The organism is Paenibacillus sp. TAB_01, assembly GCF_043945595.1.
In the GTDB taxonomy this organism is placed as follows: domain Bacteria; phylum Bacillota; class Bacilli; order Paenibacillales; family NBRC-103111; genus Paenibacillus_S.
Genome location: NZ_JBIFNP010000001.1, coordinates 3,723,073 through 3,953,758 on the forward strand (window position 1 = coordinate 3,723,073; position 230,686 = coordinate 3,953,758).

Sequence of the window (230,686 nt, forward strand, 5' to 3'; positions counted from 1 at the left end):
CGTAAGAGCTTGGCAGCGTGGCGCTCTCTTGCTCCGTGTAGAAAGCGAAAACCTCTTCGATGGGCTGCTCTCCGCTGTGGGGACCAGCCGTCCGTTCGTCCGGTGCGTCCAGGCCGTACGCCCGTCATATAACCTGACTTTTATCCAATTCCCCATAATCCCTGTCACAGGCAGTCTCGCGCCGCGGTCGATTTTGCCCGCAATGGGTGCCTGCGTGCTTGCATAGCCGCGAAGGTTGGCTGTATTCACTTGAATAATGAATTCCGTATAGACGGGAATAATCAGCTTTTGTCCAATCGACAAATCGGGCGACTTCAAATCATTCAGCAGCATGATAGCTTCTATCGTCGTATCGTATCTGTTGGCGATATGATAGAGCGTGTCCCCCGATTTTACGGTATATTCCACAGGCGCCGAAACCGGAATAAACAGGCGCTGCCCTATAGCCAGCTTGTTGGAAATCAGCCGGTTCGCCTTGATCAGGGCTTGCACGGTGACCCCGTATCTTTGGGCAATCAAAAACAATGAATCTCCAGGGTGAACCACATAAATGATCACTTTTATTCCGCTCCTCTGTACAGCATCGTATTACCATCGTATGCACGACGCCCAGAAGAAGGGACAGCGGAAAAGATTTTTTCTGTAGGCAGACTGCCTCAGCCTGCCGGTTTTTTGCTCGGTCTCTTGCATAAGGTCGCTGCCGCGATGACCAATAGAGGGATATTAAAAGCAATATTGTTTAAGAGAGGCCAAGTCACGTTCACTCCGGCCACGAATTCCGATTCATTGCTGTACATCGTAACCGAAAGCAGGAAACAGATAAAAGCAAGCGGGCCGACAGCTAACCGGGGATCGTCCAGCGAAAACAGCTTCGCCCATACCTGCGCCATGACGAACAGAACAATAGAAGCTTTCATGTACGATCCGGCGATTAGTGAAAATCCGATCACCGATTCCACCCGTTCGAAAATTTCCTGAACGTAAATCAAGCGTGCCAGCTGGTACAAGGAATACTTGAGCTGGCCTGCAATAGGCCCTTCGGCCATGATGGTGCAGAAGACGGAAAAGGAAAGAATAAGGCCGACCGCAGCATAGGAGATCAACAGCTGCTTCCTCCCTTTCCCCTGCTCGTCCTTGCGGACAAACGGAAGCAGCATCGTAAACAGGCCGCATTCCGAGAAGGGAAAACCGTAGGCCATATACATGCCGTGCAGCATCGGCTTGATTCCGTCCGGCATGATGGGCAGCAGCAGCTCGGGATGATAATTCGGCGCCGTCATCAGGAGGACGACGAAAATAAATACGAGCATGGAGGTGGTCAGCACGAGGAACATACGGGCCATCACCTCCAAGCCCGCTCTTACGGTAAGCACGGCCATGAAGAAAAAGAGGCCTTGAATGACGGAAGAAGGCGTATTTTTGAGCATGGTGCTTTTAAAAAAAGCGCCGATCCCCATCACAATCGCAGGCAGCATCCAGCAGAGTCCGAAAAGCAGCAGCACGCTGAAAGCTTTCGTAAGCCAAACGCCCAGCACCTCCCTGCTCCACGTCAGCAGATCCAGGTCCGGTGAGCGCTTTGAGATGTACAGGAGACAGCCGAGCGGCAGCATGCCCGCCATACAGCCGAAAATCACGGAAAGCCAGGCGCTGTTCCCGGCGGCTTCCGCAATAGGAGCCGGAATATTGACGATCGCCGAACCTGTCCCATATGCCAAATACAGCATGGACAGCTGAAAAGCGCTAACGGGTTGATTCGTTCTCATCCAATCACTCCTTTATCCGGCATGGCTTCATCAGGAAGGAAGCTTAATCGCATTAACAATGCTTTTAGCTGCGCGTCCTACCCCAAGCTCGGCAAAATCGTCCAGATTCGGCCAATCTACGCCTGTTACGTAAATAATCGCCAAATAAACGGCCGGAATCGTCAGTAAAGCGTAGACGATCCGATCCTTGCGCTTGCCTGACTTCCATAACCGGTAATCATAAGCAAATAAAACACCCGTCAATATAATAATAAGCAAAGCTCTTACTACCACAGACGCATCACTCCATTAGGGTAAACCGCTCTTTTTATTTCGAGAAAGGCGTTCCCGCCTCCATCCCGGTATTCAAGATGTCCAGCTTGATCTGAATGTCGAATTGGCTTTGGGCAAACCGGTTGTCCCAATCGGGCTTAAGCTGCTTCCATACAGACGGGGACGAACCGGTACAGCTTATTGCCGATGCCGAGCGCATCCAGCTGTTTCTTTTGCAGCGATGCGATGAATTTCTGTAAATCCGCATGCAGCGTCCGAAGAATCGATTGCTCGAACGCCTGCTGATCCTCCCTCGTCTGGAGCGAGCTGCAGCGCAGTTCGCCTACCGCCGCCCTCATTTCTATATGGACGGCAACCTTTACCGAATCCTGCGTGACCGAAGGGATCGCTTTCGATTTAACAAGCATCACTTCCAGCGATTCTTTGCTGATCGGGTGCTCCTCGTCGGCGGCCGTACCCGTACAAGGGAACTCGTAAATCCCCCGGTCGTATTTATTAATCAGCATCAAAAGGCTTTGGGTATCTGTCGGCGACACAACGGTCACCAGCTTACCTTCTTTAAGAATCGCGGTTCCCGCAATAGATAATTCATTATTCTTATCATTATGGTAGGCATAAGGAAGCAGAGCGATTTTGGTTTCGTTCTTCAGTTGGATGGCGAGATCCAAAAGCGGCGTACTGGTCGTTTTGGCCGTGTACCGGATGACGAATTCTTCGATCCGCTTGAGCTGCTGACCGATCGTGTACTCGATAAACGGCTGAATGCTCAAGTAATCCTTGGCCTTTCCTTTGCAAATAAGCACATGAACGGTAGCTCTGGGCTCGTGGTCGCGCGAGAAAAAATCGAGCATTTCGCTGACCTTCCGGCTTTTGGCCAGCTCCTCGCTGATCAGGATGATGCGCATATGATCCCACTTCGCCTTCCGCCCGAAATGAATCGGAATGTCCCGGATCGCCTCGAATACGGTATCGTCCTCCGTCGTAATATTAAGTCCCTTGGAGGACGGTTTATTCGGCACGCTGGGATCACCCCCGCTGCTGGACGGATTGTAAAAATGCGTCGTCAGCCTTACCCCGCCGTCCGGCGCTTGATCCAGCGCCACAGCCTGTACAAATCCGTATTCCGTGAGCTCGGCTTTATCTCCGCATCCCGTCAAAAGCGGCAGGCAAGCGATGCCCGTAAGGATCGACAACCGGATTTTCATCAATCTCACTCTCTTTCCTCAGAATCGGCGGCTCCCCCTTTCTCCACGGACCGGGCCAGCCGATACCTCGGCGGCAAAATAAATACCTCTCTGAATTTCTTGAAATCGAGCGGCGCCATCGGAGCCAGGTACGGATCGCCAAGCGACCTCATGCAGGTTAAATGGAGCAGTGTCAGCAAAAATCCGATCATGATCCCCAGACCGCCCAGCGTTGCAGCCAACACCATCAGCGGAAATCTCAGGATGCGGATCGCCGTCGACAAATTGTACTGGGGCAGAGCAAAGGACGCGATCCCCGTTAACGCGACGACTATCACCATCACAGGAGAAGCTATCTTCGCCTGGATGGCCGCTTGGCCAATGACGAGCGCGCCCACAATGCTTACAGCGGAGCCGATGGGCCGCGGCATGCGAATGCCGGCCTCCCGCAGCACCTCGAAGAAAAACTCCATCAGCAGCGCCTCCAGAAAAGCCGGAAACGGAATCCCCTCCCTCGTATCCAGAATCGTAAGCAGCAGTACCGTCGGCAGCAGCTCGGAATGGAAGGTCGAGAGGGCAATATAAGTGCTGGGCAGCATAAAAGCCATACTAAACGCGATCATGCGAAGGATGCGGATGACGGAAGAGTAAATCGTACGATGATAAAAATCTTCGCTTGAGGAGAAAAATTCAAAAAAATTGCAGGGACAAATTAACGTAGTTGGCGTACCGCTCATCAACACGACGATTTTGCCGGCCAATAAGCTGGATACCACCGAATCCGGCCTTTCGGTATACCGGACCTGAGGAAACGGCGTATACATGGATTCTCCGATCCAATCCTCCAGAAAGGAGGTTTCCGTAATTTCCTCCGGACCGATGCCGGCGATGCGACTCTTGAACTCCGCCAGTACGGAAGGCCGGACAATGCCTTCCAGATAGCCGAAGGCGACGTCCCGCTGCGCTACTTTGCCGACGGTAAACATCTCCATCTTTAACCTGGGGGTTTTCAGCAGTCCCCGGAGGAGGCCGATGTTTTTGACCAGATCCTCGACAAAGCTCATATGAGGCCCCTGGACAACGGGCTCCGTAATCGGCTCCGTAATCTGTCTGCCCATTGTATCGTTGGCGTAATAAGCTAGCGCCTTGTCCCACCCGTCAAAGAAAATGACGATATTGCCGTTCATCACTTTACTGACGGCAGTTTGAAAATGGTCCACGAGGTGAGCCGATTGGGACGAAACTCCTTGGTGCTCAAAGAAAGAGATAAGCTCCTCCGGCGTTACCGTCGTTCCCGGACCAACCTCATGAGTGACAAGATCCTGCAGCGAAGCTTTCATATAATTCAGCTCTTTGGTTTGGACCAAGGTATGAAAATAGACCGAAAAAGCTTTATTTGCAAGTCCGGGACCGTACCTCCACTCTAATAAAACGACATCCTCGCAATCGCTGAACACAGCCTCAACCTGCCTGCGGGCCGTTTGCAAATCGGCCGGGATCGGCGAAAGCGCCTCAGGATCCGAAGCTGCTTCATATGCAGACATCCCTTGATCCGCCGGACTGCGGAGCGATCTTTTATGGTGAAGCCACCATTTCCACATGCATTCGTCTCCTTCCCGTTAATGGAAACCGCATATGTTACTATTCCCTTTTTCTATCTTCCAATTCATGCTATGGAAGTCAGGCATTGGCTTACAGTAAATCGCGCAGCCCATATATAAACAAAAAAAGACAGCCCGATCGGGCTGCCTGCTCCTGCTCCAACTATATAATTTAACGGACCGATTCCCGTTCCTTCTGCTCGCGTTTGGCTAAGCATTCCTGCTCCTGACAATCCGAGTAGTAGGTCATGACCTTTTCCGAATCGAAGGTACCGATCTCCGTCTCGCAGTGCTTGCAGATAATGACACCTAAATCCAAGCTAACCGGGGAGTTTTCCATACTAGATCCACCCTTTCCGTTAATCAGATGTATCAGTTCAGCTACTCGGCTTATGTAAGCCTACTGCTTATTGCATCATGCTAATACTTTCATCAGCTCCTGCATAACCATGTTAATGGGAACGCCTATCACGGACGATGGAAGCAGCACTGCTATCCCTTTGGGTGAAGCGCTCTCAAACTAACCGGACTCGTCGTGCAGGATACCGGGCAAAAGCAGACGGTTGTTCTCGGGTCATCCAATGAACCGACCCTCATCTTCAACATCAGATCCCTGTTCGTCCTCTAGCGCGGCCATGAGCCCTTCCGAAGCCCCGATGGCAGTATGCTTCATCGCTCCTTTCATGCCTGAAATGGAACTTTTCAAGAGCATCCCGTGATATATTATGTATTATTTATTTATATTGTATATCATATATGTGATTTTGTATATATAAAAATGAATTTTTTACTAATTTTTTTTCATTCTGCAAATTTAGTGCACACTATATAAAAAGACGCTCCCTATGCTAAGCATAAAAAGCGTCTTATTTGCATTTGCTTCAAGGAAGCCTAAGCTTCCGCCTTGACGGCGGCCGGAAACCTGTAAACAATCGCCAGAACGACCGCAAGTAAAAGAACCGGCAGCCAAAGCAGCGCAACCGGGAAAAATGGCTCCGCCGCGGCTGCAGCCACCGCTCCGAGGCAGTAAATGAGGATCGCCAGCAGACGCAGCAAGGACTCCTGGTTGAACGTAAATTGACGCTCCTTCTTGCGCAGGGCGCGAAGCTGGTGCATGGCATCCTCGATGACGTTGGCCAGGTTATTCGTCAGCACGGTCGTCGAAATGCCAGCGATGCCCAGCCTCCGCGCAGCGGTAGTCTGCATCCCCATAGCCGTGCTCAGAACAATGATGAGAAAATAGACGCTGTAGTTTGCAGGGTGCAGCATCGACCCGATAGCGAATAACAGAAGAAAAAAGGCCTCCGCACTTAAGGCGGCAGTGACGGGTTTAGGCCAGAACAGCTTCTCTTTCCCCGCGCCGATCATGACGGCCGCGATCGCCGTCCCCGCGATAAAGCCGGCCAAGGCCACTAGGGTACGCAGCACGGCAAGCCCTTCAGCCTGTCCGATCGCCATCCCCATGAGCACAATATTTCCCGTCATATTGGCCGTAAACACATGTCCCAATCCCTGGTAACCAATGACGTCCACAATGCCGGAGACAAAGCAGAGCAGCAGCAAAATGGCATTCCGAGACGTTTGCATATACATCCTACACACTCCCTTCAACAAATACAATCCAGCATTTAGCATACCACAGATAGTCCGCGATCGGCATAGATGCCGCACAGAATCAGCCGAAAGAACAAAAAAAGCTCAGTCTCTCGGCTTTCCGCCTGAGACTAAGCTTTCAATTCCTGCCTTGATTAGGCTTCCATTGCGGTTTCTTCCGTCCGCTCTTCCTTCCATGGCTGCCGGCTTCTGCCGGTCAGAACGCCAAGCATTTGCCCGGTTCCGAGCGCGGTACACTCCAGCGGCTGCTCCGCAATCTGAACCGTCACCCCGGTCTCCCGGCTGATCCGTTCGTCAATCCCCTCCAGCAAAGCGCCGCCGCCGCACAGCAGAATCCCCTGCTCGATCACATCCCCGGCGAGCTCCGGCGGACAGCGTTCAAGCGTGGCACGAATGGCCTCGATCAACGATTTGAGAAAATCGTCCACTACCGCATAAATCTCAACAGAGCTTAAGCGGATCGTTCTTGGCAGCCCGGTGATGCCGTCACGCCCGCGAATATCCAAATGACGCTCCGCCGCGGCCGGGGAGGCCGTGCCGATCTGTTTCTTGATCATCTCCGCCGTCGGTTCGCCGATTTCCAGATTGTACTGCTTCTTGACATAATCCATAATATCCCGATCGACCGACATACCGGCGCGATGGATCGTATGGCTCGCTACAATGCCTCCCAGAGACAGCACGGCTACCTGACAGGTGCCGCCGCCGATATTGAGCACCAGATGGCCTATCGGCTCATCGATTCTCAGGTTGGCTCCAAGCGCCGCCGCCAACGGCTCCTCTACCGCAATCGCCTTCTTGGCCCCTTTGTGAACAATGGTTTCCTCAATCGCTCTTTTTTGAACGTTGGTGATGCCGCATGGCACCGATATGTAGATTTGCGAGCTTCTCAGCAACCGCGAGCGCCCTTGAATTTTTTTTATAAAATGCTGCAGCATGCTGCTCGTTTTGTCGAAATTGGCAATGACGCCGTTTTTCAGCGGGTAGCTGATGTCTACGTGCTCAGGGGCTCGTCCGATCATGGCCTGCGCTTCGGCGCCGACGGCCAAGAGCTCTCCGGTATTTTGATTGGTGGCTACGACCGAAGGCTCGTTTAAGACAATCCCTCTTCCTTTCTCATAAATGACCGTATTGGAAGTCCCCAAATCAATTCCGTATAATTTATCAAATCTTTTTAACATGAAGAAATTCCTCCTTTATTGTTAATCCATGTCAAAGCTTGGAGGGAGATGACTTTGTATAGTATTCTTCATGGCTTTCCGTTTTGTGGGGGGCGCCGCTTATTCAGGTGCATGGAAAAATCTCACAACCTTGCCCGGAACCGAAAAAAAACCATCCAAGCGGTTGAAACGCTTCGAATGGTTTAGTAAGTCCGGGACGCGGTGGGCTTAGCTGCGCGTCGTTTGAAACAGCTCAATGCGTTCGCCGTCCGGTCACTTCGATGAAGAAATAACGGGAGCCGTTCGGAAGGGTAGTAATGGCATCATCTACAAACTTCACGTTAAGCCCTTGAATCCGTGTCCATTCCTCCTCGATATCATCGACCGTAAAGGCGAGATGATGTACTTTGCCTTCTGCCGGCAGGCTGTCGTTGTAGCCTTCAACCAGCTCCAGCTCCGTCTCATCCTCATTCCGGAACCCGAGAAAAGCAAGCCGGATGACTCCGTTCGTATGCGGTAAAATCTCCTTCAGCTCAAGCCCCAGCACCCGCTCGTAAAATGCGGCGGAAGGCTCTATCTGCCTTACCATAACGCCGACATGCTCCATTTTTTTGACAGCCATGCTCATCCCTGCCTTCTTGTAAACTTGATTCAGAGGATAAGGATTCGCTGTTTTCCTGCGAAATCCTGCTAAGCGGGCCGGCCGGTCTTACCTTGTCATTGCCGTGTTGGCAGACGCCCGCTCCTTCTTTAGAAGCGGAAGCAGCAGCAGAGCTCCGATCAGGAACAGAACAGAGCTGCCGGCAAATAGGAAGAACAGCGAAGTCATTTCCTTCAATCCCCCGGACAAGGACATTCCGACGACCATCATCCCCATAAATATAGGGGTCAAAGCTCCGCCGACACGGCCGATAAAAGCCGCTTCGGTGTTTTTTATAATCATCGTTTGAATCCCGATGTGAATGCTGGGATAGCTCAAACCGCAGACGATTTGCAGAAGGATCGTAAGCGCCGTGTTATGCGACCACCCGACTCCAATCGTGCCGAGGGCGCTGACCAGCAGTCCGCACGCCAGCAGCGCCTGCGGTCTGATTTTTTTGGCGGCAGTCATAATCAAGCCTCCGCTGACAAGCATCGCGAACCCGTTGGCCATCATAAGCCACTGCAGAAAAGACTTGTCCTGACCCAGATTCTCGATAGGGATAAAGACAGTCAGCGGCTGGATGCAGCCGGCAGCCAAGCCCGAAACCGCGAAGCTGAATCCCAACGAGCGAAGCACACGGTTCTTCCCTATATAGCGAATGCCGGCCACAAGCTCCTCACGAAAGCTGCCGTTCTTTTGGCTCTGCGGCCCCTTGGCATCCCGCGGCAGTGTCGATAAAACCAGGGCCGAGCCCATAAACATGACGGCCATTATCAGCAAAGAGGCCTCCAGGCCAAACCGCTCATAAACCATCGTTCCAAGCACGGGACCAATCACCATAAATATGGCCATCAACGATTGAAACATGGCCATGACGCCTTGGAGCCGCTCCTCCTCGACGTGCTGCTTGAACAGCTTCATGGCCGACGGCTGGGAAAATTGCGACAGAACGCTGGATACGAAAGCAGCAATAAATAATGCATGCCAAGCGCCGGAGGAGATCACAAGCCCGACCGCTAAGCCGGACAAAGCCGACAGCAGATCGCACCATACCATAGTTCGTTTGGGCAGCCACCGGTCTGCAAACGTCCCTCCGATGAAAGCGAAAATAAAAATGGGCGCATACTCTGCAATGGAAATCAGGGATACGAAGAAAGGATCGTTCCCGGTCACATCTGTGACATACAGAAGAATGGCAAAATTTCTGACCCAAATTCCAAGCTGAAGCAGAATTCGGGAGCAGACGATTGTACGGACATACCGATTTTTCAACAATGCTATAACTCCCTCTCGAAAATTTTTAAACAAACATTTTTAGTTAAAGTTTGTTTATAGTTAGATATTATATTATTTTGTTTGTTATTTTTCAAACATAATTTTATTTTGTCTAATAAAAAAAGCCATCCCCTCAAAAAAAGGAGCTGACTTCTTCCATCGACTTATAACGAATGCAATTGGCGCAAATGCCAGGAGGACACATTCTTATTGATTATGTAAAATAGCTCCATGTGAAATGGATGCCCCAATAGTCTTCCTCCCTCTACATAGAATTGACAAATTGGATGGGCCAATTGAACCAGGATTGGCTGGTTACGGCTCAACCGATTCTTGTTATAGTCAGGATGCAACAACAACTTTCATCTTGACGAGGTGCATTCAGATGCCGTTATATGGATATTACATTTTATTCGCAACCATCATGCTGCTTGCCTTGATCGGGACCATTCTCGTAGGCGTCTCCCAGAAAAACAAAGAGGGCAATCCGAACTATGACATGAAAACCAAGGGAAATTGGTCAAGACTTTCCTGGATTTATATCGCAGCCATTATTCTCGGCTATCTCGCCCTTGTAGTTTATATCGTCCGATCCAATACGTGAAAGCTCAAAGAACTTAGCCGGAATCCATATCCGCTAAGCTCTTTAAGCTTGATTTTGCCATTCTCATTAGCTTGGCTCCTCCTCCGCCGCCGGATTCCGGCCGGCAGCCCGCTTCCGGATTTTAAAGATCAGGTACACGATTACCGGAATGACGGGAAAATAAGTGAAATCCCAGGTGGCCCAGTAAGGATTCATCGAATTGAAATAGACGATATTCGGCGACATGATTAAAGCGTATCCGAAGATAAGCGTGCCCAGCGGCACCGTCAGTCTCCGGTAATCTTGAATTTGAACCAGCTCGGCCAAGCCTTTGATAAACGCGTAACCGTAAATGACCATACGAAAATAGGTACTCAACAGCCAGCTGATGGCAAGGATCGCTTCCACTCGCTCCAGAAAGTGGCCGATGCCGATTTTTTTGGCTAACGTATAGGTTGAATACATTTGATGCTCCGTGAGGTAAGCTCCTAATACAAGAAGCGACATCAAAACAATAGCAAAAATGGCAGCTCCCCCGATGAGAGAAGCTATGACAAAATCTTTGCGCAGATGTTTATTCACCGCTACATTCGGGATGATCATCCACATGACGAACAGCTCGGTAAAGGGGAATGCGATGAAAAATAAAGAGCCATGAACCAGCGTAGGCAGATCACTCTCCAGGACGGGCGCCAATTGATCCAGCTTCACTTCCGGCATGAGAAGCAAAATAATGGCAATAAACATAACCGCAAAAATGAAGAGCAGCGCCTCAGCTGTTCGTGCAATCGACTCCAGTCCGCTGCGGATGGCGACGACAAACAAAATGACCATCAATAGACAAATGACTCTCATCGGTGTTTCCGTCATCATCTGCGTTGTAACAAAGTCGCCGATTTCCCTGACTTGCGTCGCCGCATCATGGAACATCACGATCAGATAAAAGAAGGATACCGCGGCGCCCGCCCATGTTCCCAGCACTTGCTTGTGAATCTGCACGAGATTCAGCCCGACGAAGCGCTGGCTGTACTCAAAAATAAGCCAAGCGGTCAGAGTACCGAGCACAAGGCCGATCAAAGCGGCAATCCAGGCATCCTGATGGGCAATTGCTGCCATGTTAGACGGAAGGAAAAGCAGCATATCGCCGATGACGAAAAAAATAATAAGGACCGACATCTGCTTGGTGCTGATCCTCTCTATCTTCAAATCTCCTCAACCTCCTTCCGAAAACATCGCGGCAATCCAATCATTGACAGGCTTATATACCCATACGAGAAGCCGAAACGGGCTCGGTAAATTATTATCGTTCCCTGTAATGATACAGAGAGCCGTTCCCATAACGAACATCAGCCCGTAAACCACCGCTTCTTTTACCTTCCGCCGTTTGATGAGCTTGGGAAGCTCCAAGACTGCAGCCCCTACGGCTGCAGTGAGCACAATCCCTGTAATCACCCCGAACATAGGCCCCTACTCCTTGATGTTGTTCTCGAATGAATTGTTGGTTGTTCCGGTTCTTCGAATCGTGACGTCGATATCATAGTTGACTTGTAACCGGGGAAACCGTTCTTTCCATTCCTCTTCCAGCTTTCTCCAAGCCTTGGGATCCTTTCTATACACGGCTTGCCCAAACCCGAAAATATCCACGTTGAATTTGGATTTCACCTTTTGAATCGTTTGCTGGAGCTGTTGTTTAAGCTTGGTTTCGATCTCCCGCTCAATCCATACGATCGTTTCAGGCTTCTTAATGTCGATTTTACATTCGACTTCACCTATGTTGGATTCGTTAATTATTCTAAGAAGTATAACCGGCTCCCCCTGCTCAAAGCTTACTTTGATATCGGTGTCCGTCCGAAGCGTTTCGAGCGCAAGCAGCCCCCCATCGGGACACTTCAAATGTCCAACGGTGCTCTTGACATTGTTCCTTATGTAATTGTAGCCTTTGCTTTCTTCCTCATTCAGCCAGCCGACCAGCTTGTCCTTGTCGAAGACCGCGAGTCCTGCCGCTTGCATCCAAGCGCCATTCTCGATCTTATCCACATTGGATTTGCTGTCGCCCACCGCCTGGTTGCCGAACACCTTCACGCCGGGCAGAACCGCATTCAAGCCGCTGGTTACCAACTGAAGAATCACTTCATCCATTGTAACGGTTGTGGTGGGAGCCCATGTCCTGGAGGCTGTGTCCAGGGAGTAGAACAAGTTATGGGCAGGTATTTTCTCCAGCGAGGTCATGACCTTCAACACTTCCTCCGCTGCCATGCCTCTGGACACCATAATATAATAATCCGTTCTCGCTTCAGGATTGCGCGACAGCAAATCCAGGGTTGTACCGATCCCTTCTTTGGCCAGCGACTCCCCAATGATCAGGACACGGATATGCGCAGAATAGATTTTTCTCGGACTGGTTTCCGTTAGCTTACGGAATGCTTCGAAAATCGTCGGCGCACTTGCCTTGTATAAGGTCACCGGTGACCTGCCGCTGTTGAGTCTCGTTGAAACCTCGCCGGGGACAACCACCTGCACAGCTACCTGATATTGATCACCAATTTTATCAATGGCCGTTCCCATCTGAATGCCGAGTTCATTTAACTCTCTGCGGTTCCAGCAGGCGGTCAGCAGAGTCAACAGCAGCACCCAAACACACAGCCGGGCCCCCTTTCTCAATACCGATACACCTCTTCTTTATCAAGTCTTGGTCTTGGGACTGGAAGTCTTCGGCTGCCGCCATAAGTTCTCCTTGACTGTGGACATAGGCCTCGTCGTCATTCTAGGCCACGGCAGCCGGAATAAAGTGTCCTTTTGATCCTTTCCATGAAAAGGGGATAGCGAGCTTAAGTACGGAACCCCGAACGAACGCAGACACGATAAATGGATAACGAGCAGCAGAAGCCCCACCATAATGCCGATTAATCCGAAGGAAGCCGCCAGCCCCATCAGGATGAATCGGATCATCCGAACCGAGATGGACATGCCTGCAGCGGGGATAACAAAGCTGGAAATAGCGGTAATGGCTACGATAATAACCATAACTGCCGATACGATGCCGGCTTCCACCGCCGACTGCCCGATGACCAGCGTGCCTACTATCGAAACGGCTTGACCTACGGTCTTAGGCATGCGCACGCCGGCCTCCCGAAGAATTTCGAACGTCACTTCCATCAGAAGCGCCTCGACAAAAGCGGGAAAAGGAACGCCCTCACGCTGCGCCGCCAAATTGATCAGCAGATTGGTCGGCAGCATTTCCTGGTGAAAGGTCGTGACGGCTATATACAGAGACGGTGACAGCATTGTAATAAAAAAGGCCATAAAGCGCATCATCCGCAGAAGCGTGCTCACATCAGCCCGTTGATAATAATCTTCCGCGGATTGAAAAAACTGGACGAACAGCGCTGGAACGAGCAGCACGAACGGAGTTCCGTCGATGACAATGGCCACCTTGCCCTCCAGCAAACCGGCCGCAATCGTATCCGGCCGCTCGGAATTGTACACGGTAGGGAAAGGCGTCAGCGTCTTATCCTGAATAAATTCTTCAATGTAACCGCTCTCCAGGATACTGTCGATACGGATTTGGTCCAATCGGCTGAAAACTTCCTGCACCAGGCTTTCCTGAGCGATCTGCTTCATATACATGACCGCGACATTCGTCTTCGTCACGGTGCCGATCTGCCTTCCTTCCAGCCAGAGCCGGGGATCTTTAATTTTCCGGCGAATGAGCGCCGTATTCGTGCGCAGATTTTCCGTGAATGCCTCCATCGGTCCCCGCACGACCGTTTGCGAGGTAGGTTCGCTGACATTGCGGTTCGTCCCAGCCGGCCGCTCCGATATGCAGGGCTTCGGTATAGCCGTCCGCCAGCAGCACCACATCCCCGGAAAGCACATTGTCAAAGAGGCTGTCCATCTCCTTCAGCAGACCGATATCTCCAACGGTCAGCACGTCCTCTTTCAGAAAGAACAGCAAATTCCCGGACGGAGCATCTGCGCTGCGCTTGTCGTCGCTTAACAAAGCGGCAATAATCGATTGGTTCAAGACATACGTATCGACCAAGCCTTCAATATACACCAACGCGATATCTATCGCGCCGAAGCTCATTTCCTTCACGACCAGATCCTGGCTGCAGCCGAATCTCGCTTGGATTTCTTCGATATTCAGGCCAATTCCGGCAGACAACGCATACTGCGGCTTTGAAGCTGCAGAAGTATCATTCACGAAGCAGCCCTCCCCCTGTTTACCCATCATGTTGTAATATTATCCAGAGTGAGGCGGATTATACGGAGCCAGCCTATTTCTCGTGTGCAAAATAACCGGTTTCATTTCCTGGGAGTTCCCGGATTTCATTTCCTTCGCTGAATATTTCCCCCAAAAAAATAAACCGCGATATCCGCGGTTTGAACTTGTTAAGGAACCCCTCACTTGGTGGGGGACACTCCGGTGGGGTATCCTCCTCCAGCCGCTGTTAAAATCCGTGAATTGGATTAGATTTGAAGGTATTTTCACGGATTTTAAAGGCGGACGTAAACTAAGCGTTTTTCGTAGAAAAAGGGGCTTCGTAAGCTTAGATACCCCACCTGCGTCTGTGTTCATTTTTCACTTAAAGCAGGTTTCTCGATAGCCTGACCGCGGTATCCGCGGTTTATTTGCGCAGCAGCTCCTGGATCTCTATATCCAGTTCCATGCCAAGCTCGTCCTTCCATTTTTCTTTCATTTGCAGATAGAGCAGCCGCATCCCGGTTATATTTCCCGAACTCTTCATTTCATGCAGCAGTGAAATATAGTACGATTCGGCATAGGGCTCCATCTCAATCAGCTTACGCCAAATGCACTCCCGAAGATGACCGCCGACCTGCTGCGTACAGTTCTCAAGCGCCTGCTGAAAAGCGGCCCGCTGTTCAAGACGTCTGGGCTGAGCCCAGCCATAATGCTCCGTCTCCAAGTAATCGCCGCGGTATAAACCGATCAGCTTCTCCACAACGGGCTCGGTCTGCACGTTCTGCATGGCGGCCTCAAGCTTCTGCAGATCGCTCTCAATCCATTCGCAGTGCAGCGTGTACCGCTCGTCCGCAAAATGAATCATCTCGGGATAGCCCAAGGACTTAAGCGTCTTGCGCAGCCGGTACATCGTTGTATGAAACAACGCCTGCGCCCGTTCCGCCGTCAGCTGAGGCCATAACGCTTCCAATATGTGGAGCCGGTACACCGGCGCGCCACCGTGGTGCCAGAGCAGCGCGAACAGCTCCTTCGTCTTCTTCGTTCGCCACGACACCAGCGTACCTGCCGCATCGTAGAGCTCCATACTGCCCAGCACATGAAGGCGAAGCTTCGCTGCCGGTGATGCGGCTTCTTCGATAGGAACGGAAGCGGCCGCAGCCGTTTGAGGCGCTTGGGGAGCGGGGCTGCGGTCTTTATTGAACCGCTCAAGACTCTTGATCAGCCGTTCCTTGGAAACGGGCTTCAGCAAATAATCTCTTGCATTCACTTCAAATGCGTCCAATGCGTACTGATGATACGCCGTAACGAAAACGATTTTCAACCGGGGCCTTATGGCAAGCAGCCGTTCGGCCGCAGCCAATCCGTTCATGCCCGGCATTTCGATATCGAGGAAGATGAGATCGGGCTCTGCCTGCTCGACTTCGGCCAATGCTTCCGCCGGATGCAGATATTTCCCGACGATGGTCACTCCTCCAATCTCGGCTAATAGAATCTCCATTAAATCAAGCGCAATTTCCTCGTCATCCACCAACATCGCTCTGATCATGAATGTCCTTCCTCCGGCAAACAAAATTGTACCTGCGTCCCCTCAAGCGGCGTGCTGTGGAATTGCAGCTTTTGACCGAAAAGCATCTGCAGCCGGCGGTTTACATTTCCGATGCCTACGCCTCTCCCTTTTTCGCCCACCAGCTTTCTTCGAGCCTCCTCGCTCAATCCGATACCGTCATCTTCGACAATTATTTCTACCTGCCGCTGCCCTTGCCGGGCAATAATCCTCACCGTGCCTCCGGACTGCTTAGGTCCGATCCCGTGACGTACCGCATTCTCAACCAAGGGCTGCAGCGTCAAGGGCGGCAGCATACAATGGACACGCGGGTCAATCTCATACTCGACCTTGAGCCGGCTGCCGAAGCGAATCTGCTCGATGGCCAAATAAGCTCTGACCAGCTCCAGCTCCCGCTCCAGCGGCACCAGCTGATCTTCAAAGACGAACGTAAACTTGGCGCGCAAATAGACTGTCAAATGCTGGATGGTATCCCTCAGCTTATCTATGTTCATGTAGCTGAGCCCCACCAGCGCATTCAGGCTGTTATACAAGAAGTGAGGCGTAATTTGCGCCTGTAAAAAATCCATTTCCCTCCGAATCGCCTGCTCGGATGAGTGCTTCATCGCCAGCAGCGATTGAACCCGTGCACGCAGCTCCGCCAGCTCGAACGGCTTTTGCAAAATATCGTTAGCTCCGGCGTTAAAGGATGCGGACATGTCGCTCCACTGACCCGATGCCGTCAGCATTAACACCGGCAGCTCCGACAAGCTGTGCAGGCTGCGGATGGAGCGGCATACCTCCAGTCCGGAAATGCCCGGCATCATCAGATCCAGCAGCACCAGGTCAGGCTTAGGCGACCGCTGCAGCCGCTCCAGTGCCTCGTGTCCGCTCTGAACCGCAATACAGCTCAGCTTCATGGCCGTAATGGTGTCGATCAAAATTTTCAAATTCGACCACTCGTCATCGACAAGAAGGATGGTAAATTCCGCATCGGGACTGACCGGCGCCGCCGCAAATTCCACAGGCGCCATGCGCTGCTCCGAATCATCCGAAAGCGAAGGCGCAGTCTCAACCGCAGCCTCGGCGATCGGGATCGTGAAGGTGAAGCGGTGCCCCTCGCCAAGCTTGGAGTCGACCGTAAGCCATCCACCTTGCAGCTCTACCAATTGCTTCGTGATGCTTAAGCCAAGCCCGATGCCGGACGAGGTGTGCTGAGCGGCGTTATCCCCCTGCTCGAAGGGTTCGAACAGCCGGGCCTGCACTTCCTCGGCAATCCCCGGCCCCGTATCGCTGACCGAGACGGCCAAATACCCGTCCGATCTGACGGCCGATACCGTAACGGTTCCCCGCTCGGTATACTTCATCCCGTTTTCCAGCAGGTTGTACAAAATTTGCCGCAGCCGGTTCTCATCCGCATAGACGAGCGGCGTATCCAAGCCAAGCTCGTCGACGATCAGCACATGATGATTTCGCAGCGTAATAGACAGCATTTCCAGCACGAACCGGAGCGACATCCGCAAATCTACGGCAGTCTGGCGAATTTTGAGCTTTCCCTGCTTGATTAAAGACATATCCAGAATATCGTCGATCAAGCCGGCCAAGCGGCGCCCGACCAGATTGAGCAGCCGAATATTGTCCCGGTGAGGCGGACTCAGCTGCGTTTCCTTATCCTCCAGCAGCGTCTGCGATAAATTAATAATGCCGTGCAGCGGCGTCCGCAGCTCATGGGACGTTTTGGCCAAAAATTCGTCCTTCTGCCGGTCATAAGCCAGTAATTGCAAAGAAAGCTGCTCGTTTCTATTGAAGGCCGTCTGCAGTCTGGAATACGACAGAAAGGCTTGAGAGAACACGAGCATCAGCGGAGAGAAGACAATGAAATAAGGCTGATCCAACGCAAGCTCATAGCGGTACTGGGCAACGATCCACGACAGAATCAAGAAGAAGACGCCGAGCACGATAAAGAACGGCCGGTGGGCTTCCTTGCTCCGGCTGCGGAATAAGGCATAGAAGATGCAGATAAAAATGCCGCTTTGCAGCAGAAGATTCACCGGGAGCAGATGTGACAGCCATGCGTTGCCGGTTACAAGCGTAAGAGCGCTGAGCAGGTAAATAATCCAGCGCAGCGAACGAAACAGCCAATTATCCGGCTGATCCAGAAACCGGTAAATATAAAGAGCATAAAAGATAAAGGAAAAATAAACCGTCCAGACGATCATTTTTTGCAGCCATACAAATGAAAAATCAGGGATCAGGCTGGCTGCGATGATCTCATTGTCAATCGAGAAAAACAACCCCGTCATGAGACAATGCAGGCTGAAATACATTAAATACCGCTGCTTGCGCCACAGCTTGTACATCCCTGCGAAATACAGCGCAAAGACGAACATCGTCGTAATCAGCGCCATATCGGTAAGCCGAGACCGGTCGCGCCGCTTCAGCAGCTCATCGTTAGGCCCGAATTCCGGCGCCTGCACGAGCCCCCCGGTCATGAAATCGTAGCTTGCGATCTGGATAATAATTTCCACATCTCCCGCTTCCGCTTTCTCCGTACCGAAAAAAGGAAGATTGCTCGAAGCGAAGCCCTGTTCCGTTAGACTCGGAGTGCCGTTGCCGCCCAGCTCCGAGCCGTTCAAATAAACTCTGCTGGACAGCCTTACCTTTTTCATTCTCAGGCTGTAAATATCGTTCCGGTTCACCTTAACGATCAATCTGTACGTTCCCGCCCCGTACCCCGGAGTCCCGTTCGTTTGCACTAGGGCGTTCCAATTACCCGGAACTTTAAGCAGCGCGCGCGGCGGCTTCACTTGACCCGAGCTGTCGCGAAAATCGCCCGGCGTCAGAAGCTGCCCGGGATAAAACTCCCAGTCGCCTTGAAGCGGCATATATTCGTGCTCCTCGAAATTCCAGCCCCTTGCATCCAGCACTCCCTCTTTCGCCTGCGGGAACACCTGCTTATGATGCAGCCATAAAATAGTGAAAAATATGGTTACCACCAAAAAAAGGCCCGTCAGGGCAAGAATACGCCAACGTTGTCCGTTCATGTCTTTTATTGTTTTCATGAAAATATCCTTTTCTTTAAGCTGCCATCTAACCATCATAACAGAAACAACAAAAACCCTCACTAGTCATTCGTGAGAGAAATGAAGAAAAGAGATGAAATACCGCTAGACTCTTGCTAACGCGCTCAGCACCCGTTCCTTTTGAAACGGCTTTACCAGGAAATCAATCGCCCCTGCTTTGATTGCAGCTATAACTGTAGGTTGATCCCCGATTGCGGAACAGATAATGACCTTCGCCATGCTGTCCTTCCGCTTGATCTCTCTCAAAGCGGCAATACCGTCCATGTCCGGCATCGTGATATCCATCGTCACCATATCGGGCTTGAGCTGTCTGTACATCATAATGGCCTCCGTACCGTTCGCCGCTTCCCCGATCACGACATGCCCCTCAGCCTCTAATATATCTCTAATAATATTTCTCATAAAAGCCGCATCGTCAACAATTAATATTTTCGACATGATCTACACACCCCGGTGAATTTTCGAATGAACTTATTTCCTGACTGCGAAAAAACGATGAACTCATCTTACCACACAGGGACTGAACAATTTCTAAACATTTCATCAAAAATTACCGTGGTCCGGAAGAAAAATTGGCCGCCGGCCAGATCATGCTTATTAAAATATTAGGAATTGGATAGTTTCCGTCGTACGGCGCCTCTGCCCGGCCTATTAAAAAGGACTCCTCATAAGAAGGAGCCCCCGCTTCCATACCGTTACATGTTTGCCGCCAGCTGATGTCCCGAGGACAGGTCCGGCACCAACGCTCCGGCGAGGAGCGAAGCATAGAACTCCGCTCCCTTCGGTTGAAGATGCACGCCGTCCGGCGCGAAAAAAGCGTCCTGGTTCGTGCTTGCCTGGAACCAGTCTACCAGCGTAATATTCGAGTGAGCCTCCGCCGTCTGGCTCAACTCTGTATTGACGACATCCTCCCAAGGCCGCGGCACCCTTGTGTTGACCAGTAAAATGCGGCGCTGATCGCCAATAAGATCGATTAACGAATCCAGCTGCTTCTTGGAAAAAGCGCCATTCGTTCCCAGCTCCACAATCACCGTATCGCCCAGCTTCCGTTCCGCAAGCAGCTGCTCCACAATGGCATAAGCCTCGGCCATCTGGCGTCCGACCTTCGCATGGACTTGAGCTTCGGGTAAGAGCTTGAGCAAGTACGGCTCCACATCGAGCAGGACCGAATCTCCGATGGCCGTGACGCCCGCCCCCTTGCGCGCTGCCTCGGATAACGCGGCACTCTCGTCTCCCCCTTGAAGGGCAGGAACATGCGGGGAAGATCCTGCCGCAGCGCCGGCTTGCTCACGGGCCGGATCCTGCATGCCGTTAGCGCTCTGCTGGCCGGACGGCCTTCCGTCCTGCCGTCCTCCTTGGGCCAGCGTCGGCTCCGCCGGAGGGCTCGCCATGGCGGAAAGGCTGCCGTCATGTACGGCGGAGGCAGCCAGCTGCCCCGGCGCCGCTTGGCTGTAGACCGCTCCCGTCACCGTCTCCGGGGGCATAACAGCCTCGGCCGTCATCTCGTTCGACGGCGGCGCGACCGCTGCGGTCACGGCCACCGCCCCCTGCTCATCGCGGGGAACGACGGTGACTGCGGCCGCACCGGTTACCGGCAGCAGCTTGCCTGCAACGCCGACACTTACTACGAGCAAAATGCATGCCGATACAACCCATCGGCTCAGCTGAGCTTCCCTGCCCTTCCTTCTCTGCTTCGCATCCGTCCGGGCGCTGCCCAGGCCCCGTACGCCCTTGCGGATCGGCTCCTCAATAAATTGATAGGACAACGCGGCCAATCCGATGGTCAAGGCCACCTGCAGAGTCACGCGCAGAGGATCGACGCCGTTCGTGTTGACAGCCGGATTGGTCAGAACAATCACCGGATAGTGCCATAAATAGATGCCGTAGGAGCGGACCCAAGCCACCGGAGCGGCTGCCACGCCAAAAGCCGGCCCAGCCGGCTGGCAGGGTGGACGACTGCCGCAATTACGGCCGCCGTCGCAGCGGAGAGCAGCACAAGCCCTCCCATGTAAAGAAAATCACCGTATTGATTGACAAGCCACATCATGACGCCGACTACAGCAAAACCGGCGATGCCCACTCCCTCAAGCGGCAGCCGTAAAGGACGTTCCGCCGACAGCCTCAGCTTCCCGCTCGGCCACAAAATCGCGAGCGCGGCTCCAAGCAGCAGCGCGAAGGCTCGTGTGTCCGTACCGTAATAGACTCTGCTGGGATCATAGCCCGGCGCATAAAGCCAGGCCATCAGGCATGCGGACAACGCGGCTCCCGCCAGCGTAAGCCCGAGCAGCAGGCCCCGGCGGGGCATCCATCGCAGGCCGGCGAATAGCAGCAGCGGCCACACGATATAGAATTGCTCTTCTACCGCAAGCGACCACAGATGGGTTAACGGGGACTGCGGGCCGAAGCTTTCGAAATAGGAGACCTGATGATAAATAAACCGCCAATTGTTCATATAAGTCACTGCCGCCAGCACATCACCCTGCAAGGATGTGAACTGGGCCGGACGGACGAGCGCCGTCCATACAGTAACGCATGCTAGCATGACGAACAGGGCTGGAAGCAGCCTGCGGAATCTGCGCAGCCAAAACTGCTTCAGATCCAGCGTTCCGCTTCGCTTCCATTCCGAGATGAGCAAATCGGTAATAAGGTAACCGGAGAGGACGAAGAATACGCCAACCCCCAAGAAGCCGCCCGGAATCCAGGCCGGATGCAGATGATAGGCAATGACGGCCAGCACAGCCAATGCTCTGATTCCATCCAGTCCGGGAATATAGCTTCTGGCATTTCGATCAGGCCCGCAACGGCCGGATCCCGCCCCGTCCTCTCCCGATCCGGAGGCGCTTTGATGACTTGCTTTCTGCTGCTTTGACATAAGACTCATGCTCGTTCTTCCCTTTCGTACACGTCCCCCATAAGCATTGCTGTTCGCTAGCTGCATTTCGTACGTCACATGTGTTTGATTGATAACAACAATTTAACATATCTTAAGCGCGAATTTGTTACAAAAAATGTAACCTTCTTCCCGTCATTTCGCCCTCCCGCACAGGGTGTGAAAGCATAGCGAAGCACACCGTTTTTCCCTTGGCCGATGCCGTGTCAACGGTGTGCTTCTTATGTGTTCAGCGCAGCCTTCGGCTGTCATTTTATGCTGTAAAACATTAGCCTTCTTAACATATGAGCGCTAGTTAATTCGCGCTTTCGAGCGGACTGCCCTCCAGCGGGCTCTTCTTCGTTTCCGAGAACACTTGAAATATCCGGCTCACGATATAGAAGCCGACCGTCGAGGCCAATCCGATGGCTGCCAGCAGCAGGAAAGCGCTGTGAAAGCCGAACCGGGCCACATACAAGCCGCCGAACATGCCGCCGATAATTTTGCCTACACTTAACTGGATCATGGAATTGAGCATCTGTCCCGTTGCACGCAGCTCCTTGACCACATGCTTGTTGACGTATTCCGCCAAGCACATATAGAACAAGATGTACGTCCCGCCGTGCAGCACCCAGCTCAGTATATACGTGAACGGTGTCAAGGCGAACGCGTACAGGCACCAGCGCAGCGTATGAATGATACCGGAGAATAATAAGATACGGCGGATGCCAAACCGGTTATAAAACTTTTGAAAAAAGATCATAAACGGAAACTGGCTGAACGACCCGACGGCGAGACCGATGCCGATCACTTCCATGCTGATGCCCTGCTCTTTGCTGTAGATGGCTTGGAACGCCCATAAGAAGCCCATCGTTGTCGACAAAACCAGCGTGTAGATATAGAGCACGACGAGCTGCTTGCTTTTGAATATTTCGGTCAGCCGCACCTTCTTGCTGCCTCCGCTCTGATGTCCCTCCACCGGAGGTATCCCCAGCGACAGAAAAAAACAGGCCATCATGATGACCGATGTGACCAAAAAGATCGTGTCGATATGCCTGGCAAAGAGCCAGCCGGCGGCAATCGAGATAAAAGCGTAGCCGACGGACCCGAAGGTCCGGATGGATGAAAAGCGCACCACGCCTCTGGTCGACAGCTCCAGCGTGATCGCATCGCTCAGAGGATTGATCGCAAGCTGAAACACGCTGAAGACGGCCATAGCCAACAGCCCTGGGATGAAAGCGGTTCCCGCCCAAGGCACCAGCCAAACCGTCAGTGCGGACAAAAGCGTACACAGCATCAATATCCGGTTTTTCGTTTTCGACCGGTCCCCGGCAAGCCCCCACATCGGCTGGGCGACAATCCCTAAGACGGCGCCGATAGAGGTTAAGATCCCGATCTCGGTGTTGCCGATTCCCGCCTCCGTAAAATAAACGCCGATGTAGGAGGAGAATGAACCCGTGCTCATAAAAATACATGCGTAAAATAATGCAAGAATCACGACATTCTTGTTTCGCATCCGTAGGTACCGCCTTTCTGCCACGGCATATGATAGAGCCTAGCGACGTTCGGCAATGCAGCTCATCTCCATTATTTCACTTGAAACGTTTTATGACAATCCCTTATTTTCTCAGCTACTTGACCGCAAGCCAAATACCGTAGACGAAAGCGACACGCCATCCCATAGATATCATTTGAATAATAAATGTGCCCGGTCCCAATTTCGCTGGAATCCTCTTTCTGCCTCCTATGCGAAGTAAGCTGATGCCGGAACAACCGCTTTCGGAGTCCGACTTTGTGATTGTGTGGCTGCGTGCGGGTCCATCGGCAGACGTTCCCGGGCTTGCTCTATCTATACAAGACTGACAGACGGCCGTTTGCCTAGGAAATAAATAAAGCCTATTTCCCGGGCAACCGCATAAAATGAACTTTTCTATGATTTATTGACACGGTTTTACAGCGAATGTAAAAGCATGTTGAAAGGTGGACTTTTGCAGGCTGCCGGGCTATGCTTATGTTTTCAGAACAAGAAAGGATGCGATGCGAATGAAGATCGGGGCCATTTCTCCGGAAGCCGCCTGGACTATCCGTCATCAGGTCATGTGGCCGGACAAACCGCCGGATTATGTAAAATTGAAGGATGACGATCGGGGAAGCCACTGGGGGCTGTTCATCGAAAATCGTTTAGTTTCTGTGGTGTCATTATTCATCGATGGCCGCAGGGCTCAGTTTCGCAAGTTCGCGACACTGCAGCAGGAACAGGGTAAAGGCTGCGGCAGCAAGCTGCTCCGCCATGTGTTTGAGGAAGCCCGGCTGCAAGGCGCCGACCAGATCTGGTGCAACGCCCGGGCCGAGAAAGCAGGCTTTTATAACAAATTCGGACTTGCTGCAAGCGGTGAAGCCTTTGAGAAAGACGGCGTTTCTTATGTCATTATGCAGGCATGCCTTACGGAATAGCCTCCCGCCGGGGCAAACATGTTTCCTGCCGCCGTTATTATTCGACGGTCCGGTGGGACGCGTTCTTCCGATGAAGGAACGGAAGCACAAGACCGTATTTCTTCGGATCCGGCTTCTTCTCCCTGCCTTCCTTGTCAAAAGCTAAGGTGGCGTTCATTTCTCCGCCCAGCAGGATCAGAATGGAGCTCATGTACATCCAGAGCAGCAGCACGATGATACCGCCCAGACTGCCGTAGGTTTTGGTATAGTTCGAAAAATGATTCACATAAAACGAGAACAGCAAGGACGCGATGATCCACCCGACCGTCGTAAACGCGGCGCCGGGAAATACCTCGCGGAAGGTGAGCTTCCGGTTCGGCGTCATCCGGTACAGCAGCATGAACACGGCCAGCAGCGCCAGGACAGGCACGATATATTTGACAATGCTCCAGATCAGGTTAAAGCCTGACGGAAAGCCCATCCATTCAAAGATGTACGTCCCCATCGCCTTCCCGAAGACAAGCATCAGCATCAGCAGGCCAATGACGGCGGCAAGCACTACGGTCGCCAGCAAGGAAAGGCCCCGCACCTTCCAAAACGGGCGATCCTCCTCCTCGTCGTACGCCTTATTCAGTCCTTTAATCACCGCATTGATGCCGTTGGAAGCGGCCCACAGGGTCGCGAGCATTCCGAATGACAGCAGCGCCTGGCTGCGGTCGCCGGAAACCTCGGACATGATTTTCGTTATGACGTCACTCGTATCCTGCGGGAGCACGCCAAGCCATTCGCGGATAAATTCATCCCCCGATAAAGAAATAAACCCTAGTATACTCACCAGAAAAATCAGAAACGGGAAAAAGGCCAGAATCAAATAGTACGTGAGCTGAGCCCCTAGTGCAGGAACCTCGTCATCCCGAAAACGATAAATCAAACATTGAACGAACCGGCCAAGCTTGAATTTTGGACTCATTCTCCTTCCTCCTCCGCGTACGAAATTAGTATTTATTACCCTCGGGAGGAAGGTTGAATCGGACGAAAGCGTCTTAGGTTCAAGCCGGAACGCCGAGTCGCGGCGTTATGTCAATGAGGATTTGACGTCGTCCCTATTGATTAATGGCATTAATAATTCGTTCAGCTGCCGGACTGCCTCGGCGATACCTGCTGGGGCTCGCCATGCGCCGTCAAGAATAGCATCCGGTCCGTCAGCACTACGCTGTCTCCGTTTGAAAGCTTCGTAATCCGATCGTTCTCCGAAGACAGCTGATAGATTTCTCCCGCAGCATCAGCATAAATCGGACCGCGGAGCGCGCTGAACAGCTTCTCGGCTTTGCCGTTCGGTTGTATCCGGTAAATATCCGCAGCGGTTTCAGCCCAGTCATTGTCCGAAGCAAGAACAAGCACGGAGCCATCCTGCAGGCCCGTCAGCACTCGAATCATCGGCACTCCGCCCAGCGTTCCGTTCATAGAACCTGCATTCCCCGTCTCATCCACAAGCCACAGATGCTGCTCATGGCGGGAATAGTAGGTATGGGTTTCACTCTGGGCATAAGCGCTGGATATCCAATACCGTCCAGCCCCCGCCGGAATCATCCGGTAAACCTGATGATTGCGGTCGAGCTCCTGTACCTTTCCTTCGTGCTCTAGCAAAAGTATGGAGCTCAGTCCCGGCAGCGAGGTCTCGACTTGGATCAGCCGGGAGTGTCCCAGCGGAATCACCGTATCCTCAAGCTGGACATCCTCAGCTGTATAAACTTTTCCGGATGGATTGCGGTTCGCCTCGTTCAGCAGCTCTTTGATGGACAGCAGCTGCGTCCCCTCCAACAGGACAGCATCCTCTTCGATTCGGGTTTGCCGGATCAGCGCCTCCGGATGCCCCTCCATGCTCCACAGCCCTTTGGCCGGGTCCGGCTTGACAAGTTCGCCGTTCGGCTCAGGGGGCACGCTCGATAGCGTCCCGGCCAGCGATTTATTCAACCGGACGGTTCCATACAGATGAGTGCTTACGTATAAACTCGACTTGTCGTCCGCCACGATCCCGCCGATATCATATGAGGCATGGTTTCCGGACACGACGCTGTATCCGTTCTCCGGGCTCCACGCCGTCGCCCACTGAAATTCTTCACGGGTGAAGCGCCAGGTTAACGGGAAGTAAGGAATATCCCTGAAAGAAAGAACGGGATATTCCTCCCGTGCGTTATCAATCGGCTTGCCGTTCACCGTAATCGGGTAATCCGCAATCCGGGCACGGTACGTTTGATTAAGGTCATTAACCTTCTCGCCGGATTCCGGTCCGACGAGCGGCGCCTGCGCATTCGGCTGCTGCCGGATCGATAAGCCCTCCCCTTCCTGCCAATTCAGCGCAAGCTGAAGTCTCTGGCAGTTGTCCCATGTCATAGGGATGTAGGTAATGCCCTTGTACACAATGGGCGGGTAGGGATTCGGCTCAATCAGCGGCGAATAATGGTTGAGATCCACTTGATACGCGGGTAAAGTTACTTCAACCTGATAAGCTCCGGCATGGCCCGTCACAGGAAACCCGAGACCGAGCACTCCTGCGGCAACAAGGGCCGACATGGCGATTTTTCTCAATAGCAGCGCCTCCTAGCTGTATTTCCTTTCCATACAGACGCTCTATGCAGAAAAAGGTTGCAGCCGTCGCTCGCTTTATTGGATCGGTCTGTTACTTGGACCTATTCTTCATAAATCATTTTACGGGTCATCCCGCCGTCGATCATCAGATTGGTGCCGGTTATAAAATCATTATCCGGATGGGTCAAATAGAGGCACGCCCTGGCTATATCGTCCGGCCGGCCTACCCTTCCGGCTGGATGCTGCGCATGATCGCTCGGCTTCAGCTTGGCGTAGTCTCCCGTCTCGATCCAGCCCGGGCTGACGGCATTTACCCGGATCCGGTCGGGACCGAAGGAAACCGCCAGCGCGTGCGTCAGCGCAATAACGCCTCCTTTGGAAGCGGCGTACGCTTCCGTATTCGGCTCGGACATAAACGCGCGGGTAGAAGCCAGGTTGACAATCGAGCCTCCCCCATGCGTCCGCATCAGCAGCGCAGCCTCCCTGGAGCATAGAAAGGTGCCCCGAAGATTCGTGCCGAGCACATCGTCCCATTCCTCCACGGTCAAATCATACGGAGATTTGCCGATCCCGAAGCCTGCGTTGTTAATCAAAATATCCAGACGGCCCCAGCTTTCCTTGATTTGCTGAAAGCAGGCTGCAATTTCCTCCGGCTTGCTTAAGTTGACTATGTAGTGGCTGACTTCAGCACCGGTCTGCCGCAGCTTCCCGGCGGATTGGGCGAGCGCCTCCCCGTCCTTGTCCAGCAAAAGCAGCTTCGCCCCTTCCTTGGCGTATGCCGCAGCTACAGCCTGCCCGATCCCTCTTGCCGCACCGGTCACCAAAACGACTTGATTTTCAAATCTCAATTCGGTCTCCTCCTTGCCGGTTCTGATGGTTACGCGCTGTGAAACAGCAGCTCCAGCCACTCTTCCATCGTGACCGGTCCGAAATAATAGGTCAAATCGATCCCCTCCAGAGCCTCGGCAACCGAAACGGCGTCAAAGCGGACGCCGGTCAGCTTGTCCGTCAGCTCCTTCACCTCGCCCAAGCCGAAGAAATCGCCGTAAATGCTCAGGCTTCGGATATAGCCCTCCTCCACAAACAGCTGCACATCGAACGTACCCGCGCCAAGACGCTTCATCTGACGCACATTAAAGGCCGGCGACCGGCCGAAATTCCAGTCCCAGTTCCGGTAACGCTCGTCCGCCAGCTGCTCAACCGCAGCCCAGTCTTCCTGTGTCAGCTCATACCTCTCGATACGCGATCCGCCATAGATCGATTCGAGCAGCTTGCTTCTGAACTGAACGATATCCATCGGCTCGCGGATAAACTCGGATATATTGGCTACGCGGCTGCGAATGGACGGGGTCGCTTTTGTTTTAAATTTCTCGGGATTCACCTTCAGCGCCGAGACGACATTATCGATTTCGGACGCAAACATCAGCGTGCCGTGGCTAAACATCCGGCCCTTCGTAGAAAACTGGGCGTTCCCTGAAATTTTGCGCTCGCCGACTTGAATATCGTTGCGGCCCGTCAGCTCCGCATCCACGCCGAGCTCCTTCAACGCGCGGACCACAGGCTCCGTAAATTTGCGGTAATTATGAAAGGATTTGCCGTCATCCCGGGTAATGAAGCTGAAATTCAGGTTGCCCAAATCATGGTACACCGCGCCCCCGCCCGATAGTCTTCTAACGACATGAAGCCCGTGCTGCTGCACGTATTCGGCATTGATTTCCTGAACGGTATTTTGATTCTTGCCGATAATAATCGACGGTTCATTAATGTAAAAAAGCAAATAATCGTTTTCAGCGGGCAGCTGCCTTAAGGCAAACTCCTCCAGCGCCAAATTAACCGCGGGATCGGTCATGCCCCCATTATCGATAAACAGCATAGGCTCTTCTCCTCCTGATCGTCTTCTTCTCTTCCTTTTCATACACTATCGCGAAGACGCAACAAGACAAGGGTACCATAAAATACCGCTTTAACAAAGCGGACAAAAACGCCGTTTCGGCTGGAAAAAGAAACAGCCCCGCGCCCTCCGATAACGAGAGGGGCGAGGCTGAGGCTCTGGCCGCCGCGCGGCAGCCGCCGGCTTACGACTTCGGCTGATCGAAGGTGTGGACCGCCGTCCAATTCTGCCCTCCGTCCGATGTCGTATACATCACGGAAGGCTTGGTCGCATCCTTGGTGATCAGCCATCCTTGCTTCGCGTCGCTCATGGCAAGCATGGCTCCGCTGGAGCCGGGCAGCTGCTGCTTCCCGTTCACCCACGTTTTGCCGCCGTCCGGCGTTGAACCGACGGTGTTCGGATTGTCGCATGCCGGGCAATATCCGCCCATAAATGCGACCTTCGGATCCACAACATACAAATCGCCCGGCTTGGATCCTTCATTCTTGTTTCCGGCATAATTGGCCGGGAAGCCCGGTGCGGGGCCTGCGCCAGCCGTTGAATTGGCTAGTACGGGCTGCCAGTTCTTGCCCCCGTCCGCCGTATGGAACAACGAATAGGAGGTTTGCGACATCCCCGAGTCGCCGATCAATTCCACCCAAGCGTCCTGCGCCCCCGCCGACCGGATGACCGTCCCGTTGAGGAACGCTTCCGTATCGCGGGTCAGAACCGTATTCCAGCTTTTACCTCCATCGGTGGTCCGTTTCACATAAATCTTTTTGTCCTCCGCCGTCACGATCCAGCCGTTGGACTTGTCATGGAAATACGCATCGCCTACCACATGCTCCGGCAAACCGAACGTAGTCCAGCTTTTACCGCCGTCCGTCGTATAGGCGTTTGCGGAGAAGCCCTCCTGCTTCGACATGAAATGAATGAAGCCGGCGTTAGGCAGCGGTCCGACGACCGACCAGTGCGCTCCGCCGTCCGACGTTTGGAGCAGCTCCCGTTTGGAGGCGTCGTCCGCCTTCACAGCGCTGGCCCAAGCATCTTGACCGTTTAGCGCAAAAATCTGCGCGATGCCGTCTTTTCCGCTGTACTGCATCTTCCATTGCTTGCCGCCATCGTCCGTACGGGCGATCCAGCCGTTTCCGCCAACCCAGCCTGCCGAAGGATCGATAAGCCGTACCGCCGTCAGGTTAGTCATGGCTCCGCTTTCCGACACCGGCTTATCCGGGGTCGAAGGCTTCGGATTAACCGAAGAAGCATCGGAGCCCGTCCCTTTCGAGCCGGTCTCACCGGGCTGCGTTGTGCCTGTATTACCGGAATTGCCTGTACCCTCTGTCCCCGATGCCGGGGGCTGAGCCGAATTGGCGCTGCTTGGTGCCGACGAGCTGCAGCCTGCAGCAATACTCAATATCATCACTAGAAATAACACAACCAGAGGTTGTTTCCCTAACCATTTCATTTTCATTCACTCCCAGCTGTTCTTTTTGAGTGTCTTCTAAAATAGACGACGCAGAAGACCTTAATGTTGCAAATAACTTGCGATCATAATAATTTGTGATAGAACCAATTGCCCAGAATCCCCACTATGCCTATGATTAAATTAAACCAGGCAAGCCATTTTGAAGCCTTGAACTCCCTATCCATCCCCCTCCTCTTATACCGCATCACATCAAACTGCAGAATAAACCAGCCCGAAAGCAGCAGCAGGAACAGGATGAAATTCATATAGCTGACAATAATCCCTGTATACAATGCCATCATCTCCTAACGGACTCTTCTGCAAAGAAATCATCAGGTTGCTTTCATCCCTACGCGGCGGATATGAACGTCGACTTTTACGTCGATTTTCAGCTCCTTGTAATGTTCTCTCCATTTTTCAGAGGTCTGTATGTTGGCGTTCCAATAGGACGGCTGCTTCGCCCGAATATACTCGCCGAAGCCGAAAATATCCGAATTCGCCGATTGCGTTTTGGCGATCAGATTGCGGTAGCCCTCGGCCGCCTGTTTTTCCAGCTGCACCTCCACCGCGCGAATCACATCGCTTTTCAGTGAAATGGATTCGCTGCTTTTGCTGAGCAGATTTCCTTCAATGATGGTAGTCACTTTGATGTATGGCTTGCCGTTTTGGAGACTGACCTTGAACATCGATTGGCGGGTCCGGCTTTGAAACATGAAGTATTCCTTCCTCCCCTCCAGCTTGGCATAAGCCTCGCCGCCGCCCTCACGCATTCCCATAATGCCCATATAGTGAATAATTTCCCGTGGGGTGGTCGTCATAACCATCCTGTCCCCCCGGAACATCGCCAGCCCGCTGATTTGCACATTGTCGTTTTCCATCATTTCCATATAGGGAAGATAGCCTTCCTTCCCTTTGGCTGAGCTGGCATTCCAGAATACCCCAAGGAAATCATTCGGGAATCTACCCATTTTTACAGCTTGATCCATCGTCGTCATTAAATACAAAGTAGGCACACGCTCCAGCTGCGGCGAAGCATGCATGATGGCCGTTGCCTCTCCCTTGCAGATCACCATCCAGTTCGTCCGCCGAACCTCAGGATTCCTGCGAAAATAATCGTTAAGGTTCTCGATCCCTTTCTTAGCTACCTTCTCCGATACGACAATAATGCGCAGATGACCGAAAAAAGAGGACGGGATACCCGCTGCTGGAGCACATTGAACGCATCCGCAACGGTATACCCGGTCGCTTCCACAACCCAGATTGTCTTTTGTCCGCCGCCGCCGCCCCCGCCTTCCCCGGGTCCGAGCGGAATGCGTCCCGGGACGGCAATCTGCGCCGATACTTTAATAAGACCGGCTTTCGTTATGTTCAATTTCTTGTCGGCAGGATGGGAGATCGCTTCGCTCGGCTTAGGCAATGCCTGTTCCGCCTTATCGATGCCGACACCCAACACGACGGCTCTCTCTTCGATCTCCAGCCGATCCCAGCAGCCTGTCAGCAGAGGCAGGACGAACGAAAACATCAGAAGGACGCTAATCTTCTTGCTCCGTAGCTTTGGAATCATCCAGTTCTCTCCTTTTCTTCCGAGCCACAGCAATCAGCAGAAGTATTAAAGGATAACCTATAGTTATGACCAATCCGGCACGGCTCACCCACTCGATAATTTGATACATGTGAATAATATTTTGCGGCAGCATCGCCAAAACGAACAGGTAAGGCAGGATGAACAAGGAAAGCATCTTATGGTCCCTTAACCGGAACAGCTTGCTGATCGCGCGAATCGTGAAATAGTAGCTTGAAAACAGAGTGGTAAACACCGCCGTCACCCATACGGCAAGAAAAGCCGCATCGAGCCGCTCCAGAATATTGCCGGGGAGCGTCGTCGTTTTGGCGAGCTCCAAGGTCGGCCACAGCAGCAGCTTCGTTTCCTCCGGGCCGAATACGCCCAAAGCCGCGACTACAATGGACAGGTAGAGGCCTCCTCCGATCAGCATTCCCCAGAAGCTGGCCATCATTGCCCGATCCGGACGCCGCATGGCCGGAATGACGATGGTGTACACGAAGGTACCCTGGAACAAACCGGCGATAGTCAGAATGCCGGGCAGCATCTGATGATGGTCGTTGCCCGTGACCGGCAGCAGGTTGATGACATCCGCATTTTTCAAAGATAGAGCCACGATCAGAATGGCCGGAAAGACAAGCAGCGGTAAATAGAAGTTATGAATGTAGGCAAACGTCGTCATATTGTTGCGTGATGAGAAGGTGGCCAGCAGCAGCATAACGATAACCGTAATTTCAAGCGGCGTCCGCTTCAGCACGGTCGTGATAACAACCTCCCCGAACTCCCGCGCGGCAAGCGAGGTCAGCAAAGAGAAGAAGATGATGATCATCACACAGCCGACCCAAGCAAGCCATTTGCCTATAATCTCTTCGCTGTATTGGATAATGGATTGATTCGGAAACCGCATGCCCAGCTTCGTAATCGTCCATAGCCCGACCGAGGCGATGAGAATGCCGAGAACCGTAACGAGAGGCGCTCCGGTACCCCCGGCACGAACGGCAAATAACGGCAGGGGCAGCACCCCTACGCCGATAATGGTACTAATCAGAACCGCCGTCGCTTGTATCATCGTTATCTGACGTGGATATTCCACCCGGCTTCCCCCATTTCTCATTTCCAACTTTTAACGGATCCAAAGTATTGTGCGTTGGATTTTGCATCTTCTGAGCGACCTTATCCCCTACACGCTGCGCATTCGGCGTATGCAGCATGGAGGGTCTTTTTTTCATTGATGACAGGGGCGCGCGCATGACCGTATCCTTCATCCCCTGGAAATTTCCAGGAACCACCGGACTTAAGTAAGGAACGCCGAAGGAACGCAGGGACAGCATATGGTTGGCGATCAGAATCAAGCCGGCCATCACCCCGTACAGCCCGAACATCCCCGCGGCAAAAACGAGCGGAAAGCGCAGCAGACGCAGAGCCAGCGCAGCGTTGTAGGCCGGCGTCGCAAACGAGCCGATCGTGGTCAAGGCGATCACGACAACGGTAATCGGGCTGACAAATCCCGCTGCCACCGCGGCGGTACCGATGACGAGCACACCTACAATGGAGAGCGCCCCGCCGATTTGTTGAGGCAGACGCAGAGTCGCTTCCCGCAGCACCTCCATCGAGGCTTCCATAATCAGCACTTCAACAACGGAAGGAAACGGAACACCGGCTCTCCCTCCAGCTACAGCAACGGCAAACTCCGTAGGAATCAGCTCGGGGTTGAATGAAATGATCGCTACGTACAGAGATGGCGTAATCAAGGAAAACGCCAGGGCGAGCAGCCGTGCCAGCCGAATGAAGCTAACCATGACAAATCTTTCGGAATAGTCTTCTGTCGTCTGATAAAATTGGCTGAATACGCTCGGAGCCACAAGCGCAAACGGCGAGCCGTCGACGAGAATAATGACCCTGCCTTCGAGCATGCTCGCCACTGCTTTGTCCGGCCGTTCCGTATTCTGAATCTGCGGAAAAGGAGTAAAATGATTATCCTCGATATACTGCTCCAAATAACCGACATCAAGAATACCGTCGATATCAATGCCGGACAGCCGGCTGATAACCTCTTCCACCAGCTCCTGGTTCGCAATCCCGTCCAAATAACATACCGCCACCTTGGAGCGGGTTATCCGGCCGAGCTTCATGCTTTTGATCCGGAAAGCAGGTGTCGGAAGACGGTAACGAATCAGGGCAATGTTCGTTTCCAGATTTTCGATAAACCCTTCCCGAGGACCTCGGATCACCTGCTCCGTCTCCGGTTGGGTAATGCTGCGCATAGCGATATTGCAGGCCGGGAAGACGAAGCCTTCTTCCATCCCTTCCATAAATACCAGCGTATAGCCTCTTAACAGAGACTCCAAAAGCTTGTCAAAATCGCTGTCAAGCTCGCCCTTACAGTGATACAGCACATCGTGGAGCAGTACGCTTTTGAGCTGTTCCGGAGACATAGCTGCTTCCTCAAAACGGGCGGGCGGATGCATCAGCGGCTTTAAAATATCGTTATTGACGATGTTCGGATCGATCATGCTCGATAAATAGACCATGATTGCTTTATATTTGCCGAGGGCGTCGAACCAACGAAGCTTGAAATCTTCATTGGAGCCCAGCGTATGTTCCAACAATTGCGCCATGTCCTGCAGATTGCCGGTGAAGCGTTGCTGATTATCTTCCGACAGATCTCCCGAGTGCCCGGAGTTCTTCGTCTGCTGCCCATTGACTCTCGAAGAGGAGAAGCTGTGCGATTTGCCGTACTTCATTTTCTGCCAGAAAAACAAAGCGTCCACCTCCAATTACATCGCATCATGCGGTCCAAATTTTTACTTAGTATAGCCTGAAGCCCGATTCCTTATGTAAAACATGGAATGGGGCAATAAATATGGAAGTCCCCATGCCAAGACACAGCAAAAAGAGAAGGGTGTCCCCTTCTCCTTCTCTTCGGCGCAATAGCTTATTTTTAATTGTCAGGCTGTTCCGGCAGCGTTTCAAATTCGGGAACATCAACCAGATAAAGATTGCCGTATCCGTTCAAATCGCTGGTAAACAAAACCTGTGTCCCGTCCGGACTGAAGCGCGGATGCACATGAATTTTCTGGGACTGAAAGCTGCCCCGGTGTCTGCACAAAATACGCGGCCCTGCCAGGCCATCGTCCGTCTGCTTCCATAAACAGATCGTATCCTGGTACTGATCCCCGTGATAAGCGCTGGTCTGCTGTCCGTCCCCCACAATCAGGCAGGTATCGTTGGAATGAATGTGCATGTTTTGAAACGGAAAGGCGTATTCCTGCTTATCGGAATTATCGTAACGGATGGAACCGATAAACTTGCCGTCTTTGTTTTCGAGAGAGCCGGTGTAACCATGATACCCGATCCGAATACCGTCGGCATGCCAATACTCATGGCCTACAAAAACATCGTCCTCGGAATCGCGGATTTTCCATACCTCTCCCGTATCGATATTCATGCACCAAATCCGATGGTCTACAAGATCCCACGGCCCTTCATGGCAAAAGGTCAGCAGGTGCCGCTGCGTCGGTGAAGTATTCACATGTCCGATCCATACCTTGTCCTCATGGAGAACCTTGACTTCTCCGCCGTCGGCTGCGATCTGCAGAATCCGGCAGTGCGGCTTGGCCCGGGCCGTTTCCTCGAAGCCTATGTATCCTGCGCCAAGCGACGTAGGGATCCGGTCGGACAAATCCTCCTTCAGGCAGGCGCAAATCCAGGCGTTGTCGGCCGTACAGCTTAAATTGCCCAGCACATAGCCTTGCGGAGCCCGGTAGATCGTCCGCTCCTCTAACGTCTGTAAATCGATCGCTATGATTTCATTATTAAATGTAATATAAGCTCGCTGCTCGTCAGGGCTAATATAAGCCTGCTGGATGACGGCTTTGCTGCCTGTATAGTCGGTTAATTGAGTGATTTCGCCGCTGCTCAAATCCAGGCTGTACAGGTTGGTGGCATTGCCACGATCTGAGCCGAAAAGCAGCTTGCTTCCCTGCCCATACCAGCCGTTATTCGTGAAATACAGATGAAAGCTATGCGCCAAATAATTCGTCAGCTGACGCATCGGCCGCCCCGTAATCAAATCCTTCGTGATCTGCCATTCGGCATGCCATACCTTTCCTTTGGCTGAAGCCATCCTCGTCCACCCCATTCTTCAAATGTAAACCCTTCCAACGTAGCGTAACGGATAGCCGCCTGTCAGGCAACGGGACTTTTTTGCAAAGCGGCGCGGCGCGTGTAGCACTTTTTTTCCTGTATTGCACTTTCTTGTCTATGATAGTGGCATGGAACGGCGTAAAGGTGTTTTTCCCGCTGACGTTTCAGTAAGCTTAAACACAGCTCACGGCTGCTCGGCAAAAAAACAGCTGCCTTCTATTCAAGAAGACAGCCGTACCTTGAAACTATTGCAAGCTAAGCCGCATGGGGCGCCGAAGCATCCGGCCGGCTCCGCTTCCGCTGCACATACAGAAGTCGGCTGAACAAGCCTGCAGCGCCGAACGCCAGCCCTGCAATCAAGCCGATCCAATAGCCGAATGCCCCCAAACCGGTTGTATGGGCAAGCACGTAACCCAAGGGCAGGCCGACGACCCAATAGGAGACCATCGCTACAATCAAGGTGACATTCACGTCCTTGTAGCCCCGCAGCGCTCCCTGGATCGGTGCCGCCAAAGCATCGGAAAGCTGGAAATATATCGCATAAACGAGAAACTGCTGCGCCAGCTCAAGCACTTGTACATCCGCCGTGTAAATCGCCGCCACTTGCTTGTTGAAGATGAGCAGAACTGCGGCGCACAAGCTCGCCATCGCCAGAGCGATACCTATCCCCAGGTAACTGTACTGGCGCGCATCCTTAAACCGCCTGCCGCCCACCTCGTAGCCGACCAGGATGGTCAGCGCCATAGAGATGCTGAGAGGCACCATATAGAGGAAGGAGGCAAAATTGAGCGCAGCCTGATGCGCCGCAATGGTGACGGTGTTGTATTCGCTCATCAAGAGCGTAACGGCGGCGAAAATGCTCGTTTCGAAGAAAATCGCGAATCCGATGGGCAGCCCGATCTTCAGCACTTCTTTCCACGCTTCCAGCGACAAGCGGTAAAGCTTGCGGAAAATACCGTATTCCGCAAAGGGCTGGACACGTGCGATAACAAGCATTGCAACGATACAAATGCACCAATACGTAATACCAGAGGCGACGCCGGCGCCGATGCCGCCCAGACGAGGAAAGCCCCATTTGCCAAAAATAAACACATAATTCAGCAGGCTGTTTACCGGCAGCGAGATGAGTGTGATGCGCATGGACATCCGCGTTTGACCGAGACCGTCCATAAAGCTGCGAAGGACAGAATAAACGAACATCGGTATAATGCCTGTGGAGATAGCGATAAGGAAACCCCTGGCAGTATAACGAACCGCCGTATCCAGATGCATGCGATCCAGGATAGGGTCCAAAGCAAAGCCGCCGGCCACGATGACCGCCAGCGCTACCGCTGCCGCCAAATAGACGCATTGCGACCACCTTGTAAGCAACGTGCTCCCTGCGGTTCCCTCCGACAAGCTGGGCGACAATCGGCGTGACTGCGAATAAAATACCGGTAAGTCCCGTCTGAACCGGGAGCCAAATGCTTGCGCCTATAGCCACACCGGCCAGATCCGTGGCGCTCGCATGTCCGGACATGAACGTATCGAAAAACGACATGGCAAACATCGTAACCTGCGTGACCAGGATAGGCAGCAAAATAACAAGCAGCTGCCTGCATTTTTGCGAATAAGAGTACGTTGGATTCATCTTCGTAGGATTCCTTTGAGTTTGATCTTTGTTCGAATCGTTCACTTGCGGGTAAACAAAACATTATCATACCAGATTTCAGGAAAAAAACAAATGAGCCCGGCTTCTCTCCGGCGGTTCAATCCGGCTCCATGATCTCCCGAAACACCCGTATATGAACTACTGTCCCGCTAATCCTGGAACCAAAAAAAGCCGGGCTGCGCTGCAGCCGGCTGTCGTTGCCTGTGTATTCCTGCCTTAAATTTCGATATCCACCACGATGCTGTCTTCTCTTCCGACTTCGCGGATATAGGCTGCAACGGCTTGATGGTGCGGATTCGGCACGTAGGCTTCCAGCGACGCCCGATCCTCGAAGCGAACGGACAGCAGCACGCGGTAGCCCTGGCTTTTTCCGGAGAAATCGATTCCGGCCTGAATGTCCACGACACCTGTCAAATGGCTTTTCAGCGCCTTGAACCGGTCTACAACCTCCTGAAGCTGCTCCTGAGTCGTGCTTTCGCCGAATTTTACCAATACAATATGATCGATCATTGCCTTATGTACCCCATTTCATGTTCTATGTTCAATCCTTGTCTACTATACCATGTTACGTACGCTTCTTCCACGATAAAGAAGGCACCGTCCGGCCTGCCGACGAATCTTCAATAAGCTGGGCCAGCCTTTTGTAGCGCGTCTCCTCTTTTTTGGCGCTCATCACCAAATGAATCGCCGCTTTACGGTACCAGGCCGCCTGCGCTTCGAAAAAGGCCCAGGCCGCTTCGTTCGCCCGAAACTCGCGCTCATAAGCCTCTGTCAGCACAGCGGGCTCCTTCTGCTCGAAGGAATAAACCGCAGATCTTTCCTCCGACCTCGCCTCGTAAGCGCGAAGTCCTTCGGGCTTCATCCTCCCCTCGCGCGTGAGCTCCTCCACCCGGTTCATATTGACAGCGCTCCAGATGCTGCGCGGCTTGCGGGGCGTAAAGCGGATCATGTACCTTTCGCCATCGATGCTTTTGCGGATCCCGTCGATCCAGCCGAAGCATAGCGCCTCATCAACCGACTCGGGCCAAGTCATGCTGGGGAGGCCTGTCCCCTTCTTATAATAACCGACCCACAGCTCCTTCTCGGCAGCATGGTGACGCTCCAGCCATGAGCGAAATTCGGCCGGGTTGCTGAAAAAATGCGGATTCGCTTCCAAGCACTTCCCTCCTCGGAAATCATTTTGGCTTATTTTACCACAACAAGGACCGCCAAAAAAGCTCCCTCCCGAAGCTAGAATGGAGCAGACGGGAGAGAGCTTCTTTTATCCATATGGCGTTTATTTTTGATTGCTGCTAAGCGAATTCAGATCAATAAACGGAGTCGCTCCGCCGGTTACCGTTGGCAAATGGCCGTCCCATTTCTCCAATGCTTTTTCCTGTACCTCAATCTGCTTGAGCTGCACCAGCTCCTGCGTCACTTCCTGCTTTTTCAGCTTAAGCGATTCCGCCTCCGCCTGGGCCTGAGCGACCTTTTGCTTGGCCTCAATCTCGACGCGCTTGAGATCGTTCTCCGCCTTCAATGCCTGCTGCTGGGCAACCTGCTTGGCTTCAATCGACTGGTTAAACGCATCGGAGAATTTGAAGTTCACGATATTAATGTCGTTCACGATTAAATCGTATTTTGCCAGCCGCTTGGTCAGCAGGTCGCTCACTTCCGTCGCCACGACGTCCCGCTTCGCGATCAAGTCCTCCGCAGGATATTTGGCGGTAACTTCCTTTACAATTTCCTGAATGGCAGGCCCAATAATAACGTTATCGTAGGAGCCGCCAATGTTATTCATCAGATGAAACGCTGCCGTCTTGTTAACGGAATAGTTCACGGCCACATGAGTGGACACCGGCTGCAAATCCTTGGAGGACGCCGAGGTATCGGTCTCCGCTTTCGTTACCTGTGTGTTCACCTGAATGACGCTTTGCATAAACGGGATTTTCAAATGAATCCCCGGATCCAGGATGTCGTCGTTCAGTTTGCCGAACGTTTTGTAAAGCCCTACGTGCCCGTACTGCACCGTGGCGAAGCTGTTCCAAGCGACAATAACAAGCAGCAGAATGATGATGCCCGCTTTTACAAAGTTTCCTACAGGTTTGATCATGCCGTTCCTGGTTGTTTCCGTCTTCATCGTATCGACCTCCCGGCTGTATTCACTACCTACCTTTACATACGTATGCCGGGCGCATTTGTTTCAAGAAGCAAAGGGAAACTGTATCCTGTTCATCGGTTCATAATATCATGAAACAGCCGGGTTCGTTCGTCCACATCCTCACCGTAAATGTTCAAATAATCCATCACGGCAAAAGAAAAATCAATGAATGCCCGGCCTTTGGCCGTAATGACGTGCGCGTCTGTGACCACCCGCTCCTCCTTGTAACGCCCGCGCGGGAACGGGTCCTCTACGCCCAACTCACGGATTCGCTCCACTCCGCAGGAGGTCGTGAACGAGTGCCGGGCCAGCACGCCTGCCCTTCCCAAATACTGCGGGCCGTTGCACACCGCGGCCAGCAGGATGCCTTCGCGGTCCAGCTGCACGATCAGCTCCGTCAGCTCTACCCGCTGGGAACGGATCGGGCCTCCGGGCAGAAGCAGCCCTTCGACTTCCGTCAGCTGCCGGGCCTCCTTGACAGTCAAATCCGGCTTGTAGGTCAAGCCGGATTCACTGACAACGGCCTCACGGTCATAGCCAGTCATCACTATCTCCTTGCCGCCTATATTTTTCAACTTGTGGCAGGCCAGCGTAATCTCAAAATCCGCAAACTGATCGGAGATGAAACAAATAATTTTTCCCATCCGCCTTTAAACCTCCTGTTACTTTATCCACCGGAACGTGGTAAAGAAAAATGTCGCATGTTAGGGTAAGGATTGATACAATAAAGAAAATTCGTTCATGTTGACTGGAAAGGGGTATAAAATGAGTAATACAAAAACGCTGATCTTGGTCACCGCAATTTTGGAAGCGATTCTGGGCATCCCGTTTGTGGGCGGACTCATTGTTATAAGCCTGTCGTATGTGCCGCTGATCGTTATGCTTATCGTCCATATTATTACTCTTTTCCTGGTGTCCAAGGAGAACAAGCCGAGGCACGGCAGTATCGCCGGAATCATTACGTCCTGCATCGGCTGGATTCCTTTCGTCGGCATGGTGCTGCATATTGTGACGGCCATTCTGCTGTTCCTAATCTACACCCGGCAGGAGCGCGGGTACATTTCTTTACGGTAACGATAGCAGGCGGGCATCCCGGGGGATGTCCGCTGCTTCGTTTAGGCAGCACGAGGCTGCGGCCCGCTGTAAGCTACCCTAGCTCAATTTAATGAGCAGTTCGCAGCCGGCTGAAGCGACAGCTCCACTATCTCATTACGCCTGCAAACCAAGCGGCCCTCGATTACCTCAAGCTTGGCCGCCTGAATCGAAGAGCGCCGTTCCGCGTAAGAGGCAGGAACCGCATGATGATCAGCCCGGTCCGGATGCGTAAAATAGAAAATAATGGCCTCCTCTCCCTGGACGACGACATCGGCATGAAGACCGATGGTGCCCATCGTCCCGCCGGGTTCCCGGCTCATTCAAGATCAGTCCGTTGCGTTCCCAACGTTCGCCATCCTCCGACCGGTAGACCCCCTGCCCTCTCCACTCATCGATGATCATCCAATAGCATCCCTTAAAATAAAAGACATTAGGCCCCTCATGCGCGCCATCGGTAATAATCGGCCCAACCACATGCCACTGGTACAAATCATGACTATCCGCAGCATACGTATGGGAATGATGCGTCTCGTCCTTGTACCACATCCGGAAGCGGCCGTCCGAAAGCCAGTGAATGCAGGCATCGATTACGCAATCAGAGCTCAATGGAATTTCATCCTGCAGCGTCCATTGCAGCAAATCTTCGCTTGTGTAGTGCAGCATTTTTCTTGCGTGACCGTCCCAATCGACGGGAACTCCGCGTATGTAGCTCACAAACATATGATACCGGCCGTCATGCCAAATGATTTCCGGCGCCCAGAAGGTATTGCGGCCCCACTCGAAATCCAGGCCCTGGATAATCCCACGGTAAACCCATGTATTCCCGCCGTCCGCCGAGGAGGCAACCCCAAGCGTCCGTTCCATGCACCCAGGCAAAACGTGGCCCTCCCGCTGTCGCCCTCCGGTTCGTATACACCATCCACCACTGCTTCTCTTGGCGGTTCCAGATCAACACCGGGTCCGCGGCCCCGTCATATATCGGATCCCGAAATAAAGGCGCTTCCATCTTCCGTATCCTCCTTATAAGCATCCATCGCTAAATGTATGTGCACTTCCTTATTATACCCGGGAATGAAAGCGTTTCAACAGCGATCCGGTTCATCAGCGGGACCGGTAAGCTTTCTTGTGAAAATCCGTAATATACCGGAACAGCACCTCTCCATCCTCAGGCAGTCTGTTTTCCTCTTGCAGATGAAACACCATAGCCTGATACGGCTCGGGAACCCATATGTATTGATGAACGCCTTCCGTCAAAATAAATCCGCACCGCTCCCAGAACCGGATTCTGCGAAGATTTTCCTCGGTCTCGTCCGCCTCGACTTCAATCACCATGCCCCGGCAGCCGTTGGCAATACCCCAAGACTTGAGGTAATCGATAAGACGGCGCCCCAGCCCCCTGCTCCGTTCTTCCTCCCGGACGGCCGCATAATCGATCAGCAGTGCAGAAGCCCGTCTGTCGATTCCCGTGAGCGCCATCGCTTTAGTCACTTGGCCGTCATCAGCGGTGTGCAGCTGACACAGCCCCCGGTCAAACATGTTTCGGATAATCGCGAAGCTTTTCCTTCCATGCTCGGGGAACGCCCCGGTATAGACAGGCTCCGCCGCTTTCCACAGCTGCTCGTTCCAAACGTCTGTCGTATGAAACTCCAATGAATCCATCCGCTGTCATCTTCCTGTCGCCCTGCTCCGAATTCGGATCCTATAGTGTCATTTTCTTACCAAAATGAAGAAAAACCTAGCCTGCGGCTAGGTAAGCATTGTTGAGAATCTATGGATTTGGGTGATACTCCGGTGGGGTATCTTCCTCCAGCCGCTGTTGAAACCCGTGAATTTGATTAGATTTGAAGGTATTTTCACGGATTTCAAAGGCGGACGTAAACTCTTCCGGAAGATACCCCACCTGCGTCGAGGCCACTGAAGCATTGTTGAGAAACTATGGATTTGGGTGATACTCCGTCCGGCAGGATCTTTTCCTTTAACCGCCGTTTAAACCCGGGAATCGGATGAAAATTAGCGTTTATTGAGAAAAAGCCCGTTCCGGACTCTTTAACCTTATAAGATCAGCGTGCTTTCAGTGCACTAGTCGTTTTCCTGCTTCGACGGCTCGTTGACCAGCGAATCGTACTTGGCATACCGGTCATCGACCTCCCGGGCCATTTGGCGAAATTTCCGGGTTTCATCAACCACCGGGTCGATCTGTGCCTGAATGCGAATTTCGGTCGGATACGGAAGCTTCTTAACGGCGGCCTCATCGGGCTCCTCGCTGTGCATCTCGCCTTCGGTCAGCTTTTGGATCAGCTCTTCTTCGATTTTTTTGGAATCCATGAGCAAGCACCTCCCTCTCCTATTATGCCTGTAGTTTCTATATTTTGTCCAATCAGGGGAGGGTGCCATGCAGCAGGATTCATGAACCCTGCAGACGATTCCGCATGGTTGAATATGAATATACACTGCTCTGAGCGATAAAAAGGCTTGGCGCACCTCAAGGAGTAAGCAGCGCCAAGCCGTATGAAGTTACATTACATCCTGAACGATGCTCTGCTGAAAACGATTCCCCATCAGCTCATAGCCGTTTGCATTCGGATGGAGTCCATCCGGCAGATGGGACGCATCGTCCGCACTGAACCAATCCAGCCCGTTGCGGTAATGCAGCTGGCAGTCACCTCTTCGCTGCAATAGCTCAACGGTTTCCCGGATTTCCTCGCGCATCGCGCTTACCGTGAAGCCGAGCTTGTTCTCGTTATGCTCGCGCTCCGCCGCATAAATCGGAGAAATTACAATCAGCGGCGTGACCGGATGCTTCTCACGGATCGTCTGCAGCATGCCGATGAGCTGCGGCTTGAACGTGCGCGGGCTCAAGCTGGACGCTCCATACACATTGATGCCGACACAGAGCGAAATCAGGTCTGCCGGCAGGTCGCGGATCAGCTTCGCCGTCATAGGCTCCAGATGCGCGTTGCCGGAGAAGCCGAGGCAGGTCAGATTCCAGCCGCAGTCCCTGGCGGCTATCGCCGGCCAAGTGCGGGAAGGGCTGTAAGCGTCGACGCATTGGGTGATCGAGCTGCCATACGTGACCCAGCGGGGCCGGTAATCCGGCAGCGGCTGCCATAAGGCACCGTCTTCAATACTGAGCCGGGTCACGGTCATTCCGGTATTTTGCGGCAGATACAGCTCCAGCTCCTTCATCCCTTGCGGCAATGCGGGAAAGTTCGCCTGCGTCTCGCCTACTTGAAGCTCTGCGGTCAAGTGAAGCTGTCCGTCTACGAGCAGGTCCATCCGTGCCGCTTCCTCCAGCGGCAGGAATGCGACCGCAACCTCGGTTGAGTTCGTAAGCAGCCGAAGCCGGACTCCGGCACAGATGGCCGCTTTACCGTCAATCCCGTTGGGCGGATACAGCTCCAAATCCGCATAAGGAATCCGCCATGGCTTGATTCCTTCTTCCTTCACTTCAAGCGAAACGGCGCCGTGGAAGAGCTCCGTCAGCTTATTCAATGGAAGCAGCCTCATACGGCGCTTCCATCCCGCTGCCCCGTACGGTCAGCCGGTTTGAACTCCTCGCCAAGCCAAGCCCCCTGCTCCAGCAGCAGCTCCTGAAGCTCCCGTACCGATATGTCCCGCGAGCCTGCCGAAGCCTTCAGCGCCAAGGCGGCGGCGGAACCGGAAGCCTGTCCCATCGCAAAGCAGTTCGGCATGACCCGAAGCGAGCCTTGTACGGCTCGGTCGGAGGAAGCCGCCCGCCCCGGCACCCACAAATTATCCAGGCCTGCCGGAAGCAGCACGCGGTAAGGGACCCGTGGGATTTCCCCGGCGGCAAATGATTAAACGTCATCTTTCCCTTCGCATCGGCTAAATGGATATCGATATAGTAGGCATTGCGGCCGATATCGTCAGGGAATGACCTGGCCTCGAGGAAATCCTCGGCGGTCAGCACATAGTCCCCTTGAATGCGCCGCGTCTCCCGAATGCCGACCTGCTCGCCGCTCGCGACCAGATGCGCATGCTCGAAGCCGGGCACGTAGTCGCGGAAAAACTGCACCTGCCGCTCGGCCAGCTTGCGGCCCTCAATGGCGCCGCGGGTTAAATCCTCGGCTTTCGTGCCGTCGATGCCGAACACATGGCCGAAGTTGACGCCGACCAAATAGTCGTTCACCCAGGCGAGCCCTGAAATCGATTTGCGTCCCTCCGGCAGCGCGCCTTCTTCTATGGCGCGCTCCACGGTCTTATGCAGCTGCCCCGTGTCGCCGGTTTCCTGGAGAAACCGGCTGAACCTTTTGCGGTTCACGTTCGTCAGCAAATAGCACATGCTGCCCGGCTGCAGCTCCCCCTGCTCGCCGCCCTTCTGGAACGGAGCGCCTGCCTTTGCGGCGATATCGCCGTCTCCGGTCGCATCGATTACATAACGGCAGCGGACGACGGATCGTCCGGATTTATTGACAATGACGATGCCTTCGATGTTCCGCTTGTCCTCGGAGAGCAGGACATCGTATACGAATGTATGGTAGAGCAGGGTAACTCCATGCTCCAGCGCCGCGTCATCATACACCCGCTTGAGCACCTCCGGATCAATCGGCACCCAGTCCAGCGTATGTTTGTATTCCTCTTGGTAATCCTTGTTGCACGCCAGCTTCATCCGTTCCATCAGTTCCATCCCGATGCCGCGGATGATCGGCTTTTCTTTATCCGTAAACGGGCAGAAAGCCGGGCCAGCGCCACGGTTCCCATGCCGCCCAGAAAACCTCTTTGTTCGATCAGCAGCGTTTTCGCTCCATTGGCAGCGGCGCTGAGCGCTGCTGCCATTCCAGCCGCTCCTCCGCCTACAACGACCACATCCGCTTCAAAAGATACGGAAACCTTTTCCGATGGAATCGTGACTTCACCCAAGCTCATATCGGTTCTCCTCCTGACTGAGGCTCGGGCCTGCGGATAGGCAGACCCGTCTTCAGCATCTTCTTATCTGCCTTCCAGGCATATACGTACCAAATCGTCCACGTGAGCGGTCGCCAGACATTCTACCGTGTCGGCGGCGCCGTAATAAATTTTGACTTCGCCGGAGGGCTCAAGAATCATGCCGCCGGGAAAGATAACATGATTGCGGAAGCCGCCGTCCGTCTCGTAAGAAGCTTCGGGCGCCAGCAGCGGCGACTTGGACATGCCGATGATCCGGCTCGGATTGTCAAGATCCAGCAGCATGATGCCGGCGGTGTAACGCTTCTTCCAAGCGTCCTCCCACCCATTTTTACCGCGGCTGCGGTCGAGATCAACGGCATGGAACGTCGTGAGCCAGCCTTTGTCCGTCTTCACCGGCGGAGCGCCCGGACCGACCTTGTCATTAGCGAACGGCACATGCTCCACACCCAGCACCAGACAGGAATTGCCCCAATACAGCAGATCGGGAGAATCGCTCATCCACATATCAAACCGATCGATGCCGCCGCGGCTGTACACGGGGAACGGCCGCTCGAGCCGAACGTATTTGCCTCCGATTTTTTCCGGGAACAGCACCATATTGCGGTTGTCCGGCAGGGAAAGGCTAAGCACCTCGAAATGCTCGAAATCTTCGGTTACGGCAATCCCGCCGCGCAGCCCATGCTTCGTATCGACGGCAAAACACATATAGCACCGCCCGTCGATGACAGTCAGCCTAGGATCATAAACCCGAATGACTTCTTCATCGTTCCATGTCCAGCATGGCGCAGGCTGCACCTTCCATGAAATCCCGTCATCGCTGTAGGCAAGCCCCAAGTTCGTCGTGCTGTGCGGCTCAATGGTTTCGTTCTCCGCATTACCGTAATCATTACGGAATACCATCACATATTTCCCTTGAAATTTCGTTACCCCCGCATTAAATACCATAGCAGGTCCGATAAGGAACATCCTTCGGTGTGAGCAGCGGGTTAGCCGTATGACGGTGAATCACGGGGCTCGAGACCAATCTGCCTATAGTTAGTTCGTTCATTAATAATGCCTCCTTAAGTATCAATAGGTTTCCGTACCACGGACACCGTGCGACTAGCCTTTAACCGAGCCCGCCGTCACCTGCATGAACGATTTGTTCGCCGCAATATACACGATGAGCATCGGAAGGATCGACAGGCAAGCTCCGGCCATCATCAGGTTCGTCTGCATCGCCGCAGAGGAGCCGTAGCGCAGATTGGCAAGTCCGACAGTCAGCGTCTGCAGCTTCGGATTCGTCATCGTGAACACGAGCGGCAAAATATATTCGTTCCAAGCATGGCGGAACGTGAACAGGCCGGATACGCCGAGCCCCGGTGCCAGCAGCGGCAGAATTATAGTATAGAAGTTGCGGATAAAGCTGGAGCCGTCCATCATGGCCGCTTCGTCGAGATCCTTGGGGATCGCCTTGAAAAAACCGAGCAGAATAAAGAAAGTGCTCGCATGCGCGCTGATCAGAATGAGAATGACGCCCCACAGTGTCGTATTCATATGGAGCTTGACCATCAGATCGAACTGCGGCCTGAGCACGACGGCTCCTACAGAAATAAACATCGTCGAAGCCTGCACCCCGACGTAGAGCGCTTTGCCGGGAAATTGCCTCCGGTCCACGACATAGGCAGCCATCGCGGCAACGAGCAGGTGCCCCGCCGTTACGGCAACGCTCAGAAACACGCTGTTCCATGTGTATTGGGCGAAATGCGTCTGCTTCCATGCTTCGGCGTAATTGTGAAACTGCCATACTTTCGGCAGCAGATCGCCGCCGCTCATCAGCTCGGCGTTGCTTTTCAAAGAACCGCTCACTGTCATAAGAACGGGGAATAACGTCAGGATCGCGGTGACGATCAAGAATATCCACATCACCGTGCGGCCGGCGATTCCGGCGAACTGCAGAGACGGCTTACGGTTCATCGGTCTGGCTTGTGTATTCATCTCCTGCCCGCCTCCTAAAATACCTTGTTCATTTTTTTGGATAAATAGTAATAGAGCGCTGTAATGATCCCTACAATGACTGCCGTTGCGAACCCGACGGCGCTGCCGTACCCAATCTGCTGATCGACCGCCGAGCCCGTAGATACCGGGAACAACAGCTTATACAGGTACAAATACATCACTTCCGTCCTGCCGATCGGCCCGCCTTCCGTCATGACCATTATGCTCTCGTAGCCTTTGAGCGAAGCGATAATGGCCAGCATAACGATCATCTGCATTACAGGGCCGAGCATAGGAATCGTAATGCTCCAAAATTTTTGCGTGGCGTTCGCCCCGTCAATCGAGGCACTTTCATATAAATCGTTCGGAATGCTCTGAAGCCCCGCCAGAAACAGCAGCATATAGTTGCCGACCGCTCCCCATACCGCCACGAGAATGACCGTCAGCATGGCGTGCTCCTGCCCCATCCAATCGATTGGCGCGTTGATCACGTGATATTTCAGAAGCAGCTGATTCACCATACCGTTATAGGAATTGAAAATGATATAAAACACAACGGAAATAACGGCTGTACTAATAACGGTCGGCATAAAATAAATAGCCCTCAGCCAGCCTCTGCCGCGCAGTCTGCCGTTCAGAATAACCGCCAGGATCAGCGACAGCGGAATCGTCAGCAGCAGCTTGCCGCCTGCGAACACGAAAGTATTCCCGACCGAATCCCAGAACTGGGTATCCTTCATCAGCCGTCTGAAATTGTCGAGCCCGATGAACAATTCGTTACCGTAGCCCGCGTAATCGTAGAACATATATCGGAGCACCCACAGCAGCGGGTAAATGCCAAGCGCCAAGGTGAGCACAACGCTGGGCAGAAGAAGCAGCGAATTTTCCTGCAGTCTTTTCCATTTAGACATTACTGGTATGCCTCCTTTCCCGAATACGGGCCTAAAAAAAGGGCCTCGTCAACCGCTCACGAAGGCCCTTGCCCCGCCTGCTTATTTGCCCTGCAGCTTGCCGGGATCAAACGATGGATCCGGAGTCACCTTCACATCGCCCTTCTCTGCAGCTTTAGCCAATGCGGCATTATAGCGCGTGTTCAAATCTTCCGTAACTTTATTCAGGTCGCCGCCGGTCAGCATGTATTTAAAGAAAGCGTCGCCGTAATTCGCCCCCTCCGGCGTTACGTTAGGAGAAACCGGCCACAAGGAGTCATACTTGCCGACAAGGAAGCCTTCCATGCCCGGAATGTCCGGCTTTTTCGCTTTCGCTGCAATGCTTGGCACGACAGCAATGCCGAAGCCTTTCTCATGATAGGTTGTTAGAATATCGTCGCCGTACATATACTGCATAAACTTCCACGCCGCGTCCTTATTAAGCGAAGTGTTGCTGATCCCAAGCCATGTGCCTGCCGATACAATCTCCGAGGTGCCTTTGCGCTGACCGTCCAAAGTCGGAGGAAGGGCGCCGCCCCATTTGATTGTTGTCGGGAATTGATCCTTGTAGACGCCGGGCTCCGTCGAGAACGATAAGTACATCCCGATCTTGCCGGCAGCGAATTGAGCGCGTAGCGGATCGATGTCCAGGCTTGTCGCTCCGGGCAGAATGCTTCCCTCGTCGTTCATTTGCTTGAAGTATTTCACAGCCTCCGCATAAGGCGCAAAGTCAAACTTGCCCGTCTTCGGATCAAAGCCAAGCCCCTGGTAACCGCTCAGCGACAATATTTCCCGAATGGAGCGGTCGAACGCGAGCTTCGGACTTTTAAAATTGAGCGCGAAGCCGTAAATCCCGTCTTTTTTGCCCATATCGGTAATTTTCTTCGCATCGGCTGCCATCTCCTGAAGTGAAACCGGCGGATTCTGGATGCCTGCCTTCTCAAACAGTTCCTGGTTATACACAAGCCGCAGCGTTAATCCCGTATTCGGAAGAGAATACAGTTTACCGTCAAACCGGTTCACCCCATCGATAATTACCGAAGAAAATTTCTTGTTCAGCTCGTCATTCATGTAGGAATCAATCGGAGCCACATATCCTTTTTTCACAAAGGTTTCCGTGTTCGCGCTCTTCAGCCTCAGCACATCCGGCGCCTGGTTGCTTGAAAACGCGATGTCAACGCTTTGGTTATAGTTTTCCGACATCACCGTCAGTTCCACTTCAATGTTGTCTTGGTTGGTGGAATTGAACTTCGCGATCATTTCCTTGATATACTCCTGGTCATGACGATCGTCCGTCCAGTACTTGATGACTTTCTTCTGCGCAGTGCCGCCCGCTTGGCCGTTCGTGCCTTTCGCCGGTTCGGATGAGCCGCAGCCTGCCAAACCTACGGAAAGCGTGACCCCTAAACCAACGGATACCATTTTTCTCCACATACCCGATACCTCTTTTTCTTATGTTTTGTCCTGCTTCCCCTTTAGTATAATGTGCAAAATAAAAGAAGAGAGTGGGGTAAGTCCACTCTCTAGGGTGACAAAAATATGATCTTGCAAATTTCGACATTTTTTTCAATCGTAGCTTGCCCGGAATTCGGAAGGCGTCATCCCGGTCACCTTCTTGAACATTTCGCTGAAATAGCGGCGCTCCTCGTACCCGACCGCAGAGGCGACCTCCTGCACTGGCATCCCGCCGATCAGCAGCGCTTTGGCCTTCTGAATCCGTTCGGTATTCACATACTGCGTCATCGTCAGCCCGGTCACTTTCTTGAACAAGCTGGAGAAATAGCTAACGCTTAAATGTACATGCGCAGCGCATTCGGTCACCGTTACTTCCCGCTCCAGCTGACTGAGCAAAAAGTCCTGCGCCTTATAAATAACCGCTTGTCCTTCCGACAGCGTATTTTTCTTCACCAGCTCCGCTCCCTCACGGCAGAGGAGCAGCAGCTGCTGCTCCAGTCCCGACAAGGTTCACCCCGCTTGAGCCTGGACTCCCTTAAACCTGTCGACCAACGGCTGAACGCTGCGGTAAGGGACGAGCTCATAGAACGTCCGGATGGCGGCGGAGGCCAGCTCCTCGTATAAACTCAGCAAATAATCCGGATTGGGCCTTGGCCGCAAGGACTGAAGCGCGTTCGAAATATCGGCCAAAATTTCGGCCGCCCGCTCGCTGTTGCCGGAACGCAGAACGAGCAGAAGCTCCTCCTTTTGCTCCAATGCGATGGGAGGCTGCCTGTCCGATTTCGGTATTTCCTCATAGGCGATGGCGCCGTTGCCTTCCGTAAACAGCTTGTAGGTCAGCGCGCGGCTCGCCTGCCTGTAGGTATCGGGCAGCTCGCTGATTTGCTCGACCCGCGTTCCCACGCCGACGGAAACGGTAAATTTCGTATACCGCTCGATATTGAGGCAGCAGCGTTCGGCAATAACGGTAGCGCCGGCCGCGGCGGAATCGTTGACCACGGCAACGAACCGGTTATGCGCCGCCCGGAATACAATGCATTTCGCATGCTCCCGGATCGTTTCCTCCATAATGTTCTGCATCGTGAACCGAATCAGCTCAATCTCATGGACAGGCAGTCCGGCAACCCGCTCCTGAAAACCGTCGATTTCGAGCAGCAGCACAACCAGTCCCCGGGGCTCCAGCTCCATGTTAAGAAACGCCCATCGTTTGGAAGCATGCTCCCAAGGCGTCCGATGGTTGAGTAGAAGCGCGAAATATTCCTGCCTGAGTACCGGCATGCTCTCCCTGAGCTTCATTTCCATCTCGCGAACGTTCAGGAGCTGCGACTTTTCTTCGACAATCTGCGCTTTGGCCCGGAGCACGGCATCAATAATCTCATCCTTCGTGAACGGCTTGACTACAAAGTCAAAAGCCCCGAGCTGCACGGCCTGCTTGGCGTAATCAAAATCCGTATAGCTGCTGATCAGGATAACCTTGCATAAATGATTCAGCTCCAGAATTGCCCGAAGCATCGTCAATCCGTCCATCTTGGGCATCCGGATATCTGTAATGATGATATCGGGCTTGACCCGTTTTATCAGCTCCAGCCCGTCCTCCCCGTTCGAAGAGGTGCCTCCGACCTGGATGCCGTGCTCCGGCCAGTCGATGGCGGTCAGTCCGTCGACCACAATTTTGATATCATCAATGACGCATAGGCGGATCCCTTCATGATTGTACATCGGAAAGCTCTCCTTTCAGCGGTATGGTAATAAGCACGGTCGTTCCTTCCCCTGGGATGCTGTCGATAGACAGGGACGCAAGATCGCCGTAATACAGCTGTAGTCTGCTGAGCAGATTGCCGACGGCATAGCCCTTTTCCTCACCGCTGTCCTGCAGCAGCGAGTGCAGCCGGGATTCGTCGATCCCTTTCCCGTTATCCCGGACCCGGATCGTCCACTGCCCCTTTTCTTCATTCGCCTCAATCCCAATATCGATCCGCCCTCCGCTTTCCATACTTTCAAAGCCGTGAAGAATGCTGTTTTCGACCAGCGGCTGCAGCATGATCCGGGGGATCGGAAGTTGAAGAAGCCACGGCCCATTCACCTGAATGTCATACTCAAACAAATGCTCGTAGCAGAACATCTGCAGCTTTAAATACTCGCGAACATGCTGTATTTCCTTGTCCAGCGTCGTAATCTCATTGCCTTTGTTCAAGCCGAGCTGAAATAAACGGGATAGCGAGACGATCATCTTCTGGGAGACCTCCACCTGCTTCAAATCAAGTCTCCAGTAAATCGTGTTCAAGGCGTTATACAAAAAATGCGGGTCCGATCTGAGCCGACAGCGACTTGATTTCGGCTGCCCGTTTATTCGTTTCAGCCTGTTTCACTTCGTCGATCAGCACGACGATCTGCTCCAGCATCCGGTTAAAACGGTAGCCGACCTGCGCCAGCTCGTCCTGGCTCGGGCTTTCGAACCTTGCCGACAAATCGTTTCCTTCCACCCGCTTCATGACCTGCTGAAGCCCTTGCAGCGGCTTCAGCAGATAACGGGTAAATTCGCCCGAAACGAGCGCCGTGATCAGAAAAGCAAGCAAAGTGATTAAAAAGATCATCCATTTGACATAGATCATATCGTGGAGCACGTGATCCTTGGATTGGATCGCCATAATCGTCCAGTCATTGATGCTCATGTGCGCATAGTTCAACAAATAGTCTTGGCGATCCATCTCATATGTCGTATAGCCGGAAGCCCCGCCATGAATAAATGGCTTCACAAAGCCGCTGCCTACCGCTTCATTCACAAGCGCGTTCGGCTCCCGCCATACGGGTGCGGCATCGGCATTCAGCAGCACGCGGGACGAACCGCTGTCCGATTCCGGCCCGACCAGCTTGCGGAGCCCCTCTTCCCGAATATTGACGACTACATAGACATCACTGACGGGAAAATCGGATATCGGCAGCAAAATAAGCGAGACCACCCGCTCTTTCCCTAAAAACAAGGTGTCTTCATGCCCTTCGATCCAGAGATTCTTCTTCGCCTGCTGCGTTCGCTGATATAAAGAAGTATCTGCGAAAGCGGTTTGCCGGTTCCGGTTCATCGACAGAGGATAGAACTCTCCCATCGGAGTCGACACATAAATCGAATGAATCAGCGGCTCGGCAATTCTCGCCTGGGAAAACACGTTGTCCATCTCCGCGAGGTGCGTATAATAGTTTCCTTTCTCCCCGGTGGATACGTCCTTCAGCATATTGCGAAACTGCGGGCTGATCATAAACGTCATCATAACGATCATCAGCTTATTCAGCTTTTCGTCTACGATCTGTGCGGATTTAACGACCGTATCCTGGGTCAGCTTCAGCGCGTTCTCTTCCATAATGTTGGTCGTAATATAATAGCTGAACCCGCCGGTGATCAGAATCGACAGCAGGGTCACCATAATAAAAGCCGATCTCAATTTGCTTCGGAACGACAGCTGTTTGTAATCAATCAATGCGTCTCACCCTAATCTGTGTGTTGAGTACATCGATTATGTCACAGTCCCGCCCGCTTTCACAAGACTCCCTTTAGGAGGAGGCTACTGAAAAAGTCATCGCTGCGAGTACAGATCGTTCTTCCGACCGAAACAAAATAGTGACATTTCAATATCAATTCGCGTAAATATAAATAACACATAAATTACATGAAAGTTTCATTTGTTCATATATTTTAATGACAGCGAAGAGTTGACGAGAGGGGAATACGCAATGGGAAGCTCATTACGCAAGGTTGCCATCGTCGGAGTCGGTTATGTCGGAGCCAGCTGTGCCTACGCCTTAATCAACCAGTCGATCTGCGACGAGATCATGCTGATCGACCGCACCCCGGACCGCGCTTATGCTCAAGCGCTGGACTTATCGCACTGCATGGACTTCACGCATTCACGCACCAAAGTGTATACAGGAACCTACGAGCAGTGCAAGGACATGGATATCGTCATCCTGTGCTCCGGGGCCACACCTCCGAACAGCAAGAACCGGCTTGATGCGCTGGAGCTGGCCCAGGACATTCACAAGCCGATGATCAAGCAAATTATGGCCAGCGGCTTTCAAGGCGTGTTCCTCGCGGCAGCCAATCCGGTCGATCTTGTCACTTACATGGTGTGGAAGCTATCGGAGCTTCCCCGCCATCAGGTTCTAGGCACCGGCACCTCGATCGACTCCTCCCGCCTAAAAACGCTGCTCTCCAACTATTTGCCGGTAGATCCGCGGAGCGTGCAGGGCTATGTGCTCGGCGAGCACGGTGAATCCCAATTTCCTTGCTGGTCGCATGTCACGATCGGCGGTAAGCCTATCCTCGATATTCTCGCACAGCATCCGAAGCGGTTCGGACATATGAACCTGGAGGAAATTGCGCTGCAAACCAAGGATGCAGGCTGGGAAATATACAGCCGCAAAGGCTCCACCCATTACGGCATCGGCAATGCGCTTGCTTATATTACCCGCTCGATCCTCAATGACGACCACAAAGTTATTGCCGTATCCGCCATTCTGGATCAGGAATACGGACAAACGGATTTATGCGCGGGCGTCCCGGCCATCATCAACCGGCAGGGCGTGAAAGAAATCGTCGAGCTGAATTTGTCGCCCAAGGAAAAGGATCAGTTCAACTACTCCTGCTCCGTCCTCCGGCAGGCGGTACAAAGGCTTTCTTTATAGTTCCGCAGGATGAACCCAAGAGCAGCCAAAATAACCCCACAAAGTGGGGCTTATGCTTCGAGGCGGACTCATGTACTTTGCGGGGACCCCGAAATTTTATAAATTCTATGATGTCAAAAAAAGCCCGGCGCCTCCGCGCGGCCGCTTCCGCTTAAAAGCAGAATCGGCCAGCCGCGGAGCGTCCGGGCATGTCTACGTTCCGGTTATTGTCCTTTGCTTACCCAAAACTTAATGTTATCCCCTGAATGAAGCTGCGTATTCGGCACGGGCTCCTGCTTGAATACCGTATTGTTCGCCTGATCGCTCGCCTCAATCACAAATTCATAGTGCAGGCCGTAAGCCAAAGCCTGCTTCTCCGCTTCCTCCCGGCTCAGTCCGATCAGGCTGGGCGCCTGGACAGGCTCTCCGGACGCGGGCGGCTTCTCCGGCGACGGTTCCGGCTTCGTTTCCTTAGGCGCAGTCTCCGCCGGCTGCTGCGTCTGCGGCGTGGCCGGCACCTGCTCGGCAAACGACGGATCTTCGCCGCGGTTCGGCTTGTGATTATCGATCAATTCGATCAGAATGAAGCCGGCCAAGGCTACAATGCACAGAAACGCGGTACCGAAAATGAGCACCCGCTTAGCCAGCCATCCGACCGACCGTTTTTCCTCCGCAGGCTCATCGAGCTCCATCGCCGCCGTTTTGTCTTCGGCCTCATCGCCCTCCGGCTCAGGTGCGGCTGTCCTACGCGCTGCCGGACGGGACGGACCCGCGACGAACTGCTTCAGCTCGCGGATGCGCTCCTGCTCCTCGTCCTTATACGGGTTAGGCCGTGCTGCAGACGCGGATGGAGCCTGCGCCGACGCCGTAGGCGCAGGCTTCACATCGTCCATTCCGCGTTCGCCGCGGAAGCTCAGCTGCTGCCGGAGCTGGGAAGTAAATTCCTTCAGCGACAGCTGTCCCGCCGATGCCTGGCGAATAATGCCAAGAACCTCCTCCCGCTGCTGAGACTGCAGGTCGCGCAGCGATTCGAGAAGCAGCAGCTCCAGACTTTCCCACGACAAGGGGATCGTTTGAGCGCCGGTCAGAAATTGATAGAGCAAACCGCACAGCCCGGTAACGCCCCGGTGGCGCGCAGGCCCCTGCTCCCAGTAATTCATGACCACAATCTGATTCTCTTCATTTAACCACAGGTTCTCGGCATGCACGGAGAATTGCGTAATCCCTTCCGCAAACGCTTTTTGCATCGTCACGCTCAAGCCGCAGATCAGAAGAATGCTTTCCTCGAAGCTCCAGGCCTGCCGGCCGATCTCCTGGGCAAGCGGCTTTCCGCTGCTCGGTTTAAGAATCGCTACGATCCGGCTCGACTCAGTGTCCATGCCGAGATCCAGGATATGCATAAAATTTTCGCCGGTAAACTGGGAGGCTTCCCGCAGCTGACGCAGATAACGCGCCGTGAACGCTTCATCCGGGCTGTCCACCCCATACAAAATCACATGGCGTTTCAATGAAAGATCCGTCCCCAGATAGATCATTCCGCCCGGCAGCGACATGATCGTTTTCTCTGGTACGTACCGGTTCCCAATGCTACCTTCCATTAGGCTGGCCCCCTTTATCTATCCTTTCGGGAAATGATCGGATGTAAATCCTTTCGCATCTCATTTATATCGTTCGTAACGCAGTCTTATTTTCCGCTGAATTAAATAAAAGATTTCAGGCAATACAGCGACTTACCCTAAAAGACGCAGACCGAAACAAAAAAGTTTCGGATTCCGCAGCTACAGCACCTGCTGCAGAACCGTGTCCACCTTTTGCAGATGAAGCAGCAGCCTTTTCTCAGCCATAGCCTCATCCTGATCGCGGATCGCTTCAAAAATAGCCGTATGCTCCTGCAAAAGCCTTTCCGCGGACGCCAGTTCTCCATAGAACCATAAGGCCCGCGACTTGCCCATGCTCTCCTGCAGCCGCTGCGTTAAAGACTCCATAATTTGCAGAAACAGCTTGTTATGGCTGGCCGCTGCAATCTGGAGGTGAAAATCGACGTCCGCCTGCTCTCCCAGCGTTTCGTCAGCCAGCACATCAAGCATCAGACCGATCGTCCGCTCCATAGCGGCAAGATCGCTATCCGTGCGGTTCCTTGCCGCCAGGACCACGCACCCTACCTCAATATATTTGCGGACCTCCAGCACTTCCTTCAAGGAATCCGTCCCTTCAAAAAGAGGCTGCGCACCTCCCGCCTGGTCCGCCTTCGGCAGCTCCTTGCTGACGAAGGCTCCTCCGCCATGGCGAATGTCGAGCCATCCCATAGCCTTCAAGGCGCTCAGCGCTTCACGGATCGTAGAACGTCCCAGCTGAAAGCTGTTCGCGAGCTCCACCACCGAGGGAAGACGGTCGCCCGGCTTCAAATCGTTCGACTCGATCCGCTGAAGGATAGCTTCCATGACCAGATCGGATCCTTTTTGCGGCTTTACATTCGTAAACTGCTTCATACAATCCCCCGAAAAAAAGAATATACACTTATTCAAGCATACGCTATAATGAAAGAAAAGTCATCAGATGACCTGATCTCAATTCTTGTTAGGTCTTGTTGGCTGCTGCTCTGCCAGTAAAATCCATTGATCCAGGGAGGCTGTCCTATTTATGCTGGATGATTCCGTCCGCCAACAGCTTCGCAGCATTGTCGGCGAAGCCCATTTTAAAGATGATCCCGAAGCGCTTATTTCTTACTCCTATGACGCCACGCCTATGCACCAGTCGCTGCCGGACGGGGTCATTTATCCCGCCGATACGGCGCAGGTCTCCGCCATCCTCCGGGTAGCGAACGAGCACTGCATCCCAGTCATCGGCCGTGGTGCCGGCACCAATCTCAGCGCAGGCACCGTCCCGGTAGCGGGCGGACTCGTGCTCGTGATGAACCGGATGAATCGGCTGCTCGAAATTGACCGGGACAATCTGACCGCGACGTTTCAGCCCGGGTTGAATACCAAGAAGTTCCATCAGGCCGTAGAGGAGCTGGGCTACTTCTATCCGCCCGATCCGAGCAGCATGGTCATCTCCACAATGGGCGGCAACATTATGGAATGTGCCGGAGGCCTGCGCGGGCTGAAATACGGCACGACCAAGGATTACGTGATCGGTCTTGAGGCCGTGCTGCCGAACGGGGACATTATCCGTACCGGCGGCAAGCTGTACAAGGATGTTGCCGGCTATGACCTGACGAAGCTGCTGGTCGGCTCCGAGGGAACGCTTGCGATCATTACCGAAGCAACCGTCAAGCTGCTGACGGCCCCTACCTACAAGAAAACAATGCTCGCCATGTACAAGGATATTTATGCTGCGGCCCGAACCGTATCTAGCATCATCGGGCAGCACCGGATTACGCCCTCTACGCTGGAGTTTATCGATAATCCGACCCTGCGCGTCGTCGAGGAATTCAACAAGATCGGCCTGCCGCTGGAGATGGAAGCAATTCTGCTGATTGAACAGGACGGCTTTAACGAGGACATCATCGACGCGGATATCGCGAAGATCAAGCAGATCTGCATGGAAGAAGGAGCCGCCGAGGTGCAGCTGGCCCGCAGCGCCGAAGAAGCGGAGAAGCTGATGAAAGCGCGCAGGAGCGCCCTGTCTACCTTGGCCCGGATCAGTCCGACCACCATTCTGGAGGATGCTACGGCTCCCGCTCCCATATCGCCGAGATGGTTATCGCGATCAATGAAATCGCCAGGAAATACGGCGTCAATATATGCACGTTCGGCCACGCCGGAGACGGCAATCTCCATCCTACCTGTACGACCGACGTCCGCAATCCCGAGGAAATTCATCGGGTGGAGCAGGCGTTTGAGGAGATTTTCGAGAAGGCGATCGCGCTCGGAGGCACGATTACCGGAGAACACGGCGTCGGCGTAGTTAAGGCTCCTTACTTGGAGTGGAAGGTCGGTGCGGCCGGCATTGAGCTGATGAAAAGCATCAAGCAGGCATTTGACCCGAACCACATCATGAATCCCGGCAAGATATTTGCCAAGCCTTCACGCAAAAGGGTGGTGATCCAGCATTGAGTACTTCCGTCCCAACCCAACCAAACGCAGCGCCGCCTGCCCTAAAGACCGGTGCGTCATCCGCCGCTCTTAGAGAACGGATGAAGATCAAGCTGAATTATGACGAGCTTACGAACTGCATGCGCTGCGGCTTCTGTCAGCCCGCCTGTCCTACGTTCCAGGAGACCGGCTATGAAGCGGCCTCTCCGCGCGGGCGTATCGCCTTAATGAAAGCCGTAACCGACGGCCTGATGGAGCCCGACGCTTCCTTCAGGCAGCAAATGGACTTATGCCTCGGCTGCCGCGCCTGTGAGCCCGTCTGCCCGGCCGACGTGAAATACGGCCAGCTGCTGGAGCAGACCAGGGCCGTGCTCGAAGAGCAGCCGGAGCACCGCTGGTGGGTGCGCATCGCCCGCCAAGCCGCTTTTAAGCATGTGTTCCCGAGTCCGAAGCGCATGCGGCTTGTAGGCGGCGCATTGAAGGTGTATCAGCGCTCCGGACTGCGCGCTTTGGCCCAGGCTTCGGTACTGAAGCTGTTTCCCGACTCGATGCGTCAGATGGAGGCCATTCTTCCTCCCGCCGCTTCGAAAGGCGTCGTCGAGCAGCTTGGCAGCTTTTACCCGGCCAAGGGCGAGGCGATTGCCACCGTCGGCATGTTCCGCGGCTGCGTTATGGATATTCTGTTTACGGAAACGAATATCAACACGGTCAAGCTGCTGTCGGAAGCCGGCTTTAACGTCGTTATACCCGAAGCGCAGCAGTGCTGCGGCGCGCTCCACGCCCACAGCGGGGAGCTTGAGCAGGCCAAGCAGCTGGCCAAGCAGAACATCGCCGCCTTTAAGCAGGCGCAGGTCGATTATATTGTATCGAACGCCGGCGGCTGCGGCGCCCTCCTGATTGAATACGATCATCTGCTGCATGAGGATGCAGAGTGGAGTCTCGACGCGCAGTGGTTTGCCGACCGCGTGAAAGATGTATCGCAAATCGTGATGGAAAAAGGCCGCTTAGCCGCCCTGTTCCCTCCATCCGGCCAAGCGTCTGCCAAGAACACGAATTCAGCCGGGACCAGTGTCGTCCTCCAAGCTGAAAGTCACGTACCAGGACTCCTGCCATCTCCGTAATGTCATGAGATCCGGGAACGCTCCGCGGGATTTAATCAGCCGGACGGCCGACATTACCTTCGTCGAGCTTCCGGAAGCGGACCGCTGCTGCGGCTCGGCGGGCATTTACAATCTGGTCCAGCCGGAAATGTCCATGCAGATCCTGGATCACAAGATGGAGCATGTCAAGCATACGGAGGCTCATGTGCTGCTCACAAGCAATCCCGGCTGCCTGCTGCAGATGAAGCTGGGTGCGGAACGCGAGAACCTGTCCGACCGGTTGAAGGTGATGCATGTCGTCGATTTCCTTCATGAACGGCTGCAGGCCTCTTCCATAAAGTAACATCCAGCTGTAGACCTCATCTGTCATGTAATGCGCAGCTCTCTGACCTCGTCCGTGAAGTAACGCACTAGCAGCCCGCCGGAAGAAATACAGGTAAAAAACAAAGGCACTCGCGACAACAAGTTGTCCGAGTGCCTTTGTTTTTGTATATAAATGGTAATTATTTACATTTACCTCAAGGGGCGTACCCTAGCCTTAGAATATCTTATCCGAAACAAAAAGTCTATTCTTTTTTCGAATTATCTTTTATAGTTTAATAGCTGCTTCCGCGGGGCGGCAATAGATCAAGGACCACACTCCCGGCTTCATACAACCGGGATTCGGTTTACAAAGGAGAATGGCAGATGAGGATCGGCAAACGGAGTTTGGGCGGCCTGGAAGTGTCCGCTATCGGACTTGGATGCATGGGTATGTCTGAATTTTATGGAGTAACGGATGAAGCCGAATCGATTGCCGCCCTGCATCAGGCGCTGGATTTGGGCATTACTTTGTTCGATACCGCGGATATGTACGGAATCGGCGGAGCGAATGAGACGCTGATAGGCAAAGCTTTAAAAAACCGGCGTTCGGAAGCGTTAATCGCCACCAAATTCGGAGTCGTCCGCGATGCGGAAGGAAACATATCGGGGTTCGACGGGACGCCTAAGTATGTTAAAAAAGCCGCGGAAGCCAGCTTGCGCCGGCTGGGCATGGACCATATCGACTTGTACTACCATCATATGCCCGATCCCGATGTCCCTGTCGAGGAAACCGTCGGAGCCATGGCCGAGCTGGTACAGGAAGGAAAAGTCCGCTTTCTCGGGCTTTCGAATGTAGACGCGAATGCTTTGATCCGCGCCGGCGCGGTCCACCCCATTGCAGCCTTGCAAGCGGAATATTCCTTGTGGAGCCGCGAAATCGAGGAAGCGTTTCAGACGGCGCGCAGGCTCGGCATTGGGATAGCAGCCTACAGCCCGCTGGGTAAAGGATTTTTGGCAGGCCGGTTTAAGCAGTCTGAAGACTTGCAGAAGACGGATATCCGGCGTCACTTTACGCGCTTTCAGGGTAAGAACCTGAAGCAAAATCTGGAGCTGCTTGCGGAGCTCGAAAGCATCGCGCAGGAGCATGAAGCCACGCCGGCTCAAATCGCGCTCGCTTGGGTGCTCAGCCAAGGAAACGATATCGTGCCGATTCCGGGCACCAAAAGAACCGCTTATTTATTGGAAAATAGCAAAGCGCTGGAAATAACTCTGAAGCCGGACGTATTGAAGCGAATCGACAGCCTAGCGCGCCGCGCCGCCGGCGATTTTGATGTGACACGCTCGACTTTAGACGAATTATAAACGCGCTTGGTTCGCGAGCCGCGGATGGCTGCGATCCACGCGAAGAGGCTGTGCCCCGGAACGGACGGGTACAGCCTTTTTTTCATAAACGATGACCCGCCGCCGTATTCATCAGTCAAATAAGCTTAGTAATAATAAGCCATCAGCAGCTCGTCGTAGCTGCGTCCATTGATTTGGAGCGCATGCTTCTCCGTGCCGTACACTTCAAACCCCGTCTTGGTGTACAGCCGAACCGCCGGCTCGTTTCCTTTGGTGACGGCCAGATGGATCTGCTCCAGGCCCTCCTGTTTCTCGCCGCGAGCAATCACCTCGTTCAGCAGCCGTCCGGCGATTCCCTGACCTTGAAAGGCCGGCGATACATATACGCCCCAAATCAAGCCTTTGTGCCTCAGCTTCCGCTTCCCCTCACGGACAAATCCGGTCATGCCGACCAGTTCCCCCTGGCTGTTGTATGCTCCCAGAATATAATTGTCTTCTCCTGAACCCATTCTTTGCTTCACAGCCTCCAGGGATAGATCGACGGATTCTTCGTAGGAGGAAGCGAAAGCCTCCGGATTCGTCCGCAGCCCTTCCAGCCTCAGCTTCCAATAAGCTTCGGCCTCGTCCTGCCGGATGGTGCGCAACGTTACGGACGGCGGCGCTTCCTCGTTCACTGATAGCTCATTTCTTCGATCCTCAGCCGCAAGCTCTTGCTCCAGCTCCGTCTCAATTTGCTCATCGGACAGATGGAAATCGTCCTGCTCCTCGATCCCCAGCTTTTCTTTTATTTTTTGCAGATCGCCGCGCATTCGCTGGTTTGCAAGTGACATACTCAACACCAGCCCGAACGTTCCCGCTATGATGAGCAGCGTACCGTAAGGGGCTGCCAATAGGCATACAAGGATTGCCGCTAACATGACGACAGCTATTCCCAGGATCGGCATACTATCCTCCTATTTCTTCTTAGGGATAGAAGCGGACTGGTACCGCTCCCCCAAGCACATTTTGGCAATATATAAAATTTGGCCTACATGCTCCGAGAAATGGGCAGCGCTTTGAAGCAAAATGTCCAGATTCGTCTTCTCCTGCTGACGGACACGCTGCGTCTGAAACCAAGCCGCCTCGGGCAAAGTCTCCGCCGTGCGGATGAGCTCGGCAAAGCGAGCCGTCAACAGCTCCTGCGCCTCCGCCCGGCTTATCCGCATGTCGGCGAACTCCCGGTCGCGGTCGCGTGTGTAATCCACCCCAAGAATCCCCTTGCCGATTCGTTCCCTGATGTTCTCGCCCATATGATAAATAAGGTTCGATATGCTGTTGCTCTCCCCCTCCGGACGCCAATTGACCTGTTCGTCGTTCAGCTGCTCCAGCACGAACTGCGTTCGATTCTTCAAGTCGGTAAATTTGAAAACAAGCCAATGGCGGATAAGCTTCAGTTCCATATGCTCACGCTCCTGATTTTACCGTTGGATAATAACCCGCAGCCTATAAAATATTTCCTCGCAATTGCCGGCATGGCAGAACAGGGCTCTCACGCTCCACATCTGCATCATATCGCTGACATGTACATTGTACGCTGTCACCTTCGTCCATACTGCTGGCGCCTGCATTCATTTTCCGCTGATACCTGATTCATACCGCCTGGCATCTGCATTCCATACCCTCTACAAACTTCTGCATTCATCCCATTGACATCTGTATTCATGCCAGCATCTGCACTCTTGCGCCGACACCAGCATTCATCCCCCGCTTCAGAGACGCTTCTCCATCGCAATATAAGCATGCTTTCTCATCGGATAGCTCACTTCGCCGACTCGCTCGTACCCGTATTTCTCATAGAGGGCGAGGGCTCCTGCATTCGCGCTGTAAACCTCAATTCTCACGCTTGTACAGCCTGCCGACTTCGCCTGCCCTTCCGCGTATAGCAGCAGCTTTTTACCCAAGCCGCGGCCCTGCTGCTCCGGATGCACGGCAAGCCTGTGAATACAGCTGACTTTCCCGCTGCTGTCTTTCCATGCTAAATTCGCATATTTCTCATGCTGCTTATCGTCCCAAGTAATGACGCCCGCGAAGCCGTTCCCTTCCTTGACGCCGTACATGGAGCCTTCGGCAATATCTTTCTTATGCGTGAACCTGTTGGGATAGATCCATTTCCATTGGTCGTTCCCCTGCTTCGCCAGCTCTTTTTTCACCGCTTTAAACAGCGAGAGGACGGCCGAATAATCACTCATGTCCACCTTGTGCACCAGCATGCTCTATGCTCCTTTACCGTCATGGATTACTCTATCCTTCGGGGTTCTATATGGAGTTCCCTTCCACCGACCGATACAAAGGCCAACGCTCACGCTTCTTCAGGACGTTTCCGCCACCTCCGCTAGTTTCTCAGCGGTTCCAGCCCAACTGCCTGTTCATCACCTCTCCCGGCCAGGAATCAATAGCCTTGCTGCAAATCGACCAGATGCTCCTTGGGCGGCATTCCCTTGTCGACACCGTCCAGCACTTTCAAAAAGTCAGCGGCCGCCTCCTCGGGTCCCGTCACTGCGGAAATATGAGGGGTAACGATAATGCCCGGATGATCCCACAGCGGCGAGCTCTCGGCAAGCGGCTCTTCGGCAAAAACATCCAGCACGGCCAGGCGCACCTGCCCCGCGTCGAGCGCCCGCAGCAGAGCCTCCGGCTTAACCGAAGCGCCTCGCCCCACATGAATAAATCCGCTTTGCTTCATGGCTCCGAACAGCCGCTCATCGAACAACTGATTCGTCTCCCGCGTGAGCGGCAGCGTGTTGATAACCCAGTCGGCGGACTCCAGCAGTCCGGTACAGGAGGCCAGCGTTACATTGCTTGCAAAATAAGGCTTGCGGCCGCCGCTTCGCGATACGCCCGACACCTGCATGCCGAAGAAGGAAAGCTGGCGGGCGACCTCCTGACCGATCGTCCCCGTTCCGAAAATAACGGCCGTTTGCCCGGCAAGCGGCCTGGGCGTATGCGGCACCCAGCTCCGCTCCCGCTGCTGCGCTCTGAAACGTCCGTGATGCTGCGCTTCAGCCAGCATATAGCTTAAGCAGTACTCGCTGATTTGGCGTCCGAATACGCCTATCGTTCTCGTCAGCAGCACGCCAGGCAGCCATTCGCGGCTGTGCACGAAAGCGTCCACGCCCGCCCCCAGCGCGTGAACCCACTGCAGCCCTTCCAGCCGGAACCCAGGCGGTGGACGAAACCCTACGAAAGCATCCGTCCAATCGTAATCCTCCGCGGTCAGGTCCGCTTCCGCCAGGAACCGAAAGCTCTTATCGCTGCGCTGCCGAAGCAGCGGCTCCAGCTCCCGGTACATCCGGCCGGTGACCACAATATTTTGTATCGTACTCAATAGATTCCGCCCCTTCATGCTGTCAAATATAAAAGACCCGAAACACCTATCGGTTTACGGGTCTTTCCATACTGAATTCGTTACCAAGGCAGCCTGAAGGCTAACCCTGCTGCAACTCGGCCATTTGTTTTCTTGCCGCTTCAATCAAATCATAATAATCCGGGCTGGCGCTCAGCAGCCAGTTGCGGTGAAGAACCGCCGTCTGATCCTGCTCCGGCTCGCCGTAAGGCCAAGTTCCCTGGAAGCCTTCGGCATAATCCTTCATCAGCATTAAGAGCGCCGCGGCCCATTGACGGGTACCGCTAATTTTCGGCACGAGCGGGTAATACTGATCGTAAGCGGCGCGGATCAGCATATGCGCCACTTCCTGCAGCACGCTCGGCACGTCCGCTTCATTCAGCTTCTCGACAATCGCTTCCGGCAGCTCCACCTCATCCGTAGAAGCAATCTCCTCATATTGCGCAGGCGTCACAAGACCCTGCTGCTTCGCGACCCACAGCTTCATCCGGTCAAGCACCGGCTTGTACACCGCAGGCACCGAAACGGTCAGCTCAGGCTCCGGATTGTCCAGGCTGATGATGAACGATTCCTCGAACTTATTCAGCGCGGCGTTGCCCCGCACGCCTAACCAGCGGAGAGCCAGCAGCGCATGCGTTCTGACCTTCGGATCGATCTTCTCGTTGCGGCATACGCGGCGCAGCAGCTTCTCGCTGCGGACATCGGGCAGCATGCACAGAAGACGCACGGCAGGCAGCACCATATTCGGGTCTTCCAGCCATTGCTTCACATGCTCCAGAATCGTGTCAAACGACTCCTCCATAAGCCAATCCAATTCAATCCGTCTTCCCGCATACTGCTCCAGGCTCAGCATGCCCTGGTTCTGAAGCACCTCTTCGCCGTATTGATCCACCAGCCCCTGATAAGCGGCTTCCAGCTCGTCTGCCATGGGAGCAAGAGCCTGCTTGTCCTGCTCGCTGACCCCGTTCATCTGCAGAACCTGACGAACCCATTGAGACAGGGCATGCGGATTCTGCTGCCAGAGCATCATGACGAACGTAACCATGTCCCGGTCAAACGTCAGTCCCGGCTGAAGCGCGAAACGCGCCAGCACCGTCTGCGAGTCGTCTTCCTTGCGCATCAGGCTCAAAGCAAGCACAAGTCCGTTCCATGCGTTGCCGTTACCCCGATCCTCCAGCAGCGCCCGGTAAAAGCAGAATGCCGCCGCTCCGTAAGAATCTGCCTGCAAATAATGGCGGCCAAGCCCGCCTAAGTCTTCATATGGATTCATTGTGCGTGGTCCCCCAACTCTAGTTATATTCGTACTTTCGTTTCCGAAAACGACTGTCCATCTTTGTTATCCGGCGTGCGCATTCAATCCGCGGCAGTAATCCACCACTTGACGGTACGGCAGATTGCCCCCGAATATATCCAGTGCGCTGCCGATGGTGATGTCCAGCTTCCCTCGGCTCAGCCGGTGGAACAGCTCAAGATCGTCCAGGGAACGCGCCCCTCCGGCATAGGTTGTAGGAATGGTTACGCAATCCGCCAAATGCCCGATCAGCTGCTCATGAATCCCGGTGCGTTTGCCTTCCACATCCACCGCATGCACGAGGAACTCGTCGCAGCAGCCCTCCAGCTCCTGCAGATGGCTGCGTTTGACTTCAAAGGAGCTGAAGGTTTTCCATTGGTTCGTCACGACGAACCATTTGCCGTCCTTCTCTTTGCAGCTGAGGTCGATCACCAGCCTGTCTTTGCCCACCTCGGCAACAATTTTATGTAAATGATCCTTGTTCAGCTCGCCGTTCTGAAAAATATACGAGGTGACCACCACATGCGACGCCCCTTGCTCCAAATAGCGGGCCGCATTGTCCGCGGTAATCCCTCCTCCGATTTGCAGTCCGCCGGGATAAGCCTGCAGCGCTTGTATCGCGGCCTCTTCGTTGCCGCCTCCAAGCATAATGACGTGCCCGCCGCGCAATCCATCCTGGCGAAACATGTCGGCGTAATGAGCGGAGGACAAGTCGGAGACGAAATTTTCTATTACGGGGCGCTGACCATTCAAGGTTTCGCCTACAATTTGCTTGACCTTCCCTTGATGCAGATCGATACAAGGCCGAAAATTCAATGCATGTCCCTACTTTCCTAGAAGTAATTACAAGTTCTAACCACTATACTACCATGAAAAGGATGATTTTAGGTAGTACTCCCTATACTCCTGATAAAAACGGCCTTCATTTATATAGGTTAAAAAAAGACAGCCTGCGACTTCCAGCTGTCTTCCGCCTGTTATTGGATTGATTTATTTTCCAGCAGAAGGCACATTTCCTCAATTGCCTCCTCCTCATCCATCCCTTTAGTTTGTACGGTAATGACCGTTCCCGGCCGGAAAGGTAAAATCATCATCCCGAGTATGCTCTTGGCATCCAGCAAAATGTTGTCCTTCTCAAAGCGGATTCGGATATCCGAACGGTACATGCTGGCCCGGTGTGCAATCCATTGCAAATACTGGGGCTGGAATTCATTTGTGATGATCATTTCATGCACTCTCATATGGCTCCTCCGATCGACAGTTGCTTAAATGTAAGTTTATTTTATGCATAAGAGTACAAGCTTGTGCTCCCTATTATACACAATTTACCTGCTCAGGGTAAGCGTTTGCAGTGCGATTTTACGAAAGAAATTGCGTGTTAATATTTTCCACAAAATAGTCGGATCTGTCAATGATTCCGCCGTCAAAAAAGACAGCCTCGGCATGAACGGATTCAGCCTGACTGTCTTTCCCACGGCTTGCATTGTACATCTCATGTACGAAAAGCGGCGATGCCGCCCGTTATCCCCAGAACGTTTGAAACAATAAATAAGCATTCAGCACGGCAATGATTCCCGCAACAACCCACGACAGTACCTTCAACCAGGATTTATTGGCGAACCGTCCCATCTTCTTCTTGTCATTGGTAAACATCACAAGCGGGATAACCGCAAAGGACAGCTGCAGGGAAAGGATAACCTGGCTTAGAATAAGCAGCTTCGCCGTGCCGCTCTCGCCCGCAATCGCCGTCACGATAACCGCGGGAATAATCGCGATCATCCGGGTAATCAGGCGGCGCAGCCAGCCCGGCAGACGGATATTAAGAAAGCCTTCCATAACAATCTGTCCCGCCAACGTGCCGGTCAAGGTCGAGTTCTGGCCGGAGGCGAGCAGCGCCACCCCGAACAAAACACTGCCTACTGCCGTTCCCAGAAGCGGTGTCAGCATATGGTAGGCGTCTTCGATCTCCGCAATATCGGTCATTCCCGCCCGGTGAAACGTTGCCGCGGACAGAATAAGAATGGCCGCGTTAATAAACAGAGCGAAAAATAAAGCGATAGACGAATCCCAGGTCGCAAAGCGGATCGCCTGTTTCTTCCCCTCGTAGGTGCGGTCGAACTGCCGCGTCTGCACGATGGAGGAATGCAAATACAAATTGTGCGGCATGACCGTCGCGCCCAGAATACCGATGGCAATGTACAGCATCATCGGGTTCGTAATGATCTCCGCGCTAGGAATGAAGCCGCGTGCGATGCCTCCGATTTCGGGCTTCGAAAGCACCATTTCGGTGACGAAGCATCCTCCTATGGTAATCATCAGCACGATGACCAGCGATTCGATAAAGCGAAAGCCCTTATTTTGCAGCAGCAGGACGACAAGCACATCCAGCGCGGTAATAATAACGCCGTACAGAAGCGGTATCCCGAACAGCAGGTTGAGCGCAATCGCCGACCCGATCACCTCCGCGAGGTCACAGGCCGCGATGGCCAGCTCGCACAATAACCAGAGCACCACGGACACCGGCTTGCTGTAATGGTCCCTGCAGGCCTGTGCCAGGTCTCTGCCGGTCACAATCCCCAGTTTGCCTGCCAAAGCCTGAAGCAGCATCGCCATCAGGTTGGACAGCAAGATGACGGAGAGCAGCGTGTAGCCGAACAAAGAGCCTCCCGCAATATCCGTCGCCCAGTTCCCTGGGTCCATATATCCTACAGCTACCAAATATCCCGGACCGACAAACGCCAAAAATTTGCGGAACCATGTTCCCTTTTTGGGCACTCGCATGGATCGGTAAACCTCGGGAAGCGACGGAAGCTGCGTCTCATTGCGCCAAGCCTCCGCCTCCACGGAATCGATCTCCATTTCTTTACGCATAAGAACACCTCTTTCTGTATGCAACGCCTCTTTGGTGCACCAAGCTAACTTTGTTGTCCTCATGCAACATTTTGACAAAAAAACGGGCCGCTCATGCTCAAGTATATGGCGGTCCCCGTCAAAAGTTGCTAGTTTTGCAAGCTATTTTTTGCAGCTTCGACAAGCTGGTCGAAATATTCGTCCTCTTCCTCCAGCAAATCCTCTACTGCCAGAATGTCCTCTTCGCTTCCCGACTGCTCAAGAAAATGCAGCCCATAGCTCCATTCCTTGCCTTTAGTGCTGTGTAACGTGATTTCGTAAGGATATTTATGCCCTTCGACTTGAAACTCGACCTGCCCCACATAGCCTTCTTCCTTGCTGTGGGTCATCGAGGCGGATTGGATACGGATCAATGGATTCACCCTTCTAAACAATTATCATATTTGTTGAAAATTATAATGAAAACGGAACGCTAATTCAAGAGGCGCCTTCCTTTTTATTCCTGACGTCTTGAGCGACGGGCCGCAGCTCTTCATCCGCAATGGTGCCGCCGCCGTAGCGCGCCTTATCATAGAGGTTAGCAAGCCGTTCGGCCGCTTCGGAGGGAAGTCCCGACGTTCCCCGCTCCTCAACTTCCAGCACTGTCTCCCGCGCCGTCAGTTCAGCCTTGGCGCTGTACCCCCCTGTTTCCGCCCTTTGCAGAAACAAGCGGTACAAATGCCTGGCACGTTCGCGATTATCGGTTAAGTCCTCCCATTTCGTTCCGCGTCCGGCGCGGGATTGCCTCCACCGCTTCCAGCGATCGGCCTGCGATTCCTTCCACAATTCCCAGGTCATCAGCCGTTCCACCTCGTCGTGATAGCCTGTGTCCTGAACGCGTTCGGCGCGGTTCAGCCAGCCGGTCAGCCACCGGAAGCAGCGTTTGATCAGCGCGGCCAGCCGTCCGCTCAGCCTGTAAATCAGGTAGATGGCGGCAGCGGCCAGCAGGATGCCCACAAGGACGTAAGCCAGCTTCTCGAGCCACACCAGCCATGCGGCAGGCTCTCCCCCCGGAGGCAGCTGGGGCGGCTGTGCAGGGGGCTGCGGGGCCGCCGGAGGCGCTTCCGGCTCAGCCGGCCGGTTCATCAGCCACTCGATGAATGCGACCAGCTGCCGCCTCAGCCAATCGGCAGCCTGCTGGAGCTTGCGGAACCAGACAACGGCCAGCGTTGCAGCAGCCAGCAGACCGATCAGCAGCCGGTTGTTGCGCAGCACGGCCGATGCCACGGCGGGCTCTCTGTCGCCCGATAGCGTCTCCTGCTGAACGTTGGCCTGATTGGCCATAACCAGCGTAACGAGAAGCGCTGCAAGCCCTGCGAAGTTCAAGAGAGGGATCGATGCCTGGAATGAAGGAATGGTGTGAAACGCGATGGAAGCTGCAAAATAAAGCAGCAGTCCGACGAGATACCATTTGATTTGAAAATAGATCCGCCATGGGATCGACGCCAGCTTGGCTCCCCGGTATACGAGCAGCCAGCTGACCGGCAGCAGCCAGCAGCTGCTCCAGGAAAGGCCGGATACGAGCAGCGTATATACGGCGCTAAGTACCAGTGCCGCCGCTAACAGCAAGTAGAAGCGCCGGATGGCAAACCTGCGGTTGACCGCATAACCGGCCGCATAGCATAAAGGCAGGGCGCCCGCCCAGCGCCACAGCGGCAGCTCGGGCGGAGCGGCCGCTGCTAGAAGCAGCAGCAGCGGGAAGAACAGCAGCAGCTCGACAGCTCCTTGAAGCAGTACGCGGACAATGCCCGCGCCGAATGTTTGCTTGTTCACGATGCGCTCTCCTCCTCCGCAGAAGCGGCATGGTTCGCCTTGCTATCGGTGGAGGAAGAAGCCGGACTAGCCGCGGAGTCCAGCGGCCATACCTCCACCGCATTGCCCAGATAACGAAGCCGCTGCATCGGCGGCTCCATTTTATCGCTGACATAGGCCGATAAAATAATGATATCGCAATTCGTTAAGCCGAGCTCAGCCTCTTCCTCCAGCAGCGTATCGAACGGAACTCTTCTCGCGACAACCGTCCGCGCCATCGTAGCGAGCAGCAGCTCCAGCTGCTCCGGCCCGTTCCTCGGCTCTACGCGCACCGCATCCTTCGGGCGGTCTATCGCATAAGCGTTCGTCGCAAAGCCCGTTTCGATCCCTTGGGCAATAGCATACTCGGCGATTCCCGCCGCATAGGACATGCCCTGCTCGAACATGGCTTCATCGTTGACCTCTCTCCACATCGTCGCATGGTCTTCCACGTTCAGGTAGATCATCAGCCGGTGATCTGCGGTGTAATCGCGCTGATGCACCTGCAGCCTCCCGCTCCGGGCGGTCGCCTTCCAATGGATGCCGTTCAGCGGATCGCCCGGCTGGTATTCGCGCGTTCCGCTTCTCATGAACGGATCGTCGACAATCCAGCGCCTTACGGAAATGTCTCCATGCCAGCTGTGGGAAGGAAGCTGCAGCTCCTGCAGATCGGCAGGCTTCGGGTACACCAGCAGCTCGGCATCCAGCGTCAGCCGAAGCGTCCGGCTGTACATACCGAGCAGATCCCCGCTGGTCAGCGATGCCGTATTCAGGCGGTAGCAGCCGCGCTTGGTGCACAGAATCCGGTGCCGCCGGGTAATCTGCGTGAAGGGCATCAGACTGAAAAAGCTTTTATGATTCTGAAACATCGCTCCCGCATCGATGTCCAGATTAGCCTGCTTCTGAAACCGGAGGCTCGCATGAAGCAGCGCTTCCAGCCGCAGCCAGGGAAGCGGACGCAGGCTCCGGTTCGCAATTCTCTCCACCAGCTCCACCTCCTGGCCCTCATAGCAGGCCGGAACGCTGAACCGCCGTTCGTAGGTCAAGCCCCTGCTTCCGAATAACCGGAACAAGAAGGCCTGCACGCCAAGCAGCAGCAGAGCCACGAGCAAAAACCAATGAATCCCCACAGCGCCCACTCCTAACGGGAACGAGCCATCGGCTCGGACGGAACGGGGACGTCCCTTATAATGGCGTCGATGATCGCCTCCGCCGTCTCGGAGCGGGTTCTTAGCGTCCCTTTCACCAAGATCCGGTGTGCCAGCACGGGCTTCGCCATCCGCTTCACGTCGTCCGGCGTGACGAAGTCTCTGCCCTGGAGCAGCGCGGCCACCTGGGCGGCCTTCAGCAGCGCCTGGCTGCCCCGGGGGCTGACGCCGATCGCCACTTCTCCGTGGGAGCGGGTCCGTTCCACAAGCTGCAGCAGGTAGGCGAGCACATCGTCATGGACGGCAACGGCGGAGTAATGCTCTTGAGCGGCGGCAATGTCCTCCGCGGTCGCGACGCCGTCGATCCGCTCGAGCGGATTGTCCTCCTTGAACCGCTTGAGTATGGCCAGCCCTTCTTCCGTGCTCGGATAGCCCATCTTCACCTTGAACAGGAACCGGTCCAGCTGCGCCTCGGGCAGCGGGAAGGCCCCTGCTGCTCCAGCGGGTTCTGCGTCGCGATGACAAGAAACGGCCGGGCAAGCCGGAACGTCTCGCCGTCGATACTGACCTGCCGCTCCTCCATGCATTCCAGAAGACTGGACTGGGTGCGCGGCGTCGCGCGGTTGATTTCATCGGCCAGCAGCAAATTGGTGAACAAAGGGCCGGGACGGAATTCGAATTCCGTGCTTTTTTGATTGAAGAAATGGATGCCGCTCAAATCCGTCGGAAGCAGGTCCGGCGTAAACTGAATCCGCTTGAAATCGCAGTTCAGCGATTTGGCCATGGCCTTGGCCAGCAGGGTTTTCCCGGTGCCGGGCACGTCCTCCAACAAAATATGTCCCGAGGCGATGAGGGCAATGAGCATTTTTTCCACTACCTCTTCCTTACCCACAACCACCTGACCGATATTCACCCGAATACGGTCCGCCAATGCTTGAATTTGCTCCAGCTGCATATACATATCCTCCCGGTTCGGCAAGCGCGTAAAGAAGGCGGATTTCCCTTTCCGTCAGGCTGGGAACCGCCCCGAATACGGCTGCTCATCAATTGAATGCATTATTAAATAAGCGCATATACGCCAAAAGGGCTTCGTTCCGAAGCTCTTCATCTAAGCGTTTTCATCCTTTCTCTACTATAACACTGAATGGAAAATTCGTACATTTCCGCCGCTTTTCATCCCGTTGGGTCTGTACTATACTTACAAATGAGGTGAGCTGCCATGAATTTACTGAAAGTCAAGGACCGCCATGAGCTGGATAAAAGGCTTCCTTCCATGCCGTGGTATGTGGAGAAATTCATCAATTACAAGCTCCCGGACCTGTCTCCTTCTTCCCTGCTCGAATATGTGCGGGACTATGATGCGTTCTTAACGTGGATGCTGGCCGAAGGACTGGCCGAGGCTCCCTCCATCCGGGACATCCCGATTGAAGCGCTGGAGACGCTGCACATGGAGAGCATTGATAACTTCCGCATGTTCTTATCCACCCGCAAGGAGAACGCGAATACGAAGACGACGATCTCCCGCAAGCTTTCCTCCCTTCGTTCCCTGTTTCATTATTTGAGCCAGATTGCCGAAGATGAGAACTTCTACCCGCTGCTCAAACGCAACGTGATGGCCAAGGTCGAGATCAAGCGGACGCATAAGCCGAAGGATACGGCTGCCAAGCTCGAAGGCAAGCTGCTGCAGGAATCGGAAATTATGGAGTTTCTCGACTATGTGCAGCGGGGCTATGAGCAGGATGTAGTCAATAACAAGCAGGCATTGTATTCCTATCAGCGCAATAAAGTCAGGGATACGTGCATCATCAGCCTGATTCTCAATTCCGGTCTGCGGGTATCCGAGGTATACAATTTGAACGTGGACGACATTGATCTCAAGAAGAAGCTCACCCACGTCTATCGCAAGGGTAAAAATGACGATACGTTCAAGACGCCGGTTTATTTCCGCCAGGAGGCCGTCGATGACCTGCTTCACTATTTGGAGCTTCGAACGTCGCAATATAAAGCCCCCAAGCGGGAGAAAGCACTGTTCCTGGCCGTCGCCAACGGAAAAAAGGAAGGCGAGCGGATGACCAAGCGCGCCATTCAGGAAATGGTGATCAAATACGCCAAACGGTTCGGCAAGCCTTATTTGTCCGTGCATAAGCTGAGACATTCTTTTGCAACGGATTATTATTTGCAGAACGATTTGTACAAAACGCAGGAGCAGCTTGGCCATGCTTCGCCGGAAACGACCCAAATTTATGCGCATTTGACCGATAAAACGATGGCTGAAGCCATCGATCTCCGCAAGGAATAGGCTTAATTTATCAAAAATTCCGCTGTCTACACTCTCCTGCCCCCACAAATTGTCGATTCCTTGCGAAAGGTGTAGGATGGCGGCATATTTCCAATAATTGGTATATTCTGCCTTCTATACTCAGGACGGAGGTGCAAGCCCATGGGACAAACCAAACGGCTGCTGCAGCGCCGGGTTGAACATTGGAGAACCGCAGCCGCTCAATGGATCGGCGGAGCGGATGAAACGGACGAAGCGGAACAGGAAGCCGAACAGCTTGTCGAGGCCGAAGAACAGCCCGGCCGGTGGATCGAGCTTAAGGAACAGACGTATGAGCGATGCTTGCAGCTGGCCGAATCGCAGCGAACCACGGTGGATGCCGTAGTCCACCAGATGATAGAACAATATTGGGCAAATCGAAACAGTGAGCTGGTTACCCCCTTCTCGCGGGAGCAGCTGGACCGCAATCCGCTGCTGCAGCTTGACGCATTAAGCAGACGAAATTTCCGCCCATTTGGAGAACCGGCCTATGAAGCTGAATGATTCGTCGCACGTACATACGATCTTTGTCGACCGAACCGCTTTCACCGCCTTTATGGATCCGGACGATCCTTACTATGTCAAGGCACGCACTTTGTTTCTCGACCTTGACGATCTGAACCGAAGCTTGATTACGACCAACTATGTCGTCTTTGACACGCACCAGTGGCTGAAATCCAATTTCAGCTTCCAGCAGGCGCAATTTTTTCTGGAAACGATTGAGCAGGCTGTCCGCAACGGCAACCTGACCGTCATCTCCGGCTCGCCGGAATTCGAAAACGAATCCAAACGGCTTATTATGGATTGCCCGGATTTGCAGCTGTCCTTGAGCGAAGCGCTCACGGCCGTGGTGATGATCACCTATCAAATCCGGCGCATTTTCACATTCAACCCAAGCTATGTGTTCCTGCCCAAAATCGAACCGGGGATCAAAGTAATCCCCAGCCTGTGGTAAAACGAACCAACCGCAAAAAGAACCGCCGTAGTCCCTTCCTGCATAAGCGCAAGGACTACGGCGGTTCTTCGTATATTCCATGTATTTAAATTACGACTTCAATACATCGTGATCGACATAACGTTCGCCGTTCAGCTCGCTGATGACGTTAACCGCCACTTTGGCTCCGTCGCCTGCCGTAATGATTGTGTGTACGCTGACACCGGCGGCCGTGCCTGCAGCCCAGATGCCTTCGATCGACGTTTTACCGTCCGCAGCGGCGTCGATAACCGTTTTGATCCTTGGCTCGGTTCCAGGTTTGGTCTGTACCCCGATATGCTGCGCCAGATCGGCGAGCAGGCCCGTTGCCAGAATGACATGCGTTCCTTGGTAGCGGGTTCCGCTTTCCGTCTCGATCGCAAATGCCTCGCCTTCCTTGGCAACGTTCGTTACTTTATCCGTTACCAGCTCCGCGCCGAACTTGGCCGCCTGCTTCTTGCCGATATCCACCAGATCCGGTCCGGTAATCTCCGCTACGCCGTAATGATTCTCCACCCATGCGCGCTTCGTGATGCTTTGATCGCTGTCGATCACCAGTGTCTTCTTCCCTGCCTTGGCCGTAAACAATGCCGCGCTCGCCCCGGCTGGGCCGGCTCCAATAATAACCACATCAAACATGAACCCATCGCTCCTTCCTGAAATCACCATTTAGTAAGTCCTTACGGAACTGCATGCCCAACATACTTTATGCTACACAACTTGGTACTTATTGTCAAAAGAAGCTGCTGCGGCAGCCCGTGTTCACATAGATGCTTTTTTTCAACTTCCATTTATGCTAAATTAAGGTTGTTTACGCTTGCAGCAGCGCTTCAACCGGCATACTTTCGATTCTATGGAGGTACACCCATGAATGATACGGCATGGCTTCAATTGACCCGCGCAACGACGGACGCAGAGCTTCAGACAGTGGCGGCCGTTGTTCAGGAAGGGGGCTATACCGCCTTCCATCACCTGCTTGAGAGCATCAAGCAGCAGATCAAAACCATGCAGGAGGATGAAGTGCCGCGGATGCTCTCCTGCCTGGACAAAGCCAGGCGCCTTTTTCCCGAGCCGGGCCGGTTCAGCCCGTCTTGGGAGCACATATGGCAAGAGCTTGATCGCATGACGGAGATTAAAGCGAAGCTGATGCAAACGGTTCCGGTACAAGAGCGGGACGGCGAATGGCAGGTTATTCTCGATAATCCGCATACGATCCAGGGAGTCGTCTGTCACACCGGGCTGACATTTCATGAAGCGGCCTATTTATACAGCTACTTTCGCCCGGGTCTTGAACGCAATGAATACTTGCGGCTGCAAAAAATCCAAACGGCCGTCACGGATGTGGGCATGTAAGCCTCGACGAGGTTCAGCCGGTTTACATCAAGCGGAAGCATACGGCCTATCATAAGGAAAATGCAGCCGCTTCCGGTCGGACGGGATACGCAAGAGGCATCCTGCCCGGGATATCGCTGAATCGCGAAAACGGAATCCTGTTCCCAATTACTGCGTATGGACATTCAAAGGGAGAGGATGGCATTGATGGAAACCAGGGAACAGCTGCACGAACAGCTTCAGGTCATTATCGATTGGGAAAACGACCAGAAAGACTTATGGTTCTGGGAAAAGCTGGGGAGACTCCCCTTTGCATTGCTGGACAAATTCACCCCCAGGCTGATTCAGGATAAATTGGGTGCCGCCCTGAACGAAATCGGCCGATTCGTGCAAACCGGAGGCGATTATCTGACCTCCCAGCAGGAGATTCTGCATAAGCTGCAGCAGCAGAGCCTGGCCCATGCATCGTTGCATGCTGCGCAGCCGGAATCGCAGGAGGAAGAGCGTCCCGCCGCAGCCGGGATGACCTTGAATCAGGCGGCCGAGCTTCCCCTTAAGGTGATGGATCAGGTTGCTGACGAGCTGGCGGCAAGCCACGTCAAGCTGGCAACAGTCCAGGGCGCGGCTACCGGATTCGGCGGCCTGTTCACCATCGCCATCGACATACCGGCCATGCTCGGCTTGTCGCTTAAGGTGCTGCAGGAGATAGCTCTCTGCTACGGCTACGATCCGCAGGAAGCCCGCGAACGGATCTTTATTGTCAAATGCCTCCAATTCTCCTCCTCCGACATCGTCGGCAAGAAAGCGGTGCTTGACGAGCTCGCCGAATACGAGAGCGGCGGCAAGCAGGTGCAGGTCATGAGCCAGCTGCAGGGCTGGCGGGAGGTTATCACCGTGTACCGCGACAATTTCGGCCTCAAGAAAATGTTCCAGCTCGTTCCGCTGGCCGGCTCCCTGTTCGGAGCCTATATGAATCGGGATGCGCTGCAGCAGGTCGCGGAAACCGGCAGTATGCTTTACCGCAAACGCCGGATTATGGAGCGTCTCCACAAGCTGGACGCTGCTCCATAATCCGCAAAAAAACGAAGGACAGCCGTTGAATTACGGCCTGCCTTCGTTTTTTTCGATTTTATTACAGGCTCATTTCCAAAATTTGCTGAACGTCCGCCTCGTTTAACTGCTTGAAAGAGCCGACAGGGCCGAAACGTACCGTTTCCTTGGCCATTCGCCCGATTTCCTTCCCGTCGATGCCGAGCTGGCTAAGCCGGCTTGGCGCGCCGATCCGCGTAAAATAATCTCTTGTCGCCTGAATACCGGCAAGAGCAACCTCTTCATCCGTCCGTCCGGCCGGATCTACATTCCATACCCGTACGGCGAATTGGACGAACCGTTCGATCCGCTCCTTGTAAACGTATTTCATCCAGTTCGGAAACAAAATCGACAGCCCCTCGGCATGAGCGATATCATAAATCGCGCTAACCTCATGCTCGATCATATGAGTGGCCCAGTCGTTCTGCATCCCTACGCTGATCATCCCGCCGTTTAACGCATACGTGCCGCACAGCATCAGATTGGCGCGTGCTTCGTAATGATCCGGCGTCTGCAGAGCCTTCTCCCCGTTCTCAATCACGGTCTGAAGGATCGATTCGCACAGCCTTTCCTGCAGCGGCGTATCGGCTGTCGGACTGAAATACTGCTCGAATACATGCGACATCATATCTACAATCCCATTGACGGTCTGGTTAGCCGGCACCGTATAAGTTAATGTCGGGTCTAAAATACTGAATTTCGGATAAGCATGAAGGCTGCCGAACGATTTCTTCAAATTTTCCTCCCAGTTCGTAATTACGCTGTTGCCGTTCATCTCCGAGCCGGTCGCCGACAAGGTCAGCACCGTTCCGAGCGGCAGCGCGGAATGAATCTCCGCTTTGCGCATCAGAAAATCCCACACGTCCCCGTTGTGCGGCACGCCGACGGCAATCGCCTTGGCCGCATCCAGCACGCTGCCGCCGCCAACGGCCAGAATGAAATCAACCCCCTGCTCGCGGCAGATCGCGATACCTTTGCGGACCGTGCTTACCCGCGGATTCGGCTCAACGCCCGGCAGCTCATGCACGACAGCTTGGATGTGACTCAGCTGCTGCTGAATCCGGTCATACAAGCCGGTTGCTTTCATGCTCCCGCCGCCGTAGACGAGCAGAACTTTTTTGCCGTAGGACGATACCTCCTGTCCCAGCTGGTTCAGCATGCCCGCCCCGAACAGCAGCTTGGTCGGATTTTGAAATTGAAATGAATTCATCGTAGCAGCTCCTCTCCGTTAACTCTGATAGTTCTCTTTAATGACTATGTAAGACGCAAGCCCAGGTATCATTATAGCTCCGCTGCTCCGCGTTGAAAATGACTGACCCCCGGTTCATCTACTCACCTTTTCGTAACTATGAGCGCGGGTTTTACAGCTGTGCGGGCAGAAAAAAACCGCCGAACCTTTGAAGTGCACCCCCAATGTTAGAGCGTGTCTAACATTGGAGGTCACTTCCTACCGGTTCAGCGGTTAATTACACGTACAGCATTCTGTTCAAACAGGGCCTTCCGACGATGGAGAACTCCCCTTTAAGAGCGGATCGAATAGATTCTCGCTTCATAAGGGCGCAGCACGGCTCCCTCCGCCGTCAGCGGCTCCGCGTCCCCGTCATAATTGCACAGCAGCAGCTCCGCCGCCGGAACCGCCAGGAGGTGTTCGGGCAGCTGTACCTTGCAGGGCTCCTGTGAAAAGCTGCACAGCACCAGCAGCACTTCCTCGGAGGAAGTCCGCGTATATGCATACACCCGCTCGTCTTCAGGCAGCAGCAAGTCATACGAGCCGTCGATACATACGGATCGGTCCTTGCGCAGCCGGATCAGCCGCTTATAGTAATTCAGAATCGAGCCCGGGTCTTCCAACTGCCCTGCCACATGAATGTGCGGGTAATTAGGATTGACCTGTATCCAGGGTTCATGCGAAGAAAAACCGGCGTACAGGCCGTCATTCCACTGCATCGGCGTACGCGCATTATCCCGGCCCTGACGATAAACCGCTTCCAGCGCCTTCTGCGGCTCCAATCCGTTTGCGCCGGCTTCGCCGAAGTAATTTTTGATTTCCACATCGCGGTATTGTTCTTCCGACTCGAACTTGACGTTGGTCATGCCGATTTCCTGGCCTTGATAAATATACGGCGTTCCCTGCATCAGCATGAACAGCGTCGCCAGCATTTTGGCGGATTCGATGCGGTAACGGCCGTCGTCGGCAAAGCGGGAAACGGAACGCGGCACGTCGTGATTTTCCAGGAACAGCGCATTCCAGCCGCGGCCTTCCAGCCCTTTTTGCCAGGCCGACAAGATGGCTTTGAGCTCGGACAGCTTCCAATCGGCGCGGTAGTCCCATTTGCCGCCGGGTCCGTGATCTATCGTCATATGCTCAAACTGAAAAATCATGTTGAATACGCCATGGCGCCCGACGTAATCCTCCGCCTGCGCTATGGACACCCCGTTCGCTTCTCCAACCGTCATAATATCGTACTTCGCAAACGTCTCCCGGTACAGCTCGCGCAGGTAGTCGAGGATGCCCTCCCGGTTGCGGTGGCCGTCCCACGATGCCACATAACGTTTCTTCTCCGGGTTCGGCAAATCCGGCAGCAGGGCGAGCTTTTTAATATGGGTAATCGCATCCACCCGGAAGCCGTCGATGCCCTTGTCCAGCCACCAGTTGATCATTTCGTATAACTTGGTGCGGACCTCCGGGTGATCCCAGTTCAAATCCGGCTGCTTCACGGAAAACAAATGCATATAATACTCGTCTGTCCGGTCGTCGTATTCCCAGGCGGAGCCTCCGAAGATGGACTCCCAGTTGTTCGGCTCCGCATCGCCGCGGCCCGTCCGCCAAATATAGTAATCGCGCTTCGGGCTCGTCTTCGACGAACGGGATTCGATAAACCACGGATGCTCATCCGACGTATGGTTGATAACCAGATCCATGATGATTCGGATTCCGCGCCGATGGGCCTCCTGCAGCAGCTCGTCGAACTGCTCCATCGTGCCGAACTCCTCCTGAATCGCGCAATAGTCGCTAATATCGTAGCCGTTGTCGTCGTTCGGCGACCGGTACACAGGACAAATCCAGATGACGTCGATCCCCAGATCCTTCAAATAATCCAGCTTGGACAGGATGCCGGGCAGGTCTCCTACTCCGTCGCCGTTCCCGTCCATAAAGCTTCTCGGGTAAATTTGGTAAACTACGCTTTCTTTCCACCACGGTCTCTCTTGCTTCATTTCGCTCATGCGCATTCAATCTCCTATCCCTGTCTCGGTCTGCTCTATGCGTTCCCATTGTAGCCGGACAATGCCGAGGGAACAACGCAGGATATTGAACAATAAGGTGTTCTTTGTTGCTCTGCAGATGGTTCAAGTATCGCCTTCGCGCGATGGCTTTAACCGTCAAGAGAGTCCGGCATGCCGCTGCACCGCGAAGCGCCGCAGCGTATGCTAGAGATCGCTCGGCGTTGGAGCGCAATGGCTAACGAGCTAGAGCACGACATTATTTTGAACTAGAGCATGATACAGTAAAAAACCTCCCTATACAGCGTTAAGCCGTATAAAGAGGTTTTTTGGAGCTTCAGAGAGGCTTTATGGCCTCCCAGGGCCGGTGCAGCGTCGTCGTTACCGGCTCGGTCTCGGCCAGTACTTCTCCGCGGTAAATCACATAGCGGCAGGGCGGCTGCAGCCGCAGCAGATCCGTCGGGCCGGACACGGGGTAGACGACCAGATTCGCAGGCTTCCCTTCCTCGATTCCGTATTCTTCCTCGATTCCCAAGGTTCGCGCAGCCCGTGTAGTCACCATGCGCACCGCTTCCGCCAGTTCTTCTCTCCCGGTCATATGGGCCAGATGGACAGCCATATGCGCCGCCTGGATCATATTCGCGCTTCCCAGCGGATAGAAGGGCGTCTGAATATCGTCATGAGCGATACTTACATTGACGCCGGCCTGCCAAAATTCCTTGATCCGGGCAACGCCCCTGCCCTTCGGATACGTATCGAACCGTCCCTGCATCGCGCTGTTGATCAGCGGGCAGGCGACAATATGGATGCCCGAGCGTGCTACCAGGCCCAGCAGCTTTTGGAAATAGGCTTCGTTATAATAAGCCGTCGCGCTGACATGGCTGGCGGTAACCCGCTCGCGGAGTCCCGATTCGATCGCGAGCTGGGCGACGACCTCGAGAAAACGGGACTGCTCGTCATCAAGCTCATCGCAGAATACGTGCACGAGCTTGTCATAGCGTTTGGCCAGCTCGAAGCAGATCTGCAGCGAGGCGACGCCCGCTTCCCGGGTCGGCTCGAAGTGGGGGATGGCGCCGATGCCGTCTGCGCCGAGACGGATGGCCTCCTCCAGCCGGGCCTGATTGTCCGTACAGGCAATCAGCCCGTCCTGTGGAAAGGCGATGATCTGGATCGTCATGTAAGGCGCCACGCGGTCCCGGACCTTCCAGCAGCGCACGGAGCGCCGTCAGCTCCGGATCGGAGATGTCCGCCTGCGTCCGCACGAACAGAATGCCCTGCTTCATCTGGCTCTCGATTACCGTCATGGCTCTGGCCATGACATCCTCCCGCGTCAGAGCCGCTTTGCGCTCCTGCCAGATGCCGATCCCTTCGAACAGCGTACCGCTCTCGTTCCATCTCGGGGTTCCTGCAGTCAGCACCGTATCCAGGTGGATGTGCGATTCCACCAGAGGCGGAAGGACCAAGTGTCCGTCCGCCTGAATACGTTTGAGCGCGACGGCGCGGCTCAGATCGCCGATGCAGGTGATTCTGCCTTTTTGAACGCCCAGGTCTACAGGAGCTTCCCGGGAGAGAAGCCTTGCCTGATGAATGACTAAATCGAACATGTATATTCTCCCCTCCCCCGATCGCGATCTCACGTATCAGGGCTTGCGATCGTTATTTTTTCGGGATAAATTCCGTCGTGAACACCTTCGTCACGTCAATCTCCGACTTCAGCAGGCCGATGTCCACCAGCTGCTTCATCAGCGATTCCCAGCGGTTCTGAGTCATGTAGCCTACGCCTTTGGTCGAAGCGTCGTCCCCGTAAACGAACGGGCTCATCGCTTTGGCGCTGAATTCCATTTTATCGAGCGGCGTATCCGGATTTTTCTCCTTGATGACTTGGTTAATCTCAGGGTAGTTATCCTTGTAGTACTCCCAGCCTTTAATGGAAGCTTCCACGTAAGCCTTCACCACATCCGGATGCTCTTTAATCATCTTCTCCGTCGTAAACAGCACGTTTCCGTAAGGCGAGTAGCCGGAATCGGCATTTAACAAATATTCAGTGTCAATCCCCTGCTGCTGCAGCGCAAACGGCTCGGAAGTCACATAGCTTTGCGTGACGGAGGTCGGATCGCTGATGAAATTCGTCAGCTGACCGGTATATTTCAGCTCCTCTACTTTATCGAGCTTATAAGCTTTCTTGATATATTCCCAATAGGCGACGCCGCTGCCGACATATACCTTCCGGCCATTCAAATCGGAGAAGTTTTTGATCGGCTGTCCTTTGTGGAACAGCAGCGCTTGCGGATTTTTCTGAAAAATCGCCATGACCGCGACCAGCGGAATGCCGTTCTGACGGGCAAACAAAATTTCATCGCCCTGACCCATCCCGAAGTCCGCCTTGCCTGACGCAACGATTTGCGTTGCCGAAATGCCGGGCCCCCCGGATTGAATCGTCATCTCCAGCCCCGCGTCCTTATAGTAGCCCTTCTGCAATGCGGCGTATTGGCCGCCGTGCTCTGGCTGCGCAAACCAGTTCGTCACCTGGGTGACGGGGACCATTTTTTTGTCGGCCGGCTTCTCTGCCGTTGAAGCTGCCGGGGCCGCACCGCCGGAAGCCGGTTTTTCGGACGCCGGGGCCGTTCCGCAGCCCGCCAGCATAAGCGAGCACGCCGCCGTTACCGCAATCATACGTTGGGCAGAACGCCTAAGTACGCTTTTGGAAATAAAGTTCATCATCTGTTATTCCTCCCAAGGGTATGAATTGATGTCATGCATTGGAGATTCAGCCCGGATACCGGCGGCAGACGAAGCTATACCGATGCGAAGCCGTCCAGCCGGACGACGCCTTCCCATAAATCGTCAAGCGCAGCGCTTCCCCACAGGCTGTTCTGTTGGGCGATATGCACCCAGCCGTCCTTTTTGTGTACCCAGCGGCCAACCGGCTGCTCGGTAAACAGCTGCTCCAACGTTAAGGCGTCTGCAATGACGAAGTCCATCGGACGGCCCGCTTCTACGCCGTAATCCGTTAGTCCCAGCACCGACGCCGGATGCTCGGTGATCATGCGCAGCAGCGTATGCTGATCCGCCGCACTGCCCAGATGCGCCGAGTAAGCGGTAATCAATGCGATTTGCAGCAGATCCCCGCGGCCGAACGGGTGGAACGGATCTTGAATGTTATCGGATGCGGTAGCCAAACGAATGCCGGCATCCAGCAGCTCACGGATTCGGGTGGCTCCCCGGCGCACAAGCCCGCGGGCCCCGCGTCCTTGCAAATATAAATTGACGGCGGGCAGGGTCACCGCCCCCAGGTTCGCTTCGGCCATGAGAGCTATCGCCCGGTCGGCCCTTTCCTGGGACAGCGCGGACAACGCGCACAGATGGTCGACGGTTACCCTTCCTTGGTATCCGTGGCGGATCGTCTGCTCGGCGATGTAGGAGACGGTATGCACCTCCGGATCGTCGCTTTCATCGGTATGCAGATCCACCGGCAGATCGTATTTAAGCGCCAGACGGAAAATCCCGTCAATATCTTCGCGCGGCGTTTCGGATAAATGCGGCGCTCCTCCGACACCGTCGACGCCAAGCCGGATCGCTTCCTCGGCGGCGTCCAGTTCCAGCTCCGTTATCCCTGTGAAGGGAATCATCGGAAACAGCTGGATATCGACCTTTCCCCGCAGCATTTCTCTCGCTTCGAGTGCGGCATAGATGGTGCGGAATGCAACCTCCTTGCCCGCTTTCAAGTTGAAATCCAGGTGCGTGCGTATCCGGGTCGTCCCGTAGGAAAGTGCGGACAAGGCCGATTTGATGATCCGCCGTTTGATTTCCTCCTGAGTAAATGAAGGAGACTTCGCTTTATAATTTTGTATCGCTTCAAGCAGCGTACCCGACACATTGCCCACCTGGGGCAGCGAGAACGCTTTGTCCAGATGCATATGGGCATCGACGAGTCCCGGCAGAAGCACTTTGCCCTCCAAATCCATCCGCTGCTCCCGGCCGCCGCTGCTGCGAAAGGTATCTTGACCGAGATTTTCCAGCTTCTGAAAGCCTTCCCCGCTCAAGCGGCCCTGCTGAGGCACAATGGAAGTCGCATTCCCCCATAGAGCCCTTCAGCTCGAAGAGGACGGACGTATCCTTCAGAGGCAGCGCCGCATTAATTAAATGAAGAACCGTATGCTGAGTCGTCAATAGCTCCACTCCCTTAACGCTTATTCACCGCTCTCGTTTGCGCCCATGTAGAAGGGCAGCTATGTGAAGAATGCTTTTTGTCAAAAGCTGAGCTTGTTGAGAACCCCCACTCATAGCGGGTACTTGGTTAGGATGTCCTCCTCAGGAAGATACCCTACCTGCGTCGGAGCCACTGAAAAAGTCATCGCTACAAGTACGGAACATTCTTCCGATCGCTGTTGTCCCTGTATTTCATTGATTATCTTCCGCTTTAAGCGGTTGAAATCCAGGGACAAAGGCGAACACTTTCGTTTCTACAGAACGTTTCCGTACTCTCCGCTAGTTTTTCAGCGGCCCGCCTGCGTCTGTGCTCATTTTTCACTTAAGGCGGGTTTCGGACAGCCTGGGTCAAACGCCGCTTCTGCCGTAAACCGCCTTCCCCATGGTCATCTCTGAAATGATCTTCTTTCCATCCCTATCCGAGGGAACATTCGATTAATTCTCTGTGCGCATTTCCGATTCGTGCCACGAGCTCAGCATCCATTTGGAGAATGCGTTGACCAGAAGAAAGAAAGCAATGCCGAGGATCGATGCGGAAAGGCCGCAGGCAAATAAGTAAGGGGTCTGCAGTCTGGAAGCCGCAACTGTAATGGCATAGCCCAATCCGCCTTTACCGCCGCCGATGCCCGCAATATATTCGCCGACGATGGCTCCAATGACAGCCAGCGTACAGGAAATTTTGAGCCCTGCTACGATATACGGGAGCGCCGCCGGAATTCTCAGCTTCCACATCGTTTGAAACCGGTTCGCATTATATAGGTAAAACAGGTTTTTCATATTGTGGTCGGTCGAATTCAAACCGATAAGCGTGTTGGACAGCATCGGGAAGAAACCGATCAGAAAGGCGATGATGACGATCGCATTCATTCCTGCTCCGAACCAGATGACAATAATCGGCGCGATGGCGACAATCGGAATGGTCTGCAAAATTACGGCGTAAGGGTACACGCTCTTCTCGATCACCTTGGAGCTCGCCAGCAGCACGGCGCCGAACACGCCCAGAATAATACTGAAGATGAAGCCCAGCACCGCTTCGGAGATCGTCGTAAAGACCGATACCATCAACCCGTGCCCGTTCTCGAAGCCGGCCTTTACTATATCCGACGGCTTCGGCAAAATATACGGAGGAATATCCATTCCTTTGACGATCAGCTCCCAGCTCCCGATAAAGACGAAAAACGCGACTACCGGAGGCAGAGCCTGAAAAATCCATTTTAACAGCGGGGACGGGCCTGACTTGATTTGCCCCGGTGAAGCTGCTGCCGCGCTCGGCCGTCCCGCTTGAGCTGCATACAACTCATCCTTGATCGATGCTGTCATTTGACTTTTGTCGATAGCCATACAATTCCTCTCCCTTCCCTTGATTACGGATTCATTTTACCTGGATTCAACAATCCGAGCGGATCATTCTCCCGTTTTCTTTTACTCATGCCGCCTACCTCGCCGCGTCCGCCGTCATTTAACACCCAAGTATGCGGATCGAATATTTTTACACCGTTGTCTTCGAAGAAGTTAATAATTTCATACAACCGTTCCTCTGTCGTAAACCGGACGATCGGCAGAGCGTTAGGCGTAACGACCCCGCCATTGCGCGCCCACTCAAAGTGAAGCAGCACTTCGTCGCCGAATTGATCCTTGATCAGCTTGATTTGATCCATGAACAGCACCGGCGAAAATCCGGCTTGCAGATAAGTAATGGTCGGGTCGGTCTTCAATCCCCACAGCGTGGTATGGTTCCAGGAGAAATCGGATAAGCCGATCGTTTTACGGTACTGCGCAGAGCTGATGATGTGCCCTACCCGGCCGTTATGCTTCTCCGCCCATGCCTGAAGCGGCTCCAGCGTCCCGTCAACCGTCTCGAGCAGCACCGCTGCCGCCCCGTCTTCCAAGTGCTTGAGTATGGGCAGAAAATAAGATGGAATCGGCCACTCCACCGGACAAACCAGACGCTTGCGGATCGCATCGTCCTTGGAGACGGATTCCGCGAAGAGCATCGCGTCTTCGAACCGGTCGAACTGAACGACCGACTGCATCCAGTCATGACGGACGGATACCGGAATTTTCAGCTCCGTCACAATACCGTTCGTGCCGTAATTATGAATATAGTTCAGCAAATCGGGACCGCTGATTACCATTCTTCGCGGCGTTTCCTCCATCGTCATGACGGCGATCTCCAGCACGTTTCCGTCCCACAGGTTGCCCCAGGTAATAGAGCCGATGCCGCCGGAGCCGCCGCATACGAATCCGCCCACAGTCGCCTTCATGAACGTGCTCGGATAAATGCGCAGCTCCTGTCCGAGCTCACGCAGATGCTTCTCCAGCGCTCCCAGACGCACGCCGCACTGCACGCGGACGTACTCGTCGCCGACTTCCACGATGCGGTCCAGCTTGCTGAGATCCAGCACGATGCCGCCGAACAGCGGGACGGCCTGGCCGTAATTGCCCGTTCCCGCACCGCGCACAGTGACCGGCAGCTTGTGCTTGTAAGCAAACGCGAGTGCCGTCGCCACTTCTTCTTCGCTTTGGGGAACGACGATCCCGTCGGCCACTTTTTCTTTTAACTGCCGGTCCAATACGGGAGAATACCAGAAGTAATCCTTGGACAGCTTATCGCGGGACTCACGGTCCAGCAGCACCTTATTTTCACCCAGCAGATCAAGCATTTCCTTTTCCCAGCCAATCGCCATATGAACACTTCCTTTAGCAAATTCTGATGCGTGTATGAATAGTTGCCGCGTCTATCGCAAATTAATGCTTTAAGGCACCGGATACATAACGAACAAGCTCGCTGAACCGGTTCGTCGTCCTGAAGGTTTCATCCCTTGGGAACGGCTCGGGAATTTCGATGGTCGCCGAAACCTTTCCCGGTCTCGGCGTCATGACGATGACGCGGGTCGACAGGAACACGGCTTCGAACACATTGTGGGTAACGAACAGCACTGTCATTTTCTGATCCTGCTGCCAGATGCTCAGCAGCTCATCCTGCAGCGTTTGACGCGTAATTTCGTCCAAAGCGCCGAAAGGTTCATCCATCAAAAGCAGCTTTGGCCGGGAAACGAGCGCCCGCGCAATGGATACGCGCATTTTCATCCCGCCGGACAGCTGTCTCGGAAGTGCCTTCATATAATCCTTCAAACCGACCAGCTCGAGCACCCGCGCGGCTTCCTCCCGCTGCGTCTTTTTCGGCACTCCGCGAAGCTCCAGCGGCAGCATGACATTGTCTTGAACCGAGCACCACGGCAGCAGCGTATGATCCTGAAAGACGAAGGCGATTTCGCTTTGTTTTCTCGCTTCCTTCGGCGTCATCCCCATAATGTCCAGCGTACCGCCGGTCGGGGCGCCGAGCCCTGCAATCATTTTAAAAATCGTAGACTTCCCGCAGCCCGACGGGCCGACAAAGCTGAGAAACTCGCCTTCGGAAATATGCAGGTTGACGTCCTGCAGAGCTATCGTCCCGTTGCCGTATACCTTGCCCAGATGATCCATACGGACTAGCAGCTTTCCTTGATCCGCCGTTTCGGCAGCAGCCGGTTCATTGCCGGCGGGCAGGTTAGCGTTGTCGATTTTAACTTGCATAAGCAATTCACCGCCTCTTCTGTTGTTGTCAGGATAATGCCGAACTCTTCTGTGCGCGCAGGCTCGTCATATCGAACGCCGCCATTTCCAGCATCGCTTCGGCCAGCAGCTTGCCGCCGAGCATCAGCATCGCATTCCCCTTATCCTGAGTAGCCTTGGTGGCATCTCCCGCAATACCCGATTCGGAGATATCGTCCGTGATCCAGGCAAATGCTTTGCTCTTCAGCTGCAGGAAGCTGGAGGTTGGGAAATTCGGCATTTCCTTCGGTGCGAGTTCATCGTGAACCCATGTACGCTTCAGCGCCATGACGACCGACGTTTCCGTATCCCCGGCATGAATGCCGACCCGCTTCTCTTCCTCGGTAATCATGCCTTCGCCCAGCTGCAGTGCCCCGGGTCCAGTCTAAATACATCCAAGCCCGTTGCGATGCGAATTTCTCTCGCCATCATATTCAGCAGATCGCTGTTGCCTCCGTGGGTGTTAAACAAGAGAAGCTTGCGGAAGCCGCTGCGCTTCAGGCTCGAGCCGATATCGAGCAAAACCGCCATCAGCGTGGTGGCCGATAAAGAAATCGTCCCCGCATGATTCAGATGCTCGTTGCTCTTGCCGTAAGGAAGTGCCGGAAGCAGCCATACCGGCGCGTCGTCCGGCAGTTGTTCAAAAGCATGAGTCAAAAAGCCTTCTCCGATCAGCGTATCCGTAAACACCGGCATATGCGGCCCATGCTGCTCGACTGCGCCCACCGGAAGAACGACCAGCGCATTCTCCTTCGGAATCGCTTTGGTTTCGAGCGTTGTGAGACGCGGAAGAAAATGCCGGTCCCATGCTTTGCCTATATATCTTGAATTCATTGAGGACACCTCCGTTTACTTGACCTTATTGTAAAAGGAATTGCCGTTCCATTTCAATTTATATGTAATGTAATTGTTATATATCATAACATGAATAAATGATTTTGTGCTTCGCGCACGTAATGCTCGCGGAATAAATGTAATATTAGTTCACATTTGAACCGAAAACTTCTAAATCATTCGCCACCGCTTCCACACATCCGCTTGGAGTTTTTTGTCCCATTTACCTCGAAGCGTCTGTTCGGCATTGTTACCTCCCCCGAAGCTGCCACTATTCAATGCTTGCGCTCCAATTTATCCCGAGTTGACCAAAAGAACTGCCTCGCTGCCAACAGCTGGCGACCGAGAAACAAAACGTTTGCGCAATCACCAAGGACAAGTTTCGCTCCCGAGTGCCGAAGCTTCAAGATTACCATTCATCCGTTTACGTTCGCCCGGCCGGCTGTCAATCCAGCTGTCAGTCCGTCAGTCCGTCATTCCATCCAGCCGGCCACCAATGTCAGATAACATTACAAGCACGACCATCAATCCGTGCCAAAGGTGACTCCCCATTCACGCAGCTTTTGGCGGTAAGCAATACTGATCCGGTCGCATTTCAAATGCAGCTCCGCCTGCAGATCCAGCGGCAGCAGCTCCGGCTTCTGATTCTCCAGCATGAGCCGATCCTGCTCAATCAGCAGGTCTTGGAAGCGGATGAACACCTCATCCGGCTCCTCCAGCGAATAATTGCGTTCCATGACCATAAAAGCCGTGCTTTGGTTGTCCGCCTCAGGCAGTACAGCGAGATAGAGCCTCATAAACTCCCCGGTGCCGCCGGTCCGTTTAGTAAAAGCTGCGCAGAAAGGATGATGGATCTCATACACATAGCGGCTGTACACGCCGCGTCCGGTTCCATCCGGATCCGGCTGATAGACTGCGATTTCGTCCGATCGGATCACCCCCTCCTCCTCCCGCACGCGATAATCTTCAATTTCCGTAAAGGCGCCATCCCCCAGCAGACCTTCATGCACAAACATAAAATGAGAAATGTCAAGGAAGTTCTCGATAACTCTCGGACCTGCCGCCCGAATCGCGTACGGCCCCATGCAAATTTGCTTGCAGCCCTCCTCCAGCGCGGCATCAACCAAGGGGTGCGCGCCTTCGGGCGAACCCGGACAGACCCAAATGATGCCTCTCGCTTCCCTGCACGCATAGGCAAAGGCTCTGGCCTTGGCCGGGATCGCCTGATCCGCGGACAGCGAAGGAATCCGGGTGCATTGTCCGCAGCCGTTATATCTCCACCCATGATAAGCGCAGACCAGCTCATCGCCGGCCACCTTGCCCAGCGAAAGCGGCACCCCGCGATGAATGCATAAATCCCGGAAAGCATGCACGCCCTGCTTCGTTCGAAACAGAACTATTTTCTCATCCAGCAAAGGTACCGAAATCGGCCCCTCCCCGAGCGCGTCGGAGCGCAAAACCGGGTACCATATCCGTTTTAATGCCAAATCCTGTCCCGTCATACAACCGCTCCTGTCTTTTTTCATTGATAGAACAACAAACGAAAAGAGCCCGCAGTTCAAAACTGCAGGCCCCCTTCCTTTTCCCTCCCAGTTGAAAGCTCATTTCAACGGCGAAGCCTTCAAGGCCGAAGCAACCTTCGCTACCCGTTCGCCAAGACGTGCCGCCATCCTCAGCTCACGCTCATCCGGCGTTTTGGAGCTGTCCGGACCCGCCAATGTCGAAGCGCCATAAGGAGAGCAGCCAATCGCATCCGCGGTCAAATATTCCGGATTCTCCGTATACGGAAGCCCTACATAAATCATGCCAAAATGCAGAAGAGGTACGATGGAGGTCAGCAGGGTCGCCTCATGCCCCGTATGTATGGAGCCTGTGCTGGTCATCACCCCGCACGGCTTCCCTTCCAAATCCCCCTGTGAGCACAGCTCGCCGGCAAATTCGAGGAACAGCTTGACCTGCGAAGGCATCATTCCATAGTAGGTCGGAAACCCCCAGACAATGCCGTCCGCCCATCTCAAATCATCATTCGTAGCTATTGGAATGCCGCCCTGCTTCTCCTGCGCATCCTCATACTTTCGGAAGCGATCCGCTACATTAAATTTCCCCGCAAGCTTGGGGGCAATGTCCGGCAGCTTGCGGTTGCAGCAGCGCGACCCGATTGGAGGGCGACTCCAGCTCCGGAATCCGAACAACCCGCACCTCGCTGCCCGCCAGCCTTTCCGCTCCGCCCGCCGCCGCCTGGGCCATACTGTACACATGCCCGAACGCGCTATAATAAACAATCAACACCTTGGTCACCGCAGCCAGCCTCCATCCGAATTTACGCAGGTATCATCTAATCGTACGACGGCGTTATTTTTTCGGCAAAAATTCCGTTGTGAACACCTTAGAGACATCCTCTTCGTTCTTTAACACGCCGATTTCCGTCAGCTGTTTAATCAGCGTGCTCCAGCGTTCTTTGGTCATGGTGCCTACACCGTTCGTCGCCGCATCGCCGCCATATACAAGCTCTTTTTGCTTCTCCGCACCGTACTTCATAGCATCCAGCGTCATGTCCGGGTTGCTTTCTTTAATTTTCGGATTAACCTCATCGGAGTGATCCTTATAGTAATCCCAGCCTTTAATCGAGGCTTCGACAAAAGCCTTCACTTGATCCGGGTGCTCCTTGATCATCTTCTCTGTCGTAAACATAACGTTAGCGTACGGGTTGTAACCGGAGTCCGCGTTCAACAGCATTTCCGTATCATACCCCTGCTGCTTCAACGCATAAGGCTCCGCCGTGATGTAGCCTTGCGTAACAGCCGTCGGATCACTGATAAAGTTAACCAGCTGGCCCGTATATTTCATATCTTGCACTGTGTCCAGCTTATATTTCTTCTTGATGAACTCCCAGTAGCCCGCCGCCGACGCGACATAAACCTTCCGGCCGTTCAAATCGGCGAAATCCTTGATCGGCTGGCCTTTGTGATAAATCAGGCCCTGCGGATTTTTTTGGAAGGCGGCGGCAATGGCTACAAGCGGAATCCCCTGCTGGCGGGCAATAATCAAATCATCGCCTTGAATCATGCCGAATTGCGCTTTGCCCGATGCCACTATTTGCGCTGCAGAAACCTGAGGCCCTCCAGGCATGATCGTCATATCGAAACCGGCGTCCTTGTAATAGCCTTTCATCAAAGCCGCATATTGCCCCCCATGCTCAGGCTCTGCAAACCAGTTCGTCACCTGGGTAACGGCAACCGTTTTTTTCTCTTCCGCAGGCTTAGACTGCGCAGTCCCCGTCGCTGCGGTCGTCGCTTGAGGCTGTGCGGAAGCATCCTTAGCCGGGTCCTTCGAGCCACAAGCCGAAAGAGCGGACGCCATCAAAACGGCACAAATGGATAATACAATCGGGCGGCTCACAAGAACATTTTTTAGTGACAAGCCTGGTTTCTTCATCATACAACGACCTCCATCGGTTTTATAATTGTTGTACTGCCTTCCACTCCATTCCGATCCGCATGCTTTTGTCTGATCTTGTACGCTTCAAGCTTCAAACTTCAAGCCTGCTTTTAAAACCGATATCCAGCCCAAACTTCCCCCAGTGTATCCTTCATAAGACTGACGATCCGATCACCAGACCCCTGCCACCCCCTTAGCTTAATTCAGCCGGATTCACAAACCCACAATCACACCCGTAATACTCGACTATATCAAGACCGGGATAATCGAATGAGATTTGACATCGACAAGCCCCTTATCGGTCATCCCCAGCTCAGGTACGGTCGGCAGCGAGATAAAGGATAAAGCCATAAACGGAGAGCGGAGTCTGCAGCCCATCATTTTCACCACTTCGTTCAGATGCTCCAGCTGCTCAATGACTTCCTCAGCCCCCAGATCGCTCATAAGCCCGCCGATCGGAAGTGCCAGCACGCCTTGAACGACTCCTCCGTCGACTGCCGCAAAACCTCCCTGGTGCCGCTCGATCGTCCTTACGGCAAGCTCCATATCCTCATCATTCGATCCCACGACGACGATGTTGTGATGATCGTGGGCAACGCTGCACGCCAGCGCCCCGCTCTTTAAGCCAAAGCCTTTGACAAAGCCGACTCCGACGTCCCCTGTCCGCCCGTACCGTTCAACCACGGCCAGCTTCAAAATATCGCGGTTCGCATCGGCCTTGATCTCCCCGTCGACAGCCTGTAAAGTTTCCACCGATCCGAAATTGACGATCTGGTTCGGATACAGATGAATAACCCGTACCTTGACCGAATCCGAAGCAGCCGCAGATGCCACTTTAAACTGTCCGCCGGAAAAATGGGTGCTGAGCCGAATCGTCCTGCGCAGCTCCTGGGGATAATCCGGCTGAGCTATAGAGGCCAGCATCCGGCCATTTTCCGCTACATGCCGTCCATGGAAGAATACATGAACCGGATCGATTCGCGCCAAATCCTCCGTTACAATCAAATCAGCCCAACGCCCCGGCGCTACCGAACCGATAAGGTGGTCCATCCGAAAATGCTTCGCCGTATTGAGCGTGGCCATCTTGATCGCTTTGATCGGAGGGACCCCCAGAGCTATCGCTTTGTTGACCATGTAGTTGATATGACCCTCGTGATAAATATCGTTGACATGCTTGTCATCGGTGCAAAACATCAGCTCATCCAAAGGCAAGCGGTCCTTCAGCACCCCGCCGAGCAATGCCTCCAAATTTCTCTCGGCACTACCCTCCCGGATCATAACCCGAAGGCCCAGCCGGAGCCGCTGAAGCAGCTCTTCATACTCCAAGCATTCATGATCGTCCTGCAGCCCGGCACAAGCATAGACGTTCAATTCATCCCACTTCAGCCCGGCGGCATGACCGTTTGAAATTTTGCCCATCCGCTGGGCCATCAGCACCTTCTCCAAATAATCCTTGCGTAGAGAAAGCACCTTGGATGGATCCAGTTCCCCCACGCTGACCGAATAAGCCTGCTCAAGGAGTCCTTTCACTTCATCCAACCCCAGCTCGCCTCCCGTCGTCTCCAGCCCCGGAGCCGAAGGTACCCTGGAGGGCACTTGAAGCCACAAATTATAATTCAATCCCTCACGCAAAGCATTCTGCATTAATGCCTCGACACCGGCCGTACCCGCAACATTCCCCATCTCCATTCCATCCACAAGCATGGTTGTCGTACCTAGAGGAACAATGACGGCAGCCAGCGCTTCCGGCGTCAGCAAGGTCGGTTCGATGTGCACATGGGCGTCGATCAGACCCGGCAGCACGTAACGGCCCTGACAGTCGAATTGCTCTGCAGCCGGTAAACAATGCCTTTCCTGGAGGGAAACAATCCGTCCGTTTTTAATGTAGAGGCAGCCCTCGATGATCTCTTCGGTGTGAAGCATAACGAGTTTTGCATGTAACAGCACCAGGTCGGCCGGCTCCAGCCCTTTTGCCGCCTTTAACTCCTCTATCATTTGCTCTACGCTTCTCATCAGATCACCTCGTCAGCTTCCATACGTAAGAACTTATTTACACTATATGTCTACGTTATGTTCGAGTCAATAAATATGACATGTTGTTTGTGCAAGACGATCAAAAGCCGCAGATCCCGTTGTGCAGAATGCACTTGGAAGCCTGCGGCCGCCATATATCTAACATCAACCTAACCATCTCTCTGCCTGCTGCAGAAGCTCCTGCCAGTCATCGGGCGTATCTACGTCAAAAAAACGAGCCGGATCCGCTTCCTCAACAATCCTCCCTTGATAGGCAGGGGACGCCAACAGCTGTCTGGCCCCCTGTTCTCCTTCCAGCTTTAACAAAGCGTCAAACATATCCCTTCCGAACAAAATAGGCGGCTTCGCTTTCCCACGGTCGCCCGAAGCTACAAAAGAGGGGCGCTCCGCTCCCTGACGATAAACGCCGGTCAGCCTTAAAATCATTTCGCTGCTGACCCATGGCTGGTCCGCCAACACAATAACTACGGCTTCCGGATGAAACCGCAATGCCTCCCTCATCCCGCAGCGGATCGAATAAGCCATCCCTCTCGGCGCATCTTCGCAAGGAACTCGTATGACACCGCCCGCCCTTTCTTCGCCTTCAAGATCCGGCCGACCGCTTCCGCCCGGCGGCCAATGAGCTTCATCCGCCAGCCATGCCGGCGGAGCTCCGGCCTGCGTTACCGCGATAATCGGACGATTCCCCGTCCTCATCAGCTGCTCCAGCGCCAGACTCCCGAGCCGCAGTCCGCCTGGTACCGTCGAAAACCGGTCCGGGAGCGTCAGCGAAAGCTTAGACGCCCCCATGCGGCAGCTCTTCCCTGCGCCCAAATAAATCGCTGCTATCACCCGTTGCATCGGCCTCCTTCCTCCAATCCGCTTCCACTCTCCGTCTCGTATAAATCAGCTCGGCGACAATGCTGACCGCAATCTCCTCCGCCCCCTCCGCCCCGATATCCAGCCCGATCGGCGCACGAAGCCATTCGAGCGGACAGCGGCCGTCAAGCAGCTGCCGCGTTCTGAAGCGGGAGCCCAGAATGCCCAAATAAGCCAACGGCTGCGGCCAGATCAAATCAAGAAATTGCTGATCCCTCTGCAGCTGATGGCTCATGATAATGACATAATCCCGCTTATTCAATCGCAGCTTCGGGACGAGCTCCGCCGGAAAGCCTACCATTCGCTCCACCGCCGGATCGAATGCCCCAGACGCGCACATTGCCTGCCGCCAATCGGCAGCCGTCACGCGAAAGCCGGCCTTCAGGGCGCCGTTGGCCACAGGAACCGCATCCGGGACCGGCTCCGAAAATAACAACGCGCCGCTTGGCCTTGTATACATAACTCAGCACCCGGCTCAAACGCCCGGCGTTCTGTTCCTCTTCACGCGGCCACGAAGCGGAGAGGTAAGCGGAGCCGGTCCCTGCAGCATCCACCGGCAGGAGCCGGTAGGCGGCTTCAAGGCCGCTTCCCTCTCCCCGCAGCAGTCTCTCGAACCGGACGTCTTCCCCGCCGTCGAGTCTGCGCTTCAGCTCTGCCAAGCACCGCTTCAATTCACCGGCAACCGGCTCCGCCAATATACGCAGCGTCCCTCCGCAGCCCGCCGCCTCTCCCCAGGCCAAGTCTTCGGCGGAACGCATATCGTAATCCATGATTCGCGGCCCCGTCCCGTCTTCCAACAAAGCTTGCGCATGCTCCATCAAATCCGTTTCCAGGCAGCCGGGGCTCAAATGACCGACGAACCGAGCCGTCCGCCCACAGCGCCATAACAGCCCCCCGCTTCCTGTAAGCATGCCCCTCCACATCGATAATGGTAGCCAGCACGGCTGACTGCGGGCCGGAATAAAGCGCCGAAACAATATCATGCATTTCCATCAGCCTCGCCCTCCCTTGAGGCTGCAATTCGTGCTATTTAGAAGGGTTCGTCTCCGAGCAGCCCATTTGGCGGAATAAAAATACAAGCTTCAACCGAAGCAGGTCATTGACCTTTTTAAAATCCACCTGCAGCATTTCGCTAATTTTCTCCAGACGGTAGGTAGCGGTATTGCGGTGAATAAAGAGCAGCTTTGCCGTTTCATTGACTTGACCGTCATTCTCAATAAAGGTTTCCAGCGTACGCAGCATTTCTTGCGCATATTCCGGATCCTTTTCCAGCAGCGGCCGCAGCACTTGATCACTATATGCTTTCATTCCCGTTTGAGGCACATGCTGAAACAAATAAGCGAATTCGATCGTTTCAAAATTCAGCACGAAAGCGTCCAGCTTGAGCCGGCCCGCCATCCGCTTGGTCTCCAGGCATTCCCGGTAAGCCTCCGCCAGCAGATTCGGCTTGGCTTTCTTCGTGCTGATGAAAAGCTGCGGCCCGGCCGCCGCGCCGCCGGCTGCGACGGACGATAAGCATTTGTTCAAGAAGGCCTCCAGCTTCTGTCCGGTTTGGAACGTATCCGCCGGAAACAAGGAGAAGATCCCTTCTTCGACATAAAAGTGGATGATCGGAAGCTCCTTCAGCACAGGATGGTACTGCAGCTCCTCGCGGATCTCCCTCAGCATCTTCTCCCTTCTCCCCGCATCCACCGATGGAGATACGGTAGACAGCACGCATTGATAAGATCCGTTGAACAGCTGGATACCGAGCCCCTCCGCGTAATCCGTCAACGTTTCGATCGGAATGCTGCTGCGCAAATAGCGGAGTAGCAGCGAGCCGAGATCATTTTGAAGCGAGTGCTCTAAATAATCTTTATAAATAAAACTCATATGATATGAAATAATTTCCGCCGCTTGATGAAATAAACCTTCCTCCACCTTCATAAGGGCCGCATCCGTAGGATAAAACAGCACGTACCCGATGCATTCTTCCTTCTGCATCAGCGGGATTCGGAAATAGCGGCCTTCCTCGGTATAAATCCATTGATAATGCTCTTTCCACGGCCAATTGCGCATCAATTGAACCTCCTCCAACGGCGTGGAGTTGAACACGATGTGCCCTCTGGAGCCGACAACCGCCATCGGGTAGCCTATAATGCCCGCGACCGTGTGGAAAAAGCTGCTGACCTGATCCGGCTTCAACGCAAACTGCATCAGCTTCTTCTGCTTATCCAGTACCGAGTGCAGCACCTTCGTGCTCCGCTGCAGCTCCGCTTGAAACAACCCGTTCATCTGATCGGAGAAAGTAAATTGATACGGCAGCTCAATCAGCGGAAACTGCAGCCGGTTCGCCTCTTCCACGATCGGCTCCGGAATGCGGGTGCTAAAAGCGGCCCAGCTTAATCCCGAGACCCGCGCTTCCCCGTTTATTCAAAGTCCGCAGCAGTTGAATCGCTTCTTCCGGATTGTCCTTCATCAGGTAGGCCGTAGTGAACAGCATCTCCCCGTCCTTGATCCAATCGGTAATGTCAGGGGCATCCATCACATTCACCGATTTTACAATTCGAGACGTGCCTTCCGTGCCTGCAATCAGCTTCCCCTCCGACAACGGATAAATGGACAAAGCTTGTTCAACGGTAATGTGCATGATTCTCATCCTCCCAGGTGAATACGGTCCGTTATATTTTATCTCATTATATGACTATATTCGGGATTTAGACAATACCTTATGTTATATTTATTAACATTAAAGAACTGGATAATGAATAAAATGTGGTTTTTTATAATTTTTCAACTGAAAACATGTACAAAAACTTAACATTAAAAACAGCCATCTCCCATATTATATGGAAAATGGCTGTTCACCGGGTGTCAGACTGCCTGCACTTCAAATCCCCAGAATGCTCGTCTTCAGTTCGCGTAAGATAACGAAAGCCGCCTCGCCCATCGGCTTGACGAAAGCATTCCATACTAAAACGAACGTTACCGTAATACAAAGACTTTCCACTAAAAACCCGCTGAACTTCCCCGTGCTCATCAGCGGCACCTTCCACTTCCAGCGAAACGGCGGCAGCGGCTGAATCCCCTGCTTCGTCAAGACGTCGCAGAGCAGATGCAGCGCATAGGATATGCCTCCGGCCAGCCACAGCGGCATGTCCAGGACGATGGAAACGAAATACAGCAGGCCGGCGTAAATGGCCACCCCGTAAACCGTATGCGTCAGCCCCCTGTGCGGGAGCAGGGCGCAAACCATCAGCAGAGCGCCGATAGCGGCCCACCAGGGCCCCGCCTCAAAAGCAACGGCCGCATAAAGCAGCAGCCCTCCCAGCAAAATCATCAGCAGCTGCCGAAACAGCCTGTGGTTCACAAGGCAAGAAGCTATCAGAAGCCCTCCGGCTCCATAGCTGTATGGCGTATAGAAAGCCGTAAGCTTGGCATAAAGGATAAGACCCAGCCCCCCAAGGGCCAATATAAACTTGACGATGTGAATCAGCCTCTTCGGAAGCGTCCGCTGTAGAAGCAGGCTGTTCGGTTCGTCGATATCCGGCAGCAGCGAGCCGATGACAGCCGCGGCTGCCGCGGGCAGCGTTACCTGCTGTCCCAGCATGTGAAGCAGAGATAACGCAACTCCGGTGCTGACGATTAAATGCGTTCTCCCAGTCATTAAGAACTCCGGTTCTTCCAATCCCGCGGCCCTGCACGACCCGCTTCCTGATCCCTATTGTTATATCATACCATAGGAAGGCTCAAGACGCGAATGTATGTTCTTGAACCGGGAGGCCTATACTTCGCTGGAGTTAACGGGCGCTTCTTAACGGGCGCTTGCCGACTTTTGCTCCCCCAGCATGCTCGCTTGACGCCAGTTGCCCCAAACGTAATAGCACAGCGACGCTGCGATGCCGATAATGAATCCGATCGGGAAGCTCCACCAGATCGCGTCCAAGCCATAATGCGCGCCCAAATAATAGGAGAGCGGAATCCGAATACACCAGAGCGCCAAAAACGTGGTCAGCAGCGGCACCATGACTGCGCCCGTAGCGCGAACGACTCCGGAGACGACGAAGGTGATGCCAAATAGAATAAATGCCCACAGCGTGATCAGATTGATCCGCATCCCGATCTCGATCGCCGCGGCATCCCGGAGGAACAGCCCGAGCGCCTGCCGGTTCCATATATAAATCAGTCCGACCAGCACGCCTGTCATCACGAAGTTGATGGCAATTCCCATCAGGGTCGTTTTATGCACGCGATCCCACTTGCCCGCTCCCACATTCTGCGCAGCCAGCGTGGATACCGCGCCCCCAATTGCCATGGCCGGCATCTGCACATAGCTGGACAGCTGCATAGCCGCCCCGAAAGCCGCTGTCGCCACCGAACCGAAGCTGTTGACCAGGTTAATGACCGCAATGGCGCTTGTCGATACGACGAGCATTTGAAGCCCCATCGGCAGCCCTTTCTTCACAAGCGAGCCGATAATTTGGCCGTCAAACCTTACATAAGGAAGATCGCTGCGCGTGATGCGCAGAAAATGCTTTTTGCGGTACAAAAAAGTGATCAGACAGGCCAGGCTCACAAACTGCGCAATGACCGTAGCGACAGCCGAACCGGCAATACCTAGAGCTGGCACCGGACCCCAGCCGAAAATAAACAGCGGATTCAGCACGATATCCAGCACCGTAGAAACCAGCAGAAAATAAAACGGCGTCCGGGCATCCCCCGCTCCGCGCATAATCATCATCAGAAAATTATACACGTACATAAACGGCAGACCGATAAAAATAATGCGTAAATAAGCGGTTGCAAAAGCCAGAGCGTCCGGCGGCGTATGCATCGCGTTCAAAATGACCGGCGAGAGGGCAAGGCCCGCCGCTGTAATAATAAGGGCCAGCGCCGTAAAAAACAGCGCGCTGGCTCCGACCACCCGTTTGGCCTGCAGCTCATCTTGAGCGCCTACGCTTTGTCCAATAAGGATCGTTGAGGCCATGCCGACCCCGAATACGAGGCTCAACAGAAAAAACATAATATTGTTGGCGTTCGACGTTGCAGCGAATGCGCTTTCACCCAAGTAATTGCCAACCCAGATTGCGTTGATCGTCCCGTTCAGCGACTGCAGGACATTCCCCATCAGCACCGGCAGCGCAAATAAAATAAGCTTTTTACCAATAGGCCCTTCCGTTAACGAGGCATTCATTTCGTAGGCCATGCCAACCCGCTCCTCCCTTGCAGACAGTGAGAAAAAGAAAACGTCTACCGGCGTCCTTTTATGGAAGCCAGACCGTATTTAACGGTCGTTTGGATCGCCGGTAGGACTTGTTCTTTACCCTGCTCTGATGCTTGAGTAAACTTCAGCCTTGCTATGCGGCGAAAAAGGCAGCCCGTAAGCTGCCCGTAAAACCGCCTGAATCCATATGTAAGCCTTTTCCTATTCATTATAAGCCTACCCGGGAGATCCGTAAACGAAACTTTTCCAGGTTTATCCTGCTAAACCTTTTTCTCGAGAATCGAGAACACAATGGTCTGCAAATCATTTTCCACATGAATTTCAACAGAATAGCCGCCGACTTGAACTGTCGTATCCTCTACCGGCCGGCCTAGCGTCACTTCGTTGTAAACCTTCATAAACAGCTCGTCGAATGCCATTGCATCGTATGCGAACAAATAGTTCGTAAACGTTTTGACCGCTTCCTGATTTCTCGCGAGCATCCCTTCCTGCGCTTTGACGGTCACCCCGTAGGTCCGGTATTGCGGCTCCAGCCACAGGGCGGCTTCTTCCCCGTGCGAATCCGCTGACGCTTTGCTTAAATCCTGGCTTTTCGCCTCCGCGTCCTTATACAGCCGCAGCGTCGTTTCTTCCAGGTCGTAATTCGTCCCTCTCCTTTTGGCCGCATCCTGCAGCACATCGTAAGCCAGAAGCATTTTCGTGTCGGGAAAAATAATCTTCTTATACCCGCCGTCCCGGGTTGGAACGATTTTCTCCAATGCAGGCTGGCCGCTCCCCGAAGTCTGAATCCGTTTCTCCTTATGCACGATTCTGTCCAGGATCGCGAGCGACTCGGCACGGGTTACATCCCGCCCTACACCGAAATAACCGTTCGGATACCCTTCCATAATTCCTTTCGTAAAGGCTTCCGCAATAAACTTCTGCTCCCTCGGATTCGCGCTCTGCAAATCACCGATGCCCGAGGCTGCCTTCCGGCTGTATTCCTCGTCTTCCAAATATTCCGTTTCCTTCGCCGTATAGTAAATAATTTCGGCCACCTGCTCCCGTTTCAGCTTCGCTTTGAAATCCGGGAACTGGCTTTTGCTAATAAACTGCAGGTCGCTTGCGATATCGATAAAAGGCTTGGCCCAATACCCGTTCGGATTCGGCTTGAAATTAAACGTGCGGTAATCCTGCGACAAAATACTCTGATTTAACGCGCTCAAAGACTGGACGAACTCGTTCGTCCACTTCCGCTCTCCGTTCGGATACTGCTGCGAGTAAGACGTCAGCAGCATTTTGATGAACTGATCCGCGGTCACTGACTCATCCGGCCGAAAGGTTCCGTCCGGAAATCCATCCAAAATCCCGTCATCGACCAGACGCGTGATCGTATTTTCGGCCCAATGCCCCGAAACGTCTTTAAAATGAGGCTGCTCCGCAGGAATAGCCGATGCGGTACCGGACAACCCTACCCATAGAACCAGGCTGACTGAAATCCATCGTTTGAATTGTTTGACTTGCATGCTTCTAACCCTCTCTTTTGTGAATGTCGATTTTTGTTTGATTTTGCACTACTATGTAGGAAGACTTTATTTAGAATAAGGGCAATCCGCACAAAATGGTATTCAACTGCAATCCTAAATCGAAAACAGGAAAAGAATGGAGTTGGCTGGTTCGAAAGTCATTCAGTCCGTGAAAAAAGTCACAAATTCTTGTGAGATTCGACTCATTTCCGTTCCAGGCGACGCCCATGTCGAACTTTTTCCCTAGAAATCTGATTCAATTTGCTTGTTTTTGGCTAATTCACAAAAGGTCCACATTCCCTTAACTTCTCTGTAACAAAGCTCCATTAATCTAAAAAGATTCCCTAAATACAGTTAACATCACACTCAGGAGGTACCTTCCTATGAATACCTGGAGCATTACCCTGGCACTTTTACTCAGCTTTCTTTCCAATACATCCGCACCTTCCGCAATGAACGAGCCGGCTCCAACGCCCGTATACGCGCAGCCCAAGGAGGAGCTTCGATTGTCCTTTCCCGTTGTCAGCGACATTCATGTCCAGTCCGATAACAAAGCTTCCCAAACCAAGCTGGCTGCCGCGCTGCAGGATCTTCACGAGATCAGCCCCGATGCGGGCGCCCTTATCATCAACGGCGATCTGACGAACGGCAGGAACGGGGATTATGCCCGGCTCAAAACCATTTTGAATACATATCCGCATCCGGCGAACGTCTGGTCCACGATCGGCAACCATGAATTTTATAAAGCCTGGTACGACGCCAGCGGGCGCTGGAATCCGGACGGCTTCCCGAACGGGGAAACCGAGGACGCCTCGATCTCGCGCTTTTTGCAATTCAACGGCGAATCCAGCATTTATTATGAGAAGACGCTCAGCGGCTATCATTTTATTTTTCTCGGCTCGGAGCAGTACAGGCAGTCCAATCCGGACAACAAAGAGGATGCCTATTTATCTGAAGCGCAGCTGGACTGGCTGAAGCAGACGCTCAACAAAGACGCGCAAGAAGGACAGCCTATCTTCATCTTCCTGCATCAGCCGCTGCCCGACACGGTCGCAGGGACCTCCAACTTTATTAATAACCGCGCCATCGTCCAGCATCAGGAGCTGCAGAGCATCCTGTCCGCTTATCCGCAGGTCATCCTGTTTACCGGGCATACCCATTGGGAGCTGAATTCCAAGAACACTTTAGCCAAGGGCGCCTTCACCATGATCAACACCTCCTCGGTAGAGCAGCCGTGGACAGCCGATGACACCGGTACGGGCAAAGAAGCGGACGCCAAGGCAAGCGAAGGTCTGCTTGTTGACGTATACAATGACAAGGTCGTTGTCCGCGGCAGAGATTTCGCCCAGAAGCGCTGGGTGCCCGAAGCGCAATTCACCATCCCGGCCGCTGCACCGGAGACCAAAAATAAATTAAAAACAATCTTGACTCTCCCCTTGCCGGAGGCATTAGGATAAAACCGTTCCCCCCAAGTCACATACGAAAGGAGCGCAGCCCATGTTCAAAATCGGCGACTTCGCCCGGCTGAATCATGTCTCGGTCAAGACGCTGAGATATTACGACGAGATCGGCCTGCTAAAGCCTATCCGGACGGATTCGTTAACGGGATACCGCTATTATTCGGCCAAGCAGCTGCCCCGTTTGCATCGGATTATGGCTTTAAAGGACATGGAGTTCCCGCTGTCGGACATTGCCGCGCTGGTGGACGGCCGGCTGTCCGCAGAGGAAGCGGAAGCTATGGTGAGGCGCAAAGCTGACGAAATCGCACGGGATTTGCGGACAAAACAAGCCGCGCTTGGACGGATCGAAGCCTGGCTTGCAGCATCGGAATCGAAGGAGAGGAGTATCAAGATGAACCATGCCCAAGACTCATTTAAACAAGTCGTATTAAAGGAAGTGAATGCCGTAGAGGTAGCGGGAATCCGAACGACGCTGCAGGACTATGCAGAGCAGCAGCCGTTGTGGGAAGAGCTGGTGAGTTATCTGAATGAACAGCACATTCACATCCAATCGCCGATAGCTATTTATTACGGCGCTGATGCGAATCAGGAGGATGGAGTTGAAATGGAGGTGGCGGTGCACCGTTAACGAGGGACTGGCCGAAGCCGGTCTTGTGCGCCGGCATCGCCTGGAGCCTGTCCGCGAGATGGCCTGCCTGATTCATGAGGGGAGCAGCGACCGCCTGACCGAAACGTATGCGGCGCTTCAGCAGTGGATGGAACTGAACGGCTACGGAATTGCAGGTCCGGTGCGCGAGGTGCATATCGAAGGGTATTTGACCAATTCCAATCCGGATACGCATATTACCGAAATTCAAATTCCTGTCACCAAGGAAGCCGTTTGCTCCTAGCTTCAGCTTGCAGCTTTAAGCTTCTATGAAATAAGGGTTCCAACATATAGAGGGTTGAGTGTCGTCAGATGACGGCACTCAACCCTCCGTATTTGGATATGGCCATCAGCAAGTCATGATGGATCGGGAGTATAAACTGAGCGGCTCCCATCGCAAAAATTCCGCTCCGGTTGTGCAAAGTGGCGCTTTGCACATGCACACGATAGTGGGCCATGCCTGAGGACATATTAATAATTTCATCGCCTGCGGCGCGTTTATTATGAAATGCAATGACTTTGCCGCCTGAGCTTTCATAGGGCATGATGCTGGTAATTTGATCGAGCGGAATATGATAGTTGACATGAGGCTTCTGGTATACCAATTCCTTCGTGGAAACGGTAATGCCGAAATCACTTTTTTTGTGCGAAATTTTGAGTTCCCCGTCCAGCGACTTGATTTTAATAAAATTATAATTCATCGATGGCCTCCTTCTGCTCTAGGGCTGCGGGATGGGAGTGTAACAAGCGTGTCCATCCAGCATAACACAAAATGAGCATGGAACAAACCTTTACTACTCTGGAAAGCGGCCCTATCCTTCAGCTGCACTTAGGAGCATACATAATAAATAGGAACCGCCCGGCTCCGCGCCAAACGATTCCCAAGTAGGTAATAGCCGAGCCCGCACAAATAGCTGGCCCTCGCTTTTGCTTAGAGCAGCGATTCCGCTCCATCGATAAACAGCTCTGTGCCTGAGATGTGGCTGGATGCATCGGATGCGAGGAATGCGATCAAGCTGCCCACCTGCTCCGGCTGGCCCGGACCATGCTCCAACGGCTGGCTCCCCTCCGGATATTTGACAGGGATTTCGATTTTCTTCAGCTCAGGCGTTTTATGCGTGCTTTCATTGATGTGCGTCTGGATCGAACCGGGGCAAATGACGTTCACACGTATTTTATACCGCGCGAGCTCCAGCGCCGCCATTTTGGCAAAAGCCACTTGTCCCGCCTTGGACGTGCTGTATGCGGACATGCCGAAGTTGGAGAAGACCCGGCTTCCGTTAATGGAGCTGGTTACGACAATGCTTCCGCCCTCCTGCTTCATATGCGGAATCGCATATTTAACGGTCAGGAAAGTTCCCTTCAGATTGGTTGACAGAGTATGATCCCATTCTTCGGGATTCATATCCTCGATCGGCGCCAGCACCCCGTTAATTCCCGCATTGGCGAATACGATATCTATCTTGCCCCAGCGCCCGGCTACTTCCTTCATCGCCTGCTCGACGCGCTGCGTGTCCGACACGTCGACATCGACAGTCATGACTTCGCTCTGCAGCGCTTCGATTTCTTTCTTGGCCTTCTCGGTACGCTCGTCCTGCAAATCGAGCAGTGCCACTTTGACCCCTTGCTCCGCCAAGGCAACCGCTGCCGCTTTACCGATACCGGAGCCCGCTCCCGTCACAACCGCTACCTTGTTCTTCAATTCCGGATACGCTGCTTTCGGTTTACTCATTACTTGTACGCTCATTGCCGCACCTCACTCTATTGACATTGGGTTACCTCTTTTAAGTCCAAGGTTATTGTGCCAATATGCCAAAGCAATTATGAGGTTCTCGTTTTCAGCGCCAGTTTGTGCTACAATACGGGAATTGAGTTCATAATCGATGCACTGTGCAGGGGGTTCCAGATTTATATGCTTATTATCGGTATTGCAGGAGGCACGGGCTCGGGCAAAACGACCGTAGCCCGATCCGTTATCGACCAGCTTGGCAGCAGCCAGGTCACTTTTATTTCCCAAGACAACTACTACCGCGATCACGCTCATTTGGATTTTAAGCAGCGGGAAGCGATCAACTATGACCATCCCTTGGCTTTTGACAACGAGCTGCTGCTGCAGCACCTGAAGCAGCTGAAAGAAACGGAGAGTACGGTGCAGTCTCCTACGTATGACTTTGCCAATCACTCCCGTGCCGATCGGACCATCGAGCTGCAGCCCAATCCGATTATTATTCTTGAAGGGCTGCATGTCTTATCCGATGAGTCGGTACGCGGCATTCTGGATATTAAAGTGTTCGTGGACACCGATCCTGACGTGCGTATCCTTCGGCGGGTGCTGAGAGATATTCAGGAACGGGGACGGTCGATCCAATCGGTGTACGACCAATATTTAACTACGGTAAAGCCGATGCATGAAGCCTTTATTGAGCCTTCCAAAAAATATGCCGACATCATCATCCCCGAGGGCGGACATAATGAAGTCGGCATCCAGCTGCTCACGATTCTGACGGAGAAATACCTGCTGCAATCTCAGCTAGTGCCGTCTGTTTCTCATCGTACCATCGGAGACTAAGCCTCGCATCGTTTTTCAGCTTGACGTTGCACAGCTTCAGCTGATTCTCGCTCAGCTCCATCAGGCTCCAGTCCTCCGGCGCCTCTTCATACTGCGCCGTCAGGAAGCTCTCGTACTGCTGCTCCGCCTCTTCCTGCGTCTCCCAGAACTTGGTGCCGTAGTAAGGAAGCTGATAAAGATTTACGAGCATACAGGTCCAAATCCGGCCGGTCGCTTTATGCTTCAATATAAAAGGCATAGGCTTCTCCTTTCGTTAAGAAAAAAAGGCACCGCTGTAAAGCGAGGCCGCTGAAAAATTCTTCGCTGCGAGTACGACCCATTCTTACGATTGCTGTTGTCCCTGGATTTCTTTGATTATCTTCCGCTTGCAGCGGTTGAAATCCAAGAACAAAGGCGAACGCTTTCGCTTCTACAGCATGGTTCCGTACTCTCCGCTAGTTTTTCAGCAGCCTCCTAAAAGCGGCTGCCTTTTTTTATAATTAGAGATAAGGGCTTTCGTGCTTCGCCTTCAGCATGTTCCAGCGGCGCTCGACCTCGCCCTCGAACATTTTGTACGATTCCTCGTACTCCGGACGGGTCAAGTGCTTCGTCTTGCCCATCGTTTTCAGCCAATCGGAGAGCGGCACCTTCTTGCTCTTGTCTTCCGGATTGTACGTAATGTTCGTGACGCCATGCTCCACTTCATACAGCGGGAAGAAGCAGGAATCGACCGCCGCGCCGACGATATTAGACCCTTCCGCGTCCTCCGACAGCCAGTTCAGCGGGCAGGCGATAAGAATCTTCCCGTAGACCAGACCCTCGTTCTGCGCATACCATTGGGCTTTGGCCGCCTTGCGAACCAAATCCTGCGGGAACGCTTCAGAGCCGGTAAATACATAAGGAATATGGGTTGCCGCCATAATTTGCGCGGTATCCTTATGATGGAACACTTTCCCTCCCTGCTTGGAGCCGACGTTGGACGTCGAAGTCCTGTGACCCATCGGGGTCGAATAGGACAACTGGGCGCCGGTATTCATGTAACCTTCATTATCATATTCGAGGATAATCATTTTATGGTTACGCAGCGCGGCTCCGATGGCAGGCCCCATGCCGATGTCCATTCCGCCGTCGCCGGTAATCATGACGAACGTGAAATCGTCCTTCAGGTTATACTCATCCAGCTCGCCTCTGCGCTTGCGCTCCCAGAACATCTCAACCACGCCCGACAGCGTCGCCGCGCCGTTCTGGAACAGGTTATGAATATACGTCGCTTTATGCGCCGAATAAGGATAACCCGTCGTGACCACCATCGCGCAGCCGGTATGGAACAAGGCGACGATATCGCCCTCGATGCCTTTGAAGAACAGCTCCAGCCCGGAGAAAATGCCGCAGCCCGGGCATGCGCCATGACCCGGCGCGATCCGCTTCGGCTTTTTCGTTAAGGACCGCAGGGGCGGGATACGAACGTTCAGCTTGCCGGACGCCTCGTCAGGCGTAACGGTGATCAGACCCGTTTTCAGATCCTCGTATTTCATCGGATTCAGCACGCGTTTAGGCGCCTTCGCCGGATCGCCCGGGGTGTGGCCGTAGTAATCGAACGGTACTTCGACCTTCCCTTTCTCCACTGCTTCAATGGCGAAGCGGAACAGGTTATGGCCGTCCTCGGCATAAAAGTCTTTGCCGCCCAAACCGTAAATCCGGCTGATGACCATGGTGCTGCTGTTGCCATGCGTAAAGAGCGCGGCCTTGATTTCATTGACCATGTTGCCTCCGTGTCCGCCGTACGAATCGGCGCGGTCGCCGACGGTAACGGCCTTCACGTTTTTCAACGCTTCCGCAATCGCCTTTTGCGGGAACGGACGGATCATATTCGGCGCGATCGAGCCCGCCTTGATGCCTTGGGCGCGAAGCTGATCGACCACGTCCTTGATGATCTCCGATGCGGAATTCATCAGGAATACCGCAACCTCCGCATCCTCCATCCGGTACAAGTCGAGAATCGGATAATCCCGTCCGGTCAAGACCGCATATTCCTGACGGATCCGGTCGTAAACCTCCTCGGAGTTATACATGGCCATAGACTGCTGATAGCAGTTGTTGATATAATCGGGCTCATTCATGTAAGGCCCTACCGTAATCGGACGATTCCGGTCAAGGGTATCGGCAAAGCCGGTCGGAGGCTTCTCGCCGACGAACGCATATACATCCTCACGATTGGCGAACGTTTGCACGCGGCGCTTCTGGTGAGAAGTAAAGTAGCCGTCGGAAGCCACCAGCACCGGCAGGCGGACCGCTGCATCCTCGGCCAGCTTCAATGCCATAATGTTCATATCGTAAACCGCCTGCGGATCGCGGCACATCAGGATCGGCCATCCGGTATTCAACGCATAGTACAGGTCGGAATGATCGCCGTGAATATCGAGCGGCCCGGAAACCGAACGGCAGACCAGATTCATGACCATAGGAAAACGGGTACCTGATTGTACGGGCATCTGCTCAAGCATATACAAATAACCGTTCGCGCTCGTCGCATTAAACACCCGTCCGCCCGCGGTCGATGCGCCGTAGCACACGCCTGCCGAGCCGTGCTCGCCGTCCGCCGGAATCAGCTTGATGTCATGCTGGCCGTTCGCTTTCATCAAGTCCAGAAATTGCGCAACCTCCGTCGAGGGGGAAATCGGGAAATAGCCCATGATATGATAATTGATCTGGTGCGCCGCATACGCAGCCATTTCGTTGCCCGATTCATATACGATACGCTGCTCCACCGTACCTTGGGATATCTCTTTGTTTATCTCAATCGCCAACTGAAATACCACCTTTCGGTTCACTTAAGTTTGATATTTAAGCGCGGGTTCAACAAGGATGATGTTTCTTAATAGTCAGCAACAAAACAGCGCCGGACGGCTGATTCGCAAACCGCCTGCCTGCTTTTTAGCGATTAATTGACAGCCAGGTCAAAGCGATGCGGCACCCGGTGCTCATCGGCATAGCCTTCGGCTTCCCTTGCGCTTGATAGCGCTTCCGTCGGGCAAGCCTGTACACACTTGAGACACCCTTTGCAATATTGATAATCAATCCCCTGCAGAAACATCTGCGGCCTGCCCCTCTTATCCGCCTGCTCATCCCAAACGAAGCAGAAATCCGGACAGACCGTATCACAGGCAGCACAGTGGATGCACTTGTCATCCTCAAAATGCGGCATCATGCCTGCGCGGGATATGCTGAGATCCTTCAATATGCTGTTCCCCGGGTTAACGACCAGCCCGCCGATCGGCTGCGTGGCAAAGCCGAGCACCGGCGTATCCTGACGGACGAAGGACGGCATTTCCTGCCCTTCCGGAAGCTCGAAGGATTGAAATTTAACCTCGTTGTAACCCCTTTCAAATGTGTTCAATGCCGGCTGCACGGCTTGCGGATATTTTTTCTCGAGCGACTTGCGGATGACATTCTTCATGGTGTCCGGATTCAAGAACGGGCAGAGCCGGAACAAGGCGCCCAGCATGGCCATGTTAACCCGGTTTTTCTCCTCCAGGGAAATACCGATAGCGTCGATGACGGCGATCGTGCCGCCCATCATTTTGAACTTTTCCTTCAATTCTTCAGGCGATTTGGTCGAGTTAACAAGCACCAGGCTGTCTTCGTAAATGCCGCTGACGACGTTTACCGTTTTGGACAACGCTTCATGGAAGATCCCGACGACATGCGGACGCTCCACCGGGGATGTATCCCTGATGTTGGTTTCCGTATCGCAGAACCGGATATGTGCTTTAACGGCGGAGCCTTTTTCTCCGAGCCGTAAGATGAGAAGCTGACCCCGTTCAGGCCTGCCCCTACAACCCCGGCTTCCGCCAACATCTTTCCCGCGAGGTTGGCGCCCAGACCGCCAATAGACTCCAGTCGAATCTCAAAAAAACCAAGCTCATTCGTTTTCGGCAGCGTAACCATTGCATGACTCCTTTCGAGAATAAACTGCAGCTAGGATGTTAGACTTATTCAAATACTATTTATATTCTGAATTGATCGACAAATTCCTTTATTTTGAAAATTTTTTTATGTAAGTGTTTACAATTATCTGCGGCACGGGTCAACCGTACCGAATGATGTCGACGCTGCACCTATACACGAAAGAATCCGTTGCCGTTAGAAGGCACAATCGGCTCGCGGTCTGCAGCTCCAGCCCTGCGCTTTTCCCGTGGAGCGCCACGTCGATCAGCCACTGCGTGAACGAAGCTACCTGCATCGACTTCATTTCTTCCAGCGAAAAAAAGCCTGCCTGGTTCACTTCGACCTCGTCCGGCTTCGGCTCCCCGTCCACATACTCCATCTCGAAAGCGATGTAGATGTTATGAATGTTCCGCGGCTGGTCGCGAAGCGCAACAATGCTCTTCACCCGCGTATGTACGCCCGTTTCCTCGAGTACCTCCCGGATGACGGTCTGCTCGATCGGCTCCATCTGCTCAATATAACCCCCAGGATTCGTCCAGTTGCCCTTACCCGGCTCCTGCGCGCGGCGGACGAGCAAAATTTTCTCATCCCGCATGACTAAAGCGCCTACACCGACACTATAGTTTCCCCAATGCACCGAGCTGCAGCTCGTACATGCCCGTCTCTCGACGCCGTCAATGGTCCGAGTCTCCATCGGATGACCGCATGATATACAAAAGTTCACTGACATAGAGATCAACCATCCTTTACTGTATATGGCCCTTCCAGGCTGTTTTACTGGCGGCTGCCGCTTGGCGTTTCCCCGTTGCCGCTGATCTTGTGAGGGCAGCTACCAGTAATGATAGCTCGTTTAAAATGATCCTGCCAGTCTTTTTTCGCAAAAAACTTGAAGAATGCAAAGAAAAACCCGGACCTCATCCTGTTTCAGACGAAAGTCCGGGCAAGCATTTAGTGCAAGGCACGCCAACGGTTGACCCAGTCCCGGATCTGTCCGGCCGTTTCCTCCACCGGTCGAGCCGTACTGTCGACAACAGGCATCGGCGGGTCAAAGTCGGTTGCGGCATGATCCAGCAGCCACCCTGCAAAGCTGCGGTGCTCCTCGATGAACGCCTCGCTCGTATTCCGCCAGGAGGGGCGGGAACGAAGACGTTCCGCTCGGGCGTCATCGCCGCAGTGCAGATTCAAGTAATACACGTGCCGGAAAAAGCGGTAATGGTCGCAAGCCTCCACGTCCCAAGGCATCATCGTTCCGCACAGCACCGTGCACCGGCCGCTCTGCGCAATTTGAAATGCGACCTTGAGCCAGTTGGACCTGGCCTGCTCCCAGCTCTCAGCTTTCATTTCGTCCGTATCGAAGACATCGCAGTTTTCGAGCAACGGACGCAGATGCTTCACCGTTGTGGTCTTCCCGACGCCGCTCGCGCCGGTGACGATGAATAACGGGAGCATCCGGATTGCCTCTTCATGATGACAAGTGGGACACTTGCGCAGGCTCTTCTCACGGTCAACCGCCGTTTCCACATATTCTCCGCAGCTTACACATACGGTAGCCATCCCTGTACAGCCTCCCCTGTCGTTACGCTCCCTCGCCCTGCCGCGGCGGCATCCTGCTTTCGCTTGCCGGCGGGATAGGGGAACCCGCGGCTGCGGCCGGCGCCCCGCCTGCGGGAGCTCCTTTGCCGGTCAGCCCTTTGACCAGCTGCCCCAGGTCGATGCCGCTCACGCTCTTGAGCATCTCCGGCGCCGTCGCCATCAGCGACGTCACGTAGTTGCTCACGCGGGCGGCTCCTTCGCCGTGGCCGGTGTCGACAACGGTCAGCTTGTCGATGCCTTTGATCGGCTCCGCCACCTTGCCTGCCAGCTCCGGCAGCATCTTCACGATGATGTCGAGCACCGCCGCCTCGCCGAACTTCTCGAACGCCTCGGCCAGCTTCTGCTTGGCTTCCGCTTCGGCCAAACCGCGCAGCCGGATCACCTCGGCTTCCGCGGTCCTTTGGCGCGCTCGGCATCCGCCACAGCCAGACCTTCGAGGCGCTTCTGCTCGGCCATCGCCTTCGCCTCCGCCTCGATGCGGTACTGCAGCGCGTCCGCTTCGCGCAGACGCTTGGCTTTATCCGCTTCGGCCGCCTGCTCGACGGCATAGCGGTCGGCGTCCGCCTTCTTCTTCACCTCGGCGTCGTACTGCTTCTCGCGGCGAAGAATCTCCTTCGCCTCCAGGTCGATCTCCCGCTCCTTACGGACGAGCTCGACCTTCATCTGCTCCTCGACCACCGTCTGCTTCGCCTTCGCTTCATGAATGTTGTAAGCCTGGTCCGCTTCCGCCTTCGCGGTATCCTGCTCCCGCTTAAAGGCTGCGGTCTTCAGCTCCTTCGCCTTATGCGCCTCGGCGATGTTCGTATCGCGGAGCAGCTCGGCCTTCTGGCCTTCCTCCTCCGCCTTCGCCTTCTGAATTCTCGCGTCCCGGACGGCTTCTGCCTCCGCGATTTCCGCGTCCCGCTTGACCGCGGCAATTCTCGGTTTACCGAGCGCATCGAGGTAACCGTGCTTGTCACGCAGATCCTTGATCGTGAACGATACGATCTGCAGTCCCATTTTCTTCAAATCCTTCGCCGCAACCCCCTGCACCTCTTGCGCGAATTTATCCCGGTTGCGGTATACTTCCTCCACGGTCATCGAGCCGAGGATCGCCCGCAGATGGCCTTCCAGCACTTCCTGCGCCTCGCCCTTTAACGCTTCCGTCGGCTTGCCCATGAATTGCTCGGCCGCGGTAGCGACATCCTCTACGGAGCCGCCGATTTTAATGATCGCCACGCCGTCGGCCATAACCGGAACGCCTTGCTCCGTATACACCTCCGGCGTCGAAACGTCCAGCTTATGGGACAGCAGCGACAAGAACTGCGACTGCTGAAAAATCGGCAGGATGAACGCGCCGCCGCCGCGGACGATCTTGATCTTCCTCCCCGAGTCGTCGGTCATGACGTTGCGGGTTCCAAGAAACGATCCCGTCACGATCATCGCCTCATCCGGGCTTACCGTTTTGTATCTGGCCCAGAAGGCCAAACCCAAAACGACAATCACCCCTAAAACAATAGCTGGAATAATGTACTGCTCAGGCATCAGGCATCTCTCCTTTAGTCTGTTATTCTTCCTGATCCAGGAGGGCTACGTATAAGGTTCCTTCCTTGACTTCAACCGTGACCACTCTGACCCCCGCCTGAATCGCCGAACCCTCAAAGCTTGCCGCGATTTGATTCGTATGGCCCGCCCCCATGCGGACTAACACCTCGCCGTAGCCTCCTGCCGGGATAGGCACGATGACTTCCGCTATGGTGCCGACCAAATCCTGCATGGAGAAGGCAACGGAATTCTCGCTTTGTTCCATCGGTTTGACATAAAGAAAGTAAACAAGCAGCGAGATCAGCACCGCACAAATGATCGAAGCTGCCGCAACCCAACGGACGTCCCATTCCGTATACCGGGACATAACGATTCCGGCTCCGCCCCATACGGTAATGCCGCTGAACAGCACCGTCGGCTGGAGCATATGCAGGTGCTCTCCTGACATAAAGTCGAACAAGCCGTCCAAAGCATTACTCAGCAGATCGCCGAAAATAACGGTTATCACGGCAAACAAAATCCCCGTAATAAGCAGTCCCCAGTATAAATCGAGCATACAGCATCCCTCCCCCATGCCTCAGGACCTCATAAAGTTATACGCTTAAAACCTTACATTAGTTGCAATTGTTTCCTTTTTTTTCGTTCTTGAGGATTTCCCTCACCCTGCCGGCATGCCAAAAAACCGAGCCCCTCCTGTTCAAAAGAGGAGCCCGGCTTATCATTGGGAAGCGCTTCTTACGCCAGAAAATAGCCTCGTGTTTACGGTTATTCCAGGAGGTGTTAGTCGATTGCATCAGAAGCCGGCTAGCAGCCGCTGCAGACGCCTGCCTTCATATCCTTAACCCTGTTGTCCACAAATCGCTAAAACCCTAGGCCGCCTGTTTCAAACCTGTCATAATGGGGTACTGTCTTTTAATAATGAAGAAAATCTCGTTTCGTTCCCGCCTTATTTGTTTTTCAAAGCAAGCATTTGATAGACTTCTCTGGAATCTCCGCGCAGCGCAACCTGTGAACATAGCATCTGGCTGGAGCCGTCCCCATCGAGAAAAATGCCATCTACAATACCTTTACGGCCGAAAACCTGCTTCACCGCGATCCGGAACTGCTCTGCCGTGGAAGGCTTGTCCGTTACGATAAGCCACAGCCGCTGTTTGTCGTCATAGACCACTCCTGAGCGAAGCCGGGCTTGATCGTAGAACGGAAGCTGCTCCTTCTCGGCCTGCTCCAGCCAGCGGGAATCGTCCGCAAGCGACATGCTGATGCCTCCCTGCGCCCAATAGTGCTTTCGGTCGGTGACTTGAAGCGCGCCGGCATCCAGCACCACCTGAACGGAAAAGGTTCTGGAAATTTCATCCCAAACCAGCGTTCCTTTCGGCACATCGATGTTGAACCATCCGGAGCCATAGTCGCCCGGCTGTCCTTTGATCGGCTGATCATTGACGACCGCAACGCTCAGCAGGTCTCCGTGCCAGAAAAAACCGCCGTTAATGCCGAAGGTGTCCGTACGCGTCACATTGCTTGCAATCGGTTTCAGCTCGATATTTTGCGGCAGCGTCAGCATGGAGTACAGCTTGACGCCATTGCCGGCCGCCGCTTCCTGATAGGCATAGTTATGGGGCTGGTGAAACAAAGACGCAGGCTGGGCCGCGGAAAACAAAACAGCGATCAGATTTCCCAACAAAAACGCAGCGGCCATCAGCGAAAGCGGAAGCGCCGCCGCCCATCCCTTAAACGTAAGAAATATGCGTCCGTACATACAGCGTGCATCCCCTTTTTCCAAACAGATTCATAGACGGCTTAAGCTGTCTATGAATCTACTCTATGAATGCGCTCGCCAAAACATGCTAGGACCCTGTGACAACACCTTTTTTAAGAATAAGATTGGCGTAAAGCGCTTTCTCTGACGTGCTCACGATAGCATAGGCTTTCTTAGCCCGTTCGTAAAAAGCAAACCGCTCCACCTGCTCGAACTTCTCGTTATGGGGCTCATGCTTGCGGACCAGCGCTTTGTATTCATCCCAAATGACCGGCACGACCGGATCTCCGGGAACGACCTGCATCACCGCCAGCGGAAATTGTGTGTACGTATCCAGCGGAAAAAAAGTTAGAATCGCATCCAGCAGCCCGGGGATCGGATGACCGTCGCAGCGGATCAGCCTCCCGGCATGACTCGCCGCAGGAAAATTGCCGTCCGCGAGCACCAGCTCGTCCCCATGTCCCATTTCCATCAGCACTTTCAACAGCTCCGGGGACAGCAGTGAAGGAATTCCTTTTAACATCAGCAACATCCTCTCAGGTTTCGTTCAAGGCTATCCTATATGCCTGCTTCTGTACTGTCAACCATTGATTTCCATACGGAATTGTATTGGAGGTATGACCTGTTCTCTGCAAATTCCTGAGTTTTGAAGAATAAAATGGGTATTTCGGATAGCATACTAGTCTGAGTAGTTTATTTATAATTAAAAAGTATAGAATGAAGGGTAAGTAAATAATTAACCGTCTAATTATTTAGGAGAGCAACTTTAAGAAATTCTTAAGGAAATTATCAGGTTGTCTACCGTATTTTCATGTATGATAGAACCAAGTTGAGTGAGGAGGAAACAAATTGAATTTACAGCCTTCGTCTGCTGCAATAGAGAAAGTGATGTTTCTATACAAATTCATTCGAACGCCAAAGACCATTGGCAGCGTTACTCCCAGCTCAAGATTTCTTACAGGTAAAATGATCGACTCCATTCCGTGGAATGAAGTCCAATCCGTCGCCGAGCTGGGCGCAGGTACAGGAGTCGTCACCCGGGCGATCGAACAAGCGGTGCAGCCGGGGACTCAGGTTCTGATCTTCGAACGCGACCCGCATCTGCGGCACCCTCTGAAGCAGCGCCACAAGGACTTTAGCGTCCACTCCGACGCATGCAGCTTATACTCGAAAATGCAGGAGCAGGGATTGGACGGGCTGGACTGTGTCATCAGCGGGCTGCCCTTTGCCAATTTTCCGCAAAAAATCCGCGACGACATTATGGAGCAAATCGTAAAGTCGCTCAAGCCGGGCGGCCTGTTCGTAGCCTTTCAATATTCGCTGCAGATGCGCAACCAGCTGAAGAGCTACTTCGATATCGAAACGATTCAATTTGTGCTGCTTAACGTTCCGCCTGCTTTCGTCTATGTGTGCCGGAAAAAGTAGCTCCGCTGGCATCCTCGCTTGCAATACGTTACTATGAAGGTATAGGGCCTATGGCTCAAACCGAAATGGACAAGCGAGGTGTCGAAATTTGGAGGATGTAATCATTATCGGGGCGGGTCACTTGCGGATTATCCGCAGCGCTGGAGCTGCAGAACCAGGGCCTGAATCCGTTGATCATCGAAAAGCATTGCGTTGCGCACTCCATTTATTTATATCCTACATACATGCAATTTTTCAGCACGCCCGAGCTGCTGGAAATCGGAGGCATCCCGTTCAATACGCCCAACGAGAAGCCCTACCGGATCGAGGCGCTGCATTACTACCGCAATGCAGCTTTGCGCAGAGAAGTCAGGGTACAGTCTTACCATACCGTAGACCGGATTAGCCAAACCGGCAAGGGGCATTTCGAGCTTGAAGTTACCGATCGTTTCGGTAAAAGCTCGCTGACCCGCGCGCGGTTTGTGGTCGTTGCTACCGGCTACTTCGATCATCCGAACCTGCTCGGCATTCCGGGCGAACAGCTCAGCAAGGTGACGCACTATTACCGGGAAGCGCATCCTTATACCGGCACCAAGGTGGTCATTATCGGCGGAAGCAACTCCGCCATCGATGCGGCCATGGATCTGTTAAGGGCAGGCGCGGAGGTAACTGTCGTCTACCGGGGGGAAAATTACTCCCCAAGCATCAAGCCTTGGGTGCGGCCGCTGTTCGAAAGTATGGTGAACAAGGGGCGGATTCAAATGCTGTTCCGTTCACAAGTGACCCGGATCGATGAAACAACCGTTACCGTTCTTGAGGAAGGCGTCGAGAAACAGCTGGACAATGACTTTGTGCTGGCGCTCACCGGCTTTCGCCCGGATCGGGGGCTGCTCACAGGCGCGGGTGCCGAGCTCGACGAAGAGCAGGCTCCAATCCATGACGAGCTGACGATGGAGACAACCGTTCAAGGGTTGTATATCGCCGGCGTAGCCGCCTCAGGGAGCAATGCGAACGAGGTGTTCATCGAAACCGGCCGGCTCCATGGAGGCCGCATCGCGGGACATATCGCTTCCCGGCTCAACCTTATCGGTAAGCAGGGCTGATGCTGGATCAGGAACGCAGACAGCTCCTCATGTGTTCGACAGAGAACGGCGAAGCTTCAGGTGAAAGCCAGTGAGGTGAACCGCCGCGCTACGCGTTCGCGGCTTGCCGGCTTTCCCCCACACAGAATTGCGGCCGACGGGCGAAGAATCTCCAAAGCCACATACATATGATTACGACTCAATGAGGTGCTTATCCCATTGAAAAAAGGCCGATGCAAACCTGCATCGGCCTTCGCTTTGTTCATTCATTAAAAAATTAAATCTTTCTCCCGCTGGGTCAGCCTGCGGCCGGCGATATCGACAACTAGCCTTCCGCCGGACAGTCCCCAAATCCGGGAACCGTATTTTTCGGCAAACTCCACTTGATGCAAGCTGCAGAAAACGATAACTTTGTCCTTGCGGCAAATATCCTTTAGATCGTCAAGCACTTTGCTTGCCGCTTCCGGGTCCAAACCCGACACCGGCTCATCCGCATAAATTACCTTGGCCCCGCGTATAAGCGCTTTCGCAATAGCCACCCGCTGCTTCTCCCCGCCGCTCAGCTTCTCCACCGGTTCATGGGCCTTGTCCAGCAAGCCGACCTTGTCCAAATAATCCATGGCGGTCATATGATCGTCGCTGGACGTCGTTCCGCTCAAGATCCGCCACCAGGCTTTATGCAGAAACAGTCCGCTCAACACATTCTTCAAAGCGGACTTGCGCGGATTCAGGTTCGGCTTCTCTTCCAAATAAGCCCAATCCTTGCGCAGCTTCAGCTTCTCCAGCCCGCGGGCTTCAGAGATATCCTTACCCTCATATATGTATTGACCTTCATCCCACTTTTCCTTTAATGATAAGCAGCGGAACAGCGTCGTCTTGCCGCTCCCGCTCGCGCCCACCAGCGCGATCAGCTCTCCTTCATCCGCTTGAAAGCTGACTTTGGACAAAATTTGATGATCCGGCGGAAATGACTTCGATAAATTGCGTACAATAATCATCCGTTCGTGCTCCTTTTCCCACCTTAATCCTTAGCTGCCTCTTATTATAACCTAAGTAAGCCGCTCCAAAAAGTTTAATCTTCCAGCAAACGGCATGTCAATACATAAAAATACCGGAACAACGCAAAGTAATTAAATAACACAATAGGAAAACGAAGAAAGGATGACCTCACCATGTTTCGTTTCAGAACCAGAGCATGGCTCTTCGCGATCATTGCGGCCTTACAAATCACCGGCACGGCCGCCTGCAGCGGCACCAAACCGAATCCGTCCCAGAGCCTGCAGCAACAATCCGCCGCACCGGGTACGGATACGCTTGAGAACGGTCCGCTCCAATCGCTGAATCACACTTCGACACCGGAGCTGCTCGCGGGCAAGGAAAGCCAGGTTCGCTCCAACAAGCCGCTCAGCCTGGCTGATTTGCATCACAAATATAAAAGCACCTTTTTATTTAATGCGCCCTCTACGAAGAGACAAGTTTCGCTTACCTTTGACGATGTCCCGGATTTGATCTTCACACCGCAAGTATTGGATATTCTGCATAATTATGGCGTTCGGGCCACCTTTTTCGTTGTCGGCAACCGCGCTGCGGCTCACCCGGAAATGATCCGCCGCATGATACGGGAAGGCCATGCCATAGGCAGCCATTCCTTCACGCATCCGAACGGCAACAAAATCGATGATGCAGCTTTCCAAAGCGAAATCCTCCGAACCGAGCAGGTGCTCGCCGGCATAACCGGTTACAAGCCCACCTTGTTCCGTCCGCCTTACGGCAACGTGACTGAACAGCAAATTTTATGGCTGGCCAGCCAAAATTATCACATTGTGAACTGGAACGTAGACTCCCTCGATTGGAAGGGTCTAAGCGGCGATCAAGTGAAGGAAAATGTTCTCGGCCACGTTGCGCCCGGTTCGGTTATTCTCCAGCACGCAGGCGGAGGCGAGGGCGAGAATTTATCCGGAACGGTTCAAGCGCTGCCCGGCATCATTGAAAGCCTGCACAGCCAAGGGATTGAGATGGTTACCGTTCCGGAGCTGTTCAACATCCCCAGCGGCAAATAAGTCGTGATCGTCCCAGTTCACTCGCGTCAACATGTTTAAGAAGAGGAACCCCGGTCACTTTAAGCGGCATGCGCCGCGGGACGGGGTTCTGCTTTTTTCCAAAGGTTCGGGTCAGCCCGTCTTACTTATCATCTATAGGATAAAAAATCACGTCGACCGGAAACGCCGAGCCTGCGGCCGGGGTAAATTCAATATCCATCGAAGGCTCGGTACCGTCCGTCCGCGCCAGAATCGTGTAGCCTTGATAGTCCATCATGACGCCGGACGGCGGTGCTTGGACGATTCGGCCATCCACCTCGAACGGTTCGCGGAACACGCCGCCGCGCGGCAGCAGAAAGGACCGCCATTTTGCGCGGATGATCCAGATGGATCTTGTACACAACACCATAGTTGCCTAAGTTAAGCGAGTCTTCCTTGGAGAAGAAATCGGTTCCCGTCACGAACTTGTCCGTTGTGCCGTCTCCGATCGTAATGCTCGTTGGCTTGCTGCAATCGTGCGCATCAATATTCCAGACCACATCCGAGCTGTCAAATGTCCCTCTCACGTTACCTTTGTACGGCAGACGATCATACATCCCTATTGTATCGAGTCCGGCTCCCGCATCCATCGCAACGAACGAGAAATACACTTCTCCGTCGGTCTCTACGTCATAAAGCACATTCATGCCCTGTCCCGGGAAGAAGTCCGGCATTTTCTTGTAATACAGCGTCTCGTAGGGCCCGACGGTCATCGTTTCCGGCTGCCGCTTCTCATCATCATCCTGCAAAAACTCCACCGAGGCCTCGTTGCCGATCAGATTGGCGTAAATGGAAGGATACACCTCGCCTTTACGCGTTGTTTTGATCGTGACCGTCCGGTTCCGGATTCGGGTTGCGCACCACAATGGCGAACTGCAGCTTCTCGTTCGTCCCATTGACATGGTCGGCGTACAAACGGGCCTTGCCGTTTACTTTTTCCTGATACAGGAAGCCCTTCTCGGTAAACGTCTCCGGACTGTCGCTGACAATCAAAGGTCTGTCGGACACCGTCTTCGCCTCGATAGGCAGCTGCGGGATCCCTCTTAAATATTGGCGGAGCGTCTGCTCCTCCTCTTTCACATACGTTCCCACCGGCTCGTGATACACCTTGTAATCGAACGGATCCAGGTGAGGCTCGTTGACAATTTCCACATTGCGCGAAAACTTGTCGCTGACCGTCCCTTGGCTGTCCGTTACCTGCAGCGATACTTTGAACAGGCCCGGCTGAAAAATCGCCTCCGCCTTCCCTGTCCACTCCGTATTGGCGATCGAATCGCCGTCGGGATCATAGCTTTCATCGCTGTAGCGGATCGGCTCTCCCAGACGGTACGTGTCTTTATCCGTTGAAAATTTCGCGATCGGCTTCGTATTCGGCATGGTATCGTTATGAAACGTCTTGCCCGCCTGGGGCATTTTCACATAAAGCAGCTCCAGCCGGTGGAGCTCCTCGTTGACGCTTGCCTTAAATTGAACATGACGGTTCAGCCAGTCCATGCGGATATAGAGCCGATCGTCCCATACAGCCGCGGCCTGCTCAAAGCTTTCGGTCTGCCCGTTCAAGCGAAGCTCGCCGGCCCCAAGCGCAAATGCCGCGTAAGCGTCCGGCAGCGTAACCTGCACGGTCGATGTGTCCGCGTTCCAATCGACAGGTACGCCTAAGATTGAAGGGAGAATGGCCGCAGGGATATAGGTCTGCCCGTCCTTTTGAAGCACGGGAGCGTCCAGCTGGGCCGGTCTGCCGTCAACAAAAGCCTGCTTGTCCCCGAAATAGAACAGCATGGAACTGCTCTGCGGCACGGCTTCGGCCGCTTGGACAGTAACCGGAGCCAGCAGCGCCGGAGCAGGAAGTGAAACGGCAAGGGATAACATAAATAAGGGCTTTAAAATGCGTTTGAAAGGTTGTGCCAAAAGCATGATGGATGTCAATCTCCTTTAACTCTATTAATTCGCAAATTCTCACAGGTTATTTAGCTTCTAATGGAATAGCAAGCAGCTCCACAGGAAGCTGTGTGCGGTCTGCAGCCATCAGCTCGATGACGACCGTGTCCGCTTGCTTGCTTTTCGTACGGTGGAGCAGCAGCGCTTCCTTGTCCGTCAAGCCCGCCTCAGGCAGCTCCACAGCTTGCCCGTTGACCTTCACCGCCCCTTGGAAAAATCCGCCGCGCGCATGAAGCGCCAGCGCAACGGAATCGGCGGAAGTGAGTTCAATCCGGTAATGTACGCCCGCGTAACCCGGATGCTGCGCTTCCTGGCGTGTTGCCGGATTCATGCCTTGCAGCACCGGCTCTACCTGATCATCGCCGATCGTCAGAGACATGCGGTTGCTTTAGCGGCCGCGCATCGATATTCCAGGAAACCTCGGATACCGGAAAGGTTCCCGACGCATCCGCCGCGCTGTTAAACCCGACCTGCTCGAGCCTCCCTATGTCATACGGTTTCAGTCCGGGAGGCGTTAAAAGATACGAGACGTCAAGCGGCCCGTCGGTCTGCAGGTCGTACAGATTTTGAAAGCCTTGTCCGGGGCTCAGCTCCGGGCTTGCCGCATAAATAACCTCTTCGCCCGGACCCACCGTCACTTCATCCTCCGAAGGCTGCGCCGTCATAAATTCCTCCAGCGTTTTATAGGCCCGAACCGGGTTGTACACCGATGGAGCAGCAAGCGATTTACGGGTCGTCGTCACCTTCACCGGCTTCTTATCATCCTTGTTGCGCAGCACAATGGACAGCTGGGCCTTGCCCGTCAAGCCGTTCACGTAGCTCGGGTACAATCTCGCCTGCCCGTTGATCTCATCCCTGAACAAAAATCCGGGCTTCGTAACGGGCTCCGTACTCATTCCTCTAAGCAGCGGCCGGTTCATCCGGCTGGCGAACAAGTACCGGAACGGCCGGTCCCGCCTTCTTTTCTTGATCTTGAGCGGAGAGGACCGGGATCACGGCAGAATCATATGCAAACACAGACCCTTCCGGCTTTGCATAATAAGGAAAGTCAGCCTTGCTGAGATAAGGCGCATCCGCGACTTGAACGGACTTCGTAAACGGCTCGCTCTCGTTCCCTTTCCCGTCCTTAACCTTGAGCGTTACAGTATAAGTTCCCGGCTCGAAATAAGCCTCCTCCTTGCCTGTCCATTCGTAATCGGGCAGCCCCTCGGCATCGGGATCATAGCTGAGATCTACAATCTTCACAGGCTCGCCGAGCCGGTACACCGGTTTATCAAAAGCGAATTTGGCAATCGGCCTGGAATTGACCTGCATATCTTCTGCTGTCAGATCCGATTCCTTGTAGGCAGTGGATACTTGCCCAACGAATTGAATCGCCACCCCGCGGGTGGATTCATCATATTTGTAAGCGATATCCAGCCAGGGCGCGATCCAGGATAATTTGACGAGAAGCCGGTCGTGGCGAATCGCCGCCGAACCTTCAAATGCGGTGCGATTCCCGTTCACCGAAACGGTATCCCCATCGGGGTTGAACTCGATATATCCTTTGGAGGTCAGCAGGCCGACCGTGCGGGATGTCTCGTTCCAATTCAACTGCAGCCCAAGCTGCTCAGCAAGCCAGCGCGCGGGCACATAGATCGAATCTTCGATCAATGCTGCCGGTTCCTCCAAAGATGAGGCTGCGCCGTTGACCGTGGCTTCCTCTTTGCCTGGGATAATGTGCAGTTGTGTCGTTGCAGCCGATACCGCTTCAACGGTAAGCGGCACTTGCAGTCCTGCAGTAAGCGCCGTACCGCACAAGGCGGCAGCGGTCATGGCTTTTATGAAATTACGATTGCGAAACATAAATCGAAAGCTCCTTTGCATAAATTAAGAGATTTTATAATAGCAGAATCATTCCACGCCCCAAAAAAAGACATTCCTATACTCATACGCAGTCGAAACCGGAGGGTTTCTGTAATTTTCGGACACATTCCGCAGCTTGGGCATCGCCGGCTTTACCGACTTTAATAGATTTAAACGCTAGTAAAATACTATCACGTTTGAAAACGACAAGTCTATATGAATACGAGATATGCCTCTCCGGCCTGTACGCACGCCAAAAAAACGCCATCCTTTCAATGGCGGAACATCATCATGCATTGTCATGTTTCGCAGTAAAAGCGCCCCAAACTGGCAAAGTATTCCATAAATTGAGTCAGTTATAGGAGATGTCCAAAAAAATTCATAGCGTCGACACCAATTTACATAATTTACAAAGCGCACGTATTATAATATTTCGAGGTCGGAGATATTATGCCTAGTGATTGGGGACGAAGGGTAATGAAACTATGGGAGCTTGAACAAAGTATGGGGCTCATGCAGGAGCGTCTGTACGCATTAGTGGAACAAACCGGCAGCTTAGTGGATCCTCGTGTCGTTAAATTAAGTCAGGAAATTGATGATGTGGTCGTCACCATGCAGCGTCTGCGGATGTGCCGGGAGCTGGACATGCCTCTAAAAAAATGAAGCCCTTTTCATTCGATTGCTCTTGAAATACTTTACATGATGTGTTATATTGAAATCAAGCAATATCAAGGGTTTAAGCACAATCAACAATCTACTCGTAGCTACAATCCCCCTATCTTGATGCAGATAACGATCATGTAAAAAGGAGCGATGTAAAATGACTTACGAGGCTCAAAATAATCAAGAGGTAAAAAAAATTTCAGTCGAATTAACTTTAAATGAAGCGCTTGCATTAACCGGTGTGCGTTTTCCGCAAAATCATCAGCTTGAAGTGGACGCCATGCATAAAATCAAACGTTCTCTCGAGGACCAAATCATTCGTGATGCCTCGCGCCGAACGGTCCAATAACCGAAATTTAAAACCGTGTCCGTATACAACAAGCCTTCGCATACCTCTGAACCCAGAGGCTGCGGAGGCTTTTTTCATGGCAATGTATTATAATCATTGTATGAACCGAACAGGAACGTTTATGACAAAGGAGCTGCCCGCATGAAATCAACGATCGAAAGCACCATAGAACAACATAAAGCCTCATTGATTGAGCTGGCCCGGTTTATCGGAGAACATCCTGAGCTTGGCCATGAGGAATTTCAGGCGTCCGAGAAGCTGATCGGCCTGCTGCAAGCTCACGGCTTTACCGTGCAAAACCCGGTTTTGAATTTGCCGACCGCCTTTATTGGAACATACACTGCCGACAAACCGGGCCCTGTCGTCGCCTTTCTCTGCGAATACGACGCGCTTCCCGAGCTGGGCCATGCCTGCGGCCATCATTTGATCTGCACTATGGGGGCAGCCGCCGCCATCGGATTAAAATCGGTAATCGACAAGCTTGGCGGAACGATCCGTGTCTATGGCACGCCCGCCGAGGAAACGAAGGGTGCCAAGGTTCCCATGTCCGCAGCCGGCCTCTTCGACGATGTCGACTTCGCGCTGATGGCCCATCCTTACCATACGTACGAGAAATCGGGGCAATCGCTTGCGATGGATGCCGTTCAATTCGAGTACTTCGGCAAAGCCGCTCATGCGGCGGCAAGCCCCTATGAAGGCGTCAACGCGCTGGACGCCGTGCTGCAGCTGTTCAATTCCGTTAATGCGCTGAGGCAGCAGCTTCAAAGCCATACCCGCATTCACGGGATTATCACCGAGGGCGGCAAGGCGGCCAATATTATTCCGGAATATGCAGCCGCCCAATTTTACATCCGTTCCGCCAACCGTCCCTACACCGACGAGACGGTGAGCAAGGTGCTCCGCTGCGCCGAAGGGGCGGCGCTGCAGACCGGCTGTACGCTCAAGGTGTCCAATTACGAATACTCTTACGACGAATTGATTACCAATGAGACGCTTTCCGATCTGTTCACCCGTAACCTGATCGATATGGGAGTGGATGAGACCTCTATCGAATACGGGAAGGATCACGGTTCCGTCGATTTGGGCAACGTCTCGCGTCATTGTCCCGCTATCCATCCATATATCAAAGTGATTGATGAGAAACACCTGCTGCACACGCCGGAATTCCGCGATTTGGCCATGCAGGAACGCGCCTTCGAGGGAATGCTGTTCGGCGCCCGGGCGCTTGCCTTTACCGCTTATGACGCTATCCGCAGCCCGCAGACGCTGGATGCGATCCGCAAGGAATTTCAGAACAGCGTGTCAGGCGCCGATTAATGCATAAGCCCAGCTTCTCCGATGGCCGGAAGAGGCTGGGCTTCTCTAATTATGCGGCTCCCTAACGCACGCCAAGCTCGCCGCCGAGCCATTTTCGGTCGGAGAAGGACATCTCTGATCCAGCTTGGGACTCAGCTCCGCTGCAAGTCCAGCGGAAGCTCCTCGGGCTTCTGAGCCTCCAGGATGAAGGCATCCTGCTCCATCACCTCATCGTTCACCCTTCTGTAAGTCTCGAGATCGCCTGGATTGAAGTGAATCGCGTGAGGCGTATAGTAATCGATACTTCCTCGTTGAGCGGGTTTGTGCCTCTCATGACGATTGTTTGAGAATCGGCCCTTTACTCTTCGCTTTTGCTTTTGTATGGCGTTGGAGATATGGTTTGAAGTACAACCAATGATGCTTCTTAGAGGCTTATGGTATACTAATTCTATCCGAGCCGTAAGGAGGGATCGATCATGAAATGGAACGAAATCACTATAATTTATCCGAATCGATTTGTGCTGGTTGAGGCTCTTAAAGCCACCTCCCAGAACCGGATTCGTACCATTGATGAAATGTCCGTGGTGAACGAGTATCAAGACTCTAAGGAAGCTTGGGAAGGGTACAAGCAGTATCATAAACAAGATCCAGGGCGGGAGCTTTATATTTTCCATACTAGCCGCGCGAACGTGGAAGTGGTTGAAGAGTTCTTTTCCGGGGTGAGACAGCACTAATGCGGATTCGGATGATTCATGGATTGCCAATTGTTTCTTTATCCATCGAGTAATAATCATACCATCGAGCTTACCGATGTGCTATTTGATACCGGCTGTGCCGCTACTGTTTTTGATACGGATATACTGGCAGCTATCGGTTTGTATCCCGACTTCATCAACGGAACAGTAAAGCGGATGTATGGAATAGGCGGAACTAGTGAGGCTTGTTACGAGCAGTTCGTTCACAATATCAGGATTGACTCTGTTAACCTGTCTTCGTTTCGTTTACAGCTCGGTTCAATTTATGAGCCGTATGGGTTTGAAGGCATTATTGGAATCGATTATATGCTGCTGACCGGACTGAAGGTGGATTTTGAAACAATGCAGGTAAGTTATATTAAACCATAAGATCTTTAGTTGCTTATCCACTAAAATTAAAATAAATCCATATGCAATAACTCTTTCAATACAATCCTCCTTCAGGGCTAATGATTAATGGTTATTTCTAAAACCAATTGTTATCTCCCCATTATGAAAAATCTCAATAACGTACCGCGTAGTAGAATGAAGTAACCATTGATCCGAGCCGATAGCCGTTAAATCATCAATCGCATTTATGGAGCATTCCACAGTAGTTTCAATCACAGGATAAAGACCGTAACCCCATAATACATATACGCGATCATTAATGGAGTGGCCATTTCTTAATAATAGCTTCGAGCTTTCAATAATTGACTTTGCGCAATAATGACTAGACATCTCAGAGCAATAACGATTGTTTCTCCAGAAGATTTTTTATTAGCGAATCCAATTATTATTAGTGAAAGCTATGAAGATGATGTTTCATCATATTGGCTCACTTTTGCTTAATCAGCTAATCTAAAACGGCGGGAAAAGTGGTATTGGTTAAATGATGCGCTTGAATCACTAGGTGACGCTTATGACGGAATAAATTTATAAAGCACGGTCATAAGCGTCAGCTGCATCTATGTTAATTTAAAGTACTCTGCTTACTCTCCCAACGAGCAAAGCCCCAATGCTTCCTCCAGCCCGCACAAGCGAACCTCGGCAGCATCGCGTTTCTTATATTCGACCTGGCCGTCCGCTGCCGCTTTGCCGACGACAATCCGGATCGGGCAGCCCAGCAGATCCGCCTCCTTCAGCTTAACTCCGGCCCGCTCGTCCCGGTCATCAAGGAGCGTCTCGATTCCACGGCGGAGCAGCTCGTCATAGAGCCGGTCCGCCAGATGAACCTGACGTTCATCCTGCGCAGAGACGAGAACGATATGCACTCGAAAAGGGGCTATAGCCTCCGGCCATAGAATCCCCTGCTCGTCATGGCGCTGCTCTATAATTGCGGACAGCAGCCGGGAGACGCCGATCCCGTAGCACCCCATGAGCATGGCTTGTTCCTTGCCGGCCTCTGAGGTGAAGACGGCCCCGAGCTTGGCGCTGTATTTGGTTCCAAGCTTAAATACATGTCCAATCTCGATCCCGCGGGTTAGCGTCAAGAGGCTTCCACACTTCGAGCAATGTTCTCCCTCCCGTACCTCGCGGAACTCCATGGCCGCTTCTGCTTGATCCGTACCTTGGGATTCCTGTGAAACAGCCAGCTCCAAATTCGCCGCATACCCGCAGCTTCCGCAGCTGACCAGAGTGTCTTCTCCGATATCCGCCAGCGCCATAAATTCGTGCGTTCCCCCTTCTCCGCCTATCGCTCCCGCGGCTCCCTCCACCGCGCGATAATTCAAGCCTGCCCGGGTGAAAATCCGCTCATAGGCCCGGTACATCTTCCAATAAGAACGATCCAGCCCTTCCAGGTCCGTATCAAAAGAATATGCGTCCTTCATCAGAAACTCCCGGCCGCGCAGCAGGCCGAAACGCGGCCGCCGCTCGTCGCGGAATTTGGTCTGAATCTGGTAGAGCGTGACCGGAAGCTTGCGGTAGCTTTGGATCTCGTCTCTTACCAGGCTTGTAATAACTTCCTCATGCGTCGGCCCGAGAGCGAACTCTCTTTGATGGCGGTCACGGAATTTAATCAGCTCAGGACCGTACACGTCATATCTCCCCGACTCCGTCCACAGCTCCGCAGGCTGCATCGCAGGCATCAGCAGCTCCTGCGCTCCCGCCGCGTCCAGCTCCTGGCGGATAATATGCTGCAGGTTTCGCAGCACCTTTAAGCCAAGCGGCAAGTAAGTATACACTCCTGCCGCCAATGGGCGGATCAGCCCCGCCCGCAGCATGAGCATATGGCTGGCTGTCTCCGCATCGCTAGGTTCCTCTCTTAGGGTCGGCATAAATAAATGCTGTTGTCTCATCGGACATCCCTCCGCTTCATCTCAATCTCAAGTGCTGAATAACGCAAAAAAGCACATTCGTCAGGGACGAATGTGCTCGTGGTACCACCCTAGTTTCACCGCCGCACCAAAGTAATGGCTTCCGCGCAGCGCTGTCTCATCCGGATAACGGGACGGTCCCGGCAACAGATACTAGCGGCTGTCCGGATCCGTTCCGGCATCAGGCATACGTTCTCCACTGCAGCTGCAAGGCGGGAAATTTCACGGGGATCGGGGAGTCTTTCAGCCGGTGAACTCCCTCTCTGCGGCGATTCCTGATGTGAAACTTATATCCTTGGTCCAAGCTTTTATGAAAAAGCAATGTACATGTTTACATTAATTTACATCAATTCCAGCCAACAATCAAGCCGGAAGTTACAATACTTTGCCCAAAAATTCCTTTGTCCGCGGATGCTGCGGATTGGCGAATACTTCGGCAGGCTTGCCCTGCTCGACGACTTTACCGCCGTCCATAAAGACAAGACGGCTTCCCACTTCACGGGCGAAGCCCATTTCATGGGTAACGACCACCATGGTCATGCCTTCGGCCGCCAGCTGCTTCATGACATCCAGCACCTCTCCGACCATTTCGGGATCGAGCGCCGAGGTCGGCTCGTCGAACAGCAGCATGGCCGGCGACATCGCCAAAGCGCGGGCAATCGCGATGCGCTGCTTCTGTCCGCCCGACAGCTGCCCAGGATAGCTGTTCGCTTTATCGAACAATCCGATGCGGCGCAGCAGATTGTGGGCGACATCGTTGGCCGCCTGCTCGCTCATGCCTTTCAGCTTTCGCGGAGCCAACGTGATATTGTCCAGCACCGTCATATGCGGGAACAGATTGAACTGCTGAAACACCATACCCATGCGCTCACGCAGCTTGTTGATATCCGGCTTTCCGTGAATGAGAGACGTCCCTTCAAAAGCGATATCCCCGCCCGTAGGCTGCTCCAGCAAATTCAAGCAGCGGAGAAAGGTGCTCTTACCGGAGCCGCTCGGACCGATGACGACGACCACTTCACCTTTTTCAATCTCGATATCGATCCCCTGCAGAACGTGGTGACGCCCGAACGATTTATGCAAATCCGTTACCTTAATCAGAGTTCCTCATCCTCCTCTCCGCTACACCCAGCAGCTTGGACAGCGTGAACGTCATGACGAAGTAAATCAGCGCGGCCACAATGAGCGGTTCGAATGGACGGAACGAGTTCCCGCGAACCGTATCCGCATTGTACATCAGCTCGCTGATCCCGATGACCGATACGATCGACGATTCTTTGATGATGACGATAAACTCGTTGCCCAGCGCCGGAAGCACATTGCGGATCGCCTGCGGCAAAATGATGTGCCGCATCGCCATACTGTGCGGCATCCCGAGGGAGCGCGCCGCTTCCATCTGTCCTTTGTCAATGCCTTGAATACCGGCACGAAACGTTTCGGCGACATAAGCCGCGCTGTTCACCGATAAGGCCACCACACCCGCCATAAATTCCGGGAACGCGGTGCCCAGCGCCGGAATGTCCGGAAATTCAATCCCCAGCTTCGGCAGGCCGTAGTAAAAGAGGAACAGCTGCACCAGCAGCGGCGTTCCCCGAATGAACTCAATGTAGGCCGTGGCGACCATGCGGAGCACGCCAAACCGGGATAAGCGCATCAAGGCCAAGACAATCCCGAGAATGACCCCTAACACCACTGTAAATATCGAGAGCAAAATCGTAATCTTCGCACCGTTAATAAAAAACATGTAATACTTAGGCAAAAATGAAAAATCCACCGGGTCACCTCCTTGCAGTTTAGGTTCTTAAAACCGACAAAAACCTGGCCGGTTTATTCCGCACAGGTTTCATGTCGACGTGCTTGTTTTATTATTCCACCATATCGTTTGCTTCAGTAACCATTTTATCAATTGCTTTATCGTTGATCAGCTTGTCCAAAGACTTGTTCATCGCTTCGACCAGCTCCGGAGCGCCTTTCTTCACAGCGATAGCAGAGCCGCTGTCTGGATTTTCCAGCTTGATATCCGTAATCGTCAAATCCGGATTTTTGGACAAGTATGCCGTAGCTACAGGCAATTCAACGACAAGAGCTTCGGACTTTTTGTTTTTCAGATCCAGCATCAGATCGGAAATTTTGGAGAGCGCCTTAACCTCGGAGTTCGGCATTTGCTCCCGAACGATGGTTTCCTGCGTCGCAGCCTTTTGAGCGCCTACCTTTTTACCTTTCAAGTCGTCAATGGACTTGTACTTATCTTTATCCTCGGTGCGTACGACAACCTTCTGCACAGCGGTGTAATAAATTTTCGTAAAGTCCACGCTTTGCTGGCGCTCAGGCGTCGGAGTCATACCGGAAATAACGAAATCCACGTTGCCCGCCTCCAAGGCAGCCAGTAAGCCGTCAAACTTCATATCCTTAATTTCCAGCGTTACGCCCAGGTCTTTAGCCAGCGCTTTGGCAATCTCGATATCGAAACCGACGATCTCATCCTTTTTGTTCACTTCTTTGTGAAACTCGTAAGGAGGATAATCTGCGCTGGTACCTACAACCAGCTTACCGGATTTTTTAATTTGATCGAGTTTCGTTTCTTTTGCAGCCGTCTCTTGGCCTGCACCGTTCTGAGGCGCAACCGCCGCAGGTTTTTGTCCGCAAGCTGCCATAAGCAGTACGACACTTAAAAGCATAAAAATGAATGCTTTGTTTTTGTTTTTTAACATTGGTCAATTCTCCTTTCTAAACAACTCTCACATTATATAATACCCTCTATCGTTTTGACAACTCATTTGATAGGGCTGCTCTATCTATTTTTTTCTAGCGGCCGGCAAGCTTCTCTAGTATAATAAACTGGTTTGAACCACCTGCTGGGAGGAATTTGAATGGAAACAACGAAAAAAAGCCCCATTCCCTTATGGCTCATCTTCTTGATCGGCATTATAGCCATCTCGTTCTCTTCTATTTTTATCAAGCTGTCGACAGCCCCGGTATCGATTTCCGGCATGTACCGTCTGCTGTTCACCAACGTGCTGATGCTTCCCTTCATCTGGAAACATATAGAAGAAATCAAACGGATAAAATCCATAAATTGGATATACTTAGTCGGGTCAGGAGTGGCGCTGGGGCTTCATTTTCTGCTCTGGATGGCTTCTCTGCGGTATACCAGTGTGGCAAGCTCCACGGTGCTGATGACGCTTGAGCCTATTCTGGTACTGGCGGGAGCCTACGTCGCTTACCGGGAAAAAACAACGGCTGCAGCTATGATCGGAATCGCCATCGCAGTCGGAGGAGCTATGATGGTAGGCTGGAAGGATATGTCTGTATCGATGTCCGGCAACGAATGGAAGGGCGACCTGCTTTCTTTGCTCGGAACCGCGGCCGTCGCCGTACATATGCTGCTCGGGCAAAAGCTCAGCCGCAGCGTAGCTGCAACGCCTTACAGCTTTATCGTATTTTTCGTCGCTGCGCTTTCGTTTGCCGTATTTAACCTGGCGCAAGGGTATTCATTTATACAATATGAAGGACGCGAGTGGGGCCTGTTCCTTCTGCTGGCGCTGGTACCCACCTTATTCGGTCACGTACTCTTCAACTGGTCGCTGCAATTCGTGAATGCCGCTTCCGTCTCCACCGCCGTACTGGGAGAACCCGTTGGAGCCGCGTTATTGGCCTGGATGCTGCTTGGAGAAGACATTACGTTCATTCAAGCTATTGCCTGCTGTCTGCTGCTGGCGGGGGTATGGATTTTTCTGAAAACCAACCGTGTAACGGCACGTCCGGCAAGCTCTTCAGCCAAATAAAGGCGAGTCCCAACTGCTGCATGAATTCCCCGTACTCGACGCATATTACTTGTTAGCCAAACCGTTGACCGGACTGCCGGAAACGCCCACGCTCGCTTTATAAAATTCAGGAAGTAAAGGGTGGTACCGAATTTTATGGAATCCGGCAAAACAGGAGCGCTGCTTTCCCTTTCCTCGGTTCCTTTTATTATGACGTTGGGGAATTCCATGCTCATTCCTACCCTCCCCACGCTAACCAAACAGCTGCACGTCACTTCATTTCAAGTCAGCCTGATCATCACAGTCTATTCCATGGTTGCCATCGTCTTGATCCCGGTAGCAGGCTACTTGTCCGATCGCTTCGGACGTAAGAAGGTCATGATTCCAAGTCTTATTATTGCCGCGGCAGGGGGCACTATCTCTGCGCTAGCCGCTTCTTTCACAGCTCACGCGTACCCGTATATTCTCGGCGGAAGGCTGCTCCAAGGAATCGGGGCGGCAGGCGCGGCGCCGATCGTGCTTCCGCTGGTCGGCGATCTGTTCAAGAAGGAGAGCGACGTAAGCGCAGGTCTTGGTGTGATTGAGACAGCCAATACGTTCGGTAAGGTGCTTAGCCCTATCCTTGGCTCCCTGCTGGCTGCTCTCGTCTGGTATGCTCCTTTCTATGCCATTCCGGCGCTCTGCCTTCTTTCCATCGCGCTTGTCGGATGGCTTGTCAAAATACCGAAGGAACGCAAAGAACAAGCCTCTTCTTCAAGCTTGTCGGTTTTTTGGCAGTCGATCGTGACGGTGTTCCGCGAAAAAGCCCGCTGGCTGCTCGCCGTATTTTTTGTGGGCGCCGTCTGCATGTATACCGTATTCGCTACATTGTTCTATCTCTCCAATTTGCTGGAGGATACGTATGGCATCGGAGGGGTGTCCAAGGGCTGGCTGCTCGCAATTCCGCTGGCTGCCTTATGCCTCGCTTCCTATGGGGCGGGAAAAGCTATCGGGGAAAACAAGCAGCGTATGAAGTGGGTGACGATTATCGGGCTTCTCTTGATGAGCGGCGCTTTATGGTACTGCGGGCAATTCAAAATCACTTCCCTCGGGAGCCTTCTGTGGCTGACCGGCCTGGCAGGTACCGGAATCGGCGCCGCTTTGCCGAGCCTGGATGCGATCATTACAGAGGGGATTGAAAAAGAGCAGCGCGGTACCGTCACATCGCTTTACAGCAGCATGCGGTTTATTGGCGTGGCCGTCGGGCCTCCGGTGGCTTCGCTGTTCATGGCTTCATCGGTCAGCTGGATTTTTTACAGCTCCGCTATTCTAGGTGTACTATCCGTGCTCTGGTCTTTGGCTGCTATCAGGCCTAGCAAGCAAAAAGCAGCGGCCCGCTAAAGGAGACGCTGCTTTTTTACTTTTTCAGATAGATTGGATCGGCTGCACATAATCGTAAAGCTGCTTGGTCAAGCCGCCTTTGCCGAACCTCAGGATAGAGCCGTTTCTTTCCAAACCGTGCTTGGTTTGCAAATCGCTCAAGAAAGTAACGATGATTTTGCGCCTCTGAACGATATCCGCAAAGCCGTGCTCAAACAGCCACTGGTCGATTGTGTTATAAATTCCCCGGTTCAGCCCGAAAATTTCAAAGCAGTAGGTAACGAATTGAATGTCCGGCAGATGCAGCACCTCCGCTTCAGCCAGCGTTCGTTCTTCGGTATAAGATTTCGCTATCATCAGGGCCTCCGCTCCTTCCAAGTTCAATAGCAAGCTTCCGAGCCGGTCTTCACCGCAGGTAGTTCTCAGGAAAGAACCGTGGATGCATCCGCCTGTTCCGTACGCCGGGCGGAATTCCGCAGGTGAATCTCCTGTACAAGCGCCTCAGCCGCTTGTGCCAGTCTGCCGGTAATTTCCTCACTCAAGGTGTAACCCCCATCCGCTTGACGCTCCACCTGCACATCCAGTACGAAAACGCCTTGCAGAACAGGAAAGGCGCTCAGCGCCGACAGGACAGGCTTAAATGCGTGATCGATGGCCAGCAGATGCGCGTTCGTACCGCCGATAGCAACTGGAAGAACGATTTTCCCTTCCAGCCCCTTTTGCGGAATCAAGTCCAGGAATGTTTTCAGCACCCCGGTATAGGAGGCTTTATAAATGGGGGAAGCTACAATGACCGCATCCGCTTCTGCCAGGAGGCGGTTCGCATCCACTACAGCAGGATGGTCGAACTGCGCATAAATCAAGGCCTCCGGAGGCAGATCGCGTACCTTGATCGTCTCGGTTTCAATATTGTCCCGGCGAAGCGAAGCTTCCAGCCATGCCAGCACTCCGTCCAAACGTGATTTTGCAGTAGCGCTGCCTGATAATATAACGACCTTTGCCATAAAGGTTCACTCCTTTGTCAAGTTAAAGACTATTCCATCCACAAAAAAAGACCTCTCCAAGCCGGCGCCATCCGCCGCTTTTCTTCGGAGAAGTCTCCGGTGTTCCGGTAGACAAAACATACATGACTAGCTTCGGTGATTGCGGTGCTGCGGTTTGCCGTCCGACGAATCTCTGTCGCGAAGCGCTGCCTCGGATTCGAACCGTTTGCGTTCCGTTCGCTCGATCTGCACGATCCTTCCATCATGAACGACAATTTGAACCGTACCATATTCCAAACCATTCACCGAATTCAAAATTCTTTGGCTCCAAATCGTATCTACTTCCAAAGGCTTCGCCATAGTTACCCCTCCCAAAATATACAATTCCTATATTCATACTCGGATTATAAGCCGAAATATTTCTTGATTAAATAGTCCAATCGAACCAATCGTTTTTCTTTTGCTCCAAAGATACCAGCCAATTTTTGGTTACCTGCATCAGCTCATTGTAAGAAGCTTGGGATGAATAAGTATGATCTGCCTGGAAAATAACTTCCTTCTCGCACTGCCCCTGGGAGCGAAGCCAGAAAAGCTTTTGATACAAAAAGCAGTAGTCGACAGGAATCACTTCATCACTGGTTCCATGCACGACCAATACGTCCCCGGAAAATTTGCGCGTCTGCTCGAAAGGCTGATGTCTCGCCAAAGAATCAAAAAATTCCGGTTTGAAGGAATAGCCCGAATAATCGGAGCTGCCGAATTGAACGGCGTCCTCATATACCTTTTTACCTGTAATCTTGACGATATCATTGAAAGGATGCGCTACGGCAGACCAAAGCACAAGCGATTTGACCCGCTTATCCCGTGCCGCCGTCAGAATGGATACCGCGCCTCCCAGACTGTGCCCGAGCAGAATGACCCGGTTAGGATCGACGCAATCGATCTCGAGCGCATAGTCAATGACGCGTCTTGTTTGATCGATCATCGCATCCAAGCCGCCGGAACCATACTCTCCCGTGCTTTCCCCGCAGCCGGCATAATCAAAGCGAAGCACCATATAACCCAGCTCGCTGAACTCCCTCGCCGCTTTAATAAACAACCGGTCTACGCCAACCCGGCTGCCAATAAAGCCGTGGGCAATGATGATGATCGGATTTCGCGAATCCGTGGATGCGGGATAGTGAAGAGTTGCCGTCAGCTCCTCTTGTCCGCTCTGAATTGTAATATGATGTTCCATGACAACTCTTCCTTTCCGGCTGCTTTCTGCAGGCAGTGCAATAGAATGTAATTATCTTATAATATGTTAGTATGAGTCCAAACTGGGAAAATTATAAATTAAATATGAACCGGCAGCGGATCGATTTTCAACCCGTTTTCAACGGTTTGATGCGCCGAGTCGTTGAACAAATAAACGCGGTGAATCAGCACATACACAGGATCCCCCGCTTCCAGCGCCTCCTGCTCCAAGGAACGGTAGGCAAACAAATGCTGTCCGTTGACTTCCACCTCTACCTGCCAATTCGTACCGCGGAAAAATACATTGCGCACGGTTCCGCTCTCGGCAGCCGACGGATAGGAAATTTCATTCGGGAATCCGATTTCGACAAATTCAGGACGGATGATCGCCCTCGCATCAGGCAGGTTCGCTCGCTCGAAGCCTTTGAACTGGCCGAGATGCTCCAGCGCGTTCGATTCACCGATAAAGCCGGCAACGAAGGGAGTCAAAGGATGCTGATAAATATCGATCGGCGCGCCCTGCTGCTCCAATACGCCCTGGTTAATGATCATGATCTGATCCGCAACCTCAACGGCTTCCTCCTGGTCGTGCGTGACGAAGATCGTCGTAATGCCGACACGGTTGATCATATCCTTCAGCCAGGTCCGAAGCTCCTTGCGCACCTTCGCGTCAATCGCCGCAAACGGTTCATCCAGAAGCAGCAGCTGAGGCTCGGGCGCAATCGCCCGGGCGAAAGCGACGCGCTGGCGCTGTCCGCCGGACAGCTGATTCGGAAGCCGCTTCTCCAGCCCCTTCAAGCCAGTCAGCTCGATCAGTTCGCTGACCCTTGCTTTAATGTCCTGCTTGCTTCGCTTCTGTACCGTCAGCCCGAACGCGATATTATCGAATACGGTCATGTGACGAAACAGCGCGTAGTTCTGAAAAACAAAGCCGATTCCCCGCGCCTGCGGAGGCAGATCGTTCACCTTTTGCCCGTGGAACAAAATTTCTCCGGAATCCGGTTCTTCAAGCCCTGCCAGCATGCGGAGAATCGTCGTTTTGCCGCCTCCGCTCGGCTCCGAGCAGACCGATCAGCTTTCCTTTCTCGATCTCGAAGCTGACATCCTTGGTCGCCTGAAAGGAACCAAAGCTTTTCATTAAATGTTTGGCTACAATATGCATCCTGCTTACTCCCCTTCCTGCTGCGTCCTGTGAAATCTCCACTCCACGATGCTTTTGACGACTAGCGTGACGACAGCCAGCAGTACCAGCAGCGAAGCCATAGCGAAGGAACCGGCGAAATTATATTCGTTGTACAGAATCTGAATATGAAGCGGCATCGTGTTCGTAGAGCCCCGGATATGGCCGGAAACGACGGATACCGCACCGAATTCGCCCATCGCTCTCGCGTTGCACAGGATAATGCCGTAGAGCAGACCCCACTTGATGTTCGGCAGCGTCACCTTCCAGAAGATACGCCAGCCCTTGGCCCCGAGCGTCACTGCGGCTTCCTCCTCCTGTACGCCCTGAGCCTGCATCAGCGGAATCAGCTCCCTGGCAACGAAAGGAAAGGTAACGAACACGGTCGCCAGAACAATGCCCGGCAGCGCGAAAATAATTTTGATGTCGTGCTCCGCAAGCCACGGTCCGAACCATCCTTTGGCGCCGAAGAGAAGCACATAGATCAGGCCCGAGATGACAGGCGAGACGGCAAAGGGAAGATCCACCAAGGTTATCAGAAGATTCTTGCCCTTAAAGTTGAATTTGGTAATGGCCCAGGCGGCCGCCAAACCAAACACCAGGTTCATCGGCACCGCGATCAACGCGGTTAGCAGCGTCAATCGGATGGCGGCCGCAGCATCGGGCTCAACCAATGCTTTCATATACACCTCGGCGCCTTTGCGGAAAGCTTCCACGAATACGGAAATCAGCGGAAGTACAAGCAGCAAGCCAAGAAACAGCAGCGAAATACTAATTAATATCCATTTTACGACCGTCGGTTCAGTGATGTGCTTCGGCCTCTCGACCGACACCGAACCTGCTTTCACGGTTGCCACATAACCGGCCATGGCAGTTCCTCCTATAGGCTTTTCCAGGGAAAAGCCGGCTTCTTAAACGATAAACCAGGTATTGCTGCGATTATTTCTATCCGCTCCGTTTTACTGCGTATTGAAGCGGTTCGCCCGCCACTGCAGGAAGTTGATAATCAACAGCATCACGAACGAGATGACCAGCATCACCAGCGCGATGGCCGTCGCCCCCGCATAATCGTACTGCTCCAGCTTCGTCATAATGAGCAGCGGAGCGATCTCGGTCTTCATCGGCATATTGCCGGAGATGAAAACGACCGATCCATACTCGCCGACGGCTCTGGCAAATGCCAGCGTAAATCCGGCCAGCAGGGCCGGAAACAGCTGCGGAAACAGCACTTTCGTGAAGGTAGTGAAGCGGTGCGCGCCCAGGCTGACCGCCGCTTCCTCGATCTCTTTCTCCAGCTCCTCGATCACCGGCTGAAGCGTGCGGACAACGAAGGGGATGCCGATAAAGGTCAGCGCCAGCATGATGCCGATTGGCGTAAAGGCTACCTTGATTCCTAACGGCTCCAGCAGCCGGCCTACCCAGCCGTTCTGCGAATAGATCGTCGTCAGCGCAATCCCGGCTACAGCGGTAGGCAGGGCGAAGGGCAGATCCACCAGCGCGTCGATAAACCGTTTGCCGGGGAAATGATACCGGACCAGCACCCAGGCGAGGATGAATCCGAACACAGCGTTGACAAGCGCTGCTCCGAACGCGGTGCCAAAGCTTATTTTATAGGAAGCGACGACCCGGGCATCCGTGACGATGTGCCAAAACTGCGCCCAGGTCAAGCCGGAGGTTTTGATAAAAATGGCGGAAAGCGGGAACAGCACGATCAAACTAAGATACACGACGGTAAATCCCATTGACAGCCCGAACCCGGGCAGTATACTACGTTGCTTCCAAGCCTTAGCCATGGATTCCTCTCCTCTGACAATTCAGCTCTCCGGTTGAACTGACCGAAGACCGCTCTGATTTCCTTACTAAGCTTACGGTTTGTAAATTTGATCGAAAACCCCGCCGTCGGCAAAATGTGTTTTTTGCGTCTTGGTTCAGCCTCCGAACGGCTCTTCGTCAATGGTGAACAGGTTGATTTTGGCGAATTGGTTTTCATATTTTTGGGCTACGGACTCGAGACGCGGACGATAATAGTTTTTCGCTGCGATCGTCTGACCTTCTTCCGTATACAAATATTCCAGGTACGCTTGCGCCACTTCGCGCGTTCCTTTTTTATCGACTACTTTATCGACAACCGCTACCGGCGGCTCTGCGAGCACACTGATCGAAGGCGTAATAATCTCGTATTTGTCTTTGCCGAACTCATTCAGAGACAAGTAAGCTTCGTTCTCCCACGCGATCAGGACATCGCCGATCCCGCGCTGAACGAACGTCGTCGTCGAGTCACGGGCTCCGGAATCCAGCACCGGCACGTTTTTGAACAATTTGGTCATGAAGTCCTTCACCTGCGCCTCGTCCTTGTTGAATTTCTTGTAAGCATAGCCCCATGCCGCAAGATAATTCCAGCGGGCGCCGCCGGACGTTTTCGGATTCGGAGTAATAACCTGAACTCCGGGCTTGATCAAATCGTCCCAGTCTTTAATTCCCTTCGGATTGCCTTTCTTCACCAGAAACACGATCGTCGACGTGTAAGGCGTGCTGTTATCCTTCAGCTTCGACTGCCAATCCTTCTGAATGAGTCCCGCTTCCTGGATGGCATCGATGTCGTAGGCCAGCGCTAGGGTGACAACGTCCGCTTCCAGACCGTCGATAACCGAACGGCCTTGTTTACCCGATCCGCCGTGCGACTGTTTGAAAGTAACATCCTGTCCGGTTTTATTCTTCCAATACGCCGTGAAAGCTTTATTGTATTCCTGATATAATTCGCGCGTAGGATCATAGGATACGTTAAGCAATTCGACCGGCTTAGCCGACGCTGCAGGCTTTCCGTCCGAGCCGGATGCGGCCGGAGCCGTAGAGGATCCTGCCGATCCGCCTCCGCATGCCGTTAAACCGAGTAAAGATAAACTGACCAAACTGATAACGGACCACTTTTTCCAATTAGCAACGATAGAATTTGACATTTGTTTATTCTCCCCTCAACTAGTGAATCCAAATGAATCTAGTAATCGGTATCTTGTGCAGGGCAAAGTCCGCTTCTTGTTGCAATCTCCGGTGGTCCGGTTGATTGATTAAATATTCCGATGAGATTACTATGATTTATAGACAGTATATTAACACCGCTGGTGAATTGTGTCAATCGGTTTTTGTGCGGGCTTGTGCCTGGAAAAACAAGAAAAACCCCGCGGGAACCGAATCCGGTTCTCACGAGGTTTTCGACGTTTATGGATGGGCTGCTTGCGATGCACATTCACTGCAATATCCGAAGATTTCGAACCGGTGATTCAAAATCTGAAAATCCGACGGTAAATTAGGTACTTGCTTCATCGGGCAAAATTCGAATGTGACCGTCTTCTCGCACTGAATACAAATCATATGATGATGATGATGCGATAGACAGCGCGCACGGAATTTCAAGCCGTCGCTCAAATGAAACTGCTCCAGAACACCCATTTCGCTTAACAGCCGCAAATTGCGGTAGACCGTATCGAAGCTAACGCCGGGATACCTCTGCCGCATGTGCTCATAGACATCCTTAGGCGACAGGTAGCCTTCGGCCTCCGCGAATAAGGTCGCGAGGCTCTTCCGCTGATCGGTAATCCGCCAGCCGTGGTTGGACATCGCCCGCAGCATTTCTTGTATGGTCTCCTGTGCGTTGTGGTCATGCTTGTGGTTAGCCATCATTCATCCCTCAATTTTGTAGCATACTTAGTTTAATAATGCCTTATCCTGCCATGAGAGTCAATGTTTTTGCGCCTCGGCGGCCTGCTCCAGCGCATTTAAATCCGCAGCCAGCTTCTCTTTGGAGAAATGCTCTCCAATAAATACGGCAACATGCGGAACCAGCTCCTTCGGCTTGATTTTGACAAAATCCATCTCCCGGTATGCATATTGGAATAAAAACAAGCTGTCGCTGCCCGTATCGGAAAACTGCAAAATGCCCTTGGCCCGGTAAATTTCCTCCGGCAGCCGCCCGACGAGCGCTTCGAACTGTTCGCTGTCGATAGGCCGCTGAAAATAATGCGTATACACCATCACGTGGTCGTGCGAATGATGCTTACCTGCCGGCTCATGGTGTTCATGGTGTTCATGGTGTTCATGGTGTTCATGATGTTCGTGCTCTGCGTGCGGCTCGTGATCATGGCTGTGGGACGGATGGCCGCAGTCGTGCCCATGCTCATGCTCGTGCGAGCAGGTATGGGCATCCGGCGCAGGCTCCGCCTGGACGTTAGAAACATTCCCCTGCGCGCGGTCAAACAAGGACAGATCCACCTGACACTTCACTGTAGCGGTTAAAGGAGCTACCGGATTCCACTCCCGGATCAGCTGCTCTACCGTTACCAGGTCGGAGGGTCCGATCAAATCCGTTTTATTCAGAATCAGGTGTGTCGCGCACCGGATCTGATCCTGCATAAGACGGTAGGTCTTCCCCGCCCCTTTCTGATGCCGTTCCAGCAACTGCGCCGCATCGATAACCGTCACGACGCTGCGAAGCTCCAGCTCCGTCAGCAGGGAGGCGTCGGTAACGCCGTCCAGAATCTCGATAGGATTGGCCGCCCCGGTGCACTCGACGAAAATAACGTCCGGATCATTGTCCCGGATCAGGTCGCGAAGCTCCAACCCCAGGTCCCCGCGGATCGTACAGCAAATGCAACCGCTCAGCATCTCGGTCATCGGCACATCATTCTCGACTAGCATGCCGTCCAGGTTCACATCGCCGAGCTCATTCATCAGAACAGCCGGCTTAAGACCGCTTTCTTTATAATAATCCAGCGCTTGCGTCAGCAGCGTCGTTTTGCCGCTGCCCAAAAAACCGGATAAAATATGTACAGGAACCGCTTGATTCATCGTTATTCTCTCCTCGCCCATGATGGCTTACTGCTTGATTACATATAAAAATTGTATCGCTCTCTGCCGTCAAAGTCAATTATATGTAATTATTACTATTAAAACAATACTAAAATACCGGTATGCCTTAAAACGCTGCTTCTAAAATAACCCCACAAAGCGGGGCTTATGCTTCGAAGCGACTCAGATACTTTGCGGGGCCCCGAAAACATATAAATTCTGGCGTGTAATATAATCAACACAAAAAGAGGAAATTCCCAGCGACTACCGAAGAAAGAAGCACCTGACAGGGAAACTTCAATCTATACCTATCCCACCACAGGAGGTTGGAGTCACATGGGGAAATCCTCACACATTCAGGGTACCAAGGGTGCTAAGTATAGTCAACAACTGCGTGGCGTAAATCTTGAACAGGTCCTCATCATCGCTATTGATGCAGCTAAACTTCATCAGAAAGCCCTCATTTGCAATTATTTTGGTGACGTGATTGAAAGACCCTTCTTCTTCTCAGTCTGTGAATCTGGCATGCAAGTCTTGCTTAAAAACATCGATCGTGCAGCTGCTGCAGTTCAGGCGCAGCGCATCTTTCTCGGCATTGAAGCTACTGGACATTACTATGAAGATGTAATTCGCGAAATGGCCAAGCATGGGTATCAAGTGCAAATCTTCAACCCCTACTCTACGTATGAAGAAAGAGCTAGCGCTCTTAACTGGTGTAAGACCGATGACCTTGATTTGGTGGCAATTGCTCATGCGATTAAAAGCAATAAAGCTACGGAGACTCGTTTGCTGGACGGTATTCAGCGTCATCTCCTAGTCCTTACCAGAGCCAGACGCTCAGAGATTCGTAAACGTTCTGTATTTCGCATGGAGATCCGTAATCTTATGGACATTATCTGGCGTGAATATCAAGGTTATGCTGACCACAGTCAAGGTAAAGCACGTAAGATTAAAGTGTTCAGTGACTTTTGGGGTAAGGCCTCTCTCTTCTTCATGGAGCACTATCCACATCCATCCATGGTTCTAAATTTAGGTGAGAGTGAGCTTCGTAAGCTATCCATACGTCATAATCTAAAGCTGCGTAAAACAGCCATACACAAGCTTTTGTATGTTGCCGAGCAATCCCTTTCTCGTAATCTGGAAGAACTGCGTCCCGAACTTATGCTACTTAAAATGAAGCTAAGCGACCTTGATGCTTTTGATGCCAAGATTGAGTTACTGGATCAGGAAATTGAAAAACTACTCCTTCAAACCGATGGCAGGCTGCTCCTGACCGCCCCTGGTCTAGGTGTGTCTACATCAGCCGAGCTCTACGCTGAAATGGGGGACGTATCCCACTTTACTCATGCTGGCCAATTAATAAAAAAAGCAGGCACCAATCCCATCATCAAGCAGACAGGCGGTGGCAAAGGTTCCTACCGGAATATTTCTAAGCAAGGAAACAGCCATCTTCGCTACGTAGTGTTTTTGGCTGGTCGCAACCTCTGTCTTCATAACAAGGATTTGAAGTCGTTCTATGATCGTCTGAAAACCCGAGGAAAGCATGAGCGTTCTATCTTCATTGCCATGGGGAATAAGATGCTTAAAATTGCCTTTGCCATGCTGCGAGATCGTGCTTACTTTGCATCGCAAATTTCGAGCTACCAGATCACTACGGAGATTAACAAGAAATTGAAGTACAACTGCTTTATTTCATCAGCTCTACAGGCTGCTGCCTAACTTTAAGTACAAACGACAGTGCCGGTCTTTCTGGGATTGAGGAGAGATCGAATAAATTCATGAGGCCATCGGACCTCGAAAATTAGCCTTATCCACCTCGTCCTGTTAATGCGTATTGTACGTTAGCGTAGATTCTGCACTCAGCCAGATTGCATCGCAGGATTGAAATAGGGGCTATTTTCTTCAAATCCGAGAAAGACCAGTTCTGTCTATCGTTTTCCTGTCAGTTGCTAACTTTTTTTGGAAATCCAAAGACATAGGTCTGTTTAGGTTGCTCAAAATATCTAAAAAACTATTTGACATAGTACGCTGATATGTTAAAAAAAGGCTCCGGCTTCATACTAGCTAAGGACCGGATTCTTCTATCAACAGGAGGAACGCCAATGAAACATATGCTGGGACCTTCCATTCAAATCGATCCGACCTTCCCTTATTATAAGAACCGCTCCGAGCAAAGCATAGCGGATGAGTTAGCGTTAGCCGGGTACAAGGTGGTTCATTATTTCGTTACCGTCGAAACGCAGGTGAACCGGAAGCTGGTTGAACGGCTGAAGGCGAACGGGTTCACCGTCTGGGCGATGGTGCTCGGCAACGGCACCTATACGACCGGTCATCTGCCCAAGGACTGGCCGGATTGGCAGATGACCCTGCTGAAGCCGGTCAACGACGGGTATACCCGCTTGTCACCGTTCAGCCACCGTTATGTCGCATGGAAAAAGCAGGCCCTCACCGAGCTGATCCGGGCTTACCCGTTTGACGGCATAGAAATAGCGGAGCCATATTTTCCCGAGTGGAACGGACTGTCGAGCGGCGTGTACGGCGACTTACGACCCTACGCCAGGGCAGCCTTCAAGCAGCGGTACGGGCTCGAGATGCCCGAATTCAAATACCGTTCCTCTCCCCTTTACTATAAGAACAACCCGGGGCTTTACCGGCATTGGATCGATTTCCGGATAGAGGCCGTCAATCGTTACTTGAACGAATGGATTAACGGCAAGCAGGGCATTCGGGCGGCGCGGCCCGATATAGCCGTCGCAACCTGGTCGCTTGCCGTTGACGCGGGCCCCGATTCCGTCGAGAAGCTTCAGGAGTTCCAGGGCAACGACGCTTTCTCGATGGTTTCCATCGTCCGGCCGGATGTGCATTTCATCCAGACCCATTGGCCGGATTGGATGCGCATGCGTCTCCAGCCCGATTATATCCGGCGCTACGAGCCGTTTACAGCCAAGCTGAAAGCCTTCCATCCCGGCCTTCCCCTCGGAATCCAGGCCGATATCGGATCCCTGCGCTCCATGCGGCGCGGCAGGCGATGGCTCGATGCGTTCGCCGATACGGCAGCCGGCCTGGGCTACTCTACCTGGACGGCTTATGAGTACCATCTCGGTCTTTATATGTACGATGAAGCCCCGGTTCCCCTGCGCGCCGTCCGCAAAGGCAGCGAGCTGCTGCAGCTTCAGTTCAGCAAAAGAGTGGATCCCGAATCGGCGCTGACGCAAGGAAAATTTCGAATTAACCAAGCGAATGACAGAACGGATGCCGAGTATCATGTCCGTGCTCTGGAAGCGGACGGAAGCAACCTGCTGCTGGTCTGCGACAGCCCCGGATTCCCGCGCGGAGCGTTCGAGCTGTCCGTATCGCAGGTCCAGGATACGCCTGAGCTGTATTTGTTCCCGTCCAAGCACGCCAATGTGCTTACCAAGCCGCAAATCGTCAAAGTCGAAGGATAGCCAAGGACAGCCCTCAGACTCGTTCTGCTCATTGCAGGACGGGTTTATTTTGATTCAACGGGTTCGGATGCTTATGAAATCAGGCGTAACTGGGAAAAGCTATCTTTATGCCTGCGCTTTGCAGACAAGGAGATAGCCGCAGGCTCTGTACAAAAGAACTAACGGCCAATACCCAAAGAGGTATGCCGTAAGCCAATCATATGAAATCAAAGGAGGAGCCCCGCCATGTCTTCAACGGCAGCCTACGAAAATGAAGAAACGGCGAACGCCGTCAGTCACGGAATCGGGGCGCTGCTCAGCCTTCCCGCGCTGTACCTGCTGGTAGTCCAAGCGCTTAAAAACGGGCACTGGACACCACGTGCTGGGAGGCACTGCCTTCGGAGCCAGCCTGTTCGTCCTGTATGCCTGCTCGACTGCGCTGCACTGCGCACGAAATCCCCGCGTCCTGGAGCGTCTGGAGATACTCGATCACGCCGCTATCTATTTGCTGATTGCCGGAACCTATACGCCCCTGCTGCTTATCGCCGTACGCGGTAAGCTCGGCTTCGTCCTGCTTGTCTTCATCTGGATTCTGGCATTGCTCGGCATCACGCTGAAGCTGAGATACCCCGGAAGATTTATGGCCTGGTCGATTGTTCAATATTTGGGGATGGGCTGGCTGCTTCTTCCCGTCATCCCCCCGCTTCGCCAAGCGCTGCCTCCGCAGGGAATTCATTGGCTGCTGCTCGGCTTATTGCTGTACAGTACCGGATCCGTATTTTATTTTTGGCGGGGCTTCCGGTATCATCATGCGGTCTGGCATACGTTCGTGTTAGCTGGAAGTCTATGCCATTTTATAGCAGTCTATGCTTATGTTATGTACGCATAACCAATTTCATAGAATAGCAAGGATTTAGGTGCACCGGAGACAAACCCCTTAATACAATAGCTAGTAAATGCACTGGAGGGGTTGCAGACATGATGAACAAAGGGAAACGCAAAAAAGTCATTGAACGGTTCTACGGGCGTAAAACCCTTGGAGCCAAAACGGTTTACCGTCTTGTCAGACGGTCCGTCAAGCAGAACAAACCGATCTCCGTCATCCGTCTCGGCGATGTCATGGCAAAGCTGCTGGCCCGGCATGACGTGGATTCCTTGAATAAGGTTGCCCCCTTTCTGGGCATCCGGCTTCCCCCTTCCCCCGAGCTTTTGGATCATTTGGATCGTGCCGTACACGCCTCGGATATCGTGGGGCTTTCCCACTATAGAGAAAGCCGGAAGCTCATTAAAATGTACATGGAGATGTCCGGATGGAAGCCGCGCAAAATCGCAGATTCCTTCATTAACGACCAATTGTACGAAAAGGGCTATCTGCACCGGCTGATTCATAAATGCCGCGTCGCACTGGTGGGCCGGGCGTCCGCCGACGCGGCCCGCCAACTAAAGCAAAGAGGCTTTAAAGTCGTCCTGACGGTCAATCTGGATCATGCCGACGGCTTGGGCGAAGCCATGCGCCGTCTCCGCGCCCACCGTCACAAGTACAATCTTGTTCTTGTCGGTGCCAGCGTCCCGGGGCGGATTCTATGCTCGCGGCTGAAAAGAGAGCTGCGGGTAAGCGCGGTGGAAATCGGGCATATGATGGATGCGTTCGCCAATCCGAAGGAATGGAAAAAGCCTAACAACCGGCAGCGGTTCAAGCATCGCTTTTTGCGTAAAAACCAAAAGCGAAGCGAAACGGCGTCGATCGTTAGGCTGGGAGGACATATTCGAATAAAAAAATTCGTATTTTCCCGTATTGCGAGTCGGCCCAGTCATCCTCTAAGTCAGACCCGGAATCAAAAGGGACGCGGACACGCCCCGCTCATTAGAAAGTCGTTGTCCGTCCCTGTCGTGCGGTAATCAGCGTCTTCGGAAGTTCTGCTTATATTGGAAATAAAGAAAGCAGCCCACGCAAAAGCCGCAGATCGCGATAAATGCGGCAAGAGCGACCATACCTGCAAAAATATAGCCTGCAATGGACGCAGGGCCGATCCAAAAGCACAGGACGGCAATCGTTAGCAATCCGACTGCAATACTGTTATTAAACCGCTGCAGCTCGACAGCCTCCCCGGCCGACTGCTTCGCCTTCCGGGCGAGCAGCGGTGCCGTGAGACGGATAAACAGATTCCCGCGCGCACCAAGCGACAGTCCGGCCACCTGAATCAACCAAAGAACAATAATCCATGCCGGCTGCTGTAAAATGATACCGAGCACAATAAATAGAACAATACCGGTCTGATTGGCCCGCACGTAAGGAATGGGAATTTCTTTGCTTGCCGTCATCCATCGACACCTTCTTTCCAAAGATATAGGATCGTTTCACAAGATTAATAGGATACCGGCTCCAGCCTCAGCTGGCCGGTATTTTTGTCTTGCAGCACAAGACGCCCTTCCACAGGATGGCCGTTGGCATCCTTCAGCATCATCCGCGCGGTGCTGCCCTTCTCGATCAAATAGCGGACTGCGGTTTCGGACAAGTCCGCTCCGAAGCTTTCCTTCCAGATGACAAAGCCGCAGCCTGCTTTGTATTCCGTGCAGCCGTAGCCGCGCTTGCCCATGATGATGCGCCCCGTGCAGCCGGGCCGAGGACACGCCGCTATGCCGGCGCGCACCGGCGCTGGCGGCCTTACGGCACCGGACGGCTCGGCCGCCCTGGCCGAGACCGGCGTGCCGGCCGCAACTGCAGCCGGGCCGCCCGGGCTTGCCACGGGCTCGCCGCCGCTGCGTGCGCGCGTGCGCTTCGCAGGCGCCGCGGCCGTGCCTTCGGCGGCTTCGCTGCCGCTGCGTGCGCGTGTGCGCTTCGCAGGCGCCGCGGCCGTGCCTTCGGCGGCTTCGCTGCCGCTGCGTGCGCGCGTGCGCTTCGCAGGCGCTGCGGCCGTGCCTTCGGCGGCCGTACCGCGCCTGCGCGTACGCTTGGCGGCGCCTGCCGGCTCCGCAGAGGCTCCCTCGAACGCCTGCTTCGCAGCACGGGACTGCACGCGAACCTTATCGACGATCAGGTTCGTGAATTTCTTCACGTTAGCCATGAACTGTTCGTCCGAGGCCAGGCCGCGGGCAATCTCGTTGAGCCTTCGCTCCCAGTGTCCGGTCATTTCGGGAGACGTCAGCAGATCGACGCCGGCGCCGCGAATCAGCTCTACCGCGGTTCTCCCCTTCTGCGTAATGACAATCCGCTTGCCCTGCATGACGATGTAGCCGACCTGCTTCAGCCGCTCGATCACGGACGCCCGCGTCGCCGGCGTTCCGAGCCCGGAGTCCTTCATCGCATCCCGAAGCTCCTCGTCCTCAATCTGCTTGCCGGCTCCTTCCATCGCCTTCAGCAGCGTGCCTTCGGTATAAGCCTTAGGCGGCTGCGTCTCCTTTTCCTTGGCGGCAATCTCGGCGCACTGCACGCCTTCGGCGGCGTTCAGCCTGAACGGCGTGCTGATTTCCTCCTCCGCAGCCTGCTCGTCGTCATCCGCTTTCTCTCCCGCCTTGCCCTTCTTGGGCTTCTCCTTCTTCTGATCGGCGTAAATGACCTTCCAGCCAAGCGAAAGCAGCTGCTTGATCGTGCTCTTGAACAGCTCCTTCTCCACCTCGGTCAGCACGGTGTGGACCTTGTATTCGGCGGCAGGGAAAAAATGCGATAAAAACCGCCGTACAACCAGATCGTATACCTGCTGCTCATCCTTGGACAAACCGCTTGCTTTCTTATGCGTCGGCAGAATAGCGTGGTGATCCTCGACCTTGGCGGGATTGCATACCGCTTTGTTATTTTTATGAACGAACCTTTTATCCGCTTGTTCTACCAGCTCGGAATATGCGGTACCGCGAAGCTGATCCAGCGACCGGTGCATCTCCGGAATGTTCTGTTCGGTCACATAGTTGGAATTGGTCCGCGGGTAGCTGATAACCTTATGCTTCTCGTACAAAGCCTGGGCGATATCGAGCGTCTTCTTGGCCGAAAACCCGTATTTGGCATTGGCCTCCCGCTGCAGCAGCGTCAAATCGTACAGCTTGAAAGGATACTCCTTCGTATCCTTCACTTCATAGCTTGCGATGCGTCCCGGCTTTCCCTTCAGCTTGGCGACCAGCGCCTCGGCTTTGGCGGGATCGGTGATCCGCTCGCCCTGCCACAAGCCTTTGTATTCGTTATCCGGCTGCCCCGCCCCGCCGGGCTGTGTAAAGAGGGCTTCGACATCGTAAAATTTGTTGGCGCTGAACGCCTCGATTTCTTTTTGCCGGTCATACAGGATCGCAAGCACAGGCGTCTGCACCCGCCCGACGGAAAGCAGCTCATTATGCTTGGTCGTAAACGCGCGGGACCCATTCATGCCGATCAGCCAATCCGCCTCGCTGCGGGCTTTGGCCGCTCGGGTCAGATTGTCGTAATCCGCTCCCTCCCTCAGCTCCGCGAAGCCTCTGCGGATCGTCTCCGGCGTCAAATCGGAAATCCACAGCCGTTTGACCGGATGGCTGAGCTTCAGGTGCCGCTGAATCAGCGAAAAAATATGCTGGCCTTCCCGCCCGGCATCACATGCGTTCACGAGCCGTTGGCTCCGCTTTGCCAGCTCTGCGATCACCTTAAGCTGATCCTTCGTGCGCGGGTTCGGCACCAGCTTGAACCGGTCCGGAATGATCGGCAGGTCGTTAAAGTTCCATTTTTTATACCGGTCGTCATAGGCGTCCGGCTCGGCTAATCCGATCAGATGCCCGATCGCCCATGTAATAATATATTGCTCTCCTTCAATGTAAGTACGGTGGTTCTTCGCCTTCGGATCGATCGCCGCGGCAATATTCCGCCCCATATCCGGTTTTTCCGCAATAACTAAAGTTTTCACGCCTTCAATTCGCTCCCTACTTGGGTAGTGCTCTCTGGTTCCCATTCTCCGCCCATCGTATCGAAAAATTCCGGTTTTGTAAACCGCCGGTGAAAGCCCGGCATCCAAATTTTTCCGATTCCGATAAGAAATCGCCCGGTTCGAAGACTCGCATGGATGCGGTTACACCACAGCTCGTCCAAGCATCAATCAGCGGAAGCCGGCATGAGCAGCCATACCTTCGTCCCCTCCTCCTCTTTGCTTTCGATACGCAGGCCGTACGCCTCGCCGAACACCATCTGAATGCGGCGGTGCACATTGACGACGCCTATGCCTCCCTTGAACCAGCCTGTGCTCCGTCATCCTCGGCCAGCCGGTTCGTTTCCAGCTTTTGCTGCAGCTTATGCAGTTGTTCCTGCGTCATTCCCGCCCCGTTATCCTCCACCGTCACCCAAAAAAGCCCGTCCCGCTCCCCAGCGTCGATACGGATGTAATGATAGTCCTCCATCCCGTCAGGGAACGCATGCTGAAACGCATTTTCTACGAGCGGCTGCAGCGTAAGCCGCACCATTTTTTTCAACAAATAGTCCGGCGGCACGGCGACATCGATTTCAAACTCCCTCTCAATCCGGTGCTTCAAAATGACCGTGTAGTTCAGAATATGCTTTAACTCATTAGCGACCGTAATTTCCTCCAGATTGGTCTGAACGGAGTACCGAAGCATATAAGCCATCGATTTGACGATCTCGGTAATTTCCGTTGAATCCTTCAGCGCCGCATAGCAGACGATCGTCTCCAGCGTGTTGTACAGAAAATGCGGATTAATCTGCATCTGCAGCGATTGAAACTCGGCCTTTTGCCGCTCCAGCTGGGTTTCCCGGTTGATCAGCTCCGCTTCGTATACCTGCTCGACCAGCTCCGACAGCCGGCTGACCATCCGGTTATAGCTGATCGTCAGCTGATCGATTTCGCCCTTCGGATCGGCGGATACCGGGATCGTCATCCAGTTTCCTTTCTCCGTCTGCCGCATGCCGTCCTTCAGCACCCGGATCGGCTTCGTGATCGAGCGCCCGAACCGGTGTGACAGCCATAGGGCTACAATCAGGGTGCACAGGCCGACAACAATGGTCGTCGTCCGGATATTGGCTACCGGCTTCTGAAGCTCGTCCAGTGGCATGGAGACGATCAGCGTCCAGCCCGAGTAGTCCGACTTGCGGGTAACGAACATCCGCTTCTCGCCCTCTTCCTCGCCCTCAAAGGTCTGCGAGTCCGCGCCTTGAAGCTGCGTCTCCATCCAATCCGGCCAGCGCGTGCCGATCTTCTGCTCAGCGGGGTGGTAGACGATTTCCCCCGTTTTATCGACGATATAGAAATAGCCGTTTTCGCCCAGGTCGATGCCTCCCCAGAGCGTGGATAAGTCCTTCGATTGGATTTCGATCGCCAGAATCCCGTTGAACTCCGTTGAACCGAGCCCCCTGATTTTGCGGGCCAGCGTGATGGTGGAGTTCGTTCGTTCAGGCAGAATCGTCCGGTTCATGACGGTAAGCGTCCCGTCGTTGTTCGTCTTATCCTTGAGCTGAGCCAGGTGCTTGTTGACCTCCTTCGGACTCATCGTTTGCTCGTAGCCGCTGTTCAAGCCCAGCACGGCATTGCCGTGATAGCTGAGAATATAAATGGCTATCACTTCGGGGTTGCGGATGAAGATGGGCTTCATTCCGATCTCTTTGATCAGTGACGAATAATTATAGTAATCGTAGCCTTCCACTACGGGCATGTCGATAAATTGCTTTACGTCTTTATTGGACAACAAGGAAATCATAGCACGCTCATAGGTTTGCAGGTATAAGTCCGTCTGGTACAAGGCATTGTTGGCGATTTGCGACAGCTGCCTGCCGCTCTGGTCGTTCAGCTCGTTCGAGGAACGCGTATAAGTAAACATGCCGACCGAGGTCAGCGAAAGGATAATGACCGCCAGAAAGTAAGTAAACAGCTTCTTCGACAGGTTCCCGTTCATCATTTAATCCCCAGCTGGCTGCGGTATTCGGACGGCGATAAGCCGGTCATTTTCTTGAACATCTTCGTAAAATGAGGGTAGTCCTCATAACCTACCTCGGAGGCCACATCGCTCATTTTGACATGCGGCAGGGCGAGCAGCGACTGCGCCTTCTCGATCCGCTTTTTAATCCGGTACTGTACGAACGTTTCGTTCGTCATCCTCTTGAACAGCGAGCTGAAATACGTCGGCGTCAGCCCGACCATTTCCGCCACCTCCTCCAGGGTCACCTCCCGGGACAAATGGCTGTCGATATAGGCCTTTGCCTCCGTCATCGGGTCCTTGTAGTTCCCGCTCCGGTTCAGCTCCAGCTCCTCCAGCATCCGCTTCAGCTCCGCTCCAAAAGAGTGCAGCGCTTCCGCCTTGCTGCCCGCCTGAAGCTCCGGGGCGGCTGGCCCGACGGCCGCCGATTTGCGCGCAAGCCGCTTCGAAAGCATTTTCAAGCAGTCCGCCAGCAGCTCCTTCGTCTGGGACAAATTCATGTCCGCTTGGAGGCAGTAGCCTTCCCATTCGCTCGTCAGCTGCTCCAGCTCCGCCGATTTCAGCATCCAGATCGCCTGCTCGGCACGGTCGATCCAATCCTCGTATTTTTGCAGCGAAATGTAGCCTTTGGCTCTCGTTTTGAACAGCTTATCCAGTATTTCATCCATATCCGGCTTGGTCACCGGCTTCAGCAGATAATGCTTGACGCCGTAGGACATGCTTTTTTGCGCATACGTGAAATCGTTATAGCCGGAAATGACCACTACCTGTATCCGTTCGTCCATTTCATAAATGTGCCGGCACAGCTCCAGTCCGTCCATTTTGGGCATGCGGATATCGGTGAACACCACATCCGGCGTCAGCTCGCGGATCAGCTCCAGCGCCCTTATGCCGTTATCCGCCGTTCGAATGCCCTGCAAGGGCACGAAATATTGCTCCGCCATCCGGGCCAGGCCCTTTCGTATAATCGGTTCATCATCAACGATGAGCAGCTGCATGTTCTTTCGGGCCTCCTTCGTTTCGTTGTGCTTCACAGATTTCATAAAACGGGAAAAGCACCTGCCCGAAGCGGTGCTTCCCGGGCAGATGCCTGATGATTTTATTGATTGTTGAAAATAGAAACGCCGTCCTTCTTGTTATAACGCTCCGTAGCTTCTTTAATAATCTCGTTTCCGCCTTTCGACTTGTACTCTTCGATGACTTTAGGCCAATCCGAAATCGATTCCTTGCCGTAAATCATTTTGACCATGTGATCGATGATCAGCTTCGGTCCGGTGTCTCCCAGCGGAGTCAGATCGGGATATTTCGCGAAAGCTTTCAAATCGGGATAGAAGCCGATACCCGGCAGCCCTTCCTTGGACAGAACCGTGTCAAACGCTTTCAAAATATCCTGTCCGTCCTGATTCAGACCTAATTGTATTTTATTATAGGTGGCATCCTGCGCCATCCACAAGGTGCCGTAACGGAAGCCCTCTTCCTGGGTCTCCTCTTTGTTCGCAGGAAACTTGTAGTTGATCTTCCCATTCTCGACGGTGTAGTTCTCGCCTTCCACCCCGAGACTGAAAAACTTGGCCGCTTCGTCGGTTGTCATCCACTCGAAAAATTTCATGATGCCCGCAGCTTTATCTTGACCTACATTCTTATTGATATAGAACGCACGCACCATCGGGGCGTACAGGAAGTATCCGCCTTTGCCCTCCGGCCCTTTCGGAGATGCGATGACATCGACCTTCGCCGAAGGGTCGACCGCTTTAATGCTGGTTCGGAAATCCTTCAGCCCGGTGCCGACATTGGCGGACGACATGCCCGCCTTGCCCGCGTTGATGTTCTTGCTGTAATCGGTGGAAGAGATCGTCGCGAAATCTTTCGGAATCAGCCCTTCATCGTACATCGTTTTCATCGTCTGCAGCGCTTTCTGCGTATTTTCCACATCGAAAAACTTCGGTACGATCTGGTCGCCCTGCTTCTCGAACTGATCCTTGTATGGCAATACGTCAAAAGCCCCCAGAATGACATCGGCATATTTGAAGTTTTCACGCATTTGATAAGGATTTTCTACGCCGAGCTTTTTAAACGCTCTCATGACATTCAGGAAATCGTCGACCGTCTTCGGTACCGGCAGCCCCGTCTTCTCCAGCAGATCCGTCCGAATGTACGTACCGCGCCGCGACGGGTTCGTCAAATAATCCGGTATGGCATAGATTTTACCTTGATAGGAAACGGAGTCCCAGGCCGCCTTCGGCACTTTTTGCAGCAGGTTCGGCGCGTACTGCTTCAAGAGATCGTCAAGCGGCATAAATACGCCTGCCTCGACGGAACCGGACATATCTTTGCCTGTCGGCATGTCCAGGCTGCCCAGCACATCGGGAATGTCGTTGCCGGCAAACAGGACGCTCATTTTTTCCCGTTGAATTAATCGAACGTCCAGCTCCGTGTTGGTCAGCTTATTCAAGCGTTGGACCCACTTGTCCTTGTTCAGGTCGGGAGAGCGCTGCGCGTAACCGTCCCCCGTCGTCGTCGGCAGCGAAATGGAAAATTTCAGCGGCCCCTTATCCGCCGTTGTTCCGTTTGTGCCGCTTGCCTGCTCCTTGCCTTGGCTGGAGCAGCCCGCCAGCGAACCTGCAGCCAGCACCGCAGCCATGACCAGACTTACCTTTTTTTTCATCGTACCCCTTCTCTCCTTCACATTGTACTAAAAGTGATATTCAAATCCAAGATGATTGAATACGCTTACAGGCATCATAACCCATTGCATCGAAGGAGCCCACGGACTAAATTACGGGCGGTTGTCTTTATTTACGATTTGACCGAGCCTACAAGCATCCCCTTGATAAAGTGCTTTTGCAGGAACGGATAAACCAGCATAATCGGGATCGTTGCGATGACTATGACCGCCATCTTCATCCCCTCCGGCGATAAATTCAGGGCGGATTCAAGCGCGGAATCGGAAGCGCCGAACTGGTCTGTAATGACCATTTCCCTCAGTCTTACCTGCAGCGGGATCAGCGAGCGGTTGTTGATGTAGTAAATGGCGGCGGAGTACGTATTCCAGTTGGCAACGGCATACATAATCCCCATCGTCGCCATAGCGGGCTTCGAGAGCGGCAGCACTACATTCCATACAATCCGCATCTCCCCGCAGCCGTCGATTCTTGCCGAATCGATCAGCTCGTTGGGCAGATTCATAAAGAAGGAGCGCATCACGAACAAGTTAAACGCGCTGATCGCAGTCGGAATCATAAGCACCCACAGCGTGTCCAGCAGCTTCAGCTGCTTCAGAAGCAAATAATTCGGAATGAGCGGCGCATGAAAAATCAAAGTAATCAAGACCAGAATCAAAATGATTTTGCGGCCGGCATATTCCTGCCTCGATAAGGGGTAGGCAAGAGAGGCTGTCGCCGTCAAATTGATCAACGTTCCGCATACCGTGATGATCACGCTGTTTCGGAATGCGATCCATATGGACGGGTCCTTGAGTATGGAAGCATAGTTCGCCCCGGTGAAATGGACAGGCCAGAAATAAACCTGACCCATATTAATCGCAGCGCTATTGCTGAAAGATTGGGCGATGACATGCAGCAAAGGCAGCACCATCGTTAATCCGAGCAAAGTTAATAAAGCGGTATTGAACCTGTTGAACCATCGTTGGCCCCGGCTGATAATCATAAATAAGTCGTACCTCCTGCTCGTAATAAAAATAAGATCTTAATACAGTCCTTCTCCGGTCGCTTTCTTGCTGAAGGTATTGCCGATAAAGATCAGCAGGAAGCCGACAACCGATTTGAACAGCCCGATAGCCGTCGTATAGCTGTACTGCCGGTCGACCAGTCCCGCGCGGTACACATAAGTGTCTATAATTTCCCCATTCTGGCTGTTCAGCGGGTTAAGCAAAATGTACACGCGCTCGAAGCCGAAATCGAGGAAGTTGCCGATGTGCAGCAGGAACAGGATGGTGATCGTCGGCAAAATCGCCGGAACGGTAATGGACAAGGTCTGACGAAGCCGGTTGGCGCCGTCGATCTCCGCAGCTTCATAAATGTCCGGATTAATGCCTGCAATGGCTGCCAAATAAATGATCGTTCCCCATCCGCTGTCCTTCCAGACGCCTGTGCCTATCAGTATCGAACGGATGTACGCGTTATCGCCGAGGAAATAAATCGGCTCGATGCCGAGCATGGACAGCACGTGATTCACGAAGCCGGTCGTCGGGGAGAGCAGTCCGACTACAATGCCGCCGACGATAACCCAGGACAAAAAGTGAGGCATGTAGATGACCGTTTGCACGAACCGCTTGTACATCGCCGACCGGAGCTCATTAAGCAGCAGCGCCAAAACAATCGGCACCGGAAATGCGAAGCACAGATCGTACAGCCCGATCAACAGCGTATTTTTCAAAATCATCAAAAATTCATCATACGCAAACATCCGTTGAAAATGGGACAGTCCTGCCCACGGGCTGCCTGTAATACCTTTAAAAATGTTGTAATCCTGAAAAGCGATGACCGATCCCATCAAAGGGATGTATTTGAACACAATAAAAAATAAAATACCGGGGATGGAAATCAGATATAACGGATAATATTTACGTGCGGACGTCCACCGTGCTTTTTTATTCGGAAAAGCAGCCTGAATCGTATCCGACGGTTGAATCTTGCCTGCCATTCGTACACCTCTCCTCTAGTCGTCAATAATGCCGGTCTATGCCTTTCATCTTACCCGCCGGGTTCTATTGTCAGCTAGGGACTCCTTTCCGCTGTCTTGTGTTTTTTTACGTTTTGTGCGGACCGGGCTCGGACTTCCCCCAGCAGTTCATGAAGACTATTGAACGGTTGCACATCCCAAATCATCTATGTTATATTTAATCTCCTGTGTCTCAAAATACGTACGGATATGAATGGAGGTTGTTTAGCTTGGAAGCCAGCGTGCAGAGCGCGTACGATGAAGAATTGAAGCGATTAGAGGAAACGTTTACAGAAATTGACCGGCAGCTTGCCGTCTTGAAGGATATCCCGCCTTACACGGGGCAGGATCATACGGAGCAGGTTCTTGAATCGATTCGTGATACCCGCCGGCGCAATCTGGCCGTCGCCCAGACGGAGCCGTATTTCGGCAGACTGGACTTTCAGGAAAACGGCCATCAAGCCCCTGCTCCTCTATATATCGGGAAGGTCGGCGTGGAAAAGTGACCCTACGCTGGAGCTGATGGTCGTCGACTGGCGCGCCCCGGTAGCCAGCTTGTTTTATTCCTTTACCGGAGGAACCGATGCCGTCTCGTATGATTCGCCGGACGGTCTCGTAGAAGGACTCGTCTATTTGAAGCGAAATCTGGTGATCCGCAAGCAAATATTGCAGCGGGTCGTCGATACCTTTGACCGCTCGGGTGATACGATGGCCGTTACCGACGAGTTTCTGCTGTACCGCTTGGGAGAAAATAAAGACAACAAGCTGCGCGATATCGTCTCAACGATTCAATCCGAGCAGGATGCGATTATTCGTGCCGTCAAAAATACCGCCCTCATCATTCAAGGGGTTGCGGGCAGCGGTAAAACAACCGTGGCGCTTCACCGTCTTGCCTACTTGCTGTATCAATACCGCGATCAGGTGAAGGCCGAGCGCATGATCATCTTCGCGCCGAACCGGATGTTCCTCGATTATATTTCGGGCGTGCTGCCGGAGCTTGGCGTCGGACATATTCAGCAAACGACCTTCTCCGACTGGGCGCTGGAGCTGCTGGATCATGAAATGAAGCTGGCCGACCAGTCCGAACGGCTGCATTACTGGTTTCAAACCGGTCCCGGCCGACCTGCAATGGACGATACGGCACCGGGCCGGTTCAAAGGATCGCTTCGTTGTAAAGGCTGGCTTGAGCAGGCGCTGGCTCAGTACGAGAAGGCGGCCGTGCCGGCGGCGGATTTTACTCCTTGGGAAGGCAGCCGGCTAAAGCAGGCGACGATCTACCAGTGGTATCACGTGGAGAACAAGCATGAGCCGCTGATGAAGCGGCGGGAGCGCGTGCTCGCGCGGATCAAGCGCTGGATGGAAATGGAGCTCGACAAGGTGTGGGAGGTCCGATCTAAAAAAGGATTATAAAAAGAAAGGCTCGGCAAAGCTGCGGGACTTCACGAAGCAATGGACGGCTTATACGCCTTTTACCTTTTATAAAGAACTGTTCCGGGCGGACGGTCCGCCTGCCTTCTTAACGAAGGAGCTGCAATCGGAGATGCCTGCAGAGCTGCTGGCCTCGACCCAGGCATATTTGAAGAAAAAAACGGTGCAGCCGGAGGATCTGGCCGCGCTGCTTTACATCCGGTCGCAATTTTTCGGCATTCACGGCGATTTGACCTTCGATCATACCGTGATTGACGAAGCACAGGATTTCTCGCCGTTTCAGGTGGAGCTGCTGAGGCTTCATACCCGGAACCAATCGTTCACGATATTGGGCGACTTGTCCCAGGGGATTCATGCTTACCAAGGGATTCGCGATTGGAAGGAATTCAGCGAGCTGTTTGAAGAAGGCTCGACGGCTTACTACCAATTAAACCGGAGCTACCGCTCCACGATGGAAATTATTTATTTCGCCAACGAAGTGTTGAAAAACGGCTTGGAGCAGACGACCGCTCTGGCCGTTCCGGTGTTCCGCAGCGCCGACCCGGTACAGGTCAAGCGCGTTTCGGATAAGGAGCTGACTGACGAGCTGCGGAAGGAAATCGACAGGCTTCAAGCGAAGGATACGACGACCATCGCCCTCTTGACCCGTACGGAGCGCCGAAGCGAACAGCTGTACAAACGGCTGACCGAGGGGGGAGTGCAGGTCAACCGGATTGGCGCCGGCGGGCAGCAGTACCAGGGCGGGATTTCTCTCGTGCCTTCCTTTATGGCCAAGGGGCTGGAATTCGATGCCGTCATCGTGCTCGATGCGGATGAAGACTCCTATACCGCGACGCCGCAGGATGCAAAGCTGCTGTACGTCGGTTGTACCCGCGCTCTGCATGACCTGCAGCTCTGGTATGACGGCACCCCTTCGCCGCTGCTCGAAGGAATTTCCGGGGATTTCGTGGCTTGGCATGCGTGATATAGCTTGATCAGTGACGCCCGAGACGATCGGGCGTTTTTTTTCATGTCATAGATTGTTTAAGCTTATAAGAACGTCAACATGGTATTGAAGAAATCCTATCGTGATAATGACAATATTCAACCCGGCACAGCAAAAATAACCCGTATCCATTCTCTCCCCTATTGCGAGAGAATGGATACGGGTTTTCGTGTGCCTGCCGCTTCAGCCCACTTTTAAAGCTAAACGCGCTATGTATGCGGCGGGATGAATAATATTATTATTTCGCGGTGTTCACAGCTAACGATTTCAATTCGGGCACGACATGAGCTTTGCCGCCGGTCAACGCGCCGACCAGGTTCTCGGCCGCAACTTTGGCCATCCCGTAGCGGGTCTGGCTCGTAGCGGAGCCGATATGCGGCAGTGTCACTACGTTCGGCATGCGAAGCAGCGGATTGTCCGGCGAGACCGGCTCCTGATCGAACACGTCGAGTCCTGCGCCGCGGATTTTGCCCTGCTGCAGCGCATCGATCAAGGCCTGCTCGTCTACCGTCTGCCCGCGGGAAGCATTAATGAAGAACGCAGTCGGCTTCATCAGGTCGAAATGCTCGGCACGGATCAAATGCTCCGTCTCCGGGGACAGCGGCGTCATCAGCACAACATAGTCCGCTTCCTTCAGCAGCTCCTCCAGCGAGCAGTACCGTCCGCCGAACCGTTCTTCAATGTCCGGCTTGGCGCTGCGGCTGTGGTAAAGCAGGTTCATATCGAAGCCGTGCACCGCACGCTTGGCGATCGCTTCGCCAATGCGGCCCATGCCGATAATCCCGATGGTCGCATGGTGCACATCCATACCGAACAGCTGCTCTTCCTTGACGCCGCCTTTCTTCCATTGGCCCTGCTTGACGAAAGCATCCAGCTCCGCCACTCTTCTGCCTGCCGACAGCATCAGCGCAAGCACGAGATCGGCAACCGTATCGTCAAGCACATACGGGGTATGCGTTCCGATCACGCCTCTTGCTTTCATCGCCTCTACATCGAAATGATTGTAGCCGACCGATACGGAGCTGACCGCCCGCAGTCTCGGTGCTTTATCCAGAAAAGCCGCGTCGATCGGGCCGCCGGACAGCATGACGCCTTCATAGTCGTGAATGCTAGCTTCAAGCTCCGCTCTGGGCATCGAGCCTTCCTTGTCCCATACGGTACAATCCAGATGCTCCTGCAAATACGCCAGGATCGGTTCAGCCAATTTTCGCGTTAACAATACTTTCGGTTTCGTCATTTAGAGCACCTGCCTTGTTATTAGTCGTGTTCCCAAGTACGAATGCGCTTATTGCTTTCTTACGCCTGAACCGCTTGCTGCTCCGGAGAGAGCACCTCGTTCAAGCTGCCGGAGCGATACCCCTTCAAATCCATCGTTACATAGGCGTAACCGATTTCTTTCAGCTTCGCATGAACGGTTTCGGCAACGGCCAGCACCTGAGCCAGGTCCGATGCAGGCACCTCGATACGTGCCAAATTGTCATGCTGACGGACCCGCACTTGTCTGAAGCCGAGCTGGATCAGGAAATCCTCCGCTTGATCGATCATCGACAGCTTGAGCGCCGTGATCGCTTCGCCATACGGAATTCTCGAAGACAGACAGGCAAAGGAAGGCTTATCCCAGGTGCGCAGACCGAACTGACGGGACATATGGCGGATTTCCGCTTTCGTAATGCCCGCTTCAAGCAGAGGCGCCCGAACCCCTTTTTCATGCGCTGCCTGCAGGCCGGGACGATGCTCGCCCAAATCGTCCGCAATTGCGCCGAACACGACATAAGGATAGCCGCGGTCCTGGGCAATAGGGATCAGATGGTCGAACAGCGAGTTTTTGCAAAAATAGCACCGGTTCGTCGGATTCTCCGCATACCCCGGGATATCCAGCTCGCTTGTATGAATAACGACATGGGGAGCGCCCAGCTCCTTCGCCAGTGCAATCGCTTCCTCTTTTTCGCGGACAGGATACGTTTCCGAATCGGCGGTAATGGCCAATACCCGTTCCGGACCGACAAATTCAAGCGCCGCCTTCAATAAAAAAGCGCTGTCTACACCGCCGGAAAAGGCGACCACGATCTGTTCCATCGAATTCAGGATCTCTCCGAGCTTCGCATATTTCTGTTCCATTGATTCCATCTCGATTCCTCCTGAACATTTGGGCACCCTCAGTGCTCAAAATTGTATACAAACTGAACTTATACTCCATGGATACGGAGCGGCAGATGTTTTTGCAATCGTGTGCATAAATAACCAACATAAGTCTGCTCCCTATTATAGCCCTTTTTTCTCCATAGAAAAAGAGGGAACAGGCATCTGTCCCCTTTAAATTTTAGATGGATCCGGCAAAAGCCGAAATGCGGCCCCTTCAAATCGTCGTGGACCGCGGTAAAAATCCCCTTCTCCGCTGCTCGGATCAGGGCGGCGGCGAAAGGGATTTTGGCTTGCTGATACCGGCTCATTTAAAGCAAGGGCGGTTCACTTTGACATTTAAAGCTGCTGCTCAATCGCCTGAATCAATTCCGCATCCTCCGGGGCTACGCGGCTGGAAAAGCGGCCGGCCACCTCGCCGTTCTTCGAAATCAAAAACTTCTCGAAGTTCCATTTACGTCGCCCTGCGGCTCGGCGTGCTCTGTCAGCCATTGATATAACGGGTGCTTGTCTTCTCCCAATAGGTGCACTTTGCCCAGCAGCTCGAAAGTAACGCCGTAATTCAAACTGCAAAACTGCTGAATTTCTTCGCTGGTTCCCGGCTCCTGCCCGCCGAAATCGTTGCACGGCACGCCCACAATGACTAGACCGCGCTGCTTATACTGCTGATTCAGCTTCTCCAATCCCGCATACTGCGGCGTAAAGCCGCATTTGGAAGCAACGTTGACCAGAAGCACCGGTTTTCCTTTATATTCGCTAAAGCTTTTGACGCCTCCATCCGGCGTAGGTACGGTAAGCTCATAAATGGCTGACATGGCAAAGCCTCCTCTATTTATCTCATCCTGTCCATCTTATCACGTTCCCCGCTGGAATAAAAATCCATGCATCATTCGTATCCTGCATCCAATTTTGTTACAATATACCTACGTCTCGGCCATTCGGCGAAATGCCGACGGGCCGTACTGCCGCAAAACCTAGAAGGAGGCCCCTGCAATGAATGAAATTGAGACGATCCAATCCAAAATGGAGCAAGCGATCCGGCTGCTCGAAAGCCGGTTTCTGGAACGCGAGGAGCTGATCCGGCTGCTTCTGCTCGGTCTGATGAGCCGGGAAAACGTCCTGCTGATCGGCCCTCCCGGAACCGCCAAATCGCAGCTTGCCCGGGCGGTCTCCCAGCTGTTCGGCAGCGGCCGCTGGTTCGATTATTTGCTGACGCGGTTTACGACGCCGGACGAAATGTTCGGGCCGGTTTCGCTTCAGCAGCTGAAGCAGGATCAATACGTAAGGCAGACCGACGGCTATTTGCCCTCCTCGGATTTCGCCTTTCTCGATGAAATTTTCAAAGCGAACAGCGCGATACTGAACGCGCTTTTGTCCATATTGAACGAACGGGTCTTTTTTAACGGCAGGGAAAAAGAAAACTCCCCGCTCGTCTTTCTTATGGCGGCCTCCAACGAGCTGCCGGAGGAAAACGATCAGCTGACGGCGCTCTACGACCGTTTTCTGATTCGCTACGAGGTCGGCTTCCTGAAGCACATGTCAAGCTACGAGCAGATGTTCCAGCTGCCGTCCGACCCGCTCCCCTCCCTGCTGACGCTCCGCGATGTGGAAGCGATCCGTCAAGCCTCCGACAAGGTGACGATCCCGGAATCGCTCATTTATATGCTGTATCAGCTGAAAACCGGGATGGAGGCCAAAGAGTTCGCCTTATCGGACCGCCGCTGGCGCAAAATCGGCCAGGTCTGGAAAACCTCGGCGGCACTGAACTGCCGGGATACGGTGAATGTCTGGGATACCGTATACACTCCGCATATGCTGTGGGACTTCCCTGAGGATTTGAATGTGCTCACAGAGCTGTTCCAGCAGTGCTTTCAGGAAGCGTTGAAGCAGGAATCGGAGCGCGAGCTCCCTCTCCATACCTATGACCAGACGGCGAAGCAATGGCTGAGCATGGAGGATGAGCTGCACTCCTTCCAATTCAAGAAGGAAGTCGGGGCCAAGATGAGCAAGGAAGCCCAGGAGGAAACCCGCGACAAGCTGGAGCGCTGCCGGACAGAGCTGGAGGAGACGGCACGGCTGCTTCGCGGCAAGCTCGTCCAATGGCAGCAGCGCGAGAAGGATTTGCCGGGATACATCCGCAACCAAAACTTCCTGATCCGCCATACCGATACCTTCGCGGTGAAATATACCCGCCTCCGTATTCAGGGGGAGCGGATTCTGCAGACGCTGCAGGGCCTGTACCGGACGCTGTTCGACCGGGAAATTCCAGGCGTTCATTATGATTACACCTTGTGAGCGGCGTTTCAAAAGTGAAGTTGAATTCGTACAGGAAACCGGCGGTGAACGAACATGATGATTCAATGCGCCCGAATCGATCGATACGTATTTGACGGCTATATCCATTCCTCGCGCACGGCGCAGGAGTGGATCCGAGAGGCGCAAGCAACGACGGCTTGGTTCTCCGTGGAGCTGTTTGCCGATTTTTTTATGTGCTTCTATTTGACCGAACCGCAGACCGACCGCGCCAACGACGCTTCTCCGTTTCACCGTTGGCTTGTCGGACAGCTGCGAAGGCAATATTTTTACCGTTCCATTCATCCGCGGACCATTGGCGAGGTGAACGCTTCCTTCAAGACGGCGTTGAAGGCGCTGATGTGGCTGACCTCAAGCTACAACGAAGAAGTGAAGCGGCGCAAGCAGGAGGAACAGCTGCTGACGCTCGGCCTGAACGACCGCAAGCAGCAGCAGGGGCAGGAAGCCGCGTTAATTAACGAGCATCTGTCCGAGAAGCAGATCGCCCAGCTCAAGCTGGTCGGCTATACGCTGCAGCAGGGCAAAAGGAATATGGAAGAAAAGCAGGCGGCGCTGGATTCGCGGCCGCTGGTGGAAGAAGAAATCGTTCAGCTGAAGGGCACGCATCGACTCGCTCAAGGAAGAGATGCGAACCGACTTCATGAAGCGGGATAAAGCGAGGCAGAAGCTGAAGAAAGCGGAGGCCGAGCTGGAGCAGCGGGAACGGCAGCTGGAGCGGTTCACCAAGCGCGATCAGGAAACGTTCCGTCAGCTCGAAGAGCAGCTGGGGCACTGGCTGAACCGCGCCTTGAAGGAAACGCTCGAGGGTGAGGACAGCGAAAGCCTTAACCTTCATGAGCTCGTACAGTCCAGCCAGCGGATCGCCAACCGCCGCTGGGGCAGCGACCTCGGCCGTCTGCACCGGCAGGAGTTCGCCAACTATATGCAGTGGCTGGATAAGCTGAAGCGCCATCCGGACCTCGTCGCCTTCCTGCAGGAAGTCGGACGCAACCTGCAGCATTTGAAGGTACAGCGCAAAAAAATGAAGACTCCGCATATCCCTGAGTCTTATGACGACCTGCGCCAGTCCGGCGATATCGCCCACCTGCTGCCCAGCGAAGCCAGCCTGCTCGCCGACGAGGACTACGAGATGCTGTTCACGGTCAAATGGCTTGACCGCAAGCTGCTGACCTACAACGTATCCGGGTCGACCGACGAGCCCCAGAAGGGGCCCGTCCTGTGCATGCTGGATACGTCGCATTCGATGCGCGGCAGCAAGCTCCGGCTCGCGCAGCTGTTCGTCGCAACCTTCGCAGCGTTCAGCCTGCTGGAGCGCCGCGACTTCGTGCTGCTGCTGTTCGGCTCGCGCGGCGAGCTGCTGGAGCAGCCGCTCTATTGGCGCAAGCCGGACTGGCCGGCGCTGTACGCCTTGTCGCAGCTCGCCTTCGGCGGCGGGACCCATTTCGATGCGCCGATCAAGCGCGGCATCGAAATCGTCGAGGGGCATCCGCGCTTCGAGGATGCCGACTTCGTGATGGTCACCGACGGCATCGGGACCATCAGCGCTCCGGTCCGGCAGAGCCTCGCCGAGCTCGGCGCGCGCAAGCAGGTGCGGCTCCATTCCCTGATCATCGGGAATGCACGGCAGCACCTGGTCAACCGCTACGACATCCTGGGCGTCTCCCATCAGGTGCGCTTCGCCTCCACCTGGGAAACCCAGGACCCGGAGAAAAGCGAGCTGCTGCTCGATGTATTCCGCAAGCGCCGCTAAACTAAACGTGGCTGCCCTTAGGCGCGGTTGCCCTTAGCCCGGCTAAGAGGAGCCTGTCATGCCGAATACAAGAACACCAAGGGGCAACGCTGAGCATGCCGTCACGGCTGCGCTTCCTGCCATGCCTTTTTTACAAGCCGTGCGTGCCCGCCATCTCAATGCCTCAGGTATGCGCACCGCACCTCTCTCCGGTATGCGCACCTCCTGTACAAGGGGTATCGGACCGGGCTGCCAATGGGCTGGCGGAGCTTGCAGGGATTTTCCAGCCCAGCCTACACGGTCACTCCGCGGTTCAACGCGGATCCCTCTCGCCTTCGCAGCATGCTATAAAGCATAAGCCCGCCCCTCCGGAACGGAAGGGCGGGCTTATTTTTCCAGAATTATTGTATGTATTTACAGGTGACATAGTAGGGATAATCCATCACCCGCTGTACCTTCTCCGCTTCGGAAGGTCCGAGCCAATATTCGACCAGGAAAAGCCCGAGATCCAATGAAGAAGCGACTCCGCCTGCCGTAACCACGTCCCCGTCCTTCACGATCCGCTCCTCCCACACCTCGGCGCAATAAGGAGCAAGCAGCTCGTAAGCGCTCGGGTTTGTCGTGGCTCTTTTTCCCTCAAGAAAGCCTGCTGCCCCCAGCAGCAAAGCGCCGGTGCAAACCGAAGCCTTCAGCTTGACCGATGCGGCTGTTTGCAGCCAAGAGACGAATTCTTGGCTGCTTCTCAGCGACCTTGTGCCCCAGCCCCCCGGGACAAACACGACGTCGTACCCGGACAAATCGGGGCGAACGCAATCAAGGTGCAGGCGGACGCCCAGCTCATCCGTCACCTCTTCGGTTAATGCGCACAAATCCCATTCCACATCATCCATCAATTTCAGTGATTTTAGCCGGGTCATCACATCATAAAAACCGATAAAGTCCAGCATCGTTACTTGATTAAAAAGGACAAACGCAATCTTCATAAAAACAGCACGCCCCCCTGGAAACGTTTTCCGTCCGTGATCGACAAGCTCTGCCGATTATGCATACTCTTCCATTATACCATGAAAAAGCTGGAAACATTCCCTAACCGGAACAACGCCTGCTTCCCCTATATAAACTTACACCAGCTCAAGCTCCTGCTCCGCCTTCTGCCGGATCCGGTCGATAATTTCCTCGAGCGGCTCGGGATGCAGAAGCTCCACAGGCGAAATGCCTTTGTCGAATGACAATCCGTCTCCTTCAAGCACCACCACATACTTATCCCCAAGCTTAGCGATATGCAGCCGGTCTCCGAAATCGGCAAGCAGCGCCCGGACGGATATCGAATCCAGCTTGAACTTCATTTCAATATCCGGCTTCTGTTCAATTAAAAAGGAGGAGGCCTCCATCACCTGCACCGGAGTCCATTTTTCCTGAAGCTCGCGCTGCTCGCTGCAGGCCCACAGCTCCATCGCTTCCGTTTCTTTCTCGCGCTCCTCCGTGTTATCCTCATACACTTCTTCGATGAACTGGTGCACAAAGCCCATCACCTGTTCATTCATAATTTCAGGCATCGACTTCTCATACTCGACATATTTCAAAAAGTCTTCAAAATACCTTGCATGGGACGACTGATGAATCTTCAGCTCCCTCACCTCAAGCATGCCTTCCTCCGGCATATGAGGATACATGATCGACTTCATATTTTTAGCGTTGATGGCCATTTCCACTTGATTCAGCAAGCTGCGCTCATCGGTAATACGGGCTATTTTCTGCTCAAAATCGCATTTCAGCACGAATAGAAACGGCTCGTCAAACAGCTGGGCATGCTTGGCCCGGACGACGAACATCGCTCCGCCCCGAATGGCGCTTGTATCCATGTACGCTTGAACGAGCGCCTCCGCGTGCTCCGTGTATTCATCTTGAGTTTCCGCAATGCGCAGCCGGGCCAGCATATTGTAGTTCGGATTGCTGTCCAGATCGTAGCCCGGTTCGACCACGAACATGCCGATCTTGGTTGGAACCTGCTCGGCCTTCGGATTCCGCTCGGCCTTGCGCTTGGCGATTTTGCTGAATTCCCCGCCTAGAAAGGTGCTGAGCTCACTCTCCGCATAATCTTCGCCATCGAGCGTCTGGTAGTGCTTGCACCGTTTGCCGCCTTGGCCTTCCTCTCCGTCCACCTGGATAACAAAAAATGAGATATACTCCACGTCGAATTTCATCGGTTCCTGCTCCCCCATATCCCAAGCTTTGCAGCAACAGCTTCATTGCCTTCGTCCCCGCCGCCGGCTTCATAAAAAGTACCGGCCGCATGCAAGGTCACGGCTCGACAGTTTGCTGCGCAAGTAAAAACCCACCCCATAAGCTTGTACATGCAAGCCACAAGGTGGGTGTCGTTCCATGGTAACACAGGAAGCCGTAAAGCGGCAATGCTCTTCTGCTCCCAATTTTGTGTTGTTTTACATGATGACGCCGCATGCAATCCGGTTGCCGGAATTGCCTGCAGGATCTGTTTTGTAATCGTCCGCAGCTTCGTGAATGACAAGCGAGGTGCCGCCCGGCTTCAGCAGGGAATTCGCTTTATCCTTCTCGAGCGTTACCTTCGCATCGACGAACTCCGCTTTGCCTCTTCCGTCGGAGCCAACCTCCAGGTTCGGCAAATCTCCGGCATGCGGGCCTTCCGGATTATCAAAGCCGTGCTTTTTCCCTTCCGGGTTCAAGTGCTCTCCGGCGGTTTTGAAGTCCGGCGCCTGGCAGACTCCCGTCTGATGGATGTGGATGCCGTGCTTTCCGGGCGTTAATCCGGCAACGTCCACCGAAATTTTCACGCCTTGCGGAGTCTGTAACAGCTTGGCGGTGCCAATCTTGCTGCCTTTGCTGTTAATGATCTCGATCGATTTCTCGATTCCCGACGAGGCGGATTTGTCCTCTGCGGCCACATCCTCCATCGGCGCTGCTTTTGCAGGCTCGCTGCCGTGTGCGGCATGCTCGTCTGTTTGTCCTGCAGAGCTCGGATGGGTCGATGCCGACATGGCAGGCACTTTCCATTCACAACCTGTCATTAACAGCAGCGCACAACCGAGCAGCATCGCTCCTTGACTCACCCTTTTGTTCATGTACGTTTCCTCCAATCGACAATGGATCCTGATGTACTTTGCTGTACCCTATTCCATTGTTTACGTATTGGAGCATTATTAAACATGTTTTTACAGCTCATTTGCTTTGAAAAACAATCGGCAGAGCCGGAGGCCCTGCCGTCCTTATTTATTAATATTCGTTCGATGCTTCCCGGAACGGGTTACGCCATTCCATCAGCATCGCATAGTTCAGCGATTCCTCATCCTCCAAGTACCCGGGAACCAGCTTTACAGGCGTCCGTCCGCAGCGCAGCAGAAAGGTCATGACCGGATCCTTGAGCGCTCCCGCCAATACCGCCTCCGCGTAGCTTTCGGGAGACATCTCGCCTGCATGAAGATGATAGCCCGGGATTCTTCCCCCGCCTAACAAACGCTTGAGGTTCAACGCCACGACAACCTCATACATCGACTGCATCAGCAGCTTGCCGAGCCCGAGCTTACGGTAGGCGGGTGCCGCGCATATATCGACGATATATAAAGTGTTTCCGCCGGGGCGATGGTTCGCAATATACCCGCGGTCGGTAATTTGCTCCCAGGAATGATCCGCATCGGACGGATCCCAATCGATAAGCAGCGCGGTACTTGAGGCGACGGGCCGGCCATCGATCTCCACGCACAGCGCCCCCTGCGGAAACAGGGTCACATGGTTGTCCAGCTGCGCTTCGTTCCACCACAGCTCCGACGGGAACGGCGGCGGGAAGCTTTCCTGCTGAATCTGAATCAGCCCCGGAAAATCCTCCCTTGTGTACGAGCGGACGATCGCCTTGACAGGGCGTTCCCGGTCAAATACATACAGCTCTTTACGGTACAAAGCGGCCTTCCTCCCTCGGCTTTGATGCATCCGGCAGAAAGCATCGGAAAAGGTTACCCGGACGATTCCGTTCCTGCCTCAGCTCCAATCGGTATACAGATCGGTGCGCCGGTCTCTCCATGTGGTGACCGATCCCTTCTCGCGCACCTGGTGAAGCAGCTGCATATTCAAGTCGGCGGTAATGACCATATCATGGTTCACTTCACCGGCAGCCATAATGCCGCCTGGAGGAAACGGGACATCATTAGGCGTAATGACGGCAGCTTGCCCGTAGTTGCCTCTCATGAAGTCCACGGTCGGCAGCGAGCCGACCGTACCCGTCGTGACCACGTAAATTTGATTCTCAATGGTTCGGGCATGACACGTATAACGGACACGGTGGAAGCCATGCCGGTCGTCGGTGCAGGACGGGCAGAAGATCAGATCCGCTCCGCGGGCACGGGCCATACGGACGATTTCGGGAAATTCGATATCGTAGCAGATGAGCATGGCGATCCGGCCCTTGGGCGTATCGAACACCTGCAGTCCGTCTCCTGCCGCCATGCGCCATTCCTTGACCTCCGTAGGAGTAATGTGCAGCTTGCGCTGCTCTCCGATGCTGCCGTCCGGCGAGAACAGAAACGCCGTATTGTACAGCCGTCCCTTTTCTTCAATAATGTGTGTGCCTCCGATAATATGCATACCGGTCGACTCGGCAAGCGAGACGAATAACTGCTTATAGGCATCCGTATAGGCCGGAAGCTCCTCAATGGTCAGCGCCTTCGGGTGCGGCTTCCCTCCACCGATAGACATCAGCTGCGTGGTAAACAGCTCTGGAAACAGAACGAAGTCGGATTCGAATTCCTCCGCGGTTTTGACATAATGCGTTACCTGCTCCGCAAACTCCTCAAAGCTGCCAATCGTCTGCAGATGATATTGTACTGCCGATACTCTAATATTCATGCAGATGCTTTCCTCCTCAAACTATAGCCTGGCTCTCAAGCTTGTTCCTTCTCGTCTTGATCCCCGGGCATTTCCTCAATCGGATCGAAAAATAAGATGTGCGGCTTCTTCACGCACCAGGTCGTCATGCACCGCTGGTTGGCCACGTTCACGGTTTTGATCGGCTCAAGCAGGATGCCCTGCAGCTTTTCCGTCGTACGCAAAAGCCTTTCTTCGTCCACCAGAAACCGGATGCTTCCGTCCGGAAGCTTATAGCGGGATTCGCCTAACGGTTGAATCCGGCCCTCAATTCCGATCGAAGAAGCAAGCCGGGCGAACAGTAAGCCTCCGGGCCGAAGCACACGCCACAGCTCATGAAGCATTTGCTGAAAATGAGCTTCGTTCGCAGCAAAATGCAGGACCGCATTGCAAATAACGACGTCAAAGCTGTCGTTGGCAAAGCTCATTTTCTCAACCGGCTCCACCCTCGCCCGATCCGCGGTCCAATGGCCGGCCCAACGTTCGCCCAGCTTGCGCACCGCTTCGACCGCCTCTTCCGATCGGTTCACCGCGTACACATCAAAGCCGCTGCGCAAAAAATAAGTAAGATTGCGTCCCGTTCCGCAGCCGGCGTCCAGAATTCTTTTGTCCTCCGTAATACGTCCCTTTAACAGCTGATCGAACAAATAAATGTCGATATCCCCGAATAGCTCGCGAGGGTTCATTCTTGGCATCATCCCGCTTCCAAATCATGACTATTAGTTCCGTCATTATATCATCTCTATTTGAAGAAAACCATGCACAGAAAGGGTTCGGCGGGTAACGGCCTCTATTCTTGGCGATGTGCTGACGTAATATGTAACGGATCGCTGCAAATCCAATCACCACGGCAAAAACGGCCTTGATTCGTCCGAAGACGAAACAAGGCCGGGCGCTTAAGCTGAGACATAGCTCAATGAAGAACCGGGCGTCATATGCCAAAGGTCAATCCGCCGTTTACGGAAAGACATTGGCCCGTAATAAACCGGGCTTCGTCGGAAGCCAGAAAGGCGACGGCCGCAGCGATATCCTTCGGCTCCCCCATTCGCTGAAGAGGAACCCGCCCCGCATAGTCATCCGTGCTGGCCCCCGCATGGCGCTCTACCGGAATCCAGCCGGGAGCGACGAGGTTCACCCGGATTCCTGCAGGTTCCAGCTCGCTGGCCCAGGACCGGGTCATTCCGATCATGGCGGACTTGGCCGTGACGTAGCTTGCAAACCGTGCATTGCCCAGCTGCACCACCTCGCTGCCGATGTTGACGATGCTGCCGGAGCCTGCCGCCCTCATCCCCGGCAGCACGGCCTTAACAAGCAGCAGCGGCGCCTTAACGAAAAAGGCCAGCTGATCCTCATAATCCTTCCAGTCACTGTCCTCGATGGACAGCATCGGCTGTGGGCCTGTAGCGTTGTTCACCAGCACGCCGATAGATCGTCCGAAGGCTGCCTCCGCTTGCCCTGCCGCTTCCCGCACTTCTTCTTCCTTTGTAATATCGGCGCGGATAGCCAACGCCTCTCCGCCTGCCTTCGCAATCAGAGCGACCGTATGAGCCGCATCCTCATCGCTGTGAGCATAATTGACGGCAACTGCCGCCCCCTGCTGCGCCAGCTCCACCGCGATCCAGCGCCCCAGCCCGCGGGAAGCTCCCGTGACGAATGCCAGCTTCCCCTTCAGCTTGCCTGGGATCGGTGAAGGGTTGTTCGTGGAATGCTGCATGTGCTGCCCCGCCTCCGTTCTTATTGGGCGTAGCCGCTCTTGCCGGCATCCCCCGCAAAATATTGCTTTAAAGGTACCATGGACGCATCCGGCACGTAATATTTAAATGGATTGTCGTCAATGACCCCAAGCAGCTGTCTGCGGACAGGAGAAGCATCCCTCAGCAGTTTATCGGAAACCGTGTGGTAATCGATCGGCCGCATCCAGATCGGGCTGTAACCGAGGAAAAGCTGCCGCCGGGTAAATTCGGACCGGTTGGGAGCTCCGGCATGCCATAAATTTTGCGGAAACACGAATACGTCCCCGGGACTGCCGCAAATTTGAATTTCATTATGAAGCTTATCGTCCACATTCTGAGAATCGGGACGGAACGGCTTATTGTGAGAGCCCGGAATGATCTTCGTATTGCCGCGGTCCGGCTGGGACATATCGCTCAAGATGTAGCACGTCTTGATATAATAAGTGGAAGTCACCCCGCCAATCGCCGGAAACTGCGGATGCGGCCCGTCCTGATGCCAGTTAATGAAGCTTTGCGTAGCCGTCTTCGCGTCCTGCGGATTCGGTTTGCGGATCGTCAGATGGGAGATGTGAAGCTGAATATTGTAACCGAGCAGCTGCACCATTAAAGGCAGCAATGCCGGCTCGTCGATGAGGGATGCGATCTCGTCATGCCGCTCTACGCTGTTGTAAATATTATAGGCGAGCGCATCCTGCGGCTCTTGAGCCAGAATCTCATCTATGGCGGCATTCAGCCGCTCTACCTTTTCGGGAGATAAAACATTGCGCAGCAGCAAATAGCCCTGCTCGTGAAATTGTTCGGAAAGCGACTGCAAGTCGTTGGAAACGGCGGACATGGAAACACACTCCTTTGGATACGGAATTGGATATGAGAATGGAGCGGAGAGACGAGCTCCCCGCTTGTTACATACACATGGAACATCCTGGCGTACTGCTTATTTGATATAACCCAAATCCTTCAGCTGCTTCTGCGCGCTGTCCATATAAGCTTTATAATTCATCGACGATTCCAGCGTCTTCAGGAAGCTGTCGTATTCCGCTATCGGTCTTTTTCCGAAGATGAACTTCGCCAGCTCTTCCTCGATAAACCGGTTGGCATCCGCGGCATTATAGCCGTTCGGATAATCCACGAATCCGTTCAGCGCCTGAATACGAGGCTGGTTGTTGGCAAATTCAATAAACGGCGCCTGCTTGGCGAATTTAACCTGCAAATATTCCATTTCCGGACGGCCCGTGAACTGGTACAGCCAGAAGTAGCCGCCTTCTTTTCCCATCAGATCGGTTGGAACGACCTTCGAGCCTTCCAGATTATAGTGCTTGCCCTTGACGCCATACTGCACCAGAAGAGAGCCTGTATCTTTAGTAGAGACATAATTCAGCAGATCGAACACCTTTTGCAGCTTCTCCGGGCTTTTCTCCAGCGTTTTAGGTATCGCATACAGCCCCGCAGTCTTGCCGATATCCCAAGAGCTTGCTGTTTGGCCCCCAGGCCCTTTCACCGCATCGACTTGAACCCAGTTGGCATTCGGATTGACCGCTTTGATCTGCTCGACGAATTGATCCTTGGTCATGTTCGGCCAGTCAATGTAAATGATGCCCGCTTGGCCCTTAATCGCCTTCTGCTGGTGCTGCAGACCGGAATTCGCCATCAGCTCGGGGTCTACCGCCCCCGCCGAAGTCAGCTTGTTAATAAAAGCGAGCGCATCTTTCATCGCAGGATCGTATAAGGAATTGATCAGCTTGTTGTCTTTCACATATAGACTTGGCACATTGTCGGAAAATCCGATGCCGTAGGCGCCAAAGATCGTATTGAAGACGCCGAATTTCCCGCCGGTCATGCCGATCGTATCCTTCTTTCCGTTGCCGTCCGGGTCCTTCTCGACAAAGGCTTTGGCTGCCTCCAGCAGCTCATCGGTCGTTTTCGGCACCTGCATGCCCAGCTTATCCAGCCAATCCTTGCGGATGAAATACGTATCGTACGGGATCTGCGGCGTTTTGGAAACTGCGTAAATTTTCCCGTTCATCGTGCCTTTCTTCAAGCTGTCTTCGCCGATGAAATCTTTGACCGGCTTCAGCTTCGAATCCATGTAAGGGCTCAAATCCAGCAGCAGCCCCTGCTCGGAGAACTGCTTCAGCTGCTGTCGGTTCACCATGAACAAATCGGGAAAGTTCGCGGAAGCCATCCGAACGTTAAGCTGATTCTTGTAATCGTCCCCTGAAGCATACACGGTTAAATTCAGGTCGGTGCCGAGCGCCTTATCCAGCTCCTGCTTAATGATATCCTGATCGGGCGCAGGCAGCCCATTGCCGGTTTCGATAATATCCAGCTTGACCGGCTTGCCGCTGGAGGCAGCAGCAGGCGCATCCTTGCCGCCCGCCTGTGAACCCGTCTTGGCCCCGGAGCCTCCGCTGCAGCCTGCAAGCACGGTGCCTCCAAGCAGCAGCGTACTCATGGAAACGATAAGCGCCTTCTTTGTCGATGTCATTGCAATCCCCTTCTTTCTTTGGATAGATGATCTATTGAATCGGCTGCCCGGGCCGCCTACCGCATTGTGCGCCGCCCGGCGTTCCGTCATTCAACCTGCAGCTGCTCTGCCCTGAGCAAAGACGTTCCATCAGCCTTTTACCGAACCAAGCAGCATCCCTTTGGTGAAATGCTTTTGAATAAACGGATACACAATGATGATAGGCAGGCTTGCCATCACAACCGAGGCCATCTGCATCGTCTCGGTCGGCAGCATATTTTCCGCGTTCTCAAGCGGCTGCTGCGTAAGCATCAACAGCTCGCGGATAATGACCTGCAGCGGAAACAGCGTCCGGTCTGTCACATACATGACGGCCTGGAAAAACTCGTTCCAGTGGCCCACCGTATAAAATAAACCTACCGTAAGCAAAGAAGGGACGGATAATGGCGCCACAATTTGAAGCAGGATGCGAAATTCCTTCGCTCCGTCCATCCGAGCCGATTCGAACAGCTCCTCCGGCAAATTTTCGAAAAAGCTTTTCATAATAAGCACGTTAAAGCTCCAAACTGCATTCGGCAAAATCATCGACCAGACCGAGTCCAGCAGTCCCAGCGATTTGACAATCAAGTAAGTGGGGATTATTCCGCCGCTGAACAGCATGGTGAATACGACCAGCAGCAGAAAGAACTGGCGCCCCGGCAGCAGCTTGCGGCTCAGCGGATAAGCCATCAGAACCGTTAAGATCAGATTGACCACGGTGCCTACGACCGTAATAAAAATCGTCACCCAGAAGGCGCGGGGAATGCCCGATTCAGTCAGCAGCTTGTGGTATGCCGTAAAGGTCGCAGATCTGGGGATCAGGATGAAGCCTCCGTTTTTGAGCACTTCCGAGAAGGGCGTAATGGAAACGGATACTACGTACATGAGAGGAAAAACCGCCGCCAAGCCGGCCAGGCCCAGGATGACATAAACCAGCGTGTTCATCAGGCGGTCTTCGATGCCTTTTACCATATCCCCTCACCCCATTTCTTCGACAGCTGATTCGATCCGATGACCAATACCATGCCGATAACCGATTTGAACAAGCCGACCGCAGCGCCCAGACTGAAATTCAATTGCTGCAGACCGGTCCTGAATACCCAAGTGTCCAAAATATCCGCCACCTGATAAACTTGGATGTTGTATAAAATATAAATTTGGTCGAAGCCGGCATCCATAATGGTCCCCAGCTTCAGAATGAACAGCAGCACGATCACGCTGCGAATCCCCGGAAGCGTAATATGCCAAATCATTCTTAGTCTGTTGGCGCCGTCCACTCTGGCGGCCTCATACAGCGTCGGATCGATTGCCGTCATAGCGGCCAGATAAATGATCGCGCCCCATCCGAGATCCTTCCAGATTTCGGAGCCTACCAGGATCGTTCGAAAGTAATCGATCGAGGTGAGAAAGCCGATTGAGCTGCCTCCCGTTTCCTCCAGCCACCGGTTCACCAGCCCTGAGTTCTGCGAAAACAACGCGATCAAGATCCCGTAAATAATGACCCACGATAAAAAATGCGGCATGTAGGTCAAGGTCTGAACAACCGTTTTGAACCAGCGAACCCGGCATTCATTCAGCAAAAGCGCCATCGCAATCGGCGGAACCATGCCAAACACCAGTTTATACAGGCTGATAACCGTTGTATTGACCATGAGCTGGGAAAAATAAGGCGAATGAAAAAAGGTTTGAAAATGCTTGTACCATGGGTCCGCCCAGGAACTGCCTACAATGCCTTCCAGCATATTGAAATCCTTGAAGGCTATGATAACGCCGTACATCGGAACATACCGGAAAATAATGTAGTAAATGACGCCCGGGAGAAGCATCAAGTAGAACGCCCGAAACGCCCATACCCTTTTGCCGAAAAGCTTCAGCCGGCGTTCCTTCTGCCGGACAGCGGGCACTTCTTCTAGCGTGAGCTCCCGTTCCATGGGATCACCTCCTCTTAGGTTGTATGCGCTTTCTTCTATACCATTAAGTATAGCTGCGGGCATTTGGAGGTTCTATACAGTGATCCTGCGAAACTGTTTCAATTATTGCAAACGCTTTAATTTCCAAGCATATACGCCGGCAGCTCGATTCGAATCAGCGTTCCTGCTCCCGGAAGGCTTGCGATGCGCAGACCGAATTCTCCGCCGAAGTGAAGCCGTATTCTCTCCTGAACGTTCATAATGCCGATCCCGGTAAACCGGTGCTTGTTCGGGGCCTTTCTGCGCTCGGAGAAGACGCTCTCCAGCTGCTGCGAGTCCATGCCCACTCCGTTATCCCGCAGGTAGACGATCAAGCGGCCGCGGCGAAGCGCGGTGCGGAGCCGAATCGTTCCTTGCACCTTCTGCGGGGCCAGCCCGTGGAAGATCGCGTTTTCCACCAACGGCTGCAGCGTCAGCTTTAATATTTTGCAGGGCAGCGTTTCCGGCGCGATCTCCATGTGCAGCGCAAACTTGTCGCCATACCTCACTGTCTGGATATGCGCATACATCCGCAATCCTTCCAGCTCTTCTTCTAGCGAGACAAATTCGCTGCTTTTATCAAAGCTAAACGATAACAACCCGACCAGAGAACGGATGGTGTCCCGCACTGCTTCGGTTTTCTTCTGCTTGGCCAGACTGCTGATGCAGGCAAGCGTATTGTAAAGAAAATGCGGCGCAATCTGGCTTTGGAGCATTTTCAGCTCATACTGCTTTTTCCGCTGCTCCATTTCCTTCGTTTCGGTCAGCAGCAGATGAATCCGTTCCATCATCGCGTTATAGCTTTTGGCCAGACGGCCGATCTCGTCTTCGCGCTGAACCGAAATGCTCGGCAGCACCTCCATATCCCGGACCGGTCCGATCTTGGCGACCAGCATCCGTACGGGGTAGGTCACATACCGGCTCATTGTATAAGAGCTTACTAATAAAATAAGGATCCATACGGCTGCAGCGGTTTTGTAATTGTTGTACAGACTGATGATATTCTGATAAAAATAGCGGTCCTCGATAAATGCGACGAAATACCAGCCGAGCTTGTTCATGCCCGATTTTACGGCGACAAGCTTGCTCTTGGCTCCGTCTATCTCCGTAATGCCGACAGGCAAATCCCCCACTTGCTCTACGAAAGCGGCATGCAGCTCCGGCGGAAATACCTTCGTGTTATACGGAAGCAAGTCATAGTAAAACATCGGCCAGCTCGTATCATAGGTGTTCACGACATGATTTTTGTTCGTAATAATCGTAAAGGTCTGATTCTGGGAATTCATCAGCTGGGAGAGCATCGTGGTCAGCCGGACCAGATCGATTTCAACTACAGCCATGCCTTTGAGATCCGAGTCCGCCTTGGAGCGGATGGGCAGCACAAAAGCGACTGTCTTCCCGGACAGCGGAGACTGGTAAGGCTCGCTGATCATGACGCCGTAATTGTTCCGCGCCTGATTATAGAGCTTCTGCAGATAAGGATTGCCGATAATGTCGTAGTAAACCTGGGTATTGGATAAAACCTTGCCGTCCGAACGGATAAAATACAAAGTCTTATACAGCGTACTGTTATTTTCCGCATATTGGCGCAGCACCGTAACCGCCTCGTCCTCCTTCCCCTCCTCCAGCAAGTCGTCCCGGGTCGACAGCAGCAAAAGAATATTTTGGACGTTATCCAAATACGCGTTCAAATACAAGTTCGTGCGGTCGATAATTACCTGGGCGTCGGACAGCACCTGCTTGCGGAACAACTGCTCCGCATCATGCAGATTACTCCAGGCCAGCAGCCCGAATAACACTAAAGTTCCTGCAAAAAGAAACAACGAATGCTTCACCGCCATACTTCGGCTGCGGCACCAGCGGAGCCATCGCGCTATCATTGGGCACCGCCCTTCTTGTACTCCGTCGGCGAAACGCCGGTTCGGTTGCGAAACAGCACCGAGAAATACCGGTAGCTCGGAATCCCGATTTGCTCCGCCACCTCATACACCTTTAAGCTGGTCGTTTGCAGCAGCTCGATGGCTTTATCGATCCGAATACGGGTGACGTACTCGTTAAAGGACTCGCCGACTTCCTCACGGAAGAGCCGGCTCAAATAGAAAGAGCTGAGCCCCACCCGATCCGCCATCCAAGTCAGCGTAATCGGCTCCGCGATATGCTCCGACACCAGCCGCATTGCCATAGCGACTTCCTTGCGCTGCTTCGGCCGCTCGCCGTCTTGTTCCTCGATCTCCCTGACGATCAGCGAGATCAGCTCCGCAAGCGTCCGCGCCGCCTGAAAGCTGGCCGCAGCTTCCTGCCGGCGCAGCGGGCCCCGGTGCCCTTTCCACAGCTTGAGGTTAGATAAAAGCCAGGCCTTCAAAGCATTCGGGTCGGGCCTTAACCGAACCGCCCATTCAAATAAATCCTTGCGGCAATATTGCGCCAACGATTCCCGGCTCGACTCTGCCTGCCGCAGCAGCTCCGTTTGTTTCTCCAGCTCCGTTCTTGCTTTCGCCTCGGCCTCGGAGACACGTCCTCTCTCCGCAGCCGTATAACGCCGGTACAAAGCATCGGCCGCATAGACGGTGCCTTCGCCATCGTAAAAAAACGCAGCCTCAGGCAGCTTCGTTTGCTCCAATGCTTCGGACAAGTCCGCCGCAGCCCCAACATATGTGCCCGCTGCTGCATACAAGCCTGCCCGCTGACGCAAATAGGAGATTCTGGCGTCCAGAGCGGATTGTAAATTTCGCATCCAGCCTCCGGCTTGCTCCAGCAAGCTCAAAGCCTGCTGCCCTTTTACTTGGTCAGCCTCCCTGCGTTCCATCAGCATATAATCGTGCGGGCCGACGGCTATCCATCGGCGGAACAGCGTGCCTGGGGCCCAATTCGACTCCCATTCGCTTAACAACGCCTGAAGCTCGCGATGGGCGAATAAAGCCTCCTGGGCACGCACATGGACATGCAGGCGCAGTACGCCTACAGGAAATGGAACCTGCCAGCTTCGCAAAACGGCTCCGCACGCCTCCCGGATTCCTTCCGGCTCGGGTTCCTTTCCGATAGAGGTGAGCAGACGCGTCAGCTCCCAACGCTGCCGGTTCAGCTCGCTGCGCATATAGTTGCGCTCCCGCTGAATGGCTTCCCGCGCTTTGTCCAAAACCTGCTGCAGCTCGCTGTCCAGCAGAGATACCTTGATCAAATATTCCAGGGCTCCCAGCTTGAGAGCTTCCTTCGCATAAGCAAAATCGGTATGGCATGTCAGCAGCACGACCTGCGTCAGCGGAAATTCCTGCTTGATCCGCCGAAACAAATCCATGCCGTCCATTACAGGCATCGTGATATCCGTAATGACGACATCCGGCGCAAGTCTCCGGCACAGCTCAAGCGCTTCCTCTCCGTTTTCGGCCTCGCCAATCAGCTCCGCGCAGCAATCCTGCCAATCAAACAGGCGGAGCTCCTCGCGCAGCGGCAGTTCATCGTCTACAATCAGGACGGTTAACGGTTGTGTTTGAAGCATAGGTTTGTTCCTCCCACCGTTTAGTAAACGCTTTCATTTTTATGTTTATGTTCATCATAGCATACGGCTTCTAACGAACCTATACAGAAAAGCTGTGAAAAAGTACAAAAAGCTGAATAACTATGACAGAGCCTGTCAGAGTTCCGTGGTACATTAACATTGCAAGAGAGAATAGCCATTGGAAAGGAATGTGATTTATTTTGCCTATCGAATCGATCCGTCCCCTCACGCCCGTCGTTGCCAGCAAACCCGAGTACCCTCTCATCGGTATTCAAAAGCGCCATGTCATCATACTAGGAGAGCCGGTCACTTCCTTTGCCGAGCAGTGGGTGCAATTCATGCAGCGAATTCATGAAATTCCGCAGCGGACTGAAGCCGCTCCCACCTTGGGCGTATGCTTCGGCAGCCCGGACAACGGCCCGTTCGATTACGTAACGGGAGCCGTTGTCGACCGAAGCTCCGGCGCGCTCCCCCCTGGGATGGAAAGCTGGACGATCGCTCCGAATACGTACGCAATCTTTACGCATCGCGGGCCTATCCATGCGCTTGGCGGCACCTATTCGGCGATTTACGAATGGCTGGCGGACAATCCGGATTATGCCCGTTCCGAGGGCCCGGAGCTCGAATATTACGATCATCGCTATACCGCTGAGAATGCGGAGGACAGTGAATTCGACATTTATATTCCCGTCGCGAGGAAATAAATATCGCTTAATTCCGGTACGCATCCGTTAACCGCTTGACCTCTTCCCGAATCCGTTCGACAATGCCGGGCGGTTCGGTGACGACGGCCTCCGCGCCGAAGCCGAGGAAATACGAGGCATAGTAATCCTGCTCGCTCTCGGAAATGCGCAGCCGCAGCGTGCCGGTTCCATCCGGCTCCTCCTGCAGCACATCTCCGAAGTAAGCCTCCCAGCGGCAGCGGCGCACGCCGTTCGTACTAAGTTTCACGACGATCTCAAGCGGTCCGTCGGAGGGATCCGACCTGTACTCCGACGGCTGCGGCTTGAACCAGTCCTGGATCGTAATTTGGCTGAGATCCGCTCGGCTGACTTCCGCTTCCGCCTGCTCGACCGGATCGGCCTGTAGTATCCGGTCGACCCGGAACAGCAGAATCCGTTCCTTCAAACAGCAGTAGGCCGGACAGTACCAATAGCCGTTATGAGAATAGACGCCGATCGGTTGGATTCGCCGGGCTTTCGCTCCCTCCTTGGAGTCATAGACGACGTTCAGCATTTGCTGCTGAAGCGCGGCGTCCAGCAGCGGACGCAGGTACGGATTCACCGTATGCCGGCGTGGCGTCCAGAAGACGACCCGCTGCTTCATCTTGTCGATCTTTTCCTTCGTATCATCAGGAAGATAATAGTAAAACTTGTTCAGGGCCGTGATGGATTCCTCGGCAAATGGCAGTGCTCCATAATGCTGGAGCGATTGATAAGCAAAAAACATCGCCACCGCTTCATGCTCGGAGAACATAATCGGGGGCAGCAGACGCTCGTTCAACACCCTATAGCCGCCGTGCGGGCCATACTCTGTATATAGCGGCAGGCCCAGCTCGCCAAGCACCTGTAAATCCCGCATCATCGTGCGGGTGGAAACCTGAAACTCCTCGGCCAGCTCGCGCACCGTAAATTTCTTCCGTTTGTTGACCGCTATCATCAATTCCATCAGCCGTTTCGATTTGGACATCCAAGCCTCTCCCTTCCACGATTTTCTGAGCTCATTATATCATACAACTATGACACTTTTTGTCTTAGTCATTGCCATAAAATTGTCCACCCGCCTAAAACCGTTTTTAGCTCCTCCCTTGAACATGCAAAAAAGCGCTGCATCCGGGAAAATTGGTTTCCCGAATGACAGCGCTTATTGCTTATTATTTAGAACCCTTATTTCAGTTAAATCTGTACCAGCCAGTTCACTTCCTCCGGCGTCAATGTAATTTGTGCGCCTTCGTTGCAGGACTGAAGCTCCGCTTCGTTTTGTGCGCCGATCAGAGCCGCCGTCGGGAATGCCTGATTCAATACGTAAGCCAGCGAAATTTGAACCGTGCTGACGCCTTTCTCTTTGGCAAGCTGTTCGGCCCGGCGCAGACGCTCCCAGTTCGCATCGCTGTAATAAACGCGGACCATTTCCTTATTGTCCAGAATATCCGGCGCGAAGCGGCCTGTGAAGAAACCGCCTGCCTGGGACGACCACGACAGAATCGGCAGCTTGGTCTGCTCATGCCACGCAATCGTATCCTCGTCCGCCGAAACGCAGCCTGCCCAGCGCGGCTCATTCGGCTTGGCCAAGCTTAAATTCGGACTGCTGAACGTAAAGCCGACCAGTCCGTTCTTTGCCGCATAATCGTTAGCCTCCTGCAGACGGCTGTGAGTCCAGTTCGACCCGCCGATGGCGCGGATGCGGCCGGCACGGATATGCTCGTTCAACGCGTCCATAATGACGCTTACCGGAATATTCGTATCATCCCGGTGCAGCGCGTACAGGTCCACGTAATCCGTACCCAGCCGCTCCAGGCTGATGGACAGATCGTTGGCAATCGCCTCCGGATTTACCCGCGGGCCGTCTGCGTTATGATGGGCGCCTTTCGTCAGAATGACGACCTGCTCGCGGTTGTTGCGATCCTTCAGCCAGCGCCCGATCGTCTCTTCGCTTTCACCGCCGCAGTATATATATGCCGTATCGATCGTATTGCCGCCGATGGCAAAGAAATTGTCCAGTACGCTGCAAACCTTATCGTATACATTATGTCTAAAGAAATCGGAACCTTGAATCAATTGGGAAACCGGCTTCTGCAAGCCTTCGATTTGAATGGTTTTCATCTTATTAGCTCCCTTATCTATAGAATCAATGGACGACCCTTACAAGACGACGCGAACGCGTTCTCTTGCGGATTTGTAGCAAGCGTCGATCACTTTCATATTGGCCACGGCATCGGACGAGGCAAAACGGAGCGGTGTCCCCTCCAGTACACTGCGGCCAAGATCGTCCGCCTGAAGCGCATAGTGATTCACGTAAGGCACAGCGACTTCTCTGCGCTCTCCTTTGGCCGTCACGTACAAGTGATCCTCCGCGTTGTTGCGGGTCACATAAGCGCACGGCAGCTCGATTCTTCCGTCCGTGCCGATAATCTCAAGTACGTTGCGTCCCGCAGCCCACATGCCGCAGTCAAAGGTCAGCGCTACGCCGCCTTCGAATTCGAGCAGACCCGATGCCATCATATCTACATCGTCATGCTCCGGCGAGAAAAAAGCATGAACAGTAGCGGCCTGCGGCTCTTGTCCAAGAACCAGCCTGGCGGCGCTGATCGGATATACGCCGACATCATACAGCGAGCCGCCGCCCATAAACTGCTTGTACCGGACGTTGTTGGTGTCCTTGGCATTGTTGAACGTAAATGCTCCGTGAATGCCGCGAATCGCACCGATTTCGCCGGAATCGATAATTTCCTTCACCGCCGCGTAGCGCGGGTGATGACGGTACATGAAGGCTTCCGCCAGCTTGACCCCCGCTTTTTCGCAGGCGGCGACCATTTCTTCGGCCTCCTCTGCGTTCAGCGCCACAGGCTTCTCGCACAGCACGTGCTTGCCCGCTTCGGCAGCGCGAATAGCCCACTCCTTGTGCAGATGATTCGGAAGCGGTATGTAAACGGCATCAATAGTATCATCGGCAAGCAGCTCTTCATAGCTTCCATAAAAGGTTGGAATACCCAGCTGCGCTGCGGTTTCCTTCGCTTTCTCGATATCGCGGCTTGCAATAGCCGCCACTTCTCCGGTTTCGGATTGCTGGATTCCAGGAATAACGGCCCGTTTGGCAATGCCGGCGCATCCCAGCACTCCCCAACGCAGTTTCTGTTGACTCATGATCAGCTTCAGCTCCTTCAAATATGGGAAAAGTTAATACTTTATTGCCATTATATTGAACATTAAGTAAAATGAAAATAACAACTTTTTGCCCATGACTATAACAATATTGTCATCGAACGAGGTGTGTGCCATTGCGAAGACAGCGCTTGCTTCCCACGCTTCAAGAGCATACTTATTTTTGCCTGCCCGAATCCGTCGGCTGGTATCGCGATGAACCGTCGCATCTTGTGGAACGTCCCGAAGGCGCGCTGAACAACTTCAGCATCCATTTGATTACTAACGGCAAAGGATTCGTGGAGAAGGACAACGAAATGCATACGCTCCAAGCCGGGGATGCCTTTCTGTATTTTCCGCTTCAGAAGCAGCGATATTATTCCAGCGAAGAGGAGCCGTGGGAACGTCCGTTGGGTTCATTTCTACGGGGCGAAGCTGAAGGATTATTTGATGGAAAACGGGATGTACCGGACGCATTTGTGGACTGTCCGCCAGTGGAAGCCGCTTGAGCAGGCATTCCACCAGCTTTTGGTGGAGGCGGAGGAGAATACGTTCTTTCAGCTTACGCGGCTGTCCTCGCTCACTTATACCGTGATCGCCGAATTCGTTAACCAGGCGGTCCTCTGTCCGCCGGCTCGAGCATCGGTACGCATGACCGCATTCTGCAGCTGCTCCCGCTGATCCAGGAGCAGGCCTGCAGGCCCTTTGAGCTGGATTACTGGGCGGCGCAGGCCGGCGTCAGCACCTATTATTTTTGCAAGCTGTTCCGCAAGGTGACGCAGATGACGCCCATGACCTTCGTCACGTTGTGCCGGTTGCAGCTGAGCAAGCAGTGGCTGCTGGAGAAAAGAGAGCTGACCGTCAAGCAGATCGCCAACGATGCGGGCTACCCCAGCGTCAGCTATTTTAACAAACGGTTTCTGGAGCACGAGGGCTTGACCCCGACCGATTACCGTCTGCTGTATTGGAAGCAGTAGCCCGAACGGGATGGATACATCTTGCGCCAGGAGCCTGAGCGGCATGAATGAGCTTGTGTACGGAAACCTGCACCGATGGGAAGCTTGTGTACGGAAGCTCGCACTCATGGGGGAGCTCACCTGAATGAGTTGCGTACAAGTTCCGCTGACATGAGCTTGGCTACAGGAATGAGTGAGGAACTCTGCTTAAAAGCCCCTCCCTTTGAAAGTCTCTCCTTCCCGCACTCGGTGCGGAAAATGGACAGAAGCCGGTTTTTCCAGTAATGTTTTATATAGGAGCCATGAGCGCATTCCCATTCACAACCGCAAACAAAAGGAGTATTTATGAAATCCCTCGTATTAGCAGAAAAACCTAGCGTAGCCAAGGAAATCGCCCGTGTCCTCGGCTGCCAGCAGAAGCATAAGCATTATATTGAAGGCCCTAAATACGTCGTTACTTGGGCGTTGGGCCATCTGGTAACTCTGGCGGAGCCGGAGGATTACGACGCCAAGTTCAAAGCCTGGAACCTCGAGTGACCTGCCTTTGCTTCCCGAGAAAATGAAGCTGAAGCTGATCCGGGAAACGACGCCGCAGTTCCGCGCTATCGCCCAGCTGGCGCAGCGCAGCGACCTCGAGCAGCTGATAATCGCCACGGACGCCGGGCGCGAGGGCGAGCTGGTAGCCCGCTGGATTATGGAGCAGATCCGCTGGCGCAAGCCGTTTCAGCGGCTGTGGATTTCCTCGCAGACCGACAAGGCCATCCGCGACGGCTTCGCGAAGCTGAAGCCCGGACGCGATTATGACGCGCTGTATCAATCCGCAGTGTCGCGGGCCGAAGCCGACTGGCTCATCGGGCTGAACATGACCCGCGCCCTCACCTGCAAATATAACGCCCAGCTCGCAGCCGGACGGGTACAGACGCCGACCCTGTCGATGATGATGGAGCGCGAGAAGGAAATCCGCAATTTCCAGTCCAAAGACTACTGGGTCCTCAAAGCCCAGCTGGGCGGTTTTCAAGCTCTATGGCGCGGCAGGCAGCAGCCTGACGGGCGTCTGTTCGACAAAGACGCAGCCGATGCGCTGCTTGCCAAGGTGCAGAGCGGACGCGCGAAGGTAGTCGAGCTGAAGGTATCGGAGAAAACCGAGCCCCAGCCGCTCGCTTACGATTTAACCGAGCTGCAGCGGGATGCGAACCGCAGGTTCGGCTGGTCGGCCAAGCAGACGTCCGGCGTGCTGCAGCGGCTGTACGAGCAGCACAAGCTGGTCACCTACCCGCGCACGGATTCGCGCCATTTGACTTCCGACATGGTGTCCACCCTGCCCGGCCGGCTGGACAGCTTGAGCGTGCAGCCTTATGCGCCGCTCGTCCGTCCGCTGCTGCGCAAACCGCTGCCGGTCACGAAACGGATCGTCGATGACAGCAAGGTATCCGATCACCACGCGATCATCCCGACGGAGCAGACTCCGCTGCTGCATACTTTAAGCGCCGAAGAGCGGAAGCTGTACGATCTGATCGCCCGCCGGTTCATTGCGCTGTTCTATCCTGTATACCGGTATGATGAAACATCGCTGACGCTGGAAATCGGCGGAGAGCGGTTTTATGCCAAAGGCCGCGTCATGAAAGATGCGGGATGGAAGGCCGTATACGGCCAAGAGACTTCGTCGTCCTCCTCTTCCGAAGAAGACGGCGCGGAGACGGAAGACGACCACAGCCGCGCCCAGACGCTGCCGCAGCTGCAGCTTGGCGCCGAGTTCAAGGATGCCCGCTGCCAGCTGGAAAAGCATGCGACGAAGCCGCCGGGCCGATATACGGAAGCGGTGCTTCTGTCCATCATGGAGAAGCATGGTCTCGGCACGCCGGCTACGCGGGCCGATATTATCGAGAAGCTCATCTCCACCGATACCATCGAGCGTAAAATGAACATCCTGCAGCCGACCGGCAAAGGGGCTCAGCTGATCAAGCTGGTCGTGCCCGAGCTTCGTTCGCCGGAGCTGACGGCGCGGTGGGAGCAGGAGCTGGAACGGATCGCCAAGGGAAACGGCAACATGAAGGGCTTCCTGCAGGGCATTCGCAGCCAGACGGTGGAGATGGTGCGCTCGGTCAAGAACAGCACGACCGAATATAAGCCGCATAATTTAACCCATTCCAAGTGTCCGGAATGCGGCAAAAATCTGCAGGAGATCAAGGGCAAGCGCGGCAAAATGCTTGTCTGCATCGACCACGAATGCAGCTACAGACGCGCGGCGGAGCCTGCGCTGTCCAACAAGCGCTGCCCGCAATGCCGCAAGAAGATGGAAATTCATACCGGCAAGGCGGGAAAATACGCTCAATGCCGTCCTTGCAACGTGGTTGAGATGCTCAATGACGAGGCGCGTCCCGGCGGGAAAGCCGCCAAGCGGAACGCTTCCAAGCTGATCGAGCAGTACAGCGACAACACGTCGTTCGGCTCCGGCTTACAGGACGCCCTGAAAGCCGCGCTGCAAAAACAAAAGGAAGATTGATGGCTCCCCGCCTTCAATCTTCCTTTTTGTTTGCAGCCCTTCGCATCGCCTAAGCATGCTCAACCTTGTGGAGCAGCTGGTTTTTGACCGACTGCTCGTAGTAATGCCGAAGCTGCGCCTTCTCGCTCTCCGTAAATTGAAACTCACAGTCCCGCCCTTCATCCTGAGGCACGATTTGCGCGATTTCACCGTTGTAGGTGCAGATAAGCAGTGCACTCAGCTCGGTTACATCGTCCGGCAGCGCCGCGCCGTTCTCCCAATCGAGCTCGAACTGGATTTCTACATCGATCCACTGACGGTCGCGCAGTTCGATCGATGCCCGCATCGAAGCAAACAGCAGCTCATGCACATCGGTAGAACCGTACTGAATCATGGTTGCTCCCCTCCCGTTGATTACTTTTTCCCCGTCAGATCAGCCAATGCCTGTTCAATCGTCGGGTAATTATAATGAAATTCATATTCCGTCGCCAGATACGGCAGAACCCGCTGCCCTTCAAGCACAAGCGTCGACATTTCCCCCAGCAGCAGCTTGATGACAAAGGCAGGTACGGGGAAACGGTGTCCCGTGCCCAAAATTTTTGCCAGCGTCCTGCCAAATTCATCGTTCGTCACAGGCTGAGGCGATGTGGCGTTAATCTGCTCTATAATATCCTCGTTCTCGATACAGAACTCCACCAGCCGGCATAAGTCCTCGATATGAATCCAAGAGTAGATTTGCTTCCCGCTGCCGATCCGGCCGCCGAAGCCGAGCTTGTAGGGCCGCATCATTCTAGGCAGGGCTCCGCCGTCCTTCCCAAGTACGAGACCGAGCCGCAGCTTGACAATCCGCGTGTCCTGAATTTGGTCGACAGCCCGCTCCCATTGCTCAACGACGCCGGATAAGAAATCCGTTACCTGAGTATCGCTGTGCTCGACAAAAGAGGTGCGCTCGGAGGTGCCGTAAATAGCCACAGCCGACGCGTTGATCACGACCTGCGGCTTCTTATTCATGCGTGCCACGATATCCGCGAGCTGCGCTACCGTCTCCAGCCGGGACTGGAGTATGCGTTCCTTGGCCGCATCGTTCCAGCGCTGATTAATCGTTTCGCCAGCTAAATTAACAATGGCATCCGTCCCTTCCATCACGTGCACGCTGGACTTCAGTTCCTCCCAGCTCACATAACGGATCAGCGGATGATCGGATTTTTGACGATTCCGGGAAATCAATAGAATAGAATATTTGCGCTGCAAAAAATATTTCGTGAGATGACGCCCAATAAACCCGGAACCACCTGCAATAGCAATCTTCAAATGTGATTCCTCACTTTCCAGCCATATTTTAATAATTATGCTTCCCATTATATATCATATTTTAACGTAAACAAAAAGCGTTAAGCGCGAACTTGCCGAATTTGGGCAGCGTTGTGCCGATTCTCGGGATCGCTGTGAAGCAAAGGGAATCACATCTGTTACGTTATCTTATCTCAGCTCCATGTCCCCTCTCCCCTGTCTACAAAATAATCGATTTCAGGATATTAGGTCTAAAATCCCTATTTTTATAATCTGTTTTTGGAAGTCATATGCATGGGAATCTATCGTTCGCCGCGACCCTCATCCTAGTGAAACCGCCCCCTTTTTCCTTATATTGTATATGCAAAATATTTTTCCGGCAGCTTATTTACAAAACAGAAACGCCTCCTTATAATCAATCTAGTTATTCGAATAGATTAGGAGAATGGACCTATGAAAACGCTGTCGATAAAAGTGATGCTCCTGCTATTAATCGGCCTCTGCATCGAGCCCATTATCGGCTCCGGTACGCCGAATTATTACTATCAAGATCAGGTCGCCGTTATTGCCTACCATCACATAAGCGCTACCGCCAAAAGCAGCGTAACGATCACCCCCAAGCTGTTTAAAGAGCAGCTGGCCATGCTGAAAGACCGCAATTATCAATTTCTCACGCTTAAGCAGTTCGAATATTATATGTCCGGCGGCGCCGTCCCGGATAATGCCGTACTCGTTACGTTCGATGACGGGTATGAGAGCTACTACGATACAGCCTATCCTGTGCTGCAGGAGCTTGGCATCCCTTCGGTCAATTTCATCATTACCGAGCAGCTGAACGATCCTCTGGGCGGCAACATTCCGTTTCTGTCCAACGACCAGGTTTCGCGAATACTGGACACGCCCGGAAACTTGTCCGAATTCGGCTGCCACTCCGACCGTCTCCATACGCAAAAAAACGGACAGCCCCTGCTTTTGCTTCAATCGTCGGGCGACGGCACTGCTGAAGCCCAGGAGAGCTACGAGCAGCGCATCGCTGAGGATACGCGCGTCTGCCGGTCCAAATTAAAGGAATTGTCGGGACGCCCCGTCGACGCTTACGCCTATCCTTTCGGCAGCTTCGACCGGAATGCCTCCGCCATTCTTGGCAAAAACGGAATTCGCTATGCGTTTACGGTCGTAAGCGAAATGGCGACTAACGAGGACGATCCGATGCAAATCCCGCGGATCACGGCCGGCAATCCCAGCATTTCACCTGCAGAGCTGCATCAGACGATTATGCGCAAGGTCGTCGACCGCAGCGGGAGCTTCGGCTACATTCCCTTCCGGGAAAGCGTCGGTCAAATCGGCGGCACCATGATCCAGGACAAAGACGGCACCATCCATTTTTATTATCATGACAACGATTGGACCACCCGGCTTGACAGCCGTACCGTTAAGCTCGGCGACCGGCAGCCTACGAGTTAAGCGCCCCGGTTCGGATCAAAAATAAGCGGGCACAAATCCGCTATCAGGATCTGCAGCAGGTCATGGGCATCCAGATCGTGTTCAATCCCGTCAAACGAACCTTCAGCGAGAGACTGACTCCCGCTCTGAAAAAGCAGCCCTAGCCTGACTCAAGCCGCTGACCCTCCCCTTGTCCCGCCAGCCTCTGCCGCTTGCGGGCCTTTGGTTGTTTTTCCATTCGGGATAACGCTATAATTTACTTATAAGGGAGGGGTTTGGCTTGTCTACCCGCGAAGCATTGGAGCAGTTTATTACCCATCTGCAAACCGTTAACCGCCATCTTCGTTCCAAGGTGTTCGATCATGAAACGTCGCCGATTACAAGGGTGCAATGGCTGCTGCTTCGGCATCTCAACCGCAGCGGAAGCTGTACGATCGGACAGCTGGCGACGCACTTGGATGTAAGGGCCAGCACGATGTCGCAAATGATTGACCGGCTGGAGAAATCGGGGCTCGTCTACCGGGAGAACCATCAGCCCGATGCGAGGGTCAAGTGGGTCGCCCTGACGGATAAGGGAGCCTCCTTAATCCGCAGTACGGAAGCGCTTTGGATTGACACGCTGGAGAAGTCCTTTACCGGCTTCGCTGAAGAGGAGCAGCAGGTTCTGATGCAGCTTATGCGGAAATTGTCGGAAGAACTCGGCAAAAACAAGGCTGCCTGCGAAAAATAAGCCGCTAATGTTGATATTGCTCGTTATAGATCGAATTTTCTGTTGCTTCCTTTAACTAGAGAAAGTAAAATATAAATATATGGAAGTAATCGGAGGATATTCGCTTGTCATTGACCATACAGGATTTGCAACTAAGTAAATGGTACGATCACGAGCCGTATGTTGTTTATCGCGGCCACCATCCGTCCACACAACAAACCTATATGATGAAGCTGCTGCAATCGGAATATCCGTCTCAGCAGGAAATCCAATGGATGACGAATGAGCTGAATTACGGACGGACCCTTCAGCTTGATGAAATTATCCGGCCTCTTGGCATGGAACCATACAATAGTACGTTTATTCTTCTGTTGGAGCCTATGGAGGGACAGCCGCTTTCCCATTGCATGACGACCGGACCCATGGATACGGCTGAGTTTCTTCAAACTGCAGTCAAGATGACCGATATCGTACGGAAGCTTCATCTGACCAAGCACATTCATTTAAATCTTACCCCGAACGCTTTTATTCTCAGCCCCGACAGGCAAACCGTAAAGCTCACGGATCTTAATGCTCTATTCAACAGTTCGTCGGGCGGAGAGGCACTGCAGGCTATTGCGCCTACCCTGTTTCCTTCCCGCCTGTTTTATATGGCTCCAGAACAAATGGGCCGCATGAACCGGCATATCGATTACCGTGCCGATCTATATTCCCTGGGCATCATTTTGTATCAAATGCTGACTGGAACGCTGCCCTTTCCGGGCTCCGATCCGATGGAGCTTGTGCACCAGCACTTGGCGAAGCTGCCTCCTGCTCCGATGGAAACGGTCTATTCCATACCTCAGCCTCTTTCCGAAATCGTGATGAAGTGCTTGCAAAAGCACCCGGAGAATCGTTATCAAAGCGCGTTCGCTTTGCAGCAAGACCTTGAAGCCTGCTTAAACAAGCTGCTTCAGCAGGGCTATATCGGCGACATATCCGTAGGCGATCAAGAAGCCGCGGATATTTTTAACATTCCGGAACGTATGTACGGACGCGGCGATGAGCTTCGCGAGCTTAGCTACGCCTACAACAGGGCGATGCTCGGAAGCCAGGAAATGATGTTTATTTCCGGTCTGTCCGGCGTCGGCAAATCCAATCTGGTTCAGGAATTTCAACGAACCGTCCAAAAGGACAGCGTGCTGTTCATATCCGGCAAGTTCGATCAGTTTAAAAGGGATACCCCTTTTCAAGCCGTCATGCAGGCCGGGCAGCAAATCATTCAATTTCTGCTTTCATTAGACGAGGATGCTTTTCAGGTCTGGAAGCGTAGAATTATGGATGCCGTCGGCGCCAACGGCCAAGTTCTTATCGATATTAATCCGGATATGGAGAAAATCGTCGGCAAGCAGGCCTCATTACCGAAGCTGCCGCCTGCCGAAATGCACAACCGTTTCTTATTGACCCTGCAGCAGTTTCTTCGGGTTTTCGCGACAAGGGATCAGCCGCTGATCGTATTCCTGGACGACCTTCAATGGGCCGATCCGGCCTCCCTGCAGCTGCTTCAGGACCTGCCCGCCACGGAGAACTCGGCGTATTTCATGTTTATCGGGACCTACCGGAATAACGATGTCCATGATACGCATCCGCTTCGTTTGGTAATGGACCGGCCTGGACCGGATGAAGCATCTGCACAGCAGGCACCTCCATATTGAGCCCCTTGGTTTCCAGGATGTGCACCGGCTGCTGAAGGATACGCTCAAAGCCGCAGATGACGAACGCCTGAAGGAACTGACGGGGTCCTGTTGAGAAAACGAAAGGGAACCCGTTTTTTACGAAGCAGTTTCTGAGGTCGCTCTACGATCATCAGCTGCTCCAATTCGACTATCCTCTCTGCCGCTGGCAATGGGATCTTAATAAAATCAAAGAGCTGCACATTACGGATAACGTCGTCGACTTGATGATTAATAAAATCAGGCGGCTGCCCAAACCGGTACAGCGTCTTCTTATGCAGGCCTCTTGTATCGGACATACGTTTTCGCTGGAGCTGCTTGCTCTGACGGCTTCCTGCCATCCAGACGATTTGGAAACGCAGCTGGCTGTAGCGATGGATGAAGGTTTTATCGTTCCGCACGGCAGCAGTGACTCCGCTTCCGATGAAATGCCGGCGGTGTTCAAATTTTTACATGACCGGGTGCACCAGGCCGTTTACTCCTTCGTCGAGAAGGAGCAAAAAAAGCAGCTTCATTATGAAATCAGCACCCTGATGCTCAAGACGCTGTCCGCCGAGGAGCTTGACGAGCACATATTCGATGTGACGAATCAGCTCAATCTCGGCAAAGAATTTATGACTGCGGCACAGGAAAAGGAACGCCTGGCCGAGTTGAATTTGCGCGCGTGCCGCAAGGCGAAGGCCAACACGGCCTACGAGACGGCACTAAAATATGTGTCGAACAGCATCCAGGCGCTCCAGCAGGACAGCTGGAACGGACAATATGAGCTGTCCTTCGCCGTTTATCTCGAGCTGGCCGAGCTGGAGTACCTGTGCGGCCACTTTGAAGAAGCGAAGCGCTCGTTCCAGCTTATTTTGCAACAAGCCAAAACAAAGCTGGAAAAGGCCGAGGTTTACAATTTGATGATTGTCCTGTACACGAACCTCGGACTTCATGAGCAGGCTATGCAGATCGGACTGGAGGGCTTAAGGCTGTTCGGCGTGCCGCTGCATGCCAAGGCCCGCAAAAGCGCTCTTTTGATGGAATTGGTGAAATCGAAGGTGCAGATGATCGGCAGGCACCCCGATGAATTGGCGAGCTGCCGCCGGTAACGGACCCTCGTCTTCAGGCAGTGATGCGTCTATTGGTCAATCTCATTGCGCCGACCTATTACCTGGACTCGGAATTATACGTATATTTAATGCTCAAGATGTTCAATTATTCCCTGCGGTACGGCAATACGGAAGGCTCCGCTTTGTCTTATATGACCTATGGCGTTATCGTAAGCTCACTGCTCGGCAATCTCAATCAAGGGGCCCAGTTCGGCCAGCTGGGCTTGAAGCTCAGCGACCAGTTAGATCATATGCCGATCAAGTGCAAGGTATATTTTGCCTACGGGGCTTTTTCGAATAATTTGAAGGACCATATGGATTCCAACATCGGCTATTTGCGGCAGGCGTATCAGTTTGGCGTTGAATCCGGAGATTTTGTTTATGCGGGCTACTCCATCTCCTACAGCTTCTTTATGAGGCTGCTCAAGGGGGACAGTCTGAACGAGGTATTTAAAGAAACGGAGAGCTATGCGTCATTCATTCAGCGGTCGCAGGATCAGGACACAATTTATATTCTGATGGTGCTTCAGCGTTTTATGCTGTTTATGAAGGAAGATCCTCTTCCCCATGCCCTGAACGGCTCAAGCCGGATGGAACCGTTCATGACAGAGGAGGAGCGCCAGCAGCTCCGCAGCTTTTCCAATAAAGCTACGGTTCACACTTACTACGCCGTACAGCTGCTGACATTTTATCTGCTCGATCAGCTGACCGAGGCTGAAGAAATGATGGAAGAGATGGAGCAGAGCCTGTCTGTTGTATTTGGTCTGCACCTTGTTCAAATGTACTATATTATCGGCGCTCTGGTCATGACGGCCAAGTATCCGGAAGCAAGCGCGGGAGATCAGAAAATGTATGAGCGCAAGCTGCAGAAGCATCTGCGCTATCTCAAAAAATATACCGCTCATTCGCCGGACAACTTCCTGCATCAGAAGCTGCTTGTAGAGGCGGAGATGAGCCGCATTCACGGCAATAACGCCTTAGCGGCGGAACAATACGAGCAGGCGATCTTTTTCGCGAATAAGAACCGGTTCGTTCAATTCGAAGCGATAGCCAATGAATGCGCGGCTAAGTTCTACATGCAGACGGGCAAGCTGAAAATCGCCCGCTCCTATTTGTACGAAGCCAAATCTTTGTATGCTCAATGGGGGGCCGTCCGCAAGGTGGCGCAGCTGGAGGATAAGTATCCTTATCTCGTCAACAGAGCGGCTGCGGCTCATGCGGCGATGGATGCCGCAACGGTCGTCAAGGCGTCTCAGGCGCTTTCAAGCGAGCCTGCGTTTCATAACCTGCTGGAAAGCTTTATGAATATCGTCATAGAAAATGCCGGCGCCGAGAAAGGGATTCTGCTGCTGGAGCGGGAGCATCGGCTGTTTGTCGAATTGGAGAAATCGCCGGGCAAACCGTTCCAATCGCTGCATGCCATTGCGTTAGAGGACTACAGGGAGGCTGCGGCAACCCCTATTCAGTATGCTGCGCGAACCGGCCAGCCTTTGCTGCTGCATGATGCCGAGCAGTCGGAATTGTTCGTGAAGGATGCCTACATTCAGGCTAAACGTCCGAAATCCATCCTAGTGCTGCCTATACAGAAGCTGGGCAAGCAAATCGGCATCCTGTATTTGGAGAACAATCTGGCCTCGCACATATTCCAGGAGGAGCGTCTCGATACCTTGAAGCTGCTGACCTCGGAGATGGCGGTCACGATTGAGAACGCGAAGCTCTATACCAATCTGGAGCATAAGGACTTCAAGCTCCAGCTGCTGGAGGAGCAGGAGAAAAATATTCGTCTGCAGCTCGACGAGAAGGAGCGCTGGGTGCAATCGTCCGAGGCGACCATGCTCAATATCCGCAAGGCTCAGCATGAGCTGATCAACAATGTGCAGACCGTGCATGCGCTGCTGCTGATGAACAAATATGATATGGCCAAGGACTATATTTCGGTCTGGTGTAAGGAAATCGTTCAGCAATCCGTAGTCAACTCAGTGAAATTCCCGGTGCTTGGCGTTGTGCTGAATAACATAAGCCTGCCCTGCATTTCCGGTAAAATCGATCTGCAGGTGACCGGGCATCTCGAATGCACCTTCGATGCGATAACTTTGCCCATCAGCTATTTCTCCAGTATCGTGCACAATCTGCTCAAAAATGCGATTGAAGCGATACCGGATGACGACCCGCTGCGGACGCTGCGGCTTCATATTGAGGAGCAGGAGCAGTTTTATAAGCTGACCATTTTCAATACGGGCTCCTATGTCACCGAAGACAATCGCCGGAAAATATTCGACAAAGGCTTCTCCACCAAAGCCGAATCGACCAATTCAGGCCTTGGTCTCCATATCGTGCAGAACTATCTTCAGCATTACGAGGGCTCTATCGAGTGCGACTCGGTAGAAGGCGAAGGAACGACTTTTACCGTGATGCTGAAGAAAAAGCTGCCTCATGCGCATCCTCCCAAGCTGGCAAGCCAAGGAAGATGAGGTCAGTCGCATCAAGTCAAGCGCCGCACATCAAAAACCCCTTAAGCCTCTTTCACGCTTAAGGGGTTTTCCATATTGTATAGGCATAGATCAGGTTTTCGCAAACTGCGATTCAATAAACGCCAGCGCGTCCGGCAAATGCTCCGACCAGTAATCCCAAGTATGCTCACCGGCATACTGCTCATAGGTGAAAGGATATCCGATCGTCTGCAGGTGCTTGGCATAGCTGTCGTTCATCCCGTACAGGAAATCACTCGTTCCGCAGTTGAAATACAGCGCAGGACGCAGCTGCTCCTGGCCCCGGCGGCTCGCCAGCAGTTGAAGATCATGCTCCCGGGCATAGGGTCCGTGAAGCGGCCCGATCATCTGGGCTACATCCGTCCGGCTGTACTGCTGGGCAATCATCTCGGTCGAGGTGAGCGCCCCGGACAGGCTGGCTGCCGCACCGAACAAATGCGGGTGTCTGAGCGCAAGGGAAAAAGCGCCAAAGCCGCCCATAGACAAACCGCCGACCGCCCGGTGCCTGGCATCCGTCAGCGTCCGGAAAGACTTATCGATCTCCGGGATCAAATCATAGATGAAATAATCCTCGAACGAGCCTGCGCCGTTGTACCAGTTCATATAAAAGGTACCGTGTCCGTAACCGCCGTCACTGGGCATTACCACGATCGACGGCCGCAGCGAGCCTTTGGCAATCATCCGGTCCAGCGTCTGCTCCGCGCTGCCCTTCATAAGCCAGTGCGATTCGCTGCCATACATCCCGTGGAGCAAATAAATGACAGGATAGCTGCGGTCATTGCTCTCATAGTCCTCGGGCAAGTAAACGAAGCAGGACTTACGGGCAAACAACGCTCCCGAAAAAAACGGATGCGGTCTTACGCTCATGAGCGGGTTCATCTCCTGTAGGTACAAAATGTTCGTTGCGTCTTGCTCCGCTGCAGGAGTGAATTAGTCCAGAACCGCTCTCATGTGTGCTTGCGTCACGGACCAATGGGACGTATTCCATACGGCTTCCTTGTTCTTCACGTACAAAATTTGCGGCGAGGCATGTTTAACGCCCGTATCTTCCGCAATCAGGTTGGAAACCGGGCGGGATTCGATGACTTTGACAAGAATGTAGTCTACATCGGCATTCGGTTCTTTTTGCAGATAGGCCTCGAATTCATCCAAAGCATTCGCGCTTACAGGGCAAGTCGTACTATGCTTGAGGACAACGACAGGTTTGTCGGAAGAGGCTGCGAATTTCTCCGCCCATTCTTCCGTTGTTGTAATTTCTTTCCACTGTGCCATAAATAAGTCCCTCCAAATAAAAAGTAATGGCACCTCACGATTTGTCATCGTAATAGTGCAACGTTGCTTTGAACGGAGCCCCTTGCGGCTCCCATTCCAAAAGTCCGTAAGAATATCGCGGCTGTCGGCGCTTGTCGGTCGGCGATCCGGGATTGAACAGCAGTCTGCCGTCATGTGTCCCTTGATACGGGATGTGGGAATGCCCGAAGATGATCACATCCGCGTTCTCCTCACGAAAAGCGTCTATGGCCCGGTCGAGCGTCGATTTACGGCCGCCGTCTCCATGAACTAAGCCGATCCGGCAGCCGAGCAGCGACAGGAGCTTCTGACGTCCGTAGCGCTGAACGACTTCCGGGCCATCGTTGTTGCCTGCTACGCCGTCCGTAGGAGCGATTTGTTCCAGCATACCGGCAACCGCCAGGTCCACCCAGTCCCCTGCATGGAGAATGAGATCGACTCCCTGCATTCCTTCTACGAGCGCACGCGGCAGCTGCCTGGCCCGCCCAAACATATGCGTATCCGATACGATGCCAATACGCATACTTATCATCCCCTTCCTGCGCCCGCGGCTCTTCCATTCATTTTACCATAACTTGCAAAAAAGAAAAAAGCGCACCGGAGGGCGGAGCGCTTTGAACAAGTTACCGCCGACTGTGCGTAACGGTCTTCCGTTAGCTTAAGCCGCAATTCGCTCGGCCAGACGAGCCCGTCCATGCCTGAATGGTACAGGGCCTAAACAAAAAGCGCTCGGTTTGCATACAATGTATTACAGCCGAATCGTTGACACAGCTCTTGGAATTTGGGACAGGACTCTTTTACCGGAAGGAGAAGATGCGAAATGGCCAAAGGATTTGATTGCGCAACCCCTCTGACAGCATCAACCGCTAAAGCGTTCTTCCAGGACGGTTACGTTTTTGTAGCGCGCTATCTGGTACCAAACGGCTGGAAGATGCTCTCACGCTCGGAAGCGGAGCTGATCAGCAAAGCGGGACTGCAGATCGTCTCGGTCTTCGAAACGACGGCGGACCGGGCTTTGGGAGGAAGAACCGCCGGCCTCAGCGACGGCAAAACAGCCCTGCAAACGGCCCGCTCCATCGGACAGCCGGAGGGCAGCACGATTTATTTTGCGGTAGACTTTGACGCGACAGCAGCTCAAATGTCTACAGTCATTCAATATATCCGCGCGGCAAGCGAGGCCACTCCCGGCTACAGCACCGGGGTATACGGCTCCAACGCCGTAGTGGAAGCCGTCTCTAAAAGCGGAGCTTGCTCCCGCTTCTGGCAAACCTACGCATGGAGCCAAGGCAAGCAGTCTTCCGCGGCGAACATTTACCAGTATCAGAACGATATTACGCTTCATGGTATCGGTGTCGATTTAAACCGTTCCTTCGGCAATGAGGGCTGGTGGAACACAGTAGACTATATGATGAGCCCTGAAGATGCCAATAAATTGATTGCTTTCCTGGGAGCAGGCTACATGGCTACCGGCTTTGCGGACGCAAGGGAGGAATTCCACCGTCTGGCCAATGAGCTGCGCAAAGCTTCCAACCAGCCGGAGGAATAAACATCCGGCCGAGCTAGGCAGGCGCTGCCTTCTGTAAAATGAAACGCCCCTCGGCTGCTGTGTCCTATGGAGACGGCAGCTTCGTCATGTCCGGGAACGGGAACGTAACGTTAAGGGAAGCAAGGCTATCGTATCCCTGGAGAAAAAGGAAAAAACCCGTGAGCCTGGGCTCACGGGTTTCAAGCAACCTTTTAAGACGGTGTTCCTGCAAGCTGCAGCGCCTGCACCGAGATCGGATCCTTGAACCGCCGCATGCATTGGCATTCAAAGTCTTTGCGGCAAATCGGGCAAGGCTCCTTCAGCAAACGGTTTATGGTCGTTGCGCGCGCCGAACCGGTTTCGCCGTCCTTTTCAAAAGTTAACCGGCAGGATGTGCGATCCTTCAATTTAACGACCATTTCGAACAACCCGTTTTTCGGGTTGTTGCTGACAATTTCGGCAGAAACGACTTGCGGTTGGTATGCCATGATTCCAGCACCTTTCTTTATCTGAATATGTCTTGTTCAATAGACAATGTATATAGAATGATAGCTTGTTTTAGTTATCCCCGTCAAGTAGATTACCCAGACCCCCGAGAATGCCGCCTTCTTCCTTACGGCCGCCGGCCCGGGATGCGGACAAGACGCGGTCCGCCAGACGGCTGAACGGCAGCGATTGAATCCATACCTTGCCGGGGCCCCGGAGTGTAGCGAAGAACAAGCCCTCGCCGCCGAAGATGGCGGTCTTGACGCCTTTGACGAATTCGATGTCATAATGAATCTCCTGCGTCATCGCCACAAGACAGCCGGTATCCACCCGGATAAGCTCGCCCGGTCCGAGTACCCTTACGCAGATAGCCCCGCCCGCATGCACGAAGGCGAGCCCATGGCCCTCGATTTTTTGCATAATAAAGCCTTCGCCGCCGAAAAAGCCGGTTCCCAGCTTACGCTGCAGCTCGATTCCGACGGAAACGCCCTTGGCCGCGCACAAGAAGGCGTCCTTTTGGCAGATCAGCTTTCCGCCCAGAGCAGACAGATCCATCGGCAAAATTTTGCCCGGATAAGGAGATGCGAAGGAAACCGTCTGCCTGCGCGAGCCGTGATTTGTAAATAATGTCATAAACAGGCTCTCCCCGGTCAGCAGCCGCTTCCCGGCGCCGAACAGCTTGCCCATCAGACCTTTATTCTCATCGCTGCCGTCACCGAAGATCGTCTGCATATGGATATCGCTGTCCATCATCATCAAGCTGCCCGCTTCCGCTACGACGCTTTCGGCAGGATCAAGCTCGATCTCTACATACTGCATCTCCGATCCGCTGATCTGATAATCGATTTCGTGAGCATTCATCCTTGCATTCCTCCTCTGGCTCTGTCCGGATTGAGCCGCTGAATTCCCCGGTTCCGCTCTATTGTATGCAGCGGATCACCGGTTTAAGGCCTCGCTTCCCCCTGCTTGCGCTGGGCCTTCCGCCTTGCCCTGGCTTCATAGCGCTCCTTCGCGCTGTCGTACAGCCTTTTCTCCTCGTCGGTTTCAGGAATGACGCCAGGGACGGGAGTCGGTTTTCCATGCTCGTCCAGCGCTACGAAGGTGAGAAAAGAAGTGGCCGTTGTCTTCCGCTCGCCGGTGAACAAATTTTCGGATTCCACTTTCACATATACTTCCATCGAGCTCCTGTGGGTCCAGGAAACGAAGGCCTCGAGCAGGATCGCCTCCCCTACCTTCACCGGCGCCAGGAAGTCCAGGCTGTCGCTCGATGCCGTCACCACGCCCCGCCGCGAATGCCGCATGCTGGCAATGGTAGCTATCTTGTCGATATACTGCATCACTACGCCGCCGAACATCGTTCCATGGTAATTCGTATCCGAAGGAAAAATAATATCGGACATCACGGAACGCGACATGCGCGCCGGCTTGGCGGAAGGCTCCTCTCCGGATAGGGACGGAGCCGGCAGATCGGAATCAGTCATCAGATAAAGCCTCCTGCTGCAATGAATTGTGTTCTGTCATGATGTTTTCCCAAATAGACGGGCTTGCAGCCAAGTCCTGGCAGCAGCCAATCTCAGGAAGGATAAACCAGCTTCAGCTTGCCTGCCGCTTCCGCCGCGCCCGCTCTGGCTGCCTCCGTATTTTCCGCAGAAGTCAGCGCTACCGCCATGCGGCGTCCGACCTTCGTTTCCGGCTTACCGAAAATACGCACCTGCGTATTCGGCAGCGCCAGCGCCTGCTCGATGCCTTCGATGCGGAAATGATTCGACTCCTGCACCGCCTTCAGCGTATGGGAAGCCCCTGGCGTCAGCAGGCGGATCGTCGGGATCGGGAAACCAAGAATGGCCCGCACGTGAAGCGCGAACTCGGACAAGTCCTGCGTTACCATAGTGACCATGCCCGTATCGTGAGGGCGCGGGGAAACTTCGCTGAAATACACCTGATCGCGTCCCAGAAACAGCTCGACGCCGTAGATGCCGTACCCGCCTAGCGCATCCGTAATCGTTTTGGCAATATGCTGAGCTTGTTCAATCTGAGCCGGAGTCATGTCATGCGGCTGCCAGGACTCGATATAGTCGCCGTCCTTTTGCACATGTCCGATCGGAGCGCAGAAGGTCGTTCCGGAAACGGAACGGACCGTCAGCAGCGTAATTTCCGACTCAAAATGGATGAACTGCTCCACGATGACTCTCGTTTTCTTCGCTCGTCCGCCCTCCATAGCGTAGTTCCAGGACGTCTCTGCATCGTCGGGTGTCCGGCAGACGCTTTGACCTTTGCCGGAGGAGCTCATGATCGGCTTGATTACGCAAGGTGTGCCGATAGCAGCAACCGCCTGCTTCAGCTCCTCCAAACTATCCGCAAATGCGAAGTTCGCTGTCGGCAGCGCAAGCGTCTCCGCCGCCAGACGGCGAATGCCTTCGCGGTCGATCGTCAGCCGTGCAGCCGTTGCCGTCGGCACCACGCGGAAGCCCTCCTGCTCCAGCTCGACCAGCACGTCGGTAGCAATCGCTTCAATCTCCGGCACGATATAATTCGGACGCTCCTTAAGAATCAGCTCCCGAAGCTGCGTTCCGTCGAGCATATTGATTACATATGAGCGGTGGGCTACCTGCATAGCCGGAGCATTGTCGTACCGGTTCACGGCAACCGTTTCTACGCCGAGACGCTGAGCTTCCAATATGACTTCCTTGCCAAGCTCACCGGAGCCCAGCAGCATCATTTTCTTCGCTTGTCCTGACAATGGCGATCCATACATCCTTATCATTCCTCCAAAAGTTATTTCCTTGCAAGCTATGTACCATTCCTATATGTTGCATGTAAAATGCGCTTGTTTGCCCGGAGTTCTCCCTCGCTTGCTCCGTACTCCGATGCGATATGATACGATTCGATACGGTCATAACCGATCCGCTCCGGGATGGGCTGGGCCGCGTGTCTGCTCCCGGCATTTGACCGCTTCAGCGCCCCGTTACAGCTTACTCATTAAAAGTCTGCGGAGCAGCGGCGCCAGCTGAACGGCGATATCGGACACTTCCGGGACCAGCACGCTGTGCCGTCCGTAAATGTTGCGCATCGTCTCGCGCTCCGTGTCCTTAATCTTCCCGCTGCCCAGGAAGACGCTGACCACCTCGACGCCCGATCTCCTCGCATGAAGCACCGCTTCGCAGGTGTCGACGATCCCGTCCTCGTGATATTCCGCCGCGGAAGGCTCTCCGTCGGAGAAAACCAGCAGCACCTTTTGCTTCTCCGTACGCTGCAGCAGCCGCTCAGAGACGACCCGGATGGCATAGCCGTCCCGGTTGTCCTGCTCCGCCTTCAGCTGCAGCAAGCGCGGCCCTGCTCCGCCGCGGAGGCTGCCTTCGAAATCCGTAAGCAGGTGAAACACATTAGGATAAGCCTCTTCGGTCACGCCGTCGGCATCCTCCCAGAAGCCGATAACTTCATGCGGCACGCGGAGAGCCTTCAACGCTTCATGAAACAGCGCAATGCCTTGGTGCGCCTGTTCCATTTTATCATACATCGATGCGGAGCAGTCCACCAGCAAGCTGAAAACGGCGTCCACTTGCGCGGAAGGGCTGTTCTTCTTATAGAACAGCCGGGGCAGCGGTTCCCACGCGGCGCGAACCAGCTTTTTGCCCAGCCGTCCCGAGATCAGCTCGCTGCGGCGCGCGATTTGCTTCTGCTCCATGGTCATCTGAATGGTCCGTTTCAGCTTCGCCACCATAGGCGCCACCTGCTGCAGCACCTCATGATACCGCGCCTTCGCCGCCGCGTCAGGCGCTTCTGCAGGCCGCCAAACCGGCACAGCCTTCCGGTTCAGCCTTCCGTAAGGCCCCGCCTGGCCTCCGCTTTCCCCGGTGTCGATCCGCTCCACCTGGGGCGGAGAAGGCGGCTGCGGCTCGTTCTGCTTCACCGCCTTGGAGGCACCCTGCACGATGCCGAGCGCCTGGTCGCTGCCGTCCGCCTCGCGGACATGATCGCTGATCAGCTCCGTCTTCGCGCCCTGCTCCGTATCGAAGCGAAGCAGGCTCTCCTCCTGCTTCTTCGTCTCCCGGTGCCAGGTCGGCATCCGTTCGCCCGCCTGCGGCGGTTCGTCCCGCTCCTGCGTATCGAGAGCTACCGATTGCGGCGGCAGCTTCTTCTTCCGCTTCAACTCCCCTATGTACTCCCAGCTGAGCGGCTCCGCCGTGCCGTTCTCCGGCTGCGTGGAGAAGTAGCTGATGCGGCAGTCTCCGCCGAGCGCATCGGCTTCCTCCAGCCGCTCCAGCACGAGCCGGCAGCGCTCCGCCACCTCGGCTGTGCTGTGCAGCGCCGCCTCGGCCGCATCCCAGCACAGCCGCTCCAGCGCCGGCCTCAGCTCGCTCAGACAGGCGCCTATGCCTTCGGCGGCCTGGAGCGCCTCGCCGCCGGCCGTGGCCGCGGCCAGCGCGCAAAGCAGCGCGTCCGCCGTTTCGCCGCGGCGCCCATGCGCATCGCGCTTCGCGGCGAAATACTGCGCATGCAGCCGGCTGCGCAGCTCCAGCGCGCGCCGCGTGCCCGGACGCTGGCGCCGGCACAGCTGCTGCAGGCGCAGTTCCTCGCACAGCGCGAACAGCTGCTTTGCCAGCAGCGGGCGCTTTAGCGGAAGCGTCCATGCCAAATAATCGGCCACCTCCCGCGCGTCGGTGTACCAGGCGCTGCCGATCCCGCGGAGATATACATCCGACTTCATCCCGGCCAGCTTGATTTCCTCCGGATAGTCGCTCCAAAACTGGCTCACTGCGACCACTTTCGCCCGTTCGTCATAGAATGAATGATACGACAGCTCCAGCTTCAGCTCTTCCCAGCCGGTCAGCGCCTTGGCCAAATCCAGCAGCTGCATGCGCAGAAAGGAATCCACTTCGTTCTCAAGAAAGCGCATCTCGTTCTCCTTGTCTTGTCTCTACAGCCGGCTCAACCAAAATACGTCTCCGCCAAATTGCCGACCAGCGCCTGCTCGCGCTCGTCCTCCAGCTTATCCGTAATCGCACGCTGTACCGCGCGCAGCGGCGGCAAATAAGCTGCCAAATCGCAGGCATCCAGCAGGGCCCGCACCGAAGCCGCCTCATCGGCGAGCTGGCCCGAGCGGATTTGCTCTTGAAGGTCGGACGACAATCGCACAAAACGGCGCAGCAGATCGTCATTCTGCAGTCCGGAGCGTTCTCTCAGCAGTTGAAGCAGCTTATCGCCCTGCAGGTACGGCACGTCGATAACAACGAATCTGTTCTTCAACGCTTCGTTCATGGGAACCGTGCCCACATAGCCGATATTGACCGCGGCAATGACGCCAAAGCCTTTTTTGGCCCGGATGACCTCGCCCGTAAACGGATTCGTAATCGTACGCCGATGGTCCAGCACTCCGTTGATCAGCGGAAGCGTCTCCGGCTTCGCCATGTTGACTTCGTCGATATAAAGCCAATGCCCCTCGGTCATGGCTCTGACCAGCGGCCCGGGAATAAAACGCACAACCGACTGCCCGTCCTCCTGCTCCAGCGTCTTGAAGCCTACAAGTCCCTCTGCGTCCAAATCGACGGAGCAGTTCACGGAATGAAGCGGCTGGCCGAATAAATACGATAACGTTTCCGCCAGTCGTGTTTTGCCTGAACCGGTCGGCCCCTTCAGGAGCACATTTTTCCCCAGCTGCATGGCTACGATCGCATCCTCCAGCACGTGATCCTCCGACGGCATATAACCGTCGCCCCCGATCAAGTCAAGATGCTCCGGGTTCAGCGAGTGCAGCCGAAATTCCCGCCGCTCCAGAATCGCATTTAACATAGGCGCGGGCAGCTTTGCTTTTACCCACTGTTCCGATACTGTCATGTTATCATTTGCCCTCATTTCTAAGCTTGCTTTCCTGTTTCCTATCGTTGTTATACTTTACTCGCACGAATATTTCAACAATATTCGCAAAAAAATCGGATTCGGTCTTCTTTCCGGCACATCATGGAAGGAAACATGCGAAATTCGCCGCCAAGTTGTATAATAGCATCAACAGCGGGATGACTCTTTTTTCGATGGGAAATCCTGAACGTAACAAGCTGTTATGCCCATTTGCGGCAAAACCGGTGAACGTTTCATAAAAAGGCTTACTTTTATGAAGTAACTTATGCTAAAATGTAATAAAAGAAGGAGATGATAGTCATGGCCGATCATCAGCTTTGTCCTAAATTTGAGGCCGCTTTTGAAATTCTGGGAAAACGTTGGACAGGATTAATCATTCAATCGTTACTGCCAGGTCCTAGGCGGTTTAAAGATATTTCCGAAATGATACCCGGCATGAGCGACCGGATGCTTGCCGAGCGCTTCAAGGAGCTGGAGGCCTGTGGTCTGATTCACCGGCATGTATATCCGGAGACTCCGGTACGGATCGAATATGAGCTGACAGAGAAAGGCAAGGCGCTGGAGCCTGTCATGCGTGAAGTGCATGTTTGGGGAGAAAGCTGGGTGAAGTAACCGCAGGATGCTGCGGCGCTTCGTTCTACCGAATATAGTATATTAAGCAACGCTAACGAGGTCCGTAACGGAGACGGCTGGTATAACTATCGGCCTGCTTCCTTACGGACATTTTATTCGAACGCCATTTTTACTGCGATAGCTTTAAACATCAGGACAAAAGAAAAAGACGATTCATGAAGAATCGTCTCAGGCTGTCGAGAAAGCCTCACGAAGTGAACCATGCGTACCAACGCAGGGTGGGGTATCATACAAATCTGGATGGTTCGGATGGCGCACGCAGCCATAACCGGCTGTGTTACAGCATATACGCCTTTGTTTAAGAGCTGTTCATCGGGGGTAATCTTTGCCGCAGATTGGGAAGCAAGCTTTTGTTTCCAGCCTACGGCTCCTCCCCGCTGGCAGCTTATTTATATATAGGCCGGCACTTTCTGCCGTTGTTTTTTACGTTGATTTATTTGGCTTTTCATAGCAAGAAGCACGAGCAGATCGAGCTCCATGCTTTTTTGGACGACATGGGGATCTGTCAGCTCATGACCCTGCCGGATGACAAGTTCATTCAAAGCCCCGACACATAAATTGATTTCACGAGTTAATTCGGCATTGATATACATATAGTTTGCCTCCTAACGTTCATGATTTTGACACGGCTCTAAAGTCCGGCAAAGCTTGTTCTGAAAGCGGTTTTCCGGTACAGTTAAGGGAACGGCTTATATTTTATGCTTTATTATGAACTCTTGTTATTAAGAAAGTTGCGGGCCGTCCATCAAAATAATATGGTTTTTACTAACATTTCCCTAACATAGCTTGCAAGCTTTTGATCTTCCGTTATTTTACTTTTACCCCAGATTCGGGATGACTAAACTTGTTTCCAGGAGGAATTCATGTCCACCGTACTTCTTATTGAAGATGATCAAAGCATCGCCGATATGATCTCGATTTATTTATCGGAGGAAGGATACTCCGTACATAGCGCTTCCGATGGAAAACAGGGATTACGCTTATTTGAACAGCTCGAGCCGAGCGTTATTATTTTGGATATTATGCTGCCGGATACGAACGGAATCGACCTGTGCCGCAGGCTGAGGGGGAGCTCCTCGGTGCCCATTCTCATCGTTTCGGCCAAAAGCGAAGTATCCGAGCGGGTGAAAGCCTTAATGATCGGAGCCGACGATTATTTATGCAAGCCTTTCAGCATGAGAGAGCTGGCGGCCCGGACCCAGGCGCTATTGCGCCGCTCCTCCATGAGCAAGTCCGCCGCGCCTTCGGTTCAACCCCAGGCGGCAGCCGAGGATCCGTCTCCGGCCATTACCGTCGATATTGATAAGCGGTGCGTATTTTTGCACAAGGTGCCTGTCGACACGACTTACTCCGAGTTTGAGATGATGAAATCGTTTTGGCTGCACCCGGGCAAGGTGTTCTCGCGGGACGAGCTTCTGAGCCGAATCCGCGGTATCGACAGCTTTGTCACCGAGCGTTCCGTAGATGTCCACATCACGAATCTCCGCAAAAAAATCGAGCTCGATCCGAAGGATCCGAAGCATATCAAAACCGTCTGGGGCGTAGGCTACAAATTCGAGCCTTAAGACCCGCCCGAGGAACAGCAAAAACTCCTGGCTGCTGGCGCCGGTCAGAGCCTCTTATGACAGGGGCATGCCGGCATGGCACAGGAGTTTTTCATTTAAGAGCGGCCGAAGCCGCAAGACTATCTTCGCGTGTTATGATCGCTTGGAAAGACCCGCTGGGTCATGGTGTTAAATTCATTCATATAAGCGGATACGTCGACGCCGCTCTGATCCTCCTTCGAATAAAAACGAAGCCGCTGCACGAAATTCGGATTCGCCGAGACGAATACTCTCTGTACGCCCGGCTGGGTCATATTTAGAACCTGGCCCGTAATCCGCGAGCTTAGCGAGTATGTCAGCCCTCCCGGGTCTCCCCAATTGATCCGTCCCGCTCCTTTATCGGTTCCGAATAAACCGACCCCGCCTTTAGGCGTAATTTTGTGCGCCATCATATCCGGGTTCGCTTCCTTATCCACCTCGTGTCCGTCCATCACCAAGCCCACATAAGCGTTGGCCTCCGTAATCAGCACATCGGCTTCGCTGACCCCAGGCAGCTGCTCCAGATGCTTGGAAATTTCCGGGGCGAAACGGAATGTTTTGCTCAAATGGTGATTCGTCATATCGAGCTGCTGTAAAGCGCCGGGATTGTCCGGCCTAGAGGTTCTCGCCTGCTCCTCGACGTATTTGGATTTGACGCCCAGCGTATTGTCCTCATTGTTCCTGCTGTCTCTGTCATACAGCGCATGCTGATCGGCCTTGGCCGTTCCGCCGCCCAAGTCTTTATGTTCCTTGCCGTTGCAGCCCGCCGTGCTTACAAGTAAAGCCGCCGCCAGAGCCAGCTGCCAGCCGGTCCTTTTCCAGCCACACGTATGTATCATCCTTCGTATCCTCCTCAACGAGATTCACTGATGTGCCCGTACCTCGTTAGGATGATTCCCGAGAAGGAAAATATGCGCTCCGCGGCGAATTCATCCCAAGCCCGCCGGTTGTCGGCATGCTGAATAACCCCACAAAGTGAGGCTTATGCTTCGAAGCGAACTCAGGTACTTTGCGGGGACCCCATTTTATCATGTCCAAAAAGGGAGCGTCTGTGGTCAGACACTCCCTCGGCTGCAGGGCTGTATTCAGCTTTATTGGGACGGATCCTTCCCGAACGTGCGGTCAAGCTCCTCCAGCAGCTTGCGTACGGACTCCTCTGTCATCTCTGTGGACTGCTTGAAATTCACCAGCTGGTCCTTCAAGCTCTGCCCCATCGCTTCGTGATCCTCTTCCTCTTCTGTAAAGGAGGGGTCGTACCAGACGTAGTCCCCATCCGGGCCGTTGCGCAAAAAGGGCTTACCCCACGCGTCCGGAAAGGTATACTCCTGCTCGCCGAAAATAATCCCCAGCACGTCGTCGCTTTCCAAAGGCATCAGGTGATGGTACGTTTCCTCGCCTGTTTTTTCCGGGCCCAGCGCTGCGATTTGCTTATGCAAATAAGCGTAGTGCAAATAATGCTCTCCGGTTTCCTTATCCTTGGCTACCTCATACAGCTCCAATGGATCGTCAACTAGCGATTTAACGGTTTCCAGACGGTTCTGCAGCAGCTCGGAAGGAACTCGTCTCAACTCTTTCCATGAAATGACCATACGACCCACTCCTTTTCATACTTGTTGAAGAGCTATGCGCTGCCCTTCCCCCGTCCTGGTGCGGTGTCCGCAAGCCGAAGCGAGCGCCGCGGCAGACGCCATTTGAACTGTACGGAGAGCATGCGCAGAATAACCACAATAACGAATAAGGCCAATAGATGATAAGAGCCCTGAAACCAGCCGAGTCCAATCATTAAACCGGCCAGCATGCCCCAGACGGCATAAATTTCGTCGCGAAGCACCAGAGGCTTGCGCCCTGCCAGCACATCCCGGATAATCCCCCCGCCGATCCCTGTCATCACCGCCGCTACAATGACGGCGCTGATCGGATGGTTCATGTTGGTCGCGTACAACGCGCCTTGAATGGAAAAAGCCGACAAACCGATCGCGTCAAAAAGCGATTCCCACGTTTTCCAGCGCCGGATCCAGCTGACCGGAACAATGAATACCAGTCCCGCTGCAATAACGGCGATTCTTAAATACATCCCCTGCTCCCATAAGGTGGTCACAGGAATACCAATCAACAAATTGCGCACGACCCCGCCGCCGAAAGCTGTCACAAGCGCCAGCACGAAAACGCCGAGGATATCATAATCCTCTTCCATGGCTACGACCGCTCCGCTGACGGCAAACGCGACGGTGCCGATAATGCTGAATAATTGTAAATTGATTTGCAGCAGCTCATCCATGTTCCCGTTATTCAGTCCAATCCAGCTTTACGACTTCGCCGGTCCGAGACGATTCGTAAATCGCTTCCAGCACCAGACTGTTCGTTAAGCCTGACAGTGCGGAAGTCAACGGCTCTTTGCCTTCACGGATACATTCGAGGAAGTGGCGGCTCATCCGGGCGCGCGATCCCTCATCGTCCTGAGGAAGCGCCAGCTCCACATCGGCTGTCCGGTCGAACAGCTCTGAATGCAGCTTGCCCGAGCCCCCGCGAAGCGAAGCGCCGCCCTCGCTGCCCATCAAATAAATGTAAGGCTTGCTGTCCAGCATCTCCGTATGCGCCGCCCAGCTGACATCCAGCGACAAGGTGCTCCCGTTGTCCAGCTTGATCAGAGCTGTCGCCAAATCCTCTACATCGTACGTACCCGACCAATTCGGCTTGCCCCATGTACCGATCCCGCGCTGCTTGGTCGAATTCGGCATAGGTTGTCCCGAAGACGGAGACCGGCTTGGGGCTGCCCATCAAATGCAGCGACAAATCCAGCATATGTACCCCGATATCGATCAGCGGGCCGCCGCCGGATAACGCTTTTTGCGTGAACCAGGTTCCCCAGCCCGGGATGCCTTTACGGCGGAGCCAGCCGGTTTTTACATTGTAAATGTGCCCGAGCGCGCCTTTATCGATCTGCTCTTTTACTTGCAGGTTCAGCATTTCCCAGCGCATTTGATGCGCCAGCATTAAAGTCTTGTTCGAAGCGCGGTAAGCCCGCATTATATCTTTAGCCGAGGCTGCATTAAGCGCCATCGGTTTCTCCAGCAGCACATGCTTGCCGGCCTGCAGCGCCTGGATCGCGATCGGCGCATGCATCTCGTTAGGGACAGCTACGATGACCGCATCGATATCCGGGTCCTGCAATAGCTGCTCATGATTGCTGTATACGCGGGGAATGCCGTATTCCTTCGCCCTTTGCTCCGCCAGAGGCAGATAGGCATCCGTTACGGCTGTAACCTCCGCATCCGGGATTTTGACGAATTCACTGATATGGATGTTGCCGATGTTTCCAGCGCCGATGACACCGATATGAATTTTACTGCTGCTCATTGCCAATCGTTCCTCCATCTTGAGTCATTTTTCGTGAGATCAAACTGTACAATACTATACCATAAGGAGCCAGATTTGTACCATAAGCCATCCATATAAAATAGTCTATGCTTAAAACCCGCTGCCGCATTTCCATTCCGCTCATGTGCCCATATGGAAGCCGTACCTTTGAGGCGGTACAGCTAACCTGCCGTAATCGGAACATTCGCCCTCCGCAGCAAAAGAACGGCATATGCCGCTTGCTCAGCAGCTGTGCCGTCCCTTTACAATATGCCCATATCCTTGGCCTTCTGCGCGGCCTCTTTGCTGCTTTTGCCCCCAAGCTTACGCAAAATATTACCGACATGCACCTTTACGGTGCGGATCGAGACTACAAACTTATCCGCGATTTGCGTCTGCGTGTGCCCTTTCTCGATCAAATCCAGCACCTGAATTTCCGTCGGTGTCAGCAGATCCCTCAGCTCCTTGACCCGCACCTCGTGCTCCAGCTTCTTCAAGCGTTTAAATTCCTCGCGCATTTGAGCGGCTGCCGTCGGATGAATCGGACTGCGGTTCGCATAAGCATTCCGGATCGCATCCGGAATCTCCGTGAAATTGGACTTCACCATGTAGTCCACGGCGCCGGCTTTAAACGCTTCAAAAATAAGCTCCTTCTCCTCCATTGAAGTCAGCATGATGACTCGCGCTCCCGTACACTGTACGATTTCGGCTGCGGCCCAAATCCCTTCCGGGCTGTCCGACAGCATAATATCCATCAGTACCACATCCGCCTCTACCTGCTCGAGCAGCTGTACCGCCTCCGCTCCGGATGAAGCCTGACCTGCAATCTGAATATCCGTCTGCTTGTTCAAATAGCTGACCAAGCCTCTCAGCCAATCTTGATCGTCTTCGACAATAACGACACGGATACGGCTCATACGGCGCCGGCTCCTTTCTTTTTGGAAAAGTTGATAAATACCGATGTCCCCGCACCGGGCTTGCTGTGAACGGTCATGGTGCCTTTATGCTTTTGAATGACATGATAGCTGTACGATAAGCCCAGACCGAAATTCAGCTTCTTCCCGGATTTGGTCGTATAGAACGGGTCAAAAATGCGTTTGAGCTGCTTTTTCTCCATTCCCGAACCGGTATCCTTAATCTCAATCACGATATTGCGTTTCGATTCCGACAGCCGGACCGAAAGCCTGCCTCCAAGCGGCATCGCCTCAACGGCATTCATCAGCACATTGGACAATACCTCCGTCAATTGAACGCGGTCGCCCCAAATGACGCCCGGGTACCGGAGCTCTTTCACCAGCTCGACCCCGCGCAGGGAAGGCTCCAGCATCGTCAGGCACTCGTCAAGCAGCTCCGCCGGACTCAGCCTCTCCAGCTGCAGTCCGACCTCCTGCGTCTGTCCCTGAATGCGGTAGATCATATCATATATATGCTGGGAAGCATTCAGGATGACATTGACATCTTCGATCAGCTGCTCCGGTTCGGCCGTCCCCGCCTCCGATTTGATTTTATCGCCAAACAGGCGGATTTTCCCGACATCGTTCTTGATCGCATGGTTCAGAATGCTCGTTCCTGAGGTAATGGCCCGCAAGGTGTAATCCAGCTTCTGATTGCGGATCGAAATCTGCAGTCCCATGAAGCCGTACCGCATGCTGGAGACGATGATGACCGCCATCGTAAAGCTGATCACCCAGGCGTTATAGCGCCACCATTCGTAGAGCCCGAAGTAACCCGGCAGCACGTACAGCGTAAACAGAGCGAACAGCAGCGTAGGTGCGGCCGCCAAAGAGGTGAGCATTCTTGTTTTGCGCAAAAAAGAATTTTTCTCAATCGCCGTCGCATGAATCAATAACCCGATGCCGCCGCAAATGTAAGGAATGGACCAAAGGGACACGTACCGGTAAGGAATCGGGTCTCCTCCCGCGGGAGGGAAGGCGAAGGACAGCAGAATCGGCACAAGCAGCGCCCACGGATACCAGGCCCGCAAGCGGCCGTTCCCGAGCAGTGTCGGATGGTACACCGAAGCGAACATCACAAACGTGTAGGGCAGGCCGTAATAGCAGATGAGTGAGCTGACCGTTTCGGCTTTCCCCAAAAAGAACGCCATCGGCTCGGACAGCCAGCCTTTGGCCCGAATATAAGGAATCCAGTCATCGGCAAGCACAGCGGACAATCCGCCGGACCCGCCGGTAAAAGCAATGCTCGCAATCCACCGGGTGGTCGATCGTCCGGGGTCCGTTACCAGCAGCAGCAGACCGATGGTTCGATAAGCCAATGAGAACAAACAGCATAGTGATCCGACACCATCCGTTCCTATAATTACTGTGAGAGGCCGTAATCCTTCTTCAGCTGCTCCAGCTCCTGAAGGCAGCGCTGCGCCCATTCACTATACTCGGACTGCTCCATTGCCCGAATTTCTTCCTGCAGCGAGTGGGCGAGCGACGCTTTATAGTCCGGAACCTCCCCTTCATACGGCTGAATCGTATACAGCGGCATTAAGGCAATCTCGCGGTAAGCCAGCGCCCTGCGCTGATGAAAGAACGGCACGTTCGGGTTCATCGGATTATGTAAATCGCCTTGGGATGGATGCTTGACGACCGCCAGGATCTGGACGGCAGCCTTCGCAGAGGAGCTTTGCTCCACCACCTCGCCAATATATTCGCCTGTTTTGTACTGTGCGGTAACCAGGCTTCCTGCCGCATATGTTTCACTCATTGTCTTTCCTCCGTTCGAATTTCGCTGGATTGGTTGTCTTCAAACCACCGGAGCAGCTCGGCAACCCCCTGCATCCGGTATTTTTTGCTTTGCAATTGATGCCCTGCCATGCTTACGAGACATGGAACGCTGGCAATTTTCCAGCCTTGCGCCAGCTGCGGGCAGAAGTTCGCATTGCTTTTGACAATCGGCAGCTCGGGATGGATGGCCAGGACGACTTGGAGCATGCGCTCCGTCACCTTGCAGGTTCCGCATAGCGGCGTATAAAAATACACAAATTTATGGCCGCTCTCCCGTTCCTTCCAGCCGAGCAGCTGTTCCTCCGTCCATTCCTCCATCGTGCGAGCCCCCTTTTTACTTTTGCAGCCGCTCCAGGTTCTCCAAGCTTAGAATCAAATGATCGATCAAGCTGGGGATGTCGTCGATTTGCCGCTCATCAAGCTTGCGGGCAAACTGCACGAGCAGTCTGCTTTGCTGACGCGCCGGCTGCTCGCCGTAGCTCCTAAAGATCGTTTGGCTGATGCTGGGGGCTTCCCCCAGATGCTACGCAGCGCTTGTTCCGCAGCCGCACAGTCCCGCTCCTCCTCCTCGATCCCGAATTCAAAAGCCAGCTCCAGCCCGCAGCCCGGCTGCTTGCCGGCTTCGGACAGCAGCTCGGCAGCCAGATCGGCAAGCGTCGCCTGCAGCGTGAAGCTTCCTTTCACGGTACCGCTTGGGCGCAATACGGCCTCCATCCCGAAGCTGCGGGACATTGTGGACAGCTCGATACGGTCGGTGCGGTTCACAATGTGAAGCGTGCCGCTCATATCCATATCGTACATCGCGCCTTCAAATACTACTTTCAGGTTATCGAAAATCGTAGGGTCAAACATGCCTGGCTCCTTTGATCTTAAGTGATCCATAAATAAGTAAAACGCATTTTTCCGCTTGCTTCCATAGGGACAAATCAGTACAATGAAATCATCTAATGCAAGGAAGGTGTACCCTATGTCAGACGTGACTCCGTCGAACGAATCCGGACAAGAGCCCAAGAAAGTCAGCTTGGCTGACGCAATCAAGAATAAGCTGGCCCAGAAGAAGCAGGCGCAGGCCGATGCAAAACCAGGCAGCCAGCAGCGTGGAGGCAACAGCGCAGTTATGCGCAGCCAAAACAATAAGAAGCCGAACAATCAACGGCGCCGCACCGGCGGCAGCTAGGCCAGGACTTTATAAAGAAGGATGAGCATGCTATCCAAGCTCATCCTTCTTTTTCGTTTTTATAGATCTGTTAAGCGTACAGCTGCTCGCGCTGCTTTTTGATTTCTTCGCTTTCCAGGTACTCGTCGTATGTCATCATTTTATCGATCAAGCCGTTCGGCGTAATTTCAAAAATGCGGTTCGCTACCGTTTGCACGAACTGATGGTCATGGGAGACGAACATCATCGTTCCGTCAAAATCAACCATTCCGTTGTTCAGCGCTGTAATGGACTCCAGATCCAAGTGGTTTGTCGGCTCATCAAGGATCAGCACGTTCGCCCCGCTCATCATCATTTTGGACAGCATGCAGCGTACCTTCTCGCCCCCGGACAGCACGCTTGCTTTCTTCAGCGCTTCCTCGCCGGAGAACAGCATCCGTCCTAGAAATCCGCGCAGATACGATTCGTCCTGATCCTTGGAATATTGGCGGAGCCAGTCGACCAGGTTCATGTCGGAGTTGAAATATTCGGAGTTGTCCTTAGGGAAATAGGCTTGAGTCGTCGTAACGCCCCATGCGTACTCGCCGGAATCCGCCTCCAGCTCGCCCATAAGAATCTGGAACAGCGTCGTTTTGGCGTGGCCGTTCGGACCGACCAGCGCGATTTTATCGCCTTTATTCAACGTGAAGCTGATATTGTTCAGCACAACCTCGCCGTCGATCGTTTTGTTCAGGCGGTCCACCGTCAAAATCTGCTTACCCGCTTCGCGTTCCGGCTGGAACTTGATGAACGGATATTTCCGCGTTGAAGGCTTGATATCTTCCAAGGTCAGCTTCTCCAGCTGCTTTTTCCGCGAAGTCGCCTGCTTGGATTTGGAAGCATTCGCGCTAAAACGCTGAATAAACGCTTCCAGCTCCTTACGCTTCTCTTCAACTTTTTTATTGGACTCGCGCGTCAGCTTCAAAGCCAGCTGGCTGGACTCGTACCAGAAATCGTAGTTGCCCACGTACAGCTGCAGCTTGCCGAAATCGATATCCGCAATATGCGTACAAACCTGGTTCAGGAAGTGACGGTCATGGGATACGACGATAACGGTGCCTTCATACCGGGACAGGAAATTTTCCAGCCAGTTGATCGATTCGATATCCAAATGGTTCGTCGGCTCATCGAGGAGCAAAATGTTCGGGTTGCCGAACAACGCTTGGGCCAGCAGGACGCGTACCTTCTCGTTACCGCTCAGATCCTTCATTTTCAGCTCATGCATATCTTTCGGAATGCCGAGTCCGATCAGCAGCTCCGCCGCGTCCGACTCCGCCTGCCATCCGTCCAGATCCTGGAACTCACCCTCAAGCTCGGCTGCGCGCATGCCGTCTTCCTCGGAAAAGTCCGGCTTGGCGTAGATCGCATTCTTTTCTTCCATAATCTCGAACAGACGCGCATGCCCCATCATGACCGTTCTGAGCACTTCCACTTCGTCGTATTCAAAATGGTTCTGCTTCAGCACAGCCATCCGTTCGCCCGGCGTAATGCTGACTTCGCCTTTGTTCGGCTCCATTTCGCCGGATAAAATTTTCAAAAACGTGGATTTGCCCGCGCCGTTGGCCCCAATCAGACCGTAGCAGTTACCGGGAGTGAACTTCACATTCACATCTTCGAATAACGCTCTTTTCCCATATCGTAAAGTGACACCAGTTACTGTAATCATCTATCGAACCTACTCTCATAAAATATTGCGATTTCCGCCGCTAAAGCTTCCAATCACATATTATAACATAAAACGAGTCCTGTTTCCCAATGGTTTTCAACAAATGAAAGATAAGTCGGTATGATTGCTGCGGAGGCCGGCAAAAGAGCGGCCGGGTGCTCGCATCGCTTCGTTTATTTATTGCCGGCGATCTCTTCTACCAGCTCGGACAGCTCGGTTCAGAACGCTCCATCGCCTGCTCCAGCTGTTCGCTCAGCCGCTGCTCTTCGCCGAACAGCTCCTGCACCTTCCCGTAATCGCTGCCCGCGCGTTCAATCTGTTTCTTCACTTCGGTCAAGCGTTCTTCCAGGCCGGCGATTTTCCCTTCGATTTCGTCCCATTCCTTCTGCTCCTTGAAGCTGAGCTTGCGGGCGCGTGACGATTCCCGCCGTTCTGCCGTTCCTTTGTCCTGCCCGGACGAGCCTGGGCCCGACGACGGCTGCTGCTTCCGGTTAGTCCTGGGTTTGCTGCTCATCAAGACGCGCCGCTTCCATATACTCCGTGTAATTGCCCATAAACCGTTCGATGCGCCCGTCTCCCTCAAAAGCAAACAAGTGGTCCGCCGTCCGGTCCAAAAAGTACCGGTCATGAGATACGGTGATGACGGCCCCTGGAAATTCCTCCAGATACTCTTCCAGTATCGTCAGCGTCTGGATGTCCAAATCGTTCGTCGGCTCATCCAGCAGCAGCACATTCGGCTCGCCCATCAGCGTGCGGAGCAGATATAATCTGCGGCGTTCTCCGCCGGACAATCTGCCGATTTGCGTCCACTGCAGCGCAGGCGAGAACAAGAAACGTTCCAGCATCTGAGCCGCGGTAATCGCTTCACCGTTCGCCGTGCGAATGACCTCGGCCGCTTCTTTGATGTATTCGATGACCCGCTGCTTCTCGTCCATTTCAACCGATTCCTGCGTATAATACGCCAGCTTGACGGTCGTACCAGTCTCAATCGTGCCCGCATCGGGCTGAAGTCTGCCCGCCAGCAGATTGAGCAGCGTCGATTTGCCGCTGCCGTTCGGCCCGATAATGCCGATCCGGTCATCCGGCAGCACGATATAGCTGAAATCGTCGATCAGGCGCCGTTCTTCGAACGATTTGGAGACGTCGATCAGCTCGATGACCTTCTTGCCGAGCCGGCTGGCTCCAAGCGCCATGTCCAGCTGGGCCCCGGGGCCGTCGACCTTCCGGTCGCGCAGCTCGACGACGCGGTCGATCCGCGCCTTCTGCTTCGTGGTGCGCGCCTTCGCTCCGCGGCGCAGCCAGGCGAGCTCGCGGCGCAGCAAATTTTGCCGCTTATCCTCTTCCGCCGCCTCGCGCTCGAGCCGCTCCGCTTTTTTCTCCAGAAATGTCGCGTAGTTGCCCTCATAGCTGTACAGCTTGCCGCGGTCCAGCTCTAATATGCGGTTCGTGACGCGGTCCAGGAAGTAACGGTCATGCGTGACCAGCAGCAGCGCCCCTTTCCACTTGGCCAAAAATTGCTCGAGCCATTCGACCGTAGCATGGTCGATATGGTTCGTCGGCTCATCCAGGATCAGCAGGTCCGCAGGCTGGATCAGCACGCGGGCCATCGCGACCCGCTTGCGCTGTCCGCCTGACAGCACGCCGACCTTTTGCGAAAAATCGGTAATGCCGAGCTTCGTCAGCACCGTCTTCGCCGTCGTGTTAGCCTCCCAGGCGTTCAGCGAATCCATTCGCTGCTGTACGGCAAATAACCGCGACTGGCGCTTCTCGTCCTCCGGCGCGAGCTGCAGCTCGCTGAGCGCTACCTCATAATCCCGAAGTGCAGCCATTAACGGCGTATCCCCGTAAAATACCTGCTCCAGCACTGTCGAATCAGTATCGAATGCCGGGTTTTGCGGCAAATATTCCACCCGGAAATGATTGGAATGGATCAGCTTGCCCGAGTCGACCGACTCCAGTCCGGCCATTGCTTTCAGCAAGGACGATTTGCCGGTGCCGTTCACACCGACCAGTCCGATTCTCTGCTTCTCGTTAATCTGGAAGGAAATGTCGTCAAACAGCACCTTCTCTCCATAGCTTTTATTCAGATGCTCCACGGTTAATATGTTCAATGGTTACAACCCCTTTAGTTCTTTGGTAAGCGGCTCAAATATCGCATGGCTCGGCAACGTATGCCGCGAGCAGCGCTATCGTGTTCCAGATGGCCTCGCTATGCGTGCGCTCCATGCTGTGAGAAGCGTGAACGCCGGGACCGATCAGCGCCGCACGAATGTTGCTTCCTCCACGCAGTGCCGCCGAGGCGTCGGAGCCGTATTGCGGGTAAATATCAATGGCATACGACAGCCCGTCACGTTCTGCCAAACGGATCAGCTGGGAGGTCATTGCATAATCGTACGGTCCCGACGAGTCCTTCGCACAGATGGAAACGTCATATTCCGTGCAGGACAAATCGTCGCCCATGGCCCCCATATCCACAGCAATCAGCTCATCGATATCTGGAGGCAGATAAGCTGCGCCGTGACCTACCTCCTCATACGTGCTGATGAACAGCTTCAGCGTGCAGGACGGAACGAGCTTTTCCCTGCCTAACAGCTCGATTAATCCATATAATGCAGCCACACCGGCCTTATCGTCAAGATGCCTGGACTTAATAAATCCGTTCTCTTTAAACTGAGCCCGAGGATCGAAGGAAACGAAATCACCGACCCGAATCCCGAGCGCCGACACGTCGTCCGCCGACTTTACCTTCTCATCAAGACGGATTTCCATAACGGCTTCTTCCCGTTTCAGCTCGCGGGCATCCGGATACACATGCACCGAGGGCTTGGAGGTCAGAATTGTGCCGTCATAGCTTCGGCCATCCCGCGTATGGATTTGGCAGTATTCATTTTCCACCGAGCCCATCATATATCCGCCAACCGAAGTAAACCGCAGCGTTCCGTTCGGCTTCAGCGAACGTACCATGGCCCCCAACGTATCAACATGAGCGGACAAGCCGATCACACGCGAGTCGTCTTTACCGGGGATGGTGATGATGCCGCCGCCTTTGTGGGTGAATGTCATCGGAAAGCCCAGCTTCTCCGCCTGCTCGCCGGCAAGCTTCATAATGTTCTGAGTAAAACCGCTGGGACTTGGGGTAAGGAGCAGCCTTTCCAGTAATTCCAGCACGTAAGTACTGTTAATCCGATTCTTCATCTTTATCACTCCGATCCGGCCATTTGCTATCGGCCTTATTTTCATGTAAGCTTAACAACTGAACAAAATCTAGGAGGTTTTACCTATGTCAGAAACATTGCCCCCAAAAACCTGTACCATCGAACGTCTCGTTACGAAAGAAGATGACGTGGAAAAAGTGCTCAGCGGTCTCAAAACGTCGACCCGCCGTAACGGACGTTATGCCGATATCGGCGAAATCATGGAGCTTCAAGGCCGCAAATTCGAAGTACATAAAGTGTACCAGCAGTCGCTGGGCGAGCTGACGGAAGAAGACGTGCAGTCCGAAGGATTCAATTCTCTGGAAGACTACAAAAACTATATTCTTTCCATGCATGCAGGCATGCCTTGGCTTCCGCATATGAAAGTATGGGTACACGAATTCCGCGCCGTTTAACACCAAAAAACAGTGTAGTCTTCAATGAAATGAATGCTACACTGTTTTATTCACCTTTTCAAGTTTGGAGGCAGTAGCTTTGTATCCTTGGCTTGTCTTTATTCACGCGGTAAGCGCAGTCGTTTCTATCGGTTCTTTCATTGTCCTCATCCCCATGCTATCGAAGCTGCGAACCCCAGACCGTCAGCTGTTATCCTCTTACCTCGATACGTTTCATTTCGTTGTTCGTTTATCCAAGCATTCCGGTCATGTCCTTGTTTTTTCCGGGCTGCTGCTGCTCTGGCTTGGCGGCTGGCCTTGGAGTACACCTTGGATCGCAGCGACATTCGCCGTGCTGTTCGCTTCTTTATTCTTTATGGCGCGTGCCTTTTCTCCGACCATCCGGCGTCTCCGGCAGGAAGAGCATGACCGCGAGCCTTTAGTCCGCAAGCTTTCCAGGGCTTTGTACTTATATATGATCATTCTGTTTGTTATGCTGTGGCTCATGATAATGAAACCGGCCTTATGGTGAGAAGCTCTCTCCAAAAGGCCGGTTTTTCGTACCGTACTCAATTTAACTGATTACTTAACGGTTCTACAAATTCATCATCATCTCCCCTCGTCACAACGCACTCCTCATGAACATGGCAGCAAGCTTGCTGCACACTTCAATTGATGCCCTGCACGCCGCTCGGAGGAAAATGCATTCGTCGTTTTCAATCCCTTACTTACGGCCCTATTTTAAATGTAAATTCGGTTGCCGCCAGTTTTACTATATCTCCTTCCTGAAGAGAATACGTTTGGTAAGGGACCGAATAGCTCCCCATTTAAGTAGGTCCCGTTTCGGGAGCCGAGATCTTTGACAAGAAAGCTCCCGGCATCACGGACTATCTCCGTATGCAGCCTGGAAATCCCTATCTCCTTATGTTCAAAATCGGCCGCTTCCCCGCTTCTCCCAATAACCAGCGCTTCCTTGGTCATTTCTACCTTACGTACTCCTTCCTGTGACATATACTCAAGATAAGGAGCGGAAGGCTGATGCCGGTCAGACGTATTCAATAGTACGGTTGCCTCTCTTTGCCCAAGCAGTACCGTGCGATGATCCAATTGCTCGTAATAGTTGTTTTTTTCATCGTATTTATCGGAGGATACGGTCGGGGACATGGGGTTCATCGACTCCAACCGGGATTGCAGCCGGTCATGAACGGGCTCCTGCTGTTTCGTTTGCTCCGCTGCGTCAGTGTGTGGTTCGCCGAATGCGCCTGCACGCTGCTTGGGCAGATAGGCGGAAATATCCATGGCCGGAACCGACGGGCCGCCTGTACCCGGAGCCTTTGACCAAGGCTTCCAAATAAACCATAGGACATAAAGCAGATCCCCCAGCAGAAGCGTTAAACCCGCACATATCATAAGCCAGGCTTCCGATGGATGGTTCAGATACAACCTCCAAACAAGGCACATTGAGGCAGCCCCTGCAACAATCGATGGAAGCTTGATTTTGCTTAGCGCTCCTGTAGCAGAGCCTTCCACTCGCTCAACGCTGTCTTCACCTGCTTTATCCGAATCTTGCAAAGAATAGGTATTAAAAAAGGGCGGCGGCTCAGGCTTCAGTTCTTCCTTAAATCCTTCGGCGATTCTCTCCGGCGATTCCACCTGCCGTGTTCCCGGTTTTCCTTTTCCTTTTCCTTTCAGGAACTGCGGGAGAGAAAGCTCGGAAGGCTCTGACGGCTCATTCGAAGCCATTGAGGAGAGCGAACTTCGAGGGGCGATTCCTTCGAACGGAAATGCCTGTCCCTGCACGTTATACGCCGGCTTGACAGGCGAGGCGATGGAACCGCCTCCTCCCAGCTGGGAAATATGCTTTCGCAGCAATGCCTTCAATGTAGGAAGGTTAAACGAATCTTCCATAAGGCAGCTGGTCAATTCCTGGTATCCGCTGCCCTGCAGCTCCGAAACTTTATGCACTAACCTGGAAAGCAGCTGCAGCAGGTCTGCAGCGACGATATTGTTCTCCATGTTCGTTTCTCTAGGCACGTAGGTTAAATACAAATCCGTCAAATGCTCTCCGCAATAAATGTACTCCTCCAGCAAAACATACCGGTTTTCCTGCAGCATATAATTTCCGCTGGCTGACAGGACGTCGGCGATACCGTACAGCAGCTCAAACATCTGCTGGATGGTCATGCTGCCTGCCCGCAGCAGGTAACTCAGCTTTCTTTTGCCGGTAATGTTATAAAAAAGCTTGAGGTTCCCGTCGAGTTCCTCCACCTGAAGCTCCAGCAAGCGGGGGATGGCGTTCGACAAAAGCATTTTGATCTGGAATTCCGACAGCTTCTCTCTCTCCAGAACGTCTGCATCGGAAAACACCATGAAGTGCCCGTTGCGGCTTACATAATTAATTTCAAACCCATACAGGGACGTCTGCATCCCTTTTCCTCCCTTTCTATATTGAAACGGCCGACAAATAGACGGTTACAGCCGCAGGCAGCACTGCCCACATCATCGGAAACCGTATATGGTGATTAGAGTCCGCGTAATGCAGCCAGTGCTTCGGACTTTTTAGGGTTAGAAGACACAAGATAACATGGTACATTCGCGTAAAGCTTGTCTTCCATTCCCTGCGCCATAATAAAATGATCACGGCTGCGACGGCGGCGTACCATAACGAATACACAAGGCTTTGCATAACGAAAGCACTGCCGTTGAGCGCACCCAGCGCGGCAAACAGCTTCACATCCCCCGCTCCGACCGCACGGAATAGATACAAAACAAACATCGGCAGCAGGCCGATTGCGGTTCCAAGAAAAGCATCGGCCAAGCCGTTCCATCCCGTCATAAAAGGATGCAGCAGCATTCCCAGCAGCCAGCCTCCTGCCGTAAGGCTGTTCGGAATCTTTTGCCTGCTCACATCCGTCCAAAAGGCCAGCAGCAGTACGATTCCTGTTATGGCAATAAAAATCATCCGTTTCCTCCAATCCAAGCCCGCTCCAGCGCTCTTTTCCGGACGGTCATCGTCTTATGAAAAAAAGGGATGACCAGCGGCACTTCATACTCGGCCTCGATTCCGATAAAGGCTTGATCTCTTTGATTCAAATCAGGAAGAATCACATCCGTTACCTTTAATCGCTCCGTTCGCAGGCTGGTTTTGTTCGCATAGAGCGCCACAATAGGAGTGACTGCTTTATTTAACAGCGGTTTGTAGACCGCTTTTACTGCTTGCTTGGCCTCCTCGGATTGCGCTTGTCCTAACGCTTCAACCTCTTCTCGATGCGTTTGCTCCCATTCCATCAGCTTAATGACCGGATCGGGAATCCACCTTTCATATTGATCCATAAACTCCTCCGTATTTACAGCCGTCTGTTTGACAGACTCAATATGGCCCAGCGCCTGCTCCAGCCATCCGGCGGCAGCGGTTTGCTCCCATTTCCCCTTTGCTTGCTGGTACAGCAGATCTACAGGATACATGTGTGCGGCGACAACCTTCGTCGTTTCCGAAACCGCGGATTGAAGCGCCATCTCCGCTATGGATACTTGGATAAAAGCGACAAGCATAAAAATAAACGATAAAAATAACGGCAGCACCATAGCCGCCTCTAATACGATCCCTCCCGCTTCATCTCTGCAGCACTTGGGTACCCAGCCCAATCGTCTTGCAGCCTGCCGGTTCAGTACGCCATCACCCCTGTTTTCGTTATTTGGCAGCGGCCTTCCGCCACCTGACAAGCTTGCAGCCCCGCTTTGCCAAGCCCTTTCATAAGGCCGGGTAAAAACCATAATTTCACCGAAGTCAAGACGGTCCCCGAAACGTAGGTACTGCTCTTTTGAAGATCCAAGCCTGTATTTAACTGGATCAAGGCCTGCATCCGCGACAACAAAATCTGATCTCTGCTGTGCAGCAGAAAAAAGATACGCAAATAATCTTTATAATTCAGTTCCAGCCAGCTGCCCAGCTTGCTCGACAGGGGAACCGCTTCTCCTTCCACAAGCTTCATCATATCCTGCTGCGCATGGACTGCCCCTTCCGCTACTGCAGCTAAAAATACAAGCAAGGGCGAGCCCAGATTCAACATCTCATTACTCGGCTCCAGAAGCGCTTCCGCGGTTCGAACGGCTAGCCTGAACGCGAACATTTCGGCGTAAGCCTTCGCATAATTGCCTGAACAGGAGCCGCTGCCGTACAGTAAATATTCAAGCTCCTGTTTGGCAAGCGCATGCGATTGCGGATCGGAAGGTTCATTTATTGTCTTTAACCGGCCGCTGCCGTCCTTTTCCAATCCCAGTGTCCTGTAGCTGAACTTGCTCAAAGCAAATTCGTCGACATAAAACTCATCTCTGACATCCACCAGCAGATCGGACAGCGACGCCACCAATTTCATCGCGCTCAAACCGGCCTTATCTGCGTTATCCAATGAAATCTCGGGAACGGGTTCAGCCAGGTCACTTGCCTTGATTGGCTTCCATATAAGCTTGAAAATACCCTTTGCTGCCCGCAGAAGGATCTCCCTGCAGCTTCACATACAGATCATGAAAAAGGTCCGCGGAGCTGAGTATGCTGCATTTCTCCAAAACGCCCGATACTTGATCCAGCACCGGCTGTATCTTATTCCTCTGCTCCTGCTTGGCTTTGGCAACGCCGGATTGATGCTGGGCTCTGGCAGTTTCCTTTGCTCCTTGCGATGCCGTCAGCTCGCCAGCTTGTTTCCCAAAGGCTTGTACCGCTTTAACTGCGTTACTGTAGCTTTGGGAATCAAAAAAGATAACCCGGTCAAGCTGGGCCTGAAGCCCTGTAAATAAGGCAACGGTTGAAGCCGCCTTACTGCCATAATCGTCAAGCTCTTGTCTGCTGAACAGCGGGATGGACTGTAACACGCGGTCCGCCGTATAATCCGCACCTGCCGTGCTCGATTGTAACTCCGCATTTAATTGATCATTCACTCGTTTCGCTTCATTCAATGCTTCGTCAAAACCGCCAAGCTGCTCTTTGAGAGCAGCCGCGTCGGAAGCGGACCGTAATTTTAAAAGCGCCAGCACTTCGGCGTATTGGATCAAATTGTCCAGCAGTTCATCCAAATCGTTCACCTGGGCTTCTACTGCCGCTGCCTGCTCCTCCAGCTGATCTTTCAAATCGTTGAGGCGATCTAGCGTCTTGGCAGCGCTGCTTCCCGCATCCGCTAAGGAACGAATGTCCTTCTTGACATCTTTAATATCCGCCTTCAAATCCTTCAGCTGCTTATTGGCATCCGCCAATGCCTGCTTTGTTTCGTCGATCGTATGAATGCCTATTTTACCGCTAAGCTCATTGAGTTTGTCCAGCTGGGTTTGGTAAAACGGCTGAATGGCTGTGGCTTTCTGCTGAATAGCCGTCCACTTTTTCCAGGCGGTGTCTAAATTAGCATTGCGCTCATCCAGGAGAGCTTCGATTTGGGCTGAACGCTCAGCGAAGCGTGAGCCTTGATTCATCGTTGCCGCCAGCCCCGTTGTTTTAAACTTATCAGCGATCTCCAGAGAATAGACAAGCGGTGCGCGATACTTCATTTCCTCAAGCAGCTGTTTTTTGAAAACGGTATGATTCGCCAGCGAATACATCGGTATCAGACTTGAGCCGCCTGCCTCCAGCCTTTGATCGATGTATTGGAAGCCCGGCTCCTTGATGGAGGCCGACAGGTTTCCTTCCGCCGTATCCAGAAAAATCTTCTTCGCTTCCTCGGAATCCGGTCCCAGCGCATACAGGCCGTAGGCATGCAGCGGCAGGGAAAATGCAGAAAGTGTGGAGCGTACGCTCGTTTTTACCGCATTTTCGGCTTCCTTCTCAGCAACTTTTATTCTGGCGAAATCGATCAGCAGCGCGCAAAACATAAAGATCGGCACCAAAACAAGTACAAAATAGAGCGAAACAGTTCCTTGCTGCTCCACAAGCCATCGCCGCAGCAACTTCAAGCTTTCTCACATCCCATCCGGCATTACTCATGAATAACGATGACGATTCCTTTGCGTTCCAGCTCCGATCGCAGTCCTTGCGACAATTTTACCTGCTCCTGCTTGGACAGCTTAAAAAAGTGCCATACAACCCCCTTCACCTGTGAGCCGCTCCGAAGCAGCTGTTCATCCTTGGGAAGCTGTACCGTCCGCAGCTGGCTCTCGTTGAACGTGTAAAACGCCTGATGGGCAACCATATTCGCATCCATTGCATCCACCACTCGCTTGGTCGTAGCATCGACTTGAATCGTTTCTTCTTTACCGTTGACCAAGGTTCTCAAATAATTAGCAGCGCTCGCATGGCTGTTGATAACGACACGCGGTTCCGGTACGCTTTGAGGCTCCACCATAGCAAGGAGGGCATCCTCCGGCTTTATTCTGCCTTGAATCTCCTGAACGAAGGTACGGGTGAAGTCGATTAGCCGGATCCATTCCACAGGATCGACGACCTGGGCATCCGCATAAGACACGACCTGCTGCCGTATATTTTGTCTGGCGTAAGCAGGGGAACGGAATGGTTTTTCCAGCTCCACCTCCACTTTTTTAAACAACCCGTTGTTGACGTAGCGCATCGTCCCGTTCCATTCGGCAGACAGCACGGCCCCCACATGCTGAAGCTTGCCTACCGGTCCTTGATCGGGCGATGAACCCGACGTAGGCAGCGTCACTTGTGCCTGCGCGTTAGGAATTAACCAGCGGAACAAATCGGACAGGCTGTCATTGTGAAGCCGCCAATACAATCCGTCGCTTTCACTGACATTAAAGGCCCCCGTTACCGGGTCCTTCCTGCTGTTATCCCATACGAATGCGGCCCGATCCGCTGCCAAACCGGCTGTTTGATAAGCCGAAGAGGTTTGAAAAAAGAACAGTCCTAAGAACAACAGCAATATGGTGCAGATAAGTATGATCGGAAGCACCAGACTGGCCTCGATAGTAAAACTGCCGTCCGTGCCTCGGATGACTTTATTGACTCTCCCCCGCTTCGGGACCGGTTCGTCATATCGGCTTATATTAAACTTTAAAGGCATAGTTTACGGTGCTTTCGGACTGAGATTAGTAGCATCGCTTTCAATTGTGCCGGACTGGTTTGTGATCTGAGTGTTGGCCGAGCTAAACAGACTCTCCATCCACTTTATGATCCATTTTCTAAATGCGATGGCTATAATTACGAGAACAGCCACGATTAATAAAATTTCCAGTGTGCCCAGCCCGTCCTCCTCTTTCCAAAAACGATTGACAGCCTTGTTTATTTCATGCATCCCCTTAAACCCCTTTCCTTCTGTTCGTGAGTTCGAAATCCAATCCAGCAGTGTCAGCTCCGCTTATTGACCCATCATCAGAACAGCGGGCGAAGCTACGACTACCATGACAACCAAAAAAATAAGGACCATCGGGAACACCATCTTCGAGGATGCTTCCTCCCCTAAGGTTCTGGCTAAAGACTTCCTTTTCTCCCATAGAACGGTCGATAATTCTTTCAAAGACATGACCAGCTCATCGCCCCCGCGCCTGTAATTTAACAGCAGCGTCGTTGTAAACAGCGATACCTCCTGCATGCCGCACCGTTTGCTGAAGTCCTCCATCGCTTTGGGAAACGATGCGTTCATTCTGATCTGGTACGCGGCTGCAGCTAACTCATGGAGCAGCGGACTCGCCTTTAATCCTTCACTGCCGCGCTCTACGCACCGCAGCAGCGCTTTTTGTACGGTTTCGCCGGCGTTCACCAGCAGAATGAGCTGGTTCATGACTTCAGGCAACTCCAGCAGCATCTGCCTTTTCTTCTTTTGCAGCTGCCCGGCCAATTCTTTATATAAGGCATACGGAATTAGCGCGGTTAGAAAAAGTGTGTACAGTAAGATCTCCCAATTATCTTCAGTGACTGCAGCCAGAAGCGTACCGCCGGCAAAACATAAGAGGCTGAACGAGATATTTTTGACGATAAAGCACCTTGTAAACGGCAGCGCATTTTTGCTGCCATACAGGCCAGCCATGCACTGGTGAACTCTGGCTAACGGCTCCGACAGCCGATCGGCCAGCCGGAGCTTCTCCATAATCCATAACGATACCGGTGCCATGAAAGCGGCGGGAAGCTGCTTTCGATGATCTTGGATAAAGCTTTTATAGGCTGATCTTACCGACCAGAGTATGCAGAAAAAACAAACCAGCTCCACTCCGAATAAACTGAACATTACCATAGCTCTACCTCACACCTTAATGTTCATAATCAGCCTGGTCAGCGCGTAGCAGCCAATCAGCAGCACCAGCGCCACAGTCATAATAAGAATACCTGCTCCTTGATAAATCGGCTCCATATAGTCCGGAGAGCTGATTGAAAGAATTGCAATGACAACCAGCGGCGCGAAGGTCAATACCTTGGACTCAAACCGTTTCTGCGCAAGCATGACCTGTATGTCCTGCAGGATATCCAGCTTCTCTTGAATAATGGCTGCAGTCCGGCGGATTACGTGAACCAGGTTGCCTCCGGTTCGTTTGCAGGTCATAAACACTTCCGTAAACTGCTGGATATCGTCGAGTCCCGAGCGCTCGCTCCAGTCTTTTAACGCAGATTCAATCGTTTCCCCGTTCTCGATACGGCGTTGAATCGTCTCCAATTCTCTGATAATAAAGGTCTGGGGATCGGGATAAAGCAGCTGAATATCGAATAAAGCCTCCTGGAACGCCGACTCCACCGATTTGCCCGCCCCAAGGGAAGAGGACAGAGACGACAATACCTGTTTGAACTGTAGACGAAGCTGCGACTTCTGTTTAAGAATCAGCTCCTTCCTGCGGATCACGGGGTAGTACAATCCGCCAAACGAAAGGAAGACAGCCGCCGCCGCATTCCGGTAAAACAAAAAACCGATCATGCCAAGTACACACATGGCAATAATGGAATATACCGCCGCTTCCTTGAAGCTCATCTGATACTGGTTATATTGGATCAAATACGATGAGGCATAAGGTGCCGATTGTGGCTGGGCTGCTCCGTCCGGATCATGGACTTCCTCCTCCCGCTTCCGCTGCACCCGCTGAACAACGCTCAGCGCAAGCCAACACAAGGCTCCGGCCAGTAATACACCAACTAGATAAACCAGCTTGCTTCCTCCTTCCCTTTACTTCTCCTAAAGTGTAATGCCTGCCATGGCGAGCTTGTCGGCATGATATAACCGGCTGCCGGTCGCCTTAAGCTCTCCCTTTATTCCGCCTCCCTTCTCCTCCCCGTGCTCAACAAAAACATACAGCGGATTTAGCCTAACCTCGCCTCCTTCAAGCCCGATGATTTCGCTTATTTCCGTTACCCTGCGTGACCGGTCTCTTAACCGTGTCAAATGGATCATGACATCGATCGCCGAGCATATTTGTTTACGAATCACCTCCACAGGCAAATTAGCGCCACTCAGCACCATCGTTTCCAGCCGGCTCAGCATGTCGCTTGTGGAATTAGCGTGGCCGGTCGATAAGCTCCCGTCATGTCCAGTGTTCATAGCGGCCAGCATATCTAAAGCTTCCGCTCCCCTGA

209 protein-coding genes and 20 pseudogenes (2 of these 229 running past the window's edge) are annotated in these 230,686 nt (G+C 53.6%); 50 read left to right on the top strand and 179 right to left on the bottom strand.

Features of this window, described 5'->3' with window-relative positions; all coding sequences use genetic code 11:
- The 10 genes and pseudogenes from ACHHV8_RS17950 to ACHHV8_RS17995 all read right to left on the bottom strand — a co-directional run.
- Positions 1–558, bottom strand: the 5' portion of a protein-coding gene (locus ACHHV8_RS17950; RefSeq protein ID WP_395160229.1) for a LysM peptidoglycan-binding domain-containing protein. It extends 129 nt beyond the left edge of the window; 558 of the gene's 687 nt are visible here — the first part of the coding sequence; it begins with the start codon at positions 556–558; the stop codon falls past the left edge of the window.
- Positions 559–656: 98 nt separating this feature from the next.
- Positions 657–1,763, bottom strand: coding sequence for a GerAB/ArcD/ProY family transporter (locus tag ACHHV8_RS17955; RefSeq protein ID WP_395160231.1), 1,107 nt, complete (start codon positions 1,761–1,763; stop codon positions 657–659).
- Between the two features lie 30 nt (positions 1,764–1,793).
- A complete protein-coding gene (locus ACHHV8_RS17960; protein ID WP_395160233.1) occupies positions 1,794–2,036 on the bottom strand; it encodes a hypothetical protein in 243 nt (80 codons plus the stop codon).
- A 137-nt stretch (positions 2,037–2,173) separates the two neighbouring features.
- Positions 2,174–3,241, bottom strand: a complete 1,068-nt coding sequence (locus tag ACHHV8_RS17965; protein WP_395160235.1) for a Ger(x)C family spore germination protein — start codon at positions 3,239–3,241, stop codon at positions 2,174–2,176.
- A 5-nt stretch (positions 3,242–3,246) separates the two neighbouring features.
- Entirely contained in the window at positions 3,247–4,821 is a 1,575-nt protein-coding gene (locus ACHHV8_RS17970) for a spore germination protein (protein ID WP_395160237.1), read from the bottom strand.
- A gap of 172 nt (positions 4,822–4,993) precedes the next feature.
- Positions 4,994–5,161: a GapA-binding peptide SR1P gene (locus ACHHV8_RS17975; protein ID WP_395160239.1), complete on the bottom strand. Its 168-nt coding sequence runs from the start codon at positions 5,159–5,161 to the stop codon at positions 4,994–4,996.
- Positions 5,162–5,712: 551 nt separating this feature from the next.
- A complete protein-coding gene (locus ACHHV8_RS17980) occupies positions 5,713–6,414 on the bottom strand; it encodes a YoaK family protein (RefSeq protein WP_395160241.1) in 702 nt (233 codons plus the stop codon).
- Positions 6,415–6,569: 155 nt separating this feature from the next.
- Positions 6,570–7,616, bottom strand: coding sequence for a rod shape-determining protein (gene mreB, locus ACHHV8_RS17985; protein WP_395160243.1), 1,047 nt, complete (start codon positions 7,614–7,616; stop codon positions 6,570–6,572).
- A gap of 207 nt (positions 7,617–7,823) precedes the next feature.
- Positions 7,824–8,217: pseudogene (locus tag ACHHV8_RS17990) on the bottom strand (VOC family protein).
- Between the two features lie 87 nt (positions 8,218–8,304).
- Positions 8,305–9,513, bottom strand: coding sequence for an MFS transporter (locus ACHHV8_RS17995; protein ID WP_395160245.1), 1,209 nt, complete (start codon positions 9,511–9,513; stop codon positions 8,305–8,307).
- Positions 9,514–9,898: 385 nt separating this feature from the next.
- Here ACHHV8_RS17995 and ACHHV8_RS18000 point away from each other — a divergent pair, with 385 nt between their 5' ends.
- Positions 9,899–10,117 carry a hypothetical protein gene (locus tag ACHHV8_RS18000; RefSeq protein ID WP_395160247.1) on the top strand — a complete coding sequence of 73 codons (219 nt, stop codon included), beginning with the start codon at positions 9,899–9,901 and terminating at the stop codon, positions 10,115–10,117.
- Positions 10,118–10,183: 66 nt separating this feature from the next.
- Here the strand turns inward: ACHHV8_RS18000 and ACHHV8_RS18005 are convergent, their stop codons facing one another.
- The 10 genes and pseudogenes from ACHHV8_RS18005 to ACHHV8_RS18050 form a co-directional block, all read right to left on the bottom strand.
- Complete coding sequence (locus ACHHV8_RS18005) at positions 10,184–11,302, bottom strand: GerAB/ArcD/ProY family transporter (RefSeq protein ID WP_395160249.1); 1,119 nt, start codon at positions 11,300–11,302, stop codon at positions 10,184–10,186.
- Between the two features lie 6 nt (positions 11,303–11,308).
- Complete coding sequence (locus ACHHV8_RS18010) at positions 11,309–11,557, bottom strand: hypothetical protein (protein WP_395160251.1); 249 nt, start codon at positions 11,555–11,557, stop codon at positions 11,309–11,311.
- Between the two features lie 6 nt (positions 11,558–11,563).
- Entirely contained in the window at positions 11,564–12,757 is a 1,194-nt protein-coding gene (locus tag ACHHV8_RS18015) for a Ger(x)C family spore germination protein (protein WP_395160253.1), read from the bottom strand.
- A 21-nt stretch (positions 12,758–12,778) separates the two neighbouring features.
- Positions 12,779–14,327, bottom strand: a pseudogene (locus ACHHV8_RS18020) (spore germination protein).
- Between the two features lie 397 nt (positions 14,328–14,724).
- Entirely contained in the window at positions 14,725–15,846 is a 1,122-nt protein-coding gene (locus ACHHV8_RS18025) for a response regulator (protein ID WP_395160255.1), read from the bottom strand.
- Positions 15,843–18,905, bottom strand: coding sequence for an ATP-binding protein (locus tag ACHHV8_RS18030; RefSeq protein ID WP_395160257.1), 3,063 nt, complete (start codon positions 18,903–18,905; stop codon positions 15,843–15,845). The genes ACHHV8_RS18025 and ACHHV8_RS18030 overlap by 4 nt, the downstream gene beginning before the upstream one ends.
- A gap of 105 nt (positions 18,906–19,010) precedes the next feature.
- Positions 19,011–19,364: a response regulator gene (locus ACHHV8_RS18035; protein WP_395160259.1), complete on the bottom strand. Its 354-nt coding sequence runs from the start codon at positions 19,362–19,364 to the stop codon at positions 19,011–19,013.
- Between the two features lie 257 nt (positions 19,365–19,621).
- Positions 19,622–20,845, bottom strand: a complete 1,224-nt coding sequence (locus tag ACHHV8_RS18040) for an acyltransferase family protein (protein ID WP_395160261.1) — start codon at positions 20,843–20,845, stop codon at positions 19,622–19,624.
- The gene (locus tag ACHHV8_RS18045) at positions 20,782–21,807 is read right to left on the bottom strand and encodes an acyltransferase family protein (RefSeq protein ID WP_395160263.1); all 1,026 of its coding nucleotides are present in this window, start codon (positions 21,805–21,807) and stop codon (positions 20,782–20,784) included. Before ACHHV8_RS18045 ends, ACHHV8_RS18040 begins: the two co-directional genes overlap by 64 nt.
- Before the next feature lie 304 nt (positions 21,808–22,111).
- Entirely contained in the window at positions 22,112–23,311 is a 1,200-nt protein-coding gene (locus tag ACHHV8_RS18050; protein WP_395160265.1) for an MFS transporter, read from the bottom strand.
- Positions 23,312–23,838: 527 nt separating this feature from the next.
- On the opposite strand from ACHHV8_RS18050, the gene ACHHV8_RS18055 reads away from it, so the two are divergent.
- Positions 23,839–24,249 (top strand): GNAT family N-acetyltransferase, encoded by a 411-nt coding sequence (locus ACHHV8_RS18055; RefSeq protein ID WP_395160267.1) that lies wholly within the window; start codon positions 23,839–23,841, stop codon positions 24,247–24,249.
- Positions 24,250–24,286: 37 nt separating this feature from the next.
- On the opposite strand, the gene ACHHV8_RS18060 is transcribed toward ACHHV8_RS18055, so the two are convergent.
- The 15 genes and pseudogenes from ACHHV8_RS18060 to ACHHV8_RS18135 all read right to left on the bottom strand — a co-directional run bounded on the left by ACHHV8_RS18060 (position 24,287) and on the right by ACHHV8_RS18135 (position 40,294).
- The gene (locus ACHHV8_RS18060) at positions 24,287–25,198 is read right to left on the bottom strand and encodes a YihY/virulence factor BrkB family protein (protein WP_395160269.1); all 912 of its coding nucleotides are present in this window, start codon (positions 25,196–25,198) and stop codon (positions 24,287–24,289) included.
- 161 nt (positions 25,199–25,359) lie between these two features.
- On the bottom strand, positions 25,360–26,817 hold the full coding sequence (locus tag ACHHV8_RS18065; RefSeq protein ID WP_395160271.1) for a hypothetical protein: 1,458 nt from the start codon (positions 26,815–26,817) through the stop codon (positions 25,360–25,362).
- A gap of 101 nt (positions 26,818–26,918) precedes the next feature.
- Complete coding sequence (locus ACHHV8_RS18070) at positions 26,919–27,665, bottom strand: SDR family NAD(P)-dependent oxidoreductase (protein ID WP_395160273.1); 747 nt, start codon at positions 27,663–27,665, stop codon at positions 26,919–26,921.
- Positions 27,666–27,694: 29 nt separating this feature from the next.
- Positions 27,695–28,690 (bottom strand): lipoate--protein ligase, encoded by a 996-nt coding sequence (lplA, locus tag ACHHV8_RS18075; protein ID WP_395160275.1) that lies wholly within the window; start codon positions 28,688–28,690, stop codon positions 27,695–27,697.
- Between the two features lie 202 nt (positions 28,691–28,892).
- Positions 28,893–30,152: a WD40/YVTN/BNR-like repeat-containing protein gene (locus ACHHV8_RS18080; protein WP_395160277.1), complete on the bottom strand. Its 1,260-nt coding sequence runs from the start codon at positions 30,150–30,152 to the stop codon at positions 28,893–28,895.
- A gap of 83 nt (positions 30,153–30,235) precedes the next feature.
- Positions 30,236–30,445: a CLC_0170 family protein gene (locus ACHHV8_RS18085; protein ID WP_395160279.1), complete on the bottom strand. Its 210-nt coding sequence runs from the start codon at positions 30,443–30,445 to the stop codon at positions 30,236–30,238.
- A gap of 39 nt (positions 30,446–30,484) precedes the next feature.
- A pseudogene (locus tag ACHHV8_RS18090) lies at positions 30,485–31,716 on the bottom strand (Ger(x)C family spore germination protein).
- The gene (locus tag ACHHV8_RS18100; protein ID WP_395160283.1) at positions 31,685–32,806 is read right to left on the bottom strand and encodes a GerAB/ArcD/ProY family transporter; all 1,122 of its coding nucleotides are present in this window, start codon (positions 32,804–32,806) and stop codon (positions 31,685–31,687) included. Before ACHHV8_RS18100 ends, ACHHV8_RS18090 begins: the two are co-directional and overlap by 32 nt.
- Positions 32,754–34,457: a spore germination protein gene (locus tag ACHHV8_RS18105; protein ID WP_395163545.1), complete on the bottom strand. Its 1,704-nt coding sequence runs from the start codon at positions 34,455–34,457 to the stop codon at positions 32,754–32,756. Before ACHHV8_RS18105 ends, ACHHV8_RS18100 begins: the two co-directional genes overlap by 53 nt.
- A 197-nt stretch (positions 34,458–34,654) precedes the next feature.
- Entirely contained in the window at positions 34,655–35,839 is a 1,185-nt protein-coding gene (locus ACHHV8_RS18110) for an oligogalacturonate lyase family protein (RefSeq protein WP_395160285.1), read from the bottom strand.
- A gap of 275 nt (positions 35,840–36,114) precedes the next feature.
- Positions 36,115–37,489 (bottom strand): annotated as a pseudogene (locus ACHHV8_RS18115) (MATE family efflux transporter).
- 237 nt (positions 37,490–37,726) lie between these two features.
- Positions 37,727–38,020 carry a Dabb family protein gene (locus tag ACHHV8_RS18120; protein WP_395160287.1) on the bottom strand — a complete coding sequence of 98 codons (294 nt, stop codon included), beginning with the start codon at positions 38,018–38,020 and terminating at the stop codon, positions 37,727–37,729.
- Positions 38,021–38,075: 55 nt separating this feature from the next.
- Positions 38,076–38,666 carry a YdeI/OmpD-associated family protein gene (locus tag ACHHV8_RS18125; protein ID WP_395160289.1) on the bottom strand — a complete coding sequence of 197 codons (591 nt, stop codon included), beginning with the start codon at positions 38,664–38,666 and terminating at the stop codon, positions 38,076–38,078.
- A gap of 120 nt (positions 38,667–38,786) precedes the next feature.
- The gene (locus tag ACHHV8_RS18130) at positions 38,787–39,629 is read right to left on the bottom strand and encodes a prohibitin family protein (RefSeq protein WP_395160291.1); all 843 of its coding nucleotides are present in this window, start codon (positions 39,627–39,629) and stop codon (positions 38,787–38,789) included.
- Between the two features lie 92 nt (positions 39,630–39,721).
- Positions 39,722–40,294 carry a DJ-1/PfpI family protein gene (locus ACHHV8_RS18135; RefSeq protein WP_395160293.1) on the bottom strand — a complete coding sequence of 191 codons (573 nt, stop codon included), beginning with the start codon at positions 40,292–40,294 and terminating at the stop codon, positions 39,722–39,724.
- Between the two features lie 121 nt (positions 40,295–40,415).
- Between ACHHV8_RS18135 and ACHHV8_RS18140 the strand changes: the two genes are divergently transcribed.
- Positions 40,416–40,724 (top strand): hypothetical protein, encoded by a 309-nt coding sequence (locus ACHHV8_RS18140; RefSeq protein WP_395160295.1) that lies wholly within the window; start codon positions 40,416–40,418, stop codon positions 40,722–40,724.
- Positions 40,725–40,955: 231 nt separating this feature from the next.
- On the opposite strand, the gene ACHHV8_RS18145 is transcribed toward ACHHV8_RS18140, so the two are convergent.
- From ACHHV8_RS18145 to ACHHV8_RS18205, 13 genes and pseudogenes are all read right to left on the bottom strand, one after another.
- A complete protein-coding gene (locus tag ACHHV8_RS18145) occupies positions 40,956–41,621 on the bottom strand; it encodes a glycoside hydrolase family protein (RefSeq protein ID WP_395160297.1) in 666 nt (221 codons plus the stop codon).
- Positions 41,622–41,846: 225 nt separating this feature from the next.
- Positions 41,847–42,404: a GNAT family N-acetyltransferase gene (locus ACHHV8_RS18150; protein ID WP_395160299.1), complete on the bottom strand. Its 558-nt coding sequence runs from the start codon at positions 42,402–42,404 to the stop codon at positions 41,847–41,849.
- Positions 42,405–42,824: 420 nt separating this feature from the next.
- Entirely contained in the window at positions 42,825–43,070 is a 246-nt protein-coding gene (locus ACHHV8_RS18155) for a hypothetical protein (RefSeq protein ID WP_395160301.1), read from the bottom strand.
- Positions 43,071–43,259: 189 nt separating this feature from the next.
- Positions 43,260–44,237 (bottom strand): SGNH/GDSL hydrolase family protein, encoded by a 978-nt coding sequence (locus ACHHV8_RS18160; protein ID WP_395160303.1) that lies wholly within the window; start codon positions 44,235–44,237, stop codon positions 43,260–43,262.
- Between the two features lie 11 nt (positions 44,238–44,248).
- Positions 44,249–45,632 (bottom strand): annotated as a pseudogene (locus ACHHV8_RS18165) (FAD-dependent oxidoreductase).
- A gap of 63 nt (positions 45,633–45,695) precedes the next feature.
- Positions 45,696–46,701: pseudogene (locus ACHHV8_RS18170) on the bottom strand (glycoside hydrolase family 130 protein).
- Between the two features lie 53 nt (positions 46,702–46,754).
- Positions 46,755–47,609 carry a carbohydrate ABC transporter permease gene (locus ACHHV8_RS18175; protein ID WP_395163546.1) on the bottom strand — a complete coding sequence of 285 codons (855 nt, stop codon included), beginning with the start codon at positions 47,607–47,609 and terminating at the stop codon, positions 46,755–46,757.
- A 35-nt stretch (positions 47,610–47,644) separates the two neighbouring features.
- Positions 47,645–48,541 carry a carbohydrate ABC transporter permease gene (locus ACHHV8_RS18180; RefSeq protein WP_395160305.1) on the bottom strand — a complete coding sequence of 299 codons (897 nt, stop codon included), beginning with the start codon at positions 48,539–48,541 and terminating at the stop codon, positions 47,645–47,647.
- An 81-nt stretch (positions 48,542–48,622) separates the two neighbouring features.
- Positions 48,623–49,993, bottom strand: a complete 1,371-nt coding sequence (locus ACHHV8_RS18185) for an ABC transporter substrate-binding protein (RefSeq protein ID WP_395160307.1) — start codon at positions 49,991–49,993, stop codon at positions 48,623–48,625.
- A 132-nt stretch (positions 49,994–50,125) separates the two neighbouring features.
- Positions 50,126–50,521 (bottom strand): helix-turn-helix domain-containing protein, encoded by a 396-nt coding sequence (locus ACHHV8_RS18190; RefSeq protein ID WP_395160309.1) that lies wholly within the window; start codon positions 50,519–50,521, stop codon positions 50,126–50,128.
- 3 nt (positions 50,522–50,524) lie between these two features.
- Positions 50,525–51,733, bottom strand: a complete 1,209-nt coding sequence (locus ACHHV8_RS18195; protein WP_395160311.1) for a response regulator — start codon at positions 51,731–51,733, stop codon at positions 50,525–50,527.
- Positions 51,720–52,262, bottom strand: coding sequence for a sensor histidine kinase (locus tag ACHHV8_RS18200; RefSeq protein ID WP_395163547.1), 543 nt, complete (start codon positions 52,260–52,262; stop codon positions 51,720–51,722). Before ACHHV8_RS18200 ends, ACHHV8_RS18195 begins: the two co-directional genes overlap by 14 nt.
- A gap of 40 nt (positions 52,263–52,302) precedes the next feature.
- Positions 52,303–53,487: a sensor histidine kinase gene (locus ACHHV8_RS18205; RefSeq protein WP_395160313.1), complete on the bottom strand. Its 1,185-nt coding sequence runs from the start codon at positions 53,485–53,487 to the stop codon at positions 52,303–52,305.
- 253 nt (positions 53,488–53,740) lie between these two features.
- Here ACHHV8_RS18205 and ACHHV8_RS18210 point away from each other — a divergent pair, with 253 nt between their 5' ends.
- The gene (locus tag ACHHV8_RS18210; RefSeq protein WP_395160315.1) at positions 53,741–54,691 is read left to right on the top strand and encodes an L-lactate dehydrogenase; all 951 of its coding nucleotides are present in this window, start codon (positions 53,741–53,743) and stop codon (positions 54,689–54,691) included.
- Positions 54,692–54,894: 203 nt separating this feature from the next.
- Here ACHHV8_RS18210 and ACHHV8_RS18215 read toward each other — a convergent pair whose 3' ends face one another.
- A complete protein-coding gene (locus ACHHV8_RS18215; protein ID WP_395160317.1) occupies positions 54,895–56,268 on the bottom strand; it encodes a PASTA domain-containing protein in 1,374 nt (457 codons plus the stop codon).
- A gap of 180 nt (positions 56,269–56,448) precedes the next feature.
- Positions 56,449–57,159: a FadR/GntR family transcriptional regulator gene (locus ACHHV8_RS18220; protein WP_395160319.1), complete on the bottom strand. Its 711-nt coding sequence runs from the start codon at positions 57,157–57,159 to the stop codon at positions 56,449–56,451.
- Positions 57,160–57,310: 151 nt separating this feature from the next.
- Between ACHHV8_RS18220 and ACHHV8_RS18225 the strand changes: the two are divergent.
- The 4 genes and pseudogenes from ACHHV8_RS18225 (at position 57,311) to ACHHV8_RS18240 (ending at position 61,472) form a co-directional block, all read left to right on the top strand.
- Positions 57,311–58,728 (top strand): annotated as a pseudogene (locus tag ACHHV8_RS18225) (FAD-binding oxidoreductase).
- The gene (locus ACHHV8_RS18230) at positions 58,725–59,828 is read left to right on the top strand and encodes a (Fe-S)-binding protein (RefSeq protein WP_395160321.1); all 1,104 of its coding nucleotides are present in this window, start codon (positions 58,725–58,727) and stop codon (positions 59,826–59,828) included. The pseudogene ACHHV8_RS18225 and the gene ACHHV8_RS18230 overlap by 4 nt, the downstream one beginning before the upstream one ends.
- A 4-nt stretch (positions 59,829–59,832) precedes the next feature.
- Positions 59,833–60,150 (top strand): heterodisulfide reductase-related iron-sulfur binding cluster, encoded by a 318-nt coding sequence (locus tag ACHHV8_RS18235; RefSeq protein WP_395160323.1) that lies wholly within the window; start codon positions 59,833–59,835, stop codon positions 60,148–60,150.
- A gap of 344 nt (positions 60,151–60,494) precedes the next feature.
- Complete coding sequence (locus ACHHV8_RS18240) at positions 60,495–61,472, top strand: aldo/keto reductase (protein WP_395160325.1); 978 nt, start codon at positions 60,495–60,497, stop codon at positions 61,470–61,472.
- A 125-nt stretch (positions 61,473–61,597) separates the two neighbouring features.
- Here ACHHV8_RS18240 and ACHHV8_RS18245 read toward each other — a convergent pair whose 3' ends face one another.
- The 12 genes and pseudogenes from ACHHV8_RS18245 to ACHHV8_RS18300 all read right to left on the bottom strand — a co-directional run bounded on the left by ACHHV8_RS18245 (position 61,598) and on the right by ACHHV8_RS18300 (position 72,907).
- On the bottom strand, positions 61,598–62,395 hold the full coding sequence (locus ACHHV8_RS18245) for a GNAT family N-acetyltransferase (RefSeq protein WP_395160327.1): 798 nt from the start codon (positions 62,393–62,395) through the stop codon (positions 61,598–61,600).
- Positions 62,396–62,404: 9 nt separating this feature from the next.
- Positions 62,405–62,890, bottom strand: a complete 486-nt coding sequence (locus ACHHV8_RS18250; protein ID WP_395160329.1) for a DUF1572 family protein — start codon at positions 62,888–62,890, stop codon at positions 62,405–62,407.
- A 309-nt stretch (positions 62,891–63,199) separates the two neighbouring features.
- Entirely contained in the window at positions 63,200–63,700 is a 501-nt protein-coding gene (locus ACHHV8_RS18255; RefSeq protein WP_395160331.1) for a GNAT family N-acetyltransferase, read from the bottom strand.
- Positions 63,701–63,879: 179 nt separating this feature from the next.
- Complete coding sequence (locus tag ACHHV8_RS18260; protein WP_395160333.1) at positions 63,880–64,815, bottom strand: D-2-hydroxyacid dehydrogenase; 936 nt, start codon at positions 64,813–64,815, stop codon at positions 63,880–63,882.
- Positions 64,816–64,915: 100 nt separating this feature from the next.
- A complete protein-coding gene (locus ACHHV8_RS18265; RefSeq protein WP_395160335.1) occupies positions 64,916–66,103 on the bottom strand; it encodes a HEAT repeat domain-containing protein in 1,188 nt (395 codons plus the stop codon).
- Between the two features lie 66 nt (positions 66,104–66,169).
- Entirely contained in the window at positions 66,170–66,940 is a 771-nt protein-coding gene (hisA, locus tag ACHHV8_RS18270; protein WP_395160337.1) for a phosphoribosylformimino-5-aminoimidazole carboxamide ribotide isomerase, read from the bottom strand.
- Positions 66,941–67,101: 161 nt separating this feature from the next.
- Entirely contained in the window at positions 67,102–67,365 is a 264-nt protein-coding gene (locus tag ACHHV8_RS18275) for an HPr family phosphocarrier protein (protein WP_395160339.1), read from the bottom strand.
- Positions 67,366–67,645: 280 nt separating this feature from the next.
- Entirely contained in the window at positions 67,646–68,983 is a 1,338-nt protein-coding gene (locus ACHHV8_RS18280) for an Nramp family divalent metal transporter (protein WP_395163548.1), read from the bottom strand.
- A 140-nt stretch (positions 68,984–69,123) separates the two neighbouring features.
- Positions 69,124–69,396: a hypothetical protein gene (locus tag ACHHV8_RS18285; RefSeq protein ID WP_395160341.1), complete on the bottom strand. Its 273-nt coding sequence runs from the start codon at positions 69,394–69,396 to the stop codon at positions 69,124–69,126.
- Positions 69,397–69,451: 55 nt separating this feature from the next.
- A complete protein-coding gene (locus ACHHV8_RS18290; RefSeq protein ID WP_395160343.1) occupies positions 69,452–70,786 on the bottom strand; it encodes a DUF4129 domain-containing protein in 1,335 nt (444 codons plus the stop codon).
- Positions 70,783–71,934, bottom strand: a complete 1,152-nt coding sequence (locus tag ACHHV8_RS18295) for a DUF58 domain-containing protein (protein WP_395160345.1) — start codon at positions 71,932–71,934, stop codon at positions 70,783–70,785. Before ACHHV8_RS18295 ends, ACHHV8_RS18290 begins: the two co-directional genes overlap by 4 nt.
- A gap of 11 nt (positions 71,935–71,945) precedes the next feature.
- Positions 71,946–72,907 (bottom strand): annotated as a pseudogene (locus tag ACHHV8_RS18300) (AAA family ATPase).
- Positions 72,908–73,171: 264 nt separating this feature from the next.
- Between ACHHV8_RS18300 and xerS the strand changes: the two are divergent.
- The 3 genes from xerS (at position 73,172) to ACHHV8_RS18315 (ending at position 75,224) form a co-directional block, all read left to right on the top strand.
- Positions 73,172–74,251, top strand: a complete 1,080-nt coding sequence (gene xerS / locus ACHHV8_RS18305) for a tyrosine recombinase XerS (protein ID WP_395160347.1) — start codon at positions 73,172–73,174, stop codon at positions 74,249–74,251.
- 141 nt (positions 74,252–74,392) lie between these two features.
- On the top strand, positions 74,393–74,773 hold the full coding sequence (locus ACHHV8_RS18310) for a hypothetical protein (protein ID WP_395160349.1): 381 nt from the start codon (positions 74,393–74,395) through the stop codon (positions 74,771–74,773).
- Complete coding sequence (locus ACHHV8_RS18315) at positions 74,760–75,224, top strand: type II toxin-antitoxin system VapC family toxin (RefSeq protein ID WP_395160351.1); 465 nt, start codon at positions 74,760–74,762, stop codon at positions 75,222–75,224. The genes ACHHV8_RS18310 and ACHHV8_RS18315 overlap by 14 nt, the downstream gene beginning before the upstream one ends.
- Positions 75,225–75,314: 90 nt before the next feature.
- Here ACHHV8_RS18315 and ACHHV8_RS18320 read toward each other — a convergent pair whose 3' ends face one another.
- On the bottom strand, positions 75,315–75,881 hold the full coding sequence (locus ACHHV8_RS18320; protein WP_395160353.1) for an FAD-dependent oxidoreductase: 567 nt from the start codon (positions 75,879–75,881) through the stop codon (positions 75,315–75,317).
- Positions 75,882–76,109: 228 nt separating this feature from the next.
- Here ACHHV8_RS18320 and ACHHV8_RS18325 point away from each other — a divergent pair, with 228 nt between their 5' ends.
- Both ACHHV8_RS18325 and ACHHV8_RS18330 read left to right on the top strand, forming a co-directional pair.
- Entirely contained in the window at positions 76,110–76,595 is a 486-nt protein-coding gene (locus tag ACHHV8_RS18325; protein WP_395160355.1) for a hypothetical protein, read from the top strand.
- 177 nt (positions 76,596–76,772) lie between these two features.
- Positions 76,773–77,645 (top strand): EcsC family protein, encoded by an 873-nt coding sequence (locus ACHHV8_RS18330; protein WP_395160357.1) that lies wholly within the window; start codon positions 76,773–76,775, stop codon positions 77,643–77,645.
- Between the two features lie 61 nt (positions 77,646–77,706).
- Here ACHHV8_RS18330 and ACHHV8_RS18335 read toward each other — a convergent pair whose 3' ends face one another.
- From ACHHV8_RS18335 to ACHHV8_RS18445, 23 genes and pseudogenes are all read right to left on the bottom strand, one after another.
- Positions 77,707–78,873: an iron-containing alcohol dehydrogenase gene (locus ACHHV8_RS18335; protein WP_395160359.1), complete on the bottom strand. Its 1,167-nt coding sequence runs from the start codon at positions 78,871–78,873 to the stop codon at positions 77,707–77,709.
- A gap of 311 nt (positions 78,874–79,184) precedes the next feature.
- Positions 79,185–80,888 (bottom strand): glycoside hydrolase family 13 protein, encoded by a 1,704-nt coding sequence (locus ACHHV8_RS18340; RefSeq protein ID WP_395160361.1) that lies wholly within the window; start codon positions 80,886–80,888, stop codon positions 79,185–79,187.
- A gap of 334 nt (positions 80,889–81,222) precedes the next feature.
- A complete protein-coding gene (locus ACHHV8_RS18345) occupies positions 81,223–81,996 on the bottom strand; it encodes an amidohydrolase family protein (protein ID WP_395163549.1) in 774 nt (257 codons plus the stop codon).
- On the bottom strand, positions 81,878–82,489 hold the full coding sequence (locus ACHHV8_RS18350) for an amidohydrolase family protein (protein ID WP_395160363.1): 612 nt from the start codon (positions 82,487–82,489) through the stop codon (positions 81,878–81,880). Before ACHHV8_RS18350 ends, ACHHV8_RS18345 begins: the two co-directional genes overlap by 119 nt.
- Before the next feature lie 52 nt (positions 82,490–82,541).
- Positions 82,542–83,603 (bottom strand): ABC transporter substrate-binding protein, encoded by a 1,062-nt coding sequence (locus ACHHV8_RS18355; protein ID WP_395163550.1) that lies wholly within the window; start codon positions 83,601–83,603, stop codon positions 82,542–82,544.
- A 77-nt stretch (positions 83,604–83,680) separates the two neighbouring features.
- The gene (locus ACHHV8_RS18360; RefSeq protein ID WP_395160365.1) at positions 83,681–84,928 is read right to left on the bottom strand and encodes an amidohydrolase family protein; all 1,248 of its coding nucleotides are present in this window, start codon (positions 84,926–84,928) and stop codon (positions 83,681–83,683) included.
- A 601-nt stretch (positions 84,929–85,529) separates the two neighbouring features.
- The gene (locus ACHHV8_RS18365) at positions 85,530–86,435 is read right to left on the bottom strand and encodes an ABC transporter permease (protein WP_395160367.1); all 906 of its coding nucleotides are present in this window, start codon (positions 86,433–86,435) and stop codon (positions 85,530–85,532) included.
- Positions 86,436–86,458: 23 nt separating this feature from the next.
- Complete coding sequence (locus ACHHV8_RS18370; protein WP_395160369.1) at positions 86,459–87,781, bottom strand: FAD-binding oxidoreductase; 1,323 nt, start codon at positions 87,779–87,781, stop codon at positions 86,459–86,461.
- A 61-nt stretch (positions 87,782–87,842) separates the two neighbouring features.
- Entirely contained in the window at positions 87,843–88,580 is a 738-nt protein-coding gene (locus ACHHV8_RS18375; RefSeq protein ID WP_395163551.1) for an ABC transporter ATP-binding protein, read from the bottom strand.
- 118 nt (positions 88,581–88,698) lie between these two features.
- A complete protein-coding gene (locus tag ACHHV8_RS18380; RefSeq protein ID WP_395160371.1) occupies positions 88,699–89,040 on the bottom strand; it encodes a creatininase family protein in 342 nt (113 codons plus the stop codon).
- A complete protein-coding gene (locus ACHHV8_RS18385; RefSeq protein ID WP_395160373.1) occupies positions 89,037–89,522 on the bottom strand; it encodes a creatininase family protein in 486 nt (161 codons plus the stop codon). Before ACHHV8_RS18385 ends, ACHHV8_RS18380 begins: the two co-directional genes overlap by 4 nt.
- A gap of 524 nt (positions 89,523–90,046) precedes the next feature.
- Complete coding sequence (locus tag ACHHV8_RS18390) at positions 90,047–91,024, bottom strand: aromatic ring-hydroxylating dioxygenase subunit alpha (RefSeq protein WP_395160375.1); 978 nt, start codon at positions 91,022–91,024, stop codon at positions 90,047–90,049.
- 99 nt (positions 91,025–91,123) lie between these two features.
- Positions 91,124–91,769, bottom strand: a pseudogene (locus ACHHV8_RS18395) (NAD(P)H-dependent oxidoreductase).
- Positions 91,770–91,874: 105 nt separating this feature from the next.
- Positions 91,875–92,957: an ABC transporter substrate-binding protein gene (locus ACHHV8_RS18400; protein WP_395163552.1), complete on the bottom strand. Its 1,083-nt coding sequence runs from the start codon at positions 92,955–92,957 to the stop codon at positions 91,875–91,877.
- A gap of 249 nt (positions 92,958–93,206) precedes the next feature.
- Complete coding sequence (ade, locus tag ACHHV8_RS18405) at positions 93,207–94,973, bottom strand: adenine deaminase (RefSeq protein ID WP_395160377.1); 1,767 nt, start codon at positions 94,971–94,973, stop codon at positions 93,207–93,209.
- Between the two features lie 165 nt (positions 94,974–95,138).
- Positions 95,139–95,834 (bottom strand): nucleotidyltransferase family protein, encoded by a 696-nt coding sequence (locus ACHHV8_RS18410; RefSeq protein ID WP_395160379.1) that lies wholly within the window; start codon positions 95,832–95,834, stop codon positions 95,139–95,141.
- Positions 95,770–96,312 carry an XdhC family protein gene (locus tag ACHHV8_RS18415; protein WP_395160381.1) on the bottom strand — a complete coding sequence of 181 codons (543 nt, stop codon included), beginning with the start codon at positions 96,310–96,312 and terminating at the stop codon, positions 95,770–95,772. The genes ACHHV8_RS18410 and ACHHV8_RS18415 overlap by 65 nt, the downstream gene beginning before the upstream one ends.
- A 212-nt stretch (positions 96,313–96,524) precedes the next feature.
- Positions 96,525–96,845 carry an XdhC family protein gene (locus ACHHV8_RS18420; protein WP_395160383.1) on the bottom strand — a complete coding sequence of 107 codons (321 nt, stop codon included), beginning with the start codon at positions 96,843–96,845 and terminating at the stop codon, positions 96,525–96,527.
- Positions 96,846–96,878: 33 nt separating this feature from the next.
- On the bottom strand, positions 96,879–98,195 hold the full coding sequence (locus ACHHV8_RS18425; protein ID WP_395160385.1) for a PucR family transcriptional regulator: 1,317 nt from the start codon (positions 98,193–98,195) through the stop codon (positions 96,879–96,881).
- Positions 98,196–98,217: 22 nt separating this feature from the next.
- A complete protein-coding gene (locus tag ACHHV8_RS18430) occupies positions 98,218–98,481 on the bottom strand; it encodes a PucR family transcriptional regulator ligand-binding domain-containing protein (protein WP_395160387.1) in 264 nt (87 codons plus the stop codon).
- A 240-nt stretch (positions 98,482–98,721) separates the two neighbouring features.
- On the bottom strand, positions 98,722–99,498 hold the full coding sequence (locus ACHHV8_RS18435) for a metal-dependent hydrolase (RefSeq protein WP_395160389.1): 777 nt from the start codon (positions 99,496–99,498) through the stop codon (positions 98,722–98,724).
- Between the two features lie 147 nt (positions 99,499–99,645).
- A complete protein-coding gene (locus ACHHV8_RS18440; RefSeq protein WP_395160391.1) occupies positions 99,646–101,037 on the bottom strand; it encodes an MATE family efflux transporter in 1,392 nt (463 codons plus the stop codon).
- 278 nt (positions 101,038–101,315) lie between these two features.
- Positions 101,316–102,560, bottom strand: coding sequence for an S-layer homology domain-containing protein (locus tag ACHHV8_RS18445; protein WP_395160393.1), 1,245 nt, complete (start codon positions 102,558–102,560; stop codon positions 101,316–101,318).
- 383 nt (positions 102,561–102,943) lie between these two features.
- Between ACHHV8_RS18445 and ACHHV8_RS18450 the strand changes: the two genes are divergently transcribed.
- From ACHHV8_RS18450 to ACHHV8_RS18460, 3 genes are read left to right on the top strand one after another with little or no spacing between them, the layout of a single operon-like run.
- Complete coding sequence (locus tag ACHHV8_RS18450; protein ID WP_395160395.1) at positions 102,944–104,017, top strand: metallophosphoesterase family protein; 1,074 nt, start codon at positions 102,944–102,946, stop codon at positions 104,015–104,017.
- Between the two features lie 40 nt (positions 104,018–104,057).
- Complete coding sequence (locus ACHHV8_RS18455; protein WP_395160397.1) at positions 104,058–104,648, top strand: MerR family transcriptional regulator; 591 nt, start codon at positions 104,058–104,060, stop codon at positions 104,646–104,648.
- The gene (locus ACHHV8_RS18460) at positions 104,620–104,910 is read left to right on the top strand and encodes a GyrI-like domain-containing protein (protein WP_395160399.1); all 291 of its coding nucleotides are present in this window, start codon (positions 104,620–104,622) and stop codon (positions 104,908–104,910) included. The genes ACHHV8_RS18455 and ACHHV8_RS18460 overlap by 29 nt, the downstream gene beginning before the upstream one ends.
- 64 nt (positions 104,911–104,974) lie before the next feature.
- On the opposite strand, the gene ACHHV8_RS18465 is transcribed toward ACHHV8_RS18460, so the two are convergent.
- Complete coding sequence (locus ACHHV8_RS18465) at positions 104,975–105,367, bottom strand: hypothetical protein (RefSeq protein ID WP_395160401.1); 393 nt, start codon at positions 105,365–105,367, stop codon at positions 104,975–104,977.
- A gap of 230 nt (positions 105,368–105,597) precedes the next feature.
- Positions 105,598–106,413, bottom strand: coding sequence for an SDR family oxidoreductase (locus ACHHV8_RS18470; protein WP_395160403.1), 816 nt, complete (start codon positions 106,411–106,413; stop codon positions 105,598–105,600).
- A gap of 165 nt (positions 106,414–106,578) precedes the next feature.
- On the opposite strand from ACHHV8_RS18470, the gene udk reads away from it, so the two are divergent.
- On the top strand, positions 106,579–107,235 hold the full coding sequence (udk, locus tag ACHHV8_RS18475; RefSeq protein WP_395160405.1) for a uridine kinase: 657 nt from the start codon (positions 106,579–106,581) through the stop codon (positions 107,233–107,235).
- Here udk and ACHHV8_RS18480 read toward each other — a convergent pair.
- The 9 genes and pseudogenes from ACHHV8_RS18480 to ACHHV8_RS18520 all read right to left on the bottom strand — a co-directional run bounded on the left by ACHHV8_RS18480 (position 107,159) and on the right by ACHHV8_RS18520 (position 116,558).
- The gene (locus ACHHV8_RS18480) at positions 107,159–107,473 is read right to left on the bottom strand and encodes a hypothetical protein (RefSeq protein ID WP_395160407.1); all 315 of its coding nucleotides are present in this window, start codon (positions 107,471–107,473) and stop codon (positions 107,159–107,161) included. The two genes, udk and ACHHV8_RS18480, sit on opposite strands and share 77 nt — an antisense overlap.
- A 241-nt stretch (positions 107,474–107,714) precedes the next feature.
- Positions 107,715–110,021, bottom strand: a complete 2,307-nt coding sequence (locus ACHHV8_RS18485) for a thiamine pyrophosphate-dependent enzyme (RefSeq protein WP_395160409.1) — start codon at positions 110,019–110,021, stop codon at positions 107,715–107,717.
- 134 nt (positions 110,022–110,155) lie between these two features.
- Positions 110,156–111,162, bottom strand: a pseudogene (locus ACHHV8_RS18490) (2-oxoacid:acceptor oxidoreductase family protein).
- A 139-nt stretch (positions 111,163–111,301) separates the two neighbouring features.
- Positions 111,302–111,856 carry an NUDIX domain-containing protein gene (locus ACHHV8_RS18495; RefSeq protein WP_395160411.1) on the bottom strand — a complete coding sequence of 185 codons (555 nt, stop codon included), beginning with the start codon at positions 111,854–111,856 and terminating at the stop codon, positions 111,302–111,304.
- A gap of 254 nt (positions 111,857–112,110) precedes the next feature.
- A complete protein-coding gene (locus tag ACHHV8_RS18500; RefSeq protein ID WP_395160413.1) occupies positions 112,111–112,716 on the bottom strand; it encodes a DEAD/DEAH box helicase family protein in 606 nt (201 codons plus the stop codon).
- Positions 112,717–112,738: 22 nt separating this feature from the next.
- Positions 112,739–114,279: pseudogene (locus tag ACHHV8_RS18505) on the bottom strand (flotillin family protein).
- Between the two features lie 22 nt (positions 114,280–114,301).
- Positions 114,302–114,835, bottom strand: a complete 534-nt coding sequence (locus ACHHV8_RS18510; protein WP_395160415.1) for an NfeD family membrane protein — start codon at positions 114,833–114,835, stop codon at positions 114,302–114,304.
- 390 nt (positions 114,836–115,225) lie between these two features.
- Positions 115,226–116,035 carry a phosphodiester glycosidase family protein gene (locus ACHHV8_RS18515; RefSeq protein ID WP_395160417.1) on the bottom strand — a complete coding sequence of 270 codons (810 nt, stop codon included), beginning with the start codon at positions 116,033–116,035 and terminating at the stop codon, positions 115,226–115,228.
- Positions 116,036–116,123: 88 nt separating this feature from the next.
- On the bottom strand, positions 116,124–116,558 hold the full coding sequence (locus ACHHV8_RS18520) for an RbsD/FucU family protein (protein ID WP_395160419.1): 435 nt from the start codon (positions 116,556–116,558) through the stop codon (positions 116,124–116,126).
- A 365-nt stretch (positions 116,559–116,923) separates the two neighbouring features.
- Between ACHHV8_RS18520 and ACHHV8_RS18525 the strand changes: the two genes are divergently transcribed.
- Positions 116,924–117,460 (top strand): class I SAM-dependent methyltransferase, encoded by a 537-nt coding sequence (locus tag ACHHV8_RS18525; protein ID WP_395163553.1) that lies wholly within the window; start codon positions 116,924–116,926, stop codon positions 117,458–117,460.
- A gap of 88 nt (positions 117,461–117,548) precedes the next feature.
- Positions 117,549–118,542, top strand: a pseudogene (locus ACHHV8_RS18530) (YpdA family putative bacillithiol disulfide reductase).
- Positions 118,543–118,790: 248 nt separating this feature from the next.
- Here ACHHV8_RS18530 and ACHHV8_RS18535 read toward each other — a convergent pair.
- Positions 118,791–119,519, bottom strand: a complete 729-nt coding sequence (locus ACHHV8_RS18535) for a phosphonate ABC transporter ATP-binding protein (RefSeq protein WP_395160421.1) — start codon at positions 119,517–119,519, stop codon at positions 118,791–118,793.
- A 174-nt stretch (positions 119,520–119,693) separates the two neighbouring features.
- Between ACHHV8_RS18535 and ACHHV8_RS18540 the strand changes: the two genes are divergently transcribed.
- On the top strand, positions 119,694–120,581 hold the full coding sequence (locus ACHHV8_RS18540) for a polysaccharide deacetylase family protein (protein ID WP_395160424.1): 888 nt from the start codon (positions 119,694–119,696) through the stop codon (positions 120,579–120,581).
- A 188-nt stretch (positions 120,582–120,769) separates the two neighbouring features.
- Here ACHHV8_RS18540 and ACHHV8_RS18545 read toward each other — a convergent pair whose 3' ends face one another.
- From ACHHV8_RS18545 to ACHHV8_RS18565, 5 genes are read right to left on the bottom strand one after another with little or no spacing between them, the layout of a single operon-like run.
- On the bottom strand, positions 120,770–121,465 hold the full coding sequence (locus ACHHV8_RS18545; RefSeq protein ID WP_395160426.1) for a hypothetical protein: 696 nt from the start codon (positions 121,463–121,465) through the stop codon (positions 120,770–120,772).
- Positions 121,410–122,513 carry a copper amine oxidase N-terminal domain-containing protein gene (locus tag ACHHV8_RS18550; RefSeq protein WP_395160428.1) on the bottom strand — a complete coding sequence of 368 codons (1,104 nt, stop codon included), beginning with the start codon at positions 122,511–122,513 and terminating at the stop codon, positions 121,410–121,412. The genes ACHHV8_RS18545 and ACHHV8_RS18550 overlap by 56 nt, the downstream gene beginning before the upstream one ends.
- A gap of 49 nt (positions 122,514–122,562) precedes the next feature.
- Positions 122,563–122,916, bottom strand: coding sequence for a hypothetical protein (locus tag ACHHV8_RS18555; RefSeq protein ID WP_395160430.1), 354 nt, complete (start codon positions 122,914–122,916; stop codon positions 122,563–122,565).
- Positions 122,894–123,433, bottom strand: a complete 540-nt coding sequence (locus ACHHV8_RS18560) for a hypothetical protein (protein WP_395160432.1) — start codon at positions 123,431–123,433, stop codon at positions 122,894–122,896. Before ACHHV8_RS18560 ends, ACHHV8_RS18555 begins: the two co-directional genes overlap by 23 nt.
- A gap of 4 nt (positions 123,434–123,437) precedes the next feature.
- Positions 123,438–124,382 carry a stalk domain-containing protein gene (locus tag ACHHV8_RS18565; RefSeq protein ID WP_395160434.1) on the bottom strand — a complete coding sequence of 315 codons (945 nt, stop codon included), beginning with the start codon at positions 124,380–124,382 and terminating at the stop codon, positions 123,438–123,440.
- Between the two features lie 477 nt (positions 124,383–124,859).
- Between ACHHV8_RS18565 and ACHHV8_RS18570 the strand changes: the two genes are divergently transcribed.
- The 5 genes from ACHHV8_RS18570 to ACHHV8_RS18590 all read left to right on the top strand — a co-directional run bounded on the left by ACHHV8_RS18570 (position 124,860) and on the right by ACHHV8_RS18590 (position 127,814).
- On the top strand, positions 124,860–125,045 hold the full coding sequence (locus ACHHV8_RS18570) for a Spo0E family sporulation regulatory protein-aspartic acid phosphatase (protein WP_395160436.1): 186 nt from the start codon (positions 124,860–124,862) through the stop codon (positions 125,043–125,045).
- Between the two features lie 157 nt (positions 125,046–125,202).
- A complete protein-coding gene (locus tag ACHHV8_RS18575) occupies positions 125,203–125,394 on the top strand; it encodes a hypothetical protein (RefSeq protein WP_395160438.1) in 192 nt (63 codons plus the stop codon).
- Between the two features lie 141 nt (positions 125,395–125,535).
- The gene (locus ACHHV8_RS18580) at positions 125,536–126,711 is read left to right on the top strand and encodes a M20 family metallopeptidase (protein WP_395160440.1); all 1,176 of its coding nucleotides are present in this window, start codon (positions 125,536–125,538) and stop codon (positions 126,709–126,711) included.
- Positions 126,712–127,166: 455 nt separating this feature from the next.
- A complete protein-coding gene (locus ACHHV8_RS18585) occupies positions 127,167–127,424 on the top strand; it encodes a hypothetical protein (protein WP_395160442.1) in 258 nt (85 codons plus the stop codon).
- An 18-nt stretch (positions 127,425–127,442) separates the two neighbouring features.
- Complete coding sequence (locus tag ACHHV8_RS18590; protein ID WP_395160444.1) at positions 127,443–127,814, top strand: pepsin/retropepsin-like aspartic protease family protein; 372 nt, start codon at positions 127,443–127,445, stop codon at positions 127,812–127,814.
- 84 nt (positions 127,815–127,898) lie between these two features.
- Here ACHHV8_RS18590 and ACHHV8_RS36810 read toward each other — a convergent pair whose 3' ends face one another.
- The 5 genes from ACHHV8_RS36810 to ACHHV8_RS18610 all read right to left on the bottom strand — a co-directional run bounded on the left by ACHHV8_RS36810 (position 127,899) and on the right by ACHHV8_RS18610 (position 132,450).
- Positions 127,899–128,165, bottom strand: coding sequence for a CDI toxin immunity protein (locus ACHHV8_RS36810; RefSeq protein ID WP_483874884.1), 267 nt, complete (start codon positions 128,163–128,165; stop codon positions 127,899–127,901).
- Between the two features lie 251 nt (positions 128,166–128,416).
- Positions 128,417–129,724 (bottom strand): proline--tRNA ligase, encoded by a 1,308-nt coding sequence (gene proS, locus ACHHV8_RS18595; RefSeq protein ID WP_395160446.1) that lies wholly within the window; start codon positions 129,722–129,724, stop codon positions 128,417–128,419.
- Between the two features lie 393 nt (positions 129,725–130,117).
- Positions 130,118–130,840, bottom strand: a complete 723-nt coding sequence (locus ACHHV8_RS18600) for an amino acid ABC transporter ATP-binding protein (RefSeq protein WP_395163554.1) — start codon at positions 130,838–130,840, stop codon at positions 130,118–130,120.
- Entirely contained in the window at positions 130,833–131,513 is a 681-nt protein-coding gene (locus tag ACHHV8_RS18605) for an amino acid ABC transporter permease (protein WP_395160448.1), read from the bottom strand. The genes ACHHV8_RS18600 and ACHHV8_RS18605 overlap by 8 nt, the downstream gene beginning before the upstream one ends.
- Before the next feature lie 91 nt (positions 131,514–131,604).
- Positions 131,605–132,450 (bottom strand): ABC transporter substrate-binding protein, encoded by an 846-nt coding sequence (locus tag ACHHV8_RS18610; RefSeq protein WP_395160450.1) that lies wholly within the window; start codon positions 132,448–132,450, stop codon positions 131,605–131,607.
- A 159-nt stretch (positions 132,451–132,609) separates the two neighbouring features.
- Between ACHHV8_RS18610 and ACHHV8_RS18615 the strand changes: the two genes are divergently transcribed.
- Positions 132,610–133,524, top strand: coding sequence for a DMT family transporter (locus ACHHV8_RS18615; RefSeq protein WP_395160452.1), 915 nt, complete (start codon positions 132,610–132,612; stop codon positions 133,522–133,524).
- Positions 133,525–133,659: 135 nt separating this feature from the next.
- The gene (locus ACHHV8_RS18620; protein WP_395163555.1) at positions 133,660–134,883 is read left to right on the top strand and encodes an MFS transporter; all 1,224 of its coding nucleotides are present in this window, start codon (positions 133,660–133,662) and stop codon (positions 134,881–134,883) included.
- Between the two features lie 24 nt (positions 134,884–134,907).
- On the opposite strand, the gene ACHHV8_RS18625 is transcribed toward ACHHV8_RS18620, so the two are convergent.
- From ACHHV8_RS18625 to ACHHV8_RS18670, 10 genes and pseudogenes are all read right to left on the bottom strand, one after another.
- Positions 134,908–135,219 (bottom strand): RNA-binding protein, encoded by a 312-nt coding sequence (locus tag ACHHV8_RS18625; RefSeq protein ID WP_395160454.1) that lies wholly within the window; start codon positions 135,217–135,219, stop codon positions 134,908–134,910.
- Positions 135,220–135,284: 65 nt separating this feature from the next.
- A complete protein-coding gene (gene ssuE, locus ACHHV8_RS18630) occupies positions 135,285–135,866 on the bottom strand; it encodes an NADPH-dependent FMN reductase (protein ID WP_395160456.1) in 582 nt (193 codons plus the stop codon).
- Between the two features lie 126 nt (positions 135,867–135,992).
- The gene (locus ACHHV8_RS18635) at positions 135,993–136,205 is read right to left on the bottom strand and encodes a YezD family protein (RefSeq protein ID WP_395160458.1); all 213 of its coding nucleotides are present in this window, start codon (positions 136,203–136,205) and stop codon (positions 135,993–135,995) included.
- Between the two features lie 67 nt (positions 136,206–136,272).
- Positions 136,273–137,082 (bottom strand): alpha/beta hydrolase, encoded by an 810-nt coding sequence (locus ACHHV8_RS18640; RefSeq protein WP_395160460.1) that lies wholly within the window; start codon positions 137,080–137,082, stop codon positions 136,273–136,275.
- Between the two features lie 98 nt (positions 137,083–137,180).
- Positions 137,181–138,243, bottom strand: a pseudogene (locus ACHHV8_RS18645) (sulfate/molybdate ABC transporter ATP-binding protein).
- Between the two features lie 5 nt (positions 138,244–138,248).
- Positions 138,249–139,130, bottom strand: coding sequence for a sulfate ABC transporter permease subunit CysW (gene cysW / locus ACHHV8_RS18650; protein WP_395160462.1), 882 nt, complete (start codon positions 139,128–139,130; stop codon positions 138,249–138,251).
- 90 nt (positions 139,131–139,220) lie between these two features.
- On the bottom strand, positions 139,221–140,054 hold the full coding sequence (gene cysT, locus ACHHV8_RS18655) for a sulfate ABC transporter permease subunit CysT (protein ID WP_395160464.1): 834 nt from the start codon (positions 140,052–140,054) through the stop codon (positions 139,221–139,223).
- A 72-nt stretch (positions 140,055–140,126) separates the two neighbouring features.
- Positions 140,127–141,218 (bottom strand): annotated as a pseudogene (locus tag ACHHV8_RS18660) (sulfate ABC transporter substrate-binding protein).
- A gap of 259 nt (positions 141,219–141,477) precedes the next feature.
- Positions 141,478–141,936: a Fur family transcriptional regulator gene (locus ACHHV8_RS18665; protein ID WP_395163556.1), complete on the bottom strand. Its 459-nt coding sequence runs from the start codon at positions 141,934–141,936 to the stop codon at positions 141,478–141,480.
- 60 nt (positions 141,937–141,996) lie between these two features.
- Positions 141,997–143,103 carry a CobW family GTP-binding protein gene (locus tag ACHHV8_RS18670; protein ID WP_395160466.1) on the bottom strand — a complete coding sequence of 369 codons (1,107 nt, stop codon included), beginning with the start codon at positions 143,101–143,103 and terminating at the stop codon, positions 141,997–141,999.
- Positions 143,104–143,439: 336 nt separating this feature from the next.
- Here ACHHV8_RS18670 and ACHHV8_RS18675 point away from each other — a divergent pair, with 336 nt between their 5' ends.
- The 4 genes from ACHHV8_RS18675 to ACHHV8_RS18690 all read left to right on the top strand — a co-directional run bounded on the left by ACHHV8_RS18675 (position 143,440) and on the right by ACHHV8_RS18690 (position 148,427).
- Complete coding sequence (locus ACHHV8_RS18675; protein ID WP_395160468.1) at positions 143,440–144,822, top strand: IS110 family RNA-guided transposase; 1,383 nt, start codon at positions 143,440–143,442, stop codon at positions 144,820–144,822.
- Positions 144,823–145,205: 383 nt separating this feature from the next.
- On the top strand, positions 145,206–146,549 hold the full coding sequence (locus ACHHV8_RS18680) for an N-acyl-D-glucosamine 2-epimerase (RefSeq protein WP_395160470.1): 1,344 nt from the start codon (positions 145,206–145,208) through the stop codon (positions 146,547–146,549).
- 358 nt (positions 146,550–146,907) lie between these two features.
- A complete protein-coding gene (gene trhA, locus ACHHV8_RS18685; RefSeq protein ID WP_395160472.1) occupies positions 146,908–147,417 on the top strand; it encodes a PAQR family membrane homeostasis protein TrhA in 510 nt (169 codons plus the stop codon).
- Positions 147,418–147,506: 89 nt separating this feature from the next.
- Positions 147,507–148,427 carry a GT-D fold domain-containing protein gene (locus ACHHV8_RS18690; RefSeq protein WP_395160474.1) on the top strand — a complete coding sequence of 307 codons (921 nt, stop codon included), beginning with the start codon at positions 147,507–147,509 and terminating at the stop codon, positions 148,425–148,427.
- Here ACHHV8_RS18690 and ACHHV8_RS18695 read toward each other — a convergent pair whose 3' ends face one another.
- The 7 genes from ACHHV8_RS18695 to ACHHV8_RS18725 form a co-directional block, all read right to left on the bottom strand.
- Entirely contained in the window at positions 148,428–148,850 is a 423-nt protein-coding gene (locus ACHHV8_RS18695; protein ID WP_395160476.1) for a DUF4395 domain-containing protein, read from the bottom strand.
- A gap of 44 nt (positions 148,851–148,894) precedes the next feature.
- Complete coding sequence (locus ACHHV8_RS18700; RefSeq protein ID WP_395160478.1) at positions 148,895–151,387, bottom strand: type IA DNA topoisomerase; 2,493 nt, start codon at positions 151,385–151,387, stop codon at positions 148,895–148,897.
- Between the two features lie 307 nt (positions 151,388–151,694).
- On the bottom strand, positions 151,695–153,383 hold the full coding sequence (locus ACHHV8_RS18705; protein ID WP_395160480.1) for a cache domain-containing sensor histidine kinase: 1,689 nt from the start codon (positions 153,381–153,383) through the stop codon (positions 151,695–151,697).
- Positions 153,380–154,399: a response regulator transcription factor gene (locus tag ACHHV8_RS18710; RefSeq protein WP_395160482.1), complete on the bottom strand. Its 1,020-nt coding sequence runs from the start codon at positions 154,397–154,399 to the stop codon at positions 153,380–153,382. Before ACHHV8_RS18710 ends, ACHHV8_RS18705 begins: the two co-directional genes overlap by 4 nt.
- Positions 154,400–154,500: 101 nt before the next feature.
- On the bottom strand, positions 154,501–156,066 hold the full coding sequence (locus tag ACHHV8_RS18715; RefSeq protein ID WP_395160484.1) for a type 2 periplasmic-binding domain-containing protein: 1,566 nt from the start codon (positions 156,064–156,066) through the stop codon (positions 154,501–154,503).
- A gap of 131 nt (positions 156,067–156,197) precedes the next feature.
- Positions 156,198–157,067 carry a carbohydrate ABC transporter permease gene (locus ACHHV8_RS18720; RefSeq protein ID WP_395160486.1) on the bottom strand — a complete coding sequence of 290 codons (870 nt, stop codon included), beginning with the start codon at positions 157,065–157,067 and terminating at the stop codon, positions 156,198–156,200.
- Between the two features lie 39 nt (positions 157,068–157,106).
- Positions 157,107–158,063, bottom strand: a complete 957-nt coding sequence (locus tag ACHHV8_RS18725; protein ID WP_395160488.1) for an ABC transporter permease — start codon at positions 158,061–158,063, stop codon at positions 157,107–157,109.
- A gap of 248 nt (positions 158,064–158,311) precedes the next feature.
- Here ACHHV8_RS18725 and ACHHV8_RS18730 point away from each other — a divergent pair.
- Positions 158,312–160,473 (top strand): annotated as a pseudogene (locus ACHHV8_RS18730) (HelD family protein).
- A gap of 259 nt (positions 160,474–160,732) precedes the next feature.
- Here the strand turns inward: ACHHV8_RS18730 and ACHHV8_RS18735 are convergent.
- From ACHHV8_RS18735 to ACHHV8_RS18745, 3 genes and pseudogenes are all read right to left on the bottom strand, one after another.
- Positions 160,733–161,731, bottom strand: coding sequence for a 2-hydroxyacid dehydrogenase (locus tag ACHHV8_RS18735; protein ID WP_395160490.1), 999 nt, complete (start codon positions 161,729–161,731; stop codon positions 160,733–160,735).
- Between the two features lie 59 nt (positions 161,732–161,790).
- A complete protein-coding gene (gene larE / locus ACHHV8_RS18740) occupies positions 161,791–162,621 on the bottom strand; it encodes an ATP-dependent sacrificial sulfur transferase LarE (protein WP_395160492.1) in 831 nt (276 codons plus the stop codon).
- A 351-nt stretch (positions 162,622–162,972) separates the two neighbouring features.
- Positions 162,973–163,448 (bottom strand): annotated as a pseudogene (locus ACHHV8_RS18745) (glutathione peroxidase).
- Between the two features lie 178 nt (positions 163,449–163,626).
- Here ACHHV8_RS18745 and ACHHV8_RS18750 point away from each other — a divergent pair.
- Complete coding sequence (locus ACHHV8_RS18750) at positions 163,627–164,928, top strand: AAA family ATPase (protein WP_395160494.1); 1,302 nt, start codon at positions 163,627–163,629, stop codon at positions 164,926–164,928.
- 54 nt (positions 164,929–164,982) lie between these two features.
- Positions 164,983–166,696 (top strand): annotated as a pseudogene (locus tag ACHHV8_RS18755) (vWA domain-containing protein).
- Positions 166,697–167,076: 380 nt separating this feature from the next.
- On the opposite strand, the gene ACHHV8_RS18760 reads toward ACHHV8_RS18755, so the two are convergent.
- From ACHHV8_RS18760 to ACHHV8_RS18820, 13 genes are all read right to left on the bottom strand, one after another.
- Positions 167,077–167,658 (bottom strand): DJ-1/PfpI family protein, encoded by a 582-nt coding sequence (locus tag ACHHV8_RS18760; RefSeq protein ID WP_395160496.1) that lies wholly within the window; start codon positions 167,656–167,658, stop codon positions 167,077–167,079.
- Positions 167,659–167,796: 138 nt separating this feature from the next.
- Positions 167,797–168,879 (bottom strand): DUF3900 domain-containing protein, encoded by a 1,083-nt coding sequence (locus tag ACHHV8_RS18765; RefSeq protein ID WP_395160498.1) that lies wholly within the window; start codon positions 168,877–168,879, stop codon positions 167,797–167,799.
- A gap of 237 nt (positions 168,880–169,116) precedes the next feature.
- Entirely contained in the window at positions 169,117–169,773 is a 657-nt protein-coding gene (locus ACHHV8_RS18770) for a superoxide dismutase family protein (protein WP_395160500.1), read from the bottom strand.
- Positions 169,774–169,924: 151 nt separating this feature from the next.
- Complete coding sequence (locus ACHHV8_RS18775) at positions 169,925–170,605, bottom strand: GNAT family N-acetyltransferase (protein ID WP_395160502.1); 681 nt, start codon at positions 170,603–170,605, stop codon at positions 169,925–169,927.
- 78 nt (positions 170,606–170,683) lie between these two features.
- Positions 170,684–171,547 carry a carbon-nitrogen hydrolase family protein gene (locus ACHHV8_RS18780; RefSeq protein ID WP_395160504.1) on the bottom strand — a complete coding sequence of 288 codons (864 nt, stop codon included), beginning with the start codon at positions 171,545–171,547 and terminating at the stop codon, positions 170,684–170,686.
- Between the two features lie 35 nt (positions 171,548–171,582).
- Positions 171,583–172,251 (bottom strand): class I SAM-dependent methyltransferase, encoded by a 669-nt coding sequence (locus ACHHV8_RS18785; RefSeq protein WP_395160506.1) that lies wholly within the window; start codon positions 172,249–172,251, stop codon positions 171,583–171,585.
- A gap of 245 nt (positions 172,252–172,496) precedes the next feature.
- A complete protein-coding gene (locus ACHHV8_RS18790) occupies positions 172,497–173,279 on the bottom strand; it encodes an SDR family oxidoreductase (protein ID WP_395160508.1) in 783 nt (260 codons plus the stop codon).
- A gap of 20 nt (positions 173,280–173,299) precedes the next feature.
- The gene (locus ACHHV8_RS18795; protein ID WP_395160510.1) at positions 173,300–174,133 is read right to left on the bottom strand and encodes a phytanoyl-CoA dioxygenase family protein; all 834 of its coding nucleotides are present in this window, start codon (positions 174,131–174,133) and stop codon (positions 173,300–173,302) included.
- A 99-nt stretch (positions 174,134–174,232) separates the two neighbouring features.
- Positions 174,233–175,783: an extracellular solute-binding protein gene (locus ACHHV8_RS18800; RefSeq protein ID WP_395160512.1), complete on the bottom strand. Its 1,551-nt coding sequence runs from the start codon at positions 175,781–175,783 to the stop codon at positions 174,233–174,235.
- A 129-nt stretch (positions 175,784–175,912) separates the two neighbouring features.
- A complete protein-coding gene (locus tag ACHHV8_RS18805; protein WP_395160514.1) occupies positions 175,913–176,773 on the bottom strand; it encodes a carbohydrate ABC transporter permease in 861 nt (286 codons plus the stop codon).
- Complete coding sequence (locus ACHHV8_RS18810) at positions 176,767–177,732, bottom strand: ABC transporter permease (RefSeq protein ID WP_395160516.1); 966 nt, start codon at positions 177,730–177,732, stop codon at positions 176,767–176,769. The genes ACHHV8_RS18805 and ACHHV8_RS18810 overlap by 7 nt, the downstream gene beginning before the upstream one ends.
- Before the next feature lie 116 nt (positions 177,733–177,848).
- Positions 177,849–179,630 carry a sensor histidine kinase gene (locus tag ACHHV8_RS18815; protein WP_395160518.1) on the bottom strand — a complete coding sequence of 594 codons (1,782 nt, stop codon included), beginning with the start codon at positions 179,628–179,630 and terminating at the stop codon, positions 177,849–177,851.
- Positions 179,627–181,246, bottom strand: a complete 1,620-nt coding sequence (locus ACHHV8_RS18820; protein ID WP_395160520.1) for a response regulator — start codon at positions 181,244–181,246, stop codon at positions 179,627–179,629. Before ACHHV8_RS18820 ends, ACHHV8_RS18815 begins: the two co-directional genes overlap by 4 nt.
- Positions 181,247–181,446: 200 nt before the next feature.
- On the opposite strand from ACHHV8_RS18820, the gene ACHHV8_RS18825 reads away from it, so the two are divergent.
- Entirely contained in the window at positions 181,447–181,950 is a 504-nt protein-coding gene (locus ACHHV8_RS18825) for a GyrI-like domain-containing protein (protein ID WP_395160522.1), read from the top strand.
- 7 nt (positions 181,951–181,957) lie between these two features.
- Here the strand turns inward: ACHHV8_RS18825 and ACHHV8_RS18830 are convergent, their stop codons facing one another.
- The 3 genes from ACHHV8_RS18830 to ACHHV8_RS18840 all read right to left on the bottom strand — a co-directional run bounded on the left by ACHHV8_RS18830 (position 181,958) and on the right by ACHHV8_RS18840 (position 185,109).
- Positions 181,958–182,935 carry a helix-turn-helix transcriptional regulator gene (locus tag ACHHV8_RS18830; RefSeq protein WP_395160524.1) on the bottom strand — a complete coding sequence of 326 codons (978 nt, stop codon included), beginning with the start codon at positions 182,933–182,935 and terminating at the stop codon, positions 181,958–181,960.
- Between the two features lie 206 nt (positions 182,936–183,141).
- Positions 183,142–184,068, bottom strand: coding sequence for an aldo/keto reductase (locus tag ACHHV8_RS18835; RefSeq protein WP_395160526.1), 927 nt, complete (start codon positions 184,066–184,068; stop codon positions 183,142–183,144).
- Positions 184,069–184,107: 39 nt separating this feature from the next.
- On the bottom strand, positions 184,108–185,109 hold the full coding sequence (locus ACHHV8_RS18840) for a Gfo/Idh/MocA family protein (protein ID WP_395160528.1): 1,002 nt from the start codon (positions 185,107–185,109) through the stop codon (positions 184,108–184,110).
- Positions 185,110–185,243: 134 nt separating this feature from the next.
- Between ACHHV8_RS18840 and ACHHV8_RS18845 the strand changes: the two genes are divergently transcribed.
- From ACHHV8_RS18845 to ACHHV8_RS18860, 4 genes and pseudogenes are all read left to right on the top strand, one after another.
- Positions 185,244–185,615, top strand: a complete 372-nt coding sequence (locus ACHHV8_RS18845) for an AraC family ligand binding domain-containing protein (RefSeq protein ID WP_395160530.1) — start codon at positions 185,244–185,246, stop codon at positions 185,613–185,615.
- Positions 185,584–185,787, top strand: coding sequence for a hypothetical protein (locus tag ACHHV8_RS18850; protein WP_395160532.1), 204 nt, complete (start codon positions 185,584–185,586; stop codon positions 185,785–185,787). Before ACHHV8_RS18845 ends, ACHHV8_RS18850 begins: the two co-directional genes overlap by 32 nt.
- Positions 185,787–186,083, top strand: coding sequence for a helix-turn-helix domain-containing protein (locus ACHHV8_RS18855; protein WP_395163557.1), 297 nt, complete (start codon positions 185,787–185,789; stop codon positions 186,081–186,083). The genes ACHHV8_RS18850 and ACHHV8_RS18855 overlap by 1 nt, the downstream gene beginning before the upstream one ends.
- 324 nt (positions 186,084–186,407) lie before the next feature.
- Positions 186,408–188,565 (top strand): annotated as a pseudogene (locus tag ACHHV8_RS18860) (DNA topoisomerase III).
- Positions 188,566–188,614: 49 nt separating this feature from the next.
- On the opposite strand, the gene ACHHV8_RS18865 reads toward ACHHV8_RS18860, so the two are convergent.
- Both ACHHV8_RS18865 and ACHHV8_RS18870 read right to left on the bottom strand, forming a co-directional pair.
- Entirely contained in the window at positions 188,615–188,938 is a 324-nt protein-coding gene (locus ACHHV8_RS18865) for a hypothetical protein (protein ID WP_395160534.1), read from the bottom strand.
- Between the two features lie 20 nt (positions 188,939–188,958).
- Entirely contained in the window at positions 188,959–189,855 is an 897-nt protein-coding gene (locus ACHHV8_RS18870; protein WP_395160536.1) for a TIGR01777 family oxidoreductase, read from the bottom strand.
- Positions 189,856–190,287: 432 nt separating this feature from the next.
- Here ACHHV8_RS18870 and ACHHV8_RS18875 point away from each other — a divergent pair, with 432 nt between their 5' ends.
- The 5 genes from ACHHV8_RS18875 (at position 190,288) to ACHHV8_RS18895 (ending at position 197,260) form a co-directional block, all read left to right on the top strand.
- Positions 190,288–191,298, top strand: coding sequence for a polysaccharide deacetylase family protein (locus ACHHV8_RS18875; RefSeq protein WP_395160538.1), 1,011 nt, complete (start codon positions 190,288–190,290; stop codon positions 191,296–191,298).
- 259 nt (positions 191,299–191,557) lie between these two features.
- Entirely contained in the window at positions 191,558–192,007 is a 450-nt protein-coding gene (locus ACHHV8_RS18880; protein ID WP_395160540.1) for a MarR family winged helix-turn-helix transcriptional regulator, read from the top strand.
- Positions 192,008–192,111: 104 nt separating this feature from the next.
- Positions 192,112–193,680, top strand: coding sequence for an ATP-binding protein (locus ACHHV8_RS18885; protein ID WP_395160542.1), 1,569 nt, complete (start codon positions 192,112–192,114; stop codon positions 193,678–193,680).
- Between the two features lie 242 nt (positions 193,681–193,922).
- On the top strand, positions 193,923–194,789 hold the full coding sequence (locus ACHHV8_RS18890) for an ATP-binding protein (RefSeq protein WP_395160544.1): 867 nt from the start codon (positions 193,923–193,925) through the stop codon (positions 194,787–194,789).
- 32 nt (positions 194,790–194,821) lie between these two features.
- Positions 194,822–197,260, top strand: a complete 2,439-nt coding sequence (locus tag ACHHV8_RS18895; RefSeq protein ID WP_395160546.1) for an ATP-binding protein — start codon at positions 194,822–194,824, stop codon at positions 197,258–197,260.
- 90 nt (positions 197,261–197,350) lie between these two features.
- On the opposite strand, the gene ACHHV8_RS18900 is transcribed toward ACHHV8_RS18895, so the two are convergent.
- The 3 genes from ACHHV8_RS18900 to ACHHV8_RS18910 form a co-directional block, all read right to left on the bottom strand.
- The gene (locus ACHHV8_RS18900) at positions 197,351–198,145 is read right to left on the bottom strand and encodes an alpha/beta hydrolase (RefSeq protein WP_395160548.1); all 795 of its coding nucleotides are present in this window, start codon (positions 198,143–198,145) and stop codon (positions 197,351–197,353) included.
- 63 nt (positions 198,146–198,208) lie between these two features.
- Positions 198,209–198,550 carry a bacillithiol system redox-active protein YtxJ gene (gene ytxJ, locus ACHHV8_RS18905; RefSeq protein WP_395160550.1) on the bottom strand — a complete coding sequence of 114 codons (342 nt, stop codon included), beginning with the start codon at positions 198,548–198,550 and terminating at the stop codon, positions 198,209–198,211.
- A 34-nt stretch (positions 198,551–198,584) separates the two neighbouring features.
- The gene (locus tag ACHHV8_RS18910) at positions 198,585–199,091 is read right to left on the bottom strand and encodes a metallophosphoesterase family protein (RefSeq protein ID WP_395160552.1); all 507 of its coding nucleotides are present in this window, start codon (positions 199,089–199,091) and stop codon (positions 198,585–198,587) included.
- A 297-nt stretch (positions 199,092–199,388) separates the two neighbouring features.
- Here ACHHV8_RS18910 and ACHHV8_RS18915 point away from each other — a divergent pair, with 297 nt between their 5' ends.
- The gene (locus ACHHV8_RS18915) at positions 199,389–200,114 is read left to right on the top strand and encodes a DUF1906 domain-containing protein (protein WP_395160554.1); all 726 of its coding nucleotides are present in this window, start codon (positions 199,389–199,391) and stop codon (positions 200,112–200,114) included.
- Between the two features lie 191 nt (positions 200,115–200,305).
- Here the strand turns inward: ACHHV8_RS18915 and ACHHV8_RS18920 are convergent, their stop codons facing one another.
- The 6 genes from ACHHV8_RS18920 to ACHHV8_RS18945 form a co-directional block, all read right to left on the bottom strand.
- On the bottom strand, positions 200,306–200,581 hold the full coding sequence (locus tag ACHHV8_RS18920; RefSeq protein WP_395160556.1) for a hypothetical protein: 276 nt from the start codon (positions 200,579–200,581) through the stop codon (positions 200,306–200,308).
- 70 nt (positions 200,582–200,651) lie between these two features.
- Positions 200,652–201,440 carry a TIGR00266 family protein gene (locus ACHHV8_RS18925; RefSeq protein ID WP_395160558.1) on the bottom strand — a complete coding sequence of 263 codons (789 nt, stop codon included), beginning with the start codon at positions 201,438–201,440 and terminating at the stop codon, positions 200,652–200,654.
- Positions 201,441–201,523: 83 nt separating this feature from the next.
- Positions 201,524–202,060, bottom strand: coding sequence for an acyl-CoA thioesterase (locus tag ACHHV8_RS18930; RefSeq protein WP_395160560.1), 537 nt, complete (start codon positions 202,058–202,060; stop codon positions 201,524–201,526).
- A gap of 92 nt (positions 202,061–202,152) precedes the next feature.
- A complete protein-coding gene (gene purT, locus ACHHV8_RS18935) occupies positions 202,153–203,334 on the bottom strand; it encodes a formate-dependent phosphoribosylglycinamide formyltransferase (protein ID WP_395160562.1) in 1,182 nt (393 codons plus the stop codon).
- Between the two features lie 210 nt (positions 203,335–203,544).
- Positions 203,545–205,476 carry a vWA domain-containing protein gene (locus ACHHV8_RS18940; RefSeq protein ID WP_395160564.1) on the bottom strand — a complete coding sequence of 644 codons (1,932 nt, stop codon included), beginning with the start codon at positions 205,474–205,476 and terminating at the stop codon, positions 203,545–203,547.
- A 32-nt stretch (positions 205,477–205,508) separates the two neighbouring features.
- A complete protein-coding gene (locus tag ACHHV8_RS18945; protein WP_395163558.1) occupies positions 205,509–206,369 on the bottom strand; it encodes an ATP-binding protein in 861 nt (286 codons plus the stop codon).
- A 366-nt stretch (positions 206,370–206,735) separates the two neighbouring features.
- Here ACHHV8_RS18945 and ACHHV8_RS18950 point away from each other — a divergent pair, with 366 nt between their 5' ends.
- Entirely contained in the window at positions 206,736–207,047 is a 312-nt protein-coding gene (locus ACHHV8_RS18950) for a winged helix-turn-helix transcriptional regulator (protein WP_395160566.1), read from the top strand.
- Positions 207,048–207,457: 410 nt separating this feature from the next.
- On the opposite strand, the gene ACHHV8_RS18955 is transcribed toward ACHHV8_RS18950, so the two are convergent.
- Entirely contained in the window at positions 207,458–207,661 is a 204-nt protein-coding gene (locus ACHHV8_RS18955) for a Spo0E family sporulation regulatory protein-aspartic acid phosphatase (protein WP_395160568.1), read from the bottom strand.
- A 270-nt stretch (positions 207,662–207,931) separates the two neighbouring features.
- Here ACHHV8_RS18955 and ACHHV8_RS18960 point away from each other — a divergent pair, with 270 nt between their 5' ends.
- Positions 207,932–208,633 (top strand): response regulator transcription factor, encoded by a 702-nt coding sequence (locus tag ACHHV8_RS18960; RefSeq protein WP_395160570.1) that lies wholly within the window; start codon positions 207,932–207,934, stop codon positions 208,631–208,633.
- Positions 208,634–208,752: 119 nt separating this feature from the next.
- On the opposite strand, the gene ACHHV8_RS18965 is transcribed toward ACHHV8_RS18960, so the two are convergent.
- From ACHHV8_RS18965 to ACHHV8_RS19005, 9 genes and pseudogenes are all read right to left on the bottom strand, one after another.
- Positions 208,753–209,490, bottom strand: coding sequence for a YhcN/YlaJ family sporulation lipoprotein (locus ACHHV8_RS18965; RefSeq protein ID WP_395160572.1), 738 nt, complete (start codon positions 209,488–209,490; stop codon positions 208,753–208,755).
- A gap of 252 nt (positions 209,491–209,742) precedes the next feature.
- Complete coding sequence (locus tag ACHHV8_RS18970; RefSeq protein WP_395160574.1) at positions 209,743–210,240, bottom strand: hypothetical protein; 498 nt, start codon at positions 210,238–210,240, stop codon at positions 209,743–209,745.
- Positions 210,241–210,272: 32 nt separating this feature from the next.
- Positions 210,273–210,929, bottom strand: coding sequence for a trimeric intracellular cation channel family protein (locus ACHHV8_RS18975; protein ID WP_395160576.1), 657 nt, complete (start codon positions 210,927–210,929; stop codon positions 210,273–210,275).
- A 7-nt stretch (positions 210,930–210,936) separates the two neighbouring features.
- Positions 210,937–212,008, bottom strand: a pseudogene (locus tag ACHHV8_RS18980) (Gfo/Idh/MocA family protein).
- Positions 212,009–212,271: 263 nt separating this feature from the next.
- Positions 212,272–212,925 (bottom strand): response regulator, encoded by a 654-nt coding sequence (locus tag ACHHV8_RS18985; protein ID WP_395160578.1) that lies wholly within the window; start codon positions 212,923–212,925, stop codon positions 212,272–212,274.
- The gene (locus ACHHV8_RS18990) at positions 212,922–214,280 is read right to left on the bottom strand and encodes a sensor histidine kinase (RefSeq protein ID WP_395160580.1); all 1,359 of its coding nucleotides are present in this window, start codon (positions 214,278–214,280) and stop codon (positions 212,922–212,924) included. The genes ACHHV8_RS18985 and ACHHV8_RS18990 overlap by 4 nt, the downstream gene beginning before the upstream one ends.
- Positions 214,281–214,324: 44 nt before the next feature.
- Positions 214,325–214,720 (bottom strand): kinase-associated lipoprotein KapB, encoded by a 396-nt coding sequence (kapB, locus tag ACHHV8_RS18995; protein WP_395160582.1) that lies wholly within the window; start codon positions 214,718–214,720, stop codon positions 214,325–214,327.
- Positions 214,717–215,058 (bottom strand): thioredoxin family protein, encoded by a 342-nt coding sequence (locus tag ACHHV8_RS19000; protein ID WP_395160584.1) that lies wholly within the window; start codon positions 215,056–215,058, stop codon positions 214,717–214,719. The genes kapB and ACHHV8_RS19000 overlap by 4 nt, the downstream gene beginning before the upstream one ends.
- Before the next feature lie 66 nt (positions 215,059–215,124).
- Entirely contained in the window at positions 215,125–215,592 is a 468-nt protein-coding gene (locus ACHHV8_RS19005) for a hypothetical protein (RefSeq protein ID WP_395160586.1), read from the bottom strand.
- 115 nt (positions 215,593–215,707) lie between these two features.
- Between ACHHV8_RS19005 and ACHHV8_RS19010 the strand changes: the two genes are divergently transcribed.
- A complete protein-coding gene (locus ACHHV8_RS19010; protein ID WP_395160588.1) occupies positions 215,708–215,917 on the top strand; it encodes a hypothetical protein in 210 nt (69 codons plus the stop codon).
- A 70-nt stretch (positions 215,918–215,987) separates the two neighbouring features.
- On the opposite strand, the gene ACHHV8_RS19015 is transcribed toward ACHHV8_RS19010, so the two are convergent.
- The 4 genes and pseudogenes from ACHHV8_RS19015 to ACHHV8_RS19030 all read right to left on the bottom strand — a co-directional run bounded on the left by ACHHV8_RS19015 (position 215,988) and on the right by ACHHV8_RS19030 (position 220,796).
- Positions 215,988–217,601 (bottom strand): ABC-F family ATP-binding cassette domain-containing protein, encoded by a 1,614-nt coding sequence (locus tag ACHHV8_RS19015; protein ID WP_395160590.1) that lies wholly within the window; start codon positions 217,599–217,601, stop codon positions 215,988–215,990.
- Positions 217,602–217,774: 173 nt separating this feature from the next.
- Positions 217,775–218,016 (bottom strand): annotated as a pseudogene (locus ACHHV8_RS19020) (ABC transporter C-terminal domain-containing protein); the annotation flags it as partial.
- Between the two features lie 76 nt (positions 218,017–218,092).
- Entirely contained in the window at positions 218,093–219,712 is a 1,620-nt protein-coding gene (locus ACHHV8_RS19025) for an ABC-F family ATP-binding cassette domain-containing protein (RefSeq protein WP_395160592.1), read from the bottom strand.
- Positions 219,713–219,746: 34 nt separating this feature from the next.
- Positions 219,747–220,796, bottom strand: a complete 1,050-nt coding sequence (locus ACHHV8_RS19030) for a M42 family metallopeptidase (RefSeq protein ID WP_395160594.1) — start codon at positions 220,794–220,796, stop codon at positions 219,747–219,749.
- 85 nt (positions 220,797–220,881) lie between these two features.
- Between ACHHV8_RS19030 and ACHHV8_RS19035 the strand changes: the two genes are divergently transcribed.
- Both ACHHV8_RS19035 and ACHHV8_RS19040 read left to right on the top strand, forming a co-directional pair.
- Complete coding sequence (locus tag ACHHV8_RS19035; protein ID WP_395160596.1) at positions 220,882–221,211, top strand: ASCH domain-containing protein; 330 nt, start codon at positions 220,882–220,884, stop codon at positions 221,209–221,211.
- Between the two features lie 79 nt (positions 221,212–221,290).
- A complete protein-coding gene (locus ACHHV8_RS19040; protein WP_395160598.1) occupies positions 221,291–221,722 on the top strand; it encodes a DUF2269 family protein in 432 nt (143 codons plus the stop codon).
- Positions 221,723–221,931: 209 nt separating this feature from the next.
- Here ACHHV8_RS19040 and ACHHV8_RS19045 read toward each other — a convergent pair whose 3' ends face one another.
- The 10 genes from ACHHV8_RS19045 to ACHHV8_RS19090 form a co-directional block, all read right to left on the bottom strand.
- On the bottom strand, positions 221,932–223,617 hold the full coding sequence (locus ACHHV8_RS19045; RefSeq protein ID WP_395160600.1) for a DUF6382 domain-containing protein: 1,686 nt from the start codon (positions 223,615–223,617) through the stop codon (positions 221,932–221,934).
- A 16-nt stretch (positions 223,618–223,633) separates the two neighbouring features.
- Positions 223,634–224,152 carry an A24 family peptidase gene (locus ACHHV8_RS19050; protein ID WP_395160602.1) on the bottom strand — a complete coding sequence of 173 codons (519 nt, stop codon included), beginning with the start codon at positions 224,150–224,152 and terminating at the stop codon, positions 223,634–223,636.
- Positions 224,149–224,835 (bottom strand): TadE/TadG family type IV pilus assembly protein, encoded by a 687-nt coding sequence (locus ACHHV8_RS19055; protein ID WP_395160604.1) that lies wholly within the window; start codon positions 224,833–224,835, stop codon positions 224,149–224,151. Before ACHHV8_RS19055 ends, ACHHV8_RS19050 begins: the two co-directional genes overlap by 4 nt.
- A 20-nt stretch (positions 224,836–224,855) precedes the next feature.
- A complete protein-coding gene (locus ACHHV8_RS19060) occupies positions 224,856–225,566 on the bottom strand; it encodes a hypothetical protein (RefSeq protein WP_395160606.1) in 711 nt (236 codons plus the stop codon).
- A gap of 61 nt (positions 225,567–225,627) precedes the next feature.
- Positions 225,628–227,127: a hypothetical protein gene (locus ACHHV8_RS19065; protein ID WP_395160608.1), complete on the bottom strand. Its 1,500-nt coding sequence runs from the start codon at positions 227,125–227,127 to the stop codon at positions 225,628–225,630.
- 23 nt (positions 227,128–227,150) lie between these two features.
- Positions 227,151–228,194, bottom strand: coding sequence for a hypothetical protein (locus ACHHV8_RS19070; protein WP_395160610.1), 1,044 nt, complete (start codon positions 228,192–228,194; stop codon positions 227,151–227,153).
- A gap of 3 nt (positions 228,195–228,197) precedes the next feature.
- The gene (locus ACHHV8_RS19075) at positions 228,198–228,425 is read right to left on the bottom strand and encodes a Flp1 family type IVb pilin (protein WP_395160612.1); all 228 of its coding nucleotides are present in this window, start codon (positions 228,423–228,425) and stop codon (positions 228,198–228,200) included.
- A gap of 63 nt (positions 228,426–228,488) precedes the next feature.
- Positions 228,489–229,361 (bottom strand): type II secretion system F family protein, encoded by an 873-nt coding sequence (locus tag ACHHV8_RS19080; protein WP_395160614.1) that lies wholly within the window; start codon positions 229,359–229,361, stop codon positions 228,489–228,491.
- 9 nt (positions 229,362–229,370) lie between these two features.
- On the bottom strand, positions 229,371–230,225 hold the full coding sequence (locus ACHHV8_RS19085) for a type II secretion system F family protein (RefSeq protein ID WP_395160616.1): 855 nt from the start codon (positions 230,223–230,225) through the stop codon (positions 229,371–229,373).
- A 63-nt stretch (positions 230,226–230,288) separates the two neighbouring features.
- Positions 230,289–230,686 carry the 3' portion of a TadA family conjugal transfer-associated ATPase gene (locus ACHHV8_RS19090; protein WP_395160618.1) on the bottom strand. It continues 826 nt past the right edge of the window, so only the last 398 of its 1,224 coding nucleotides appear in the window; its start codon lies off the right edge, out of view — the gene reads right to left on this strand; the stop codon is at positions 230,289–230,291.

Coding starts and splice junctions, on each gene's coding strand:
- ACHHV8_RS18590 (WP_395160444.1), top strand. CDS start 127,443: ATGGATTGCCAATTGTTTCTTTATCCATCGAGTAATAATCATACCATC.
- ACHHV8_RS19080 (WP_395160614.1), bottom strand. CDS start 229,361: ATGGTAATGTTCAGTTTATTCGGAGTGGAGCTGGTTTGTTTTTTCTGC.
- ACHHV8_RS18250 (WP_395160329.1), bottom strand. CDS start 62,890: ATGGAACTGAAGCTTATCCGCCATTGGCTTGTTTTCAAATTTACCGAC.
- ACHHV8_RS18445 (WP_395160393.1), bottom strand. CDS start 102,560: ATGCAAGTCAAACAATTCAAACGATGGATTTCAGTCAGCCTGGTTCTA.
- larE (WP_395160492.1), bottom strand. CDS start 162,621: ATGGAATCAATGGAACAGAAATATGCGAAGCTCGGAGAGATCCTGAAT.
- ACHHV8_RS18275 (WP_395160339.1), bottom strand. CDS start 67,365: ATGAGAGTGCATGAAATGATCATCACAAATGAATTCCAGCCCCAGTAT.
- ACHHV8_RS18060 (WP_395160269.1), bottom strand. CDS start 25,198: ATGAGTCCAAAATTCAAGCTTGGCCGGTTCGTTCAATGTTTGATTTAT.
- ACHHV8_RS18080 (WP_395160277.1), bottom strand. CDS start 30,152: ATGAAATGGTTAGGGAAACAACCTCTGGTTGTGTTATTTCTAGTGATG.
- purT (WP_395160562.1), bottom strand. CDS start 203,334: ATGTATGGATCGCCATTGTCAGGACAAGCGAAGAAAATGATGCTGCTG.
- ACHHV8_RS17975 (WP_395160239.1), bottom strand. CDS start 5,161: ATGGAAAACTCCCCGGTTAGCTTGGATTTAGGTGTCATTATCTGCAAG.
- ACHHV8_RS18335 (WP_395160359.1), bottom strand. CDS start 78,873: ATGAATTCATTTCAATTTCAAAATCCGACCAAGCTGCTGTTCGGGGCG.
- ACHHV8_RS18240 (WP_395160325.1), top strand. CDS start 60,495: ATGAGGATCGGCAAACGGAGTTTGGGCGGCCTGGAAGTGTCCGCTATC.
- ACHHV8_RS18280 (WP_395163548.1), bottom strand. CDS start 68,983: ATGGAGATCGATTCCGTGGAGGCGGAGGCTTGGCGCAATGAGACGCAG.
- ACHHV8_RS18945 (WP_395163558.1), bottom strand. CDS start 206,369: ATGTTAAATGCGATTCTGGAGCGGCGGGAATTTCGGCTGCACTCGCTG.
- ACHHV8_RS18910 (WP_395160552.1), bottom strand. CDS start 199,091: ATGCGTATTGGCATCGTATCGGATACGCATATGTTTGGGCGGGCCAGG.
- ACHHV8_RS18355 (WP_395163550.1), bottom strand. CDS start 83,603: ATGAACTTTATTTCCAAAAGCGTACTTAGGCGTTCTGCCCAACGTATG.
- ACHHV8_RS18410 (WP_395160379.1), bottom strand. CDS start 95,834: ATGCAACGGGTGATAGCAGCGATTTATTTGGGCGCAGGGAAGAGCTGC.
- ACHHV8_RS18615 (WP_395160452.1), top strand. CDS start 132,610: ATGGAAACAACGAAAAAAAGCCCCATTCCCTTATGGCTCATCTTCTTG.
- ACHHV8_RS18035 (WP_395160259.1), bottom strand. CDS start 19,364: ATGTCGAAAATATTAATTGTTGACGATGCGGCTTTTATGAGAAATATT.
- ACHHV8_RS18960 (WP_395160570.1), top strand. CDS start 207,932: ATGTCCACCGTACTTCTTATTGAAGATGATCAAAGCATCGCCGATATG.
- ACHHV8_RS18400 (WP_395163552.1), bottom strand. CDS start 92,957: ATGAAGAAACCAGGCTTGTCACTAAAAAATGTTCTTGTGAGCCGCCCG.
- ACHHV8_RS18785 (WP_395160506.1), bottom strand. CDS start 172,251: ATGAACCCTCGCGAGCTATTCGGGGATATCGACATTTATTTGTTCGAT.
- ACHHV8_RS18555 (WP_395160430.1), bottom strand. CDS start 122,916: ATGTCTCTGACGATCGGCGATGATCAGGTAGAGCCGGTGCTGCAAGGC.
- ACHHV8_RS17955 (WP_395160231.1), bottom strand. CDS start 1,763: ATGAGAACGAATCAACCCGTTAGCGCTTTTCAGCTGTCCATGCTGTAT.
- ACHHV8_RS18180 (WP_395160305.1), bottom strand. CDS start 48,541: ATGTCTAAATGGAAAAGACTGCAGGAAAATTCGCTGCTTCTTCTGCCC.
- ACHHV8_RS18150 (WP_395160299.1), bottom strand. CDS start 42,404: ATGGATTCATTGGAGTTTCATACGACAGACGTTTGGAACGAGCAGCTG.
- ACHHV8_RS18385 (WP_395160373.1), bottom strand. CDS start 89,522: ATGAATTCAAGATATATAGGCAAAGCATGGGACCGGCATTTTCTTCCG.
- ACHHV8_RS18010 (WP_395160251.1), bottom strand. CDS start 11,557: ATGTTCGGGGTGATTACAGGGATTGTGCTCACTGCAGCCGTAGGGGCT.
- ACHHV8_RS18105 (WP_395163545.1), bottom strand. CDS start 34,457: ATGAAGTACGGCAAATCGCACAGCTTCTCCTCTTCGAGAGTCAATGGG.
- ACHHV8_RS18675 (WP_395160468.1), top strand. CDS start 143,440: ATGGGGAAATCCTCACACATTCAGGGTACCAAGGGTGCTAAGTATAGT.
- ACHHV8_RS18000 (WP_395160247.1), top strand. CDS start 9,899: ATGCCGTTATATGGATATTACATTTTATTCGCAACCATCATGCTGCTT.
- ACHHV8_RS18840 (WP_395160528.1), bottom strand. CDS start 185,109: ATGAGTCAACAGAAACTGCGTTGGGGAGTGCTGGGATGCGCCGGCATT.
- ACHHV8_RS18965 (WP_395160572.1), bottom strand. CDS start 209,490: ATGATACATACGTGTGGCTGGAAAAGGACCGGCTGGCAGCTGGCTCTG.
- ACHHV8_RS19005 (WP_395160586.1), bottom strand. CDS start 215,592: ATGTTTGACCCTACGATTTTCGATAACCTGAAAGTAGTATTTGAAGGC.
- ACHHV8_RS18585 (WP_395160442.1), top strand. CDS start 127,167: ATGAAATGGAACGAAATCACTATAATTTATCCGAATCGATTTGTGCTG.
- ACHHV8_RS18245 (WP_395160327.1), bottom strand. CDS start 62,395: ATGCCGATCCTGGGAATAGCTGTCGTCATGTTAGCGGCAATCCTTGTA.
- ACHHV8_RS18715 (WP_395160484.1), bottom strand. CDS start 156,066: ATGAAAAAAAAGGTAAGTCTGGTCATGGCTGCGGTGCTGGCTGCAGGT.
- proS (WP_395160446.1), bottom strand. CDS start 129,724: ATGAGACAACAGCATTTATTTATGCCGACCCTAAGAGAGGAACCTAGC.
- ACHHV8_RS18195 (WP_395160311.1), bottom strand. CDS start 51,733: ATGTACAATCATGAAGGGATCCGCCTATGCGTCATTGATGATATCAAA.
- ACHHV8_RS18765 (WP_395160498.1), bottom strand. CDS start 168,879: ATGAAATTCGACGTGGAGTATATCTCATTTTTTGTTATCCAGGTGGAC.
- ACHHV8_RS18430 (WP_395160387.1), bottom strand. CDS start 98,481: ATGCACATTACCGTTGAACAAGCTTTGTCCATTTATCCGTTGTCGGAG.
- ACHHV8_RS19070 (WP_395160610.1), bottom strand. CDS start 228,194: ATGCCTTTAAAGTTTAATATAAGCCGATATGACGAACCGGTCCCGAAG.
- ACHHV8_RS18465 (WP_395160401.1), bottom strand. CDS start 105,367: ATGAATTATAATTTTATTAAAATCAAGTCGCTGGACGGGGAACTCAAA.
- ACHHV8_RS19015 (WP_395160590.1), bottom strand. CDS start 217,601: ATGATTACAGTAACTGGTGTCACTTTACGATATGGGAAAAGAGCGTTA.
- ACHHV8_RS18450 (WP_395160395.1), top strand. CDS start 102,944: ATGAATACCTGGAGCATTACCCTGGCACTTTTACTCAGCTTTCTTTCC.
- ACHHV8_RS18370 (WP_395160369.1), bottom strand. CDS start 87,781: ATGGCGATTGGCTGGGAAAAGGAAATGCTTGATCTGCTGGGTGAAAAT.
- ACHHV8_RS18185 (WP_395160307.1), bottom strand. CDS start 49,993: ATGTGGAGAAAAATGGTATCCGTTGGTTTAGGGGTCACGCTTTCCGTA.
- ACHHV8_RS18975 (WP_395160576.1), bottom strand. CDS start 210,929: ATGGATGAGCTGCTGCAAATCAATTTACAATTATTCAGCATTATCGGC.
- ACHHV8_RS18820 (WP_395160520.1), bottom strand. CDS start 181,246: ATGCTTCAAACACAACCGTTAACCGTCCTGATTGTAGACGATGAACTG.
- ACHHV8_RS18415 (WP_395160381.1), bottom strand. CDS start 96,312: ATGTATACAAGGCCAAGCGGCGCGTTGTTATTTTCGGAGCCGGTCCCG.
- ACHHV8_RS18380 (WP_395160371.1), bottom strand. CDS start 89,040: ATGATTACCGAGGAAGAGAAGCGGGTCGGCATTCATGCCGGGGATACG.
- ACHHV8_RS18780 (WP_395160504.1), bottom strand. CDS start 171,547: ATGAATATTAGAGTATCGGCAGTACAATATCATCTGCAGACGATTGGC.
- ACHHV8_RS18550 (WP_395160428.1), bottom strand. CDS start 122,513: ATGCTTTTGGCACAACCTTTCAAACGCATTTTAAAGCCCTTATTTATG.
- ACHHV8_RS18560 (WP_395160432.1), bottom strand. CDS start 123,433: ATGAGTACGGAGCCCGTTACGAAGCCCGGATTTTTGTTCAGGGATGAG.
- ACHHV8_RS18025 (WP_395160255.1), bottom strand. CDS start 15,846: ATGATCAGAGCGATGTTGGTGGATGACGAGGAAATTGCGCTTGATTTA.
- ACHHV8_RS18900 (WP_395160548.1), bottom strand. CDS start 198,145: ATGAGCGTAAGACCGCATCCGTTTTTTTCGGGAGCGTTGTTTGCCCGT.
- ACHHV8_RS18045 (WP_395160263.1), bottom strand. CDS start 21,807: ATGAGTCTTATGTCAAAGCAGCAGAAAGCAAGTCATCAAAGCGCCTCC.
- ACHHV8_RS18320 (WP_395160353.1), bottom strand. CDS start 75,881: ATGTTTGATGTGGTTATTATTGGAGCCGGCCCAGCCGGGGCGAGCGCG.
- ACHHV8_RS18575 (WP_395160438.1), top strand. CDS start 125,203: ATGACTTACGAGGCTCAAAATAATCAAGAGGTAAAAAAAATTTCAGTC.
- ACHHV8_RS18830 (WP_395160524.1), bottom strand. CDS start 182,935: ATGTCCAAATCGAAACGGCTGATGGAATTGATGATAGCGGTCAACAAA.
- ACHHV8_RS18930 (WP_395160560.1), bottom strand. CDS start 202,060: ATGACTGATTCCGATCTGCCGGCTCCGTCCCTATCCGGAGAGGAGCCT.
- ACHHV8_RS18735 (WP_395160490.1), bottom strand. CDS start 161,731: ATGACGAAACCGAAAGTATTGTTAACGCGAAAATTGGCTGAACCGATC.
- ACHHV8_RS18620 (WP_395163555.1), top strand. CDS start 133,660: ATGGAATCCGGCAAAACAGGAGCGCTGCTTTCCCTTTCCTCGGTTCCT.
- ACHHV8_RS18750 (WP_395160494.1), top strand. CDS start 163,627: ATGAATGAAATTGAGACGATCCAATCCAAAATGGAGCAAGCGATCCGG.
- ssuE (WP_395160456.1), bottom strand. CDS start 135,866: ATGGCAAAGGTCGTTATATTATCAGGCAGCGCTACTGCAAAATCACGT.
- ACHHV8_RS18440 (WP_395160391.1), bottom strand. CDS start 101,037: ATGGCCTACGAAATGAATGCCTCGTTAACGGAAGGGCCTATTGGTAAA.
- ACHHV8_RS18640 (WP_395160460.1), bottom strand. CDS start 137,082: ATGGAACATCATATTACAATTCAGAGCGGACAAGAGGAGCTGACGGCA.
- ACHHV8_RS18420 (WP_395160383.1), bottom strand. CDS start 96,845: ATGGAAATGCATGATATTGTTTCGGCGCTTTATTCCGGCCCGCAGTCA.
- ACHHV8_RS18325 (WP_395160355.1), top strand. CDS start 76,110: ATGAATGATACGGCATGGCTTCAATTGACCCGCGCAACGACGGACGCA.
- ACHHV8_RS18265 (WP_395160335.1), bottom strand. CDS start 66,103: ATGAATCCATATGAAGACTTAGGCGGGCTTGGCCGCCATTATTTGCAG.
- ACHHV8_RS18795 (WP_395160510.1), bottom strand. CDS start 174,133: ATGTCCGCCGTTTCCAACGACTTGCAGTCGCTTTCCGAACAATTTCAC.
- ACHHV8_RS18690 (WP_395160474.1), top strand. CDS start 147,507: ATGATGAACAAAGGGAAACGCAAAAAAGTCATTGAACGGTTCTACGGG.
- ACHHV8_RS17965 (WP_395160235.1), bottom strand. CDS start 3,241: ATGAAAATCCGGTTGTCGATCCTTACGGGCATCGCTTGCCTGCCGCTT.
- ACHHV8_RS18810 (WP_395160516.1), bottom strand. CDS start 177,732: ATGGAACGGGAGCTCACGCTAGAAGAAGTGCCCGCTGTCCGGCAGAAG.
- ACHHV8_RS18625 (WP_395160454.1), bottom strand. CDS start 135,219: ATGATAGCGAAATCTTATACCGAAGAACGAACGCTGGCTGAAGCGGAG.
- cysW (WP_395160462.1), bottom strand. CDS start 139,130: ATGGCCGGTTATGTGGCAACCGTGAAAGCAGGTTCGGTGTCGGTCGAG.
- ACHHV8_RS19030 (WP_395160594.1), bottom strand. CDS start 220,796: ATGAAGAATCGGATTAACAGTACTTACGTGCTGGAATTACTGGAAAGG.
- ACHHV8_RS17970 (WP_395160237.1), bottom strand. CDS start 4,821: ATGTGGAAATGGTGGCTTCACCATAAAAGATCGCTCCGCAGTCCGGCG.
- udk (WP_395160405.1), top strand. CDS start 106,579: ATGCTTATTATCGGTATTGCAGGAGGCACGGGCTCGGGCAAAACGACC.
- ACHHV8_RS18665 (WP_395163556.1), bottom strand. CDS start 141,936: ATGGCTAACCACAAGCATGACCACAACGCACAGGAGACCATACAAGAA.
- ACHHV8_RS18985 (WP_395160578.1), bottom strand. CDS start 212,925: ATGAGCCGTATCCGTGTCGTTATTGTCGAAGACGATCAAGATTGGCTG.
- ACHHV8_RS18770 (WP_395160500.1), bottom strand. CDS start 169,773: ATGAACAAAAGGGTGAGTCAAGGAGCGATGCTGCTCGGTTGTGCGCTG.
- ACHHV8_RS18455 (WP_395160397.1), top strand. CDS start 104,058: ATGTTCAAAATCGGCGACTTCGCCCGGCTGAATCATGTCTCGGTCAAG.
- ACHHV8_RS18920 (WP_395160556.1), bottom strand. CDS start 200,581: ATGGCATACCAACCGCAAGTCGTTTCTGCCGAAATTGTCAGCAACAAC.
- ACHHV8_RS18525 (WP_395163553.1), top strand. CDS start 116,924: ATGTTTCTATACAAATTCATTCGAACGCCAAAGACCATTGGCAGCGTT.
- ACHHV8_RS36810 (WP_483874884.1), bottom strand. CDS start 128,165: ATGTCTAGTCATTATTGCGCAAAGTCAATTATTGAAAGCTCGAAGCTA.
- ACHHV8_RS19060 (WP_395160606.1), bottom strand. CDS start 225,566: ATGAAATTGGTGGCGTCGCTGTCCGATCTGCTGGTGGATGTCAGAGAT.
- ACHHV8_RS18705 (WP_395160480.1), bottom strand. CDS start 153,383: ATGATGAACGGGAACCTGTCGAAGAAGCTGTTTACTTACTTTCTGGCG.
- ACHHV8_RS18510 (WP_395160415.1), bottom strand. CDS start 114,835: ATGCTCGATTTATACTGGGGACTGCTTATTACGGGGATTTTGTTTGCC.
- ACHHV8_RS18435 (WP_395160389.1), bottom strand. CDS start 99,498: ATGACTGGGAGAACGCATTTAATCGTCAGCACCGGAGTTGCGTTATCT.
- ACHHV8_RS19045 (WP_395160600.1), bottom strand. CDS start 223,617: ATGCAGACGTCCCTGTATGGGTTTGAAATTAATTATGTAAGCCGCAAC.
- ACHHV8_RS18220 (WP_395160319.1), bottom strand. CDS start 57,159: ATGAAGCAGTTTACGAATGTAAAGCCGCAAAAAGGATCCGATCTGGTC.
- ade (WP_395160377.1), bottom strand. CDS start 94,973: ATGAGAAGCGTAGAGCAAATGATAGAGGAGTTAAAGGCGGCAAAAGGG.
- ACHHV8_RS18375 (WP_395163551.1), bottom strand. CDS start 88,580: ATGGATCATCTGGGCAAGGTATACGGCAACGGGACGATAGCTCTGCAG.
- ACHHV8_RS18210 (WP_395160315.1), top strand. CDS start 53,741: ATGGGAAGCTCATTACGCAAGGTTGCCATCGTCGGAGTCGGTTATGTC.
- ACHHV8_RS19075 (WP_395160612.1), bottom strand. CDS start 228,425: ATGCATGAAATAAACAAGGCTGTCAATCGTTTTTGGAAAGAGGAGGAC.
- ACHHV8_RS18215 (WP_395160317.1), bottom strand. CDS start 56,268: ATGGAAGGTAGCATTGGGAACCGGTACGTACCAGAGAAAACGATCATG.
- ACHHV8_RS18495 (WP_395160411.1), bottom strand. CDS start 111,856: ATGGAGACTCGGACCATTGACGGCGTCGAGAGACGGGCATGTACGAGC.
- xerS (WP_395160347.1), top strand. CDS start 73,172: ATGAATTTACTGAAAGTCAAGGACCGCCATGAGCTGGATAAAAGGCTT.
- ACHHV8_RS18340 (WP_395160361.1), bottom strand. CDS start 80,888: ATGAGCGAAATGAAGCAAGAGAGACCGTGGTGGAAAGAAAGCGTAGTT.
- ACHHV8_RS18140 (WP_395160295.1), top strand. CDS start 40,416: ATGAGTAATACAAAAACGCTGATCTTGGTCACCGCAATTTTGGAAGCG.
- ACHHV8_RS18790 (WP_395160508.1), bottom strand. CDS start 173,279: ATGCAGCATTCCACGAACAACCCTTCACCGATCCCAGGCAAGCTGAAG.
- ACHHV8_RS18330 (WP_395160357.1), top strand. CDS start 76,773: ATGGCATTGATGGAAACCAGGGAACAGCTGCACGAACAGCTTCAGGTC.
- ytxJ (WP_395160550.1), bottom strand. CDS start 198,550: ATGGCACAGTGGAAAGAAATTACAACAACGGAAGAATGGGCGGAGAAA.
- ACHHV8_RS18835 (WP_395160526.1), bottom strand. CDS start 184,068: ATGAAAACCATTCAAATCGAAGGCTTGCAGAAGCCGGTTTCCCAATTG.
- ACHHV8_RS19050 (WP_395160602.1), bottom strand. CDS start 224,152: ATGATTTTTATTGCCATAACAGGAATCGTACTGCTGCTGGCCTTTTGG.
- ACHHV8_RS18875 (WP_395160538.1), top strand. CDS start 190,288: ATGAAAACGCTGTCGATAAAAGTGATGCTCCTGCTATTAATCGGCCTC.
- mreB (WP_395160243.1), bottom strand. CDS start 7,616: ATGTTAAAAAGATTTGATAAATTATACGGAATTGATTTGGGGACTTCC.
- ACHHV8_RS18570 (WP_395160436.1), top strand. CDS start 124,860: ATGAAACTATGGGAGCTTGAACAAAGTATGGGGCTCATGCAGGAGCGT.
- ACHHV8_RS18805 (WP_395160514.1), bottom strand. CDS start 176,773: ATGGTAAAAGGCATCGAAGACCGCCTGATGAACACGCTGGTTTATGTC.
- ACHHV8_RS18515 (WP_395160417.1), bottom strand. CDS start 116,035: ATGTACGGACGCATATTTCTTACGTTTAAGGGATGGGCGGCGGCGCTT.
- ACHHV8_RS18315 (WP_395160351.1), top strand. CDS start 74,760: ATGAAGCTGAATGATTCGTCGCACGTACATACGATCTTTGTCGACCGA.
- ACHHV8_RS19010 (WP_395160588.1), top strand. CDS start 215,708: ATGTCAGACGTGACTCCGTCGAACGAATCCGGACAAGAGCCCAAGAAA.
- ACHHV8_RS18950 (WP_395160566.1), top strand. CDS start 206,736: ATGGCCGATCATCAGCTTTGTCCTAAATTTGAGGCCGCTTTTGAAATT.
- ACHHV8_RS18955 (WP_395160568.1), bottom strand. CDS start 207,661: ATGTATATCAATGCCGAATTAACTCGTGAAATCAATTTATGTGTCGGG.
- ACHHV8_RS18310 (WP_395160349.1), top strand. CDS start 74,393: ATGGGACAAACCAAACGGCTGCTGCAGCGCCGGGTTGAACATTGGAGA.
- ACHHV8_RS19000 (WP_395160584.1), bottom strand. CDS start 215,058: ATGGAGGAATGGACGGAGGAACAGCTGCTCGGCTGGAAGGAACGGGAG.
- ACHHV8_RS18915 (WP_395160554.1), top strand. CDS start 199,389: ATGGCCAAAGGATTTGATTGCGCAACCCCTCTGACAGCATCAACCGCT.
- ACHHV8_RS18235 (WP_395160323.1), top strand. CDS start 59,833: ATGAGATCCGGGAACGCTCCGCGGGATTTAATCAGCCGGACGGCCGAC.
- ACHHV8_RS18540 (WP_395160424.1), top strand. CDS start 119,694: ATGTTTCGTTTCAGAACCAGAGCATGGCTCTTCGCGATCATTGCGGCC.
- ACHHV8_RS18670 (WP_395160466.1), bottom strand. CDS start 143,103: ATGAATCAAGCGGTTCCTGTACATATTTTATCCGGTTTTTTGGGCAGC.
- ACHHV8_RS18815 (WP_395160518.1), bottom strand. CDS start 179,630: ATGATAGCGCGATGGCTCCGCTGGTGCCGCAGCCGAAGTATGGCGGTG.
- ACHHV8_RS18580 (WP_395160440.1), top strand. CDS start 125,536: ATGAAATCAACGATCGAAAGCACCATAGAACAACATAAAGCCTCATTG.
- ACHHV8_RS18500 (WP_395160413.1), bottom strand. CDS start 112,716: ATGGCTACCGTATGTGTAAGCTGCGGAGAATATGTGGAAACGGCGGTT.
- ACHHV8_RS18535 (WP_395160421.1), bottom strand. CDS start 119,519: ATGATTATTGTACGCAATTTATCGAAGTCATTTCCGCCGGATCATCAA.
- ACHHV8_RS18110 (WP_395160285.1), bottom strand. CDS start 35,839: ATGGCTTCAGCCAAAGGAAAGGTATGGCATGCCGAATGGCAGATCACG.
- ACHHV8_RS18970 (WP_395160574.1), bottom strand. CDS start 210,240: ATGGTCATTTCATGGAAAGAGTTGAGACGAGTTCCTTCCGAGCTGCTG.
- ACHHV8_RS18350 (WP_395160363.1), bottom strand. CDS start 82,489: ATGTTCGATTTAGTCATTCATCAGGCAAGGCTTCTCTCCCGGGAAGCT.
- ACHHV8_RS18175 (WP_395163546.1), bottom strand. CDS start 47,609: ATGAACCGTAAGCCGTCTCTGCAGTTCGCCGGAATCGCCGGCCGCACG.
- ACHHV8_RS18130 (WP_395160291.1), bottom strand. CDS start 39,629: ATGAAGACGGAAACAACCAGGAACGGCATGATCAAACCTGTAGGAAAC.
- ACHHV8_RS18135 (WP_395160293.1), bottom strand. CDS start 40,294: ATGGGAAAAATTATTTGTTTCATCTCCGATCAGTTTGCGGATTTTGAG.
- ACHHV8_RS18565 (WP_395160434.1), bottom strand. CDS start 124,382: ATGTTTCGCAATCGTAATTTCATAAAAGCCATGACCGCTGCCGCCTTG.
- ACHHV8_RS18030 (WP_395160257.1), bottom strand. CDS start 18,905: ATGAAAACAATAAAAGACATGAACGGACAACGTTGGCGTATTCTTGCC.
- ACHHV8_RS18760 (WP_395160496.1), bottom strand. CDS start 167,658: ATGAAGATTGCGTTTGTCCTTTTTAATCAAGTAACGATGCTGGACTTT.
- kapB (WP_395160582.1), bottom strand. CDS start 214,720: ATGAGTGAAACATATGCGGCAGGAAGCCTGGTTACCGCACAGTACAAA.
- ACHHV8_RS18635 (WP_395160458.1), bottom strand. CDS start 136,205: ATGGCGAAGCCTTTGGAAGTAGATACGATTTGGAGCCAAAGAATTTTG.
- cysT (WP_395160464.1), bottom strand. CDS start 140,054: ATGGCTAAGGCTTGGAAGCAACGTAGTATACTGCCCGGGTTCGGGCTG.
- ACHHV8_RS18390 (WP_395160375.1), bottom strand. CDS start 91,024: ATGACGGGACAGGATTTGGCATTAAAACGGATATGGTACCCGGTTTTG.
- ACHHV8_RS18255 (WP_395160331.1), bottom strand. CDS start 63,700: ATGCTGGTGCACAAGGTGGACATGAGTGATTATTCGGCCGTCCTCTCG.
- ACHHV8_RS18120 (WP_395160287.1), bottom strand. CDS start 38,020: ATGATCGATCATATTGTATTGGTAAAATTCGGCGAAAGCACGACTCAG.
- ACHHV8_RS18695 (WP_395160476.1), bottom strand. CDS start 148,850: ATGACGGCAAGCAAAGAAATTCCCATTCCTTACGTGCGGGCCAATCAG.
- ACHHV8_RS18365 (WP_395160367.1), bottom strand. CDS start 86,435: ATGGCTATCGACAAAAGTCAAATGACAGCATCGATCAAGGATGAGTTG.
- ACHHV8_RS18155 (WP_395160301.1), bottom strand. CDS start 43,070: ATGGATTCCAAAAAAATCGAAGAAGAGCTGATCCAAAAGCTGACCGAA.
- ACHHV8_RS18710 (WP_395160482.1), bottom strand. CDS start 154,399: ATGCAGCTGCTCATCGTTGATGATGAACCGATTATACGAAAGGGCCTG.
- ACHHV8_RS18725 (WP_395160488.1), bottom strand. CDS start 158,063: ATGGCAGGCAAGATTCAACCGTCGGATACGATTCAGGCTGCTTTTCCG.
- ACHHV8_RS18720 (WP_395160486.1), bottom strand. CDS start 157,067: ATGATTATCAGCCGGGGCCAACGATGGTTCAACAGGTTCAATACCGCT.
- ACHHV8_RS18480 (WP_395160407.1), bottom strand. CDS start 107,473: ATGCCTTTTATATTGAAGCATAAAGCGACCGGCCGGATTTGGACCTGT.
- ACHHV8_RS17980 (WP_395160241.1), bottom strand. CDS start 6,414: ATGTATATGCAAACGTCTCGGAATGCCATTTTGCTGCTGCTCTGCTTT.
- ACHHV8_RS18680 (WP_395160470.1), top strand. CDS start 145,206: ATGAAACATATGCTGGGACCTTCCATTCAAATCGATCCGACCTTCCCT.
- ACHHV8_RS18520 (WP_395160419.1), bottom strand. CDS start 116,558: ATGTTAAAAGGAATTCCTTCACTGCTGTCCCCGGAGCTGTTGAAAGTG.
- ACHHV8_RS18055 (WP_395160267.1), top strand. CDS start 23,839: ATGAAGATCGGGGCCATTTCTCCGGAAGCCGCCTGGACTATCCGTCAT.
- ACHHV8_RS18800 (WP_395160512.1), bottom strand. CDS start 175,783: ATGACATCGACAAAGAAGGCGCTTATCGTTTCCATGAGTACGCTGCTG.
- ACHHV8_RS18940 (WP_395160564.1), bottom strand. CDS start 205,476: ATGCGCTTTCTTGAGAACGAAGTGGATTCCTTTCTGCGCATGCAGCTG.
- ACHHV8_RS19035 (WP_395160596.1), top strand. CDS start 220,882: ATGTCAGAAACATTGCCCCCAAAAACCTGTACCATCGAACGTCTCGTT.
- ACHHV8_RS18610 (WP_395160450.1), bottom strand. CDS start 132,450: ATGTTAAAAAACAAAAACAAAGCATTCATTTTTATGCTTTTAAGTGTC.
- ACHHV8_RS18470 (WP_395160403.1), bottom strand. CDS start 106,413: ATGAGCGTACAAGTAATGAGTAAACCGAAAGCAGCGTATCCGGAATTG.
- lplA (WP_395160275.1), bottom strand. CDS start 28,690: ATGCTGTTTATCGATAATGGGGGCATGACCGATCCCGCGGTTAATTTG.
- ACHHV8_RS18865 (WP_395160534.1), bottom strand. CDS start 188,938: ATGATTCAGTACGGTTCTACCGATGTGCATGAGCTGCTGTTTGCTTCG.
- ACHHV8_RS18050 (WP_395160265.1), bottom strand. CDS start 23,311: ATGCGAAACAAGAATGTCGTGATTCTTGCATTATTTTACGCATGTATT.
- ACHHV8_RS18925 (WP_395160558.1), bottom strand. CDS start 201,440: ATGAATGCTCACGAAATCGATTATCAGATCAGCGGATCGGAGATGCAG.